The 204,661-nt window shown below is 62.4% G+C and carries 174 protein-coding genes, 1 pseudogene and 4 riboswitches (1 of these 179 running past the window's edge); of the genes and pseudogenes, 84 read left to right on the top strand and 91 right to left on the bottom strand.

The window, feature by feature from the left end; translation table 11 throughout:
* Positions 1 to 39 precede the first annotated feature (39 nt).
* Both BCY88_RS04020 and BCY88_RS04015 read right to left on the bottom strand, forming a co-directional pair.
* Positions 40 to 1,290, bottom strand: a complete 1,251-nt coding sequence (locus BCY88_RS04020) for an IS256 family transposase (protein ID WP_120342987.1) — start codon at positions 1,288 to 1,290, stop codon at positions 40 to 42.
* 257 nt (positions 1,291 to 1,547) lie between these two features.
* Complete coding sequence (locus BCY88_RS04015; protein ID WP_120342986.1) at positions 1,548 to 2,564, bottom strand: 1-aminocyclopropane-1-carboxylate deaminase; 1,017 nt, start codon at positions 2,562 to 2,564, stop codon at positions 1,548 to 1,550.
* A 160-nt stretch (positions 2,565 to 2,724) separates the two neighbouring features.
* On the opposite strand from BCY88_RS04015, the gene BCY88_RS04010 reads away from it, so the two are divergent.
* From BCY88_RS04010 to BCY88_RS03995, 4 genes are all read left to right on the top strand, one after another.
* A complete protein-coding gene (locus BCY88_RS04010) occupies positions 2,725 to 3,261 on the top strand; it encodes an Lrp/AsnC family transcriptional regulator (RefSeq protein WP_120342985.1) in 537 nt (178 codons plus the stop codon).
* Between the two features lie 132 nt (positions 3,262 to 3,393).
* Positions 3,394 to 3,906, top strand: coding sequence for a peptide-methionine (R)-S-oxide reductase MsrB (gene msrB, locus BCY88_RS04005; protein ID WP_120342984.1), 513 nt, complete (start codon positions 3,394 to 3,396; stop codon positions 3,904 to 3,906).
* Between the two features lie 19 nt (positions 3,907 to 3,925).
* Positions 3,926 to 4,669, top strand: a complete 744-nt coding sequence (gene msrA, locus BCY88_RS04000) for a peptide-methionine (S)-S-oxide reductase MsrA (RefSeq protein ID WP_120342983.1) — start codon at positions 3,926 to 3,928, stop codon at positions 4,667 to 4,669.
* Between the two features lie 415 nt (positions 4,670 to 5,084).
* Positions 5,085 to 5,981 carry a MipA/OmpV family protein gene (locus BCY88_RS03995; RefSeq protein WP_120342982.1) on the top strand — a complete coding sequence of 299 codons (897 nt, stop codon included), beginning with the start codon at positions 5,085 to 5,087 and terminating at the stop codon, positions 5,979 to 5,981.
* 114 nt (positions 5,982 to 6,095) lie between these two features.
* Here BCY88_RS03995 and BCY88_RS03990 read toward each other — a convergent pair whose 3' ends face one another.
* Together BCY88_RS03990 and BCY88_RS03985 are read right to left on the bottom strand one after the other, a co-directional pair.
* Positions 6,096 to 6,974 (bottom strand): alpha/beta fold hydrolase, encoded by an 879-nt coding sequence (locus BCY88_RS03990; protein ID WP_120342981.1) that lies wholly within the window; start codon positions 6,972 to 6,974, stop codon positions 6,096 to 6,098.
* A gap of 32 nt (positions 6,975 to 7,006) precedes the next feature.
* Positions 7,007 to 8,239, bottom strand: a complete 1,233-nt coding sequence (locus tag BCY88_RS03985; RefSeq protein ID WP_120342980.1) for an MFS transporter — start codon at positions 8,237 to 8,239, stop codon at positions 7,007 to 7,009.
* Between the two features lie 106 nt (positions 8,240 to 8,345).
* Here BCY88_RS03985 and BCY88_RS03980 point away from each other — a divergent pair, with 106 nt between their 5' ends.
* Both BCY88_RS03980 and BCY88_RS03975 read left to right on the top strand, forming a co-directional pair.
* Positions 8,346 to 9,236, top strand: coding sequence for a LysR family transcriptional regulator (locus BCY88_RS03980; protein WP_120342979.1), 891 nt, complete (start codon positions 8,346 to 8,348; stop codon positions 9,234 to 9,236).
* A 176-nt stretch (positions 9,237 to 9,412) separates the two neighbouring features.
* Positions 9,413 to 10,231 (top strand): helix-turn-helix transcriptional regulator, encoded by an 819-nt coding sequence (locus BCY88_RS03975; RefSeq protein WP_120343007.1) that lies wholly within the window; start codon positions 9,413 to 9,415, stop codon positions 10,229 to 10,231.
* A 215-nt stretch (positions 10,232 to 10,446) separates the two neighbouring features.
* On the opposite strand, the gene BCY88_RS03970 is transcribed toward BCY88_RS03975, so the two are convergent.
* Complete coding sequence (locus BCY88_RS03970; protein ID WP_120342978.1) at positions 10,447 to 11,388, bottom strand: LysR family transcriptional regulator; 942 nt, start codon at positions 11,386 to 11,388, stop codon at positions 10,447 to 10,449.
* 257 nt (positions 11,389 to 11,645) lie between these two features.
* Between BCY88_RS03970 and BCY88_RS03965 the strand changes: the two genes are divergently transcribed.
* From BCY88_RS03965 to BCY88_RS03955, 3 genes are all read left to right on the top strand, one after another.
* Complete coding sequence (locus tag BCY88_RS03965) at positions 11,646 to 12,845, top strand: amino acid aminotransferase (RefSeq protein WP_120342977.1); 1,200 nt, start codon at positions 11,646 to 11,648, stop codon at positions 12,843 to 12,845.
* Between the two features lie 60 nt (positions 12,846 to 12,905).
* Positions 12,906 to 13,697: a class II aldolase/adducin family protein gene (locus BCY88_RS03960; protein ID WP_120342976.1), complete on the top strand. Its 792-nt coding sequence runs from the start codon at positions 12,906 to 12,908 to the stop codon at positions 13,695 to 13,697.
* Between the two features lie 88 nt (positions 13,698 to 13,785).
* Complete coding sequence (locus tag BCY88_RS03955) at positions 13,786 to 14,769, top strand: 2-dehydropantoate 2-reductase (protein ID WP_120342975.1); 984 nt, start codon at positions 13,786 to 13,788, stop codon at positions 14,767 to 14,769.
* Positions 14,770 to 14,878: 109 nt separating this feature from the next.
* On the opposite strand, the gene BCY88_RS03950 is transcribed toward BCY88_RS03955, so the two are convergent.
* From BCY88_RS03950 to BCY88_RS03935, 4 genes are all read right to left on the bottom strand, one after another.
* Positions 14,879 to 15,070 (bottom strand): hypothetical protein, encoded by a 192-nt coding sequence (locus BCY88_RS03950; RefSeq protein WP_120342974.1) that lies wholly within the window; start codon positions 15,068 to 15,070, stop codon positions 14,879 to 14,881.
* A gap of 19 nt (positions 15,071 to 15,089) precedes the next feature.
* Positions 15,090 to 16,808, bottom strand: a complete 1,719-nt coding sequence (locus BCY88_RS03945) for an FAD-dependent oxidoreductase (RefSeq protein WP_120342973.1) — start codon at positions 16,806 to 16,808, stop codon at positions 15,090 to 15,092.
* Between the two features lie 257 nt (positions 16,809 to 17,065).
* Positions 17,066 to 19,018, bottom strand: a complete 1,953-nt coding sequence (locus tag BCY88_RS03940) for an AI-2E family transporter (RefSeq protein WP_120342972.1) — start codon at positions 19,016 to 19,018, stop codon at positions 17,066 to 17,068.
* 144 nt (positions 19,019 to 19,162) lie between these two features.
* Positions 19,163 to 20,443: a DUF445 domain-containing protein gene (locus BCY88_RS03935; RefSeq protein ID WP_120343006.1), complete on the bottom strand. Its 1,281-nt coding sequence runs from the start codon at positions 20,441 to 20,443 to the stop codon at positions 19,163 to 19,165.
* 197 nt (positions 20,444 to 20,640) lie between these two features.
* Between BCY88_RS03935 and BCY88_RS03930 the strand changes: the two genes are divergently transcribed.
* Both BCY88_RS03930 and BCY88_RS03925 read left to right on the top strand, forming a co-directional pair.
* Positions 20,641 to 21,783: a metallophosphoesterase family protein gene (locus BCY88_RS03930; protein ID WP_120342971.1), complete on the top strand. Its 1,143-nt coding sequence runs from the start codon at positions 20,641 to 20,643 to the stop codon at positions 21,781 to 21,783.
* Positions 21,780 to 24,404 carry an AAA family ATPase gene (locus BCY88_RS03925; RefSeq protein ID WP_120342970.1) on the top strand — a complete coding sequence of 875 codons (2,625 nt, stop codon included), beginning with the start codon at positions 21,780 to 21,782 and terminating at the stop codon, positions 24,402 to 24,404. The genes BCY88_RS03930 and BCY88_RS03925 overlap by 4 nt, the downstream gene beginning before the upstream one ends.
* A 94-nt stretch (positions 24,405 to 24,498) precedes the next feature.
* Here the strand turns inward: BCY88_RS03925 and cobJ are convergent, their stop codons facing one another.
* From cobJ to cobG, 4 genes are read right to left on the bottom strand one after another with little or no spacing between them, the layout of a single operon-like run.
* Positions 24,499 to 26,274: a precorrin-3B C(17)-methyltransferase gene (gene cobJ / locus BCY88_RS03920; RefSeq protein ID WP_120342969.1), complete on the bottom strand. Its 1,776-nt coding sequence runs from the start codon at positions 26,272 to 26,274 to the stop codon at positions 24,499 to 24,501.
* Positions 26,271 to 27,002 carry a precorrin-2 C(20)-methyltransferase gene (locus tag BCY88_RS03915; protein ID WP_120342968.1) on the bottom strand — a complete coding sequence of 244 codons (732 nt, stop codon included), beginning with the start codon at positions 27,000 to 27,002 and terminating at the stop codon, positions 26,271 to 26,273. The genes cobJ and BCY88_RS03915 overlap by 4 nt, the downstream gene beginning before the upstream one ends.
* On the bottom strand, positions 27,003 to 27,629 hold the full coding sequence (locus tag BCY88_RS03910; RefSeq protein WP_120342967.1) for a precorrin-8X methylmutase: 627 nt from the start codon (positions 27,627 to 27,629) through the stop codon (positions 27,003 to 27,005).
* Positions 27,622 to 29,133 carry a precorrin-3B synthase gene (gene cobG / locus BCY88_RS03905; RefSeq protein ID WP_310796108.1) on the bottom strand — a complete coding sequence of 504 codons (1,512 nt, stop codon included), beginning with the start codon at positions 29,131 to 29,133 and terminating at the stop codon, positions 27,622 to 27,624. Before cobG ends, BCY88_RS03910 begins: the two co-directional genes overlap by 8 nt.
* An 83-nt stretch (positions 29,134 to 29,216) precedes the next feature.
* Positions 29,217 to 29,395: riboswitch (cobalamin riboswitch) on the bottom strand.
* A gap of 84 nt (positions 29,396 to 29,479) precedes the next feature.
* Between cobG and cbiE the strand changes: the two genes are divergently transcribed.
* Genes cbiE through cobM form a run of 3 tightly spaced genes read left to right on the top strand, consistent with a single transcriptional unit; the run spans position 29,480 to position 32,295 of the window.
* Positions 29,480 to 30,724, top strand: coding sequence for a precorrin-6y C5,15-methyltransferase (decarboxylating) subunit CbiE (cbiE, locus tag BCY88_RS03900; protein ID WP_120342965.1), 1,245 nt, complete (start codon positions 29,480 to 29,482; stop codon positions 30,722 to 30,724).
* Between the two features lie 13 nt (positions 30,725 to 30,737).
* On the top strand, positions 30,738 to 31,508 hold the full coding sequence (locus BCY88_RS03895) for a cobalt-precorrin-6A reductase (protein WP_120342964.1): 771 nt from the start codon (positions 30,738 to 30,740) through the stop codon (positions 31,506 to 31,508).
* A 58-nt stretch (positions 31,509 to 31,566) separates the two neighbouring features.
* On the top strand, positions 31,567 to 32,295 hold the full coding sequence (gene cobM, locus BCY88_RS03890; protein WP_120342963.1) for a precorrin-4 C(11)-methyltransferase: 729 nt from the start codon (positions 31,567 to 31,569) through the stop codon (positions 32,293 to 32,295).
* A gap of 19 nt (positions 32,296 to 32,314) precedes the next feature.
* On the opposite strand, the gene BCY88_RS03885 is transcribed toward cobM, so the two are convergent.
* Together BCY88_RS03885 and speB are read right to left on the bottom strand one after the other, a co-directional pair.
* Entirely contained in the window at positions 32,315 to 33,406 is a 1,092-nt protein-coding gene (locus BCY88_RS03885; protein ID WP_404935672.1) for a polyamine ABC transporter substrate-binding protein, read from the bottom strand.
* Between the two features lie 78 nt (positions 33,407 to 33,484).
* Positions 33,485 to 34,483 carry an agmatinase gene (gene speB, locus BCY88_RS03880; RefSeq protein ID WP_259461230.1) on the bottom strand — a complete coding sequence of 333 codons (999 nt, stop codon included), beginning with the start codon at positions 34,481 to 34,483 and terminating at the stop codon, positions 33,485 to 33,487.
* Between the two features lie 187 nt (positions 34,484 to 34,670).
* Between speB and BCY88_RS03875 the strand changes: the two genes are divergently transcribed.
* The gene (locus tag BCY88_RS03875) at positions 34,671 to 35,558 is read left to right on the top strand and encodes a LysR substrate-binding domain-containing protein (protein ID WP_120342962.1); all 888 of its coding nucleotides are present in this window, start codon (positions 34,671 to 34,673) and stop codon (positions 35,556 to 35,558) included.
* Between the two features lie 57 nt (positions 35,559 to 35,615).
* Here the strand turns inward: BCY88_RS03875 and BCY88_RS03870 are convergent, their stop codons facing one another.
* Entirely contained in the window at positions 35,616 to 37,196 is a 1,581-nt protein-coding gene (locus tag BCY88_RS03870) for a rhomboid family intramembrane serine protease (protein WP_120342961.1), read from the bottom strand.
* Between the two features lie 161 nt (positions 37,197 to 37,357).
* On the opposite strand from BCY88_RS03870, the gene BCY88_RS03865 reads away from it, so the two are divergent.
* Both BCY88_RS03865 and BCY88_RS03860 read left to right on the top strand, forming a co-directional pair.
* The gene (locus tag BCY88_RS03865) at positions 37,358 to 38,257 is read left to right on the top strand and encodes an AraC family transcriptional regulator (RefSeq protein WP_404935669.1); all 900 of its coding nucleotides are present in this window, start codon (positions 37,358 to 37,360) and stop codon (positions 38,255 to 38,257) included.
* 2 nt (positions 38,258 to 38,259) lie between these two features.
* On the top strand, positions 38,260 to 39,384 hold the full coding sequence (locus BCY88_RS03860; RefSeq protein WP_120342960.1) for an alpha/beta hydrolase family protein: 1,125 nt from the start codon (positions 38,260 to 38,262) through the stop codon (positions 39,382 to 39,384).
* A gap of 20 nt (positions 39,385 to 39,404) precedes the next feature.
* Here BCY88_RS03860 and BCY88_RS03855 read toward each other — a convergent pair whose 3' ends face one another.
* A complete protein-coding gene (locus BCY88_RS03855) occupies positions 39,405 to 40,898 on the bottom strand; it encodes an MDR family MFS transporter (RefSeq protein ID WP_120342959.1) in 1,494 nt (497 codons plus the stop codon).
* A gap of 233 nt (positions 40,899 to 41,131) precedes the next feature.
* On the opposite strand from BCY88_RS03855, the gene BCY88_RS03850 reads away from it, so the two are divergent.
* From BCY88_RS03850 to BCY88_RS03835, 4 genes are all read left to right on the top strand, one after another.
* Entirely contained in the window at positions 41,132 to 41,392 is a 261-nt protein-coding gene (locus BCY88_RS03850) for a DUF1488 family protein (protein ID WP_120307689.1), read from the top strand.
* Between the two features lie 303 nt (positions 41,393 to 41,695).
* On the top strand, positions 41,696 to 42,013 hold the full coding sequence (locus tag BCY88_RS03845; protein WP_120343003.1) for a DUF4148 domain-containing protein: 318 nt from the start codon (positions 41,696 to 41,698) through the stop codon (positions 42,011 to 42,013).
* Between the two features lie 209 nt (positions 42,014 to 42,222).
* Positions 42,223 to 42,858, top strand: coding sequence for a carbonic anhydrase (locus BCY88_RS03840; RefSeq protein WP_120343002.1), 636 nt, complete (start codon positions 42,223 to 42,225; stop codon positions 42,856 to 42,858).
* A 117-nt stretch (positions 42,859 to 42,975) separates the two neighbouring features.
* Entirely contained in the window at positions 42,976 to 43,653 is a 678-nt protein-coding gene (locus BCY88_RS03835; RefSeq protein ID WP_120342958.1) for a type 1 glutamine amidotransferase domain-containing protein, read from the top strand.
* Between the two features lie 27 nt (positions 43,654 to 43,680).
* Here the strand turns inward: BCY88_RS03835 and BCY88_RS03830 are convergent, their stop codons facing one another.
* Entirely contained in the window at positions 43,681 to 44,262 is a 582-nt protein-coding gene (locus BCY88_RS03830; RefSeq protein ID WP_120342957.1) for an alpha-ketoglutarate-dependent dioxygenase AlkB family protein, read from the bottom strand.
* 120 nt (positions 44,263 to 44,382) lie between these two features.
* Between BCY88_RS03830 and BCY88_RS03825 the strand changes: the two genes are divergently transcribed.
* Positions 44,383 to 44,742: a BON domain-containing protein gene (locus BCY88_RS03825; RefSeq protein WP_259461229.1), complete on the top strand. Its 360-nt coding sequence runs from the start codon at positions 44,383 to 44,385 to the stop codon at positions 44,740 to 44,742.
* 148 nt (positions 44,743 to 44,890) lie between these two features.
* On the opposite strand, the gene BCY88_RS03820 is transcribed toward BCY88_RS03825, so the two are convergent.
* Positions 44,891 to 47,197: a PA14 domain-containing protein gene (locus tag BCY88_RS03820; RefSeq protein WP_259461228.1), complete on the bottom strand. Its 2,307-nt coding sequence runs from the start codon at positions 47,195 to 47,197 to the stop codon at positions 44,891 to 44,893.
* Positions 47,198 to 47,538: 341 nt separating this feature from the next.
* On the opposite strand from BCY88_RS03820, the gene BCY88_RS03815 reads away from it, so the two are divergent.
* The 5 genes from BCY88_RS03815 (at position 47,539) to BCY88_RS03795 (ending at position 54,365) form a co-directional block, all read left to right on the top strand.
* Positions 47,539 to 48,438: a DMT family transporter gene (locus BCY88_RS03815; protein WP_120342955.1), complete on the top strand. Its 900-nt coding sequence runs from the start codon at positions 47,539 to 47,541 to the stop codon at positions 48,436 to 48,438.
* Between the two features lie 329 nt (positions 48,439 to 48,767).
* The gene (locus BCY88_RS03810; RefSeq protein WP_183081267.1) at positions 48,768 to 49,709 is read left to right on the top strand and encodes a DUF4148 domain-containing protein; all 942 of its coding nucleotides are present in this window, start codon (positions 48,768 to 48,770) and stop codon (positions 49,707 to 49,709) included.
* A gap of 551 nt (positions 49,710 to 50,260) precedes the next feature.
* Complete coding sequence (locus tag BCY88_RS03805) at positions 50,261 to 51,406, top strand: porin (protein WP_120342953.1); 1,146 nt, start codon at positions 50,261 to 50,263, stop codon at positions 51,404 to 51,406.
* Between the two features lie 227 nt (positions 51,407 to 51,633).
* Positions 51,634 to 52,788 (top strand): epoxide hydrolase family protein, encoded by a 1,155-nt coding sequence (locus BCY88_RS03800; protein WP_120342952.1) that lies wholly within the window; start codon positions 51,634 to 51,636, stop codon positions 52,786 to 52,788.
* A gap of 218 nt (positions 52,789 to 53,006) precedes the next feature.
* Entirely contained in the window at positions 53,007 to 54,365 is a 1,359-nt protein-coding gene (locus BCY88_RS03795; protein WP_120343000.1) for a sigma-54 dependent transcriptional regulator, read from the top strand.
* A gap of 62 nt (positions 54,366 to 54,427) precedes the next feature.
* On the opposite strand, the gene BCY88_RS03790 is transcribed toward BCY88_RS03795, so the two are convergent.
* Positions 54,428 to 55,831, bottom strand: coding sequence for an aminotransferase-like domain-containing protein (locus BCY88_RS03790; protein ID WP_120342951.1), 1,404 nt, complete (start codon positions 55,829 to 55,831; stop codon positions 54,428 to 54,430).
* Between the two features lie 308 nt (positions 55,832 to 56,139).
* Here BCY88_RS03790 and BCY88_RS03785 point away from each other — a divergent pair, with 308 nt between their 5' ends.
* The 3 genes from BCY88_RS03785 (at position 56,140) to BCY88_RS03775 (ending at position 60,084) form a co-directional block, all read left to right on the top strand.
* Complete coding sequence (locus BCY88_RS03785) at positions 56,140 to 57,570, top strand: amino acid permease (RefSeq protein ID WP_120342950.1); 1,431 nt, start codon at positions 56,140 to 56,142, stop codon at positions 57,568 to 57,570.
* Positions 57,570 to 58,799, top strand: coding sequence for an NAD(P)/FAD-dependent oxidoreductase (locus BCY88_RS03780; RefSeq protein ID WP_120342949.1), 1,230 nt, complete (start codon positions 57,570 to 57,572; stop codon positions 58,797 to 58,799). Before BCY88_RS03785 ends, BCY88_RS03780 begins: the two co-directional genes overlap by 1 nt.
* 130 nt (positions 58,800 to 58,929) lie before the next feature.
* Positions 58,930 to 60,084 (top strand): branched-chain amino acid ABC transporter substrate-binding protein, encoded by a 1,155-nt coding sequence (locus tag BCY88_RS03775; protein WP_120342948.1) that lies wholly within the window; start codon positions 58,930 to 58,932, stop codon positions 60,082 to 60,084.
* Positions 60,085 to 60,116: 32 nt separating this feature from the next.
* Here BCY88_RS03775 and BCY88_RS03770 read toward each other — a convergent pair whose 3' ends face one another.
* Positions 60,117 to 60,887 carry a YkgJ family cysteine cluster protein gene (locus BCY88_RS03770; protein WP_183081266.1) on the bottom strand — a complete coding sequence of 257 codons (771 nt, stop codon included), beginning with the start codon at positions 60,885 to 60,887 and terminating at the stop codon, positions 60,117 to 60,119.
* Between the two features lie 134 nt (positions 60,888 to 61,021).
* A complete protein-coding gene (locus BCY88_RS03765; protein WP_120342947.1) occupies positions 61,022 to 61,927 on the bottom strand; it encodes a LysR family transcriptional regulator in 906 nt (301 codons plus the stop codon).
* A 136-nt stretch (positions 61,928 to 62,063) separates the two neighbouring features.
* On the opposite strand from BCY88_RS03765, the gene BCY88_RS03760 reads away from it, so the two are divergent.
* The 5 genes from BCY88_RS03760 (at position 62,064) to BCY88_RS03740 (ending at position 66,528) form a co-directional block, all read left to right on the top strand.
* Positions 62,064 to 62,399, top strand: a complete 336-nt coding sequence (locus BCY88_RS03760) for an ArsR/SmtB family transcription factor (RefSeq protein ID WP_120342946.1) — start codon at positions 62,064 to 62,066, stop codon at positions 62,397 to 62,399.
* Complete coding sequence (locus tag BCY88_RS03755; protein WP_120342945.1) at positions 62,396 to 62,848, top strand: SRPBCC family protein; 453 nt, start codon at positions 62,396 to 62,398, stop codon at positions 62,846 to 62,848. The genes BCY88_RS03760 and BCY88_RS03755 overlap by 4 nt, the downstream gene beginning before the upstream one ends.
* Before the next feature lie 25 nt (positions 62,849 to 62,873).
* On the top strand, positions 62,874 to 63,536 hold the full coding sequence (locus BCY88_RS03750) for a glutathione S-transferase family protein (RefSeq protein WP_310796107.1): 663 nt from the start codon (positions 62,874 to 62,876) through the stop codon (positions 63,534 to 63,536).
* A gap of 10 nt (positions 63,537 to 63,546) precedes the next feature.
* Positions 63,547 to 63,783, top strand: a complete 237-nt coding sequence (locus tag BCY88_RS03745) for a hypothetical protein (RefSeq protein WP_120342943.1) — start codon at positions 63,547 to 63,549, stop codon at positions 63,781 to 63,783.
* Positions 63,784 to 64,353: 570 nt separating this feature from the next.
* Positions 64,354 to 66,528, top strand: coding sequence for a M1 family metallopeptidase (locus BCY88_RS03740; RefSeq protein WP_120342942.1), 2,175 nt, complete (start codon positions 64,354 to 64,356; stop codon positions 66,526 to 66,528).
* 210 nt (positions 66,529 to 66,738) lie between these two features.
* Here BCY88_RS03740 and BCY88_RS03735 read toward each other — a convergent pair whose 3' ends face one another.
* Together BCY88_RS03735 and BCY88_RS03730 are read right to left on the bottom strand one after the other, a co-directional pair.
* Positions 66,739 to 67,485 (bottom strand): hypothetical protein, encoded by a 747-nt coding sequence (locus BCY88_RS03735; protein ID WP_120342941.1) that lies wholly within the window; start codon positions 67,483 to 67,485, stop codon positions 66,739 to 66,741.
* Positions 67,486 to 67,593: 108 nt separating this feature from the next.
* Positions 67,594 to 67,785: a hypothetical protein gene (locus BCY88_RS03730; protein ID WP_120342940.1), complete on the bottom strand. Its 192-nt coding sequence runs from the start codon at positions 67,783 to 67,785 to the stop codon at positions 67,594 to 67,596.
* Positions 67,786 to 68,048: 263 nt separating this feature from the next.
* Here BCY88_RS03730 and BCY88_RS03725 point away from each other — a divergent pair, with 263 nt between their 5' ends.
* The 4 genes from BCY88_RS03725 to BCY88_RS03710 all read left to right on the top strand — a co-directional run bounded on the left by BCY88_RS03725 (position 68,049) and on the right by BCY88_RS03710 (position 71,556).
* Complete coding sequence (locus tag BCY88_RS03725) at positions 68,049 to 68,981, top strand: metallophosphoesterase family protein (RefSeq protein WP_120342939.1); 933 nt, start codon at positions 68,049 to 68,051, stop codon at positions 68,979 to 68,981.
* A gap of 33 nt (positions 68,982 to 69,014) precedes the next feature.
* Entirely contained in the window at positions 69,015 to 69,359 is a 345-nt protein-coding gene (locus BCY88_RS03720; RefSeq protein WP_120342938.1) for a cupredoxin domain-containing protein, read from the top strand.
* 411 nt (positions 69,360 to 69,770) lie between these two features.
* On the top strand, positions 69,771 to 70,451 hold the full coding sequence (locus BCY88_RS03715) for a hypothetical protein (RefSeq protein WP_120342937.1): 681 nt from the start codon (positions 69,771 to 69,773) through the stop codon (positions 70,449 to 70,451).
* Positions 70,411 to 71,556: a GGDEF domain-containing protein gene (locus BCY88_RS03710; RefSeq protein ID WP_120342936.1), complete on the top strand. Its 1,146-nt coding sequence runs from the start codon at positions 70,411 to 70,413 to the stop codon at positions 71,554 to 71,556. Before BCY88_RS03715 ends, BCY88_RS03710 begins: the two co-directional genes overlap by 41 nt.
* Positions 71,557 to 71,604: 48 nt before the next feature.
* On the opposite strand, the gene BCY88_RS40795 is transcribed toward BCY88_RS03710, so the two are convergent.
* Positions 71,605 to 72,036 (bottom strand): DUF1289 domain-containing protein, encoded by a 432-nt coding sequence (locus BCY88_RS40795; RefSeq protein ID WP_404935668.1) that lies wholly within the window; start codon positions 72,034 to 72,036, stop codon positions 71,605 to 71,607.
* A 96-nt stretch (positions 72,037 to 72,132) separates the two neighbouring features.
* Here BCY88_RS40795 and BCY88_RS03700 point away from each other — a divergent pair, with 96 nt between their 5' ends.
* Positions 72,133 to 73,029 (top strand): phytochelatin synthase family protein, encoded by an 897-nt coding sequence (locus tag BCY88_RS03700; protein ID WP_120342934.1) that lies wholly within the window; start codon positions 72,133 to 72,135, stop codon positions 73,027 to 73,029.
* 12 nt (positions 73,030 to 73,041) lie between these two features.
* On the opposite strand, the gene BCY88_RS03695 is transcribed toward BCY88_RS03700, so the two are convergent.
* The 3 genes from BCY88_RS03695 to BCY88_RS03680 all read right to left on the bottom strand — a co-directional run bounded on the left by BCY88_RS03695 (position 73,042) and on the right by BCY88_RS03680 (position 75,880).
* Positions 73,042 to 73,689 (bottom strand): glutathione S-transferase family protein, encoded by a 648-nt coding sequence (locus BCY88_RS03695; protein ID WP_120342933.1) that lies wholly within the window; start codon positions 73,687 to 73,689, stop codon positions 73,042 to 73,044.
* 506 nt (positions 73,690 to 74,195) lie between these two features.
* On the bottom strand, positions 74,196 to 75,668 hold the full coding sequence (locus BCY88_RS03685; protein WP_120342932.1) for a sodium:solute symporter family protein: 1,473 nt from the start codon (positions 75,666 to 75,668) through the stop codon (positions 74,196 to 74,198).
* Positions 75,665 to 75,880 (bottom strand): DUF3311 domain-containing protein, encoded by a 216-nt coding sequence (locus tag BCY88_RS03680; RefSeq protein ID WP_120342931.1) that lies wholly within the window; start codon positions 75,878 to 75,880, stop codon positions 75,665 to 75,667. The genes BCY88_RS03685 and BCY88_RS03680 overlap by 4 nt, the downstream gene beginning before the upstream one ends.
* A gap of 346 nt (positions 75,881 to 76,226) precedes the next feature.
* On the opposite strand from BCY88_RS03680, the gene BCY88_RS03675 reads away from it, so the two are divergent.
* Positions 76,227 to 76,901 (top strand): MarC family protein, encoded by a 675-nt coding sequence (locus tag BCY88_RS03675; RefSeq protein ID WP_120342930.1) that lies wholly within the window; start codon positions 76,227 to 76,229, stop codon positions 76,899 to 76,901.
* Between the two features lie 76 nt (positions 76,902 to 76,977).
* The gene (locus tag BCY88_RS03670; RefSeq protein WP_120342929.1) at positions 76,978 to 77,811 is read left to right on the top strand and encodes a class II glutamine amidotransferase; all 834 of its coding nucleotides are present in this window, start codon (positions 76,978 to 76,980) and stop codon (positions 77,809 to 77,811) included.
* A 20-nt stretch (positions 77,812 to 77,831) separates the two neighbouring features.
* On the opposite strand, the gene BCY88_RS03665 is transcribed toward BCY88_RS03670, so the two are convergent.
* Entirely contained in the window at positions 77,832 to 79,583 is a 1,752-nt protein-coding gene (locus BCY88_RS03665; protein ID WP_120342928.1) for a cobaltochelatase CobT-related protein, read from the bottom strand.
* Positions 79,584 to 79,620: 37 nt separating this feature from the next.
* Entirely contained in the window at positions 79,621 to 80,844 is a 1,224-nt protein-coding gene (locus tag BCY88_RS03660) for an AAA family ATPase (protein ID WP_120342927.1), read from the bottom strand.
* A gap of 484 nt (positions 80,845 to 81,328) precedes the next feature.
* Between BCY88_RS03660 and BCY88_RS03655 the strand changes: the two genes are divergently transcribed.
* The 5 genes from BCY88_RS03655 (at position 81,329) to tkt (ending at position 88,365) form a co-directional block, all read left to right on the top strand.
* Positions 81,329 to 82,435 (top strand): porin, encoded by a 1,107-nt coding sequence (locus BCY88_RS03655; protein WP_120342926.1) that lies wholly within the window; start codon positions 81,329 to 81,331, stop codon positions 82,433 to 82,435.
* A gap of 186 nt (positions 82,436 to 82,621) precedes the next feature.
* A complete protein-coding gene (locus tag BCY88_RS03650; RefSeq protein WP_120342925.1) occupies positions 82,622 to 83,071 on the top strand; it encodes a sugar dehydrogenase complex small subunit in 450 nt (149 codons plus the stop codon).
* Positions 83,072 to 83,074: 3 nt separating this feature from the next.
* Complete coding sequence (locus BCY88_RS03645) at positions 83,075 to 84,697, top strand: GMC family oxidoreductase (protein ID WP_120342924.1); 1,623 nt, start codon at positions 83,075 to 83,077, stop codon at positions 84,695 to 84,697.
* 2 nt (positions 84,698 to 84,699) lie between these two features.
* Complete coding sequence (locus BCY88_RS03640) at positions 84,700 to 85,995, top strand: cytochrome c (RefSeq protein WP_120342923.1); 1,296 nt, start codon at positions 84,700 to 84,702, stop codon at positions 85,993 to 85,995.
* 285 nt (positions 85,996 to 86,280) lie between these two features.
* The gene (gene tkt / locus BCY88_RS03635; protein ID WP_120342922.1) at positions 86,281 to 88,365 is read left to right on the top strand and encodes a transketolase; all 2,085 of its coding nucleotides are present in this window, start codon (positions 86,281 to 86,283) and stop codon (positions 88,363 to 88,365) included.
* Between the two features lie 42 nt (positions 88,366 to 88,407).
* Here the strand turns inward: tkt and zapE are convergent, their stop codons facing one another.
* Both zapE and BCY88_RS03625 read right to left on the bottom strand, forming a co-directional pair.
* The gene (gene zapE / locus BCY88_RS03630; RefSeq protein ID WP_120342921.1) at positions 88,408 to 89,544 is read right to left on the bottom strand and encodes a cell division protein ZapE; all 1,137 of its coding nucleotides are present in this window, start codon (positions 89,542 to 89,544) and stop codon (positions 88,408 to 88,410) included.
* 94 nt (positions 89,545 to 89,638) lie between these two features.
* A complete protein-coding gene (locus BCY88_RS03625; protein ID WP_120342920.1) occupies positions 89,639 to 91,960 on the bottom strand; it encodes a hybrid sensor histidine kinase/response regulator in 2,322 nt (773 codons plus the stop codon).
* Between the two features lie 467 nt (positions 91,961 to 92,427).
* Here BCY88_RS03625 and BCY88_RS03620 point away from each other — a divergent pair, with 467 nt between their 5' ends.
* The 3 genes from BCY88_RS03620 to BCY88_RS03610 all read left to right on the top strand — a co-directional run bounded on the left by BCY88_RS03620 (position 92,428) and on the right by BCY88_RS03610 (position 97,486).
* On the top strand, positions 92,428 to 92,886 hold the full coding sequence (locus BCY88_RS03620) for a response regulator (RefSeq protein ID WP_183081265.1): 459 nt from the start codon (positions 92,428 to 92,430) through the stop codon (positions 92,884 to 92,886).
* A gap of 102 nt (positions 92,887 to 92,988) precedes the next feature.
* The gene (gene glgX, locus BCY88_RS03615; protein WP_259461227.1) at positions 92,989 to 95,262 is read left to right on the top strand and encodes a glycogen debranching protein GlgX; all 2,274 of its coding nucleotides are present in this window, start codon (positions 92,989 to 92,991) and stop codon (positions 95,260 to 95,262) included.
* 70 nt (positions 95,263 to 95,332) lie between these two features.
* Complete coding sequence (locus tag BCY88_RS03610) at positions 95,333 to 97,486, top strand: hybrid sensor histidine kinase/response regulator (protein WP_183081269.1); 2,154 nt, start codon at positions 95,333 to 95,335, stop codon at positions 97,484 to 97,486.
* Positions 97,487 to 97,489: 3 nt separating this feature from the next.
* Here BCY88_RS03610 and BCY88_RS03605 read toward each other — a convergent pair whose 3' ends face one another.
* From BCY88_RS03605 to BCY88_RS03590, 4 genes are all read right to left on the bottom strand, one after another.
* Positions 97,490 to 98,509 (bottom strand): class I fructose-bisphosphate aldolase, encoded by a 1,020-nt coding sequence (locus BCY88_RS03605; protein ID WP_120342917.1) that lies wholly within the window; start codon positions 98,507 to 98,509, stop codon positions 97,490 to 97,492.
* 43 nt (positions 98,510 to 98,552) lie between these two features.
* Positions 98,553 to 98,873: a thioredoxin family protein gene (locus BCY88_RS03600; RefSeq protein ID WP_120342916.1), complete on the bottom strand. Its 321-nt coding sequence runs from the start codon at positions 98,871 to 98,873 to the stop codon at positions 98,553 to 98,555.
* A gap of 225 nt (positions 98,874 to 99,098) precedes the next feature.
* Complete coding sequence (locus BCY88_RS03595) at positions 99,099 to 99,386, bottom strand: hypothetical protein (protein ID WP_120342915.1); 288 nt, start codon at positions 99,384 to 99,386, stop codon at positions 99,099 to 99,101.
* Positions 99,387 to 99,443: 57 nt separating this feature from the next.
* Complete coding sequence (locus BCY88_RS03590; protein WP_120342914.1) at positions 99,444 to 99,860, bottom strand: MarR family winged helix-turn-helix transcriptional regulator; 417 nt, start codon at positions 99,858 to 99,860, stop codon at positions 99,444 to 99,446.
* A gap of 198 nt (positions 99,861 to 100,058) precedes the next feature.
* Here BCY88_RS03590 and BCY88_RS03585 point away from each other — a divergent pair, with 198 nt between their 5' ends.
* The 4 genes from BCY88_RS03585 to BCY88_RS03570 all read left to right on the top strand — a co-directional run bounded on the left by BCY88_RS03585 (position 100,059) and on the right by BCY88_RS03570 (position 104,063).
* On the top strand, positions 100,059 to 100,376 hold the full coding sequence (locus tag BCY88_RS03585) for a DUF2628 domain-containing protein (RefSeq protein ID WP_120342913.1): 318 nt from the start codon (positions 100,059 to 100,061) through the stop codon (positions 100,374 to 100,376).
* Positions 100,377 to 100,553: 177 nt separating this feature from the next.
* Entirely contained in the window at positions 100,554 to 101,876 is a 1,323-nt protein-coding gene (locus BCY88_RS03580) for a sugar efflux transporter (protein WP_120342912.1), read from the top strand.
* 429 nt (positions 101,877 to 102,305) lie between these two features.
* Entirely contained in the window at positions 102,306 to 103,343 is a 1,038-nt protein-coding gene (gnd, locus tag BCY88_RS03575) for a phosphogluconate dehydrogenase (NAD(+)-dependent, decarboxylating) (protein ID WP_120342911.1), read from the top strand.
* Positions 103,344 to 103,358: 15 nt separating this feature from the next.
* On the top strand, positions 103,359 to 104,063 hold the full coding sequence (locus BCY88_RS03570; RefSeq protein WP_120342910.1) for an HAD family hydrolase: 705 nt from the start codon (positions 103,359 to 103,361) through the stop codon (positions 104,061 to 104,063).
* 123 nt (positions 104,064 to 104,186) lie between these two features.
* Here BCY88_RS03570 and BCY88_RS40210 read toward each other — a convergent pair whose 3' ends face one another.
* Positions 104,187 to 104,312 carry a hypothetical protein gene (locus tag BCY88_RS40210; protein ID WP_259461226.1) on the bottom strand — a complete coding sequence of 42 codons (126 nt, stop codon included), beginning with the start codon at positions 104,310 to 104,312 and terminating at the stop codon, positions 104,187 to 104,189.
* A gap of 473 nt (positions 104,313 to 104,785) precedes the next feature.
* Between BCY88_RS40210 and BCY88_RS03565 the strand changes: the two genes are divergently transcribed.
* Both BCY88_RS03565 and BCY88_RS03560 read left to right on the top strand, forming a co-directional pair.
* On the top strand, positions 104,786 to 107,170 hold the full coding sequence (locus tag BCY88_RS03565) for a phosphoketolase family protein (protein ID WP_120342909.1): 2,385 nt from the start codon (positions 104,786 to 104,788) through the stop codon (positions 107,168 to 107,170).
* A 12-nt stretch (positions 107,171 to 107,182) separates the two neighbouring features.
* Positions 107,183 to 108,334, top strand: coding sequence for an acetate/propionate family kinase (locus BCY88_RS03560; protein WP_120342908.1), 1,152 nt, complete (start codon positions 107,183 to 107,185; stop codon positions 108,332 to 108,334).
* Here the strand turns inward: BCY88_RS03560 and BCY88_RS03555 are convergent.
* Positions 108,331 to 108,597 (bottom strand): BON domain-containing protein, encoded by a 267-nt coding sequence (locus BCY88_RS03555; protein WP_183081264.1) that lies wholly within the window; start codon positions 108,595 to 108,597, stop codon positions 108,331 to 108,333. The two genes, BCY88_RS03560 and BCY88_RS03555, sit on opposite strands and share 4 nt — an antisense overlap.
* Positions 108,598 to 108,661: 64 nt before the next feature.
* On the bottom strand, positions 108,662 to 109,567 hold the full coding sequence (locus BCY88_RS03550) for a lysozyme inhibitor LprI family protein (protein ID WP_183081263.1): 906 nt from the start codon (positions 109,565 to 109,567) through the stop codon (positions 108,662 to 108,664).
* Positions 109,568 to 109,882: 315 nt separating this feature from the next.
* Here BCY88_RS03550 and BCY88_RS03545 point away from each other — a divergent pair, with 315 nt between their 5' ends.
* Positions 109,883 to 110,869 carry a hypothetical protein gene (locus BCY88_RS03545; RefSeq protein ID WP_147408495.1) on the top strand — a complete coding sequence of 329 codons (987 nt, stop codon included), beginning with the start codon at positions 109,883 to 109,885 and terminating at the stop codon, positions 110,867 to 110,869.
* A 267-nt stretch (positions 110,870 to 111,136) separates the two neighbouring features.
* Here the strand turns inward: BCY88_RS03545 and BCY88_RS03535 are convergent, their stop codons facing one another.
* A complete protein-coding gene (locus BCY88_RS03535) occupies positions 111,137 to 112,348 on the bottom strand; it encodes a D-amino acid dehydrogenase (RefSeq protein WP_120342905.1) in 1,212 nt (403 codons plus the stop codon).
* Between the two features lie 174 nt (positions 112,349 to 112,522).
* A riboswitch (glycine riboswitch) is annotated at positions 112,523 to 112,616 on the bottom strand.
* A gap of 198 nt (positions 112,617 to 112,814) precedes the next feature.
* Between BCY88_RS03535 and BCY88_RS03530 the strand changes: the two genes are divergently transcribed.
* Positions 112,815 to 113,447 (top strand): LysE family translocator, encoded by a 633-nt coding sequence (locus tag BCY88_RS03530; RefSeq protein ID WP_120342997.1) that lies wholly within the window; start codon positions 112,815 to 112,817, stop codon positions 113,445 to 113,447.
* Between the two features lie 83 nt (positions 113,448 to 113,530).
* On the opposite strand, the gene BCY88_RS03525 is transcribed toward BCY88_RS03530, so the two are convergent.
* Both BCY88_RS03525 and BCY88_RS03520 read right to left on the bottom strand, forming a co-directional pair.
* On the bottom strand, positions 113,531 to 114,058 hold the full coding sequence (locus BCY88_RS03525; RefSeq protein WP_120342904.1) for a GNAT family N-acetyltransferase: 528 nt from the start codon (positions 114,056 to 114,058) through the stop codon (positions 113,531 to 113,533).
* Between the two features lie 12 nt (positions 114,059 to 114,070).
* Entirely contained in the window at positions 114,071 to 114,643 is a 573-nt protein-coding gene (locus BCY88_RS03520) for a helix-turn-helix domain-containing protein (protein ID WP_120342903.1), read from the bottom strand.
* Between the two features lie 236 nt (positions 114,644 to 114,879).
* On the opposite strand from BCY88_RS03520, the gene BCY88_RS03515 reads away from it, so the two are divergent.
* A complete protein-coding gene (locus tag BCY88_RS03515) occupies positions 114,880 to 115,584 on the top strand; it encodes a YceH family protein (RefSeq protein ID WP_120342902.1) in 705 nt (234 codons plus the stop codon).
* Positions 115,585 to 115,631: 47 nt separating this feature from the next.
* On the opposite strand, the gene BCY88_RS03510 is transcribed toward BCY88_RS03515, so the two are convergent.
* From BCY88_RS03510 to BCY88_RS03500, 3 genes are read right to left on the bottom strand one after another with little or no spacing between them, the layout of a single operon-like run.
* Positions 115,632 to 116,552, bottom strand: a complete 921-nt coding sequence (locus BCY88_RS03510; protein ID WP_259461225.1) for a MipA/OmpV family protein — start codon at positions 116,550 to 116,552, stop codon at positions 115,632 to 115,634.
* Entirely contained in the window at positions 116,549 to 117,436 is an 888-nt protein-coding gene (locus BCY88_RS03505; protein WP_120342901.1) for an alpha/beta hydrolase, read from the bottom strand. Before BCY88_RS03505 ends, BCY88_RS03510 begins: the two co-directional genes overlap by 4 nt.
* Positions 117,437 to 117,439: 3 nt before the next feature.
* On the bottom strand, positions 117,440 to 118,210 hold the full coding sequence (locus tag BCY88_RS03500) for a DUF4118 domain-containing protein (RefSeq protein ID WP_120342900.1): 771 nt from the start codon (positions 118,208 to 118,210) through the stop codon (positions 117,440 to 117,442).
* Positions 118,211 to 118,601: 391 nt separating this feature from the next.
* Here BCY88_RS03500 and BCY88_RS03495 point away from each other — a divergent pair, with 391 nt between their 5' ends.
* Positions 118,602 to 119,330, top strand: coding sequence for a class I SAM-dependent methyltransferase (locus BCY88_RS03495; protein WP_120342899.1), 729 nt, complete (start codon positions 118,602 to 118,604; stop codon positions 119,328 to 119,330).
* A gap of 24 nt (positions 119,331 to 119,354) precedes the next feature.
* Here the strand turns inward: BCY88_RS03495 and BCY88_RS03490 are convergent, their stop codons facing one another.
* Entirely contained in the window at positions 119,355 to 119,873 is a 519-nt protein-coding gene (locus BCY88_RS03490; RefSeq protein WP_120342898.1) for an SLATT domain-containing protein, read from the bottom strand.
* A 312-nt stretch (positions 119,874 to 120,185) separates the two neighbouring features.
* Here BCY88_RS03490 and BCY88_RS03485 point away from each other — a divergent pair, with 312 nt between their 5' ends.
* The 5 genes from BCY88_RS03485 (at position 120,186) to BCY88_RS03465 (ending at position 128,383) form a co-directional block, all read left to right on the top strand.
* Positions 120,186 to 121,511, top strand: coding sequence for a TolC family protein (locus BCY88_RS03485; RefSeq protein ID WP_120342897.1), 1,326 nt, complete (start codon positions 120,186 to 120,188; stop codon positions 121,509 to 121,511).
* Positions 121,512 to 121,521: 10 nt separating this feature from the next.
* Positions 121,522 to 123,006 carry an efflux RND transporter periplasmic adaptor subunit gene (locus tag BCY88_RS03480; RefSeq protein WP_120342896.1) on the top strand — a complete coding sequence of 495 codons (1,485 nt, stop codon included), beginning with the start codon at positions 121,522 to 121,524 and terminating at the stop codon, positions 123,004 to 123,006.
* 77 nt (positions 123,007 to 123,083) lie between these two features.
* Positions 123,084 to 126,305, top strand: a complete 3,222-nt coding sequence (locus BCY88_RS03475) for an efflux RND transporter permease subunit (RefSeq protein ID WP_120342895.1) — start codon at positions 123,084 to 123,086, stop codon at positions 126,303 to 126,305.
* A 6-nt stretch (positions 126,306 to 126,311) separates the two neighbouring features.
* A complete protein-coding gene (gene irlR / locus BCY88_RS03470; protein WP_120342894.1) occupies positions 126,312 to 126,995 on the top strand; it encodes a heavy metal response regulator transcription factor IrlR in 684 nt (227 codons plus the stop codon).
* A complete protein-coding gene (locus BCY88_RS03465) occupies positions 126,989 to 128,383 on the top strand; it encodes a heavy metal sensor histidine kinase (RefSeq protein ID WP_120342893.1) in 1,395 nt (464 codons plus the stop codon). The genes irlR and BCY88_RS03465 overlap by 7 nt, the downstream gene beginning before the upstream one ends.
* Positions 128,384 to 128,515: 132 nt before the next feature.
* Here BCY88_RS03465 and BCY88_RS03460 read toward each other — a convergent pair whose 3' ends face one another.
* Positions 128,516 to 128,788 (bottom strand): DUF4148 domain-containing protein, encoded by a 273-nt coding sequence (locus BCY88_RS03460; protein ID WP_120342892.1) that lies wholly within the window; start codon positions 128,786 to 128,788, stop codon positions 128,516 to 128,518.
* Positions 128,789 to 129,186: 398 nt separating this feature from the next.
* Between BCY88_RS03460 and BCY88_RS03455 the strand changes: the two genes are divergently transcribed.
* Complete coding sequence (locus BCY88_RS03455) at positions 129,187 to 129,417, top strand: hypothetical protein (RefSeq protein ID WP_120342891.1); 231 nt, start codon at positions 129,187 to 129,189, stop codon at positions 129,415 to 129,417.
* 201 nt (positions 129,418 to 129,618) lie between these two features.
* On the opposite strand, the gene BCY88_RS03450 is transcribed toward BCY88_RS03455, so the two are convergent.
* Positions 129,619 to 131,139 carry an FAD-dependent monooxygenase gene (locus BCY88_RS03450; RefSeq protein ID WP_120342890.1) on the bottom strand — a complete coding sequence of 507 codons (1,521 nt, stop codon included), beginning with the start codon at positions 131,137 to 131,139 and terminating at the stop codon, positions 129,619 to 129,621.
* Between the two features lie 53 nt (positions 131,140 to 131,192).
* On the opposite strand from BCY88_RS03450, the gene BCY88_RS03445 reads away from it, so the two are divergent.
* The 3 genes from BCY88_RS03445 to BCY88_RS03435 all read left to right on the top strand — a co-directional run bounded on the left by BCY88_RS03445 (position 131,193) and on the right by BCY88_RS03435 (position 134,750).
* On the top strand, positions 131,193 to 131,831 hold the full coding sequence (locus BCY88_RS03445) for a TetR/AcrR family transcriptional regulator (RefSeq protein ID WP_120342889.1): 639 nt from the start codon (positions 131,193 to 131,195) through the stop codon (positions 131,829 to 131,831).
* A gap of 273 nt (positions 131,832 to 132,104) precedes the next feature.
* Positions 132,105 to 133,988: an allophanate hydrolase gene (gene atzF, locus BCY88_RS03440; protein ID WP_183081262.1), complete on the top strand. Its 1,884-nt coding sequence runs from the start codon at positions 132,105 to 132,107 to the stop codon at positions 133,986 to 133,988.
* Between the two features lie 39 nt (positions 133,989 to 134,027).
* Positions 134,028 to 134,750: a GntR family transcriptional regulator gene (locus BCY88_RS03435; protein ID WP_120342888.1), complete on the top strand. Its 723-nt coding sequence runs from the start codon at positions 134,028 to 134,030 to the stop codon at positions 134,748 to 134,750.
* A gap of 101 nt (positions 134,751 to 134,851) precedes the next feature.
* On the opposite strand, the gene BCY88_RS03430 is transcribed toward BCY88_RS03435, so the two are convergent.
* From BCY88_RS03430 to BCY88_RS03420, 3 genes are all read right to left on the bottom strand, one after another.
* Positions 134,852 to 135,895, bottom strand: a complete 1,044-nt coding sequence (locus BCY88_RS03430) for a rod shape-determining protein (protein ID WP_028194510.1) — start codon at positions 135,893 to 135,895, stop codon at positions 134,852 to 134,854.
* A 122-nt stretch (positions 135,896 to 136,017) separates the two neighbouring features.
* On the bottom strand, positions 136,018 to 136,449 hold the full coding sequence (locus tag BCY88_RS03425) for a hypothetical protein (protein ID WP_259461224.1): 432 nt from the start codon (positions 136,447 to 136,449) through the stop codon (positions 136,018 to 136,020).
* A gap of 176 nt (positions 136,450 to 136,625) precedes the next feature.
* On the bottom strand, positions 136,626 to 137,621 hold the full coding sequence (locus BCY88_RS03420; RefSeq protein ID WP_259461231.1) for an ABC transporter substrate-binding protein: 996 nt from the start codon (positions 137,619 to 137,621) through the stop codon (positions 136,626 to 136,628).
* A 239-nt stretch (positions 137,622 to 137,860) separates the two neighbouring features.
* A riboswitch (guanidine-I (ykkC/yxkD leader) is annotated at positions 137,861 to 137,996 on the bottom strand.
* 554 nt (positions 137,997 to 138,550) lie between these two features.
* Positions 138,551 to 138,708: riboswitch (guanidine-I (ykkC/yxkD leader) on the top strand.
* A 57-nt stretch (positions 138,709 to 138,765) separates the two neighbouring features.
* On the opposite strand from BCY88_RS03420, the gene BCY88_RS03415 reads away from it, so the two are divergent.
* From BCY88_RS03415 to BCY88_RS03395, 5 genes are all read left to right on the top strand, one after another.
* On the top strand, positions 138,766 to 139,521 hold the full coding sequence (locus BCY88_RS03415) for an urea amidolyase associated protein UAAP1 (RefSeq protein ID WP_120342886.1): 756 nt from the start codon (positions 138,766 to 138,768) through the stop codon (positions 139,519 to 139,521).
* An 11-nt stretch (positions 139,522 to 139,532) separates the two neighbouring features.
* Positions 139,533 to 140,189: an urea amidolyase associated protein UAAP2 gene (locus tag BCY88_RS03410; protein ID WP_120342885.1), complete on the top strand. Its 657-nt coding sequence runs from the start codon at positions 139,533 to 139,535 to the stop codon at positions 140,187 to 140,189.
* Positions 140,186 to 143,803 (top strand): urea carboxylase, encoded by a 3,618-nt coding sequence (gene uca / locus BCY88_RS03405; RefSeq protein WP_120342884.1) that lies wholly within the window; start codon positions 140,186 to 140,188, stop codon positions 143,801 to 143,803. The genes BCY88_RS03410 and uca overlap by 4 nt, the downstream gene beginning before the upstream one ends.
* Positions 143,804 to 143,914: 111 nt before the next feature.
* Positions 143,915 to 144,886 carry an ABC transporter permease gene (locus BCY88_RS03400; protein WP_120342883.1) on the top strand — a complete coding sequence of 324 codons (972 nt, stop codon included), beginning with the start codon at positions 143,915 to 143,917 and terminating at the stop codon, positions 144,884 to 144,886.
* Between the two features lie 79 nt (positions 144,887 to 144,965).
* Entirely contained in the window at positions 144,966 to 145,886 is a 921-nt protein-coding gene (locus tag BCY88_RS03395) for an ABC transporter ATP-binding protein (protein ID WP_120342882.1), read from the top strand.
* Between the two features lie 29 nt (positions 145,887 to 145,915).
* On the opposite strand, the gene BCY88_RS03390 is transcribed toward BCY88_RS03395, so the two are convergent.
* Together BCY88_RS03390 and BCY88_RS03385 are read right to left on the bottom strand one after the other, a co-directional pair.
* The gene (locus BCY88_RS03390; RefSeq protein WP_120342881.1) at positions 145,916 to 147,412 is read right to left on the bottom strand and encodes a M81 family metallopeptidase; all 1,497 of its coding nucleotides are present in this window, start codon (positions 147,410 to 147,412) and stop codon (positions 145,916 to 145,918) included.
* Positions 147,413 to 147,603: 191 nt separating this feature from the next.
* Positions 147,604 to 148,911, bottom strand: coding sequence for an MFS transporter (locus BCY88_RS03385; RefSeq protein ID WP_120342880.1), 1,308 nt, complete (start codon positions 148,909 to 148,911; stop codon positions 147,604 to 147,606).
* Positions 148,912 to 149,135: 224 nt separating this feature from the next.
* Between BCY88_RS03385 and BCY88_RS03380 the strand changes: the two genes are divergently transcribed.
* From BCY88_RS03380 to BCY88_RS03370, 3 genes are all read left to right on the top strand, one after another.
* Positions 149,136 to 150,065: a LysR family transcriptional regulator gene (locus BCY88_RS03380; RefSeq protein ID WP_120342879.1), complete on the top strand. Its 930-nt coding sequence runs from the start codon at positions 149,136 to 149,138 to the stop codon at positions 150,063 to 150,065.
* 116 nt (positions 150,066 to 150,181) lie between these two features.
* The gene (locus BCY88_RS03375) at positions 150,182 to 150,859 is read left to right on the top strand and encodes a heavy metal response regulator transcription factor (RefSeq protein WP_120342878.1); all 678 of its coding nucleotides are present in this window, start codon (positions 150,182 to 150,184) and stop codon (positions 150,857 to 150,859) included.
* Positions 150,859 to 152,442, top strand: a complete 1,584-nt coding sequence (locus tag BCY88_RS03370) for a heavy metal sensor histidine kinase (protein WP_120342877.1) — start codon at positions 150,859 to 150,861, stop codon at positions 152,440 to 152,442. Before BCY88_RS03375 ends, BCY88_RS03370 begins: the two co-directional genes overlap by 1 nt.
* On the opposite strand, the gene BCY88_RS03365 is transcribed toward BCY88_RS03370, so the two are convergent.
* The 3 genes from BCY88_RS03365 to BCY88_RS03355 form a co-directional block, all read right to left on the bottom strand.
* A complete protein-coding gene (locus tag BCY88_RS03365) occupies positions 152,423 to 153,901 on the bottom strand; it encodes an efflux transporter outer membrane subunit (protein WP_404935671.1) in 1,479 nt (492 codons plus the stop codon). The two genes, BCY88_RS03370 and BCY88_RS03365, sit on opposite strands and share 20 nt — an antisense overlap.
* A gap of 69 nt (positions 153,902 to 153,970) precedes the next feature.
* Positions 153,971 to 155,128 carry an efflux RND transporter periplasmic adaptor subunit gene (locus tag BCY88_RS03360; protein ID WP_259461223.1) on the bottom strand — a complete coding sequence of 386 codons (1,158 nt, stop codon included), beginning with the start codon at positions 155,126 to 155,128 and terminating at the stop codon, positions 153,971 to 153,973.
* A 274-nt stretch (positions 155,129 to 155,402) separates the two neighbouring features.
* Complete coding sequence (locus BCY88_RS03355; RefSeq protein WP_120342874.1) at positions 155,403 to 158,648, bottom strand: efflux RND transporter permease subunit; 3,246 nt, start codon at positions 158,646 to 158,648, stop codon at positions 155,403 to 155,405.
* Positions 158,649 to 158,942: 294 nt separating this feature from the next.
* Here BCY88_RS03355 and BCY88_RS03350 point away from each other — a divergent pair, with 294 nt between their 5' ends.
* Positions 158,943 to 159,224, top strand: a complete 282-nt coding sequence (locus tag BCY88_RS03350; protein ID WP_120342993.1) for a DUF4148 domain-containing protein — start codon at positions 158,943 to 158,945, stop codon at positions 159,222 to 159,224.
* A gap of 101 nt (positions 159,225 to 159,325) precedes the next feature.
* Here the strand turns inward: BCY88_RS03350 and BCY88_RS03345 are convergent, their stop codons facing one another.
* From BCY88_RS03345 to BCY88_RS03305, 9 genes are all read right to left on the bottom strand, one after another.
* The gene (locus BCY88_RS03345; protein ID WP_120342873.1) at positions 159,326 to 159,541 is read right to left on the bottom strand and encodes a hypothetical protein; all 216 of its coding nucleotides are present in this window, start codon (positions 159,539 to 159,541) and stop codon (positions 159,326 to 159,328) included.
* 97 nt (positions 159,542 to 159,638) lie between these two features.
* Complete coding sequence (locus BCY88_RS03340) at positions 159,639 to 160,403, bottom strand: cobalamin B12-binding domain-containing protein (RefSeq protein ID WP_259461222.1); 765 nt, start codon at positions 160,401 to 160,403, stop codon at positions 159,639 to 159,641.
* 72 nt (positions 160,404 to 160,475) lie between these two features.
* Positions 160,476 to 162,962 (bottom strand): TonB-dependent siderophore receptor, encoded by a 2,487-nt coding sequence (locus BCY88_RS03335; protein ID WP_120342992.1) that lies wholly within the window; start codon positions 162,960 to 162,962, stop codon positions 160,476 to 160,478.
* 116 nt (positions 162,963 to 163,078) lie between these two features.
* Positions 163,079 to 164,083, bottom strand: a complete 1,005-nt coding sequence (locus BCY88_RS03330) for a FecR domain-containing protein (protein WP_120342872.1) — start codon at positions 164,081 to 164,083, stop codon at positions 163,079 to 163,081.
* 11 nt (positions 164,084 to 164,094) lie between these two features.
* Positions 164,095 to 164,607 carry a sigma-70 family RNA polymerase sigma factor gene (locus BCY88_RS03325; RefSeq protein WP_120342871.1) on the bottom strand — a complete coding sequence of 171 codons (513 nt, stop codon included), beginning with the start codon at positions 164,605 to 164,607 and terminating at the stop codon, positions 164,095 to 164,097.
* A gap of 141 nt (positions 164,608 to 164,748) precedes the next feature.
* Positions 164,749 to 165,651, bottom strand: coding sequence for a metal-dependent hydrolase (locus BCY88_RS03320; protein ID WP_120342870.1), 903 nt, complete (start codon positions 165,649 to 165,651; stop codon positions 164,749 to 164,751).
* 46 nt (positions 165,652 to 165,697) lie between these two features.
* Positions 165,698 to 167,497 (bottom strand): SDR family oxidoreductase, encoded by a 1,800-nt coding sequence (locus tag BCY88_RS03315; RefSeq protein ID WP_120342869.1) that lies wholly within the window; start codon positions 167,495 to 167,497, stop codon positions 165,698 to 165,700.
* 11 nt (positions 167,498 to 167,508) lie between these two features.
* Positions 167,509 to 168,381: a M24 family metallopeptidase gene (locus BCY88_RS03310; RefSeq protein WP_120342868.1), complete on the bottom strand. Its 873-nt coding sequence runs from the start codon at positions 168,379 to 168,381 to the stop codon at positions 167,509 to 167,511.
* 194 nt (positions 168,382 to 168,575) lie between these two features.
* Positions 168,576 to 168,764: a hypothetical protein gene (locus BCY88_RS03305; RefSeq protein WP_120342867.1), complete on the bottom strand. Its 189-nt coding sequence runs from the start codon at positions 168,762 to 168,764 to the stop codon at positions 168,576 to 168,578.
* A 182-nt stretch (positions 168,765 to 168,946) separates the two neighbouring features.
* Between BCY88_RS03305 and BCY88_RS39515 the strand changes: the two genes are divergently transcribed.
* Complete coding sequence (locus tag BCY88_RS39515) at positions 168,947 to 169,414, top strand: hypothetical protein (protein ID WP_147408494.1); 468 nt, start codon at positions 168,947 to 168,949, stop codon at positions 169,412 to 169,414.
* A 170-nt stretch (positions 169,415 to 169,584) separates the two neighbouring features.
* On the opposite strand, the gene BCY88_RS03300 is transcribed toward BCY88_RS39515, so the two are convergent.
* Positions 169,585 to 170,088, bottom strand: a complete 504-nt coding sequence (locus BCY88_RS03300; protein ID WP_120342866.1) for a MarR family winged helix-turn-helix transcriptional regulator — start codon at positions 170,086 to 170,088, stop codon at positions 169,585 to 169,587.
* 248 nt (positions 170,089 to 170,336) lie between these two features.
* Here BCY88_RS03300 and BCY88_RS03295 point away from each other — a divergent pair, with 248 nt between their 5' ends.
* Together BCY88_RS03295 and BCY88_RS03290 are read left to right on the top strand one after the other, a co-directional pair.
* Positions 170,337 to 171,308: an amidohydrolase family protein gene (locus tag BCY88_RS03295; RefSeq protein WP_120342865.1), complete on the top strand. Its 972-nt coding sequence runs from the start codon at positions 170,337 to 170,339 to the stop codon at positions 171,306 to 171,308.
* 8 nt (positions 171,309 to 171,316) lie between these two features.
* Positions 171,317 to 172,738 (top strand): MFS transporter, encoded by a 1,422-nt coding sequence (locus tag BCY88_RS03290; RefSeq protein WP_120342864.1) that lies wholly within the window; start codon positions 171,317 to 171,319, stop codon positions 172,736 to 172,738.
* 67 nt (positions 172,739 to 172,805) lie between these two features.
* On the opposite strand, the gene BCY88_RS03285 is transcribed toward BCY88_RS03290, so the two are convergent.
* The 3 genes from BCY88_RS03285 to BCY88_RS03275 are packed head-to-tail and all read right to left on the bottom strand — an operon-like array spanning position 172,806 to position 175,265.
* Positions 172,806 to 173,240 carry a DoxX family protein gene (locus tag BCY88_RS03285; protein ID WP_120342863.1) on the bottom strand — a complete coding sequence of 145 codons (435 nt, stop codon included), beginning with the start codon at positions 173,238 to 173,240 and terminating at the stop codon, positions 172,806 to 172,808.
* Positions 173,241 to 173,276: 36 nt separating this feature from the next.
* Positions 173,277 to 174,347, bottom strand: coding sequence for a maleylacetate reductase (locus BCY88_RS03280; RefSeq protein ID WP_120342862.1), 1,071 nt, complete (start codon positions 174,345 to 174,347; stop codon positions 173,277 to 173,279).
* Positions 174,348 to 174,380: 33 nt separating this feature from the next.
* Positions 174,381 to 175,265, bottom strand: coding sequence for an intradiol ring-cleavage dioxygenase (locus tag BCY88_RS03275; protein ID WP_120342861.1), 885 nt, complete (start codon positions 175,263 to 175,265; stop codon positions 174,381 to 174,383).
* Positions 175,266 to 175,403: 138 nt separating this feature from the next.
* On the opposite strand from BCY88_RS03275, the gene BCY88_RS03270 reads away from it, so the two are divergent.
* The gene (locus tag BCY88_RS03270) at positions 175,404 to 176,321 is read left to right on the top strand and encodes a LysR family transcriptional regulator (RefSeq protein WP_120342860.1); all 918 of its coding nucleotides are present in this window, start codon (positions 175,404 to 175,406) and stop codon (positions 176,319 to 176,321) included.
* Positions 176,322 to 176,378: 57 nt separating this feature from the next.
* On the opposite strand, the gene BCY88_RS03265 is transcribed toward BCY88_RS03270, so the two are convergent.
* From BCY88_RS03265 to BCY88_RS03220, 9 genes are all read right to left on the bottom strand, one after another.
* Positions 176,379 to 177,104 carry an aspartate/glutamate racemase family protein gene (locus BCY88_RS03265; protein WP_120342859.1) on the bottom strand — a complete coding sequence of 242 codons (726 nt, stop codon included), beginning with the start codon at positions 177,102 to 177,104 and terminating at the stop codon, positions 176,379 to 176,381.
* Between the two features lie 8 nt (positions 177,105 to 177,112).
* Positions 177,113 to 178,330, bottom strand: a complete 1,218-nt coding sequence (locus BCY88_RS03260; RefSeq protein ID WP_120342858.1) for a DUF917 domain-containing protein — start codon at positions 178,328 to 178,330, stop codon at positions 177,113 to 177,115.
* Entirely contained in the window at positions 178,320 to 180,638 is a 2,319-nt protein-coding gene (locus BCY88_RS03255; protein ID WP_120342857.1) for a sigma-54 interaction domain-containing protein, read from the bottom strand. The genes BCY88_RS03260 and BCY88_RS03255 overlap by 11 nt, the downstream gene beginning before the upstream one ends.
* Positions 180,639 to 181,075: 437 nt before the next feature.
* A complete protein-coding gene (locus BCY88_RS03250) occupies positions 181,076 to 182,296 on the bottom strand; it encodes an MFS transporter (protein ID WP_120342856.1) in 1,221 nt (406 codons plus the stop codon).
* 305 nt (positions 182,297 to 182,601) lie between these two features.
* The gene (locus BCY88_RS03245) at positions 182,602 to 182,919 is read right to left on the bottom strand and encodes a hypothetical protein (RefSeq protein ID WP_120342855.1); all 318 of its coding nucleotides are present in this window, start codon (positions 182,917 to 182,919) and stop codon (positions 182,602 to 182,604) included.
* A gap of 46 nt (positions 182,920 to 182,965) precedes the next feature.
* Entirely contained in the window at positions 182,966 to 183,178 is a 213-nt protein-coding gene (locus BCY88_RS03240) for an antitoxin Xre/MbcA/ParS toxin-binding domain-containing protein (RefSeq protein ID WP_120342854.1), read from the bottom strand.
* Positions 183,179 to 183,602: 424 nt separating this feature from the next.
* Positions 183,603 to 183,857, bottom strand: a complete 255-nt coding sequence (locus tag BCY88_RS03235) for a hypothetical protein (protein ID WP_120342853.1) — start codon at positions 183,855 to 183,857, stop codon at positions 183,603 to 183,605.
* A gap of 293 nt (positions 183,858 to 184,150) precedes the next feature.
* On the bottom strand, positions 184,151 to 185,539 hold the full coding sequence (locus BCY88_RS03230; protein ID WP_120342852.1) for a DUF6602 domain-containing protein: 1,389 nt from the start codon (positions 185,537 to 185,539) through the stop codon (positions 184,151 to 184,153).
* 356 nt (positions 185,540 to 185,895) lie between these two features.
* Positions 185,896 to 186,921 carry a DNA-binding protein gene (locus BCY88_RS03220; RefSeq protein ID WP_120342850.1) on the bottom strand — a complete coding sequence of 342 codons (1,026 nt, stop codon included), beginning with the start codon at positions 186,919 to 186,921 and terminating at the stop codon, positions 185,896 to 185,898.
* 159 nt (positions 186,922 to 187,080) lie between these two features.
* Here BCY88_RS03220 and BCY88_RS03215 point away from each other — a divergent pair.
* Positions 187,081 to 188,258: pseudogene (locus BCY88_RS03215) on the top strand (tyrosine-type recombinase/integrase).
* A gap of 174 nt (positions 188,259 to 188,432) precedes the next feature.
* Here the strand turns inward: BCY88_RS03215 and BCY88_RS03210 are convergent.
* From BCY88_RS03210 to BCY88_RS03150, 13 genes are all read right to left on the bottom strand, one after another.
* Entirely contained in the window at positions 188,433 to 189,305 is an 873-nt protein-coding gene (locus BCY88_RS03210) for an ureidoglycolate lyase (RefSeq protein ID WP_120342849.1), read from the bottom strand.
* Between the two features lie 85 nt (positions 189,306 to 189,390).
* Positions 189,391 to 190,128 (bottom strand): SDR family oxidoreductase, encoded by a 738-nt coding sequence (locus BCY88_RS03205; protein ID WP_120342848.1) that lies wholly within the window; start codon positions 190,126 to 190,128, stop codon positions 189,391 to 189,393.
* Between the two features lie 51 nt (positions 190,129 to 190,179).
* On the bottom strand, positions 190,180 to 191,046 hold the full coding sequence (locus BCY88_RS03200; RefSeq protein ID WP_120342847.1) for an amidohydrolase family protein: 867 nt from the start codon (positions 191,044 to 191,046) through the stop codon (positions 190,180 to 190,182).
* A 340-nt stretch (positions 191,047 to 191,386) separates the two neighbouring features.
* A complete protein-coding gene (locus BCY88_RS03195; protein ID WP_120342846.1) occupies positions 191,387 to 193,351 on the bottom strand; it encodes a right-handed parallel beta-helix repeat-containing protein in 1,965 nt (654 codons plus the stop codon).
* Positions 193,352 to 193,462: 111 nt separating this feature from the next.
* Positions 193,463 to 193,801 (bottom strand): L-rhamnose mutarotase, encoded by a 339-nt coding sequence (locus tag BCY88_RS40790; RefSeq protein ID WP_120342845.1) that lies wholly within the window; start codon positions 193,799 to 193,801, stop codon positions 193,463 to 193,465.
* A gap of 42 nt (positions 193,802 to 193,843) precedes the next feature.
* A complete protein-coding gene (locus BCY88_RS03185; protein ID WP_259461221.1) occupies positions 193,844 to 194,950 on the bottom strand; it encodes an aldo/keto reductase in 1,107 nt (368 codons plus the stop codon).
* 45 nt (positions 194,951 to 194,995) lie between these two features.
* Entirely contained in the window at positions 194,996 to 196,195 is a 1,200-nt protein-coding gene (locus tag BCY88_RS03180; protein ID WP_404935670.1) for a porin, read from the bottom strand.
* Between the two features lie 317 nt (positions 196,196 to 196,512).
* Positions 196,513 to 197,823, bottom strand: a complete 1,311-nt coding sequence (locus tag BCY88_RS03175) for an MFS transporter (RefSeq protein WP_220669650.1) — start codon at positions 197,821 to 197,823, stop codon at positions 196,513 to 196,515.
* Positions 197,824 to 197,968: 145 nt separating this feature from the next.
* On the bottom strand, positions 197,969 to 198,289 hold the full coding sequence (locus BCY88_RS03170) for a UxaA family hydrolase (RefSeq protein WP_220669649.1): 321 nt from the start codon (positions 198,287 to 198,289) through the stop codon (positions 197,969 to 197,971).
* A gap of 143 nt (positions 198,290 to 198,432) precedes the next feature.
* The gene (locus BCY88_RS03165; RefSeq protein ID WP_120342842.1) at positions 198,433 to 199,602 is read right to left on the bottom strand and encodes a UxaA family hydrolase; all 1,170 of its coding nucleotides are present in this window, start codon (positions 199,600 to 199,602) and stop codon (positions 198,433 to 198,435) included.
* Positions 199,603 to 200,689: 1,087 nt separating this feature from the next.
* Entirely contained in the window at positions 200,690 to 201,694 is a 1,005-nt protein-coding gene (locus BCY88_RS03160) for a LacI family DNA-binding transcriptional regulator (RefSeq protein WP_120342841.1), read from the bottom strand.
* Between the two features lie 405 nt (positions 201,695 to 202,099).
* Positions 202,100 to 202,474: an HAD domain-containing protein gene (locus BCY88_RS03155; protein WP_183081261.1), complete on the bottom strand. Its 375-nt coding sequence runs from the start codon at positions 202,472 to 202,474 to the stop codon at positions 202,100 to 202,102.
* 668 nt (positions 202,475 to 203,142) lie between these two features.
* Positions 203,143 to 204,045: a LysR family transcriptional regulator gene (locus BCY88_RS03150; RefSeq protein ID WP_120342839.1), complete on the bottom strand. Its 903-nt coding sequence runs from the start codon at positions 204,043 to 204,045 to the stop codon at positions 203,143 to 203,145.
* 104 nt (positions 204,046 to 204,149) lie between these two features.
* Between BCY88_RS03150 and BCY88_RS03145 the strand changes: the two genes are divergently transcribed.
* Positions 204,150 to 204,661, top strand: the 5' portion of a protein-coding gene (locus BCY88_RS03145; protein ID WP_120342838.1) for an RraA family protein. The gene runs 157 nt beyond the window's last position; the window shows 512 of its 669 coding nt (coding positions 1-512); the start codon lies at positions 204,150 to 204,152; the stop codon falls past the right edge of the window.

Here is a 204,661-nt window from a genome sequence, read left to right as displayed (position 1 = left end):
GGGGGTGTCAGAATTTCCGTGTTCAAGGCGGGTTGAGAATTACACGGATGGTCGAACGAATCGGTCCTCATAAAGTATGGCGAACTGGTTCATGGCGGCCTTCCAGTCATGAGCCGCACGCCCCCAATCGGCAGTGATGTTACGCAATGCAAGCCAGATGAGCTTCGTCGCAGCCTCGTCGGTCGGGAAGTGGCCCCGCGTTTTGATGATCTTGCGCAACTGCGAGTTGATGTTCTCAATGGCGTTCGTCGTGTATATCACCTTGCGAACCGACGGTGGAAACGCAAAGAACGGAATTACGCGATCCCAGGCGTTGCGCCACGCCGCGCTGACCGGCGGGAATTTCTGCCCCCATGGCCCATCAGCAAATGCATCGAGTTCCGCCTGCGCCGCTTCCGCGCTGGGCGCGGTGTAGATCGGGCGGATCGCTGCGGCCAGGCCCCTGCGGTCCTTCCAGCTCGCGTAATCGAGGCTGTTGCGGATCAGGTGAACAATGCAGGTCTGCAGCGTGGTGGCCGGAAACACTGCCGCCAGCGCCTCGGGCATACCCTTCAGACCATCGGTGACGGCGATCAGGATGTCGTTGACGCCGCGCGTCCTGAGGTCGTTGAACACCTTCATCCAGAACTTGGCGCCCTCGGTGTTCTCGATCCACAGGCCGAGGATATCGCGTGTGCCGTCGGGAAGAATGCCCAGCGCAAGGTAGATCGCCTTGTTGCGCACCACGGCGTCTTCGCGGATCTTGACCCGCAATGCGTCGAAGAACACCACCGGATACATCGGCTCAAGCGGGCGGCCCTGCCAGGCCGTCACTTCGGCCATGACCTCGTCGGTAACCGAGCTGATGAAATCAGGCGAGACGTCGGTGCCATACTGTTCGAGCAGAAAGCCTTGTATCTCACGCACGGTCATACCCCGGGCATACATGGCGACGATCTTGTCATCGAAACCCGTGAAGCGCCGTTCGTGCTTGGGAATCAGCAGCGGTTCGAAACTACCGTCGCGATCGCGTGGGATCTCGATACGGATCGGACCGTCCTCGGTCAGGACTGTCTTGGCGCCCGTGCCATTGCGCTGATTGGTGACGGCCGCGGGCTTTGCAGCACCGGACGTGTAGCCGAGATGATGGCTCATCTCGCCACCCAGCGCCCGCTCGATCAGCGCCTTCTTCAAGGACAACGTCGCGGCGTTGATCGCTTCGGCCGTCATCGGCCCGTTGCCGAACTTCTCAAGCAGCTCAGCGGGGATCACCGGCAGTTCTGCCGGCGTAGCTTTCGGTTTGCGAGGCATAGGTTCTCCTGGGGAGAATGATATGCCTTGAACACGAAATTAATGACAGGCCCTCTGGAATCTGTGTTCTCGCACATTCGGCCCTGGTGACAAAGCACTCATACCTCCGGCGGCGCTGCGCGCGCCGACGCGCGGCTCGAAAACCGTGAGCCGGCTCGGTGTCTGTTACCCATCTGTTACCCGTTTGTTGCTCGTTGCTCGTTGCTCGTTGCTTGTTGCTTGTTGCTTGTTGCTCGTTGCTTGTTGCTTGTTGCTTGTTATCCGTTCCGGAATATGAAGCTGTAGGCGTTTAGCGCCGGGACGCCGCCCAGGTGGGCGTACAACACGCGTGAACCCGTAGGGAATTCGCCGTTTCTTACCATGTCGATCATGCCGTGCATCGACTTGCCTTCGTACACCGGGTCGGTCAGTACGCCCTCGAGTCTCGCGCACAAACGAATCGCCTCTAATGTGCCCTCGTTCGGCAAACCATATTCCGGGCCGCCGTAGCGCTCGTCCAACACCACGTCCTTGCTCGTGATGTCGCGGCCTAGATCGACCTTTTCCGCGGTTTGTCTCGCGATTCGTGTGATCTGCTCGCGCGTCTGCGCCGGTTTCGCTGATGCGTCAATGCCAATGACACGCTCGGCGCGGCCGTCAGCGGCGAAGCCGACGATCATGCCCGCCTGGGTGCTGCCCGTGACGGAACACACCACGATATAGTCGAACTTGAAACCGAGTTCGGCCTCCTGCTGGCGTACCTCCTCAGCAAAACCAACGAAACCAAGGCCGCCCAGCGGATGGTCCGAACAGCCCGCCGGGATCGCGTAAGGCTTGCCGCCCGCAGCGCGCACGCTCTCCAGGGCATCTTCCCAACTCTTGCGAAAACCAATGTCGAAGCCGTCGGCAACCAGCCGGACATCGGCGCCCAGAATGCGCGACATCTGGATGTTGCCGACCCGGTCATATACGGCGTCCGAATAGTTCACCCAGTTCTCCTGGACCAGCACGCATTTCATCCCTAGGTGCGCCGCAACCGCCGCAACCTGACGGGTCTGGTTCGACTGGATACCCCCAATCGATACCAGCGTGTCACAACCCTGCGCCAACGCCTCGGGAATCAGATACTCCAGCTTGCGCGTCTTGTTGCCGCCAAACGCAAAGCCGCTGTTGCAGTCCTCGCGCTTCGCATACAAATGCACTTTCCCGCCCAGGTGGTCGCTCAAACGCTTTAACGGCTGGATCGGCGTGGGCCCAAAAGTCAGCGGGTAACGAGCGAATCGTTGCAGGTTCATGGCAGCTCCAGATAGGTAGGTTCGACGCAGGCAGCAAGCCGCCGTGCTAACCAAATGGTAGGGAATAGCGCTAGAAATGAGCTTGCAAAGAAATTCCGTTCGACATACTTTTAAGAATTTTCGACGAAAATCGACCTAATAAAATTCCGGATCTGAATCAATGAGCGCAACAAAAGTTCGCGGCACGCGCAGCACGGCCGATGTAAACACCGCAGCAACCGCGCAAGCCGACTCGCTTCACGCACTCGATCGCATCGACCGGGCAATCCTGCGTCAACTGCAAACCGACGCGTCCATCTCGAACGTCGCGCTGGCGGCCAAGGTCAAATTGAGTGCGCCCGCGTGTCTGCGGCGCGTGGAGCGGTTAAAGGAATCAGGGCTGATTCGCGGCGTGGTTGCGTTGATCGACCCGAAAGCGGCCGGAGCGGGCATGCTGGTGATCATCGGCGTGGTGCTCGATCGATCCACGCCGGAGTCGTTTGCCGAGTTCGAAAAAGCGGCGCAGAAGGTGGCGGGGTGCATGGAATGCCACGTCGTCACGGGCGAGTTCGACTATTTCATGACAATCCGCACCCGTGATAGCGAAAGCTTCAATCGTCTGCATGCGGAACAGCTGCTTTATCTGCCGGGCGTCCGGCAAATCCGCTCCTTTATGGTGCTTAAGGAGATCCTGTCGACCACGAAATTTCCGCTGTAATCGCCGTCACGCAAAAAGACGCGCATGCTGTCATAAATCTCTCCGGTGCCCGACTAAACGTCAGGACCACTCGCGGGCGGCGCGCTCAGCGCCTGAACGGGTGAACGGTGCGGACTTTCCGGGACGATCATCATGGCTTGCAGCAGACGGAGTTTCTTCAGATTAATCGGTGCGGCGTCGCTCGCCGGCAGCACTGCGGCATGGCGCACGGCAGGCGCGGCGGAGTTGGGCGCAGCGGCGGGCTACGAGGTCGCGCACAGCGACGCCGAATGGCACAAGCTCCTGACAGATGCGCAATACCGGGTGCTGCGCGAAGCGGGCACCGAGCGGCCATTCAGCAGTCCGCTGAACGAGGAGCACCGCGCCGGCACTTTCGCGTGCGCCGGTTGCGCATTGCCGCTCTTCTCTTCGAAGACGAAATTCGATAGCGGCACCGGTTGGCCGAGTTTCTGGCAGCCTCTGGATCATGCTGTCATCACGCGGACCGACAAGTCGTTCGGCATGACGCGCGACGAAGTACTGTGCCGGCGTTGCGGCGGCCATCTGGGTCACGTCTTCGACGATGGCCCCAAACCGACCGGTCTGCGCTATTGCATGAACGGCCTCGCTTTAACATTCACGCCCGCCGCGCGCGGCACGAGCTGATCGAATCAGGACAGACATCATGAACATCGAGAAACGCAGTATCGGCAAACCGGTCCGCTCGCGCGGAGCGGCCCTCGCGCTTTCGCTCGGTCTCGGCGCGCTGGCGTTGCTGCTGGCGCAGCGCGTGGCTTTCTCGTCGGAAAACGGGGTGGTCATTGCGCCGCCCGCGCTCGACGAACCTGTTTCCGCCACGAGCGCGCACGAAGAAACCGCCGTGTTCGCGGGCGGCTGCTTCTGGGGCGTCCAGGGCGTGTTCCAGCATGTGCGCGGTGTCACCCGGGCGGTCGCGGGTTACTCAGGCGGCCAGCGGGATACGGCGCAGTACGAGACCGTCAGCGGTGGCGACACCGGCCATGCGGAATCCGTGCAGGTTACGTTCGACCCCACCAAGGTCACCTACGGGCAGTTGCTGCAGGTCTATTTCTCAGTGATTCAGGACCCGACCGAGTTGAACCGCCAGGGTCCGGACAGCGGTACGCAATACCGTTCGGCGGTGTTCCCGCTGAACGACGCGCAGCGGCATGTCGCGCAAAGTTATATCGCGCAGCTCGACAAGGCCCACGCGTTCCCGGCCGCGATTGTCACGAAGACGGAGCCGTTCAAGGGCTTCTATCCGGCCGAGTCGTACCATCAGAACTACCTGACACTGCATCCGAACTCGGCATATATCGCCATCAACGACATGCCGAAGATCACCAACCTGAAGCGTCTGTTCCCGAATCTCTATCGCGACAAACCCGTGCTGGTCGAAGCGGCGCAATAGCATCGCAAACGCCGCGCTAGCGGCAATCTCTCTTTCCGGCGCCGCATCGCGCGGCGCCGGGCGTTTTTTTGCGGCTGTATTCTGCCTGTCACCATCGCCACGGCATGCTTGTCGGCATCCGTCGGTCTGTTCTTGCGTTGTTCCAATCCGAACCGGCTTTCCAGCGACCAGGCCCGCATTTTGCGCAGGAGCGTGCGTCGGCAAACCTTTCGCACGGTTATGTTCGCGCCAATGCCCAGTTGATGGGGCAGCATCAGGTTAGAGCCGTGCGTTTTGCCGGGCAATGCGTGCCGTTTGCTGAAAGAATTACATGCCGCGCGTAGCAATGCGGCGGTCGCCCGGATGTTTGCCATTCTTTGCCGGCTTCGGGCGAGAACCTAAACCCCTTCGCGATACGCGAGAACGGAGGCTTCTGGTGTTGATCAGCCGTAGAAAGCGGATCGGCAGGATTCGCAATAAACAAACAAGCATCGTGGCAACATCGCTGGCCGTCGCGACCCTTGGCGGTATGGGTGTTCTGCCGGCCCCGGCGCTGGCCCAAACGCCTTCGCCGTTGGGCGAATGGCAGTATTCCGTGGGCATTCCGCTGCAGAAGATGTGGCAACCGAATATTCCGGACTGGCAGGTGCGTGTCGGTGCGGCGACGTCGTTCCAGCCGCGTTACGAAGGCTCCGACCGGTATCACCTGATGGCGGGCCCGAGCGTCGACGTGCGCTACAAGGACCTGTTCTTCTTTTCGAGCGGCGAAGGACTCGGTGTCAACTTCGCGCAGGGGCAGAACTGGCGCGCGAGTCTCGCCGCTGTCTACGATCTCGGGCGACGCGCTCATGACGATCCGCAGGAATTGAACGGGCTAGGCAATATCAATCCGGCGCCGGGCCTCAAACTCTCCGGGGAATATGTCGTGTCGAAGGATTTCCCGCTCGTGCTGCGCGCCGACGTCCGGCGCTATTTCGGCGGCTCGAACGGCTGGATCGGCGATCTCGGCGCCTATATGCCGATGCCGGGCAGCACCAAAAAATTCTTCTGGTTCGCCGGGCCGAACGTGACGCTCGCGGACTCGAATTACATGAACGCCTGGTACGGTGTGAATCAGAATCAGGCCGCGCATTCGCAGTACTCCGAGTATCACGCGAGTGCGGGTTTCAAGTCGGTGGGTTTCGGCGTGAGCATGGTGTGGCTGTTCGACAAGCACTGGTTTGCCACCGCCGACGGCGCGTTCGAACAACTGGTCGGCAGCACGGGCAATAGTCCGATCACGCATAGCAGGGCCACCGGGGTGGCCGATATCTCGATCAACTATCGCTTCTGATGGACGCGGGGTTCGCGGGTTCTCGACGTGGCGTGCCGGCAGCAGGTGTTCTTCGCGGCAGCCGGCCTGCAGTCGTTGCGCGGACAAGCCGGCCACCGCCCCGGAAAACGTGCACTAGCGCGGCCGCCGCGCCGCCAGAAACTGATTCATCAGCGCCGCCACCTGATCGACGGCTTCATCCAGCACAAAGTGCCCGCCTTCGAGCATATGGACTTCGGCGCCGGGCACGTTGTCGCGATACGCGTGAGCGCCTGCCACTTCGAATGAGGGATCGTACTTTCCCCATATCACGAGCATGGGCGGCTGATGTTCGTCCAGATACCGCTGCCACACTGGATACCGTTCCACGTTGGTTCGATAGTCGTAGAAAAGCTCAGTCTGAATGTCGATTTGTCCGGGCCGCGATAGAAACGCAAACTCATCCGTCCAGGTATCCGGGTCGTAACGATCGGGATTCGGACTGCGCCCAACATGCCGCAAGCGGGTCGCTTCAAATGAAAGCAGATTGGTCCGCAGCGCCGCCTCGTGCGTTGCGCGATCGTTCCAGAAGGCCCTGCGCGTTTGCCATAGTGGACCGAGTCCGGCTTCGTGCGCCACCGCGTTTTGCACCACCAGGGCATCGATGCGCTGCGGGTTCGCAAGCGCAAGCCGGAAGCCTACCGGACCACCATAGTCCTGCATGACCAGGGTATAGCGCTCGAGGCCCAATGCGTCGGTGAAATGCAGCATCACTTCGGCGAGGTGATCGAACGTGTACTCGAAGGCGCTGGGCGAGGGCGCGCTGCTGTGGCCAAAACCCGGGTAGTCCGGCGCGATCAGCCGGTAATTCTGCGCGAGCAGCGGCATCAGCGTCTCGTACATTCGCGACGACGACGGAAAGCCGTGCAGCAGCAGAATCACAGGTGCATCGCGTGGGCCTGCCTCGCGATAGAAAATGTCGAGACCGTCGATTTCGATGCTGCGATAGCGCATGGCGCTGCGAGTGGATGTCATGAATATGCTCCTTCAGTGATTCGTTAGATCGATCATGCGTTGCGTCCGCGCGAACTGTCGCGCAGATGCAGCGCGGCTGCCGCAGCGAAAAAGCCCACCGTGGCGATGCCGACACCCGGCCAGCCCCAATGCGCGAGCGCGGGGCCGGCAATGGTCGCGCCCACCGCGCTGCCGACAAAAAAGAGCCCTGTATAAAGGCCGTTTACGCGGCCACGCGATTCGGGCGCGAGCAGATTGATCGCGCGCCGGCCCAATGCCTGATCGGCAATCACACCGCCGTCGATAAAGAATGCAGCGACCGCCAGCATGGCGATCGCTGCGGCGCGCGAGACGCCTGAGCTCAACGCCAGTATCGCCACCAGGGCGGCCGCGATGGCAACCGCGTGAGCGAGCATGGTGGCGGGCTTCGACCAGCCCCTGTCGCCGGCGCGGCCCGCCAGCGGTGCAATGAACACGCTGCCGCCACCGGCCAGAGCGAACAGTGCGACGGAGGTGCTGTTCAGGCCGAGCGGCGCGCGCGTCAGAACGATGGCAACGCTGCTCCAGAACGCATTGAAACCGGCCATGAGCAGGCCCTGGTACAAAGCCCGGCGGCGCAGCACGGGTTCATGCGCCACGAGACGCGCCATCGACGCCAACAGCGCGGCATAGGGCGGGGCCTGGAGCGGGCGCACGTCCGGCAAACGCGGCACCACGGCGAGCGTGACAGCGGCGAGCAGCACGGCATCGGCGCCATAGAAAGCGCGCCAGCCAAGGGCGCCGCCGATCACACTGGCCAGCGGCCGCGACAGGAGAATGCCGAGCATCAAACCGCTCATGACGTTGCCGACCGCCTTGCCGCGTGAGGCCGGCGGCGCGAGCGACGCCGCCGCGGGCACCAGCATCTGCACGACGCTCGATGTCACGCCGACGGCGAACGATGCAGCCAGGAACACCGGCGCCAGCGGCGCGACGGCGGCCAGTACGAGACAGGCAATCTGCGCGAATAACGTGGCGGCAATCAGGGGCCGATTGGGCAGGCGGTCGATCAGCGGCACGAGGCCGACCAGCCCGGCCGCATAGCCGAGCAAGGTCAATGCGGTGACGAGCGTGGTCCATGCGCCGAGATGCAGCGAGGTGTTGAGCGGGCCGATCAAGGTTTGCGATGCATAGAGGGGCAGCACGGCGACTGCGACCATCGCGGCGAAGCGCACGGTCGGAACGCTGTGTGCCGGCGGGATGGTGGCCCGGGCTGCTGTCTGGCACTGCATCGTGGGAGAGTCCATGTCGGGCGAGCCCTTAAGTGAAGACGAATCGATGCTACTCTCACGTTGGACAAATACAATTCGCGCTGCATTTGATACATCCTCACGAAAAACGGGAGAATTGGCGATGGATGCCTTACGTGACCTGGAAACCCTCGTGGCGATTGTCGAGGAGGGCAGCCTGACGAGCGCCGCGCGCCGGCTTGGCCGCTCGTTGCAAGCCGTCAGCCGGTCGCTGCAGGTGCTGGAGCGGGCCCACGGAACGACCCTGATCGTGCGCACCACGCGCACTTCGCAACCGAGCGCCGCCGGCATGCGCTTTTACGAGCGGGTCAAAGGCGCGCTGACCGAACTCGAACTGGCGCGCACCGAGCTCGCCGAGGAGGCGCACCGGCTCACCGGCCGGTTGCTGATCAATGCGCCGTCGCTCTTCGGACCGCAATTCATCGCGCCGCTCGCCGCGGAGTTTTTGCAGCGGCATCCGCAACTGGAGTTGTCGCTCGATCTGAGCGACGCGTATCGCGACCCGGCGGAGACTGGCGCGGATGTGACGATCCGCATTGGCGAAACGCCTGATTCAAGGCTGGTGGCGCGGCGCATCGGCACGCTTCGGCGGGTGGTGTTCGCAGCTCCCGCCTATCTTGCCGAACACGGCAGGCCGTCGCATCCGCGGGATCTGACGCGGCACGATTGCGTCGTTCGCACCGGCGTGCCAAATCCGGGGCGGTGGGTATTTGCGTCGCCCGAAGGCAATGAAATTGCGGTGAACGTGGCCGGCCGTTTTGACAGCAACCAGGTGGCCGCGGTGAATGCGGGGGTGCTCGGCGGGATGGGCATTGGGATCGCCGCCTTCTGGCAGATTCAGGAATGGGTCGAGGCAGGGCGGGTGGAGGTTTTGCTGCCGGATTTCCAGCTCACGCCGTTGCCGCTGCATGCGATGTGGGCAAAAATGCGGCGCTTGCCGCAGAGAACGCGGCTGCTGGTCGATTTCCTCGCGGTTAAATTGGGGACGTTGTAGTTTCGTTCGTTTGCCGGCGGCCTGGCGCCTGGCTTGCGTCAGGTTTGCACTGGATTTTTGTCGACGCTGGCGGCATCGGCGGATTCCACCACCAGGGCCGTCTCGCATGAGGCCTGATGCACCGTTGTGCTACGCTTGACGGACTGAAACCCAAGCTTGGCGAGTTCGTCTTTATCATGCGTTCCTGGCGCGTTTCCACACCGCCCCGCAGCGGGCACATCAATACGTCGCGTGTGACCGACCTCGTCATGTCGATTTCGCATGCCGACCCGGACGCGCTCGCTGCAAGCATTCTGAAAACTGTGGGCGACGCGCTGCCCGTTTCGCAGTGCACGATTTTTGCCTATGAGTTCGACGCGAGGCCACGTACCGTCTCCGCCGCCGATCACCGCGGCGGCCGCTTTCTGCGCAATGTCGCCGACCACTATGCGACGCACTTCTATGCGCTCGACGGCAACCGCGCCATCGTCGGCCGCCCGCAAGCAAAACAGCAGCATGAGGCCTTAGTGCTGCACCAGCAGCACAGCGAAGAAATCGAGAACGAAGCTTACCGTGCCGCCTGCTATGCGCAGCCCAATGTGTCCGACCGCTTATCGTTGCTTCTGCAACCAATGGAAAGCGTCTGGCTGTCGATCAATCTGTATCGCGACCGCGCCTACGGCATGTTTCATCCGGGTGAACTTGAGCATGTGGAAAGCGTGGCGCATCTGTTCGCCCATGCGGCCAAAAGCCATTACGCGCTCAATGGACAGCATCAGCAGGGTACGGCCGCCGCGATGCTGGCACGCGTGAGACGGCACTGCCCGGCGCTGACGCCGCGCGAGATCGACGTGCTGCGCGGCACGCTGGAAGGCGCAACTGCCACTGAGATCGCTGAGCAAATGGGCATTAAGGCCACCAGCGTGATTACATATCAGAAGCGCGCTTACGCCCGGCTGGGTATTTCCAGCCAGCGCCAGTTGTTCGCGCTTTGTCTGCTGCCTGAAAGAAACTGAGCGGATCTGAGCGGATCTGAGCGGATCTGAGCGGATCTGAGCGGATCTGAACGGTCCTGACCGGACTTGAACGGCCCAGGCCGGTTCCGGCCCAGTGCGCCAACGCCGCCGAGCTTATGACCGCAGACTGGCCGCGCCGTCGTCGACTTGTCGTTGACTTGTCGTTGACCATCAATCGGGCAATAGCCGAAGCGCAATCGAACCCGCGTCGATAACTACCCGCGCTTTGCCCGCGAATCGGCTTGCGTTTCACGATCCCAGCTCTTCAGCCACGGCATGATGAATTCCGCGAAACCGTCCGCCGGCGGTGACAGGGTGCGTTCGGTCGAGCGATACACGCATACCTCGCGGATGGTTTCCGGATCGACGATGCGTTTCATGACCAGCCCGAAGGTTCGCGCAAGCGGCGCGACGTAGGCGGGCGCGAGCGTGACGGCAAGCCCCTGTGAGGCCACCCCGAACGCAGTGGTGACATTGTCCACCACGTCCACCGGAATGATGCGCGCCTCCACCGGCAGATTGGCCAGCATCTGTTCGACCGCGCGCTCGTGATCGCGCCCGGTGGCGACAATCGGCACGTCGCGCAGATGCTGCCACTGCACCCGGCGCCGCGTGCTCAGCGGATGCGTTGGCGCGCACCACATGACCCATGGGCTCGCGAAGGCCGGATCGCAACGCACCCGCGTGCCGCTCTGGCGATCCGGGCCGATCGCGAGGTCCACGTCGCCGCTTTCCACGCGCTCCACCAGTTGTTCGACCACGGTATCGCAAACGCGCACGACCACTTTCGGCTTGTCGCGCGCATAGTCGGCGATCGCCGCGGGCAGCGCGGTCGCCGCGAGCACGAGAGGTGCGCCGACCCGCACGATACCGGCCGCGCGATTGCGGATGTCGTCGGCGGACTGGGCGGCGGCGCGCACATGGCGCAATACGGATTCGGCCGACGACAGAAAATCCTGCCCCGCGCTCGACAGATTGACGCGCCGCGTCGTGCGGTCGAACAGGCGAAAGCCCAGTTCCGTTTCCAGGTCGGCCAGCAACTGGCTGACCGCCGACGAGGTCAGCCCGAGCCGTTCCGCCGCCGCGCCGATGCTGTGCAAATCGACGATGGCGAGAAACGCTTCGAACTGACGGATGGTGACGCGTGTGAGTGGCATCAGGCGATTCTAAAGAAAAACTTACTAATCGTGAAAAATCGATTGATTGTATGTGGCAAGCCTTTGGCCGACACTCGTGCTGGTCGACGCGCGGGGGGAACCCGCTTAGACTTTCGTCTTGCCCACGCGGCTCGTGCCGCGCAGCCAGGCTGCAACAGCCCACATCCAAAGTGCATCCTGGGCGCATCCGGGGTGCATCCTGGGTTATATGCAGGCCGCACCTCAGCCACACGCGGGGCTCCACTCAAGGAATTGCCATGTTCGACCACATTCCCGCCTATCCGGGCGACCCGATTCTGAGCCTGAACGAGGACTTTCAACTCGATCCGCGGCCCAACAAGGTCAACCTGAGCATCGGCATCTATTTCGACGACGCCGGCAAGCTGCCGGTGATGGACGCCGTACGGCATGCCGAAACCGCGCTGCTCGGCGCGATCGGCCCGCGCTCCTACCTGCCGATGGCCGGCCTGCCGCAATACCGCGACGCAGCACAGGCTCTGGTATTCGGTGCTGACCATGAAGCACGTGCAGCAGGCCGCATCGCGACCTTGCAGACCCTCGGCGGATCAGGCGCGCTGAAAGTCGGCGCGGATTTTCTGAAGCGCTATTTCCCGGCCTCGCAGATCTGGATCAGCGATCCGAGCTGGGAAAATCATCGCGTGGTGTTCGAAAACGCGGGCCTCACGGTCAACACCTATCCGTACTACGACGAACACACCGGCGGCCTGCGTTTTGCCGACATGATCGACACGATCGGCCGCTTGCCCGAGCAGAGCATCGTGCTGCTGCACGCGTGCTGCCACAACCCCACCGGTGTCGACCTGAGCCCGGCGCAATGGGCGGAACTGGTGCCGGTATTGCAGCGCCGCAAGCTGATTGCGTTTGTCGACATGGCGTATCAGGGTTTCGGCTCGGGCCTCGAGGAGGATGCCGCCTGCGTGCGTCTGCTCGCCGATGCGGGCGTGCCGCTGATCGCGGCGAATTCGTTCTCGAAGAATTTCTCGCTGTACGGCGAGCGCTGCGGCGCACTGAGCGTGGTGTGCAAGAGCAAGGAAGAGGCGGCTCGCGTGCTCGGTCAATTGATGTCCGCGGTGCGCGCCAATTACAGCAATCCGCCGACGCACGGCGCGCGCCTCGTCGCCAATGTGCTTTCGGATGCGTCCTTGCGTGCTTCATGGGAAGCGGAACTCGCCACCATGCGCGAACGGATTCTCGCCATGCGCGGCACGATTCACGACGGACTCGCCGGCCGCGTCGATGAAGTAATGCGCGCGCGTTATGTCGCGCAGCGCGGCATGTTTACCTACACGGGGCTGAGCGAAGCCCAGGTGGAGCGTTTGCGCAGCGAATATGCCGTGTATGTGCTGCGCTCGGGGCGCATGTGCGTCGCCGGATTGAATGCGCGCAACGCCGGCTATGTGGCGTCGTCGATCGCGGCGGTAGTGGCGGGCGCATAACGGCGGCTACTCGCAACGCACGCGCGTTCGAACCTGTGAACGATAACAACGGAGACCCTGATGTCGATTCTTGAAGTACAACCGGCGAGCCCATCGAAGTCCGCCACGATGCATCCCGACGAATGGCAGGCGCGCGTGCAACTGGCGGCGTGCTACCGCATCTTCGATATGCTCGGCTGGACCGAGATGATCTACAACCACATCACGTTGCGCGTGCCGGCGAGCGTCTGCGGCGGCGAGCGTCACTTTCTGATCAATCCGTTCGGCCTGCACTACAGCGAAGTAACGGCGAGCAACCTCGTGAAGATCGACGCGCAAGGACGCGTGCTCGACAACTCGCCGTACCCGGTGAATCCCGCGGGTTTTGTCGTGCACGCGGCGATTCACGAAGGCCTCGCCGATGCGCACTGCGTGATGCACACGCACACGACGGCCGGCGTCGCGGTGGCCTGCCTCGAAAACGGTCTGGAGCAAACCAACTTCTATAGCGCACAGTTGCACGACCGTATCGCGTATCACGATTTCGAAGGCATCACGGTGCATGCCGAAGAAGGGCCGCGTCTGCTCGAACATATCGGTAACAAACAGGCGGTGATCCTGCGCAACCATGGCCTGCTTGCATGGGGCCACACGCTGCCGCAGACTTTCGCTATTCTGTGGACGCTCAATCGCGCATGCGAAATCCAGATGGCCACGTTCTCGATGGGCCGCGCGCGGCCGGTGCCGGAAGAGGTGGCGATCCGCTGCTCGCGCGATTCGTTGCAGTTCGATCCGCGTCACGGCGCGGGACAGGACGTGTTCGACGCGCTGGTGCGGCGCGTGGATCGCATCGACGCGAGCTATAAGGATTAGCGCGAGGATTGATGCGAGGACTGACGCTGGGACTAACGCGAAGCTTGAAGAAAAGCTTGCCTCTGGAATCAAAGCAAGGAATGAAGCAATGAAAGTAGGAATCTACGGTGCAGGCGCGATCGGCGGCTGGATCGGCGTGAAGCTCGCGCAGGCCGGCCACGACGTGAGCGTGGTGGCGCGCGGCGCGACACTCGGTGCGTTGCAGCAACACGGTTTGCGTCTGATCGAAGGCGGCGTGACGCACACCGTGCAGGTGAAGGCGAGCGAACAGCCGGCTGATCTCGGCGCGCAGGATCTCGTCGTGGTGGCGGTCAAGGGTCCGGCAATGGCGTCGGTGGCCACGCATATCGCGCCGCTGATGAACGCGCAGACGACCGTGCTGACCGCGATGAACGGCGTGCCCTGGTGGTTCTGCGACGGACTCGGCCGCGATTTCGCCGGCAAGCGCTTGAAGTCGATCGATCCTGACGGCGCGATCGCCGCCGCCATTCCGACCGCGCAAACGGTGGGCTGCGTGGTGCATGCCAGCTGTCTGATCGAATCGCCGGGCGTCATCAGGCATCATCAGGGCAACGGGCTGATTGTCGGCGAGGCGTCGGGGCAACCGAGCGAACGCGTCAAAACGCTCACCGCCGCGCTCAGCGCAGCGGGCTTCAATGCATCGATGTCCGAGCAGATTCAGCGCGACGTCTGGTACAAGCTGTGGGGCAATATGACGATGAATCCGATCAGCGCCATGACCGGCGCGACCACCGACCGGATTCTCAGCGACGAGCTGGCGCGCAATTTCGTCACGAGCATCATGCTGGAAGCGAAAGAGATCGGCGCACGCTTCGGCATTCCGATCGAGCAGGCACCGGCGGATCGCCACGAGGTCACGCTCAAACTCGGCGCGATGAAAACCTCGATGCTGCAGGACGTACAGGCGGGTAAAGCGGTTGAGCTCGATGCGCTGGTGGCCGCGGTGCGTGAACTGGGTCAACTGACGGATGTGCCGACGCCGTACACGGACGCGCTGCTCGGACTCGCGCGCCTGCATGCGAGCACGTTGGGTTTGTATCCGCGTCAGTGAGCTTGGCGAGGAGAAGACCGCCCCGCGTTGTCAACGGGGCGGTTTTTTTCGTCTGATGGTTGGCTTCGGTGGCGTCGTGCCGTATTCCAGCCAACGCACTCCAGCCGGATCAGGCAGTCACGCTCGAAGCAGGCGGCAGCTTCGCCGCCTCGATCAACGACAACGCCCGCTGCATGTCGCCGAGCTCCGTGATGGATAGCAGCGCAAGGCGCGCCAGATACAAGGAGGCCTGCGTTTCGCCTTCAGCGGTGAGTGTCGTGCAGAGCGTCGTGTAGACGAGGTCGAGTTCGCTATCGGTCATGATGGGGATTCCTCCTGAGTCATTTCGTCAGACTGGCCGTCACGGCGCTTTGCACCTTCGCCGCGCTGCCGTTGCGCCAGCGGGCGAGTACATGACCGTCCGGCCTGATCAGATAAACGGTGCCCGGTGTCGCGTCGAGCATCTCGTGCAAGCGTCCCGCCGGATCGGCCACGTGCGGGCTGGCGGTGCGCGGCGCGTCGCCCGTGACCAGCGTGACGGCTTTGAATGGAATGCCGTGTTCGCCGAGCGCGTGGTGCAATTGCTGCCATGCTTCGTCTTGCGCCGCCTCCATGCCGAAGCGAAGCGCGGTGAAGCACGGCCCAAGCAGATCGGTGAGATGGATATCGACCGCGACCCCTTCACATAGGCGTTGCAGCCGGCACTCCGGCAGCACGGCGCCTGGCGCCGGCCCTTTGCTGAACGCGTCCGACGCGGCGGCCGCGACCTGATTGAGCGGCGACTGGGTGTAGGCAATCGCGTGCGTCTGCCGTGGATTGATCAGCGGCCGCACGGCGGGATGATGTCCGGCCAGTCCCAGCACGGCCTTGCGCATCAGGTCGAATGCGAACGAGGGCGGCGCCATGAATTCCGTGCTTTTCATGCCGTAGCTCAGATTTTCACGTGCCGCGAAAACGCGCTCGTCGCTGTAGCTGTCGAGTAGACGCGCCGACGCAATGCCATTGACCACGCAAGCAAGTTTCCAGCCGAGATTGTCGGCGTCGTCGATGCCGGAGTTCGCGCCGCGCACGCCGAAAATCGGCACGAGATGCGCGGCATCGCCCGCGAACAGCACCGAGCCGTGACGATAACGTTCGAGCGTCAGGGCGTTGGCCTTGTAGACCGTAATCCAGATCGGTGACCATTCGCCGGTTTCGCCCATCGAGTCGAGCACGCTCTGCACGCGCGGCATCACGTTTTCAGGCTTGACAGCGTCCTCGGGGTCTTCATCGTCGCGAAGCTGGTAGTCGATACGCCAGACGTTATCGGGCTGCTTGTGCACCAGTACTGTCGAGCCGGGATTCGAGGGCGGATCGAAATAGGCGAGCCGTTCGGTGGCGCGCTCGCTCTTCAGTTCGATATCGACGATCACGTACCGGCCTTCGTAGCTCGTACCCGTGAGCTTGAGGCCCGTTGCCTCGCGAATCGTGCTGCGGCCGCCGTCGCAGGCAACGACCCAATCCGCGCGCATTTTCCAGGCGGTGTCGCCAGTGCTCAGGTCCAGCGTCGCGCCGGTCGCGCCGTTGCCGGTGTGCTGTTCGAGGCCGGTCACGCGCGTTTGCCAGCAGATGTCGATCAGATCGGCGTGCTGTTCCACTTCGTCGAGCAGCAACTGTTCGATCTGATATTGCGCGATGTTGATCATCGGCGGCAGCGATTGCTCGTCGTCCTGATGCATGCTGAAGCGGAACACTTCGGCATCGCGGTAGAAGCTGCGGCCCCCGGTCCATGGCAGGCCCTTTTGCAGGAAACCGTGCACGGCGCCGAGGCGTTTGAAAATCTCCAGGCTGCGGCGTGAAATGCAGATCGCGCGGCTGCCGGTGCAAACGCCGTCGTCGGCTTCGATCAGCACGGAGCGCACGCCCTGGCGAGCCAGCGCAAGCGCCAGCGTCATGCCGACGGGGCCGCCGCCCACGATCGCCACCGCGCGCCGCACGGCGTCGCGCCCGTCAACCAGCGGCGGCACCACGCCTCGATAGTGGCGAGGCGTGAAGGGATAGGGTTTGAAGCTGCGGCTCATGCGTGTCTCCTCTGGATCTTCGATGCCGATGGATTGCCCGCCACGGCGCTGAATGTGCTCTGAAGGCGGTGCGAATCGATGGGTCAAGTATGAACGAGGGGTAACGCGCGGCTGTCCTCATTTTGGGTACATGGCGCAGGCGTCGCGATACTGTGCAAATAGAAAAAGAAAAAGCCGCGAGGTGCATTGGCCCCTCGCGGCTTCTGGCATTCAATCGCGCAGGGAACTGCGCGGGTTATGTCAATCCGCCCCCGCTGTCAATCCGCCCCCGCCGCATGCGAAGGCTGGCGCGAGTACTGCACGCTCGCGGCCACCTGACATTCCTCGATCATCGCGCGGAACGTCGGCGCCGCGTGCGAAGCGCCGGTCGCACCCATTTCAGGGCCGGCTTCAGGCGCGCTGCCGACGCCGACCACCAGGGTCGCCCGCGGCCGCCATTCCCGCGTACGCCGCAACATATTGCGCAGATACGGGGGCGACTCCGGCGCGTCGAGCGAGATGATGCAGATGATCGGCGCGTCCCTGAAGCTCGGTTCGTCGGCATGCGCGCTGCGATAGCCCGAGTGTGTGGCCATCATCGGCGTGAGCCCCTGACGCCCGAGCAACTGCACGGCGATGGCGGTGGTGACCTCGTCGAATGCGCCGCGTCCGGGCACACACAACACCGAGGTCTTCTCGCTTTCAGGGCGCAACGCCGGGCGGCCCGGATGGTGGCTGTCGTGCCGCTCCGAAAGATCCGCCGACGCCGAAGCCAGCATCGCTTCAGCCGAGTCGGCCGGTTCGGCGCGTAACAGGCGGTCCGGCAGGCCGTCGGCAATTTCCAGGTTTTCGACGATGTCGACCAGCGCGTCATTGATGCGCGCCAGTTGCTCAGGCATCAGCACGCCGCGCATCGCATCGTTGCGCGCGAGTTTGAGACCTTCCAGCGCGACATTGTCGTAGTAATCGATCAGCGACATCTCGCGCAGCAGACGCTCCGCCTGCACGATGGCTTCATGCGGATCGTCCGCCAGAAGCCGCTGATAGAAGTTCTGCGCGGGCGTTAGCGCGGGCTGGTCGCCCAGCAGCACCGTGAGGAAGTTCAGACGGTCGGCGTAGCGGCCGAGCGTGACGACGCACAGCGTGAGCGGCGTGGACAGCACGAGGCCAATCGGCCCCCACAGCCAGCTCCAGAAAATCGCCGCCACCACCACCGCCAGCGGCGACAGGCCCGAGCGATGGCCGTACAGCAGCGGCTCGGCGATCTGCCCGGCCACCACATCGACGACGATGAAGAGGATCAGCGTGTAGACCGCCATGGTCCATTGCGGCTGAATGGCGGCGGCGAGAAACACCGCAAGAATCGCCGCGATCCAGATGCCGATATACGGCACGAAGCGCAGCAAGGCGGCAATCACGCCGAACAGCAGCGCGCCGGGCACGCCGATAATCGCCAGACCTATCGCGATGATCCCGCCCGCGCTGAGGTTCACGCCCAGTTGCGCGACGAAGTAGCGGCTCAACCGCCCGGCGGCGTCATTGATCGCCGTCGTGGTGCGGTGCAGATCGCGCGAACCGAACAGACTGATCAAACGGTCGCGTAGATCTTCGCGTTGCAACAGGATGAAGATCGTCACGACCAGCACGATAAAGGTGGTTTCGATCGGTGCGATTGCCGGTGACAGCGCGCGTTGTGCGAGTTGCATCGGCGTGGGCGAAGGCTCGTGCACTTCGACGGGCGTCGGCACGGGGGGCGCATTGCGCGCCGCGCGTCCAGTCAGCCGCGGCGGGCTCGGCTTGGTCGGCGCGACGCGTTGCAGCGTGGCGGCCGCGCGGCTCATCAGCGAATCGGCACGGCCGACGGTTTTCTCCTGCACCGTCTCGATCTTTTGCTCGATCGCCACCTGATACTGCGGCAGATCGCCCGCCAGTTGCACGAGTTGTGCGCCGATCAGCCCGCCTACGGCCAGCAAGGTGGCGAGGGCGAACAGTACGGCGATAAAGATCGACGGCAACTGGCCCATGTGCAAACGCCGCAACATCTGCACCAGCGGGGCGAGCAGAAAACTGAGCAGCACCGAGAGCGTGATCGGAATCAGCACCGCGCGGCCGAAGTACAGCGCGCACACCACGACCACGCCGGTGATAACCGATGCGAGGCCATGCAGACTGGGCGTGCCCGGCGGGTATACGCGGTTTGGCCGCCCAGGCGGCGGTAACGGAATTTTCATGAACGCACTTCTCGATGTGGTGGCGCTGGCGCTTTGCCTGAAGGCACGCGCTTAGGAAACGCGAACGGCGGCAGGATGATAAAGCGCCCGAGCAATTCGTATGCCTGGATTGTAGGCGCTTTGGCGTGCGGCGGTCGTCTCCGCTTAGCCGATGTGCAGCCGCAACAGTTCGAACAGGCGTGAACTCAGATACAGCAGCAAGCCGATAAAACCGCCCACGATCGTTCCGTTGATGCGGATGTACTGCAAATCCTTGCCAATGTTCAACTCGACTTGCCGTGACATTTCGCGCGAATCCCAGTTCTTCACTGTATCGCTGATGTGGCGCGTGAGGAACTGGGCAAAATCCGGCGCCATGCCGCGCGCCGCTTCTTCCAGGTGGTCGTTCAACGACTGCCGCAGCGCCGGGTCGTGCGCCAGTTCATGACCCACCCATTGGCCCATCGCCATCACGCGGGCGTGCAGGGCGGAGTCGCTGCTTTGCAGATCGCGCTTGAGCCATGCGCGCAATTCGCCCCACATGTCTTTCACATAGGTACTGAGCGCTTCGCCTTCCACCAGATAGCGTTTCAGGTCCTCGCCTTTTTGCAGGAAGGCCGGATCGCTCTTGAGCTTGACGATCAGCTTTTGCGCCGCCTCGTCGAATTTCTGGCGCAACTGGTGCGTGGGGTTCTCACTGATCTGCTCGAGCATCCGGTTCACCACATTGGCGATCGTTTCGGCGCCTTTCTCGCCGAGCCACGCCGACGGCAGGATCATCTCCATCTTCGGATACTCGTTCTTCACCCACTCGACAATGCGCTCAGCGATAAACTCGCGCGCTTGCGGTTCGCTGAGCAGCGCCACGACCTGTTCGATGCCGGCGTCGAGCAGTTCCTGATGACGGCCGTCTCGCGTGAGCGTGTCGAGAATCGAGCCCATGGATTGCGACAGGTCGATTTTGGCCAGCACGTCGCGCAGCGCGTCCTTGATGAAGACCTGGATGCGCACGTCGTCCGTCAGTTCGAGAATGCCGCCCGTCAGTTTGACCACGTAGTCGCCCAGACGCGCGGTGTTGGCCGGCCTGGTCAGCCAGCCGGTGATGCTTTGCGCCGGGTCGTGTTTCTGGATCAGCCCGACCAGCGACGGCACGTCGAGAAACTTGTCCTGCACGAACACCGCGAGGTTATCGGCGATCTTATGCTTGTTCTTCGGAATGATCGCCGTGTGCGCTGAGACCATCGGGATCGGCACACGGCGAAACAGCGCGACCACCGCGAACCAGTCGGCGAGCGCGCCGACCATGGCGGCTTCCGCCACGGCCTTGATGCCGTCCACCCAGATGCCGCGCGGCATGAAAGCGGTTACGACGAAAACGCAGGCGGCCGCCGCCAGCAACAGCAGCGGGGTGCGCTTGGCCTTCTTCAGTTCGGTCTCTTTGTTCATCGGCGGCGGGGCAGCGGGGTTCGATTCGATTGGCATGAAGCGGTGCGGCTGATCGTCTGGAAACGCGAGTGTAGCGCCGCTCTTGCCGCTGCGTGGCAACGGCTTGGGACATGCTTTGACGCGCCGGCGCGGTAACATGAGCGCCGAACGACGATTGAGCGAAGATTGACGATGCAATTGAACGGAATGGAGGCACAGTGATCAGGTTTCTGCACACCGCGGACTGGCAGATAGGGACGCAGTTCGGCCAGTTCGAGCCGGACGAAGCCGCGCACCTCGCGCAAGCGCGCTTCGAAACCGTGCGCCGGATCGCCGGGGAAGCAACTGCGCGCAAGGTCGACGCCGTGCTGGTCGCCGGTGACGTATTCGATCTGCAAACCGTCTCGGACACGGTGATCCGTCGTCTGTTCGGCGCGCTGCAAGCGTTTTCCGGACCGTGGATCATGCTGCCCGGCAATCACGACGCCGCGCTGGTCGAGAGCGTGTGGACCCGTGCGCGGCGCCTGAACTGCATTGCGCCGAACGTGCAGGTAGTGCTCGAACCCGGCGTGGTGACGCTCGACGCCTGCCAATGCGCGTTGCTTTGCGCGCCGCTCACGCAGCGCATTACTTACGACGACACCACCGGCTTCTTCGACACGGCAGAGACGCCCGCCGGCTATCACCGCATCGGACTCGCGCATGGCAGCGTCAGCGGGATCCTGCAGGAAGGCATCGATTCGTCGAATCCGATTGCCGCGACACGTGCCGCGAGCGCGCGTCTGGACTATCTCGCACTCGGCGACTGGCATGGTCATTTGCGTGTCGACGAGCGCACCTGGTATGCAGGCACACATGAGCAGGACCGCTTCCGCGCCAACGATCCAGGCTTCATGCTCGACGTCACGCTAACTGAGCCGGGCGCCGCGCCGCTCGTTGAAGCGGTGCGGGTGGGCCAATATCAATGGCATCGCTGGGACGAGACGATCTCGGTGCCCACCGATGTGGATTCGCTCAAGACGCGCCTTGGCGCGTTGGGCAGTCACGACGTGCTGCGGATCACCGTAAGCGGCACGACGGCGCTGGTCGAAGCCGAAGCGATTCACGTCGCGGTGGAGGAGGCCCGTGCGCGAGTGCGTGCGCTGCGCGTCGATCTGAGTGGCCTGCAGGTGCTGCCCACCGCAGCCGATCTCGCCGAACTCGGCGCGCAGGGCGGCTACCTCGCGAAGGTCGTGGCGCGTCTGCGCAGCTTGCAGGAAGACCCGCAGTCCGACCCGCTGCAAATTAAGCACGCGGCGGAGGCGTTATTGCTTCTGGCGCGTTTTCAACGTGAACTGCCGCGCGAAGCGAGGTCCGCATGAGGCTGGAACGTATCGCGATTCAGGAGTTCAAGCAGTTCACCGGCCGGCTCGTTATCGATGATCTGCAGCCCGGGCTCAACCTGTTTACCGGTCCGAACGAGGCAGGCAAGAGCACAATCGCCGAAGCCGTGCGAGCGGTGTTCCTCGAACGCTACGAGGCTTCGCATCTGAAAGACCTGCTGCCATGGGGTAAGGCGAGCGGGCAGCCCTCGGTTGAAGTGACCTTCGATATGGACGGCACGGCCTGCCGGCTGTCGAAGCAGTTTGTCACACGCCAGCGTTGCGAGCTGAAGATCGGTCAGGCGGTGTTCGGTGAAGATGAAGCCGAGGACAAGCTCGCTGCGTTGCTCGGTTTTTCCCGTGCCGCGCGTGGGCCGCTCAAGGCGGAGAACGCCGGCGTGCCGGGCCTGTTGTGGGTGCAGCAAGGCGGCACGCAGGAGCTGCGCGATTCCACCGGGCACGCGGCGCAGTATCTGCGCGATGCCCTTTCGCAACTTTCGGGCAGCACCGAATCCGCCGGCGAGGATGCGCTGATCGCGGCGGTGCAGCGCGAGCTTCGGCAACTGCTTACAGCGCGGACGCAAAAGTCCACCGGGCCGTTGGCCGAGGCTGAACAGGCGTTGGCGGCGCTCATTGGCGAACGGGATGAACTGGAGCAGCAGCGCCAAACGTTCGACGAGAACCTTGGGCGGCTTGCCGCGCAACAGGAAGCCTTCGACGATGCGCAAGGCAAGCGTCCGTGGGAACTTCACGAGCAGAAAGCGCTGCAGGCGCAACAGCGTGCCGATGCCGCGGCGGAACTCGAACGCAGTCTTCAGGTGCTCTCGAAGTCATTGCAATTGAGCGACGCGGAACTGGCATTCTCGTTGCAGCAGGAACAGACGGCGAACGAACTGGAAGCCGCCGTGGCACGCGAACGTCAGCAACTCGACGCCGCACGCGCCAAGGTGTCGGCGGTGCAGAACGAGCACGCGCAGGCGCAGACGAACGTGGCGCAGCTCGAACAGGTGTATGCCGACGCGACCCGCGCCCACGAACTTGCGAACGCCGCGGTTACCGCAGGCGATCTGCGCAGTCAGATCGCGCTGCACCGCACCGAGAGCGAGCGGCTTGAAACGGCGATCGCGGACGCCGGCAAGGCCAGCGAGGCCGTGCTGGAGGCGACGCGCGCGGCGGCGGCGCTCGAAATCGATGGCGCGCAACTGAAGCAGCTCCAATCGCTCGACGCCGAGTTGACCGTGCTGCGTGCACGTACCGAAGCGGCGATGACCCGCATCGAATACCGGTTAAATGGAGAGATCACCGTCGGCGATGCGACGTTAAGCGGCGCGGGTGTGCTGCGGCTCGATGAGGAGAAGCGGATCGGTCTTGGCGAGCTCGGCGAACTACGCGTGATTCCAGGCGTTTCGGATCTGCCCGCGCAACTGTCCGGGCTGGCGTCGCTCGAAACCCGCCATGCGCAGTTGTTGCAGGCGCTGGGCGTGGCGTCGTTGGGCGACGCAGAGGCCCGGCACGAGCAGTGGAAGGCGCTCGTCGCGCAGCAGAAAAGCCAGGCGAAGATTCTCGAGTTGCATGCGCCGCAGGGTATCGACGCGCTGCGTGCCGCGTTGGCGACGGCCGCTGCACGGTTGCAGACCTCGAATGAGCGGCTGGCGGTCCTGCCGGATGTGTCGGCGGCGCCCCCGCTCGACGAGGCTCGCCGCGACGCCGGTATCGCGCGTGAGGCATTGGAAGCCGCGAGAAAAGTGCTGGAGCAGGCGGCGGAAAGCAGGTCCACGGCGACGGCGACGACCGAGTCGCTCGCGGCTCAGTTGCAGCGAAAGGAAGCCCAACTGGGCGACGAAGCGTTTTGCCGCAGCCGTGCGCAATGGCAGACGAAAATCGTCGAGCAGCGTGTGCAGGTCGAGGCGCTGAAGAAGCAGCTCGAAGGACGTGCGCGCGAACTGGAAGCGGCACGTCTGGACGATCCGGCAGCGGAAGCGAAACGTTATCGTGCGTCGGCGGAGCTTGCGCGCAACGAGCAGCACGAACGGCAACTGCGGATCGCGGGATTGCGCAGCCAATTGGAGACGGTGGGTGCGTCCGGGCTTGGAGAGCGTCTTGCTGCTGTGAAAGCGTCAGTCGAGCAGGCCACGCGCCGCAAGGACGAACTGAGTTTGCGGGCGGGCGCGTTGAGTCTGCTGGATGAAGTGCTGGTCGACGAACGCGACGCGGCGGTGGCCCAACTGCGTGCGCCGTTGACCGAACGGCTTGGGCATTACCTGAAGCGGATTTTCCCGCAGTCGACGGTTGCGCTTGGCGACGATCTGAGTCCCGCGACGCTGGAGCGTGATGGCCGCGCGGATACCCTCGATGCGCTGAGCTTCGGCACGCGGGAACAGCTTGGCATCCTGACGCGGCTCGCGTATGCGGATCTGTTGAAGGCATCGGGCCGCCCGACCTTGCTGATGCTCGACGACGCCGCCGTGCATACCGATGCCACGCGACGGGACGCGATCAAGCGCGCGCTGATCGACGCGGCCACGCGGCACCAGATTCTGGTGTTCACGTGCCATCCGGAGCTTTGGGACGATCTCGGGGTGAGGCAGCGGGCGATCGATGATTTGAGGGTAGCGGCTTAGGTGGTTTAGGTGGCCTGAGTGGCTTAGGGGTTGAACGGAGCGCGTTGGAGCAGCCAGGTTGCTGCAACGAAGATGGTATGAGTGGGCAAACTGCTCACTCGTACCACCGCGGCGTATAAATCCACTCGCCACCGTCGATACCGTTAGCAAACCCCCGCGTTGTGGACGACCCGACGATTACCATCGTGCGCATATCCACATCCGACGAGCGCAGCTCGCCCAGTGTGATCGTGCGCAGCGTGCCGCCCGGCCGGCCGATGTCGCGACCAAGCACCACCTTCGTCGCTGCCGCCCGATACTCGCGCACGATATCCAGCGCCTTGTCCAGTTGCCATGGCCGCGCGCGCGAGATCGGGTTGTAGAAAGCCATCACCAGATCCGCTTCGGCCGCATGGCGGAGGCGTTTTTCGATGATGGCCCACGGTTTCAGATTGTCGGATAGCGACAGCATGCAGAAGTCGTGGCCCAAGGGCGCGCCGGCTTGCGCCGCGGTTGCCATGGCCGCCGACACACCCGGCACGATAGCGAGTTCGACCGCGCGCCAGCCGGCGTGCGTCGAGCCGCCTTCTTCAAGCGCCTCGAGCACCGCAGCCGCCATCGCAAACACGCCAGGATCGCCGGACGACACCATCACCACCGACCGTCCTGCGCCAGCGAGTTCGAACGCGTGGCGCGCCCGCTGCATCTCCTCGCGATTGTCCGTTCCATGTACGCGTTGATCGGCGCGCAACGGGCCGGCCATCTTCACGTAGGTTTCGTAGCCGAGAATATCGGTGGCTTCGTTCAGCGCTGTGCGGGCGGCGGGAACCATCAGGTCGGCCCGGCCAGGGCCCAGGCCGATTACCGTCAGGCGGCCGCGCGCGCGGCCGATCGTCGCCGGGTCGATTGCCAGCGCGGATAATGCGAGCGCAACCCCCGCGTCCGCGTCGTCATGCAACGTCTGATAGGGGACGCGCAGCGCGGCATGCAGCAGATTGCTCGGCGGCTCGCCGTCCTCCGGGCGCGGCTCGGCAAACCGCAGCGGCACGTTCAGGTTCGCCGCGGCAGCGGCGAACGCCGGGTCCGCGATGCGTTCGGAAGAGACCAGCAATGCCGCGAGCGAGAGGACGGCAAGACCATGCGAGTCCAATGCCTCGCGCACCAGCGCGGCGATGCGCGCGCCCGCGTCCGTCTGCGCATCTGGACCGGAGTGTGAGGCGAGTTCCGCGTGTGCAGCGAACTGTGCGCCAGCACACGAGACCGCCGCCACCACGCTGCGCGGATGAATCACCAGCTCATCATCGCGTCCGTCCCACGCACGCGGCGTCACGCGAATCCCCAAACGTGCCGATTCGGCTCGCGGCAGTTGCGCATCGTCGAGCCACGGTGCTTCACCCTCGATGCGAGTGCTTTCTCCGGCCAGCAGATCCGACACGAAGCGCTTGCCCTGCGCGATATCCGCGAGCGCATAACCTTCGGGGGGATTGAGCACACACGTTCCGAAACGCAGCTCGCCACTCGTCGTAATCGCAGGCGACACGGCCAACGCGGCTGCAATCTCGCGCGCCATGACATTGACGCCCGCGAGACCGCCCAGCAACGGCACGACTGCACTGCCATCTTCCGCCACGGCGAGCACCGGCGGCTCGACGCCCTTGTTCGACAACAGCGGCGCAACGCAGCGAATCACGATTCCTGCGGCGCACAGCGCAATGACCGGCGTGCCGCGCGCATACAGATCGCACAGATGCGCGCGGAGCTCCGTATACGCGACGTCGGCCTCGACGCGTCCTTGCAAGGCATGCACCTGGGAGCCCGAATACAGCGTCTGGATACGCCGCGCCGTTGCCAACGCGCCCGCGCCCAGAATCACGATCGCCGGCGGCGTCATCCTTGCCATCTTTCCCCCGGCACCACGAGCAGCGAAAAATACGGCGAGGCCATTGGATCGACTTCATCGAGCGGCACAATGCGCTGATTGCCCATGGTCGCGCGTTCGACGTAAAGCGCCCGATGCGCGAGCCCCAGTTCGCCGAGCACGCGCCGCACCTTGTCGAAATTGCGGCCGAGTTTCATGATGACCGCGGCGTCCGCATCGGCGAGACGCCGGCGTAATTCGTCTTCGGGCAACACGCCCGAGAGTACCGACAGACTCTGGTTGCGATACACCAGCGGCGCGCCGAGTACCGCCGCACCGCCGAGCATCGAGCACACGCCGGGCACGACTTCAGCCTCGAAACGCGCCGCGAGGCGGTCGTGCAGATACATGTACGAACCGTAGAAAAACGGGTCGCCTTCGCAAATCACCGCGACGTCGCGGCCCGCGTCGAGATGGCCGGCGACGATTTGCGCCGCGGTGTCGTAGAAGTCGGCGATGATCGCTTCATACGAGAGCGGCGGTTCGAGCGCTTCGGTCGTGACGGGATAGACGAGCGGCAGATGCTGTTGCGTGTCATGCAGATGCGCTTCGATGATGCTGAAGGCGTTGCCTTTTTTTCCCTTGGCGACGAAATAGGCGACTACGGGTGCGGCTTTCAGCAAACGCAGCGCTTTCAGCGTGATGAGTTCGGGGTCGCCAGGGCCGACGCCGAGGCCGAATAAACGTCCTTGCACGGTCATTTACTCGACCTCCGTCGCCAGTGCGTTCACGGCGGCGGCGGCCATCGCGCTGCCGCCGCGCCGGCCATGAATCACGACGTAGGGTACGCCGCGGCTATTTTCGGCCAGCATTGCTTTTGATTCGGCCGCGCCGACAAAGCCGACCGGAAAACCCAGAATCAACGCGGGCCTGGGCGCACCGTCATCGAGCATGTCGAGCAGATGAAAGAGGGCGGTCGGCGCGTTGCCGATTACCACGACGCTGCCGGCCAGATACGGACGCCACAATTCGAGCGCCGCGGCCGAGCGCGTATTGCCGAGTTCGCGCGCGAGCGCGGGCACGTCCTGGTGCGCGAGCGTGCAGATCACTTCGTTGTTGACGGGCAGGCGCGCACGGGTGATGCCTTGCGCCACCATGCCGGCGTCGCACAGAATCGGCGCGCCTTGTGAGAGCGCCGTGCGGCCGGCAGCGCCCGCGCCTGCGGAAAACTGCAGCGCTTCGATGACGTCGACCATGCCGCAGGCGTGGATCACGCGCACCGCGAGTTTTTCGAGGTCGGCGGGGATGCGTGAGAGGTCGGCCTCGGCACGTATCGTCGCGAAGGATTGGCGATAGATCTCCTGACCGTCGCGAATGTAATCAAGCATCTGAAGGGCTCCAGGCCGGGTGTGCCGATGAGTCGAGCAGGTCGGCGGCCCGTTCGATCGTAAGTTGGCGCGCGACGCATGAGCCGAAACCTGGCTTGCCGTCGCGTTGAAAAAGGTCGTAGATGCCGGGCGCGGTGGCCAGCAACGTGTATGGCGCGCAATGCGCGGCGGCGCATGAGCGCGGACAGCCGCTCAGATGCACGTCGACGTCACCGGAGAGGCGGTCCGCCAGCAGCAGAGCGTCGGCTTTGGTATCGGCGAAGCCCTTGGCGCAGCCCGTGGAACCGGCGCAGGCGATCAGGCGTGTAATCGCTTGCGCGGGATCGCAGGCGAGGCCTAGCGCGGTCATGTCAGCGACAACAGCCGGTGCGTCATGCGTTGCGATATCGGGCAGCAGGACGCTTTGCCAGGGTGTGATGCGCAGCGTGCCATTGCCGCGCTGTTGCGATATCTCGGCGAGGCCGCGCAAGGTGACGGCGGTGACGCGTCCGAGCGGCGGTTGACCGCCTGCGTGTTGCAGGCCCACGCCGCGCTGGGCATGCGCGCCGAGGCGCAGCGTGGCATCGGCAGGCGTGCCGCGTTGCCAGTGTGCGAGCGACATGTCGCGCGACAGCGGGAAATCGACATACCGTTGAGCGTGCAGCAAGACGGCGTCGAAGGAATGTGCGGCAAGCACATGGCGCATGCGCGTGGCGTCGGCGGTGGCCAGGTCGAGGAACGTATGCAGCAGCGCACGGACCAGGGCGGCGACTTGTGACGGCAGCACGGCAGCGAGAGCGCCGGGTGGCGCGTTCGCCTCGCTTGCCGGGCAGCCCGCCAGACCGAACACAAATCGCACCGCGCCGTCCGATTGCGTCGCCGCCAGCCAGACGTCATGCGGATGATCGAGTCTTGCAAGGCGCTCGCCGCCGTCGAGCAGCAGCGCGAATTTGGGCGATAGCGCGGCGAAACGCGCTTCGGTCTGCAGCAAGGCGAGCAGTTCGAGGCAAAGTGGCCGCGTGTCGAACAGCGCAAACGGATCGCGCCCGGCAGTCGGGCTCACCATCACGTTGCGCACATCGTCCGCTGAAGCCGCGAGCAGCACGCTGGACGCATCCTCGGCAGCGGACGTCGTACTCGATCCGGGAGTGGCGCCTACAGTCAGCACAGCGGTCGGTCCAACAGTCGGTCCAACAGTCGGTTCAGCGGTTGGTCCGATAGCGGGTCCAAGACCCGCGTCGACCAGCGCCGCGATCAATGCCGTTTCATGCCCGCTTCGCACGCCACGTACCTGCAGATTCGCGCGATTGGTCAACTCGATCACGCCGCTTGCATGCCACATGCTCGCGTCGGCAATAACGATGGCCTGCGCCGCGCTCAGCTCGCCGCCGGGCAATTTGATCCGGCAGATCCCGCCGTCGCGCGCGGCGACGATGCGCAGCAGCCCCGGACACGCCGAGGGCCGCGGCACGAGGGCCGCGTTGGGCAAAGCAGTGGAGGGCGAAGCTTGGTTCAAGACGGACACCGGGTTTAACGTCGCGCAAGGACCTGAGCGCCGCCCGCGCGGGCGTTGCTGCGGCATCGGTACACCCCGCCCGATGGTGGCTGGCACGAACAGTCTGGCCGGCAGGTTTCCTGGCTGGCAGGTCATGGTCCGCTGCGGCCTTCCCGGTCGAACCAGTGGCGTGGAGCGCAGGCGGACTCGCTGCATACAGTTGCGGGGGCAGCCACAGTGGCACTGTGTTCCCTCTTCGGCCCCGAAGGGCACCGGCGGCTGTATTATGCCTTTTTTCGGATAGCTCAACGAGGCTGGACGCTTTGATCGGCGTGGCACAGCGCAATATTTGACGATACAGAATGAGGAAGGATGCATGCCGGCGTGGCTGACCGTGGTGGGCATAGGCGATGACGGTTTCGCCGGTTTGGGGAGGCCCGCGCGGCGTGCTTTGCTGGAAGCGTCGGTGGTGTACGGCGGCGAACGTCATCTGGCGATGTTGCCGCGGCGGCTGGCCGCGCGCCGCGCGGCATGGCCGAAGCCGTTCGATCTCGCGCCTTTGCTGGCGGAGCGTGGCGCGCCCGTGTGCGTGCTGGCGAGCGGCGACCCGATGCTGTTCGGCGTCGGTGGGACACTGGCGCGGCAGTTGGCGGCGGGCGAGTTGCGGGTGTTGCCCGCGCCGTCTTCGTTGTCGCTGGCGGCGGCACGGCTCGGCTGGCCATTGCAGGACGTCGCCACGGTTTCGTTGGTGGGACGCCCGTTGCCGGCGCTCAATGCTCATCTGCACGACGGCGCGCGCGTCTTCGTGCTGAGCGCCGACGGACGCACACCCGCAGCGCTTGCCGAGTTGCTGAATGCGCGCGGTTTCGGCGCGAGCCGGATGACTGTGCTGGAACATTTGGGCGGCGATCGGGAGCGGCGCATAGCGGGCCGCGCGGACAAGTGGCCTGCGGGCGAGGTGGCGGCGTTGAACCTGATCGCGCTCGAATGCCGCGCCACGGAAGGCGCCCCGCGTATGCCGCTCACGGCCGGCTTGCCTGACGACGCCTTTCGCCACGACGGTCAGTTGACCAAACGCGACGTCCGCGCGATCACGCTGGCGCGCCTCGCACCGACGCCTGGCGAATTGCTATGGGATGTGGGCGCGGGCAGTGGTTCGATCGGCATCGAATGGATGCGCGCGCACCCCACGTGCCGCGCGATCGCGATCGAAGGCCACGCGGAGCGTCAGCGCTTCATCGAACACAATCGCGACGCGTTGGGCGTGCCGGGTTTGCAACTCGTGGCGGGCCGCGCGCCCGATGCGCTGGCGGGATTGGCGGTGCCGGATGCCGTGTTTATCGGCGGCGGCGTGACAGCGCCGGGCGTGCTCGATACCTGCTGGGCGCATCTGCGTGACGGCGGGAGGCTGGTTGCCAACGCGGTCACGTTGCAAGGCGAGGCCGTGCTTGCCGCGTGGCGGGAGCTGCATGGCGGCACGCTGACCCGCATCGCGCTGGCCGAGGCCCAGCCGCTCGGCGGCTTCGATACGTGGCGCCAGGCGCTGCCGATCACGCTGCTGGAGGTGACGAAGTCGGTCGATCACACGCACGGCGCGTTCGATCCTTCACCCCAACCGTAACCGGAGCGGCGCAATGATGCGGATCCTGCTGCTCGGCGGCACCGGCGACGCTTTGCGGATCGCCAGACAACTTGGTGCTGAGCACGTGTACAGTCTCGCGGGCCTCGGCAAGGTGCCGGACGATCTGTCCTGCGCGGTGCGCGTGGGCGGCTTCGGCGGCAGCGAAGGCATGGCGCGTTATATCGCGGAAGAACGTATCGGTCTCGTGATCGATGCGACGCATCCGTACGCCGCGCAGATCAGCGCCAATGCCGCGCAAGCGAGCGGCGCGCCGCGCGTGCCGTGCTGGGCGCTGCGCCGCGCAGGCTGGCAGCCGCAAGCGGGCGACGACTGGCGCATGGTCGGCGATTGGGCCGAACTCACGGTTGCGCTCGCGCCGTTCAGGCGGCCGCTCTTCACGCTCGGGCGCGAACCGCTCGCGCATCTCGACGAAATTCCGCCGCAGCAGTTCTGGACGATACGCTGCCTCGACGCGTACGAAGCACATCCACGCGCGCGGATTCTGGCGGCACGCGGCCCGTTTACGCTGCAAGGCGAGCGCACGCTGTTCAGCGCGGAAGCCTTTGATGTCGTGGTCAGCAAAAACAGCGGCGGCAGCGCGACCGAAGCGAAACTCGAAGTCGCGCGCGAGCATGGTTTGCCGGTCGTCATGCTGCGGCGCCCCGAACTGCCCGCCGTCGATCGCGAGTTTGCAAGCGTGGCTGACTTGCTGGAAGCATTGCGGGCTTCAGGTCGAGTTACAGGCCGGGTTACAGGTCAACTCGCAGGTCACGCTTCAAACTAACTCACAGCTCAAATGGCGCATGCACAACATGCCAGCCGAACGAATCATGGAGTACTGAATGACGGTGTTTTTTATCGGCGCGGGTCCAGGCGACCCGGAACTGATCACGGTGAAAGGGCAACGCCTCGTGCGCGGCTGCCCGGTGATCCTGTACGCCGGCTCGCTGGTGCCGGCCGCCGTATTGGAAGGGCATTGCGCGGAACAGGTCGTGAATACCGCGGAGCTCGACCTCGATCAGATCGTCGCCTTGCTCAAGACCGCGCATGACAAAGGCCGGGACGTGGCGCGCGTGCACTCCGGCGACCCCTCGCTGTACGGCGCAATCGGCGAGCAGATTCGCCGGCTGCGCGAACTCGGCATTCCCTACGAAATCGTGCCGGGTGTGACGGCGACCGCCGCCTGCGCGGCGACGCTCGGCTGCGAACTGACGCTGCCCGATGTTTCGCAGACGCTGATACTCACGCGCTTTGCAAGCAAGACCACGATGCCGGAAGGCGAGCAACTCGCGGATCTTGCCAGACATCGCGCGACGATGGCGATTCACCTCGGTGTGCGTCATCTCGCGCGCATCGTCGATGAATTGCGGCCGCATTACGGCGGCGCCTGTCCGGTCGCGGTGATCTATCGGGCAAGCTGGCCGGATGAAGAAAAGCTCACCGGTACGCTCGACGATATCGTCGCCAAAGTGCAGGGCACCAACATCGAGCGCACGGCGCTGATTCTGGTGGGACAGGTGCTCGCTGCCGACGGATTCGCCGAGTCCACGTTGTACGCGAAAGGCGGCTGATCCGCACGGCGCCGGCTCGCTATCCGCCCGTCTTCAACTGCGCCCACAGTCTGCCTTCCAGACGTTTGATCTGGGCCGGCAAGGGCTTGAGCAGGAACAGCGTTTTCAGCACCGGCTCAGGCGGGTACACGGTCGGATCGTTGAGAATCTCCGGCCGCACGAATTTGCGCGCGGCGGCGTCCGCATTCGGATAGAACACCGCATTGGTGATCCCGGCATGTACCTCGGGCCGCTCGATGTAGTTGATCCAGTCGAGCGCGGCTTGCGGATGCGGCGCATCTTTGGGGATCGCCATCATGTCGAACCAGACCGGCGCGCCGCCTTGCGGAATGAAGTACTTAACCTCGTAGCTCTTATTGGCTTCACGCGCGCGATGGCTCGCCATCGAGACGTCGCCCGACCAGCTCAACGCGAAACAGATGTCGTCGCCCGCGAGATCGTTGATGTAGCTTGTCGCGTTGAACTGCGTGATGTACGGCCGAATTTTCTTTAGCGCGTCATAAGCGGCCTGATAGTCGGCGGGATTCACGCTGTTTGGGTCGCGGCCGAGATAATGCAGCGTGACCGCGAAGACATCGGTCGGCGCATCGAGCACGGACACACCGCAACTTTTCAGCTTGCTCAGATACTCGGGCTTGAAGAGGATGTCCCAGTTATCGAGCGGCGCGTCGTTGCCGAGAATTTTTTTAACCCGCGTCACGTTGTAGCCGAGGCCCGTGGTGCCCCACGCCCACGGTACCGCGTACTGATTGCCGGGGTCCGCGTCGGCGACCAGTTTGAGCAGGCTGGGGTCGAGGTTCGTCAGGTTCGGCAGCTTCGATTTGTCGAGCTTCTGGTAGATGCCGGCTTCGATCTGCTTGGCGAGAAAATTCGAGGTGGGCACCACCACGTCGTAGCCGGTTGAACCGGTCAGCAGTTTCGCCTGCAAGGTTTCGTCGCCGTCGTAGACGTCGTACTGCACGTGAATGCCGGACTCTTTCTCGAAGTTCGGTACGGTGTCCTTCGCGATGTAGTCGGCCCAGTTGTACAGATTGAGCTGCTTCTCGTCGGCGTGTGCGGTCGCGCCGAACGCGCACAGCAACAGCGCTGCCAGCATCGGCGTGGCGCGCATCCGGGCGGCGGGCGGGCGCTTCATGACGGTATGGGGCATGGTGTCATCCAGAGAGGTTTCAGAAGAGGGGCGATAGCCTTACGTGCGCTCGAGACGTTGCAATTTCTGATTGCGCATCAGGCACAGCATGTCGGCGGCGAGGTGCGCCGCGGCGAGCGCGGTGACGTCGCTGTGGTCGTAGGGTGGCGACACTTCCACCACGTCCGCGCCCACCAGATTCACGGCGCCCAGCGCGCGTACGATTTCCAGCGCCTGGGCCGAACTCAGGCCGCCCGCCACCGGCGTACCCGTGCCGGGAGCGAAGGCCGGATCGAGGCAGTCGATGTCGAAAGTGAGGTAGGTGGGCATATCGCCGACGATCGAGAGCACTTCGTCGACGGTCGCCTGCGTGCCGTTGCGATGAACCCACGGCGCGTCGAGAATGCGCACGCCCATGAAGTCGTCGTTCCAGGTGCGAATGCCGACTTGCACCGAGCGGGCAGGATCGATCAGCCCTTCGCGGATCGCCTTGTAGAACATCGTGCCGTGGTTCAGCGAATCGGGGTTGTCGTCCGGCCACGTGTCGCAGTGCGCATCGAAATGAATCAGGCTGAGCGGCTTGCCGTATTTTTCGGCGTGCGCGACCAGCAGCGGGTAGGTGATGTAGTGATCGCCGCCGAATGTCAGCATGCGCGTGCCGGTCGCGAGAATCTCACGGGCGTGGGCGATGATCGCGTCGCGAATGCCGAGCGGGTTGTGGGCGTCGAACCCGCAGTCGCCGTAGTCGACCACGTTGAGGTGATCGAATGGATCGAAGCCCCACGGAAACGCGCCCAGGTCGGCGAGTTGCACCGAGGCCGCGCGCATGCCCGCCGGGCCGAAACGCGTGCCGGGGCGGAAGGTGGTCGCGAGGTCGAGCGGGATGCCCGATACGGCCACGTCGACGCCGCTGAGATCGCGCGTGTAAGGCCGGCGCATGAAGGACAGCACGCCGGCGTAGGTGGGCCCGGCCGGGTGCCCGGCGGTGGCGGTGCGCGCGTGAGGCGGCGCGGCGGCGAGTTGCGAGGCGTTCAGGTTTTGAGGCAGGTTCAGGCTCATACAGGTCGATCCGGTCAGTTTCAATAAGCGCCGTCACACAAATATTGCTCATGTCTGATGAAATGGCCGATTTCGTGTGAGGGGCAACTGACGCTATGATTGCGGGGCAATATTCCGGCGAAAAGCGAAGAATCTTGCTGGAAGTATCGATATTTTTAATATCTGGCCGTGACCTTGGTGACCCGAGATGCGTAGACTTCCCCCTCTGCAGGCTTTGCTCGCGTTCGACGCGGCCGCGCGCCTCGGCAGTTTCACGCGCGCCGCGCAGGAACTGGCGCTGACCCAATCGGCGATCAGCCATCAGATCCTGCAACTCGAGGAATGGACCGGCCAGCCGCTCTTCCGGCGGATCGGACGCGGTGTCGCGTTGACGGCCGCCGGTGCGCTGTATGCGCAAACCGTCACGACGGCGCTCTCCACGCTGGCCGACGGGCGCGACCGGATCGAGCCGTATGGCAATCCTGATTCCGTGATCCTGGTGTGTGCGCCGCAGTTCGCCTCCGGCTGGCTGATGCCGCGCATGCGGGCGTTTTCCGAAGCCTTGCCGAACCTCGAGATCTGGCTCGTGACGGGCGAAGAGGTGAATGAGATCGATCGTGTCGATGTCGATCTGGTGGTGTCGGAGAAGGAGATTCGCACGCCGGAAGTGGTGTGCGAATTGCTGCTTGAAGAAGAGGCCGTTGCCATCTGCGGCCCGATGACCGCACGGCGTTTGCGCTCGGTGCCGTTTCCGGAGGTGTTGACGCAGGCGCCCTTGCTGGTTCACGAGGGGCACGCGGACTGGGCGCCATGGCTGCCTGAGTTAAGGCGGGGCGGTTTGCGCACGCGCCGGGCAATGACGGTCAGCGATCCCCGCTTTCTCGTGGCGGCCGCCGAGCAGGAGGCAGGCATCGCGATGGTGTCCCGCCTTAGCGCCGGCGACGCCTTGACGAGCGGCCGCGTCGAGGTCTTGCCACAGGTGCCGGCGTTTGCGCTCGCGCCGCTCTGGTTGATGCGCTCGGCCCAACCGGCGCGCTCCGCCGCGGTTGACGCGGTTTATGCCTGGATGATGAAGTTGTGCCGGAATAAAGCTTGAGGGATCGACGCGCGCGCGAGGCGCTTGCGCGTCCGGACGAATTCCTCGATGTTTGTTTCAGCGTGGCGGATTGTCGATCTGCGCGGCCAGCTTCTTGACCAGCGCCGCCTGTTCCTGCGAATCCTTGCTGAGCGCGCGAATCGAAGTTGTCGCAACGGGATCGTTGTCTTCGGTATGCGAGAGCATCAGGGCGCCGGTTCGAACGATCCGGCGGTTGTCGTCGAAATAGCGCAGCATCGCCTGCCGCAGCGCGGTGCGCGGCGAACCGTCTGGCAGCGGGGTGTTTTCGACCGACGCATAAAGTGCGTCCCATTGCGGGAGGATGCCCACAATGAGCGTGTTCGAGGCGGCATCTCTTTCTACTTGCGAACGCATTTTCATGTGCTGCCATACGCGCGTGTCGTCGATAGCGTGCCTTTCCTGCGCACTCAACTGGACCAGAAGTTTCGAAAATTGAAGCTCCTCGTGTTTCGCTTCGCTGATGTGCGTCAGCGGGTAGGCCAGGACGGCCAGCGTGACGCAAGCCACGAGTGAAGCTAGCAATGCACTCCTGAACGAGTGTCGCTGGCGCGCCTCATTGTCCAGTGGCCTTGCCAGCAGCGCGCCGATCAGCAAACCGCCGGCGAGACCGCCCAGATGCGCGGCATTGTCGATGCCACGATGGCGGAAACCGTCGAGCAGATTGACGGCGATAAACACCCACATCGCGCTGCGATTGCGCGCGGCGATGGTGGGCGGCAGTTCTTTGCGAAAGCGCAGCACGAAAATCAGCAGGCCACCGGCCACGCCAAAAATGGCGCCGGACGCGCCGGCGCTATTGATGGTCGGATGCGTGAGCACGCTCGCAATGCTGCCGGTCAACCCGGCAAACAGATAGAGCGCGAGGAAGCGCATGTTCCCATAGAGGCGCTCCGTTAGCCGCCCCACGGCATAAAGGGCGATCATGTTGAACGTGATGTGCAGCAGGCCGAAATGCACGAACATGGACGTGATCAGGCGCCACGCTTCATTGCCGAGCGTATAGGGCCCGAAGTTCGAACCCCAGCCGATAACCGCAAAACGATCCACTTTCATCACACCGACGCCCGCGCCGCACATCGCCGCAAACACGATGACGTTCAGCGCGATCAGCAGATACGTCACCCAGGTGAAACGTGTCAGGGCGGCGAGCTTGTCCTTGAACGTGGCAAGCGCGATACGCTCGGCCGCGAATGCGGGCGTCATCTGAGCGGGCAACAGTTCGACGACGCGCCGAACGTCTTCGTCGCTACCTAGCTTCAGGACGACGTGCTCGCTGCCACCTTGTGCGGGATGCAGATCGAACGAGATGCGGTGATGGGCGAGTTTGATGTCGAAGATTGCCGCACGCGGCAGGTTTCGTTGTTCCGCGTTGCGGGAGCGGCGCAGCGTGATGTCGTCACCCGAAAATGACAGTTCGCCGCTGATGCCTGATGAATAGCGGATCGCGGAAAACAGGCCTTGTCTGCCCGGCGGTTTGATCGAGTAGCGCAGCCTGAAGGTTTGCGTGGTGTCCCAATCGGCACACGGCGTGGCACAAGACGTCGCATAGGGCGTGGCACACGCCGTTGCTCCCGAAGCGAGGGCCGGCGCGCTCAGGGTGGGTTCCAGACGATCCATACGATCCCCTTTCTCTTTCTATTTTTCTTTATGTCGTTCGTGGCACGCGCCGTTGCGGCGTCGCGTGGTTCTGATTGTAGTATTGAAGGTCGCGCCTGCGTCGAGGCAAATGTCGCAAGCTCTGCACCATCTTCCGCCCATGAGGCCGCTATCCTAGCGCCATGATGAAGCCCAGCACCGAACGCGATTATCGTCGACGGATCGCCCGCGTAATCGAGGCGATTCTGGTGGAGCCAGGCGCGCCGCATACGCTCGAGAGCCTTGCCGCGGTGGCGCATCTCTCGCCGTATCACTTCCATCGCATCTATCGTGCATTGACGGCCGAGAGCGTGGTCGAGACCGTGCAACGCCTGCGGCTTGCCCAGGCCGCGCAACGCTTGACCCGCACCGGCGCTCTGATCACCACGGTCGCGCACGACGCCGGTTACAACAGTCCGCAGGCCTTTGCGCGCGCGTTTCGTGGTTTCACCGGGGTGACGCCGAGCGAATTCAAGGCGCGGCAAAAACGGCTGGCCGCGCCGTCCCGAGCGGGCAGAGCAAGCGAAGCGGGCGAGACCCGAGGGGCAGGCACGGCCGAAAGCCCGATGTCGGCTTTGCCGCCGGTCGAACTCACGGAGATCGCGCCGCTCGATCTCTTGTGCCTGCGCCACGAAGGCCCGGTCGCGACGATCGGCCAGACCTTTCGCTCGCTGATGGAACGGCTGGGCTGCGGCGAGGACGCGCTCAAGGACCAGCGCGTTGGCGTCTGTACGCGCGATCCGGCCCGGCCTGGCGGTTTTCGCTATCACGCGGGCATTGTCGCCATGTCTCATGGCGTGCCGGATGAGGGCGATGCAATCGAGGCGTTGCGGGTGGAGGGCGGACTGTATGCGGTTCATCGGCTGGTCGGCCCGTATGCGTTGATCGCGCCGACCTTCCAGGCGCTCCATGGCGGCTGGCTGCCGCAAAGCGGCTATGCGCGCGACAACCGGCCGCTGCTCGAGGTGTACCGGAATCCGGAGATAGCCGGTTTGCAGCACGCGTGCGTCACGGATCTGATGATTCCCATTCGCAAGGACTAACCATGTTTAGTCGAGCTTGTGCCGCCCTCGCGTGTTCGGCGGCGTTGTTGTGGGCGGGCGCGGCCGTGCCGGCGGATCAGCCCGCCTGGCACGTGGGCGAGACGGCTCGCGTCTTCCATCCCGACGTCGCGCGCAATTGGCGTGGAGCGCGCACCGAAGCGCTGGTAACGACCGTCTGGTATCCGGCCGATCCGGCACGTCCGGAACTCACGCATGATCTGGGCGCGCCGGGTCGTCCGCTCTTTCACGGGCACCCGGCTGTCGTGGATGCCCATCTGTCGAATGCGCAGGCGAAATATCCGCTGCTCGTGCTCTCGCACGGTACCGGCGGCAGCGCGGACAGCCTCGACTGGCTCGCAGCGGCGCTTGCCGCTCAGGGCTATATCGTGGCGGGCGCCAATCATCCGGGTAACAACGCACTGGAGCCGATGACCCGCGATGGCTTCATGCTCTGGTGGGAACGCGCCACGGACGCGAGTGAAGTACTGGACGGCGTCCTTGCCGATCCGATGCTGGGTCCGCACGTCGACCGGGACCGGATCGGCGCCGTGGGTTTCTCGCTCGGCGGGTACACGGTTCTTGAACTGGCGGGTGCGCGAACCAATTTGCCGGCCTTCGAGCGTTTCTGTACTGGACCGCAGGCCGATGCCATCTGCCATCCGCCGGAAGCCGCCCGGATTCACGAGGACCCGCAAGCGCCTGCGTTGACGCTCGCCACGCTTTCGCCCGAAACGAAGGCGTCCCGCGCCCGCGCCGGTGATTCGTACCGGGACCCGCGCGTCAAGGCGGTCTTTGCAATCGCACCGGCGCTGGGCGAAGCATTCGATAGTCACTCGTTCGCGGACGTCGACATTCCGATCTCACTGCTCGCGGGCGAGGCCGACGTGACCGCGCCGGTGGACACCAACATCCATCGCATCGCGGGTCTACTGCCGAAAGCGACCATTACGATGGTGCCGGGCGCGGCGCACTATACGTTTCTCGACACCTGCTTACCCGGTGCGGTCGAGCGTCTTGCGACCATCTGCAAGGACAGTCCAGGTGTCGATCGCGATGCGGTGCATGCGCAAACGGCGCAACGGGCGATCGACTTCTTCGCCGCCGCATTGCCTGCGCGCGGCGCGTAGTCTGTAGCAGTTAGCGGCGGTCAGTCCTCGAGCGGCGAAAACGCTTCAAGCGGGACCTGCTTCGCCCCTCCGATGCTGATCGCCGGCACGAAGCCCAGCAGCACGACCACAAAAATCGCAATCACGAAGATCGAGATGAAGGTCAGGTGCAGCGACTGATGCAGCACCATGCGGATCATGTCGCTGTTGGCGAGACTCGTGACCTGATTCTGCAGCAGCGCTTTCAACTGATCCGAGGTGACCACGGCGACGTCCTTCGAGTGACTGAGCCCGAAGTTGAGCACCGCGCCGAACAGCGTCGCGCCCAACGTGCTGCCGAGATTGCGCGAAAAAAGATTCGATGCGGTGGCGCTGCCGCGCTCGTCCATCTTGACGATCTCCTGGATCAGCACGAGCGAACTGACGCTCGAGGTGCCCATGCCGAAGCCCATGATGAGCGAGCCGAACGCCGCGATGAGCGGCGAGCCGCCGGGCTGCAGGAACAGCAGCAGTACCGCGCCGAGCGGCACGAACGCGCTGCCGCCGATCAGAATGCGCCGCAAGCCGATGCGGTGAAACGATTTTGCCGCGAGCGTCGCGCCCGCCGGCCAGCCCACCATCATCATGGTGAGCGCGAGACCCGCGACCACGGGCGAGCGATGCAGCACGCCCTGAACATACATCGGCAGGAAGGTGGTGGCGCCCATCAGGATCATGCCGGACAGCACCGTGGCGGCATTGCACGCGGCAATCGGCCGGCGGCTCCATAGCGCGAATGAGATCATCGGCTCAGCCGCGCGGCGTTCCTGGAAGACGAACAACAGCAGGCACAACGCGAATGCGCCGCCAGCGAGCGAGGCTTTTGCGATGTCGTCGTCGCCGGCGTAAGTCAGCGCCATCATCAATGCCGCGATCGCCGCCATGAAGAGCGCCGCGCCCGCGAAGTCGATCGACGGCCGCGCATGCCGCTCCGATTCGCGCAGGAACGCAATGAAGCCGGCTGCCGAGGCGAGCCCGATCGGCACGTTCATCCAGAAGATCCACGCCCAGGACAGATTGTGGATGATGAAACCGCCCACCATCGGACCGATCACCGCTGAAATGGCCCACACGCTGGCGAGATAACCCTGCACCTTGCCGCGTTCGCGCGCCGGATAGAGATCGGCGACGATGGTCAGGGTGACCGGCTGGATCGCGCCGGCGCCCACGCCCTGAATCAGACGGAACACGATCATCGCGGGCATCGACCAGGCGAAGCCGGCCAGCACCGAGCCGAGCAGAAAGATCGCGATGCCGGCGAGCATGACCGGCTTGCGTCCGTAGAGATCGGCGAGCTTGCCGAAGACCACGGTCATCGCGGTTTGGGTGAGCAGGAACGACGAGAAAACCCAGCTATACAGATGCAGATCGCCAAGTTGCGCGACGATCTGAGGCATGGCGGTGGAGACGATGGTGGCTTCGATGGCGACCATCGCCATCGAAGCCATGACGGCGGCAATGACTAACGGACGCGACGATTGCGGGCTGCGGGACATGGGGCGGGTAGTATTAGGATGTTGGAGGCGTCTGACGGCGTAACAGGCGACATGCATGCCGCGACGCATAAGCGCGGCCGCCCGAAGGCGGCCGATGTCGAGTATGCACCTTGCGGAGAATGTGTGCTGACGCGGATAACCGTAGTTGGGCCGGAGTGAGATCGAAGTCGCGTTGAACCGGCTTGGCATGGCCTTTGCGGGTCAGCATGACTTTCGCCAAATGGAGGGTCATTATGAGGATCGAATTCACCGGACGCCGTGAAGTGGTGGCAGCGGCGCGCGTCGCCTTCGAAGCCAATGTCGATGGAGCCGACGTCTGGTGCAGCGTGTCGCTGGATGCGCTAAACGACCATTTCGGCAATGGCGGCCCGTCGGCCCACGATCTGGTCGGGACTTTCGAGGCCAATCGCGCGCGGATTGAAAATGCTACGCGGCGCGTGCTCGAAAAAAACGGAGGACAATCCGTCGAACTCGAAACCGGGGATTTCAACTGAGGCCTGAGCGGCCCGAATCCTGACACTGGAGGGCGGGTCCGGCATCTGCACGCCGGGTCTGCTCAACGCGCTTTTCACCAGCACATCGCCTGGTGTCCCGGCACCCGAACACATCCCATATCTGGCCGCCTGCTGTCGATGCAGAGCAGTGCACGCGCGGGCGATTTCTCCAGATTCAACAACAATCCCTTCGATGAGCACCCGTTACTCCGGGAGACGCCCGCGCCTATATTGGGCTCAGCGGTCACGGAGAACATCACCCGGCGCGCCGCGCACCATCAATCATCGGAGCTTGTTTTTATCATGAAGTCCTTGATCAAGGCCGTCGTTATCGTTGCCTCGCTTGCCGCTTCGGCCACCGTTTTTGCGCAATCGAATTCCCGCATCACCCGTGAGCAGGTGCGTGCCGAACTGGTCCAACTCCAGCAGGCGGGGTATCACGTTGGAGACGGCGACGAGGCGCATTATCCGGACGCAATTCAGGCTGCGCAGGCACGGATTGCCGCGCGAAATAACGACACGAGCAACACGAGCGGTTACGGCGGCAGCGCCGCGGGTTCGTCGCAAAGCGGCCGGGCGGCAGTCTCAGAGGCTGACTGGAACGCGATGTATGGCCATTGAAGCGTCAGCTTCGCCGAAGATGCGCGCAGATGTGACTGACCTGCATAAGCTTGATCCAGACTGACCGACCGCAGGCCTGTGGCGTCTCGCGCCGCGGGTTAAAGCGGTAGGGCGGTTACGGTATAGTCTTGCACGAACCGATCGCAGATATGCCTTGGGCCTTTGCCGCAAAATCGGCAGGTCGAGGCTTTGATTATCCGGAGAACGTCGTGCAGAAAATTATCGAAGGACTAGCCCGCTTTCAACGCGAAGTCTTCCCACAACAGAGCGCATTGTTCAAGCGTTTGTCGACGGCGCAAAGTCCGAGCACGCTGTTCGTGACCTGCTCGGACAGCCGTGTCGTTCCCGAATTGCTGACACAGGTGGAACCCGGCGCGCTGTTCGTCATCCGCAACGCGGGCAACATCGTGCCGTCATACGGTCCCGAGCCCGGCGGCGTGTCGGCCACCGTCGAATACGCGGTGGCGGTACTCGGCGTGCAGGACATCGTGATTTGCGGGCACTCCAATTGCGGGGCAATGACGGCGATCTGCACGTGCAAGAACCTCGATCATCTGCCGGCGGTGGCAGGGTGGCTGCGTCATGCCGATGCGGCGAAAGCGATCAACGCGTCACGAACTTATTCATCGGATGTCGAACGTCTCGACGCGCTGGTCAAAGATAACGTGATCGCTCAACTTTCGAACATTCGTACGCATCCTTCGGTGGCCGTGGGTCTGGCGAACAAGACGCTGCGTTTGCATGGCTGGATTTTCGATATCGAAAGCGGCACGATGCTCGCGCTTGACGGACGTACCGGGCAGTTTTTGCCGCTGGTGGAGAACCCGGAAATTTATGTCGTCTAGCGCGGGCGGGATTCTTCTGCGGGCCGGATAGCCGCCTATACTGCCAGAACGCGCGAAGCTGGCGACTCCGCTCCGAAGTTCTGCGCAGCGCGAATTGAACCGACTCGCGAGGTTTCCATGAAGATCCTGGTGGTGCTGACTTCACATGACCAGCTCGGTAATACTGGCCGGAAGACCGGTTTCTGGCTCGAAGAGTTCGCCGCGCCGTATTACGTGTTCAAGGATGCCGGCGTCGAGATGACGCTCGCGTCGCCCAAAGGCGGCCAGCCGCCGCTCGACCCGAAGAGCGACGACCCCGACGCGCAGACTGACGCAACCCGCCGGTTCAGCAAGGATCCGGACGCGCAAGCCGCGCTCGCGAATACCGCGAAGCTCTCCACGGTATCGGCAGCGGACTATGACGCGGTGTTTTATCCCGGCGGTCACGGGCCGCTGTGGGATCTTGCCGAAGACCCGCATTCGATTGCACTGGTCGAAGCGCTTTATGCCGCCGGAAAACCGGTCGCTGCGGTATGCCACGCGCCCGCTGTGCTACGGCATACGAAGTTAGCGGATCAGGCGCTGCTCGTACGCGAAAAACCGGTTACCGGCTTTTCCAATTCCGAGGAAGCGGCGGTCGGTCTTACCGATGTTGTGCCTTTCCTCGTCGAAGACATGCTGAAGAAGAACGGCGGCCGCTATTCGAAGGGGCCGGACTGGCAATCGCATGTCGTGATCGCGGGCAATCTGATCACGGGGCAAAATCCCGCGTCTTCGGAAGCCGCGGCCAAAGCGCTGCTCGCGAAGCTCGGTTAGAAGCCGGCGCGCCGGCCTCAGGCAACCTCACCCGGCATAGCAGCGAAACGCGAGGCTGATACGTGGCCCTGTCACAGCGGCCAGCTTGGGAATGCCGTGTTCGTGCGTGAATTGCGAGGCGTAGCTCATGACGATGCAACTGCCGGGTTCCAGCTCCACATGCACCATCCGGCCAGGACCTGCCTTTGGGCGGATCGACATGCGGCGGCTCGCGCCGAGCGAGACGATGGCAATTGGCTGGCCCGGCACCAGTTTTTCCGTTTTGTCGCCGTGGAGCGCGACACTGTCGTTACCGTCGCGGTAGAGATTGAGACCGACGCGATTAAATGGCGCACCGAGCAGCGCGCGGACGGCCTCAAATGCTTCGCCGAGCGGCGCAGGCAGATCTTCTGCTTCCCGGGCGAAGGTGGCGAGCAGGCGCGGCACCGCCACTTCCCGGTCGTACATCATGCGCTGCTGGCTCATCCAGCCGATATTTTCAAGTGACTGCTCGAGCCACTGTTGCGCGGTAATTGCCGGGATCGGATCAGGCAAATAGCGAATTCCGCCTTCCTTGTCATTGACGAGGGTCACGGGCTCGGGGGCAAACAGGCCTTGCTGGAACACCATGATTCAAACCTTGGGGAGCAATAGCCCGGACACGAAGCAGAGGGCCATCCATAGGGACCATTATACTGTGTTTTTATACAGTATTTTGGGCCGCGTCGCGACTTTCCATCGGACAAAAACATGAACCGCAAACGAGACCATGGCCTGCTGGCAGCCGTATGCATGACCACGGCGCTTTCGGCTTGCGTGCAGACGGGCGGTGAGATGTCGAACACGGACGTGTCCCGGGCAATGGCAAGCGGCAAGGCCGCGCAGTCGTCCGACAGCAGTCTGTCGATGGCAGTCAGGCAAGCGCTCGACAAGGCCCCCGGCTTTAATGTGTCAGGCGTGTTCGTGCGCGCACGCGATGGCGCGGTAATCCTGAGCGGTACAGTCCATAGCGCCGATCAGATCCGGCAAGCAGAGCAAATCGCCCGAACTGTGCCGGGTGTGCTGGTCGTGGTGAACAAGCTCACGCTGTGGCACGGCGGTAACGGCTGAAAGGGCGCTTTGCAGCGGATATGCGCTGGCGCTCTCGCGCACACCGCTTTTGTTTTTACGCATCGGCGTCCCCGCCAATTCTGACTGGCGACGAAACCACCGGTCGGCAGTTGCTGCCGCGTTGCCGACCGGTGAAACGATCGCTCCGTCAGTTCGACGTCACCAGCGAATCCGACGGCACGATCCTCAGTGCCCCAGGATTGCGCGCCGTTGGGCTCGACCACGACAGATGCATGCTCGCCGGGCCCGTTCCGTGCACATACTCCACCTTGATCGAGGCGCGCTGCTTCGCGGTGAGCCAGGTCGTGCCGCTCACGGTGGCTAGCGTCGAGGTCTTCTTGTTGATGACCCGCACCCCGTTGATCCACAGGCGCGCCACGTTGTCGCTGTTGATCGAGAACGTATAGAGCCCGGTTCTGGCGGCCTCTATCGCGCCGGTCCACCTCACGCCATAACCGGTCGCGTTGATTCCCGCGGAGGCGTCAGGCGAATCGGTGCCGCGTTCGGTGTTCAGGTCGAAGTCGATCAACGGCGTGACCGACGTCTTGACCGGCGCGCTGCTGAAAGTCGGATCGTTGTAGTAGCCGACCTGCAGCACCGGCAGCTTCACATCGAATCCACCCGTCAACGCCTGGACCTCCGAGGTCTGCCACGGGTGGCCGTCCGGATAGATCGTCCCCTGGAAGGGCGTTGCCGGCTCGACGGTGGCGGGCGCGCTCGGCACCTGCCCCCAGTGGAAGCGCGTATTGGTGCGGCCGATCATCAGTTCCCACACGACGAAGCCCGTGGTGCCGCCGTAGTTCGACACAATCCCGGGCATCGTCTGCCCCGTCGTGCCGGGGAAGCCCCGCTGCAGCGTTTCGGAATTCAGGGCGCTGACATTGCTGCCGTTCACCGGACCCGTGTACGGGTTGCCGTACGGATGGAACGCGTAAAAGTCCGAGAAATACGTGCCTTCGTCCTCCTGCACTTGCGGCGAATTGATCGGCTGTGTCGCGCCCGCATTCAGAATCGCGATGCGCGCGTCGTTCATCATCACGGCGCGCGTTTGCTGCAACGAGCCGTTACCGCTGCAGCCCGGTTCGTTCATCGGCTCCCAGAAGATGATGCGCGGGTCGTTGCGGTGCGGCGCGACGAAGTCGGTGATGTAGTTCGCGAGACTCGCCTTGTACGTCGTGCTCGCATTGGCCGTTGTGGGCTGGAAATACGCCTGCTCGACCGGTGTGCCTGGCGACTGCACCCACTGGCTGTTATGCACGCCCCAGACCGGCGCGGGTTGCGGACCATAGGCGGGCGTCGGATTCCAGCAATCGTCGTAGAAAATTGGCGAGACCTTGATGCCATGCCGCGCGGCGATCTTCAGCAGGTTTTCGAACTTGCTAAGGAATGCGACACGATCGTTCGCCCACACGAGATAGTGCAAGTACACGGCAATCGTGTTCATGCCGTACGTTTGCGCGTAGGTCAGCTCACGATTCACGATCTCAGGGTCGTAGTTCTCCCAGAAGTCGATCGCATTCACTGCATTGGACGGCGTGTAGACCGCACCGACAACCTTGGAAAAATCGAAACTGGGTGACGTCACGCTCGGATACGTGCGGATCGTGATGTTGCTGAAGGTCGCGCCGACGCCGAATCGCCGCAGCCCGAAGCTGCCCGACTGGAATGCTGTGGGGAGTGCGTTGGTGGCATCGTTGACGCTGATCACGCGCTGCTGGTCGAGATCGACGGTGATGGCCGTGCCGCTCGTCGTGACCTTCAGGTGGTGCGTGCTGCCGCCCACGATCGTGCTCATCGGGTACGCGATGAAGCTCGTCCAGTTGTTGTTTTCCCGGCCGACCTGCAGCACGTGCGAACCCGTATCGAGGCCGATGTAATAGCCGGTCAGGCTATCGGGGCCGCCCGCGGTGGGGTTCGTCGTACGCACGATAAAGCCGGCATTCGCGGCGCCGTTGCCCACCGGCGCGCTGACCGTCACATCCGCTTCATAGGACGCCGTGGCATAGGTGCTTGCGAGCGCAACGGTTTTGTCGCCGGCGCCCGTGCCGTTGGTGGCCGGCGGGGGAATCGTGATGGTCGAACTGCTCGCGCCGGGCTGCCAGCCTTGGGTCGATCCGGGTGCGAGGTAGCTGGTGAAGTCGCCGAAGTTGAGGGTCGTGGTGGAAACCGGAGTGGGCGGGGGTGGTGGCGTGTACGGCGGAAGGTTGAGGGTAGGGTCCGCGATCACGAGCGGCGGCGTTGTTGTCTTCATCCCAAGGGGGATGGTCTTCGCCGCTCTGAACTCGGCTTCCACGTTGGCTGTATCCGCCAGAGCGGCCGCCGAGGCTGCTGACGCTGCCGAGGCGTCGACTGCCGCGACCTGCCTGTTCGCTGACGCAGCCACGTCCGGCGAACCGTCATTACCGCCGCAAGCGCCCAGCATGGCGAGCGCCGCTAGCACAAAGTAATTGCGCACCTGTATCTCCTGATGTCCCCGCTTAATAGATGGTCATAATTATTATTAAATCTGAATGAGGCAAAGGACGGCGTGTCCAAGCCCCATGGATGCGGAAATCGGTATTAATAATATTATTAGTTGGCAAGACCTGTATCGGTACTTACCCGCAATGGTGCAAACGAAGGGCGGAGTGTCAGACAAGCGCTCAGGCACGCGCTGACGGCGCAATGGGAGGGGACGGTTTTTCGCAGTCGATGGCGCGAGGCGCAGCAGGCATAATCCGTTTTCCGATTACGCCTCGCTTTCACCGGGGGCGAAACCTAAGCGACGCGCTGCTTCGCGCGCTGTCAGGAAAATTCATGCCGCCCATCACTGCCGTTCGCAATGCAGCCGTGCCGTTGCGCAGCATTGCGCTGATTCTTGTTTCGATGTTCTGCTTCGCGCTCGTCGACGCACTGGCGAAGTCCGTGGCGCTCGCCTATCCGGCCAATGAGGTGACCTTCTTCCGGATGCTGTTCGGCTTGTTGCCCGCCATCGCGGTTTGCCTGCACGGCAAACCGCTCATCGAGCGTCTCCGGCACATGGACGTGCGCGGCCAGACGCTGCGCGCGCTGACCTTGCTAGGCGCCTCGGGACTGTTCTTTGCGGGGCTGCCCTATGTCCCGCTCAGCGAAGCGGTGGCGATCGTCTACTCGGAAACTTTGCTGGTCATCGTGCTTGCACCGTTCATCCTGAAGGAAACACTCCAGCCGCGCGATGCGCTGGCCGCCGCGGTCGGTTTTGTCGGCGTGCTCTTCGTGGTGCGGCCTGATGGCTCGCATTCGAGTTGGCTCGGGCCGGTCCTGCTGATCGCGAGCGCGTTTTTCGGCGCGTTGTCGATCATTCAGATCAAGCGGATTCGCGCCACCGACGATTCGGGCACCACGGTGTTGTATTTCACGGTGATCGGCACGATCGTGACCGGGGCATCGCTATTTTTTGCGTGGCGCACGCCGTCGCTTCAGGCACTCGCGGTGATGGCCTTGCTCGGCGGATTTGCTACGGCAGGGCAGTTGCTGATGACGATGGCATTTCGACAGGCAGACGCCGGTGCGCTCGCGCCGTATAACTACACCAGCATCGTGTGGGCGGCTTTGTTCGGCTATGTTGCGTGGGGCGAGACGATCGGCAGCATGTCGCTGCTCGGCATTGCGTTGATTGTGGGCAGTTCGATTGCGGTGGCCGTGCGCGGCAAGCAGGCGGAAGGACCGCTCGTGTAGCGCATGCACTGCATGCGCCGGATTGAAACGCGGAATTCAAATCCGCTTTTGATTGCTTCGCAGTTCAAACAATCGTCCTAGAAATGGCTGGCCAGCAAGCTGGCTTTTTCGGACAACACGCCAGGCGAATGCGGACGAACCGACGTTTGGCGACTATAAATAGAACATAGCGCGCATCCAGCTTGCACTCCGATTCGTACGTGACTGTACCGGCCCGAACTCGCGGTCGTTGCGACGGCATCGATCAATTCGCTACGAACCCTTTGATGAATTCGGGCATGTTTGCGATACCGCGAACGCGCACGTCCACGATTCGAGAGGGAGACGTCATGATTAGCGAACCCAGGAAGATCGTTCTCACGAGCCTCATTGTCGGCGTGGTTGGGATCGCGGCTTATATTTCGCAGGCGGACAAACACTGGTTGTCGGCGGACGAAGCCGGCCTCGAGCATGACAATGCCTCGGCTCCCGACACACGCGGCGATACGATCACCGGCTCGGTGAGTACTGGACCGGTTGTGGCTCCCAGCGACTCAGCGGCGAGCATTGCCGGGAATCTCGCGGCGGCGCGCCACAGTCTGCAGCGCAACGATCTGGCCGCCGCGCAAGCGCAACTGGACGCGGTACGGTCGGCCTACCGGAGTGACGACCGGGTTGTCGCGCTGCAAAGAGAAGTGGCGGCGCGCGAGGAGCAGGCGCAGGCCATTGTTCAAGCAGAAAAACCGGCCCGGCATCGGGCGAAACCGGCACGCTCTTCGTCGCCGTCTTCCGGAAGCACGCTCCGTCATCATGAAAATCATTTCGTGACGCACGAACACTCGACCCACACGCCCTCCAGTTATGCGAAGACGCGATCGGCTCCTGAGAGCGCGGTAGCCGCCGATAGCTCGGGCAGCAGCTCGGGCGGGGCCGCGAGTGGCGTTGGCGTTGGCGCGCCTGCAACTGCGCGTTCGTCACCCTCCGTTGCGGCTGAGGCGGCGGAAGTCTCTAACGTAACCAGCACGCCTGCCGACCCGGCGCCGAGACCGCCTGTATCCACCGCGCCGTCGGTACCGCAAGCCGGGCTAACCGCACAAACCGCAGCGTGGGGGCCTCAGCTCGCGCCCGCCGCCGGCACGCCAGCGAATTCAGAGGGTGGGGCGAAAACACGTGCACAGGTGCGCTCGGAAATCGCCCGCGCCCGTGCCGACGGCGCGCTTCCCGCGTTCGGCAATCCGGACCCGGCCGGACCGGGCGGCGCACCGAGCCTGACCGTCGCACCGCGTCCCTGAGATTGCGCAGGCCCGCGGGTTAGCGCAACGACGCGATGAGTCGCGTCAAGGTGAGCCCGTCGGTCTCACTATCCGGCTATTGTGCATGGCCTTTTTGCGAATTAGACGGCAAATGCGGTTCATCTGTGCTTTTGCCGTTTGCGTGGGTTTGTAGTGCATTTAAAATTGACAATGGTTATTTTCGATTGGCGCAACAATTGACTGAATTGGTTAATTTGTCTTAATTCATATTTCAAATAATTCCTGTGAAAATTAATGGGAATTATAAGTGACCTGCGCAAGTTGTTGGAATGGGCTTCCTGTTAACCCCGCGCAGGCTCTGCTCTACGGGAAATCGCCGAATAGGGCCTTTGAAACACACCCGTGAGAGGCGTGCGCTCCATTTCATTTTCAACAGAAGATTGCTCGTTCCCGTGAAATGATCAGCAATCTAAAAAATCGCTGACGTCGCACAAATGCAACGTCGTAATTAACTGAAAAACAGTATTTCGATCAGTGGGATATTCTCCGCCACTCAATGGCATCCGCTATTGAATTCCGGAGAGAAATCAATGAATAAATTCGTATTGTCGGGCCTCTCGCTCGCACTCGTCGGCGCCGCGGGTGCCGCCCACGCACAAAGCTCGGTCACGTTATACGGCCTGATCGACACGGGGCTGACCTACACCAGCAATTCGGGTGGCAGCGCCAACTATCAGCAGGCCAGCGGCATGCTGAACGGCGACCGTTGGGGCCTGCGCGGTTCGGAAGACTTGGGCAACGGCCTGAAGGCGATCTTCGTGCTGGAAGACGGCTTCAATCTATCGAACGGCAAGCTGGGTCAGAACGGTCGTGAGTTCGGCCGCCAGGCCTTCGTGGGCCTGTCGAGCGACCAGTTCGGCTCGCTTACGCTCGGGCGCCAGTACGACAGCGTAGTCGACTATCTTGCGCCGCTCGCGCTCAATGGCACGCAATACGGCGGCACGCTCGCCTCGCACCCGTATGACAACGACAACCTGAACAACTCGGTGCGGATCAACAACGCGGTCAAGTTCCAGAGCGTCGACTATGGCGGCTTCAAGTTCGGCGCCCTGTACGGCTTCTCGGATGCGGCGGGCGGCTTCGCCGATAGCCGCGCCTATAGCGTGGGCGCGTCGTACGCGTTCGGCGGCCTGAAGGTTGCCGCGGGCTATCTGCAACTGAATGGCGGCGGCTCGACGACCAACTCGAGCGGCGCCGTGGCGAACGGCGATTCCACGTTTAACGCCAGCCGTCAGCGCACCTATGGCGCAGGCGTGAATTATGCGTTCGGTGCGGCCAACGTCGGCCTCGTGTTCACGCAGACGCAACTGAACAACCCCACCTTGATCGGATCGTCGGCCTCGGGTACGAGCAGCGGATTTGCGCTGACCGCCGGCAGCGCGCGCTTCACGAACTATGAAGTGAATGCACGTTACGCCTTCACGCCGGCATGGACGGTGTCGGGCGCGTACACGTTCACCGATGCAAGTCTGAACGGCGCGAGCCCGAAGTACCAGCAGATCACGCTGCAGACGGACTATGCGTTGTCCAAGCGTACCGACGTGTATGTTGAAGCGGCATACCAGCACGTCGGCAGCGTGGGCGACTCCGGCATTACCGCCGACATCGTCGGCGTGAGCGCCTCGTCGACCAACTCGCAGGTGGTCGGCACGATAGGTATCCGTCACCGCTTCTAGGCGGGCGGTGCGTGACGTAAGCTGAAAAGCCCGCATTTTGTGGGCTTTTTCTATTTGCGCCGCTGACCCTATTCAGTCCCCAGGCGCGCAAGCTCTCCGGCCGCCCTTTGTGTACCATGCAGATTGCTGTGCCCGCTTCGCGCCTTCGCCGCCGCTGAATGGCCGTGATCGGCACGATCGAACGCGAAGCGCCCGTTATCCCCACACCCTGTACCGGATGAACTGACATGCAGATAGAGCCGTTTCAGATTGCCGTGCCGGACGCGGACATCGACGATCTTCGCAGGCGTATTGGCGCGACACGCTGGGCTCCGGCGACACCGTCGCCAGCGTGGCTGCAAGGCGCCGATTCGGCGTGGCTGCGCGAGCTGGCGCAGTACTGGGCCGGGCGTTTCGATTGGCGCGAAGCGGAGCGCCGCTTGAATCTGCAGCCGCAATTTCTCGCCCAAGTTGAAGGGCAGCGCGTGCACTTCGTGCATCGACGCGGCGTTGGCCCGGCGTGCTATCCGCTCGTCATCACGCACGGCTGGCCGGGGTCGTTCTTCGAGTTTCACGCGCTGCTCGACCGCTTATGCGACCCGGCCGCCTTCGGCTGCGATCCGGCCGATGCGTTCGACGTCGTCGTTCCCTCGCTGCCCGGTTTCGCTTTCTCGCAGGCTCCCGTCGAGGCCGGCACTGCCGCGTTTCAGGTGGCGGATTTGTGGGCCTCGCTGATGCGCGGCCTCGGTTACGAACGCTTTGGCGCCCAGGGCGGCGACCTGGGCGCGGGCGTCTCGATCGCGCTCGCGGCCCGGCACCCTGAGCGTGTCGACGGTATTCATCTCAACTTCTTGCCGAGTTCCTACGAACCCGCAAGCGGCGCTGCGCAGACGCCGCTCACGCCCGCGGAGGAAGCCTATCTGCAGGAGAAAAACGCGTGGGGCGCGCTCGAAGGCGGCTACGCCCATATGCACGGCACGAAACCGCAGACCGTGGCGGCCTCGCTGAACGACTCGCCGATAGGGCTCGCCGCGTGGATCGGCGAGAAGTTTCGCGCATGGAGCGATTGCGATGGTGAGGTCGAGCGGGTGTTTTCGAAAGACGAGTTGCTCACCAACATTTCGCTTTACTGGTTCACGCAGAGTATCGGCTCGGCGATACAGATGTACTGGGAAAACCGGCTGCAGCCAATGCGCTTCGCCGAAGGGCAGCGCGTAGTGCCGCCCGTGGGATTCGCCCGTTTTCCAAAGGAAATCAATCATCCGCCGCGCAGTTGGCTCGAACGGACCTTCAACGTCGTGCAATGGACCGACATGCCGGGCGGCGGCCATTTCGCCGCGATGGAAAAACCGGATCAGCTCGCGACCGAGATTCGCAGGTTTTTCCGGAAATTGAGGCGTTAAGCGTCGATTCAATGGCATGATCGGCTCGGCGATGATTGGTGTGATCGCCATGGCCGGAGTCGATTCCGAACTGAATCTTCAAATATCGTCAGGGCGCCTCGCGGCGTCCCGGCAGCCGCGTATGATCGGCAAGGCAGCAGGAACAACGCAGTGACGAAGGTCTGAGCGCAGCGCGCCTCAGCGCGGGCTCTGCGGGAAAACAAAAAACAATGCAGACAATGAAGGCCATTACGCGGCGTGTCATCTACTTCACGCGCGACGCTTCGCCGGATCTACTGGCGAGCTTCGAGGAGCGCGATTGGGAGGTCGAAGTTATCGGCTCGGTCCGAGACGTACGGCGAGCTGTCGACGACGGCTCGCTTGCGGGCGGACTGGTCGATCTGTCGAGCGTGTTCGACGTTCATGAGATGGCCGCGCTGGAAGAGTGCCTCGCGTTGCCGAATGTCGGCTGGGTGGCAATGACCGCCACGCCGGAGCTCGATGACGCCGCCATCCGCCGGCTGGTGCGCGACTACTGCTTCGATTACGTGACGCTCCCTGCTGCAAACAACAGGATCGTCGATACAGTGGGCCATGCCTGCGGCATGATCTCGCTCGGCGAACCCCTTTTCGTCGATACGTCCATGGCCGAAGGCGAGATGATCGGCACCTGCGAGGCCATGCTCGCGCTATTCCGCTCGATCCGCAAAGTCGCGACAACCGACGCGCCTGTCTTTGTCTACGGTGAATCCGGTACGGGCAAGGAGCTGACCGCGGCGGCGATTCACGCTCGCTCGCCGCGCCGTGACGCGCCGTTCGTCGCCATCAACTGCGGCGCGATTCCGCCGCATCTGCTGCAGTCCGAGTTGTTCGGCTACGAGCGCGGCGCGTTCACCGGCGCGAACCAGCGCAAGATAGGGCGCGTCGAGGCCGCTCACGGTGGCACGCTGTTTCTCGACGAAATTGGCGACTTGCCGCTGGAGAGTCAGTCAAGCCTGCTGCGTTTCCTGCAGGAAAGCACGATCGACCGGCTGGGCGGCAAGGATTCGATCGACGTCGACGTGCGCATCATTTCGGCCACTCACGTCGATATGGAGGCCGCGACCGACGACGGGCGTTTCCGCGCGGATCTGTATCACCGCCTGTGCGTGCTGAGAATCGACGAGCCGCCGCTGCGCGCACGTGGCAAGGACATCGAATTGCTCGCGCTGTACACGCTGGATCGCTACCGGAAAGATGCGAGCCGGCGGGTGTACGGGTTTGCGCCGGACGCGATCGAAGCGATGCATCAATACGACTGGCCCGGCAATGTGCGGGAACTGATCAACCGGGTTCGTCGTGCGATTGTGATGTCGGAGGGGCGCACGATCGGCGCGGACGACCTCGAACTCTCCAACTACGTGGAGGTTGTGCCCGTGACGCTCGCCCAGGCGCGCGAGACGGCGGAACGGCAGGCCATCGAACTCGCGCTGTTGCGCCATCGCGGGCGGCTCGGCGACGCCGCGCGCGAGCTCGGCATTTCGCGCACCACGCTATACCGTCTGCTCATCTCGCACGGCATGCGCGAGGGAGAAGACAGCAGCGTGGCCGAAAACTGACTAGAAGATCGTGCGGCGGCTCGACGCCCCGCACCGATTTCCATGCACATGGTGATCGAGTTTCAGATCGTGCCGAACAAGGCCCGGGGACGATCCTTCAGCGTACCTGTCAACAGCCGCAATGCGCTGACGAGTTGATCGCGGCTCGTCGCGCAGGCGAGGTTGATCCGCACACCGTGCTCGATTTCCGAGCGGTCCACGGCAAACGCCGACGACGGCATCACCACGACGCCACGTGCTTTCGCATTCGCTGCAAAGTCGTCGGCACGCCATGGCGGCGGCAGCTTGAGCCACACGAACATGCAGGCCGGATCGGTCTGCAGCAATTCCTGCGGCAACAACTCGCGGGCCAGATCCTGTCGCGCGCGAATTTCGGCCAGCTGCGCGTCCATGATGTGGCGCGCGGTGCCGTCCTCGATCCAGATCGACGCGATCAGCATCGACATCGGCGCGGGCATCCATGCGGTAGTGCGTACCGCCTCCGCACACAGCGCGGAGCTGTCCGGCGGGCTCAGCAGGTAGCCGAGCCGCAGGCCGGGCGCGAGAATCTTCGAAGTCGCCGCGAGGTGGAACGTCAGTTCCGGGCACAGGCTCGCGATGGTCGGCAGGCGCTGCGAAACCAGTGGCCCATACACGTCGTCCTCGATGATCGCCACGCCATGCCGTCGTGCAATGTCGACGAGCGCCATGCGCCGCTCGAGACTCATCGTCGTCACGGTCGGATTCTGCAGATTCGGCACCGTGAAGATGGCCTTGACCGGCATACGCCGGCAGGCACGCTCCACCTCGTCAGTCAGGAGTCCGTCGCGATCGCTCGGCATGCCGACGATCTCGAACTGGAACACCGGCGCGAGAGCTTTCAGCCCGTAGTAGGTGAGTTGATCGGCGAGGATCACGCCGTCAGTGCCGATCAGGCTGTTCAGCACCGCATACAGGCCGTGCTGCGCGCCGCTCGTGACAACCACGTGGTCAGGTGCCGGCGCGAAGCCCGGCGCGGCCATCCAGCGGGCACCCGCGGCGCGCGCCCAGGCGGGCCCTTGCGGTGGCTGGTACTCCTGCAATTGCGGGTAGCGCGGATCGCGCGGCAATTCCGCCAGGGTACGTGCGAGGCAGTTCAGGAATTCGCCGGTGGCCGGCCGGTTGACGGTCAGATCGATCGCCGCGTTGCCGGACACCTGCGCGGGTTCGACGCTCGGCATCGCGCCACCCGTTACGAGCGAGCCACGCCGCTTGCTGCCGATCACCAGCCCGCGCAGCTGCAGTTCCTTGTACGCGCGGGACACCGTCGACACATTGATGCCCAGTTCGGTCGCCAGTTGCCGTTGCGGCGGCAAGCGGCTGCCCGGCGGATACACGCCGCTGCGAATTTCGTTCTCGATCGAGCTGGACACCTCGACATAGGTGGAGCGCTTCATCTGCGCCGGCGCCCCATTGGCCCCGCGCGCCGTGTCTTTGCCAGAAGCCATAAGAACCAATGTCTCCATACAAAATCGACTTTGTCCGCCATTGTGCGGAATTTTGCCGATTCTATACCAGACAAGCACCTGCGCAACGTTTAAAAAGCTGCTCACCAGGACGGCATGGTCACGGCGGTGTCCATGGCTGCAAGGAATGCGCCACAGACCATCCAGGGAAAATGCCAGGGCCACACAATGTGGTTTTTAATTGCACACAAAAAAATATTGTGTGATTCTGGTTGTCAGAGTTTGTCTGGTGGCGCGCGTGTTCAGGTGTCGCCAGGCAGTGTCCGGATTCTGTCTGCAGGAGCATCGCAATGAGTTTCCCCCAGTCCTCACCAGTCCAGAGCGCACCCAAGCTTGGCAGCGCATTGCGCCAGCGGCATGTCACGATGATCGCGCTCGGCGGCATCATCGGCGCGGGTCTGTTTGTCGGCAGCAGTGCAACGCTCGGCACGGTTGGGCCGGCTGCGTGCCTGTCGTATCTCGTGGCCGGCATCGTCGTACTGATGGTGATGCGCATGCTCGGCGAAATGGCGCTAGCGGTGCCCGGCGTCGGTTCGTTCACCGAATATGCGCGTATCGGCCTCGGCAATTGGGCTGGGTTCACCAGCGGCTGGCTCTACTGGTACTTCTGGGTGATCGTGGTCGCCGTGGAAGCGGTGGCGGGCGCGGCTATCTTGCAGCGCTGGATTCCGGCGCCGGTCTGGGTGATCGGCCTCGTGCTGCTATCGGTGATGACGCTGATCAATCTGCTTTCGGTGAAGTCGTACGGGGAGTTCGAGTTCTGGTTCGCGTCGATCAAGGTGGCTGCCATCATCGTGTTCATTGCGATCGGTGCAGCCTACGTGTTCGGCTTCGGTCATACCGGCAGCGCGGTGACGAACCTGGTCGACCACCGCGGCTTTATGCCGTTCGGTGCGATGTCAGTGTTCGCAGCGGTGCCGACGGTGATCTTCGCGGTGGGCGGCGCGGAAATCGCCACCATCGCCGCGGCTGAATCGGATGATCCGGCGAAAAGCGTCGCCGCCATGACACGCTCAGTCATTCTGCGGGTCATCACGTTCTATGTCGGATCGATGTTTCTGATCGCGTGCATTGTGCCGTGGAGCAGCATCGTCACAGGCCATTCACCGTTTGTCGCCGCGCTGGAAACCATGCGCATACCGGGTGCCGCGGATATCATGAATGCTATCGTGCTGGTCGCTGTACTGTCCGCATTGAACTCGGGTTTGTACGTTTCGTCGCGGATTCTGTTCCGTCTCGCCGAGCGTGACGACGCACCGCGCGCGCTGCTCAAACTGACGCCACACAAAGTGCCGCGACTGGCTGTGTTGTTGAGCAGCGTGGTGGGCTACCTTGCCATTGTCGCGGCGATCGTCTCGCCACAAGGCGTATTTCTGTTCCTCGTGAATGCGTCCGGTGCGGTCATGCTGTTCGTTTATCTGACGACGGCCTGCGCACAGATCCGCATTCGCCGGCGCATCGAACGCAGCGAGCCGGAACGTCTCACGCTGCGCATGTGGCTGTTCCCCTGGCTTTCCTACGCCGTTGTGGCGGCGATTGTCGGCGTGCTCGCGGCAATGGGCGCCGATCCGGCACTTCGCCCGCAATTGATGGCGAGCCTTGCGAGTCTGGCCGTCGTTTCCACAGCGTATTGGCTGGCTGCAAAACGCCGGCAAAGCGACGGCACCGCAACGGGTTATCTATCGCCGCTCGGCGCCGTCTCGATGGAAGGGCGCAAGTGATGTCGGAGATTGCCATCATCGGTGCGGGATTCATCGGCCTTGCGAGCGCTGCGGCGCTGATGCGCGACGGCCATCGAATCACGTTGTTCGATCCGGCCGGCGTGGGGCAGGGCGCGTCTTTCGGCAATGCCGGAACCTTCGCGCACTATGCGTGCATTCCGGTCAACAACCCGTCCGTGTTTCGCGATCTGCCGCGCTTTCTGCTGTCCAAAGAAAGTCCGTTCAGACTGCGTTGGAGCTATCTGCCTCATCTCGCGCCGTGGCTGGCGCGTTTCATGATGAGTTCGCTGCCGCAGCGCTACGAAGCAAGCGCCGGTGCACTCGCCGCGTTACTCGACTGTGCGCATGACGGTTATGCGCCTCTCCTTGCCGACGCGGAACTGGCGAGTTTTGTCCGGTCCCGTGAATGTCTTTATCTGTATTCGAATGCGGCTTCGTTCGATGCCGCGCGCCCCGCGCTCAATCTGCGTCGACAACTCGGCGTGACCTTCAACGTGCTGGGGGGCAGCGACATCCGTGCGCTTGAACCGTCGCTCGCGCCGATATTCGAGCGCGGCGTGCTGTTCAGCAATAGCTGGCATTTTTCCGATCCGCAAGGCTTTCTGCAGACGCTCTATCAGCAACTTGCCGCACAAGGATTGACGCTGGAACGTTCGACGGTCGACGCTGTGCAGCCCGCCGCGGAAGGTGCGGCGCTGAGCGTGGCCGGCGCGACGCGGCGTTTCACTCACGTAGTGATCGCGACCGGTGCGCGTTCCGCCCGGTTCGCCAAACAATGCGGCGACCCTGTGCCGCTGGATACGGAGCGCGGTTATCACGTCCGTTTCCCGGGCGCGCAGCAACTGGTTTCGCGGCCGGTCGGCTGGGCGGAACGCGGCTTCTACATGACGCCGATGAGCGATGGCCTGCGTGTGGCGGGCACCGTCGAACTCGCGGGCTTCGGCGACACGCGCAACCGCTCGCTGATCGACCTGCTGACGTTTTCTTCGAAGCGCGCCTTACCCGCGCTCGATACACCGGATAGCAGCTGGCTCGGCTTTCGTCCGACGCTGCCGGACGGTGTGCCGGTACTTGGACGCTCGCGCGCGAGCGAGCGGGTGATCTACGCATTCGGTCACCAGCATCTCGGCTTGACGCTGGCCGGGGTGAGCGGGCGCATCGTCGCCGATCTGATCGTGCAGCGCTCGCCGCCGCTCGACCTCGCACGTTATTCGGCAACGCGTTTTTGACTTTGATAGAGGCTCTAAGCGCACGGGTTCTTTCGCTGGACCACAGTATCGCAGGACGGTTTCGACGCGTCGCGCATCGGATCGGCCAACTCATACATCGCGCGACGTTACATATCATAAGGAGCGCATCATGAATCGCCGCTATTGGCTGTTGAGTGCCACTGTCTGTGCACTCGCCACGACCATGTCGTCTTCGTGGGCGGCCGATCCTGAAGTCGTCAAGATCGGTTTTGTCGGGCCGTTGACCGGCCCGGTTGCACGCGTCGGCAAGGACCTGCAGTACGGCGCGCAATTGGCGCTCGACGAAGAAAACGCGCGGCATCCGGTGATTGGCGGAAAGCCGGTCACATTCGTACTCGACGTGCAGGACGATCAGGCGGACCCGCGCGTGGCGATTCAGGTCGCGCAGAAACTGGTCGACGACGGCGTAGTCGGCGTGATCGGTCACTACAACTCGGGATGCAGCATTCCCGCGTCGACGGTCTATCACCAGGCCAACGTCGCGATGATCACGCCGGGCTCGACCAATCCGCAACTCACCAAGCAGGGCTACAAGAACGTGTTTCGCACCATGGGGCACGACGGCATCGGCGGTGTGGTGGCCGGACACTTCGTGGTGGAGCAGATGAAGGCGAAGCGCATCGGCATCATCGACGATCGCACGGCATTCGGGCAAGGACTCGCGGATGCGTTCGAAAAAGGCGCAAAAGAAGCAAACGGCAACATCGTCGATCGCGAGTTCACTAACGACAAAGCGGTGGACTTTCGCGCCATCCTCACAACGCTCAAGAGCAAGAACGTCGATCTGATTTTCTTCGGCGGTCTGGACGAACAGGGCGCGATGCTGGTCAAGCAGATGCGCTCGCTGGGCATGCAGGCGCAACTGTTCGGCGCGGGTGCGTTAAAGAGCAATGCGTTCCTGCAGATCGCCGGCACCGCGGGTGACGGCACGCAGGATCTCGAGCCGGGCCCGGCGCTCGACAAGCTGCCCGCCGCGCAGGCATTCGGCAAGCGCTATAAGGCGCGCTTCAATCAGGATGTCGAGCTGTACGCGCCGTTTGCCTACGACGCCGCACTCGCGATGATCAAGGCGATTCACAGCGCCGATTCGCTCGATCGTGCAAAGATCGTCGATGCCCTGTCGAAAGTGACGGTGACCGGCGTGACCGGCAATATCACCTTCGACCCGTATGGCGATCTGATCAAGCCGCCGTACACGCTGTTCCAGGTTCAGCAAGGACAATGGAAGAGCATCAAGACCGTAGGCGGCAGCAGCGGCGTCTAGCCTCGCGAGCGTAGACGCCGGCGGCTTGGCGTCTACGAGGGCGGGAAAAACCCGTGATAGCGGGAATTGCCGGCAGCGGTGGCTTCAACGAGCTGACCGGACGCGCCTATCGACAGGAGTGTTTCAACGGTCGCGGCGCGATTCGAAACGAAGCTCCACTGCGCGGCGGCTTCCTGCGTTTGGGCGCTTGCGTGAATCTTGCGCAAGGCAGCCAGCAGCGCATCGCTATCCGGCGACACCATCACAAAACCCTCGTTCGCGAGCGCGGCCTGATTCAACCCCAGATCGAGGCAGACCTGCATGCGCAGCGGCGCCTCGAGCTGATTCGCGCGGCGCGACTGTTCGATCTGTTCGACGGTCGCCGCGTCGACGAGGATTCCCTGCCTTAGCAGCGGTTTGTTTTGCCACGCTTCGGGAGGGCAGCCCTTGTTCTGCGGCGCCAGTTCGACGAACGGATTGATTTCGGCAGGATAGATCCGGCAGACCAGCGGCCGCTGTTCATAGATATTGCAGCGCATATCGGCGAGCAGATTGGGGCACGCGCCTTCGAATGCCGCAGCGAGAACGATCGAAATGCGTACCGGCAGGCTTCCGCTCATTGCCGGTGACGAACGCGCCCGTTTGTATTCGGCTTGTGCGTTGCCGGGCTCGGGCTCGACGGGCCACGGGATGGCCTCGCAGATGAGTTCCATTCGCCCGCCGCGTTCCAGCCAGGCAATGGCCTCGCTAATGGTCAGCGCCAGGCGCAAGTCGTGGCAGCATTTGCCACATGCAGTACATTCGAAATCGATGTCATTCACCATAAATCCCTCGCCGCGGAAGTCTACGCTGGCTTTAGTCGGGGCAGATGAAAAATTCTGACAGCAAAGCCAATAAATTTTTTTGCGGTGCTCTGGCGCGGCTGCCGGAATCCGCGCCCAGCGGCCCGGGGCAATGCCTAGCCGTTGAGGTCGGGATTCTTCTGTGCGAGCTCGTGAACCCACTCGCTAAATACCCGCACGCACATGCTCAGCCGGCGGTGCGGATACAGCAGGGAAAGAGGCACAGGCGGACACGGGTAGCCGCGCAGGATTTCGCGCAACGCGCCGGCCTCGATCGCCTTGGCGACCATGAAACGCGGAACCTGGACCATCCCCAGTCCCTCGGTCACGGATTTGACGAACACCAGTCCTTCGTTGACCGCGAGTGTGCCGTCCAGTGATTTTCTGACCAGCTCGCCATTCACTTCGAACTCGAACGGATAGACACGACCCGTGCGGGCTGAAAAATAATTCACCGCCCGATGGTGTTCGAGATCGTCGGGCGTGAGAGGCTCGCCCATCTGCTCGAGATACGCCGGCGCGGCGCAGGTGGTCAAACGGACACTGCCGATGGGTCGCACGACGAGATTCGAGTCGTCGAGAACGCCGATCCGGATCACGCAATCGACGCCTTCCTGCATCAGATCGACATTGCGGTCAGCGAGCCCCAGTTTGACGGTGATGTCGGGAAAGCGCGCATTGAAATCGCGGATGGCGGGCAGCAGGACGTTGGCGGCAAAGGTAGAAGAGGTGTCGACGCGAATCGTGCCGCGCGGGTTTTGCCGCTTGTTCGACAACGCGGACTCGGCGTCGGAGACCTCGGCCAGAATGCGCGTGCAGTACTCGTAGTAGAGCGCGCCGTCGTCGGTGACCTGCACGCTGCGCGTGGTGCGATTCAGCAGGCGCACGCCCAGATGGCTCTCCAGATTCTGCACGAGCGTCGACACGGACGCGCGTGGCATGTCAAGCGAATCGGCCGCCTTGGAGAAGCTCGACGCATCGACGACACGCTTGAATACCGCCATCCCTTGAAGAATGTCCATACCGGGTTGTTCCCTCGACTGTGACCGATCCGCAGTCTAGAACGGACTGGCGGCGGGTCGCAAACGGAAGTCCTCGCGATACGGGCTGCCTACGAAAAATCTTGACACCGCTAACACGCCCTCTATAGTTCACCATATGGCAAAGTCTCCAGTCAGTCAGCTTGATCGCACGTTTTCCGCCCTTGTGGACCCAACACGCCGGGCTATCCTCGCTCGTCTCGAGCGGGAGCCCGGGCTGTCGGTCACGGAAATCGCGCGGCCGCTGCCGCTCAAGCTCCCCGCCGTCATGAAGCACCTCGACGTGCTGAGCGACGCGGGTCTCGTGTCGCGCAAGAAGAACGGGCGGACGGTGTCGGTCGATCTGGTCGCGGGGCCGATGGAAGAGGCCATGGCATGGTTGAAGCGTTATGAGCGCTTCTGGTCCGCAAGCCTCGACCGGCTTGCCAATTTTGTGGAGGGAGACGAGGAATGACCCAGGAAAAGCCGAGCCTGACGATCGTGCGGCGCATCAAGGCGCCGCCCGCCCGAGTGTATGCCGCGTGGACGAAGCCCGAACTGATGGTGCGCTGGTGGGGGCCCGACGCCGGGCCGGTGCTCAGTGCCGAAGCCGATCCGCGCGTGGGCGGCCGTTTTCGCGTGGTGTTCCAGACAATGGATGGCGAAACGCACGACTGCCGCGGCGAATACCTGGAAGTGGAGGCAGACCGCAAACTCGTCTTCACGTGGGAGTGGGTCACGCTGCCCGAGCGCCGCTCGCAGGTCACGCTCAGATTGCGCACGATCGAAGAGGGAACCGAACTCACGCTTACCCATGCGCAGTTCTTTGACGAGGCCGCGCGCGATGCTCATCAGGCAGGCTGGAGCACGGCATTGGACAAGCTCGACGCCTTCACGGCGCATCGGGAAGGCGAAGGCAACTGACGCACATCGAAACCGAAATCAACGCATGCCGAGGTCGAATATGAAGCTCTATTACGCTGAAACGTTGGCTCCACGAAAAGCCTGCGCAGTAGCAAAGTATTTAGGCATACCGATTGAGTATGCATTTGTCGATTTGACAAAAGGCGAGCAAAGCAAGCCGGGCTATCTGGCGATCAATCCGAATGGCAAGGTGCCGTGTCTCGTCGACGGCGAAAGAAGCATCTGGGAAGCCGACGCCATCATGAGTCATGTCGCGCGGCGCGCGCAGTCCGATCTCTGGCCGGCTGATGACCGGCAGATCGACGTCCTGCGCTGGTTCAGCTGGAACAGCCACCATTTTTACCCGCATGCCGGCGCGCTTTACTTCGAGTCGATCATCAAGCCGGTGTTTGGACTCGGCGGCCCCGACCCAGCGATCGTGGCTGAAGAGCAGGGCCTGTTTCGCAAGTCTGCCCGTGTGCTCGACCAGCAACTCAAAGGCCGCAAATGGCTGCTCGGCGAGCGCCTGAGTGTCGCCGATTTTTCCGTGGCCATCGCGCTGCCCTATGCGAAAGACGCAGCCATGCCGCTCGATGAGTTTCCGGAAATGCGGCGCTGGCACGATCAGTTGAACGACATGGAGGCGTGGCGCAATCCGTTTCCAGTGCGTGCGGCCACCGCTGCCGCGAACGCCGCGCTCAGCACCTGAAGACACCGCTATGTGCTGCGCGATCGTTGCACTCGCCATGACCTTGCTCGCCAGTTGGCGCAGCGTGTCGGGCACGCTGACCGGCCGTGCCGGGTGGCTACGCCGGTTCGCGATCGTGTTGATTGCGATCGGCGCCGCAGCCGGCTCCGCGTTGGCGGCCGATCAATTCGCCGATGTCCGCGGCGGGCAGTCGTCGTTCCATGCGCGGCTGAGCGCAATACCGCTTTGTGGGCATTTCATCCACTAAGGGCATATTTTCTTTAGTGAACTCAACGGCTAGTTCATTTTAGAAACGTATTGACTGGCATTGACTGCCGCCATCTCCTATCACACTCCGCGCCGCAATAAAATAAAGTTTCTCGTAGAAGCCGGCGCTCATTCGAGCCTTTAGAGCATTAACTCCGTTGATTACTTCCTCCATTCTGTTTGCATACGCCGTGCGCCAGAATAGGAAAGATTGTGAAAGGAAGTTGACACGGGAACGTTTGCCAAACTAGGCTACGCACTATCGCCAGAAACTGACCTTATTCCTAGCCACCTGCCCGGAGACGCAGGTATGCCGTTGCTTTGCCGGTCAGTCAGGCGATCGTATCAAAACGGAAGAAAACGGTTCACGCCACTCCTTCCGAAAGAATTGTAATGATCGGGTGACGTAATTAAAAAATCAGCCACAAGTGCTGAGGTAGTAACACGTCCATATATTCTCGCTAGCAATCCGCGGCTAGTGCGGGAGACCTTTTTCGCTGAAAAAAGAGAAACACAGCTTAAGCACTCAACGCACTTTCTTTATGCCGATTTTGTCAGTCGAGGATTAATAATGCGTATAAATTTCCGATTGCAGATACAGTGCCTGGCGTTAGCCGGAATAATGGTTCTGGCGGGCTGCGGCGGTTCAGACGGCTCGCCAACGCTTTCGAGCAAGTCCGCCCAGACGCCCGCAGCCGCCTCCGACGCGGCGCTTGCCCCGCCTACCGCGCCGATCGTTGCGGATACATCGATCAACAAGAGCGTGCCGCCGGTCGAATTGCCCGATACGGTCACTCCCATCAACTACAAGCTGTGGTTCCGCCCGAACCCGGCGCTGTCTTCGTTCGACGGCCGCGCGGACGTGCAGATCAAGGTGCTGAAGGCGGTCAACGCGATCACGATCGCCGGGCATCGCATCAAGTTCACCAACGGCACCATCACACTGCAGCCGGGCAACATTGCGCTGATCGCCACACCGCAAGACGACGGCGATTTCTATCAACTCAGGCCCGTGAGCGGGCAGATCGCTGCCGGCAACTACTCGCTGCACATGGAGTGGAGCGGCATCATCAACTTCAAGACCTATGACGATCCGGTCGCCAAAACCGGCGGCAGTTGCGGCAACGACCCGTATCCGGGCTGCTCGGCCGCGGAGGGCGTGTTCCGCGTCGACCTGAAGTCGACCGACGGCACGACAAGCGGCGCAATTCTCACGCAAGGCGAATCGAACCTCGCGCGCCAATGGTTCCCGGGCTGGGACGAACCGGCATTCCGGCCCACTTATGAGGTCAGCGCGGAAGTCCCGCAGAACTGGAATGTCGTGTCGAACGCGGCGGAGAAGCCGGCGGTGAATGTGGATAGCGGCTACAAGCTGGTGTCGTTCGAAAAGACGCCGCCGATGCCCTCGTATCTGCTCTTTTTTGGCGGCGGCCAGTTCGACATTCTCGAAGACGACTTCTCGAGCCCGCTTCCTGACCACAAGGGCCTGCATCTGCGTATCTTCACGCCGCCCGGCATGCGTGACTGGGCGAAACCGGCTATGCAGCAGACCAAGCAGGCGCTCGACTACTACTATCGGTACACCGGCATTCCCTTGCCGCTCACCAAGTTCGACACGATCGCCGCGAACGACGCCTTCAAGGAGCAAAAGGACCTGAACTTCGGCGGGATGGAGAACTGGGGCGCGATTCTTGAGTTTGCCGACGATATTCTGCCGCCGCCTGGCACTCCCATGTCCGACTATGGCGTGACGGTTCTGACCCATGAAGCCGCGCACCAATGGTTCGGCGATCTGGTCACGCTCGACTGGTGGGATGACGTGTGGCTGAACGAATCGTTTGCGACGTTCTTCGAAAACAAGACCAAGGTGCGCTTCTTTCCGGACCGCTTCAATTGGGTCGACGACGTGAAGAACAAGTACGCGGTGATCAACGCCGATCTGAAATCCACCGCGTTCCCGGTGCAGCCGAACTTCAACGGCTGGGCCTCGAACGACTTCGTGCTGAGCGCAAGCGCCTTTACGTACGACAAGGGCGGCCATGTGCTGAAGATGCTGGAAAACTATCTCGGCGAAGAGGTGTTGCGTAAGGGGCTGCAGTCGTATCTGGCCGACTATGCGCTCGGCAACGGTACGCCGAAGCGCTTGTGGGACGAACTGGCGAAAGCAAGCGGCGAGCCGATGGTCGCGATTGGCGACAGTTTCGTGCGGCAAACCGGTGTGCCTTTGCTGTCGCTCGACACCCAGTGCGATCTGACGACCAATCAGACCGTGGTCACGTTGAAGCAGTCGCCGTTCCCGAACCAGAACCGGTATCCGGGCACGCAATGGACTATTCCGTTGACGCTCGCTTACGGCGACGGACTGACCGCGCGCAAGACGATTGCGATGAAGGACGCGCAAACGCAGGTTCGTCTGAACGGCTGCTCGGCCGTGCTCGCGGATCCGAGCGGTCTCGACTACTACGTGACGAACTACAGCAACACCGCGTGGAGTCAGTTGCTGGCGCAGGGCAACGCGCTGAAAGACCCGGTTTTGCTGACCAGTCTGCAACTGGAGGCCAAGCTGCTGGTGAAGAACGGTCTGGCGGACCCGTCGCGTGAGAGCAGCATCGGTTCGCTCGGCTCGACTGCCGCGCCGAGCGCTCGCCAACTGTTGATGACTGCGCCGACAACACAGTCGCTGCGTCCGACGATCCGCTATCAAGGCAAGTTCAAGCTGAAGCCGCAGGCGCAGCAAGCGCAGTAAACCGGCCGGCCTGGACGGACGGCATCGGGGCGCCGTACCTGGTCGTCGTCCCTGGCCGTTGCAGTAGGGCAATGCCGTGGCCCGCATCCTCCGCGATGCGGGCCACTGCACGACTGCATACGTCAGCGGCACACGGCGCAACGGTTGAGCATCGAGCAAAGCCTCAACTGAAACCTCAACCAAAGCACCCCGATCCGCGCCACCGTCAGGTCAAGCCGAACGTGGCCGGCTCTCCAGCCAATTGCGCAACAAGCCCGCCAGAAGCGCGCTGACGATCACGGCAAGGTAAAGCGTGACGAGACTGTGACGCCACGTATCGAGCGCAAGCTGGTGCGCCACCAGTTTCGCATCGGGGGCGGGAAGCACCGCGTGCATTGCGACAACAGCTTGCTTCATCCGCAGAAAACCGATAGCGGACAGCAGTGGCAAGCCAACGAGGAAGGCGAGCAGGGCGGGTCTCGCGCGTTGCGCCGCCGGATAGTGGCTCAATCTGAACCACACGCCAAGGCAGCCGTGGATCCAGCCAGGCGCAAGCAGCGCAAGTTGCAAACCTTGCGTGCCGCTCGTGATCAGCGATATCACGATCCGTTCGTAGTTCGGCTCGAAACCATACAGCGACGTCGCAAGGCGCGTTGCAACCGCATGCCGGATGAGCAGCAGCGGCAGGCTGAGTCCGGCCCACAGGCGGATCCATTCGGCGGGCGGGAGCGCCCAGTGACGACGCCCGTAAATCGTACGCACCGCCAGCGCGAAATGGAGCAGGGCCGCACCGTACAGCAGGATCGTGCCCGGCACGCTGTGCCAGATGGCCAGCGCCAACGTGAGTCCGCGTCCGGCAAGATCGAGCGACCAGATCCCGAGCGCGTGATTGACCAGATGCAAGAACAGATAAATGAGCAGCACCACGCCCGACCCGAGTTGCAGGCGGCGTAGCGCAGGCCGTAGTTCCGCTCGCACATTACCCTCCCTTCGATTTGTAAGCGACGGAAAACGCCCTGAGAGACCGCGGTCGAACCACGTCGAGTATGCCACCGCGCCTGTCCTGTCTGATGCTCCTCACGCGCCTCATGTTCTGCGAGCGGGCGTGACGGCGCGTTTCGGGGATCGGCTCTGCTGTACCTCCCCCTGGCGCACCGCTTCGGCGAATCGCTGCAATGCGGATAGGGAGCCGCATACGCTCTGATACTCCTCGCGGCCAATCCTGCCGTCGAGGATGACTGCCATGCCCGAGGCACGGGCCATGTCGATGATGTCCATGTCGATTTCTCCTTTCAGATTCCCTCACCTGTAAGACTGCGGCCGCGCCATGGCTATTCCCGCCTTGACCCGCTTGTGCGGGTTGCGCCGGTCGCGTGGGGAGGCGGGACATAACAGCCTGAGCGTCCGAATTCGCTGAGCGGCACTAATTTCATCTTCGCTGGAATAAAACCGCCGGTGCCGCAGTCTTGCAGGTGAACCGAGTCGTGAGGCCCGCCGGATGATCCCGCGGTTTGCCTGCGAATCCTTATCGTGAGGTCAACATGTCGTCACATCATTCATTCAACCCATCCCGCCGTGGCGCTCTGAAATGTCTCGCTTTCGGTGGCGTAGGCACGGTGTTCGTTCTTGCGGGCGGCATTCTCACCCCCGTGGAACTGGCGCTTGCGGCCGACGCGAAATCGATGGGCGTGCCGCTTTTCCTGCAAATCAGCGATTCGCACATCGGTTTCAATAAGGAAGCCAACCCGGACGTCGCGGGCACGCTCAAGCAAACGATCGACTACGTCAATGCCATGCCGGTCAAGCCCGCGCTGACCATCCACACGGGCGATATCACGCATCTTTCGAAACCGGCGGAATTCGATCTCGCCGCGCAGTTGATGTCAGGGCTGAATATCACGGAGCTCCACACCGTGCCGGGCGAACACGACGTGACGGACGGCCCTGGAACGGAATACTTCAGCCGCTTCGGCAAGGCTTCGGACAATAAAGGCTATTACAGCTTCGACCACAACGGCGTGCACTTCGTCGCGCTCGTGAACGTGATGCATTTCAAGCCTAACGGACTGGGTGGTCTCGGTGACGATCAACTCGCGTGGCTCGAAAATGACCTGAAAGGACGCTCCTCCAGCACGCCGATCGTCGTTTTCGCCCATATGCCGATGTGGACGATTTACGAACCGTGGGGGTGGGGCACGGGCGACGCCGGCCAGGCCATGAGCTATCTGAAGCGCTTTGGTTCGGTGACCGTGCTGAACGGTCATATTCATCAGATCGTCTCGAAGGTCGAAGGCAATATCACTTTCCATACCGCCCGCTCCACAGCCTATCCGCAGCCGACCGCTGGCAACGGTCCCGGCCCCGGACCGCTCACGGTAGCGAGCGATCAACTTCCCAAGATGCTCGGCGTGACCAGCATCAAGATCGAACGTCATCCGCTCAAGGCGACGCTCGACGATACGACACTCGTTTGATTGCAGAATCTTATTTATTCATGGAGATCAGTTATGCGAAATAATTCTATTCGGCGAGCTTTTTTGGTGCTGTTCGGCAGCTCGGTACTTCTCGCCGCATCGGCCGGATTTTCCGTTGCACGGGCGCAGACACCCGGCACGGTAGTTATCAAGAACTTCATGTTTTCGCCAATGGAGCTGACCGTCAAGGCCGGCTCGACCGTGACATGGAAAAATCTCGACGGCGAACCACACACCGTCGTGAACGACGCGGGCATGTTTCGCTCCGCCGCGCTCGATCAGAACGATACGTACCAGTTCAAGTTCGACAAGCCTGGCGTCTACAAGGTGTTCTGCGGCATCCATCCAAACATGAAAGAAACGATCACCGTGCAGTAGGTGGGCAATGGGTATGCAATAGGTGCGCGATCCGGCGTGGGCGCTATGCGCCCACGAGCCGTGCATCGCGTTTTAAGCGGTGGCGATCCATGATCGGCCTTCCTGCTGGCGTGTTTATTGCGTGACGCAGAAGCGCTGCGCATGCTCGCATCGTTCCCGCAAGCCCGGCTTGAAGCGACACGGCAAGTGCTCGCGACATCGCTCGTGAATACAGACGTTGTTGAATCTTTTACCTGTCTTATCGACGCGCGCCGGACTCGCCAAACTTCCGTTTAAAGCGCAGCATTGCCGTATTGCCGCTACCCCGCGAGCGGAATAAGTTCTTTGAACGGGTCCAGATCGATCACCGCTGAATCGTGTGAACAAAGTCTGGCCGATATGTCAGACCTGGGGATTCCGGAGAGTGTTGCGATGTTCAACGATACCGACTTGCCCAAATCTGCTGTAGAGAGCCCGGATACTCGCTTCGACGCCGGCGGTGAGCGCCAGGCTGCGACGCCGCCCGTGCGATTCGGCCGTCTCGCACTGTGCGTTGCAACGGCAAGCGCGCTGGCTGTGGGAGTGGTGGGTACGGTCGCGTACGGTGTCTGGTTCAACCACGACCAGCAAAGGTATGCCGACGCCATCGCGGGTGCGCGGCAGGCGCTCGGCACGGCTGCGCCAAAGGTGGCAGGGCAGGTCGGCGCGGAGTCGATTGCACCGCCTGCACGGACAACCGCTTCCATGCAGGCAACAGCGGCCGCGCCGGCCACAGAAGAAGCGGGCGAAAAACAGGCTTCGTGGTTCGGGCCGGTTACGCGACCTCCCGCGCCCGTGCTTAGCCAAACTGTCGTCGCCGACCCAGACCAGGGTGCGTCTTCTGTCCCTGCTGTTCTCCACGCGGCTTCTCCCTCGAATCCTGGCGCGCAGCCATTGGGAGGCGGCCGCTCGGGCAAGGGTGCGCATCTCGCGCAGCCGGATCGCCGCGCTGCTTCGACGGTCAACACGAGGCACAAGAGCAGTCTGTTTGCCCGGATGGGTTCGTTCTTTCGTCGCGTGAGTTACCGTCAGCATGGCACCGGAAGCCAGCAAGACCTCTATTCGCATCCCTGATCGAACGCGTACCCCGTTCGCCGCGGGCGGGCGTGCGCTCGCCAGCCGCTTCAGGCCCGGCCCGGCGGTGATCGGCACCGCCGCGCTGATTTGTCTGCTGATCGGTCTGCTGTATCTGGCGCTGCAGATCCGCACGATCTTTTCCGATCAGCTGAAGCAGGAATACGCGGGGCTCGTTCTCGATGCGGTCGAACGCGCGGAGAGTGCTCGCAACGCGGTCGGCATCTGGCAGCAACTGCCCGACGCCGCGCAATCTGGAGCCAACGGATATCGGCAGGCACGGGCCGAACTGGCTCATCGCCTCGCGTCACTCGCGGCGCTGGTCAATGCAAGTCCGTCGGCGGCACCGCGTTTGCCTGCGTCCTCGCTCTCACCCGACGCCGACCTGCGCGACACGGATGCCGTACTCGACAGCGTGTCGGCCTGGTGGCGAGCGCAACGCGACGCTGACAACGCCGACGTGCGCGTGCGCATTGCCCACATTGCGCGCACGCTGATCGCCTCGGCGGCCTTGCTGTTCTGCATGCTCATCACCGCGCTTGGGATGTACGCGAAACGGAATCGCATGCTGGCGGGCAGGTCGTACGAATTCGAATGGGCCGCACTGCACGACGCGATGACCGGCTTGCCGAACCGGCGCAACCTGTTTGCCTCGCTCGACGAGGCCGCGACGACTTCGCGCGCTTTGGCAAGGCCCTGCAGAATCGCCGTGCTGTATGTCGATCTGGATGGATTCAAGCACGTCAACGACTCGCTTGGCCACCGCGTGGGCGATGAATTTCTGATCGCGGTGTCGAAGCGCTTTCGTGAGTCGGTGCGCAAAGGCGATGTGGTTGCACGGATCGGCGGCGACGAATTTGCCGTGCTGGTGCGTGAATTTTCGACGAACGCGGAGCTGGGCGAAATCGCCCGGCGGCTGATTGCCTGCGTGGTTCAAACGGACAAGGAGATAGGCGTCGGCGGAGTGCGCGCCAGCATCGGCATTGCCAGCTTTCCCGATCCCGTTGACGACTACCATCGCCTCGTAGCGTGCGCCGACGAGGCGATGTACCAGGTCAAGCGCAGTGGCAAGAACAGTTACGCGTTCGCCGGCGCGGAACGTTGATGCGTGCGTTAGATGATGCCGACCTCAGGACCCCGGGACCCCGGGGTCTTAGGGCGCTTCGGCGTTCTCGGTTTCCAGCTTCGATTTGCGGCGCGACAGTTCGTCGATCATCTGGATGCGCTGCGCGTCGGGCAGATTCTTCCACCCGCGAATTTCGTCGCGTGTGCGCAGACAGCCGATGCACAAACCCGTATTGCCGTCGATTTTGCAGATGTCGATGCAAGGCGAAGGAACCGTCGCAATCGGTGCATCGGTTCCGCTGGATTGATTTTGTTTTTCATCGAATGCCCCCGCGGAGCCGGGCTTGCATTCTGCTTCACACGCGGCGCTTGTTAAGTCGCTCATTTTCGAATCCGATTTACTTGAATTAGCTGTGAGCGCTGCCGATAAAGGCTTCGGCCGCGCGCTCCAGAATTTGCCCGCGCGAGTATAGCAAGGGGCTGCATAACCCGCGCCCCACGGGCAAACTTCACGCGCCAACTTATTTCGTGTTAAAAAATCAGGGCTTGCCGCCAGGCAATGAAATACGCCGGCACGCTTGAAGTCGTTCCGAAGTCATCCGCAACGGAAGGGTTAATGTCCAGATATTCGTTGACGCGCGCCATGGAGCGCTTAAGCCGGCCTGCGCGGATCGTCGCCGTGCTCGCGGCAGCCCTGGCGGCCTGCGCGCCGCTGCCACCGGCTGCAAATCAGACTGCAGGTCAAGCTGTCAGCCAGGATTCACCGCAAGCTCCCGCACCGGTTGCGGTCCACCGTGCCGACGGGCCGCTCCCTGTTCCGCCAAACCTCACCGTGTTGACGCAGCCGGCGGGCCAGAAGCGGTTGATGGCCACCGCGCATAAGCAATCGTACTGGCCGCTATCGCAATACTTCGAAACGCAGCGCAACGAGGCCTACTGTTCGGTCGCGACGTCGGTGATGGTGCTCAATGCCTTGGGCATCCGCCGCCCTGCATCGACACTGTACCCGGATTTCCCTTATTTCTCGCAAGAGGATTTCTTTCGCGGCATCGATCCCCAGGTGGCCAACGCCGCACAGGTATCGAAGGAGGGCATGACGCTCGACCAGCTCAGCGCAGCCCTGAACGCATTTCCTGTCGAGGTGAAGGCGTTTCATGCCAGCGATCTGACGCTCGGCCAGTTTCGCGATCTGATTCGCGACACGACGAGCCACAGCGACCGCTTTGCGTTACTGAACTTCCGGCGGGTGGAGATAGGCGAAGCAGGCGGTGGCCACTGGTCGCCACTTGCCGCCTACGACGCCGCGAGCGATAGCGCGCTGCTTCTGGATGTTGCGCGCTACAAGTATCCGGCGGCGTGGGTGCCGGTCACGCAACTCTACGCGGCAGCTCTCGCGGTCGATACCGTCAGCGGGATTTCACGCGGGATTGTGATCGTCGGCTCGCGAACCAACCAGGGTTTTTCACGGCCTGCCGGTGCCGCCGATTGTCCGGCTACCACCGGCGGCCATTGAGTTGCGCGGACCTCAATCGTCCTGATTGCGCCATTCCGTGAGCCCCTCGCGCGCATTCAATTCGATGAATGCGGGCCGTGCGCGCAGTGCACGGATATAGCGCGCGAGATGCGGCCAACCGAGTGCCGGCCGGGGCATATTGCGTGTCCAACGCATCAGTACGACCGCGAGGAAATCGGCCGTGCTGAGCTTGCCGCCGACCAGATATTCGCGCCCGTCGGCGAGCTCGGCGTTGAACCGGTCACAGGTTTCTTCGATGCGGCGTCGCGCAAGCGCCTGAACTGCCTCGGAACCAGCAGGTTCCCCGTCGACGTCCGCATAGAACCAGTCCCGCATGGCGGGCAGCAGCGTGTTGGCCAGATAGATCATCAGTTCCAGCCACGCCGCGCGCTCAGCGGAGCCTGGCTCGGGGGCGAGGGCGGCTTCAGGATGGCGCTCGGCCAACAGCATGAGCAACGCAGCCGACTCGTGGCGCGGCGTGCCGTCCACCACCAGGGTGGGCACGCGGCCAGACGGATTCAGCCGCAGATACTCAGGGTCGTGCTGATTGCCGACATTGATATCGACAAGGCGGGTCTCGAATGGGATGCCCATTTCTATCAGCATCCAGTGGACCGGCATGCTGGCCGCGCCCGGCGAGTAGCAAAGAAGGTAGCTCATTTATCCGCTCCGCATGCTTATTCGAATTGATCGGCTTTAACCGGAGCGTAGTCTAGCGCGATTCGCGAAAGCCTCGTACCCGAGAGAAGAGGGGAAACCAGATTACAACCAGCGGCAACCGCGATGCAGGCGAAGACGCGACGACAGACCCAGGTCGCCAGCAAAAGGCGAGCAAAAAACCATGACCACGACACAACGGGTTTAAGAAATGCACGTCGGCGCGCGAAGCGCCGCCGGAAGTATGACGCCCTTGTCACGAGCGCCGAATGTGCGAGAGCACGGATTCCAGATGCACCACTACCGTGACTGCGCGGGGGACCCGCTTATGAGCTGGCGGTGTGAGCCGCTTTCTTTGCTTATCTTTCTTTGCGGCGGCAAAGAAAGTAAGTGCCGCCCCGCACAGGGGCGACACTAATAGACCACTAAGAAATCAAGGAAAGGCCAACACCGCAAGGCAAACAGCCCAAGAAAATCACACCCAAACAACAAGCGCCGCAGGCCCCTCCTCAATGCACCGGCGCGTGAGTCTGCTCAGCCGGCCGCGGCTGCGTCACCGCGCTCACTGCAACAAACACGATGATGTTCACGGCCAATGCAAGGAAACCGATATTGATATCCTTCAGCGAGTCAGGCAAAAACGGCATCAACTGGCCGATACTCAGATGCAGGGTAGTGGTCAGGGCCACCACAGCAACACCCGCCAGAATCCCGCAAAACGCGCCGTACTTCGTCGCCCGGTTATGCGGCATCAAGCTGCAGATCACCGCCGGAAACAGCTGGGTCACGAAGCTGTAGCCCATCAGCAGCAATGCCACGATCGTCTCGCCGCCGTGCAGCGTGAAGCCGACAGCCACCAGCGCCACCACCGGCACGAGGAGGCGCGCGAGGTTGGTCACCGTCGCATCGGATGCATTGCGGCTCACCATGCCGCGATACACGTCGTTCGCAAGCAGGGTTGACGCCGAGGTCAGAATCATCGATCCCGGCACCAGTGCCGTCAGAATCCCCGCCGCGCCGATCACGCCGACGAACCACGGGTCGAAAGTCTGCAGCGACAGGCGGAACAGCGACAGGTCGATATCGCCGCCCTTCAGACCAGGCACCTTGAGCGTTGCAGCAAAACCCACGAAGAACACGAACAGCAGAATGAGCTGGTACAGCGGCAGCACCATCGCATTGCGGCGGAAGATGCGCTCGTCTTTCGCCGTGAAAATCGAACCGAACGAGTGCGGCCACATGAAGAAGCCCAGTGCCGTCAGCAGCACGGTGGACTGGAACCAGATCACGCTCGATCCCTTGGCCGGGAAGGTCAGGAAGCCCGGGCGCGCGGCGTCGATCGCGCGGAACATGTCGCTGAAGCCGCCGTAGTAGTGCAACGGCAAATAGATGCCGAGGAACAGCACGATCGCCAGAATCAGGATGTCTTTCACCACCGAGTTCCACGCCGAGCCGCGCACGCCGGAGACCATCACGTAAGCTGTCACCACCGCGGCGCCGATCCAGATGGCGGCAGTCGAGGAGATCGCACCATACGAGGCGGTCGCGACGATGATGCCGAGGCCCTTGAGCTGCAGCACGAGGTACGGGATCAGCGCGGCCACGCCGACCAGCGCGACCAGGGTGCCAAGCGCGGGGCTGTCGTACTTGCGCGCGAAGAAGTGCGGCTGCGAGACGAGACGGTGATTTTTTGCGTAACGCCAGATTGGCGGCAGCATCCAGTACGAGATGATGTACGCGAGCGTGCCGTAGGCAAGAATGTAGTAGACCGGCGCGCCCTTGCCGTAAGCAAAACCGCTGCCGCCAAGGAAGGTGAAGGTCGTGTAGATCTCGCCCGCCATCAGCAGGAACACGAAGGCCGTGCCGAAACTGCGCCCGCCCACGGCCCATTGTTCGAGACTCATGTCGTGGCCGCGCCGCGCGCGCACGCCCAGGTACAGCGCAAACAGCGTTATGGCCGCAATGATGATGAGTGCGCTCATGATCGCGCCTCCTCGGCGTCCGCGGCGAGCTGACGGTTGCTCGGATCCAGACGATAGACGATCGCCATGATGATGGCGCTCAGGACCACCCACATGACGATCCAGGCCAGCACGAATGGCATGCCGAACACCAGCGGTTCGACACGATTCACAAACGGGACGCCGAGCAGAATGCCGATGAACGGCAGCGCGGCGAGTGCACGAAGCAACATAGGGGCAACTCCTCGAACCGGTAAGTACGTCTCGTTGAAAGTGCAGCTTCGCTGAGGACTTTATGCCTGATGCTTCGGGCGCGTAAAGTCAGTCAAAAAAGTGTAGGCTTTCTGAAAGTTGCGTGCGCATCTTTTTGTGCCGGTCTGCTGCGGTGCAACGCCGCGCGTGGCTTGAGTCGTCCCCTTTTTTTCAAATTTGCATGCCGCGCCGCGATATCATCTGAGCCACGCAACGCGAGCATCGATCTGGATCGCTCAAAGCGTCCAGTACTTCAACTCAGCGTAGCGCCTGGGTGGGCAGTCAGTCAATCAAGCCGCCCGAGCCGCTGCCCGAAACGGATCGCATATGGTCGAAAGTCTGATCTCGGATATCCTGTTTGGCTTCACCGGGCTGATCAGCATCATCAACCCAATCGGCATGGCGTTCGTCTTTCTCGACCGCACTGCATCGCTCACTACGGAAGACCGCACGGCACTCGCCAAGAAGATCGCCTTCAACGTGATGTGCGTGCTGCTGGTTGCCTTCTTCGTCGGCACCCCGATTCTCCATTTCTTCGGCATCTCGATGCAGGCCCTGCGCATAGGCGGCGGGCTCGCGGTAGCCGTGAGCGGCTGGCAGATGCTCAATGCGCCCGACACGCCGGCCGAGCAGCCGTCCGTCAAGCGTGTGGATTCGGATAACGCCATGTCGAAGGCGTTCTTCCCGCTTACCATTCCACTCACCACCGGGCCGGGTTCGATCGCCACCGCGATTGCGCTGACCGCGAACCGCACGCATAAGCTCTCGGAGTTTGTGCTGTCTGGCATCGCCTCGGTGGGAATCTCGCTGCTGGTGGCCGTCACGGTGTACCTGATCTACAGCCGGGCTGTGGTTTTCGCGAAGTATCTCGGCGTGGACGGCACCAAGGTCGCGATGCGCGTCTCGTCGTTTTTGCTGCTGTGCATTGGCGTGCAGATTATCCTGACCGGCTTTTCGGAGTTCCTGATACCGATCGCGCAGATGCAACCCGTGGTCAAATAGCGAACGGCAGCGCGTGGGCCTCGTCGAGGCCCGGCGAGGTTCGTCGGACATTTCGTCGTGACAGGAGGGGAAACTCATGTGCCGCTGGCTCGCTTATACCGGCAATCCGCTTCAACTCGAAACGGTGCTGTTCAACGCCAAACACTCCCTGATCGACCAGAGCCTGCATTCGCGGCTCGGCCAGACCACCACGAACGGCGACGGGTTCGGCATCGGCTGGTACGGCCATCCCACCGACATTCCGTTTCGCTATCGCTGCATTCAGCCGGCATGGAGCGACCGCAACCTGCGCGAGGCCGCGCGGGCCATCCGTGCGCCGCTGTTCGTCGCGCACATTCGCGCGGCGACCGGCACGCCGTCGCAGGAAACCAACTGTCATCCGTTCCGCTATGGCCGGTGGCTCTTTATGCACAACGGGCTGGTGCGCAACTACCCGCTCGTGCGCCGCGAACTGATGCTGGCGATCGACCCCGAGCTGTTCGCATCGGTTGAAGGTTCGACGGATTCCGAGGTGCTGTTCTTTCTCGCGCTGACCTTCGGTCTCGAACTCGCGCCGGTGACGGCGCTCGAGCGGATGGTGGGGTTCGTCGAAGAGGTCGGGCGCAAGCAGGGGGTGGACGAACCGCTGAACATGACCGTGTGCGCCACGGACGGCGAGCAGATCATCGCGGTTCGCTATTCGAGCGAAAGGCAGTCGCGTTCGCCCTTCCACAGTACCTCGTTCCGGCACCTGCACGAGCTGTATCCCGACGATTCGCGCATCACGGCGGTGGGTGAAGACGCGTTCCTGGTGTTGTCGGAGCCGCTCTCGGATCTGCAGGGCTGGTGGGAGGAGATTCCGGAGAGCACGGCGGTGGTCGCGCGCGGTGGCGCGATCGACCAGTATCCGTTCGAACCCAAACGGGCTTAAGGACTTGGGGGCTGAGGGGTCTAGCGCGTCAGCAGCATCGAACTCAACACTGAAAACACCGTCGAGGGCAATTCCGCGAGCCGGCTCACCACCACGTTGTGCGGATAGAAATCCTCGACCGCATCGGTGAGCACGCCGATCCCCACCAGTTCGATGCCGCGTTTCTGGATCGCCGCGACGCGTTCGCGCAGATCGTGGCGCAGCACCTGCGGGTCGCCGTCGCCGGTCGACGGATAGCCGTCCGAAAACACGATCAGGATGCGCCGCTCGGCCTGATGATCCGCGAGCCGAGTCGCGGCCCAGGCGAGCGCCTCGCCGTCCGGATTTTCGTGACCGCAGTCGATTTCGGCAATGCCGCTCAGATCCGTCGCGCCAAAGCGTTTGTAGACTTTCAGGTCGAGCCGCTCGACAAAGCGGTTATAGCGCCGCAAATCCACACCGCCCGCCAGTTGCCGTTCATACAGCTGCTTCATGGGCGCGGACTCGAGCGAGCAATAGCCGAGCACTTCGCAGTCGAACGACAACTGCGTGAGCGCATCGCACAGCGCGCTCGCGCACAGGCGCGCGAGTTCGATCTTGCGGCCGGCCATCGAACCGCTACGGTCGATCAGCAAGGTCACGGCGACATCGCGCCCTTTGGCCGCGCGCTGCGTGCGAAACGGCGTACGGTAACCGGGCGATGTGGCGAGTTTTGCCAGCGCGGTGCGATCGATCTCGCCGCGCTCCTGCTCGCGGCGCCAACGGGTGCGTTCGTCGGCGCTCAGCGCACGTTCGAGTTTCTCCTTGAGCGGGGCGGTATCCGCGCGCGCCTGCGCGCGAAGCTCGCGCCAGGCTGCGCTGTCGCCCTGACCGGTGACGTCGGTGATTTCGTCGAACTCAGTGGCAAGCGGAATCGACAGCCGCTCGCGCAGGGCATCCGACACGGCGCCGGCTTCACCGTCCGAACGCGCGGATGGCTGCTGTGCATCGGCGAGCGATTGCCCCATGCCCACCGCATTCTCCGCTTGCGCGCCGCCGCCTTGATCGGAAGGCGGCGAGGCGGCGTTGTCCTGGTCGGGCAGGACCGTATCGTCATCATTGCCCGGCTCGGACGAAGACGCGGCGGTTTCCGTATCGATGTCTTCAACCGGGTCCGCGGTGAACACCATGCTATTGACGTCGCCCGCCGACAAAGCCCGCACGCGTGCCACCAGGGCTTGCGCGGCCGCAATGCTATGCGCGCTCGAGCGGCTTCTGCGTGCTTCGTCCAGCTGATCCTGCGAGGCGTGCAGTGCGGCGAGCAATGAATGGACCGCTTCGGCGCGGGTCGGCGGTTCGTCCCACAGCGCGCGCTCCACCAGCCAGACCAGCCGGTCGCGCCAATGCAGCTTCGGCCAGCGCTGCCGCGCCTGTTCGGCGGCATGCGCGCGCAGTTTGCCGATGAACCAGCGTGCGCCCGGATACTCGTCGAGCAATTGAACGCAGACGCGGCGGTCCTCGATCACCTGCGCGAGATTCGCTGTCACGCCGCGCGGCAGCGCATCCATCTGTGCGAGCGAGGAGTGCTTGGCGCGCGCGACCAGCAGATCCAGATAGCCGATCAGCACGTCGCGCTCGACGCCGCCGCTCAACTCATAGTCGGGGATCACGATGCGGCCGGGTTCGACACGCGGACCATCCGGACTGAAGGCGACCGTCACACCGTATTGCCCGGTCAGCACGCGCGCCACCTTGCTAAGCGTCGATTCGAACGCGAAGCCTCGCGTGTCGCGCGTTGAGTGCATTGCGTTCATGGCGATCGCTGTGCTCGCTGATTGTGCCGGGCCGGGCTCAGGCGGCCGGCGCAATGTGATGACGAACGATGCCGCGAATCAGCGCCGCGTCTTCCGGGCTGACCTTCGCGTAGATGGCCGGACCCGCCGCACGTTCGGGGTCGCCGGTGCGCAGCATCAGCTCGGCCCAGTCGAGCAGGCGCCGCGTGGAGAATGCGCTCGACAGGTCTTCGCGGGCGAACGCCGCGCGGCAGTCGGCGGCAATCGCAGCGAGCGTGGTGGCGAGCGCACGCGTCATATGCGGGGCGAGGGTGCGCATCAGCACGTCGGTTTCCTCGGCTGGCGTCAGATAGTCCAGCATATAGACGCGCCAGCGATCCAGAAACGCCTCGTTCATCAGATTCGCGCCCTGATACAGATGACGGAACTGGCTCATCGCACCGACCGCATTCGCGGTGGCGAACAGCCGGAACGCGGGATGCGGCGCGACGATCTCATGGCCTTTTTCTTTCAGCACGAGGCGGCCGTGCGGTTCGAGCACGGCGGTGAGGGCGGCGAGAATCGACGGTTCGGCGAAATCGATTTCGTCGACGATCAGCCAGAGGCCTTCGCGCATCGCCGTGGGCAACACGCCGTCCACCCAGATCGTCTCGCCGCCCTTGACGGTCCAGAAGCCGACAAAATCGCCGGCCGTGGTTTGCCCATTCATGTTCGAGCGCAACACGCCGTGAAGCGAGCGCGCGGCGACCTGTTCGATGAGACTCGTCTTGCCCGCGCCAGTGTGACCGATCAGCATCACCCGCCGGTTCTCGACGATATCTTCGACAATGTCGTTAAAGCGCCCGGAAAAGAGATAGGCCGGATTGACGGGCGGCACGAGTGGATTCTCCACACCGCATGGCACGTCGACCTGGCCGATGCGCACGGTTTCTCGCGCACCCTCCCGTGCATGATGTTTCGCCACCGAGGCCCGCGCCGCCACGCGTTGCAACTCGGGCATAAAGGCCACTCGCTCTGCCGTGCCGGCTTCGTCCGAGGCATCGGGCGTATCGATCGCGAAGCCTTCCCGGCGCCACTTCTTCAGCTTCGCGCGCAGGTTTTCCGCGTCGACCACCAGATCGATATCCACCGAGCCATGGTTGTTGCCTTCATTCACCCCGTGCTCGAGGCGATAGTTTTCCGGCCGGTCCGCCACGCTGACGCGCCACCATTCCGCGCCGGTTTCAGTCGCGCGTTGGTAAAGGCCAAGGTTTTCGTCTTCGGTCAGTTCAGGCACGTTCATGGGAAGGGGCAAGTGATGAATGGATCGGGCAACAAATAATGCGTTTCGATTTGGCTGAGGCGAAATGACCGACTATCTTATCGTGAGTACCTTTCGATCTCCCAGGCAGGAATTTCATTCACGGTACACCGATTCGATTCAACTGAAGATTTTCAATGTCGAGCGCGCGGTCCGCAAAAATATATTGCGGCAAATGGTTAGGCTATGAAGCGTCGATCACCTATAGTTCGTCCGCGAGGTATGTAGTTTTACAACATCTCATGTTCAAGCTGGTTCGGTCCGGCATCGGACCGGTGTAACCGGGTATGGGCAACAGGTCATGGCCCATGCCGTTGCGTTGCATACGCGAGGCCTCATAGACGCGCCTTGCACTGCGAGTCCGCGGCCGGGTACAGGCCGGCCGCGATGTGACACGGTGAGTAGTTTTGAGTCATCGGCAGTCGGCTTTGCCCACCATTTCGGCAGAAGAACTCACGGCAAAACAATGAGACTACGCACAAAGTTAATGGCCGCCCTGGCGGTGGTAAGCCCTCTGGCATACGGTCAAACCAGCGTGACTTTATATGGCCGTCTCGACGGCGGCCTGGAATATCTGAATCACATCAACAATGGTGCGGGCGGCACCGCGAACCGCTGGAGCGCTGAAGGCGGCGATTGGGGCACCAGCATGCTGGGCCTGAAAGGCAATGAAGATCTGGGCGGCGGACTGAATGCGATCTTCAACCTGGAAACCGGTCTGCAGATCATGAACGGCACCACCAGTGGCGGACGATTGTGGTCACGGCGCGCCTTCGTCGGTCTGAAGGACAATCAGTGGGGCACGCTGCAGGCTGGACGTAATCTGTTTATCGATAGCGACGGGGTGTGGGAATTCGATCCGTTCGTGCAGCAGGCGTTTTCGTCGGCGTCGCTCGTGCGTGGGCGCAACTGGCAGCAGACCAGCAATAACGTCGAGTATCACAGCCCGGTGCTGTGGGGTTTCGATGTCCAGGCGCAATACGCCTTGGGCAATCAGGCCGGCGCGTTCAACAGCGGCGCGGCAGGCGAGTTTGGCCGCTCCGACGGCATCATGCTTACCTATCACTCGCCGCTCTTCGACGTGCGCGGCATCTACGACGAACTACGCGACAGCAACGGCCGCTTGAGCAACATCTTCCAGGCCTCGCGCGAATATTTCGCCGGTGCGAACGTGCACTTCGACGCGTGGAAGATCCAGGGCGCCTACACGCATTACGCGGCGCCGGATTCGCCGATAGGCGTGGCCGACAGCGCCGATCACTACTGGCTGGGCGCCACCTACAACATCCAGTCGCGCTGGGCAGTGACGGCGGGCGGCTACTACATCAAGGTCGGCGACGGCGGCGGCGATGCCGCGCACGATCCGTCCGGCCACGCGATGATGTACGTGCTCGGCACGACCTACAACCTCTCGAAGCGCACCTTCGTGTACGGCACGGTGGGTTACGTGCGCAACGGCAGCAATTCGAATTTCTCGCTGGAAGCGTCACCGCGCGACGCCACCAGCAACACGAGCCCGCTCGCGGGCGAATCGCAAACGGGCGCCTACGTCGGGATGATGCATCAGTTCTGACGCCGCGCCGTTGGCGTGTCCGGCAGCAATTCTGGCCGGGCTGCAGGCAGCATGAAGCAACACAATGCGTAGCACAGCTGCATCGCGGTACCTGCAATGCGTTTTAAAACGCCTCACAAGGGAAAAACAACATTGACTCCACAAGACTCTCACGGCGAGCTCGCCGCGAGCGACGAACCGTCCACGATGACGCGCCGCCGCTGGCTGCAGGGCGCGCTTGCGTTGACAGCAGCCGGCCTGACCGGCTCGCTCACGCTCAAGGCACTGGCCGACGACTCGGCCGCCGCGCCCATCGACGCCTTCATGACGCTGTCGCAATCGTTGACGGCCCGGCCCACGCTCGATCGCGACGTGGGCACGCGCCTGCTGGCCGCGCTGCAGAAGTCCACGCCCGATCTCGCGCAGCAGTTGCCGAAGCTGGCCGGTGCGCTCAGCGCCGGTTCCGCCGACGCCGCACAACAGGCGTTCGCGCTGAAGATCATGGAAGCCTGGTATCTCGGCACGGTGGACGATCAGGTCATCACGTACGAACAGGCGCTGATGTACGACGTGGTGTCCGACACCTTGATCATCCGCTCGTACTGCCCCAACAAGCCCGGTTTCTGGGCCGCCAAACCCATCGAAAGGCAAGCCTGAGCCATGGCCGATGCACAAAACCAGGCTGAACAAGCCGATATCGTGGTCGTTGGGTCGGGCGTCGCGGGTGCGATCGTCGCGCATCAACTGGCGCTGGCGGGCAAGTCTGTGATCCTGCTCGAAGCGGGGCCGCGCATGCCGCGCTGGGAGATCGTGGAGCGCTTTCGCAATCAGTTCGACAAGTCGGATAATTCCGCGCCGTATCCGTCGACTGCATGGGCGCCGCATCCGGAATACGGTCCGCCGAACAACTACCTGATCCTGAAGGGCGAGCACAAATTCAACTCGCAGTACATCCGTGCGGTAGGCGGCACGACATGGCATTGGGCCGCGTCCGCATGGCGCTTCATGCCGAACGACTTCCGCATGAAGACCACCTATGGCGTGGGCCGCGACTGGCCGATGGAGTATGAAGAACTGGAGCCGTACTACCAGCGTGCCGAAGAGGAACTCGGCGTGTGGGGCCCGACGGACGAAGAACTCGGTTCGCCGCGCAGCCAGCCGTATCCGATGGCGCCGTTGCCGCTCTCGTATAACGAGCAGACCATCAAGAGCAAGCTCAATGCATTCGACTCGAATTATCACGTCGTGACTGAGCCGGTTGCGCGTAACAGCCGTCCTTACGACGGCCGCCCGACCTGTTGCGGCAACAACAACTGCATGCCGATCTGCCCGATCGGTGCGATGTACAACGGCATCGTGCACGTCGAAAAGGCCGAGCAGGCCGGCGCGAAGCTGATTGTCAACGCAGTCGTCTACAAGCTCGAGGTGGGGGCGAACAAGCGCATTACCGCCGCGCTGTACAAAGACCCGCAGGGCAACGAGCATCGCGTGGAAGGCAAGTATTTCGTGCTTGCCGCGAACGGCATCGAAACGCCGAAGATCATGTTGATGTCCACCAGCCACGATTTCCCGAACGGCGTGGGCAATAGCTCGGACATGGTGGGCCGCAATCTGATGGACCATCCGGGCACGGGCATCACGTTCTATGCGGACGAAAAACTCTGGCCCGGCCGCGGTCCGCAGGAAATGACTTCGCTGATCGGCTTTCGCGACGGCGCGTTCCGTGCGAACGAGGCCGCCAAGAAAATCCATTTGTCGAACCTGTCACGCATCGATCAGGAAGCGCAGAAGATTTTCAAACAGGGCAAGCTGATCAAGCCAGCCGAACTGGACGCGCAGATTCGCGACCGCTCGGCGCGTTTTGTCGAGTTCGACTGCTTCCACGAAATTTTGCCGCAGCCGCAAAACCGCATCGTGCCGAGCAAAACAGAGGTCGACGCGATCGGCATCCCGCGCCCGGAGATTACCTACGCAATCGACGATTACGTGAAACGCGGCGCAGTGCATACGAAAGAGGTCTACACGAACGCGGCGAAAGTGCTGGGCGGCACGGAGATCGAGTATCAGGACGAGTTCGCGCCAAACAACCACATCACGGGCGCGACGATCATGGGCAGCGACCCGCGCGATTCGGTGGTCGACAAGCATTGCCGGAGCTTCGATCATCCGAACCTGTTTATCTCGAGCAGCGCGACGATGCCGACAGTCGGCACCGTCAACGTGACGCTGACTATTGCCGCGCTGGCACTGCGCATGGCCGACCAGTTGAAGAAGGAAGTTTGAACGTGCTGAAAAAGACCTTTTTCTGGCTGCTGGCCGGTGCGTTGACCTGGCCCGCATTGGCGCAGGCCGACGATTCCGCGAGTCCGGTGAGCGGCAGCGACACCGCGTTGATCAAACGCGGTGAATATCTCGCCACAGCGGGCGATTGCATGGCCTGCCATAGCACCGCCAAAGGCAAGCCGTATGCCGGCGGTCTGCCGCTGAAAGTGCCGATGCTCGGCACGATCTACTCGAGCAACATCACGCCGGACCCGCAAACGGGCATCGGCACATGGACGCTCGCGGACTTCGATCGCGCGGTGCGCAAGGGCGTCTCGAAGGACGGCCACAATCTGTACCCGGCCATGCCCTACGTGTCCTACGCGAAGGTGAGCGACGACGACGTGAAGGCCTTGTATGCGTACTTCCGTTATGGCGTGGCGCCGGTGAACGAGGCCACGCGCGAAAGCGACATTGCGTGGCCGCTCAACATGCGCTGGCCGCTGACCGTATGGAACTGGCTGTTCCTGAAGAACGGCCCGTACGAAGTCAAACCGGATCAGAGCGTGGCCTGGAATCGCGGTGCGTATCTCGTGCAAGGCCTCGCGCATTGCAGCACCTGCCACACGCCGCGCGGCTTCGCGATGCAGGAGAAGGCGCTCGACGAAACCGGCGGCGGTTTCCTCGGCGGCTCGGTGCTGGCGGGCTGGGAGGGCTACAACATCACGTCGTCGGCGAATAGCGGCATAGGCGGCTGGAGCCACGCACAGCTCGTGCAATATCTGCAAACCGGCAGCGTGCCGGGCCTCGCGCAAGCGGCTGGCCCGATGGGCGAAGCGGTCGAGCATAGCTTCTCGAAGATGAGCGACGCGGATATCGACGCCATCGCCACTTATGTGCGCACGGTGCCGGCAGTCAACGGCAACAGTTCGCAGCCGCGCAGCACATGGGGCAAACCTGCGACCGACGTCACGCGTTTGCGCGGCATTGCACTCAACGACGGCACGCTCGATCCGGCGCGCCTGTACCTCGGCAATTGCGCGACGTGTCACCAGGCGCAAGGCAAGGGCACACCGGATGGCTACTATCCACCGCTGCTGCACAACTCGACGGTGGGCGCGGCCAATCCGGGCAACCTCGTGCAGGTGATCCTGCACGGCGTACAGCGCAAAACCGCGGGCAACGACGTCGGCATGCCGGCCTTCGCCACGCAGTTGAACGACGCGCAGGTCGCCGCGCTGGCCAACTACGTGACGACGCAGTTCGGCAATCCGGCTGCGACACGGGTGAGCGATAAGGACGTTGCGAAGCTGCGCTGAGGCGTCTCGTGCCGGCGCACGGGGCCGTGAGGTTGTGAGGCAGTGAGGCAGTGAGACCACCAGCGGGGCCGCAAGCCGACTGAAAGGGCTGCGGCCAATCATCGGTACAACATGACACCGGATGTAACGCGCCGTGCAGTTTCTCGCGCATCGGCGCATCATCGGTAGGCCTTGCGGTCCTCATGCCATCTTTTCCACGTTCTTCCGCGCGAATACGGTTCGCCGGGCACGGCCGATGCATGGCGTCCCGGCGAAGTTCCCAACCGCCGAACAAGGAGTGTCCCCATGCAAAACGATCCCGCCCTCGATCAGTTGTGCATCAACACGATACGCACGCTATCGATGGACGCTGTGCAAAAGGCCAATTCCGGTCACCCCGGTACGCCGATGGCACTGGCGCCAGTCGCCTATCATCTGTGGCAAAACCATCTTCGCTATGATCCGGACGAGCCGCTGTGGCCGAACCGGGACCGCTTCGTGCTCTCGGCGGGGCATGCGTCGATGCTGTTGTACTCGCTACTGCATCTGGCGAACGTGAAGGCCGTGGACGAGCACGGCAAACTTACCGGCTCGCCCGCCGTGTCGCTCGACGACATCGAACATTTCCGCCAGCTCGGCAGCAAAACGCCGGGCCACCCCGAGTACCGCATGACCACCGGCGTGGAAACGACCACCGGGCCACTCGGCCAGGGGCTCGGCAATAGCGTCGGCATGGCCATGGCGGCGCGCTGGTACGAAAGCCACTTCAACAAGCCGGACGCGCCGTTGTTCGATTACCGCGTCTACACGATATGCGGCGACGGCGACCTGATGGAAGGCATCTCGCATGAAGCGGCGTCGCTCGCGGGACATCTGCAACTGTCGAATCTGATCTGGATTTACGACAGCAATCGCGTGACGATCGAAGGCCACACGGACCTCGCCTATAGCGACGATGTGGAAAGCCGTTTTCGCGGCTATAACTGGCACACCCTGCGTGTGAACGACGCGAACGACGCAGCGGCGCTGGAAGCCGCGTTTGTCGAAGCGAAAAGCATCACGGACCGGCCCACGCTGATCGTGGTCCACAGCATTATCGGCTGGGGCGCGCCGCACAAGCAGGACACGTCCGCCGCGCATGGCGAGGCGCTCGGCGTCGAAGAAGTGGCGCTGACCAAGAAGTTCTATGGCTGGCCCGAGGACAAGTTCTTCTACGTGCCGGACGGCGTGCACGAACGTTTCGCGCAGGGCATCGGTGCGCGCGGCAAGGCGGCGCGCGAGGCCTGGCAGACGAAGTTCGACGCGTACAACACGAAATACCCGGACCTCGCCCGCCAGTTCACGCAGATGGCAGCGCATGAATTGCCCGCGGGCTGGGACAGCGATATCCCCACCTTCGACGCCGACCCGAAGGGTCTCGCCTCGCGCGATTCGTCGGGCAAGGTGCTCAATGCGATTGCCGCGCGCGTGCCCTGGATGATCGGCGGGGCGGCCGATCTCGCGCCGTCCACCAAGACCAATCTGAAATTCGAGGGCGCGGGCAGCTTCGAACCCGGCAACTATGGCGGCTGCAATCTGCACTTCGGGATTCGCGAGCATGGCATGGGTGCGGCGGTGAATGGTCTGGCGCTTTCGAATTTGCGGCCATTCGGTTCGACCTTCCTGATTTTCAGCGACTACATGAAGCCGTCGATCCGCCTGTCCGCGATCATGGAAGTGCCGGCCATCTATGTGTTCACGCATGATTCGATCGGCGTGGGCGAGGATGGTCCGACTCATCAGCCGATCGAGCAACTGGCGTCGCTGCGCGGCGTGCCGGGGCTGACCGTGCTGCGGCCGGGCGACGCGAACGAAGTCGCCGAGTCCTGGCGCGTGGCGATGTCGGATCCGCTGCGGCCGTCGTGCATCGTCGTGTCGCGTCAGGCGTTGCCGACCCTGGACCGCACGCGCTATGCGTCGGCCAAAGGGGTGCAGAAGGGCGCTTATGTGCTTGCCGATGCGCCTGACGGGCAGAAGCCCGCGGTGATCCTGCTGGCCACGGGCAGCGAATTGTCGCTCTGTGTCGACGTCTACGAGAAACTGAAAAGCGAAGGGATCGCAGCGCGCGTGGTCTCAATGCCGTCGTGGGATATTTTCGAACGTCAGGACGCGGCGTATCAGGACGCCGTACTGCCGGCCGACGTGGAGGCGCGCGTCGCGGTCGAGCAGGCGGCGGCGCTCGGCTGGGACCGCTATGTTGGGCGGCTCGGCGCGCTGGTGGTGATGCATACGTTCGGCGCCTCCGCGCCGTTCGCCGATCTGAAGAAGAAGTTTGGCTTCACCGCCGAGCACGTGTATGACGCGGCGAAGCAGCAGATTGCAAGAGTGCAGGGCACGAGTGCCAAGAAGTAGCGTGTGCCTGGCAGACGTTCGCGTGGCCTGGCGCGGCCAGGGTCAGGCGGGCGTCTGCGTTGCGGTTGCTGCAATCGCCACGCTGCCGGCCGTCCCGTCGAGCCTGTTGCGATAACCATGCGATTGCATTTCGGCGAGCCTGCTGAGGGTTCTCGACAGATCGTGCGCGCCTTCGAGTCCGCTGAGCGCCGCCTCGACCGGTTGATCGGAGGCGATGAACAGCGCGCATTTGCGGTCGTAAAAGATGTCGACGAGCCATATGAGCCGTTGCAGCGTATGGGCTTTGGCAAGCCATTCGGTGTGCACATGATCGAGAATCAGGCCATGCCATTGCTCGGTCAGATCCAGGTAATCGAGGTGCGAACGGCTCGCCACGCACAGGTTCTCGAAGTCCGCCCATAGCAGGGCCGCGCCCGCGGCACGTGCCACGAGCGGCCGGCCTGCCGCGCTCACGGTGGCAGGCTCCAGCGTCTCGTTGCCTTCATAGCGTACGAAAATTGCCAGCAACGCGTCGCGCGTTGCTGCGTCGAGCGGCGCAAAGAAATGCGGACACGCCGCTTCTTCGCCGCCGAAACGATAGTCGCGTGCGCCGTCGAAGTGAATCACGGTGAAGCAACGTTTGATCTGTTCGATCGTCGGCAGAAAACGCTCGTGAAACTCCGGGTCGGACAGCAGGGCGTCCGGTGCGTAATTGGAGGTCAGCACGATGCGCGTGCCCTGGCCGATCGCGGTGTCGAGAAAACGGCCCATCAGAAACGCATCGGCGATATCGTGCACATGAAATTCGTCGAAGCACAGCAGTTCCATGCCGTCGAGCCATTGCTTCGAAACCGAGCCCAGCCGATCGTCGCCGCGTGGCGCGTTCACCAGACGCCGGTTCATCTCGCGCAGAAACTCGTGAAAATGCACGCGCCGCTTGCGGCAGCTCGCGAGCTCAAACACCGTATCGACCACCAGGCTCTTTCCGCGGCCAGGCAGGCCGTGGCAATAAACGCCCTGATGCGCATGCGCGGGGCCGGATTTCGTGCGGCGGCCGTTGGTGCCGTTAGCACCGCTAACACCGCTAACACCGTTAGTACCCAGCAGCGTGACGAGCGCCGCAATGGCAGCACGCTGAGTTGCATCGGGAACGATCTCGCGCACGGCGAGGGCACTAACTACCTGAGTTTCATCGAGCATAGGTTGCGGTTTTTGTCTGCTGTTTTTGCTTGCTTGTTCTGTCCGTAGCCGAGCCGGCGTCTTTCGAGCCGGCGTCTCGGGTCAACGTCTCGGGTCAACGTCTCAACACGCGCTGCAATTCGCGCGGATCGACCGGCTTGGTGAAATGATGGTCGAAGCCGGCCGCTTCGGCGGACTGCTTGTCCTGCTGCTGGCCCCAACCGGTGACGGCGATCAGCAGCATGCCGGCGTCGTGATAGTCGCTGCGGATGCGGCGCGCCACTTCATAACCGTTCAGGCGCGGCAAGCCGATATCGAGTATCACCGCATGCGGCGCGAATTCGCCAATCACTTGCAGCCCGGCGATACCGTCGCCGGCGGTACGCACCTCGTGGCCTTCGAGTTCGAGCACCATGGCGAGGCTATCGGCCGCGTCGGCATTGTCGTCGACGATCACCACGCGCAAGCCCGCCGAGTGCGGCAGCTCGAACGGCGCGCTATTCGACGGCTCCGGAATCGCTTTCGACAAGGGCAGGCGGATCACAAACTCACTGCCGCTGCCCGGACCGCTGCTGAAAGCGGCCACCGTGCCGCCGTGCAGTTCGGCGAGGCCGCGCACCAGCGCAAGACCGATGCCGAGCCCGCCTTGTGAGCGATCCAGCGCCGGGGCGAGTTGCGAGAACATTTCGAACACCGTGTCCAGATGCTCGCGCGGAATGCCGATACCCGAGTCGCGCACCACGATCACGGCTTCATCGCCTTCGCGCGACGCGGCAAGCGAAATGTTGCCGCCCGGCGGCGTGTATTTGGCGGCGTTGTTCAGCAGGTTGAGGATCATCTGCGACAGGCGCGTGGGGTCGGCGTCGAGGTACAGCGCCTCGCGCGGCAGCGTCACGCTCAGATGATGCGCCGACGCCTGCACGGTGGATCGCGCCGCTTCCATGGCGGCCTGCATCGCACGCGCGAGTTCGAGCCGCTGCTTGCGCAATTCGAGCTTGCCTTGCGTAATGCGCGACACTTCCAGCAGGTCGTCGACCAGATGCGTCATGTGTTGCAACTGCCGGTCGAACACATCGCGCGACCAGCTCAGCTGCGGGTCGGCGAAGTCCTTCAGACGCAGGATCTCGAGCACGTTGCGCATGGGCGCGAGCGGATTGCGCAGCTCATGCGCGAGCGTGGCGAGAAATTCGTCCTTGCGGCGGTCCGCCTTCGAGAGTTCCAGATTAAGACGCTGCAATTGCTGTTCGGCACGCCTGCGCCCGGTGATGTCGCGGCTCACGCTGACCGCGCCGTAGACGTCGCCACGCGCGTTCGCCAGCGGTTTCACCACTGTTTCGCAGACACCGTGTGTGCCGTCGCGCCGCACGAAAATCAGCTCGCTGCGCCATGTGCCCTCGGCGGCGAGCCCGGCAAGCGCCTCGCGGCGAATGCGCAATGCGTCTTCCGGCGGATTGAACATCGCGATCGGCTTGCCGAGAATTTCGCGCATCCGATAACCCAGCATGCGCTCGCCGCCCGCGTTGAAATCGGTGATGTTGCCGCGCAGATCGGTAATGACGATCGCGTCGCTCAGATGTTCGAAAATTGCCGCCTGGCGCAGCAACACTGTCTGCGCGTCCTTGCGTTCGGTGATGTCGGTGCCGAGGCCGTAAATCGTCAGCGGTTCCCCCTCGGGGCTGTATGTGGCGCGGCCGCGGCTTTCCATCCAGCACCAGTCGCCGCTGGCATGCAGGAAGCGGAACTCGGCGACGTAGTCGTCGCCGCTTGCCACCGCATGGTCGACCGCCTCGTTGAGCGCAATGAGGTCGCCGGGATGAATGAGGTCGAAAAAGCCTCCGGGCATTCTCGCAAAACGTCCCTCGGCGTAGCCCGCGAGCGCCTCCAGTTCGCGGCTCCACCAGAATTTGCCTGACTTCGGCTCATGCGACCACGCGCCCATGCGCGCCCCGCGCATGGCGAGACTCAACACGTCACGGCTTTCCTGCAAGGCTTTCTGCGCGCGTTGGTGCGCGGCGACGGAGGCCTCCGCGTTGCGGCGCGCAAGCAGCAGCTCCTGCTCGTACTTATGACGATCGGCCACGATCAGCGCCGCCACTTCGAGGTAACGGCTTTCGCCGTGACAGCGGCTCACTGCGTTGAGCAGCATCGGCACGACGTGACCGTCGCGGTGCATCAGGTTCAGTTTCACCTCGGCTACCGAACCTTGCCTCTCCAGCAGCGGCGACCAGTGCGTCCGATAGAACACCTTACCTTCGGTTGTCAGCAGATCCTGAATATGCTTCGCTTCGGCGAGCTCGGCCGCGCGATAGCCGAGCGATGCGCAGAAAGTCGTGTTGACGCGCAGGATCCAACCGTCGGGGGTAGTCACGAGCAGGCCGCAGGCGGCATGCTCGAAGAGGGCATCGGAGGACGGTAACGGACGGTATGTGCTCTGCATCGTTTACGGACTCAGCGGCGCGAGGTCGCGGCGCACGCACGGATCGCTGAAGCCTCGCTTCAGCACCATGGTTCGTTTGCCGCTAGCGCAAATCTTTATGTTGTTGTATTTGCTGAAGCTCATCGTCGAATCCTGTGGCCTGCTGGGGGAAGCGACGAACACGTCCGGCCCTGCATGAATGAGGAATGTTACCGAAGTTTGAGTGTTTTCCCCAACTCGCTGGGACTATATCCATCCGTATACAGCGGGATAATGATGCCGAAGTCAACGTGAAGCTATGCGCAATGCACGGAACCAGCGTGGCATCCACGCCGGAAGTGCGTTTCATCCCCGTTTCAACGCAATAACCCGCGCTTGCGCACGATGTATCGGGGCGAGTCAAGACAGCATAAATCAGGAAGCGGCAGTTCGCCCGGTGAGCTATGGTGACGAGGTAGCGCGTGGTGGCGGAGACCAGGGAGAATAAGGTGACGTTCGACAACAGAATGGACGAGAACGATGACGTCGTGGTTTGGCGGCCCATCCCGTATGCGATGGCTTCAAACCGCCGCGTGCTCGTGGTCGACGATTACCGGGAAGCGGCCGAAGCATTGCAGATGCTGCTGAGTGCCGACGGTTTCGAGTGCCGCGCGCTCGAAGATCCGTTCGCGGTTTGTGAGCTGGCCTGCGAATGGCAGCCGTTCGCCGTTCTGCTCGACATCAAGATGCCGGGGCTCGATGGTTTCGAGCTGGCGCGCCGCCTGCGCGCCGATCCCTTGACTGCGGACATGCTGCTGGTGGCCTGTACGGCTTTTGCTTCGCGCGCGGACCGGGCACGTGCCAAAGCCGCGGGTTTCGACGCGCATTGCGCCAAACCCCTGACGCCGGAGCGCCTCTTGCGCGTGCTCGAATCGGCCGCCGCGCTGCATGCCGTCGGGCCGCCGTAAAATTTATGCCAAACACGGCGTCTGGGTCCGGAATTTGCTGAAGCAACAAGCTTGCACATGTCAAATACATGCGCGGCACTCTCAGCTTCCACAGGAATCCCTATGTCACCCCATGCCAGCTACTCGACGCGCATCGCGGAAGGCACACCTTTCCCGCTCGGCGCGACGTGGAACGGAAGCGGCGTCAACTTCGCGCTGTTTTCAGCGCATGCCAGCCGGGTCGAACTGTGTCTGTTCGACGAAACCGGCGAGACGGAAATCGAACGCATCGAACTGCCGGAATACACCGACGAGGTTTGGCACGTATTCGTGCCGAATCTGAAACCGGGCGCGGTGTATGGTTATCGGGTCCACGGTCCTTACGAACCGGAAAATGGACACCGTTTCAATCCGAACAAACTCTTACTCGATCCCTATGCCAAGGCGCATATCGGCGAGCTGAAGTGGGCGCCGGAAATCTTTGGCTATACGCTCGACTCGGAAGAGGGCGACCTGTCATTCGACGAGCGCGACAGTGCCCCCTTCGTGCCGAAGTGCAAGGTGGTCGACGCCAACTTTTCGTGGAGTCATCCGGAACGCAATGCGCTGCCCTGGGAACGCGCAATCTTCTATGAGACCCATGTGCGCGGTTTTACAAAGCGTCATCCCGGCGTACCGGAAAATTTGCGCGGCACCTTCGCGGGGCTAGGCCAGCAGGCCGTGCTCGATTACATCAAGGGGCTCGGGGTCACATCGGTCGAATTGTTGCCGGTTCAGACCTTCGTCAACGACAGTTATCTGCTCGACCAGGGCCTTACCAACTACTGGGGCTACAACACGATCGGCTTCTTCGCGGCCGACCCGCGCTATTTCGCGTCGTCGAGCGATCCGGTCGGCGAGTTCAAGGAAATGGTGGACCGCTTTCATAGCGCCAACCTCGAAGTCATTCTCGACGTGGTCTACAACCACACCGCCGAAGGCAACGAGCGCGGCCCGACGATTTCCTTCAAAGGCATCGACAACGCCTCCTACTATCGGCTGATGCCCGACGAACCGCGCTACTACATCAACGACACCGGTACGGGCAACACGCTCAATCTGTCCCATCCGCGCGTGCTGCAAATGGTGACGGACAGCCTGCGCTACTGGGTGACGGAGATGAAAGTGGACGGCTTCCGTTTCGATCTCGCGACGATACTCGGCCGTGAACCGCACGGTTTCGACGAAGGCGGCGGATTTCTCGACAGCTGCCGCCAGGACCCGGTGCTCTCGAGCGTGCGGCTGGTCGCCGAGCCGTGGGACTGCGGTCCCGGTGGCTATCAGGTGGGCGGTTTTCCACCCGGCTGGGCCGAATGGAACGACCGTTTCCGCGACACGGTGCGCGAATACTGGAAGGGCGACGAGGGCAAGGTGGCCGATCTCGCGACCCGTCTGACCGGTTCGGGCGACAAGTTCAATCATCGCGGGCGGCGCCCCTGGGCGAGCGTCAACTTCATCAGCGCACACGACGGTTTCACGCTCAACGATCTGGTCTCGTACAACGACAAGCACAACGAGGCCAACGGCGAGGACAACCAGGACGGGCACTCGGACAACAAGTCATGGAACATGGGTGCCGAAGGCGCGACCGACGACCCGGATATCCGTCAGCAGCGCGAACGCCAGAAGCGCAATCTGCTGGCGACGCTGCTGCTCTCGCAAGGCACGCCGATGATTCTTGCCGGCGACGAATTTGGCCGCACGCAACAGGGCAATAACAATGCGTATTGCCAGGACAACGAGATCAGTTGGGTCGATTGGGACGGCATCGACGACGATGGCCGCGCGCTGACCGAGTTCGTCAAGAATCTGACCACCTTGCGGCATCGTCTGCCGGTACTGCGCCGCGGGCGCTTTCTCACCGGCGAATTCAATGCGGCGCTCGAGGTAACCGACGCGCGCTGGCTTTCGCCCGACGGCACCGATCTTTCGCAGGAACAGTGGGACGACCCGTCGATGCGCTGCTTCGGCCTCGTGATCGACGGACGCGCGCAGGCGAGCGGCATTCGGCGCCCCGCGTCCGACGCGACCTTGCTGCTGGTGCTCAATGCGCATCACGACGTGGTCAATTTCACACTGCCGGATATTCCCGAGGGCGATCAGTGGACCTGTCTGCTGGATACGAACATGCCGGTGCGCCCCGAGTTGCCGCAATTCAGCGCCGGCGATGCCTATCAGGTAACCAGCCGCTCATTGCTGCTGTTCGCACTTGACGCGCCGAGCCGTGCGACCCAACGCGTGTTCGATCGCCTGGAGGAGCAGCTCACCAGCGACGAAAGCGAAAACCCTGCCGCTTTCACCACCCGGCACCCTATGGCGAACGGCGGAAGTGCGGTAAATTCCGGGGAAAGGAAATAGCGCACGAACAACGTGGCGGCGTTGTGCACTGCCCCCCGGCCTGTATTCAACTTTCATGGAGAGCGTGACCGTGCAACGTGCGGAGCGTGCCGCAGTTGACTTCCCCATGCCGTCGCGCAATTTCGCGGCGACGCGGCGCGTGCTTCTGATCGTGCTCGCGGTGTCGATCGTGTTTCCGCTGATCTGCCTCGCGGGTTATGGGTATTTCGACTACGAGCGCCGGATTGCCGATTCGAACGACATGATCGACCGGCTCGCGCGCGTGGCCGAGGAACAGGCCGTCAAGGTGATGGACCTCAACCAGCAGATGGCCTCGCGCATCGTCGATCTGCTCGGCAATGACGACGATGCGCGGATTCGCCCGCAGGAAGCCGCCTTGCACGACCGTTTGCGGCAAATCGGCGGCGATTTTCCGCAGGTCGCGTCGATCTACCTGCTCGGCGCGAACGGCGATTTGCTGGTGTCGAGCCGCGCTTATCCGGCCCCGGCCTTGTCGACGCGTCAGCGCGACGACTTCGCGACCGCCAAGGCAATACGGCCGCAACCCTATTTTTCCCTGCCCATGTTCGGGCCGTTGTCGCAGACCAATGTGTTCAACACCTCGATTGGACGCTCAGGCGAGAACGGGCAATTCCTCGGCGTGGTTTCCGTGGCGCTGCGCACCGAGTACTTTTTGCGCTTCTACCATGATCTGACGAATGGCGATCCCTCGCTCTCCTTAGGGCTGTACCGCCAGGACGGCAACCTGATGGTGCGTTATCCGGCGTGGCCGAGCGGCGCCAAGCCGAGCCAGCACAGCGCGTTTACCGCGGCGTTGCGTGACAAGCAGCTATTCGGTCACATTCGTCTGACTTCTTCAGTCGACGGCGTCGAACGGCTGCTGGCGTTTCGCCGGGTCGGCGATTATCCGCTCTATGTGATGAGCGCCTATGCGACGGCTGCAATCGCCACCGCATGGCGCCAGCACTTCATGGCGGTCGTGGCGATCACGGCTGTGCCTTGCGTGGCGATCTGGCTGCTGGTGTTTTTCTCGTTGCGCCAGCTTGCCGGCGAGCGCCGCGCGTGGGAACGCTGGCAAGGCGAGGTGGCCATGCGCCTTTCCGCGGAGGCGTCGACCCGGCAATTACAGCGGATGGGCGCACTCGGCAATCTGGTCGCCAATGTCGCGCACGACTTCAACAATCTGCTGATGGTGGTCTCGGCCAACACCGAACTTGCGCGTTTGAAGCGCTACGACGGCCTGGAAAAAGAGGTGCAAGCCATCGAGCGCGCCACCGCCACCGCGGAATCGCTGACGCGGCAACTCCTGAGCGTGGCGAAGAAGCAGCCGCTCAAGCAGCAACCGGTCGACCTCGCCACGTGGCTGCCGAACGCCGCGCCGCTGATCGACGCGTCGCTCGGCGACAACATCGAGTTTGCGCTGAACATGGTCGACAACATCTGGCAGGTGCTGGCCGATCCCACCGACCTCGAATTCGCGATCATGAATCTGGCGGTCAACGCGCGCGACGCGATGCCACGCGGTGGGCGCTTCGTGATCCGTTGCCAGAATAACCGCCTCGTAAGTAGCGATACCTTGCTGCCCGACGGCGAATATGTGCTGATCACCTGTTCCGACGACGGCGAGGGCATGCCCGAAACCGTCGCCCGTCGTGCGTTCGAGCCGCTCTTCACCACCAAGCTGCGCGGCTCGGGCACCGGTCTCGGCCTCGCCCAGGTTCTCGCGATGTGTGAACAGGCGGGCGGCACGGCAAAAATCGACAGCGTGCAGGGCCGCGGCACCACGGTCAGACTGTACTTGCCGCGCTATCGCGAGCGGCAAAAGGCGTTGGTGCCGGACGTGGAAACGGCGCAGCAGCCAGTGCTGGCGTCAAAGGGCGTTGTGCTGCTGGTGGAAGACAACGAAGACGTGGCGGCGGGCGTCGCCGCCGTGCTGGAAACCTTTGGCTGCGAGGTGCGGCACGAACCGACCGCCGATCAGGCGCTCGATCTGCTGACCGGTGGCGCGAGATTCGAACTCGTGCTGTCCGACATCCAGATGCCGGGCAGGCTCAACGGCATCGATCTGGCCGAGAAGGTGCGCAGCGCGTGGCCTGCGCAGAAAATCGCGCTGATGACAGGCTACGCCGACGAGCTCGAACGGGCTCGCCGGCTCGGCGTGGCGATACTCGCCAAACCCTTCAATATCGACGAGCTGCACGCCCTGGTGGTGTGCGAACCGTAAGACCTAGCCTTTTTCCTGCGCTGCGTCGTACTTGCCGAGCGCCGCCGCGCTGTTCAAACGGGCGCGCTTGAGCAATGCCGCCTGTGCCTCCTTCACGTTGCCTGCCTGACCTCGCCATGCCTGCAGCGGCGGTTCCTGCAACGCGCGGCCATACGAGAAGCTCAGATTCCACGGCAGCGGCCCGAGGCGATTCATGGCGTCGAGATTGGCGGTTGCCTCTTCCGGCGTCTGGCCGCCGGACAGGAACACGAGCCCCGGCACCGCCGACGGCACCGTGCGCTTGAGTACCCGCACGGTATGCGCGGCGATCTCCGCCACCGACGATTGCTGCGCATGTTCCGCGCCCGCCAGCACCATGCTCGGTTTCAGCAGAATATGTTCGAGCACCACGTGGTGCCGATGCAGTGCGTTAAAGACTTCGTGCAACACAGCCTCAGTCACTTGCGCGCTGCGTCCGATGGTGTGATCGCCGTCCATCAGCACTTCTGGCTCGACGATCGGCACAATACCCGCTTCCTGTGAGATCGCCGCATAGCGCGCGAGGGAATCGGCGTTCGCTTCGATGGCGAGGCGGCTCGGCAAGCTCGCCGTGATGTTGTAGACCGCGCGCCATTTCGCGAAGCGCGCGCCTTGCCGCTTGTAGTCGACGAAACGCTTCGCGAGGCCGTCGAGACCTTCGGTGATTTCGTCACCAGGGGCAAGCGCGAGCGGAATCTTGCCGAGGTCCACCTTGATGCCGGGCACGATGCCGTTGCTGGCGGCGAGTTGTGGAAACGGCGTGCCGTCGTCCGCCTTTTGTCCGAGCGTTTCTTCGTAAAGAATCACGCCGCTGATGAATGCGCCGAGACCTGGCGTAGTGAGCAGCAGATTGCGGTAGGCGCGACGGTTTTCCTCGCTGGATTCAAGACCGATGGTCTTGAACCGTTTGGCGATGGTCGGGCCGCTTTCGTCGGCGGCGAGAAGACCTTTACCGGGTTGGACCATCGCATTGACGGTGGCTTGCAGCTCGCTACGGGTGTCCATGAGGTGTGCTCCCTTGAATCCGGATTGCGGATGAAATCTTGCATCAGAGCGAAGCGAAAGCCGCGGCTATATCCGTCGCTTTCGTCGGACGCACGATACGTGCGACCTCGGCGCCATCGCGCATGAAGACCAGCGTGGGCCAGAGTTTGACCTGGAAGGAACGCCCAAGCGGCCGGCCCGGGCCATCTTCCACCTTGAGATGCCGGATGCCGGCATGGGGTTCGAAGGCTTTGGCAATCGATGCCTGCGCGCCCTGGCAGAAACCGCACCAGTTCGTGCCGAATTCTATGACGGTGGCGCCGGGCAGGGCATCGACCTCGGCGCGGGAAGGGGCGTGGGAGGAATAGGGTGTTGGGCTTGCCATGAATGCTCCGATGCTTTTTACCTTCGCACGCAGCGATTTGCGCTTGCGCGCGGCTGCGTGTGGATTGGGTAAAGAGTATCAGCTATGGCCGGGATCGTCAGTGGCGCGGGCAGCGGGTGCTTTCCCGCGCTGGGCGGCTTTTTATCGATCCGTAAGCCCACGGCCCCGGTTCCGGTTCCGGTGCCAGTGCCAGTTTCAATCCGGACGCAGGGCACGGCAGACCTGTCATCGCGCGCATTGCTCGGCGGCCACAGCCAAAGCATCCTGTTTGGCGGGGTTCTGAAAAAAATCTTCGACGCTCACATGCTGCTCGTCAGCCAGCGCTTGCAGGCAGCGCTCGGTATTGCTGCGCACCGCGGCGGGTGCGCAAACGATCGCGATACCCAGCAAGATGCAAAGCGACACGCCGAACGTGGCGCCGAAAATCCAGTGCGCCGAAAGCCGCGTGCCGCCAGACTCGCTTCCCACGCCTTTACGGGCTGCCGCGCTGCTCTGACTCGCCAGATGGTTCATTCGATTCTCTCCCGATACATGGTTAGCAAGACAACTATTTGATTAAAAAAAAGCGCCTTATCCAAGCGCTTTGCGTACGTTATGCATAGACGTCACGGCGGTCTCGAACAACTCCGGGCCGAGTTTGGCGCGCAGATTCTTTGCAATTTGCGCACTGGCTTCGTTAATGGGTCGATCGAGTGCCTTACCCGCCCGGGTGGCGTACACCCGCCATTCGCGACCGTCGGTTTCGCCCTGACGGCGCTCCACCAGCCCCTTGTCGCTCAGGTTATCGATCAGCCGCGTCGCCGTGGGGCGGGCAATGCCCAGCAGATCCGCGACCTGGCTGCTCAGACAACCAGGCGTGGCCAGCACGACGCGCAGCACGAAACCCTGCGGCGGCGTCAGCCCGAATTCGCTGTACACGAGCCCCCATTCGCGCTCGACAAGCCGCGACAGCGCGGAGGAATTGAAGTAAAGGCAATGATCGAACATGGCTGCTATTGAAACGCAATATGATTAGCAAGGCAACTAAAATTTGACGGGAGGTATCGGTTTCGTCAGTCGAGTCAGGTTGAGGGCCGCTCGTGGCCGGGGCATCGCGCAAATTTCACACAAACGCTTACGCTTGCCAGTGCGACATGTTAAACGTCATGATTCGCTCTAGCGTCATCATTGCATTCAGGAAAGGACATGGCAGAAAGGATCTACCTGCAGCGCCCCGGCAAGGACGACGTCGTCTCGGTTGCCACCGGCTTCAGTTGGGGCGCGTTGTTGCTGGGCTTTGTCTGGGCCATGTCGAAGAGAATGTGGTTTGCTACGTTCGTCATGCTGGGGGTCAGCACGATCCTGTTTCTCACGGGCTTATGGGGCGAAACGATCGGCACGATCGGACTGGTGCTGTCCGTGCTGTTCGGCGTTGCATGTGGCATCTACGGCAATCAGTGGCACCGCTGGACGCTCGAAAAGCGCGGCTACGTCGTCATGCCGCCGACCGGCGAGAATAAGTAGCAGCGTTCACGGCGGCGGTTTTTCCGCAACGGCGAGTGCGCAACCCAAATATGGGATGCAGGGGCGCAGGTTTACGTTCCCGCAAGCCAGGCCGATAATGCCCCGGTTGTTCCGGCCACGAAGTCAGCGCTTTGCATTGTGCGCCGCGAACTCGTTTTCCCTGACCCACCGCCACTTGTGTTGAAAACCTCCCGCTTTTTCGACCTGCTGCACATCTCTGGCTTCAAGCCGCTGGCCGCCGCCACCCTCATGCTCGGTGTGGCGATGTCGTTCACCGCTCCCTATCTGTCGCTATTCGGCGTGGAACGCGCCGGCATGACGCCGCTCAAGCTCGGCATTTTCATGACGCTGATCGCCGCCAGCGGGGTGCTCGCCAGCACCTTCGCCGGCCGCTGGAGCGATGCGAGCGGGCGGCACCGGCCACTGTTGCTGGCAGCGCTCGTGGCCACGACGCTGGGTTATCTGTGCTTATGCGTGGTGCGTGACTACCGGCTGTTGCTGGTGGTCGGCATTGTTTTTATCGGCGCGGGCGGTTCGGCCATGTCGCTGGTCTTTTCGTTCAGCCGCGCGGCGCTGCCGGTAGCCAACGCCGCGGAGCGCGCCTTCGCCAGCGCGACCTTGCGGACCATCCTGTCGGCGGCGTGGGTGTTCGGCCCTTCGGTGGGCGCGCTGGTGCTCGCGGGCGCCGGCTTCTACGGGCTCTTCCTGTTCGCGGCGGCCAGTTTCGCGGCCTGCGCGAGCATTGTCTGGCGTATGCGCGAGCCGCAGGGCCATCTGGGCGATCACACCGTGGAAGACACCGCCTCGGAACCGTCGGCCTCGATCACGGTGCCGCCGCTGACCGCGCCCGGCGAAGACGCGCACGAAGATCTGCCGGGCGTCGCCTCGCCGAACGACATTCGCCGTGCCGTGGCCGCGCTCACCTTGCTCGGCCTTGCCGCGAACGCGACGATGATCGTGCTGCCGCTTTACATCGTGCGCGGTCTGGACGGCACGCATCTCGACGTGTCGGTCATGCTCGGGCTCGGCGCCCTGATGGAGATACCGATGATGCTCGCGCTCGGCGCGAAGTCGTCGTCGTTGCACAAGCCCAACTGGCTGGCCGCCTGCGCGGCGGTTCACGCCGTGTATTTCATTGCGATGTCGCTGGCGGGCAACGTCCACGTGCTGATCCCGATGCAGATACTCAACGCGTTCGTCGTCGCGGTGACCTCGTGCCTCGGCATGACCTATGTGCAGGACCTGATGCCGCAGTCACCCGGACGCGCGACCGCATTGTTCTTCAATGCGGCGCGGGTCGGCTCGATTCTCTCCGGCGTGTTGTCCGGTTTGCTGGTGGAGGCGTTCAGCTATCGCGGCACGTTCCTGTTCTGCGGTTTGCTGGCGCTCTGCGCGTTGGTGCTGTTCGCCGTGCCGGGTTATCGCTATCCGCAAATGTGGCGCGCGGTGCAGCGCTTTGCGCGCACGCAGGTCAGAAAGATTCAGGAACGGCGGCGTTAAGGTTCCCGGCTCGCCGCTCCCGGCTCGCGCGCCGACATGTCAGACACGCGCCGCCTCGCCCCAAGGTAGTCCAGTGCGCCACGGCGGCGGTCGCGAGAACATCCCGCCTTGGCGCCCAATGAAAGTGTAAGAGGGTAGTTGGCTAAATCGAAGCCGGCATCGCGACTACGGCACTTATCGTCGCACTTCCGGAACTTCAGGCTGCGCAAAACCTCTGCAAAGAAGCGTATCGTCGTTTCACGCACGCGGGATGCCCGATTCACTGCGCGGACGATCCAAGGCTGCTACCGTGTGTCCGTCGGATCACGTAAAACGCAACTACAGTGAGTACAGTGAAAAGAGCCGCTTGCCGCGGATGAAACGCGCGGCAAGACCCCAGCACGCCGAACCAGACTGAAACGCGCAACGAGACACTTTACGGAGCGAGATATGCAGCTAGGCATGATTGGATTGGGACGCATGGGCGCTGACATGGTGCGCCGCCTGACGAAGGGCGCTCAGCAATGCATCGCTTACGATGTGCAGCCGGCCGCGGTGGACAAGCTGAAGCAGGAGGGCATTGCGGGTGCAACCTCGCTCGAAGACCTGGTCGCGCAACTGCAAAAACCGCGCGCGGTGTGGCTGATGGTGCCCGCCGCGGTGGTCGACCAGACGCTCGATAAGCTCGTGCCCTTGCTCGAACCTGGCGACATCGTGATCGACGGCGGCAACTCCTATTACCACGACGACATTCGCCGCGGCGCCGACCTGGCGAAGCGCCAGCTCCACTATGTCGATGTCGGCACCAGCGGCGGCGTCGCGGGACGTGAGCGCGGCTATTGCCTGATGATCGGCGGCGAGGCCGAAGTCGTGAAGCGGCTTGAACCCATTTTCTCGACGCTCGCCCCGGGTGCGGGCGCAGCGCCCGCCACGCCGGGCCGTACAGCCGGCGCCGGCACGGCCGATCAGGGTTTCCTGCATTGCGGTCCGCAGGGCGCGGGGCATTTTGTGAAGATGGTTCATAACGGCATCGAATACGGCATGATGGCCGCCTATGCCGAAGGCCTGAACATTCTGCGCCATGCCGACGCCGGCAAACACGCGCGTGAGGTCGATGCCGAAACATCGCCGCTGCGCCGTCCCGAGCTTTACCAGTACGAGCTGAATCTTGCCGAGGTCACCGAGGTATGGCGGCGCGGCAGCGTGATCGGTTCATGGCTGCTGGACCTGATAGCCGGATCGCTCGTCAGCGACGCCGATCTGCAAAGCTACGCAGGACGCGTATCGGATTCGGGCGAGGGGCGCTGGACCGTGGCGGCGGCGATCGATGAAGGCGTGCCGACGCCGGTGCTGAGCGCGGCGCTGTTCGCGCGTTTCAGCTCGCGCGGCGAGGCGGATTTTGCGAACCGGGTGTTGTCGGCCATGCGGCACGATTTCGGCGGCCACGTCGAAAAAGCGGCCACGCCGGCCGACGGGACCAGACGCTAATTCACGGGAGCCGCAATGGAAACCACTAACACCACGCCTCACGATGTCGTGTTTCTGTTCGACTGCGATAACACCTTGCTGGACAACGATCATGTGCTGGCGGATTTGCGCGCGCACATGATGCAGGCGTTCGGCGAGCAGAACAGCGTGCGGTACTGGGAAATTTTTGAAGATTTGCGCGCCGAGCTGGGCTATGCCGATTATCTTGGAGCCTTGCAGCGCTATCGGCAGGAGCATCCACGGGACACGCGGCTGTTGCTGATGTCGTCGTTTCTGATCGACTATCCGTTTGCAAACCGGCTGTACCCGGGGGCGCTGGATGCGATCAGGCACGTTTCAAAGCGCGGTCCGGCGGTGATCCTGTCCGACGGCGACGTGGTGTTCCAGCCGCGCAAGATTGCCCGTTCGGGCTTATGGGAAGAGGTCGAGGGACGGGTTCTGATCTATATCCATAAGGAGCAGATGCTCGATCAGGTGATGGAATGTTATCCCGCCCGGCAGTACGTGATGGTGGACGACAAGCTACGGATCCTGACGGCCATGAAGAAGGCGTGGGGGGAAAGGCTAACGACGGTTTTTCCTCGCCAGGGGCATTATGCTTTCGATCCGAAAGAGATCTCCAGCAATCCTCCCGCGGATGTGACGATCGAGAGAATTGGGGAGCTGGCCGATATCGACATCGATATGTTGCTGAGCAGCGGAACGGCAGGGGGTGCGTAGGTTTTCTGCGCGTTTTTGCCCTTCAACGGCACATTTTTCGATCTTGACGGCGCAGCATGGCGGCAGCGCCGTGAAATCGGTCAGGGTAGGTATTTTGTGCTGCGAGCAACGATTGAGTGCGCGCTAGCCATGACCGAACAGCTTGACCAGCAAGCCGAACACGCCGACCAGAACGGCCACGCCGGCGCACAACAGCACGAGCGAGAGAACAAGAATCAGAGGCGTTTTGAGGCGGCTGGGTGTCGACATGGTGGCCGTTTGGATGAGGGGCGAGCAGGACAGGACGCACCAGATGCGGTTCGCCGTAGCGCATTTAGCATCAGGAGCTTAAACGCCTTCACTTAATGTGCGCTTAAAGTCTAGCGCAAGACCGGCTGCCTGCGCCGCGCCAGCGGCCAAACAGCCCCACGCCCGCCAGACACGGCGGCCAATCGGGCACATGAGGCTAACCGCGCGCGCCGACACGAAAGCGACGCACACCCGTCGCAAGATCAAGCTTGGGACAATCGCGTCGAACCATGACGCGCGCTTCCTGTCACACCCCTGACGATTCCCGGCCATGTCCCGAAAGCCTCAGGCAACGGATCTCTGCCGCTACGCCTGTGTTATGTCAACGCATGACAGAGCGTCCGGCGTTACAGGTTTTTCTCCACTGGCCGTGTCACGCACAACGCCGCAGCACCCGCTAACCTGCCTGACAGTCCTTTTCAAGGAGTGACGCCATGGCCGAAGCAACCGCCCGTCCGACAACACTAGATTCCGATACGCTGCGCAAGATGGACCGCTACTGGCGCGCCTGCAACTACCTCAGCGCCGGCATGATCTACCTGCGCGACAACCCGCTACTGCGCGAACCGCTCAAACCCGAACACATCAAGAACCGTCTGCTGGGCCATTGGGGTTCCGATCCGGGGCAGAGCTTTCTGCTGGTACATCTGAACCGGCTGATCAGGAAGCTCGATCTGAACGTGATCTATCTGGCAGGCCCTGGCCACGGCGCGCCCGCCACGCTGGCCCACTGCTACCTCGAGGGCCACTACTCGGAAATCTATCCTGACCGCAGCGAAGACGAAGCCGGCATGCGGCGCTTCTTCCGGCAGTTCTCGTTTCCTGGCGGCATCGGTTCGCATTGCACGCCCGAAACGCCCGGTTCGATTCATGAGGGCGGCGAACTCGGCTATAGCCTGTCGCACGGCTACGGCGCCGCGTTCGACAACCCCGACCTGATCGTCGCCGTGATGATCGGTGACGGCGAGGCGGAAACCGGGCCGCTGGCCACCTCGTGGCACTCGAACAAGTTTCTCAACCCGATTCGCGATGGCGCGGTGCTGCCGGTTCTGCATCTGAACGGCTACAAGATCGCCAACCCGACGATCCTCGCGCGAATTCCCCGTGAAGAACTCGAAGCCTTGCTGACCGGCTACGGCCACAAGCCATATTTCGTCGAAGGCGACGATCCGGACACCATGCATCAGCAGATGGCCGCGACGCTCGAACAATGCGTCGGCGAAATCCGCGCGATCCAGCAGCATGCGCGCGAGTCCAACGACGCAACGCGGCCGCGCTGGCCGATGATCGTGCTGCGTTCGCCGAAAGGCTGGACCGGACCGAAGGAGGTCGACGGTCATCAAGTGGAAGGCTCGTGGCGCGCGCACCAGGTGCCGGTGCTCGATCCGGTCACCAACAGCAAGAGCCTGAAGCTCGTCGAGAACTGGCTGCGCAGTTATGAGCCGGAATCGTTATTCGACGAAGCAGGGCGTCTGGTCGAGGAACTGCGCGAACTCGCCCCTGAAGGCACGCGCCGCATCAGCGCCAATCCGCATGCGAACGGCGGCTTGCTGTGCAAAACGCTCGACATCCCGCCATTTCGCGACTATGCGGTGGCGGTGAAAAAGCCCGCCGGCTCGTACACATCGCCGACAGAGGTGCTCGGCACGCTGCTGCGCGACGTGATGCGCAACAACATGACGAACTTCCGCGTCTTCGGCCCCGACGAAACCGCCAGCAACAAGTTGACGGCCATCTATCAGGCCTCGGAGAAGACCTGGCTGGCGCAAACGCTGGCCAGCGACGCCGACGGCGGCGAACTCGCGGTGGATGGCCGCGTGATGGAAATGCTCAGCGAGCATACGCTCGAAGGCTGGTTCGAGGGTTACGTGCTGACCGGGCGGCACGGACTGCTCGCCACCTATGAAGCGTTCGTCCATGTGATCGATTCGATGTTCAACCAGCATGCCAAGTGGCTGGAGAAAGCGAAGTGCGATCTCGGCTGGCGGCAACCGGTGCCGTCGATCAACCTGTTGATCACCTCGCTGGTATGGCGCCAGGATCACAACGGTTTTACGCACCAGGACCCGGGCTTTCTCGACGTCGTGACCAACAAAAGCCCGGACGTGGTGCGTATCTATCTGCCGCCGGACGCGAATTGTCTGCTGAGCGTCGCCGACCACTGCTTGCGTTCACGCGATTACGTCAATGTGATCGTTGCCGACAAGCAACCGCATTTGCAGTATCTCGACATGGAATCGGCGGTTACGCATTGCACCAAGGGCATCGGCATCTGGGATTGGGCGTCGACGGATCAGGGCGTCGAACCGGACGTGGTGATGGCCTGCGCGGGAGACATCGCAACCATGGAAGCGCTCGCCGCCGTGCAGATTCTGAAGGAGCACTTCCCGAACCTGAAAATCCGCTTCGTCAACGTGGTCGATCTGTTCCGCCTGATGCCCGATCATGCGCATCCGCATGGCCTGTCGAGCCGCGATTTCGATTCATTGTTCACCACCGGCAAACCGGTGATTTTCAACTTCCATTCGTATCCGTCGCTGGTGCACAAGCTCACGTACAGCCGGACCAATCACGACAATCTGCACGTGCACGGCTATCGCGAGAAAGGCAACATCAACACGCCGCTCGAACTGGCGATCATCAACCAGGTCGACCGGTTCTCGCTGGCGATCGACGTGATCGATCGCGTGCCGGCTTTGCGCGGCGTCGGCGATCACGCGAAGGAATGGCTGCGTGGGCAGATCATCGAGCATCTGGCGTATGCGCATACCGAGGGTATCGATAAGGAAGAGATCCGCAACTGGACGTGGAAAGGTTGAGCGAGGCTGGCCATGCACACTGAGGACTCCCCCTTGCCGCAAACGATTCTGGTGCTGAACAGCGGCTCGTCTTCGCTGAAGTTCGGGCTGTTTACACATGCGGACGGCGATGAATCGTTGCTGCTGACCGGCAGTGCGGAAGGGATCGGGCGCAACGACGGCAGTCTGCGGATCAAGGCGCCCGACGGCAGCGTGCTGGCACAACAGGAACGTGTGCTGGAGTCGCAGACCGAGGCTTTGCAGGTGCTCGCGCGCGTACTCACGGAGCATCAGCATGGACGGCCCGCGGCGGTGGGGCACCGGGTGGTGCATGGCGGTCCGCATCTGCGCATGCACCAGCGGCTGACGCCTGAAGTTCGGCAGCGCTTGCAGGACGCGGTGCACTTTGCACCTCTGCATATTCCACCGGCGCTCGCCTTGATCGACGAGGCGTCGACGATCTTCGGCGACGCGCGGCATTTCATCTGCTTCGATACCGCGTTTCATTCCACACTGCCGCCGCGCGCGGCGCAGCTTGCATTACCGCGCCGCTATGTGGATGCGGGCGTGATTCGCTACGGTTTCCATGGGCTGTCGTATGAATCGCTGGTCACGCGGCTGGGCGCCGATCTGCCGCCGCGAGCGGTGTTCGCGCATCTGGGCAACGGGTCGAGTCTGTGCGCGCTGCAGGACGGTAAATCGGTCGATACGTCGATGGGTCTGACGCCTACCGGCGGGGTGCCGATGGGTACGCGCAGCGGCGATCTCGATCCGGGCGTGCTGTTGTATCTGATGCGGGTGGAGCAACTCGATGCCGATGCGCTGGAGACGCTGCTGAATCGCCAGAGCGGCCTCGCCGGTTATACCGATGGCGAGAGCGATATGCAGGCGCTGGAGAAACGCGCCGCGACGGGAGACGCAAGTGCGTCGCTCGCGCTGGATGTATTTGCCACCGCCGTGCGCAAGACGATCGGCGCGTATGCGGCTTTGTTGGGCGGGATCGATTTGCTGGTGTTGACGGGCGGGATCGGCGAGCACAGCACGGAGATTCGCAGGCGCGTGTGCGATGGACTGGCTTTCATGGGCTTAGTGGAGGGCGATCCGGCGGGTAAGGTGAGGGCGATTCACACCGAGGAGGAAAAACAGATTGCACGGCATTGCCGGGCGTTGATGCAGGCCGGTTAGCGCCAGGTGGATTTGATCCGGGTTCGGTCGGAGATGCTGGCGACGCCGAACAGGCGGGATACGTCTTCGAGTGCCGCGGTTTTCTGATGGGCGTTCTGGAGTACACCTCGCAAGGTGACCCTGCCGTGGACGACTTTTACTTTCACCGTATCTTTGGGGACGGCCGCGTCCCAGGATAGCCGCCTCACGGCTTCTGACGCAATCTGGTTATCGCTAAGGCGTGGGCTGCCGGTGCCGCGCATGGCGAGGTGGCCACGAGGCATGACGCTCTCCTTTTTGTTCCACTATCGGCGATAGGCCGGGTTCACATCTCATCTGCGCCCGGCATTACGGCAAAAACTCGCGTAGTGCAGCGGTGCGTTCAACCGTGAGCGCACCTTTAATGTCATCGGCCGAGCGATCCGGAAACGCCTCGGCAACGAAGGTCGTGAAAGCATCCCGATAGGCGAGCCATGCGCGCTGGGTGTCGCGAATACCGCTTTGCTTGACGGTGCCATAGGAGAAGTCCTTCGTGTGCATGACTTTCTGGTAGGTCGTGTTCAGAATGGCATCCGACTGCGCAAGTTGTGGTATCGAGAACTTCTTGAGCTTGCCGTTGACGAGTTGGTGCAGATCGTTCTGGAAGGTCTTATTGACTGCGTCCGTCGCGTCGATCTGCAGAGCCGCGCGAAGCGTGCCGCTTAGATCCACTTCGTTGTCCGCAACGGCATTCGCGTAGGTCGCAGAGGCTGTCTGGAGCCGAGCGAGTGCGGCCTTCTGCGGCGCGCTCCAATCTTTGGAGAGCGCTGTGATTGTCTGCTTGCGTCGAATATTCTCGATGCGAGAGGCATGAGCCTCGCAAATGCCGGCGAGCAATCCGCTCGTTGCGTCGTCGCACACGCTGAAATTGTTGCCTGTCCACCCTTCGGCACGCAACCTGGCCAGATGCTGGACGCGGCCGTCCATTTCGGCATCCGCACCATCGAGCTGGCACGCAAGCGCAATGGCGCGGTTAAGGTCGCGCTTCACACCGACACCATTGGCATACATCATCATGAGCAAACTGTTGCCCCCGAAAGGAACCTCATTTGCGTCGGCCCGCTCGGCCTCACGTGCAGCGCAACGCCGGGCCGCGGCCGGGTCGGCCTTCATGCCGATACCGTAATATAGCGCCTCGGAATCGCACGGGATCGCTTTGTCCGGCGAAGTGGGTTCGTCAATGTCCACCGTCTCCACGGATTTGCAGATCTGCATCGATTTTGCGAATGACGGATCGGATTTTCCATCGGCCCAGGATCCTGCGCTGGCAGAGACAGCACCCATCAGAAGGAGCGGGGCGGCAATGACGAGAGGCGCAAACCGCATAGAGAGTGGCTTCATTCTGTTATCCCTTCAGCGCCAGGCCAAGGGTATAGGACGAAAGCCATCATGTTAGCCTGGCCTCGGTTTGCATTCTCCGGAAATATATTGGCATTCTCGCTTCTGCGCGAATAGGACCAGGTGCATGGGGCATTTAGAATGCTATGAAATACTAAACCGCTCAGAAAAATAAAAAGCGAATCGACACTGATGAAATCTGCCAATCGCATTATCTGTTCACCGATATTTTTTCTGTTGCCGGGTGTCTGTCTGGCTGACACGGGCAGCCCTGGCGGCATCCCGAAACCTTTGCTTTACCTTGCCGCGTTTATAGCGCTCTGGCTGTTGATCACGGGTGTGTTTTTCTGGCGACTTCGTCGACTCCCCAGTCGTAAGCGTGCCGGCCTGACCGTGTTGTTTTTTCTCGCGCCCGTGCTGTGCTTTTTCGTTCTGGGTGGTGGTCAAGCCATTCTTGGGAAGGCGGGCAGGACCTTCACCGTTGTTGCGGAGCACCCCGTCGTAATCGCGGGTGTAACGTTTCCGGCCGGTAGCAAAGTAAGTTATGAGCAGTTGGGCGGCGGTTATTGGCACAAACGTCCGATATTCGTTCAGAGCGATAAGCCTGTCATGGCCGGGGCAGTGGAAATCACCGAGCTTATGTACTCGCGACAGCACGCCAACATGTTGATCGTGGTCCTGAGCCGGGATCAGACAATCGAGGGGTGGCAATGTCGCGGGGGCGCCAGCTCGGTAGCCGAAATGAGTTTGACGGAAACGCAACCGGTTTTTCTGGGCTGTGTGTTTGCCACAGCTAGAACGATCAACGGGATGAACTGGCCCGTGTTCACCGAAACCATGAAAGGTGACAACGGAGACTGGAAGTTGTCGTGGCATTTAGCCCGTGACGGAAGCCGCCCACTTGCGAACGCTTTCGGATTCAGGGCAACGGAAATGACGGCAACCTACAGCGCGGCGTTTGCGTTGAAGCAGTGGTCAGCCTACGCCTATTACCCGGAAGCCCCGGTTGGTGACTATGCGTTTTCGAGCGAAGGCCAGACCGACATGGTCTGGATGGCCGGCGGCGATATCCGCGTAGCAGGGCATGCCAGCAATGTGAAAACCGGCGAGAGCGTCGACTGTCTGCTCATACAGTCGCAAGGTCGTAAGGCTCTGCCTTGCAGGAGAGAGAACGGTTGATTTTGCTCGGCCGTGTCGGCGCGCGGACGCACCGACACGGCCCGGCTACCTGGCGCCAGGTGATCGACCCCGGCTCCGGGCAGACCCACGATGACTGCAGACGCTCGCGAATCTCGGCGAGGGACTGCGTGACCAGCAATTCGCCATTGCGAAACACTGGAACCAGTGCTCCGTGTTCAGCCTGTTCGACGGTCTGCTGTTCGTACAGCACGAACCGGTCACCTTCCTTTTCGACACGCAAGCGATCAATAGCCGGCAAGAACAAGCCTACCCAACAACCCCCGCCACCGCCTGCGCCGTCGCCGCCGACAACGTCCACCCCAAATGCCCGTGCCCGGTGTTGTAGAACACACCGCGCCGTTTGCCGCGCCCGACCTTCGGCAGCATGCTCGGCAACATCGGCCGCAACCCCGCCCACGGAATCACCTTCGACGTCGACACCTCGGGAAAATAGCGCCGCGTCCAGTCCACCAGCGGAGCGATCCGGTCCGAGCGGATGTCGCGGTTAAAGCCGTTGATCTCCGCCGTTCCGGCCACGCGAAACCGATCCACGCCGAGCCGGCTCGTCACGATCTTCGCGCTCTCGTCGAGCAGACTCACCCAGGGGGCGTGCTTCTGGCTCACTTCATCGTCGAGGCATACGGTGATCGAGTAGCCCTTCACCGGGTAGATGTTCACGTGATCGCCCAGCATCGCCGCAAAATCGCGGCTCTTCACACCGGCGCACACGACGATCCGCTCAAAGGCAAAGCGCTGTGACTCACCTTCGAGATTGACCGTCATCGAAAACCGTCCTTCAGCCGGCTGCTCGATCGCCGTGATCTCGGCGTCGTAGTGAAACTCGACGCCGTGCCGCACACAGGCGTCGGCAAGGCCACGCGTGAACTTGTGAATGTCGCCGGTCGAATCGGATGGCGTGAAGAATCCGCCGAAAAAGTCGCCATGCAGCGTGGGCTCGATCCGCTGCAACTCCGCCGCCGTCACCGGATTGCGATCGAGGCCGCCTTCGCGCAGCAATGCATTCACCTTGCCGGCCGCGTCGAAATCCTTCTGGGTCTCGTAGATGTGCAGGATGCCGCGCCGCTCCAGGTCGAAGTCGATGCCTTCGCGCTCGGCAATCGAAAACAGATGTTCACGCGCCGCAATCGCGAGCCGCACGGTCTCGACCGTGTTCGCCCGATAGTGCGGAATCTGCCGCAAAAACTCACCCATCCACGAATACTTGTGCCACGTGGGCATTGGATTGAGCAGCAGCGGGGCGTCGCGCCGCAGCATCCAGCGTAAGCCCTTCAGCACGGTGGCCGCGCTGTTCCAGACTTCGGCGTTGCTGGCGGACAGCTGGCCGCCGTTGGCGAACGAGGTCTCCATCGCCGCATAGCGATGACGTTCGAACACGGTAACGTGATGGCCGCGCTGAGCGAGGGCGTGAGCAGTCGTGACGCCGGTAATGCCGGCGCCGATAATGGCGATTCGTGACATGACATGATCCAGAGTAGTTGAGCATCACCGGTGTCGACTTCGTGTCGAAACCGGCGTCGATGCCCCATCTGTCCATGTACCTGAGAGTTTCTTCCCGCGAGCACAGCAGCGCGATCTGAGCGCCATGCCGGGAATCCCCTTCGGTGGGCGCGCACGGCGCCGCTCTCCAGATGTTCCAGCTGCGCGGTCCTTTTGCCTGAGAGTTTCCGGGGCGGTTGCTCCGTCGGCGTCGTCACAAACCTCTGACGATCTCTCCCGCGCTGCGTTGCAGAACGGCTCGACAATACCGGGCAAAAAAATTCGCCGCAAGTGTTTCCTGTGATGCAGCGCCCAGGCAGTCCGCTGGAAACGGGCGCAACGCAGGCAGAAAAGCCCCATCCACATGACGGCGATTGCGGGTCTAAACCGGCTGCATCGGCTATATTTGGCGGCATTGCCCGATCATCAATCCACAGAGGAGCCCGCCGTGCCCACTGCCGCAACCCTGCTCGCATTCGCTCTGGTCTCGCTCGGCATGGTGCTTACGCCCGGCCCGAACATGATTTATCTGATCTCGCGATCGCTCTGCCAGGGGCGGCGCGCCGGGCTCGTGTCGCTCGGCGGCGTCGCGCTCGGCTACGTGTTCTACATGTTTTGCGCGGCGTTCGGCATCACGGCGCTGCTGCTGACAGTGCCCTACGCGTACGACGCGTTGCGCTTCGGCGGCGCGCTTTACCTGTTGTATCTGGCGTGGCAGGCGGTCAAGCCGGGCGGCCGTTCGCCGTTCCAGGTGCGCGACCTGCCGCACGACAGCCGGCGCAAGCTCTTCACAATGGGCCTCGTCACGAACCTCGCCAATCCCAAGATCGCGGTGATGTATCTGTCGCTGCTGCCGCAATTCATTTCGCCCGGGCACGGCAGCGTGCTGTCGCAATCGATCGCGCTCGGCTGCGTGCAGATCGTCATCGCCGTTACGGTCAATGCGCTGATTGCCAGCATGGCGGGTTCGATTGCCACGTTTCTCGCCGGGCGGCCGGTGTGGTTGCTGGTGCAACGCTGGCTGATGGGCACCGTGCTCGCCGGTCTGGCCGTGCGGATCGCGTTCGACGCGCGCCGTTGAGGGGTACCGCTGAGGTGTGCGGTTCAACGGGGCGATGAAGGCCTGGCCAAGTCTTCACGGTCGTCTTGCTGCCAGCCGCTTCCTCATAGCATCTTGTACATGAGGGTGGTCGAATCAAACCGCTCCTCAAGCGCGTCGCGGCAGTATCGGGGAATCACGCCGGCCGTCTGATAACCCAGCGCGGCATAGAGCGGCTCGGCCTTGTCACCGGTGCGCGTATCGAGCGTCAACAAGCTGCGCTGCAACTGCTGCGCGCGGTGCTCCAGTTCCTCCATCAGCGCTTTGGCAATGCCCTGGCGGCGCAACGCGGGGTGGACCAGCAGCTTGCGCACCTCGGCGCGATGGCGCTGGTTCGGCATCGTGTCGTAATCCAGTTGCACGGTGCCCGCGATCGACTCGCCATGACGAGCAACGAACACGACCAGCGCGCCCGCACGCAGCGACGGCAGCACCTTGCCGCTCCAGAACGCCTCACTCTCCTCGACGCTGTACGGCAACACGAATCCGACGCTCGCGCCGTCATGGACGCAGGCCCGCAGCAGCGCGCCGAGTTCGGAGAGATGGCGCACGAGGTCGTCGGCGGAAAAGCTCGTGATGGTGATCGCGCTCATGGTGGCTCGAATTCAGACAATGAAGAGGAGGTAGCGGGCCGCGCTATGCGCGGGCGTGACGAACGCATTGGGGCCGAATAACTGATAGCGCAGACAGTCGCCGGCTTGCAGATCATGGCTCCGGCCATCGACGGTGATCTGCAATTGCCCTTCGAGCATGATCAGATGATGTTCGAGGCCAGCTCTCGGCGACGCGTCGTAAGTGATCCGTGCGCCGGCGTCGAGTTCGCATTCGAGTGCCTCGCCGCTCAGCGCCTGGGCCGGTGGCGACACGGAGCGGCGCCGGAAGCCGACGCTCGCGTCGGTCCAGACCGCCTGCGCAGCGCGCGGCACCAGCGGCGCGAAATCTTCCTCGACCATGTGCATGAGGCGCGACATCGGCAAGCCGTAAGCGACGCAGAGTTTGCCCAGCACGCTCGCCGTGGGGCTCACGGCGGCGTTTTCGAGGCGCGACAGGGTGGCGCGGCTGACGCCGCTGAGTTTCGCGAGATCGTCGAGGGACCAGTTGCGCTCGGCGCGTAGCGCTCGCAGACGCTGGGCGATGCGGCGATCGATAGCGTTGTCGTCGAGCGGTGTGTTTTCCATATTCGGGAAAATATCTCTAATATGGGATTTCGTCAACGAAACAAAATCTCCAAAAAAGGGATGTGGACGCATTCAGCGCACATCTGATCATCCCGGAGATTCGTACACCGCAAGCTGCCCGGGCGTTTATCATAGTGCCCACCAACTAAAACCCGCCGCCCGGTTGCGCCACGGGGCTGTGCATCGATCACGCACACCGTCCACGAGACCCGGCGGCGCTTGCCGCGACATCCTCTATGAACTCCACTCCCGACGCAGTTTCCCGCCCGTCCATTCGGGCTTTGACCTTGCTTGAAGGGCGCGTGCTCGGCGTGCTGGTCGAAAAGCAGCACACGGTGCCGGACAGCTATCCGCTTTCGCTGAACGCCTTGACCCTTGGCTGCAATCAGAAGACCGGCCGCGCACCCGTGATCAATGCCACCGAAGCGGAGGTGCTGACCGCCGTCGACGGCTTGAAACGCCTGAGTCTGGTGATGGAAGGCAGCAGCAGCCGCGTGCCGCGCTTCGAGCACAACATGAATCGGGTCTTGGGCCTGCCGAGTCAGTCAGCCGCCTTGCTGACCACCTTGCTGCTGCGCGGTCCGCAGACGGCAGCCGAGTTGCGCCTGAACAGCGCGCGTCTGCATGGATTTGCTGACATCTCGTCGGTCGAGGCGTTTCTCGACGAATTGGCTGCCAATGATCCGCCGCGAGTCGTAAAACTGGCCCGCACGCCAGGCGAGCGCGAAAATCGCTGGATGCATCTGCTATGCGGCGAAGTCAGCGCGAGTGATCTCGCTCAGCCGGGTGGGGAAGACGAGGTGGTGCCGTTGTCGGCGTTCGAGGCGGTAAAAGCGGAACAGAAACGGCTTGCCGATGAAGTGAGCCAGCTTCAGGCGGTGGTGCGGCGCATGGCTGCCGAATTGGGCATTGAAATCGAGGCGCCTCGCGCGAGCGATTGACGCGCTGTTGAAAGTTCGCGCGCTGCGAGCGCGCGAACCGCAGGAAACTAGAACTTGTAGTTCACCGAAGCGAGCGTATTGAGCTCGAATCTTTTTTCGGTAATCGGGCTATTTGCCGCGTCGTGTTCCAGCCGCCCGAAAGTAGCGGAAACCGAGCCATTCCAGTGTTTGGAAAAGTCGTACGTCACCATGGCGTTCATATGAATGTCGCGCACCCCGGCGCTGGTGCTGTACGTGGGCAATCCCGAGGCCGCGCTCTGCTGCCCGGATACGCCGAAGAACGTCCGCGTATAGGTTCCATTCGCCCAGGTGAAGCCTGGCCCCACCGAGAACAGCCAGCCGCCGACCGGTGCGGACGCCACGAAATCCGTGCTGACCGTGGTCCCCTGGTGATGGCCGGCGATATCCTGATACAACGCCACCGAGCCGGTGAACGCCCACCACGTGTAGTCGGCGAAAAGCTTCAGTTTGGGGCCGCCATGCACGTCACCCAGCCCATGCAGGCGCGGGTCGTCGGATTCCTTGCGGGTCTGGAAGTCGAAACTGAGCGCCGCGCCCACGTGATAGGCCGGACCGCGCAACACGTTGACGCCGAGCACGTCAGGACCCTGCGAGAAGATCCGGTCGTCGTAGGAGATGTCCAGCGCAGGGAACGGGAAATAGCTTAGTTGTCGCGATCCCGGGTACTTGGGCGTGATCACGATGCCGGGCCCCACGCCGATTTTCCATTTGCTGTCGGCGGCCGTGCCTGTGCTTGTGCTCGCGCCAGTCGCCGCGCCGGTGCTCGGCGCATCGGCCGCTGCGTCGGTCGTCGCATTCGAGCCTGCGTCGTCCGCGTAGGCCGCACGCGTGGCAAACGTGGCAAACAGGGCAAGCGCGGCGGCGAGCAGCAGTGATTTGCGCGCGGTCTGGCCAAACCTGAGCGAGGTGCGCAGCGACGCGCGCGCAGCTTTGCCGGGCGCCGTCATGCGCGCTCCTTGCCAAGCGCCGCGAGCTGCCTGAGGCGCCGCGCCAGGGCCTTCGAGACGACCGGTTGCTTGCTGCCGTCGTCGCCGCTGTGGACGACTTCGCTCTCGCGCAAGAACAGCGCGGTTTCACGCGCGACGATTTCGCGCTCGTTGTCCGACGTAATCATGTGATACGAATCATCCAGCCAGATTGTGCGTAAAAAGGCGGCGCCGATATTCGCGGCGACAAACCGGGCATTGCGGGGGCTCGACGTCTCGTCGTCGATCGCATGAACAATCAGGCAATCGGTCTTGATGTCGCGCACCTGGGTGCGCACACTCGCGGCGAGGCGGCTCGCCTGATGCAAGGCCGGCAACGAAATCGTCGACGGTCCAACTTCGCTGAAGTCGCTGCGCTGCATGGCACGGGCGATCTTTGCCCTGAGCGCTTCGTTGCGCAGGCCGAACGGTGCTTCCTCGCGGTAACGCCAGCGTTTGCGCATCGGCGTGAAGTACGCCCAGTTGAGCAGGAAGCGATACCAGGGGATCGCCCAGCCGTCGTAAGAGAGCGTCAGCGATAACAGCACGAGCGACTGCGCCGCGGGACGGCGATGCGCGAGCGCCAGCGCCAGCGCCGCGCCGATCGATAGTCCGCAGATCGAGACGCGTGCAAAGCGCGCGGCCAGCGCGTCGTACTCGCGCACGGCGGCGTCGAGCCACGTTTCCATCGCCGTTTGTTCTGAGCCGGCGCTGTAGCCCGGCAGAACCGGCGCGCAAGCGGTGAAGCCCTCGGCGTTCAGAAAGCGTGCGAGAAAACGCAGTTCGAGCGGCGAGCTCGACAGGCCGTGCAGCATCAGCACGGCATGATCGTCGCCGGGTAAGAAGAGACTCGTAGGCTGGCTCATGGATCAGGCTCCGATCCGCAGCACGAGGAACTCGCCGGCGTGCGTGGTGAACCGTTCGCACATGCACTCGATCAGCCTCGACGCGCCATCGGCGCCTTTCATGCGCACGCGATGACTGCCGGGCCACAGCGCCTTGCTGAGCCGCTGGATGTCCTCGGGATCGACGTCGGCGAAGCGAGGGCCGGGCGCAATTTCGTTGGGCAGACGCGGCAGCAGCCCCTGGGGCTTGACGTCGTCTACCTGTTGCAAGGCGTTGCGCTCCAGTGCCTGAATGAAAATGAAGGTCCTGTGGTGATGCGACAGATGGCGCAGCAGCCGGTGCGTTTCGTCGACGGCACGGCGGGCGAGCATGCGCTCGTTGTCGTGACGCAGCAGCATTTCATAGCGCGACTGCGCGACCGAGGCGATCAATTCCGCGCGAAACTGCGAGCGGCGCAGGCGTTCGATCAGGATGATGACGAGCAGCGTCACCAGCGGATACGAAATCACGAGGACCAGATCGGCCCGATTGAATACGTCGATGGTTGCGTAAGGCGGCACGAACAGATAGTCGGCAATGCCCAAGCCAAGCAGCATGACGGCGAGCGCCGGCGCCAGCCCGCAAAAATACTCGACCAGGGCCGCCGCGATGCAGAACGCGGTGCCCGGCATGATCGGTCCGAGTAACGGATGGAGCAACATGCGCACGCCGCTGGCGATCGCCAATGCGGCGGCCGCGGTGAGCCAGACGCGTGTTCCCCGTGGTGCCCAACGACGGGCGTTTTGGACTTCCATAATATTTTTTTAGGGAGCGATTCCGCTTCCCGATTGAGTGTGTCTGCGCTTTAAAGCGCAGGTCGGACAATACCATAATCGGACCGGCGTAAAAGCTCGAAAAAGAGGTAAATACCGCCGGCCCGGGCGCAATATCGTGTTTCGAACGCCGTTTTGAGAAACACGTCCGGGAATAGGGTTATTCTCGCCAGCCGGCAGTGTGCGGGCGGCGTGCTTAATAGACGCTTAGACCCGGCAGAAACGGCTGCCGGAGCCGGCGGCCTTCGGATTGGCGCCAGCGTGAGGCGAGCGCAGCCGTCAAACTGTATGGCGCAAATGACACGCCGGCGGGTTTTCGTAGGTATACCTCGGGCGCCCCCATTGCTTCAAATGAAGTTAAGGTAATTTACGAATGACACAGAACATTTACGACGACCCCGAATTTTTCGGCAATTACAGCCAATTGGGCCGCTCGAAACAGGGTCTCGACGGTGCCGCCGAATGGCCCGCGTTGCGCGCGATGCTGCCGCGGATGCATGGCCTGAACGTGGCCGATCTTGGCTGCGGCTATGGCTGGTTCTGCCGGTGGGCGCGCGAAGCGGGCGCGGCCACGGTGCTCGGCCTCGATGTCTCGGAGAAGATGCTGGCGCGGGCACGCTCGTCCTCGAATGATCCCGGCCTGACTTATGCCCGGGCCGATCTCGAACATCTCGACCTGCCGGCGGCCGGTTTCGACCTCGTCTATAGCTCGCTCGCGTTTCACTACATTGAGAATCTGCGCGGCTTGCTCGACACGGTGCATCGCGCGCTGGTGCCGGGCGGACGCCTGGTGTTCTCGATCGAACACCCGATCTTCATGGCGCCACGGCAGCCGGGCTGGTCGGTCGATGCCGAGGGCCGCAAGCAATGGCCGCTCGACAGCTATCAGATAGAAGGGCCGCGCATCACCAACTGGCTTGCCGACGGGGTTATCAAGCAGCACCGCACCATCGGCACCTTGCTCAATCACCTGATCGGCGCGGGTTTCACCATCGCCCATGTCGACGAGTGGGGACCGACCGATGCCGATCTTGCCGCGCGCCCCGAACTGGCCGAAGAGCGCGAGCGGCCGATGATGTTGCTGGTATCCGCTACGCGGTAGTTTGCGGGCGAGTGGGGCGGCCGCTCAGGCGTCGCGGCTTCGGCGCGGTTCGTCGGCGAGCGTTCGCTGCGTGCGGTAGAAAATGCGTGGCGGCACGTTCGGCGAATCTTCCGCGAGCCGGTCGAGTTCGTCGCGGATCGCGGTGAGATAGTGGCCGTCGCGGGCGTCGGCGTCGCCCGCAAAGATCGCTTCCAGCCTGCGCCGCAAGGCGCCATAGCGGGCTCCCGCCGCGCGATGTTTTTCCGCCCGCTCCGCATATCGGAAGAAGGTTTGCAGCGCGGCGGAGACCGCCGCCGCCACGCTCACGAAGCCCACGAAAATCCTGAGCGCCGGCGAGACCGCGCTCGCGCTCAACGACGCAAACACAGCCGTGCCCACGAAGGCCGTCAACGCAGTGACCAGCCAGCCGACGCCGCGGTCCCGCGCGCAGAGCAGGTCGGCCATGTCGTAATGACTCATCTGGGATTCGCGCGCGCGCCGGATCCACTTCAGCAGAAGCTGGTCTTCGTCGACCGGAGGCTCGTAGGCAATCGGGTTCTTCATAGGACTCGTCGGGGCTATTCAGTGTCGTGCGGCGTAGCGCATGGGCTGGCGATACTGTGCCACATGCGGGCGCCAGGCTGAACGTCACGGAGCCTGCGCAGCGGATCAGCCGGGCAGGCGTCGCACGGCGTCAACAGCCTCCATCGCCCGTTTCAAATCTCACGGCCGCCGCCGAATCCGGCGTACATCCGGAACCGTCACGCCCCATGTTCACGCTCTGTCGAAGATGACGGAAATATCATTTTCGCATCATCTTCGCACTGCAACAGAACCGTAGCATCGCTCGTACCCCTTCTACGACTTCGCCCTTCCATGCTCACCCGCCACCTTGCCGCCGCACTTGCGATTGCCGCGGCAACCCCAGCTTATTCGCAGTCGATATCGCTCCCGGCTGACAGTGCCCACCAGCCGCCGGAGCGTCCCGCTGCGACCACGGCCAGCGAGGCCGCACTGACGCCCTTGTCGCTCGATGAAGCGCTCGGACTCGCGGCCCAGAGCAATCCCTTGCTTCGTAGCGCACGCGCCGATGCAGACGCGTCTCAAGGCACGTTCATGCAGGCGGGCGCCCGACCCAATCCAGAGCTATCGCTGCTGCAGGAGGGATTCGGGGGCGCCGAGCGAACCACTACCGCACTCGTGAACCAGACTCTTGAGCTTGGAGGCAAGCGCCGGGCGCGGCTGGACGTCGCTTCGTACGGGCGCGAGGTCGCACTTGCTTCGCTCGACGCTCGTGGAGCGGCTCTGCGCTCGGATGTCGTCGCAGCCTTTTACGGATTACTCGCAACGCAACGCCAGTTGCAGGTTGCGCAGGAGTCGGCAGAGATCGCAGCGCGGTCCGCGGAGCTTGCCGGGAAGCGCTCGCGCGCCGGCAAGGTTTCTCCCGTCGAAGCGACGAAAGCGCGGGTTGCCGCAACAGGCGTCCAGATCGAGCTCGCGAACGTGAGGACACGCGTCTCGACCGCGGAGGAGGCGCTGGCCAACGTAACGGGCAGTCCGCTCGTGCGGGGGCGCTCTGCCACCGGCGACATCGAGACCGTGCCGGCAGTCGAACCGCTATCGCAACTCCTGCAACGTTTGTCGGGAGCACCGCTCTCCCGCGTCGCCAGAGCCGAAATGCTCCGCTCCAACGCCGCCATTTCAGTCGAGCGGGCAAAGCGCATTCCCGACATCACGGTCAGTGCAGGAATGAAGCGCGTGATTACCGGCGGCATTCGGGACAACCAGGCAGTCGTCGGTGTGTCCATACCGCTTCCGCTGTTCGACACAAACAAGGGCGCACTGCTCGAAGCCGTTCATAAGGCCGAGAAGGCGAACGCCGATTTCGACAGTGAGAAGGCGCGGCTGCAACTGGAATTGACGCGGGCATACGCGAACTATGAGAACTCGACACAGGCCGCGCGCAGGTTGAAGACCGACGTGCTGCCGGCCGCGCGCGAGGCGCTCGACGCCATGTCGCGAGGCTATGAGCTCGGCAAGTTCAGTTTTCTCGACGTGCTGGACGCACAGCGCACGTTTTTCGAGGGGCAGTCGCAATACGTGCAGGCACTGACCGACGCGCATCTTGCCTACGCCGACATCGGACGACTCGTTGGCGCGCCCCTGCGCAGCGACATCGACCAGACGACCCATTTACCTTGAAGGATTCATCATGGCGCGCAGAAAAATCATCATCGCCACGGCGGCTACCATCGGAGGCGTAAGCATCGCGCTTGCCGCGTTGGCATTGACACGCGAGTCGTCTGGCAGCGCATCGGGTTCCGGGGCGGTTCAATCGGCGCAATCGACGCAATCGGCGCAGGCAGCCATTGGACAGCACGGAGGGACTGTACTCAGAGATGGCGCAATGGCCCTTGAAGTCGTCCTGTCCGAGAAGCCCGGCGATGCCCGTCTTGTCGTGTATCCGTTTATCGACGGCAAGCCATTCGATAAGGGCGTGGCAGTGTCCGGCACCGTGATCCGCTACGACGGGACCAGGGAGCAGTTGCAGTTCGCGCCCGCGGGTCAGAAGTTCACGTCCACGCAGCCGATAGCAAAACCCCACGTATTTGAGGCTGCCATCGAACTCAAATGGTCAGGGCAATCTGCATCATTCGCTTTCTCTCGCGCCGACGGTGCGGTCGCACTGAGTGCGGAACAGGTGAAGGCGGCCCAGATTGGTCTTGCCAAGGCCGGGCCGGCGCAAGTCGTTACGTCATTCCAGCTTCCCGGTGAAATCAGATTCAACGAGGACCGCACTGCTCACGTCGTGCCGCGTGTGGGCGGCATCGTCGAGCGCGTCACGGTATCGATCGGAGAGAAGGTCGCGAAGGGACAGGTGCTCGCGGTCGTCGCCAGTACCGACCTTGCTGACCGCAGAAGCGAACTCCTGACTGCGGAGCGTCGGCTTTCGGCTGCCCGAACCTCGTTCGAGCGGGAGAGGACCCTGTGGCAGGAACGGATTTCCGCGGAGCAGGACTATCTGCAGGCGCAGATGCAGTTGCGCGAAGCAGAGATTGCTGCGCAGAACGCCCGGCAGAAGCTGTTGGCTCTGGGCGCGCCGCCTTCCGCGGACGCACTGAACCGCTACGAACTGCGCGCTCCGTTTTCCGGAACGATAGTGGAGAAGCACGTGACGCCGGGGGAGGCGATCGCTGCAGACGCGAACATATTTGTCGTCTCAGACCTTTCGTCGGTATGGGCCGAGATGGCGGTGCCTGCCCAGCGGCTGAACGACGTTCGCGTCGGCCGCGAAGCGAGCGTCAGCGCCACGGCATTTGAATCGAAATCGAGTGGCCCCATTGCCTTTGTCGGCGCGCTACTGGGAGAACAGACTCGAACAGCGCCGGCGCGCGTTGTCCTGCCGAATCCCGATGGCACATGGCGCCCGGGCATGTTCGTCAATGTCTCGGTGGACGCGGGCAGGCAGGAGGTGCCGGTTGCGGTAGCGAATGACGCACTACAGGATATCGACGGTGCGCAGGCCATTTTCGTCCAGTCGCCAAAAGGATTCGTTGCTCAAACCGTCGAGACCGGGCGTCGTGATGACCGCGTGGTCGAGGTTGTCAAAGGGCTCAAACCAGGTCAGCAGTACGTGGCGTCCAACAGTTTCGTGCTCAAGGCCGAACTCGGGAAAGGCAGTGCCGAGGAAGAGTAAATCCAAAGCCCCGAACCTCCGATGACCTGCAGCAGGCAGGTCGCGCACCCTCTACCCGGATTCATAGGACCATCTCAATGTTTGAGCGACTGATTCGCTTCGCGATAGCACACCGCTGGCTCGTCATGCTGGCGGTTGTCGCTGTTGCTGCGCTAGGCATTTACAGCTACCAGAAACTGCCCATTGATGCCGTTCCTGACATTACCAACGTTCAGGTCCAGATCAACACCTCAGCGCCCGGATATTCGCCGCTCGAGGCCGAGCAGCGCATAACGTACCCGGTAGAGACGGCGATGGCGGGCCTGCCTGATCTCGAGCAGACCCGTTCCATCTCGCGCTACGGGCTTTCGCAGGTGACCGTCATTTTCAAGGACGGGACCGACATCTACTTCGCACGCCAGCTGGTCAACGAACGGATTCAGGAAGCGAAAGACAAGCTGCCACCTGGCGCCACGCCTGCGATGGGGCCGACTTCAACCGGGCTCGGCGAGATTTACCTGTGGACAGTCGAGGCGGATGCCACGGCGCGTAAGCCGGACGGAACAAGCTATACGCCTGCGGACCTGCGCGAGCTTCAGGACTGGGTCATCAAGCCTCAGCTTCGCAACGTACCGGGCGTTACCGAGGTCAATTCCATTGGCGGCTTCGTCAAGGAGTTTCGCGTCGCACCGAATCCGGCCAAGCTGATGTCGTATGGCCTGACGCTCGCCGACGTAGTTCGCGCCCTCGAGCGTAACAATGACAACGTCGGCGCCGGGTATATAGAAAAGCGCGGCGAACAGTACCTGGTGCGGGTGCCTGGCCAGGCCCGCTCCGTCGACGATATCGCCAACGTCGTGCTGACAAACGTTGGCGGCGTACCGGTTCGTATGAAAGATGTCGGGCAGGTCGATATCGGTCGCGAATTGCGAACGGGCGCAGCGACAGCGAATGGCGAAGAGGTGGTGCTTGGTACGGTATTCATGCTGATGGGCGAGAATAGCCGGACCGTGGCGAAAGCGGTCTCTGTCAAGATGGATGACGTCAACCGTACGCTGCCTTCGGGTGTGCGCGCGGTGCCCGTCTACGACCGCACCGTGCTCGTCGAAAAAGCCGTGCAGACAGTGAAGAAGAACCTCCTCGAAGGCGCGGTTCTCGTTATCGTCATTCTCTTCCTGTTCCTCGGCAACATCCGGGCGGCCTTGATTACCGCGCTGGTCATCCCGCTATCGATGCTGATGACATTCACCGGGATGGTCAATGCAAAGGTGAGCGCCAACCTCATGAGCCTCGGCGCGCTCGATTTCGGCATCATTGTCGACGGCGCGGTCGTGATCGTTGAAAACTGCGTCAGACGCCTCGCTCATGCACAGACACTCGCCGGCCGGCCACTGAGCCGCGAAGAACGCTTCGCCGAAGTTTTCGGGGCGTCACAGGAAGCGCGACGCGCCCTCATTTTTGGCCAGCTCATCATCATGGTGGTCTATCTGCCCATCTTTGCGCTTACGGGCGTCGAGGGCAAGATGTTCCACCCGATGGCGATTACCGTGGTGATGGCGCTCGCCGCAGCGATGGTGCTGACGGTCACCTTCATTCCCGCCGCGGTGGCGCTGTTCATCGGTCAACGCGTCGAAGAGAAAGAAAACTGGCTGATGAACAGGGCACGGCGGTTTTATGAGCCCGTGCTGGCCGCGTTCATGACGCGCCCAAAGCGCGTGCTGGCTGGCGCAGTCGTGATTGTCACGCTGACCATGGGGCTGGCGACACGCCTTGGCAGCGAGTTCATCCCGAGCCTGAACGAGGGGGATCTTGCCGTTGCCGCGCTGCGCATCCCCGGCACGAGCCTCTCGCAGTCGGTGGACATGCAGAAGGCCATTGAGAAAACGCTCAAACAGCGGTTTGCGGAAATCGACCGCGTTTTCGCACGCACGGGTACAGCGGAAATCGCCGCGGACCCGATGCCGCCGAACCTGTCCGACGGTTACATCATGCTAAAACCGACCGCCAGGTGGCCTGACCCGAACAAGTCGCGTGACCAGCTCGTGCAGGAGATTGAGGCCGCGCTCGCGGAACTGCCAGGCAATGCGTATGAGTTTTCACAGCCTATCCAGTTGCGTTTCAATGAGTTGATTTCCGGCGTGCGCAGCGACGTGGCAGTTAAAGTGTTCGGCGATGACATGGCCGTGCTCAACGGAACCGGCGAGAAGATTGCGGCGGCGCTTCAGAAGGTGCCGGGCGCCTCGGAAGTCAAGGTCGAGCAAACCACCGGTCTGCCCGTTCTCACCATCAATCTCGATCGCGACAAACTCGCACGGTACGGCGTGAGCGTAGGCGACATTCAGGACACGGTTGCAGCCGCGGTCGGCGGTCAGAAAGCCGGCACGCTGTTTCAGGGGGACCGGCGATTTGACATCGTGGTCCGGTTGCCCGACGAGCTTCGTTCAGATATCGAGGCGATCAAGCGTTTGCCGATTGCGTTACCATTTTCGCCGCAAGGCGCCGCCGGCGGCCCGGTGGTCCAGGCGCCGTATGTCCCGCTTGCCGAGCTGGCGACGGTCGAGGTTGCCCCGGGTCCCAATCAGATCAGCCGGGAGGACGGCAAGCGGCGCGTGGTCGTGAGCGCGAATGTGCGCGGGCGTGACGTGGGCTCGTTCGTCGCGGATGCGCGCGAACAGATTCAACAGGATGTTCAGGTTCCCTCGGGTTACTGGTTGTCGTGGGGTGGACAGTTCGAACAATTGCAGAGCGCGAGTGAGCGACTGAAACTCGTCGTCCCGCTCGCGCTTTTCATGGTGTTCGTCCTGCTTTTCATTATGTTCAATAATGTGAAGGATGGCTTGCTGGTGTTCACGGGTATTCCATTCGCACTGAGTGGCGGCGTGGTGTCGTTGTGGATGAGGGACATCCCTCTGTCCATCACAGCCGCCGTCGGGTTCATCGCGCTGTCAGGCGTCGCCGTGCTGAACGGGCTCGTCATGATTTCCTTTATCCGTAATCTGCGCGAGGAAGGTATGCAGCTGGATGCGGCTGTCCGCGACGGAGCGGTGACGCGGCTGAGGCCGGTATTGATGACCGCGCTGGTCGCATCGCTTGGCTTTTTACCGATGGCATTCGCGACCGGCACAGGCTCGGAAGTGCAGCGCCCGCTGGCGACTGTTGTCATCGGTGGCATCCTGTCGTCCACGGCCCTGACACTGCTGGTTCTCCCGGTCCTGTATCGGGTCGCCCATTCGACGTCGTTTCGTTCCGTCGTGATGGACAGGTTGTCGAAACGGGCGCCAGGCCGGGTACTGCGCTGGTTCGGTATTTTTTCGAGGTAGGGTTGAATGCGGATTCTTTTAGTGGAAGATGAGTCGAAGACCGGTGCTTATCTTCGCAAGGGTCTGGCCGAGGCCGGGTACGTCGTCGATTGGGTTGAAGATGGCATTACCGGCCAGCATCAGGCCGAGACGGAAGACTATGACCTTCTCATTCTCGACGTGATGCTTCCGGGGCAGGACGGCTGGACTCTGCTGCGAAATCTTCGGCGCACGAGGTCGACCCCGGTGCTGTTCCTCACCGCACGCGACGATGTGGGAGACCGGGTCAAAGGGCTTGAACTGGGCGCGGACGACTATCTGGCGAAACCATTCGACTTCGTCGAACTGGTCGCCCGCGTAAGGTCGATACTGCGGCGCGGAAAACCAGGGGAGTCGACAACGCTGAAGGTGGCCGACCTCGAACTTGACCTGACGCGACGCAAAGCCACCCGTCAGGGCGATTCCATTCTCCTGACTGCCAAGGAATTCACGCTGCTCTGGCTTCTGATGCGAAAGGAGGGGGAGATTCTGCCCCGCGCCACCATTGCATCTCAAGTTTGGGACATGAATTTCAACAGCGATACCAATGTCGTCGACTCGGCCATCAGGAGGCTGCGCTCAAAAGTCGACGACGCCTACGAACCAAAGCTCATTCATACAGTGAGAGGAATGGGGTACGTGCTGGAAGCGAGAGGTAGCGAGAGTTGTTGATGCGCCTTGTCCCACGAACGCTCCGCGCACGGCTGACGGCGCTCATTGTCCTGTCGACATCGGCGATTCTGGCCCTGAGCGGATTTTCACTGTATGAAGCACTAAGAGGCCGTATCGAGGCGACGTCGGTCGAGCAGATATCGGGCACGATGTCTTCACTGCAGGTGCATCTGAGCAACATCGAAACGACGGACGACATTGGCCGCCATGCCGAGATGTGGATAGACCAGTTGCACGGGCATCAGAACATGGACCTGGCCATCTACGACACGGCCGGCAATCGGCTGCTGAGCACGGCAGGATTCCGGCCATATGCACCGATCCTGACAACTCAGACAAAGCATGCTCCGATCACGCTCACACCGGCTCACTCGCGGCTCCGCTACATGGTGACTACGGTGTCGCTCGCAGGGCCAGCCGGGCCGTCAGTCCGAGTCGCGATTCAATATGACGGGGCCAATGACCAGGCCCTTCTGCGGGCGTATGCGCAGACAATCATCGTCATCGAAGTGCTGGGGGTGATGCTGGCCGCCGCGTTCGCGTACGGCATCGTCATGCTGGGTCTGAGCCCGCTTCGCCGCCTCGTCGCCCGCGCGGAAGAAATGTCGACCAATCGCCTTGCGCATCCGTTGCCTGAGCTCGATACATCGGGAGAACTGAAGGAGTTGGGCCACGCGTTTAACGGCATGCTTGCGCGGCTTGACGAGTCGTTCACAAGGTTAGGTCAGTTTTCGTCGAATCTCGCCCATGACATGCGAACACCATTGACCAATCTGCTGGCCGCTGCCCAGGTTGCGTTGTCGCAAACCCGGACCGCTGCAGAGTACAGGGATGTCATTGAATCCAGCATCGACGAATATCAACGTCTGTCCAGGATGATTGAGGACATGCTTTTTCTGGCGCGCTCGGAGCAGGCCGACGCGACCCTGTCGGTTCGAAATGTGGACGCTGCCGCTGAGGCCGAACGCGTCGCCGGCTATTACGAGTCAATGGCGCAGGACGCCGAAGTGACAATCGAGGTGAAGGGAGGCGGCACCGTCTGCGCGGACCTTCTTCTCTACCAGCGCGCACTGAGCAACCTGCTATCCAATGCCCTTGCGCACGCCCCGCAAGGGTCCGTCATAACGATTGACTGCAGCGAAGCGTCAGATTCGACAACGATTGCCGTATCGGACACCGGTCCCGGAATCGAAGCGCAACACGTCACCCGGATATTCGAGCGGTTCTACCGGGTCGACCCGGCGCGGCACGACTCGGCGTCCGGCACGGGGCTCGGACTGGCTATCGTGAAGTCGATAATGGAAAACCACGGAGGACAGTGCGGCGTGACGAGCGAGCCTCACCGCCGCACGACATTCTGGTTGCGGTTTCCGCGCCGCGAGTTCTGAGTCGGCGGCGCCACGCCGCCGCTGTCCACTCAAGGCCGGCAGGCACCGCACGCAAAGACCGAAGTGCGTCACGGCCAACACGCTCCGGCCCGGTGAAGCCGCCGGGCATGTTCCCTCCGGCAGCGGTCGTGCCTATCGGGCTGCCAGCTGGTCATGATGGTCAGCCGACGGCATAGTTTCGCCTGCGTGGAAAGTCAGCGCGTGCAGCTCCTTGTTGCGGGCAATCGTGGCAGCATCCGGCGGGTACTTCGTTTTCCTTACGGACGTCAACCCGTCATGCCGGGCCTGAATCAGTTCCTGACGAACCTGCTCGCGGGACTTGCCTTGCGCCTGCGCTACCTGCGAGATGCCGCCGATAAACATTACTGCCGCCGCGGAAAGTGCGAGAAATTTCGCTGCGCTCATTTGAATCTCCTTTTGTGACGACCACCGGTTGGCGAGTCAGGAGGCCAGTATGAATACCGGAGAGTGCGCAATCGTGACTGCCAGATGAGAAAAATGTCAGATTCAATTTTCTGGCGAACCGGGCAGTGAGCCTTTGCCGCGGATATGTGGGTATGCCACGAAGGCGCTCAGCAATCGCTGCCCACACATGAGATTTCCGTCACGTTCGCGTCATGTCTGCGCAGAGTTCGCAAAGCAAAATTCTCCCTCGTCGCCGTTGCCGCCGTCAGGCCACCGGCATTCGCTTTCGCCCCTGCCGGCCAATTCATTCCTGTGCGGGTCTCTTCGATGCGCCTCTGATCGGGAGCGGCCGCTGGCCACGAAGGGCGCCGGTCTGAACATGAACGTGAACGTGAAACATGCACACATTCCTGCTGAAATTGCTTTTCCCGGCCGTCATTGTCGCCAGCCTGACCGGATGCGCCAATCCCGGCAGCGAGCGTCGGGCTGCCGGTGCATCGCCCGAAGCCAAACAGGCAAAAGCGCCGGTGGACCTGGCGCCAGGCGAACAGGTGGACTATGCCGGCCATCGCTGCGGGAATCCAAATCTGTACGTTAAAACGCATCTGTGCCTTTATCCGCGCCGATAAGGACGCCATTCTCGCGTCAACAGGGGGCTCCATGCGTGAGCACTCGTCGCATGTGTCGAAGTGCGATTGACAGCGCTGGTTTTCACATCCACGCAGATGGTCACCGCCGCAGCGTCGATACAGGTCTCATCCCGTTTGTATCGACTCAGGCTACGGCCATCTTTTACAGGACCAGACTTCATGTCCGGATCCTCTTTTTATTCAATCCTGCATCGTCGTCAGTGGAATGAACCAGCGGCGCAACGCTTCCTCCAGGCCTTCCATGCTGTCCTGCTCGCCGGCCCAGGCAACACAGGCATCGGGACGGATCAGCATCGACGGTCCTGTTGCGACGGCGACGCAACGGATTCTCTGTGTAGCGGCGGCAACGAGCCTGGACGCCGTCTGCCCGGTTGAGGCGTCGAGAAGAACGCCCATGCCGTCCTGCATGACATCGTAGAGCGCGACGCGGCCATCGCCGTGGCCGATTGGCCTGTCGCCGATCAGCCGTCCGACGTCGTCCTGTTCCGAGCCGAGATCGTAGCGGGTGGCAAGGCCGCTCATCATCTCGCCGACGAAGCGGTTGACGTCGTCGAATTGCATGAGGTTTGCCATGAGCTCGCGCATCGCGCCTGCTTGCGGATCGGGCCGCATGATGGCCATCTGGGCCAGCGTGTTGGCGAGAACCGCTTCGGCGACGGGCCGCCGCTCGGCCGTGTAGGTGTCGAGCAGACTGTCGGGTTGCTCGCCCCGGATCACCGCGGCAAGCTTCCAGCCGAGATTCGCGGCATCCACGAGCCCAAGGCTCAGGCCCTGACCGCCGAACGGCGGGTGGACATGCGCCGCGTCACCGGCCAGCAGCACCCGGCCCTGGCGATAGGTATCGACGAGCCGCGTATTGTCCGTCCATCGGCTGGCGCTTTCGAGCCCGTTCACGCGGACCTCTTTGCCGCTGATGCGCCGCAGTACGGTTTCGATTTCCTCACGGGTGACCGGAGCCTGCCGATCTTCCGGCGGACCGCTGAAGTCCAGCATGAACAAGCGGCCGGGAAACGGTCCGTAGGACAGCACGCCACCCGATGTGCGACGCCAGCCGCTCGGCAACAACTGCTCGGGACGGTCGATCTCGACGGCCGCCTGGTACATCGTCATGCTCGGCGCCGTGCCGGGGAAGTCAAAACCGGCCATCTTGCGGATCGCGCTGCGCCCGCCGTCGCAACCCACCAGGTAAGAGCAGCGGATGCGGCCCTCGTCTGTTGAGGAGTTCCACGCCACATCGACACCGTCCGCCTGCTGGACGAAGCGGGCGACGTCGCACCCGCGGCGCACCTCGATCCCAAGCGCGCGCACGCGATCGGCCAGCATGGCTTCCACGGCGTGCTGATCCACCGGGTGGGGACGCCGCTCCGGCTCCCGTTGCGCGTCTTTCCGTATCAGAGACAGGCCGGCGAAATGGCCGCTGAACCTGGACCCGCGCCCCCGCGCGTCCGGTCCGTTCTGAGCGGTGAACTTCTGCATGGCCGCGAAGCTGAGCTCTTCCGCGGCGGCGATGGCCGGCGCCATGCCGCGACGCTGCAACGCTTCGCTTCCCAACGGTCCGATCCCCAATGCCTTTGCTACCATGCTCGGAGCAGCCAGGCGCTCCAGCACAAGGACGCGCGCGCCGCCCAACGTCAGTTCGATGGCGCTCAGGAGGCCGACCGGCCCGGCTCCCACCACCACCACATCAATCGATTTATTCATATACCAAGTCCCAATTTGTACTCAGTACATAAAATATGCGATAAGATAGCGACATGTCAACGCCGACCGACCTCCGATCCCGAAAACGCCTTGCCACGCGGCAAAGCATCTCCAATGCCGCCACGCGCCTGTTCCTGGAACGGGGCTTCGATCAGGTGACGGTGGACGAGATCGCGGCCGCCGCCGAAGTCGGGCGGATGACGGTGTTCAACCACTTTCCCCGCAAGGAGGACATGTTCTTCGATCGCGACGAGGAGGGGCGCGAGATCCTGCGCGAAGCCTTGCGGCAGCCTGATTCGCGCCTCGCGCCGATCGAAACGCTGCGTTTGCTTGCCCACCGGCTGGTCGCGGAGCAGAGCCCGTTCGTCGAGTTTTCTGAGGCGAGCCGGGGCTTCATCGAAACGATCGAGGGCAGTGAAACCCTCAAGGCGCGGGCGAGAGCGATACGTGACGAGCTCGCACAGGCTGTAACCGTGGCCTTATCCGAATGCGGGGGACGGGAACCTGCCGATCCCGACGCCCGTCTCGCGGCCAGTGTGCTGCTCGCGACATGGACCGTGGCCTTCATCGAGGCTCATCGGCGCTTTCGTGAGAAGCGGGATGCCGAAGAAGCGAAAGCTGCCTTTCTCGCTATTGTCGATAAGGGAACCATTGGCCTGAAGGCGGCAATGGCGGGCACGCCTTACGTGTGATCTGTCCTCTGTGCCTTGGTGTCGTTAAGCGCGCCGAAGAACAGCAATGGGTGGCGGGCATGCAGGGCGCGAGAGCCCCGAGTTGGGGCGCGCTGCACCAAGGCGAATGGATCAAAGCGTGGCAGCGCGGCCTGAAACCATCCCTCGATCATCAGCGCAGAGCCCGGTCTGGTCGGGTTCATCGCGCGTTTTCACGAACCTGAAACGCACCTGGCATGGCTCCTGCTCACTTGAGTTCAAACTTGTATTCAAGATTGAACTCAAGGAAACTCCGTGTCCACTTCATCGCCCCTGAAAGTCCGTCCTCTCCTCGCGGCTTATGCCGCCAACCGTCTTACGCCATCTGAGGTCGTGGCGACGGCGCTCACTCGCATCGCCGAAATCGAGCGGCCGGAAGTCTGGATCTCGCGTGTACCCGCAGCGGACGTCGAAGCTCGCGCCCAGGCGCTCGAAGCGCTTTATGAAGAACAGGGCAGTGCGGTGTTCGAACGCATGCCGCTATTCGGCGTGCCGTTCGCGGTCAAAGACAATATCGATGTCGCCGGCTTGCCGACCTCCGCCGCGTGCGAGCCTTTCAGCTATACGCCGGCCACCTCGGCATTCGCCGTGCAGCGCCTTATCGATGCCGGCGCGATACTGATCGGCAAGACCAATCTCGATCAGTTCGCGACGGGTCTGGTCGGCACGCGCTCGCCGTATGGCGCGGTGCGGAACACCGAATTTCCACTGCGCGTCTCGGGCGGGTCGAGTTCCGGGTCGGCGGTTGCCGTAGCCGCGGGGTGCGTGGCCTTTTCGCTCGGCACCGATACTGCGGGTTCCGGACGTGTGCCGGCTGGGTTCAACGGACTCGTCGGCCTGAAACCGTCGCTCGGACTCGTCAGCAAACGCGGCGTGGTGCCGGCCTGCCGCAGCCTCGACACGATCTCGGTGTTCGCGCACGACGTCGGCGACGCATGGCGTGTGTTCAGTGAAATCGCGTGTTTCGATCCGCTCGATGGCTACTCGCGCAAGGTGCCGGGCCTCGGTCTTCTGCGCAGCGCGCCGAGGCTCGGCGTGCCGGATCGCCTCGAATTTTTCAGCGATGCAGCGGCGAGTCAGGCGTTCTCCGCGGCGCTCGATACGCTCGCTTCCCATCTGCGCCTCGATCCCGCACCGATCGACTTTCAACCGCTCAAGCAAGTCGCGGCGCTGCTTTACGACGGTCCGTGGGTGGCGGAACGGCGCGCCGCGCTCGGCGCATTCTTCGACACGCATCGCGAGGCGATCGATCCGGTCGTCGCGGCCGTGATCGGCAAAGCGGATCGCTACAGCGCGGCCGACGCGTTCAACGGTCAATACGCACTCGCCGATCTGAAGCGTCACGCCGAACAACTCTTCGAGTCGATCGACATCCTGATCGTCCCGACCACGCCGACGCATCCGTTGATCGCCGATGTGCAGGCCAATCCCGTCGAGTTGAACAGCCAGCTCGGCTACTACACGAACTTCGTCAATCTGCTCGATCTGTGCGCGTTGGCCGTGCCTTGCCAGCGCCGCAAAGACGGCTTGCCGGCAGGTGTCACGCTGATCGCACCCAGCGGCGCGGACCGGCGTGTCGCCGAATTGGGCGCGCGCATTCAGGCCTTGTTCGAGACCGCTGCCGAGGCCCCAGGCGGGAGCGAGACGACGGGCATCGCAAAGCCGGTCAGCCGCACCGTGGCCACGACCACGACCCCGGTGAACATGATCGAACCGCTGCCGTTCCAGGAGCCGACTGTCACGCTCGCCGTGGTCGGCGCGCATCTGCGCGGCCAGCCGTTGAACTGGCAACTTCAGGAAGCCGGTGCGCGCTTCGTCATGGCGACTCATACCATCCCGAGCTACGCGCTTTATGCGCTTGCCAATACGCAACCGCCGAAACCCGGGTTGGTGCGTGTGGTGGGCCAGCAAGGCGCGGCCATTGCCGTGGAAGTCTGGGAGGTGCCGCTGCGCAGCTTCGGCAAATTCGTCGCCGACGTGCCCGCGCCGCTCGGTATCGGCACCGTGCAACTCGCCGACCAGCTCACGGTGAAAGGCTTCATCTGCGAACCGTCGGCAGTCGGCGAGGGCAGCGGCGCGACCGATATCACCTCGTTTGGCGGCTGGCTTGCGTGGCTCGACAGTCTGAATGTCAACTGAAGGCCGGCGCTCATTCACCTCAATCAGGAATTGGAACCGATGGACCCGATGAAGCAGGACATGCCTGCCGCGCCGGCCGCGGCCAATCAGCTTGCCGAGCAGGTGTACCAGCAACTGAAGGACGATATCTTCAGCTTCCGCCTGTTTCCCGGTGACCGCTTTTCGGAAAACGGCATCGCGCAACACTACGGGGTGTCGCGCACGCCCATGCGCGACGGTCTGTTCCGTTTGCAACGCGAAGGGTATCTGGAAGTCGGTTTCCGGCGCGGCTGGAAAGTCTCGCCGATCGATTTCGATCAGCTCGACCAGCTCTACGATTTGCGCATCGTGCTGGAAGTCGCGGCGGTGGAACGCGTGGGGGCGGGCGGCGACGCCGCGCACGCGGCCGTCGAAGCGCTAAAGGCGGTATGGTGCGTCGAGCCCGAACTGCGCGAGCGCGACCCGGTGAAGATGTTCGGCATGGACGAGAACTTCCACCGTCAACTGGTCGCCGCGACTGGGAATGCGGAAATGCTGCGCGTGCATAACGACGTGACCGAGCGCATCCGCATCGTGCGGCGGCTGGATTTTCTGAAGCCGCACCGCACGAGCGCGACCTACGACGAGCATTCGACGATCCTGAGCCTGATCGAACGCAAGCGAATGACGGAAGCGATCATCCTGCTGCGCGCGCATATTACGCAGAGCAAACAGGAGGTGCGCAAGATCACGTTGTCGATGCTGGCAGCGGCGCGCCATAGCAAGCTGCCGTTCGTGTCGTGAAGCGCCTCACTGTGCGGCGCGGCATGTAGCGCGGCATGTAGCGCATGCATGCCGCGAAACGCGTGGCGAAGCAACCGCCACGCCGTCACCCGTGCGCGCCGTCACTCGTACGAAAAGGCCCCGCCGAATTTATCCATCCGCTCCAGCGCCATTCCCGAGCCGCGCACCACGCAGGTCAGCGGCGCCTCGGCGACGAACACCGGCAGGCCGGTTTCTTCGGCAAGCAGGCGGTCCAGGTCGCGCAGCAATGCGCCGCCGCCCGCGAGCATGATGCCGCGTTCGGCGATGTCGGCGCCCAGTTCCGGAGGGGTCTGCTCGAGTGCGATCTTCACCGCCGAGACGATCTGATTCAGCGGATCGGTGAGCGCTTCGAGAATCTCGTTGCTGGAGACCGTGAAGCTGCGTGGAATGCCCTCGGACATATTGCGGCCCTTGACTTCCATCTCCTTGACTTCGGAGCCCGGGAAGGCGGAGCCGATTTCCTTCTTGATCGCCTCGGCGGTCTGCTCGCCGATCAGCATCCCGTAGTTGCGGCGGATGTAGTTGACGATCGCATCGTCGAACTTGTCGCCACCCACGCGCACCGACCCCTTGTACACGACGCCGCCGAGCGAGATCACGCCCACCTCGGTGGTGCCGCCGCCGATATCGACCACCATCGAACCGGTCGCCTCGGAGACGGGCAAGCCGGCGCCGGTAGCCGCGGCCATCGGCTCTTCGATCAGATAGACCTGCGAGGCGCCGGCGCTATGCGCGGCCTCCTTGATCGCGCGGCGCTCGACCTGAGTCGAGCCGCACGGCACACAGATGATGATGCGCGGCGACGGTGCGAACATCCGCGACTCGTGCGCCATCTGGATGAAGCGCTTGATCATCTGCTGGGTGATGTTGAAGTCGGCGATCACGCCGTCTTTCATCGGGCGGATCGCCTCGATATTGCCCGGCACCTTGCCGAGCATCTGTTTCGCTTCCTTGCCGACGGCCAGAATGATCTTCTTGCCATTCGGGCCGCCTTCCTGACGAATCGAGACCACCGAGGGTTCGTCGAGCACGATGCCCTTGCCACGCATGTAAATCAGGGTGTTCGACGTGCCGAGGTCGATTGCCAGGTCGTTGGAAAAATAGCCGCGCAGAAAACCGAACATGCAAATTCCTGTCTCGCTGATGCCGGGCGCGTGAGCGCGCCCCTTGGGAATGCCGCCCGGAGGCGGCAGGCGACCAGGTGGCGGTCGGGAGAGAGGGAAGAATAACAGCTTCGGGCGCGGCGCTACCTGGGCGCGCGTACGCGCAGCGAGTTGTCAGCTTGCCATTTGATGCGTTCGCAATTGCTCTTGACCCGCACCGCGAACTCCGACGGGGCATTGAGTTGCAGCGAGCGCATCTGGATTGCATCGCTATCGCCACGCCGCCAGCCCGTCTGCCAGCGCGTATCGAACTGGCTGGCCTCGGTGAGCACCTTTCTCAGCTTTTCCTTGTACGCGGCCACGTCCTGCTCTGATACGCCGCAGAACTCCTGATCGAAGCGGGCCCGCTGGCCCGCGGCTTCCGCGCTGGCGTTGGCGCTGTCCTCGCTGGCTAACGCGAGCCGTGGCGCTGCCAGCAGCAGAAGCGACACCAGCAGCAGCGCGAGCGCGGGGATCTTTGCAAGCGGAGCGCGCGATGTATGCAGAGCGTAATGCCCAGACCGGCTTGTCGACACGATGACCTCCTTGTGGCCGTCCTCCAGCGCCGCAACGAATCGCGTGAGCAGGGCGGCAGCGGGTGCTGCTGCCCATCTTACCGTGTCTGGCCGAGGCCCCTGGCTAGCGCGCTGGGCGGCGCGTCGCTGGTGGCTCCGCGTCTATCGCCGCTTACCTGCCGCTCAGGGCTCAGGGCTTAGGGCGCGTTGGTCAGCGCCGGGTCGAGATAGGCGCTGACGTTCTGCGATTGCTTGTAGACCGCGTTGCGCACGTTGAACCTGTCCGCGTTCACGCTCGATCCATACACCGAGTCCAGCCCGTCACCCTTGACGAAGGCCTTTCTGGCCGCCGCCGCGTCGAGCAGGTGCGTGCCTTTCAGCAAGGGCAGATACTGGGCCGGCGTCAGGCCGACGCGCGCGGACATGATCTTTACGGCATCCGGTTGCGTTTTCGGATCGTCGATGTAGGCCACGCAGCGATACCAGACCTTGATGACCTTGGCCCAATCGGCCTTACGCGACTGCAGACTGACCGGATTCACCGTGATCGCGTCGTAGATCAGGCCAGGCGCATCGGCCGAGGTGAAGATCGGACGTGCGCCCGGCACGCGCTTGAGGGCTTCGCCCGCGTTCGGCTGCCACGCGCCGACCGCGGCGATGTCCTTCGACGAGGCGAGCACCTGCGGCAATTCGTTGGTCTTCGCGTTGACGAGCGTGATGTCGGATTCCTTGAGCGCGTGCTTCTCGAGCGCCGCGTCCAGCAGCAGGTGATCGACCAGGCCCATTTCGACACCGACCTTCTTGCCCTTGAGTCCATCCACCGTGCGAATGGGCGGCTTGGCCACGATCATGTCGTTGCCGCTCGAATAGTCGGTCAGGAGGATCATCACGTTTTTGGCGCCGCTTGCGCCGGTGACCAGTGCATCGCCATTGGTCGCGCCGACCGCGTCGAGCTTGCCGGCGGAGAATGCATCGAGCGAGGCCGAGTAGTCGAACCATTGGAAATTGACGTCCACGCCGGCTTCCTTGAACCAGCCTTTGTCGATGGCAATCTGGAAGGTGACGAAACCGGGCCAGTCGCTGTAGCCAATGGCGAGAGGCGTGGCCGCCTGCGCGGGCGCGGCGGCCAGACCGCTGAAACCGATGGCAAGTGCGGCGGCGGCGCCGGCGATCGTGCTGCGCACACGGCGCATACGCCACGATGAGGCAGGGCAGCTCGGTGAGGTGAGAGACGTGCAGGCGGATTCGAAGCGTTTCATCGTTTTCTCCAGGAGACCGGTCAGTTGCGATTGTTGAGTTGGATCGCGCGGCGACTGCGCGATAAAACAACATGACCGGTTCCCGCGAGAATCCGAATGAGGCGGACACTGCGCGAAAACTGCGGGAAACAAACGCCGGCCACGGAGAGGCACGATAGGCATCGCTATCGCCAATCTCCCGGGCTTTTGTCCCGCCGTGTAGTGCGGCCGGCGCTCGTTCGCGGATCAAATCCGTGTCGAACGAACCGGTGCACCGGGCTGCTCTCGGACCAGACATTCTTGCGAACCGGAACCCTAGCATCCCTAAGATGCGACGCTGCCGCACCTCTCAGCAATCAATCTAGCGAGAAATATGCCAGCCTGAGTGCATGATTTCTCGACACGTAGCCGATCGCGTCCAGCCTTGAAATCATGAACGGCGAGGAGGGCAGATGAATCGACGCGCCGCCTGCGCTTACGAGCGGCGCCGTTGCTTTTGCAGTTCCATGAAACGCGCCGACATCAGTGTGTAGAGCGTGCGGCGAAGCGTGGCAAGCGTGAGCATGATCGGATGAGGCCGGTAGTGAGTGTGACGCTTTGACTTGCACACACCATGCCAACTTGCAGAGTCCTTACGCCGTCTGAAATACATAACAGAGCCACAAGAGCGCAGCCCAATCATGGTGCCTCGCGCATTCAACTGGTGCCGATCCGGCGTCAGCCGTGGTGCGCAGGCTAACAATCCGGCTCATCGCCGCTCGCCCGTATCACGCCGCTCAAAGCACCCAAGCCCTTGTCATCCAGTGCTTGCCACCTCGGCAACACGACGCTGGCACGCAACTCGCTTAACGATGCAGTGAGAGGTGCGAAGTAATTTGCATCATCTTCAGGATCGCTAGGGTTCCGGTCGTCCCGCCTTAAAGGCTTTTTGGTGGCTTTAAAGCGCACGCACGATGTCTGGTCCGAGAGCAATCCGGTCTTGCCGTTCACCTTCTTTCAAGGCGTCGGCGAGGCTCCACGGAGGGATAAAAGCCCGGGAGGTCGCGATGTCGGTCAATCGCCCTCTCATGCTTTTTCCCAACCGATACCTGGAGCCTCCATGTCGACGCAAACCTCAGTCGATCTCACCCCGATCCCGCATGTGTTGTGGGAGACCGTGCTTCCTGCCGGCACCCACTGGTCCGGCGTGCTGCGCCGTGGCATTGCGCTGCGCGTCGTCGACACCGATGGCGGCGCGAACCTGGCCGCCGTGTTTTACCGGCACGACGCGCCGCTCGAACGCTACAACATGGCCGATACGCTGAAGGCGCAGCACACCGCGCATCTGACACGCGCTCACGTGCTCTATTCGGATATGGGCCGCGTGCTCGCCTCGATCACGGCCGACACCCTCGGCTGGCACGATCCCCTGGGCGGCGTGGGCGACGCTGAACTGTTCGCAAGCCGGTATGGCGCGGCCCGCTATCAACACCATCGCAATGCGATGGTGCGCAACGGCCGCGACAGTCTGCTGCTCGAGCTGGCCAAACATGGTCTGGGCACGCGCGATCTGGTCGCCAATATCAACTTTTTCAGCAAGCTCGCGATCGGCGAGGATGGCGCGCTCGACTTCGTCGCAGGACATTCCACGCCCGGCTCGGCGTTCGACCTGCGTTTCGAAATGGACACGCTCGCCGCGTTTTCCACCGCGCCGCATCCGTTGAACCCGTCCGCCGAATACGAACCGAAGCCCGTCAAGCTGATCGCGTACCGCGCGTATGCCGCCGATGCTTGCGTGCCGCCCGACGATCCCTGCCGTTGCGCCTGTCCCGAGAACGAGCGCGGCTTTGTCAACACCGATCGTCTGTTCGTTTAAGGAGACCCGCGATGTCCATCATTGAAAGCAGGCTCGATATCCGTCACGCGGTCTACGACCTTACGCTGCCGTCCGGCGAGCCGTGGCTGCATGAAGTCAAGCGCGGCCAGGTGTTGCGCATTCTCGATCTGGAAGGCAATCAGGCCGTCGACACGCTGTTCTACAACAGCGCGGATCCGCTCGAACGCTACAGTGCGCAGGACACGATTCGCGCGCAACGCAACCTCTATCTCTCTGCCGGCAGCGTGCTGATGTCAAACCTCGGCAAGCCGATGCTGACCCTCGTCGCGGACACGTGCGGGCGGCACGATACCCTGGGCGGCGCCTGCGCGGCCGAGAGCAATACGGTTCGCTATGCGCTCGACAAACGCCATATGCACAGCTGCCGCGACAGCTTTCTGCACGCGCTCACGCATTGCACCTGCGGCGTGGGCACACAGCTCACCAAGCGCGACATTGTCAGCAACATCAACTTCTTCATGAATGTCCCGGTGACGCCGCTCGGCAAACTGAGCTTCGAAGACGGCATCTCTGCACCGGGCAAATATGTCGAAATGCGCGCCGAGATGGACGTGACCGTACTGATCTCGAACTGTCCGCAACTGAACAATCCCTGCAACGGCTACAACCCGACGCCCGTGCGCCTGACCATCTGGGACGCCCAATGACATTCGACAAAGTCCTGATTGCCAATCGCGGCGAAATCGCCTGCCGCGTGATCCGTACGCTCAAGCGCCTCGGCATTGCGTCGGTGGCGGTCTATTCGGAAGCCGACCGCCACGCCATGCACGTCATGCTCGCCGATGAAGCGGTCTGCATCGGCCCGGCGGTGGCGGCCGCCAGCTATCTGAATAGCGCGGCGATTCTCGAAGCTGCGCGCACGAGCGGCGCGAATGCCGTGCATCCCGGCTACGGTTTTCTCTCGGAGAATGCGGCGTTCGCCCAGGCATGCGAAGACGCGGGCATCCGTTTCATCGGGCCGCGCCCCGCGCAGATGCTCGAATTCGGCCTGAAGCACACCGCACGCGAGCTCGCGCAGGCGAACGACGTAGCGTTGCTGCCCGGCACTGGCTTGCTGCCCGATGTGGCAACCGCGTTAAGCGAGGCGGGGGCGATCGGCTATCCCGTGATGCTGAAAAGCACCGCGGGCGGCGGCGGCATCGGCATGTCGCTGTGCTGTGATGCGGCGCAACTGGAGAGCGCATTCGCATCGGTCGCGCGGCTCGGCGAGGCTAACTTCGCGAACGCGGGCGTCTATGTCGAGAAGTTTGTCGAGAACGCGCGCCACATCGAAGTGCAGATTTTCGGCGACGGCGAGGGCGGTGTGATTGCGCTCGGCGAGCGCGACTGTTCGGTGCAGCGGCGCAACCAGAAGGTGATCGAGGAGACCCCCGCGCCGGGTTTGAGCGAGGCGGAACGCACGGCGCTGCATGCGAGCGCCGTGCGCCTCGCGCAGGCCGTCAAGTACGAATCCGCCGGCACGGTCGAATTCGTATTCGATGCCGACACGCGTTGCTTCTATTTTCTCGAAGTGAACACGCGGTTGCAGGTCGAGCATTGCGTCACGGAGGAAGTCACGGGTGTCGATCTGGTCGAATGGATGATCCGTCAGGCCGCGGGCGAACTGGCGCCGCTCGATACGCTGGCGCCGACGCCCCGCGGTGCGAGCATCCAGGTCCGCCTGTACGCGGAAGACCCGCATAAACAGTTTCAGCCGAGCGCAGGCGTGCTGACGCACGTCGCTTTCGCCGCGGATGCGCGGGTCGATACCTGGGTCGACGCCGGCACCGAAGTCAGTGCGTTCTACGATCCGCTGCTCGCGAAGATCATCGTCAAAGGCGCAACGCGCGATGCCGCGCTTGCGGCCATGCGCACCGCACTGAAGGATACGCAGCTATACGGCATCGAAACGAACCTCGACTATCTGCGCGCCATTGCCGGCTCGGCGACCTTCGCACGAGGCGAGCAAACCACCGCCTTCCTCGCACGGTTCATGTTCGCGCCGCATACCGTCGACGTGCTCGACGGCGGCGTGCAAACCACCGTGCAGCAAACGCCGGGACGCGTCGGCTACTGGGACATCGGCGTGCCGCCGTCCGGCCCGATGGACGATCTGTCGTTCCGGCTCGCCAACGAACTGCTCGGCAATCCGGCTGACGCGGCGGGACTCGAATGTGCGATGGTCGGCGCAACGCTGCGCTTCAACACCGCGACGCTGTTCGTGCTGGGCGGCGCGCCGCTCGCCGCCACGCTCGACGGGCAGCCGGTCACGTTATGGCAGGTGACGCGCGCACTGGCGGGTTCCGTGCTCAAACTCGGCGGTGTGACCGGTGCCGGCATGCGCGCCTGTCTCGCGCTCAAGGGCGGCTTGCAGGTGCCGGACTATCTCGGCAGCAAAGCGACCTTTACGCTGGGCCAGTTCGGCGGGCACGCGGGGCGCGCGCTGCGCAAGGGCGATGTGCTGCATCTCGCCGCCGACGCAGGCCGCGGCGAAGCGGGCGCACAACTCGATGCCGCGCGTGTGCCGGTACTGACGCACGACTGGACCCTCGGTGTGCTCGACGGCCCGCATGGTGCGCCGGATTTTTTCACGCCCGACGACATCGCCATGTTGTACGGCACGCGCTGGACGGTCCACTACAACTCCAGCCGCACGGGCGTGCGGCTGATCGGTCCGAAGCCGCAATGGGCGCGCACGGACGGCGGCGAAGCGGGGCTGCATCCGTCGAATATTCACGACAATGCATATGCGCTCGGCGCGGTGGATTTCACCGGCGACATGCCGGTGATTCTCGGCCCGGACGGTCCGAGCCTCGGCGGCTTTGTCTGTCCGGTGACGGTGGTGAGCGACGAGTTGTGGAAGCTCGGACAACTGCGGCCGGGCGACACCGTGCGCTTCGAACCGGCGCGCGTGCCAGCGGCAGCATCGGCTGCTTTCATGGCACACGCGAATCCCGCTGCGCACGATTGCGTCCTCTACAGCGATCCGTCCGCGGGCGAGGGCACCGGCGTGGTCTACCGCCGCTCGGGCGACCAGAACGTGCTGATCGAATATGGTCCGCTCATGCTCGACCTGAACCTGCGCTTTCGCGTGCATGGATTGATGAACTGGCTCGAGACACACCGGCTGCCGGGCATCGTCGATCTCACGCCGGGCATCCGCTCACTGCAGGTGCATTTCGACCCGCGTGCGCTGTCACACGACACCTTGCTTGCGCATCTTCAGAAGGCCGAGCGTGAATTGCCCGCCGTCGACGAGATGCGCGTGCCGAACCGCATCGTGCATCTGCCGCTGTCTTGGGACGACCCGTCGACGCGGATCGCGATCGAACGCTACATGCAATCCGTACGTCCCGATGCGCCGTGGTGCCCGAGCAATATCGAGTTCATTCGCCGTATCAACGGTCTGGACAGCATCGACGACGTGAAGCGCATCGTGTTCGACGCGCGTTACCTGGTGATGGGTCTCGGCGACGTCTATCTCGGCGCGCCGGTGGCGACGCCGCTCGATCCGCGCCACCGGCTTGTCACGACCAAGTACAACCCCGCGCGCACCTGGACGCCGGAAAACGCGGTGGGGATCGGCGGCGCCTATCTGTGCGTGTACGGCATGGAAGGGCCGGGCGGTTATCAGTTTGTCGGCCGTACCGTGCAAATGTGGAACCGCTATCGCACCACCCGCGAGTTCGAAACCGGCAAGCCGTGGCTGCTGCGTTTTTTCGACGAGATCCGTTTCTACGAAGTCAGCGAGGCCGAGTTGGCCGGGCTGCGCGCCGATTTCATCGCGGGCCGCGCGACGTTGAAGATCGAGGAGTCGGTATTCGACCTCGGTGCATACAACCGTTTCCTGAAGGACGAAGCCGGATCGATCGCGGCCTTCAAGCGCTCCCAACAGGCAGCGTTTGATGAAGAACGCGAGCGCTGGAATGCCGCGGGACACGCCGAGTACGTCGGCGAATCCGGCAACGATGCGGGTCCGGCCACCGGCAACGGCGCGCACGACGCGCTGGCGGCGGGTCTGCAGGGCATCGTCGCCGACGTCTCGGGCAGCGTCTGGAAACTGCTGGTCAGCGAAGGCGAGCGTGTGTGCGAAGGGCAGGTGGTGGCGATCGTCGAATCGATGAAGATGGAAGTGTCCGTGACCGCCACGGCAGACGGCGTGATCGACAGGATCGATTGTGCCGCGGGCGCAGCGGTGGTCGCGGGGCAAAGGTTGATGGTGCTGCGGGCACAAGGCGCAGGCGTTGCGCCCGGCACCACCGAGGAGGCTGCATGCAAGTGACACGACCCGACAACCTGTTCGAATCGAAGCCGATTTCGCCAGCGGCGCGGCGGCCACGCCGCGCGCCGGACGAACCCGGTTCCGGCACCGGACACTCTTTCGGAGAATCCCATGACCGTGATTAACAGGAGCGACTGGTTCGCGGTGCGCCGCGAACTCTCCGCACGCGGCAAGTGGCTGCTGGGCTTCGGCTCGTTCTTGTTGCCGCTTCTCGTATGGTGCATCGTCAGCTACATACCGTTCGTCTGGCATCCGCAGGTGCTGATCGAAAGTCCGGGCAGCGTCGACTATTTCCAGTCTGGCATGCGTGTCGACAAGGAGGTCTTCGGTGACGAGTTGAGCCGTGCGCGAGCGGGCCACACCGCGTTGCCGACAGGCGAGCCGGTCAACCCGGTGTACCTGCCCGCGCCTCACGAAGTGCTGCGCGCGTTCTACACCGCGTTCACGACACCGCCTGCCTCGCGCGACGGCGTATGGCTGCATCAAAGCTTGTGGCACAGCATCCAGGTGATCTTCTGGGGCTTTCTGCTGTCGTCCGCGATCGGCGTGCCGGTCGGCATTGTCTGCGGGACTTACAGCGCGATCGCGCGGCTGCAGGAGCCGTTTTTCGAGTTCTTCCGCTACCTGCCGGCGCCCGCGTTCGGTGCGCTGATGGTGGCGATTCTCGGCATCTACGACGGCCCGAAGATCGCGATCATCGTAATCGGCACGCTGTTCCAGCAGGTGCTGATCGTGGCCAACACGACCCGCAAGCTGGAGTACGGTCTGTTCGAAGCGGCCATGACGCTCGGCACGAAGAAATTCAGGCTGCTCACGCATGTGGTGATCCCCGGCATCCTGCCCGACCTGTATCGCGATCAGCGCATCCTGCTCGGCTGGGCGTGGACGTATCTGATCGTGGCGGAGCTGGTCGGCACCAGCTCCGGCATCACGTGGTACATCACGCAGCAGGCGCGCTATGAGCATTTCGACAACGTCTACGCGGCAATCATGATGATCGGCATCATCGGGCTCGGCACCGACCTCGTGCTGGCCTACATCGGCCGCAGACTGTTTCCGTGGGACCGCACGCTTAAAGCCTAGTGGGACCGTTCGCGCTACGGCCTGCCGTCACCCCGATAGCGCACGGCACTCCATCGCACCGCATTCAAAGGATTCAATCATGCTCAATCCGCAACCGATTCCGTCGTACCTTATCCAGTCCGAAGCGGTGCGCGAACGCTTTGACCGTCTCAAGTCGCGCGAGGTCATTCTCGAGGTCCGCGATCTCGGCAAGCGTTTCCAGAGCCCGCAGGGCGAGTGCACCGCACTGAACAACATCAGCTTCAGGACGCACCGGCGCGAGTTCGTCTGCGTGATCGGACCGTCGGGCTGCGGCAAGTCGACCCTGATCCGCATTCTCGCGGGCCTCGAGCGGCAAACGAGCGGCAGCGTGCTGCTCGACGGCGCACCCGTGGAGGGGCCCGGCGCCGATCGCGGCATGGTGTTTCAGGGCTACACGCTGTTTCCGTGGCTGACGGTCAAGAAAAACGTCATGTTCGGGTTGAAGATGAACGGCCACAGCAGCATGCACGCCGAGCGCGAAGCGCTGCAATGGCTCGATCTGGTGGGCCTGACGAAGTTCGCCAATGTCTATCCGCATCAATTGTCCGGCGGCATGAAGCAGCGCGTGGCGATTGCCCGCGCGCTCGCGAACCGGCCGCGCATTCTGCTGATGGACGAACCATTCGGCGCGCTCGATGCGCAGACCCGGGCCAGGATGCAGACCCATTTGCTCGATATCTGGCGCAACATCGACGTGACCGTGTTGTTCATCACGCACGATCTGGACGAGGCAATTTTTCTCGCCGACCGCATCCTGGTGTTGAAGGCCAATCCCGGCGAGGTGCAGGAATTGATCGAGGTGCCAGTGCCGCGTCCGCGCGATTATTCGCAAGTTACATCGGCGGAATTTCTTGCCACCAGGGCGCGGCTCGAAGCACTGATTCATCCGCCCACGGCCGCCGCCGATGACGAAGACGAAGACGACATCGTCAAGCCGCACATGATCCGGATGACGGACGTGACGGATAACGTCGAGTGAAGGCGGCCGTTGCGCCGGGCGCAGCGCATCTAGCCCGCGAACGGCGCGCCCATCGGCCGTGTGCGGATGCCGGGCGTGAGCCGTGTCCACGGCAGGTCGCCAGGATCGGCGGTCATCGGCCCGGGGGCCTTGGCGACCAGCACGGCGTGCGCAATCGGCTCGAAGTCGGCCCGAAAATGCACTGAGCTCTTGTTCACGAGTATTTTCATCTGTTCCGGCTCGATGCCCGCGACCCGGTACAGATTGCGGTCGAGCATCTGCGCCTTGGTCGAACTCACGGCAATCCGCACGCCGCCGATTTTCAGGCAGGCGACGGGGCCGAGATTCACCTGCATACCGTGCATCATCGGCCCGTCGTAGCGGCATCGGCCGTCGGACAGCGCCACGACTTCGAAGCGGCCCACGAATGGGGCGTCGCCCGCCACGTTCGAGCGGCCGCCGAGCGCCAACTCGAGGGTGGCGCCTACGCCCGCCGCGTGCGCCTGCGCGGCTGCCTCCGGATCCCAGATCAGGCCGACTGCGGCATCCTCGGCGCCTTCGGCCAGCAACGCGCGCAGCATGCCGGTCGTGTTCGAATCCGCACCTGCGCCAGGATTGTCCTGGGTGTCCGCGATCACCACGGGTTTCTGCGCCGTGCCGCTCAGGCGTATTGCTTCGGCGACAGCGGCCTCGGGAGAGAGAAACGGCACGGCCCATAGCGATTCGTCGCGCAGCATGATGTCGTAGAGCGCGTCGACGGCCGTGCGCGCGGCGGCCGCGGTGTCGCCATAGCCCCAGATGACCGGGCCGCACTCCGGAAAATCGGCGGCCGGAAAACCCGGCGCGAACGAGAGCGAGACGACCTGATCCTGCTCCAGCGCGCCGAGCGTTTCGTACAGCGAGCGAGCCGGCTCGAGCAGGGTGCACATGCCGTTGATCGGAATCAGAAACGGCAAACGGCGCGCGGCCCGCACGAGCGGCTTGCGCTCGTCCAGCAGACGCACGAGCAGGCGTTCCGCGCGCGCACCCGCGGCCGCCATGTCGACGTGCGGATAGGTGCGGTAAGCGACCAACGCGTCCGCGCTCGCGAGCATGCGCTCGGTGACGTTCGCATGAAGGTCGAGCGAAGCGACGATCGGCACGGACGCACCGACCTTTGCCCGCAGCCGCGCCAGCAGTTCACCTTCGCCGTCGTCCACGTGCTGCGCAACCATCGCGCCATGCAGGTCGAGATAGATGGCATCGAAACCACCGGCGCCGGCGGCCGCAACGATCTCGCCGGCAATCCGCTCGTAGGCGTCTTGCGTCACTTGTGCGGACGGGCTTGCCGCAGCCCAGATCACCGGCAGCAACGTATGGCCATGCTGCTCGCTCGCCACAATGAAGCCGCCGATCGGCAGATTGACGTCGCGTAGCGCGAGCACGGCAGCGCCGCGCGTCATGGCCGGATGGCCTTCGCCGCGCACGAAGCTCTCGTAGGTCGCGGGCGACGGCGCAAAGGTATTGGTCTCATGCTGGAAGCCAGCAATCAGAATCTTGAATGCCACGTTGATGCTCTCCGTTGAAGAGGCCGGCGCGCGGGGTCGCGCCGGGTTGTCCGTTGAGTCTGGTGACGCAGCCGGTCATTGGCTTTGGTCGCTGACTTTGGTCACTAACCTTGGTCACTAACCTTGGTCACTGAGCTTGGTCACTGAGCCTGGTCACTGAGCTTGATCGCTGACTCACGCGAATCGGCGTATCAGACTCCGCGAGCCTGCGCGGCCGTTGGCGAAGGCAGGCGGTTCACCACCAGCAGGAGCGCGCCGAGCGCCAGCAGCCCGACCATCACGTACAGGCCGGCCTGCAGGCTGCCTGTCGCGGTCTTGGCCCAACCGATGATCGTGGGGCTCAGAAAACCGCCCAGCAGGCCGATGGTGTTGATCAGCGCGATGCCGCCGGCGGCCGAATCGCCCTTCAGATACGCGGACGGAATGGCCCAGAAGACGGTGTAGGAAACCCACATCATCGCCGTGGCGACGGTCATGAACAGCAGCGACATCACGAGATGTCCGCTCGCGAGCGTGGCGACGGCCAGCGCCACCGCGCCGATCAGCGCCGGCGCCGCGCTATGCCAACGCCGCTCGCCGTGGCGATCCGAACTGCGGCCGCCCAGATACATGCCGATCACCGCGGCGATGTAGGGAATCGTCGAGTAGAGGCCGATCTGCATCGTGTCGGTCACACCGTCGGCCTTGAGAATGGTCGGCAGCCAGAAATTGACCGTGTAGATGCCGCAGATCACGCAGAAATAGGCGATCGCCATCAGATACACGCGCGGATCGCGCGCGATCTGCCCGAATGAGTGATGCGCCGCGGGTGGTGCGCCCAGCCCGCTGTCGAGCAGGCGCTTGTCGTCGGCGGAGAGCCACTTCGCGTCGGCGGGACGGTCGACCAGGAAGAACCACGCGATCACGCCAAGCACGATGCACGGCAGCCCTTCGACCAGAAACATCCATTGCCAGCCGGCGAGCCCATAGGCGCCCGCAAAGGCTGTCATGACCCACGTCGACAGCGGGCCGCCAACCACGCCGCTGAGCGGGCCGGCAATCATCACGGTCGCGATCGCACGCGCCATGCGGGCTTCGCCGTACCAGAGCGTCAGATAAAAGATCATCCCCGGCGCAAAACCGGCTTCGAATACGCCGAGCAGGAAGCGCAGCCCGTAAAACATCGGCACGTTGTGGACGAACAGCATCGACGCGGACGTGAGGCCCCACAGCACCAGAATGCGGCTGATCGTCTTGCGCGCCCCCACTTTCGGCAGCAGCAGATTGCTCGGCACTTCGAACAACACATAACCGAGAAAAAAGATGCCCGCGCCGACGCCGTAGACCGCATCGGAAAAACCCAGATCGCTCTGCATCTGCAATTTCGCGAAGCCGATGTTGAGCCGGTCGAGACACGCAAACAGATAGCAGATGAGCAGGAACGGCAGCAAACGCCAGTTGAGGCGGCTGTAAAGCGCCGTGGCCTCGTCGGCACTCGGATTCGATGGAATAGCGGACACGGACAGCCTCCAGGGGAACAGTTGCGAGTGGCGGGCAGGGAACGACCACGCGATGGCGGGGTACCGATTGTTTTTCAGGCAACGAGCCGATAGTCGGTAACCAATAACTGGGTAGCAAGAGCAACCAAAGTGACGTATTGTTGCTCATTGGGCAACGCTCACCGATTGCCGGACATGAGCGAAGCGAACGGCAAAAGCACACGCAAAGCCAAAGGAAGCAGACGATGCGGGAAATCAACCAGCGCCGCTTGCGCTATTTCCATGAAGTGCTCGCCCACGGCTCGATTCGCGGCGCGGCAGACCGGCTGAATACGGCCGCGTCGGTGATCACGCGGCAAATCAAGCTGCTGGAGGAAGAGATCGGCGCGCCGCTGTTCGAGCGCCGCGCGCGCGGCGTCGCGCCCACCGAAGCGGCGCAGCATCTGATCGAGTTCTGGCGCGGCTGCCAGGCGCAGCAGGAACAATTCGAACAGCGCTTGCAGGCGCTCCATGGCCTGCAGCAGGGGCATGTCAGGCTGGCGATCAGCGAAGGCTATATCGACGGCCTGATGGACGAAGTGCTGACCGACTTCTGCACCCGCTATCCGAAACTCGACATCACGGTGGAAACGCGCGCGGTCAACGATATCGTGAGCGAAGTCGTCGAAAGCCGCGCCCATATCGGGCTCGCGTACAACCCGCCGGGCGACCCGCACATCGAGTACCGGGCGACCTCGCTGCAGCCTGTCGTGCTGCTCGTGCACGCGGGGCATCCGCTCGCGCTGCGCGGCGGGCCGGTCAGCGTCGAGGAGATGCTCCAGTGTCCGCTCGCCCTGATGCCGCCGGCGTTCGGTCTCGGGCAGGCGGTGCAGATGCTCGCCTTCGCCGATAACGTGCAGATCCGCCCGACGCTCACCACCAACTCGCTGACGGTGTTGAAACGCTTCGTGAAGAAGGGCGACGGGGCAACGCTGATAGGAAGCTTCGCCGCCATGCACGAGATCGCGGCGGGTGAACTTGTGGCCTTGCCGATCGAGCACCCGCTGTTCGCCTCGGCAAAGGCGCGGATACTGGTACGAGCGGGGCGGCCGCTCGCCACCGCCGCGGACGAATTGCTGCGCTGGATGCTGGAAAGAATGTCGATGTTCAACGGCACGGCGGCCGGTTCCGCGTAACGCTGTGCGAGCCGGCGTGGCCGGCCACGCACCTCTGCCAACATTACCGGATCGTAATCACGACGCGCTTCGCTTGCCGGTATGATTTGACGGTCAAGCACAGCGGAGCACTCCCCATGCGAATCCTGGTGATCGAGGATGAGCTCAAAACAGCGGCTTACCTGAAGAAAGGCCTGGAAGAATCTGGCTACGCGGTCGATGTCGCGAACGACGGCCCACAAGGGCTGCTTCTCGCGCAGGAAGAAGAGTACGACGTGATCGTGCTCGACGTGATGCTGCCCGGCATGGACGGCTGGACCATCGTCAAGACCTTGCGCAGCACGCGTACCACACCGGTGCTGTTTCTCACCGCGCGCGACGACGTCCACGACCGCGTGCGCGGCCTCGAACTCGGCGCGGACGATTATCTCGTCAAGCCCTTCGCCTTCGTCGAATTGCTGGCCCGCGTACGCACGCTGGCGCGCCGGGGGCCGCCGCGCGAAAGCGAACTGATCAAGGTGGGCGATCTGGAAATGGACGTCAATCGCCGGCGCGTGAAACGCGGCGGCACGCGCATCGATCTCACGCCACGCGAGTTTTCGCTGCTGCAGTTACTCGCGCGCCGCCAGGGCGAAGTGCTAAGCCGCACGCAGATCGCCTCGTATGTGTGGGACATGAATTTCGACAGCGACACCAATGTCGTCGAAGTGGCGATCCGCCGGCTGCGTACCAAGATCGACGATAACTTTCCCGTCAAACTGATTCACACGGTGCGCGGCGTCGGTTATGTACTCGAACTGAAGGATGCGGCTTGATGCGCGGTCGCTCGCTCGCCGCAACGCTTGCGCTGGCGTTCGGTGTCACCACGCTCGCGGTTTTCGTGCTGGTCGGGAGTTTTCTGTACCTTGCGCTGGAAAAGCAGATCAAGGCGCAGGACGATCTCGACATCGTGCTCGCCGCGCGTCATGCGCGGCGGCTCGTCCAGGAGCTCGATACAGCGCAAGGCATTCGCGAGCACGGCGACCGGCTGACTAGTCTCGTGCTGGGTAATGAGGCGATGTCGATGGAAGTGTTCGGCCCGGATGGGAGCATGGCGATCGAGCACAACGCCGGAGAGACATTCCCGGCGCCGGGCGGCGCGGCAGGTAGCGCGGGTTTATCGGTCTCGAACCCGCCGAATGTTTCCAGTGCACTCGAAGGGGCTAGCGAACCGGGTGAAGCAAACGCGGTAACCGATACCCAGGATCCTGGCGAAACCGCTGAAGCGGGCGGCGTCGGGACGCTCGCCGCGTTGCCGCCGCTCACACGTATTGCCGCTGCCGCACGCATCACCGAAATGGATATCGGCATCTGGACCGGCCGCAATGGCGCACCGATCCGCGGCATTCTCGCGGACGCGCGGCTGCTCGACGGCGACACGGCAACCGTGCTGATTGCGCGCAACATGAACGACCGCTGGCGGCTGCTCGACCGCTATCGCGACAAGCTCAACCTTGCAGGCGCGGCCGGCGTGATTCTGGCAGTACTGCTGAGTTATCTGCTGATCCGCGCCGCCATGCGGCCGTTGCGCGATATCGCGGCGAGTGCCGCCGGCGTCACGGTCAATCGCCTGAACACGCGGATCACGGTCGCGCGGGTGCCGAGCGAACTCGAAGCCCTGGTGAATGCGCTCAACGCCATGCTGGAACGCGTCGACCGCGGTTTTCAGCACCTGTCGCGCTTCACCGCCGACCTCGCGCACGATATGCGCACGCCGCTTGCCAACATGCGTGGCGCCGCCGAAGTCGCGCTCGCCCGGCCACGCTCCACCGAGGAATATGAGTCGCTGCTCGCCTCGAATCTGGAGGAATGCGACCGCCTCGCGCGCATGATCGAAAACGTGCTGTTCCTCGCTCGCGCCGAGCATCCGCAGTTCGTCAAACACATGCGCGAGTTCGATGCAGGGCAGGAACTGACGCGAATCGCCGAATACTTCGAAGGCATCGCCGACGATGCGAATGTCAGCGTACGGGTTACCGGTACGGCGCTGCTGACGGCGGATCTCGAACTGTTTCGCCGCGCCGTCAGCAATCTGCTGGCCAACGCGATCCGTTATACGCCACAAGGCGGCGAGATCGTGCTCGACGTTCACGCATCGGCCGACACGGTGCGCGTCACCGTGTCGAACCAGGGCCAACCGATTGCGCCCGAGCATCTCGAGCGGATCTTCGACCGTTTCTATCGCATCGATCCGTCGCGCAGTGCGCTGCCGCCCACAGGTTCGTCGCAAGCATCCACGGGTTCGACCGGCCTTGGCCTTGCCATTGTCCGCACGATCATGGAGTTGCATGGCGGCACGGTGCATGCCGAAAGCGACGCGCAGAGCACGCGTTTCGTCCTTACGTTCCGGCGGGTTTAGCGGCAGGCTGAGCGGAAAGCTGAGAGGCAGGCAGGGCAGCCGCCACATCCGGCGCCTGCGCGCCATTGCCTGGGCCACGCCATGTGCCGCCCAGCGCCTTCAACAACAACACGCTCGACTCCAGCCGCCGCGCCGCGATCTGATCCGCGATGCGCTGGTTCGTCAACGCAATCGTCTGCGCGGTGACCACGTCGAGATAACTGACCGCGCCCGCGTTGAAGCGGTTCGTCGTGAGCCGTAACGACAGATCGGCGGCCGTAGTGGCGCGCTGCTGGCTGGCGGCTTCGTCGGCGAGCGAATGCAGGGCGGACAGATTGTCTTCGACCTGCTGGAAGGCAACCAGCACGGATTGCCGGTAATCCGCCACCGCGCCGTCGTACTGCGCTGTCGCGCCGTGCAGGCTGGCCGTGCGCCTGCCGCCGTCGAACAGCGTGCCGACCAGTTGTGGGCCGAGCGACCAGAACAGACTTGGCGCGCTCAACCACGGCGCGAAGAAGGTGCTTTCCAGCCCCGCGCTCGCCGACAGCACCAGATCAGGGAAGAAAGCCGCGTGCGCCACGCCGATCTGTGCGTTCGCCGACGCCACGCGCCATTCGGCGGCGGCGATATCGGGGCGCCGCTCGAGCAGTTGCGACGGCACGCCGACGGGAATCGCCGGCGGTGTCGCGGCCGAGCCATTCGGCGGCAGCGTGAAGGTCGAGGCCGGTTCGCCGATCAGCGTGGCAATTGCATGCTGCATCTGCGCGCGCGTCACGTCGATATCGGTGTCTTGCGTGCGCGTTGCTTCGAGTTGGGTGGTGGCCTGAGCGACCGCGGAGGCGTCGATCGCGCCGTCTTTTAGTTGCTGCTGCAGGAGCTTCAGAGCGGCGGCGTAGGCGCTTACGCTGTCGTTGAGCAGCTTCTTTTGCGTGTCGAGCGAGCGCAGGGTGAAATAGTCGACGGCGAGATCGGCGCTCATCGACAGGCGCACGGCTTCGAGGTCCGCTTCGCTCGCCTCAGCGTCGGCCCGCGCGCCGGCCACGCTGTCGCGCACACGGCCGAACAGATCAGGCTCCCAGCTCGCCGACACACCGGCCGAATAATCGGGCACAGTCTTGCCCGCGAGCGATTTGCCTTCGACGTTCTGCGAGGTCCGGAAGCGGTCTTGCGCAGCACCGGCGGTGATGGTCGGGAAGAAACCGGCGCGCTGATAGGCCACCATCGAACGCGCTTGCTGAACCTGCGCGACCGCCTTGCGCACGGTCTGATTCGAGACGTCGACGCGCGCTTCGAGCTGATTCAGCACCGGATCGTTGAAGATCGTCCACCATGGGCCACGCGGTGCGGTGTCGGCAGGTGCGGCCTGGGCCCAGCCGGGCGCCGCGCCTGCGTATTGTGCGGGGATCCCGGCGCTGGGCCGCTGATAGGGCGGCAAAGTCGAACAGGCGCTCAGCAGTGCGCCGATCAGCACGGCCACCATCGAACGGTGCAGCGACGGGCGTGGAAAAGATGTGGGAGACATTCGGCTCGTCCTTTCGATGACTGGCGCTCAGCTATGCATGGCCGGCGCGATCTGCACGAGCTGGCCGGCACTCAGCGAATCGCCGGGGTTGTCGATTACGCGGTCGGTCGCGGCAAGCCCCGTGGTGATCTCCACATGCGTGCCGAAATCGCGGCCGATCTGCACCGTCTTGAGCGCCGCACGCCCGTTGCTGTCGACTACGGCAACCGTCACGCCGTCCGGGCGAAAGAGCAGGGCGCTCACCGGTAAATCGAGCGCCGGCGTGCTCGACTGCAACTGCAGATGCACCTGTACATAAGCGCCTGGCATCAGCGCGCCATCCTTGTTGTCGACGTCGATCTCGACGCGCAGCGTGCGGCTCGACGGATCGATCGAGCCGGTCGTGCGCGCCACCCTTGCGGCGATGTGCCGCCCGGGATACTGCTGGGCGCTCAGATACACGGCAGTGTCGGGCGTGACGTAGGGTGCGTCGTTCTGCGGCACGTCGACGAACACGCGCAGCACGCCGGTCTGCTGAAGATGAAACAGCTCGCCTGACATACCCGGCGTGCCGGGCGTGCCGCCCGCCGTCACCAGGGTGCCGACATCGACGTTGCGAGCGGTGATCGTGCCGTCGAACGGCGCGGTGATCTTTTCGTACGACACCAGCTCGGCCAGATGCGCGACGTTGGCCTGCGCCGACGCCAGCATCGCGCGGCGCGCTTCCATGTCGCTGACCTTCGTATCCGCGTCCTGCTGCGCGACCGACTGGGTTTTCAGCATCTCCTGCCAGCGCTGCGCGGTGGTCTTCGCGAAGTCGAAGTTGGCCTGCGCGGTGGCTTCGTCGGCGCGGGCCTGGCGCAGTTGCGCGTCGAGATCGGGCGCATCGATCGTGGCGAGCGTCTGACCGGCTTTCACCTGGGCGCCGATGTCGGCGTTCCAGTGCGCCAGGTAACCGCTTGTGCGGGCATAGATCGATGCTTCGGCGAAAGGCGTCACCGAGCCGGGCAACAGCAACTCATGGACGGCAGGCGCCGGGCGCGGCGTGACCACGGACACGCTGAGCATGCTCTGCGCTTGCGTTTGTTGCGTTAGCGCGGCGCTTGCGTACAGACGCGGCACGATGCCGGCGATCAGCAGCGCGGCGGCGAGGCCGGTCAAGGCGAGCGGCCAGAGGCGGCGGCGTGGCCTCGGGCTGGCGGTCATGTCGGGGGCGCGGGCAGTTCCGGTGTTATCCGCATGCGAGTCTTCCTTGTCGTTCGCGGGCTGAGCGGGTCGAGTGGACTGAGCAGTCTCAGCGCCATGCGCCGCAGTTCCTGCCGCGTGCGCAGTCTCGGCGGCACGGACCGTTTCGGCGGCCTTAGCAACCTTAGCGACCTGAGCAGCGTTAGCGGTTCGATCAGCTTCGCGGGCCGGTTCAGACCCGTCGCCGAGCTCGGGCGGAAGTGATGAATTGTTCATGAGTGGACTCTCGTCGAAGTCAAAGTGTGCGGGCGGGAACGCGGGATTCCTGTGCGGCGGCGCGAGCCGCACGGCGTTTGTCGAGCCACGCATGCACCATCCCGTAGACAACTGGAACGAACAGCAGCGTGGACACCGTGCCGAGTGCGAGGCCGCCGATCACCGCGCGGCCAAGCGGCGCGTTCTGCTCCCCGCCGTCGCCGAGGCCGAGTGCCATGGGCAGCATGCCGATCAGCATCGCGAGCGCAGTCATCAGCACCGGCCGGAAGCGGCTGAAACCCGCTTCGAGTGCGGCCTGCAGCGGCGGCTTGCCGCCATGGTGAAATTCACGTGCGGTGTTGATCACGAGAATGCTGTTAGCCGTAGCAATGCCGATGCACAGAATGGTGCCGGTTAGCGCAGGCACGCTCAGGCTCGTGCCGGTGCTGAACAACATCCACGCGATGCCCGCGAGCGAGCCCGGCAAGCCGCTGATGATGATGAACGGATCGAGCCAGGACTGGAAATTGACGACCATCAGCAGATAGACGAGGGCGATCGCGAACACCAGACCGCTTGCGAGGCCGCTGAACGAATCGTGCATGGCCTGTACCTGGCCGCGCATCACGATTGAAGCGCCGGGCGGCAACTGCGGCCGGATCTGATCGACGAGGCGGGTGACATCGGTTGCGACGCCGCCAAGGTCGCGCCCCTGCGCCGAGGCGAAAATATCGAGTACCGGCTGCACGTTGTAGTGCGAAACGACGGCTTGCTGGGTGCCGCGTGTCAGCGTGCTCAACGCGCCGAGCAGGTTCTGCGGCGCGGGACCGTTGCCGTTCGCAGCAACGGACGCCGCCGTTGCGCCTGGGCTCGCGCCGCCGCTCTGCGCGACCGGGATATTGGCCAGCGACTGCAGCGAGTTGATGTCGTACTGCGGCATCATCGCCATCAGCGGGTAGCTGACGCCGTTGCTCGGATCGAGCCAGAAATTCGGCGAAGTCTGCGAACTGCCGGACAACGCGATCAGCAGGTTCTGCGACACGTCGCGTTGCAACAGGCCGGCCTGAATGGCCCGCGTACGGTCGACATTCACGTTGATCGCCGGTTCGTCGCCCGGTTGCTGGATGCGCGCATCGACGAGGCCGCGCACGCCGCGCAGTTGCGCGAGCAGGCGGTTCGCCACGACGCGATTGGCGTCGAGCTTGTTGCCGACGATCTGGATATCGATCGGCGCGGGCAGGCCGAAGTTGAGAATCTGGCTGACGATGTCGGCGGGCAGGAAGGCAAACGTGACGCCGGGGAAATCTCTGGATAGTGTGCTGCGCAGCGTCGCCACATAGGCGGCGGTGGGTTTGTGGCCGGCGGCGAGCGTGATCATCACGTCGGCGTCTTCCGGGCCGATCGGGTCGGATGAATCGTAGGTCAGGTTGATGCCGCTCACCGGCACGCCGATGTTGTCGAGCATGGCCGCGAGTTCCTGCTTCGGGATCACGCTACGCACACGCGCTTCGACTTCATCGGTGATGCGCGCGGTGTCTTCGATACGCGTGCCGGTCGGCGCACGCAGATGCAGGCGAATCTCGCCGGTATCGACTGCGGGGAAGAAATCGCGGCCGGCGAACGGCACCAGCGCGAGCGAGCCGATACACAGCAGCAGGAAGATGGCGATAAAACGGCGCGGCGCCGCGATCGCCGAACTGAGCACGCCGCGATAGCGTTCGCGCAACCGCTCGAAGCGATGTTCGAAGGCCGCCTGGAAGCGGACCAGGCGTGCAATCGGGCCGTTGCCCGTGACTGGCGCGTTGCTGCGCGCACGCATCAGATACATCGCGAGGGTCGGCACCAGCGTACGCGAGAAGAAGTACGACGCGATCATCGCGAACACCACCGCTTCGGCGAGCGGCACGAACAGATAGCGGGCCACGCCGGAAAGCAGAAACATCGGCACGAACACGATGCAGATCGACAGCGTCGAGACAAAGGTCGGCACGGCGATTTCGCCCGAGCCGTTCAGAATTGCGTCGTGCAGCGGCTCGCCGTTTTCCAGATGATGTGTGATGTTTTCGATCGCGACCGTGGCATCGTCGACGAGAATCCCCACGGCGAGCGCAAGTCCGCCGAGTGTCATGATGTTGATGGTCTGGCCGAGCGCGGAAAGTGCGATCAGCGAGGTCAGTACGGCGAGCGGGATCGATACCGCGATGATCAGCGTGGCGCGCCAGCTGCCGAGAAACAGCAGGATCATCACTGCGGTCAGGGCTGCGGCGATCACGGCTTCGCGCGCCACGCCCACCACTGCCGACTTCACGAACACCGATTGATCCGACAACGCGGTGATATGCAACGCGCTCGGCAACCCGGCCGCGATATGCGGCAACATGGCCTTGACCTGCTGGATGATGGTCAAGGTGGACGTGCTGCCAGATTTCTCGATGGTAAGCAGTGCGGCGCGTTTGCCGTCGCTGCGCACGATGTTGGTTTGCGGCGCATAGCCGTCGCGCACATGGGCGACGTCGCGCACATACACCACGCCGCCCGCCACCGTCTTGATGGGCAGGTTGTTCAGCGCGGCCACCGTGTCGGTGCTGCCGTTCATCTGCACGTTGTATTCCTTCGTGCCGATCTTCGCGGTGCCACCCGGCAGAATCAGGTTCTGGGCGTTGACGGCATTGACCACGTCGAGCGGGGCAAGGCCTTTGGCCTGAAGCGCGCGCGGATCGATATCGACCATGATCTGCCGCACCTTGCCGCCGAACGGCAGCGGCACCGAGGCGCCTTGCACCGTTGCCAGTTGCGTGCGGATCTGACTGTTGCCGAGGTCGTACAGCTGCTGTTCGGAAAGCGTGTTGCTGGAGAGTCCGAGCTGCAGGATCGGCACCGTCGAAGCGTTGTACGTAATGATGTTCGGCGGCAGCGTGCCAGGCGGCAGTACGCGCAGGATCGACGCGGAATTGGAGGCCGCCTCGGCGATCGCGCGATTGATGTCCGCGCCGGGGTGGAAAAAAATCTTCACCACCGAGACGCCGTTCAGCGATTGCGACTCGATGTGCTCGATATCGTCGACGTCGGAGGTCAGCGCACGTTCGTAGTTCGAGGTGATGCGATTGGCCATGTCCTGGGCGGAGAAGCCGTTATACGTCCAGACGATGCTGACCACCGGAATGTCGATGTTCGGGAAGATGTCGGTGGGCGTGCGCAGTATCGCCAGCGGGCCGACGATAAAGATCAACACCGCGAGAACCACGAATGTATATGGGCGGCGCAGCGCGAGCTTGACGATCCACATGACGGTTTCCTGAAAAGAGGCGGGGGGAGGCGGGCGTCGTGCTTTGGCACCTGGTGGCGTGTGACGCGGGCTTCTTTGTGAGTCAGGAGTGTGGAGGGTGGGCGCTTACCGGGGGTGGTCGGGTAGATTACCGTTCTGTTATCTGCGGCTTTTTGTTTCCGGGGTTTTTGTTTAAGCCCGGTGCGTAGATAACAAAACGGTAATCCGCAGGTCAGTGCTCCGACAGCTGAAATGACAAGAATGGGAAGCGTGGTTCAGGCCACTCAGTTCTCACACTTTCATCGGAGAGACATCATGAAACTGCTTACCGCTATTGCCGTTGCCGCGCTTAGTTTGCCGTTCGGAGCGAATGCGTTTGCCCAATCCAATCCGTCAGGACTGACGCGGGCCGATGTCATGGCTCAATTGCAGCAGGCTCAGGCTCAAGGGCTTGTACCGGCGCCCAATAACGACTATCCGCCTACGGCGGCGGAGATTGCGAGGAATCGCGAGATTTATGCGATTCAGCATGGGACGGATGGGGCATTGAAAACGGCTGAATCGCCAATGGGGCAGGATAAGGCGGTTTCTAATTGATGGTGTGGCTGCCTTCGGTGTTGGTCTGTCCTTGCTTTCTTATTGCTCTGTTGGCATTGCCTCCGTGTGGGGCAATGCTCTCACCGCAGCGCGATGGTCGATCAGATGCGCGCCGCTGACTGCAACAAGTCCGGGTCAACCTTGGGTATGTGCGGCGCAAGTTCGATAAGCCGATGCGCCTGCGCGCTGATGAAGCCCGAAATCTGCCGGACCAGCTCGCGCTCATCGCCTGCGTAGATGTCTGACGCGGCAAGGGCCGGCGCATGCCGGAGGACCGCACGTGACATAGTTTCTCTATCGGGAAAGAAAGGCAGCATCCCTGCGTTTTCCCCGTTTGTTTCTCAATCGGGAAACATCGGTTCAAACAAGGCTCTCCTGTCAATTATTTCTACATTGGGAAACTCATCTTTCCCTTCAACTCAACCCCACCGCCCAGTCCACCGCCGCATCAAACAAACTGCTCCCCGCCGGCGAGAGGTTGCCGAAAGTATCGTTGTTCAGAAAGAACATCACGCGTCGGGCCGGCGCCAACGACTCGTAGTCCATCGTCGCGCCTTTCTCGTAGGCAAAAATCGCCGCCTTTTCCGGCTGGCCATACAGCGTTGCAATCGTCGTCGCGCCCAGGCCCGGTTTGCCCCAACTCATTCCCGCCTGTTTGACATAGACGTTCGTCACGCCGGCCGGCAAACCCGCTGCAATCGGGTGGGGCGCGTTGACCAGCCACACGTAGCGCTCTTTCTCCGCTTCGCCAAAATCGACGTCGTGACGCTTGCCCGTCATCGCGAAGTCGTCGAGCAGATCGTTTTCCCATGTCAGCAAAGGCTTGGCCAGGTAGCGCCAGCCACCCGCCACCTGCTTCGACGAGACCGTCGATGAAATGACGACCAGATCCGCGTCGCCCACCGCCTCAGGAGGCTGCGCCTGATCCAGCATGCGCACGCTGTAGCCGCGTGCCTCAAGATGTGCCGCGATTTTCTGGTCGACGGGCAGGCTCGGTCCGTTCAATTGCACGACCATCGCGACTTTTTTGCCCGTGCGGGGTCCACTCGATGCGGCGCGCGCGCCAGGTGTCGCGACAGTCAGTAACGCGGCGAGGCTAGCTGCCGCGGTGATAAATGTCCGGCGTCGCTTGCGAGCGGGCGCGACGCCCGTGTCAGCAGGATTATTCCAATGCTTCATAACGGCTCCAGTCTCATGTTGATTCATCGAACGCGCGCATCGTGTGTGTCGCGCGCGCTGTGCAGGCGCCGCCTAGAACTCGAGCGTCGACAGCAAGGACACCTGACGTGCGTCGCCAACCGCTACGAAGTACCTGTTCGCACTCGATGGGTAATAAGTCTTGTTGAACAGATTCTTCACGTTGAGCTGGAACGACAGATGGCGATTGCCGAGTTTCGTTTCGTATGTAGCGAAAGCGTCGGCGACGGTATAAGCCGGCAGCGTGAAGCTATTGGCCGAATCGCCCGGGCGTGGGCCAACGTAGTGAGCCCCGGCGCCCACGCGCAACTGGTCGCCGCCGAAGATCGTGCCGAAGTCGTACACGGCCGCGAGCGACGCCGTATTCTGCGGCGCATTCCACAGACGCTTGCCGGCGTACAGCGGGTCTTCAGTGGTCTTCGCGTCGATATACGCATAGCTCGCAATCACGCTCCAGTGCTGGCCGATCTGGCCGGCCACGTCGAGTTCCACGCCGCGTGAACGCGCCTTGCCGGCGGTACGCCAGTCGGTCTGTTTGGTGGTGTCGTTGTACTGCTGCACCAGCACGTTCTTCTTGTCGATATTGAAAAGCGCCAGCGTGCCGCTCAGGCCGTTGGGCATCGCGATCTTGGCGCCGAGCTCCCACGAGGTGGCTTCTTCAGGCTTCACCGACGAATCGATCACCACGCCGGTGGCAAGCGGCGCGATCGTCGACGTCGGCTTGAGCGACTGCGTATAGCTGCCGTAGAGCGACACCGTGTCGGTCCATTTGTAGACCACGCCCGCGCGCGGCAGCCATTTGCTGCCGTTGATGTCGGTGTTGACGACAAACGGCCGGCCCTTGCCCGCGATCTGGTTGTAGCTCAGAAAACGCGCGCCGCCGATCAGAATCCATTTGTCGGTGAGATGCAGATTGTCCTGGAAGAAGAACGAGCGGTCGTGCAGCGTGTCGGTCTGATCGCTGTCGCTCGCCGACACCGTGGTCGACGGGCTCTCGCGGCCGTAAATCGGGTTGAAATAATTGAACGGATATTTCGTGGCCTGGCGCAGCAAATCCTTGCGATAGATGCGGCGGTACTCGCTGTCGACGCCAACCTGCAGATCGTTGCGCAAACCGGCGACGTCGAAATGGCCGTCCACATAGGCGATCGCGTAGCTGTCCGTGCTGAGCGCGCCGTGCGTCGCGTCGTTGCTGCGCGACACGGCGCCGGTTGTGCTGTTGATGCCTTGCACGCGCAACTGGCCCGCGTCGTAAGTCTCACGGTTGTAGCTGTAGCCGAAGTGAGCCTTCCAGTTGGGGTTGATCTGATGATCGACGCTGATTTGCGCGAGATTCGATTCGCCGTCCATTGTGTTGAACGGTTCGTCGAGGCGTTCGCGGCTCGAAATGGCAAGCGGCTGGTTGGTTTTCGGATCGAGCGCCGTACCGCGGTCGAAGGGATAAAGAAACTTGCGATATTCGTACGACACCACCACCTGCGTATCGCGTCCGTACCACGCGAGCGACGGCGCCACGAGCGTCTCGCGATGCTCACCGAAGTTGCGCCAGTATTGCTCATTGGTTTGATCGACAACGAGCCGGTAGGCGAGGCCGGAGTCGCCGATCGGCCCGGTCGTATCGAGCGTGGCGCCGGCTCCATTGCGGCCGTGTCCATAGGTCGAACCGAGCACGGAGATCGCGTGATAAGGCTGGAGCAAGGGCTGTTTGCTCACCACGTTGACGACCCCGCCCGGGTCCATGATCCCGTACAACAGCGAGGTCGGGCCTTTGAGCACTTCGACACTGTCGGCCGCCGCGTTCAACGCGCGCCCCTGCACCAGCGGCATGCCGTTGTGCATGATCGAGCCGTCGCGATTGCCGCCGAAGCCGCGCTTGAGCAAGGTGTCCTGGGTGCCGGCCAGCGTGTTGCCTTGCACGATGCCGCTCACGTTCGCGAGCGCATCGTCGAGATTGCGCGGACGCTGGTCGCGCAGCACCTGGGCGGGCACGATATTCACGGCCTGGGCGGTGTCGAGCACCGGTGTGTCCGAACGTGTCACCACGGAGTCGACGGGCGGCCGGTAGCTGCCGGCTTTCACCATCGTCGAGCTGACCGTCACGGCGGGGAGGGTGGTGCCGTCCGTGTGGCCGTCGTTCGCCGCGGATTCCGTGCGCGCAACGAGCGTATAGCTGCCATTGGACTGCTGCACCGCGCCGAGTCCCGTGCCGCGCAGGATTCGATCGAAGCCTTGCTGTACGTCGTAATCGCCGTGCAGGCCGTCGCTCCTGCGTCCGTCTGTCAGTGCCGCCGGAAACGACAGCAGCAGCCCGCTCTCGCGCCCGAAGCGATTGAGCGCCGCTTCGAGCGGGCCGGCCGGAATGTCGTAGCTCTTGCGCGCCGGCGCCTCGGCGGCGGACGGGGCATCGGCTGCCAGCGCCACGTTGAACGGCAGTCCCGCCGAGATCAGCGCGGCCGTGGCGAGATGCCGTGCGAAGTGTGCCGGCTGTCGCGCGGATAAAGCGCTACGGCTGCCGGCGCCGGTCTTTCGATACTGTGCCATGTTCAAAGCTCGCTGGAAGGGTGACGATGTGTTGCTCTCATCCCCCTTGTCACGCGAGATTCGAAAACAGCTCACAACGGACAAAAAAATTTCAGCGCAGCGAAGCTGCCTCGGTTTCAGGAACGCGCCGCGCGCACGGTGCCCCAGTAACGCGTGATGAAAACGACCTCGACCGGCAAGGTTCTGGCCACGGTGTCGAGCACGCGGTCCGTATCGGCGAACGGGAAGGTGCCCGAGATCCGCAAGCCGGCCACCGAGGGATCGCAACTCAGATGCCCCGCGCGATAGCGGTCGAGTTCGGCCACGAAATCGCCGAGCCGCATGCCGCTCGCGACGATCAGGCCATCCGTCCATGCCGCGTCGTTCTCGCTGAGCGGCTCGACCGCGACGATGTCTGCGCGCATAAAGCGCACGCGTTGGCCGGCACGGATTACCGGCGTGAGACCGGGTGCATCGCGCGGACTGATCCGCACAGCGCCCTCGAACACGTCGAGGCGGCTAAGCGCGTTCTGCTGCCTGACGGCGAAGCGCGTGCCCAAAGCCTGCAAGCTGCCTTGCGCGGTCTCGACGATAAACGGCCGTTGCTCTCCGGCGTGGTGACCGGTCGCGATCATGATTTCACCTTTGATCAGGCGCACGCGCCGCTCGGTGCCGTTGAAGCCGATGTCGATGGCGCTGTCGGTATTCAGCGTGACGCGGGTGCCGTCGGCGAGCGTGAGGGTGCGGCGCTCCCCAGGCGCAGTGCGCGCATCCGCGCTCCATGCGCGCCACGGCACGTGCTCACCGGCGATCCATGTCGCGCCACCGGCGAACAGCAGGGTCGCGAGGACCTTGACACTCGCGCGGCGCCTTGCCGACCCGGTACGCGTCAACGCGGCGCGAGCAGCCGCTGCGCCGCCCGCATCCGCGCTGCCCGCGCCGGCCTCAGCGAGCCCCCGGAAGCGGCTGCTGACGCTGCAGATGTGTTGCCATGCGCGTTCGTGATCGGGATGCTCGGCACACCAGCGCGCCAGCGCGAGTTGCTGCGCGTGCGTGTCCTGGCCGGATTGCAGTTCCATCCACCATTGCACCGCCCGCATGGCGACGTGTTGTGGAATATCGGGTCGCGCGCTAGCGTTCATCCGTCGATCCGTCAGGCCGCGTTCAGCGCAAAGAAACACTGCGCGCCGGCGCGCACCAGATGGCGTTTCACGGTCGAAATGGAAAGCTTCAGTTGCGCGGCGATCTCCGCGTGGCTCAAACCGTCAAGCTGGGCCAGCAGGAAAGCACGTTTGACGGCGACCGGCAGCCGCTCCAGCAGACTGTCGATTTCGCACAGCGCTTCCAGCAGCAGCGCCCGCTCTTCAGGCGAGGGCGCGAAGCACTCGGGCACGAGTGCCAACGCTTCCAGATACGCCCGCTCGATCTGCTCGCGACGCCAGTAATTGGCCATCACGCGTTGCGCCACCGTTGTCAGGAACGCACGGGGCTCTTCCAGACCCAGCGGTTCATCACGGGCGAGCAAACGCAGGAACGTGTCGTGCGCGAGATCGGCCGCACGGTGCGCGCAGCCGAGCTTCTTACGCAACCATGCGTGAAGCCAGCCGTGATGATTGCTGTAGAGCGCCTGCATCTCGTGATGCAGGGCCGATTCGTTTGCCGCCATGGCCTACCGGGCGCGTCAGATCGATGGATATGACGCTTTTGTAAATGAGAATGATTCGCATCATAACATGTCAAAATGTAAGGTGGGAATGCATTAGCTGGCGTACAAATTCGCGCATCGGCTTGCGCATCGACCTGCGCATTAACTCACCTTACGAACCCAGTTGCCTCCATGTGCCGCAGCCTGCGCTGCGGGGGAGGTCGCGAGATAGGCCAGCGCCTGTTCAGTCGAGCCTTCGTGATGGGGTGTGTAGCGTGGATTGAAATAGCGCAGCGCCGCCGCGATCATTTTCCAGAACGACGGCAGGCAGCGGCGCCGCGCTCCGGCGCGCCACGCGAGAATAAAACCCCGGTACGGACCGGCGGCGGGATCGCGCCGGTGCATGAAGCGTGCGCCGAGTGTCAGGAAGTACAACAGCAGCATGACGGTCGAAAGCATGTGGAAGCAGCGTTCGAAATAGCTGCCGCCCATATGCCGGAAGATGTCGAAGGCTACCGTGCGATGCTCGACTTCTTCGGCCCCGTGCCAACGCAGCAGATCGAGCATGGTGGGGTCGGCATGGGCGGCGTCGAGCCCGTCGGCATTGAGCACCCAGTTGCCGAGGTAGCCGAAAAAGTGCTCCAGCGCGGCGATCACGCCAAGTTGCTGGCGCAGCCAGAAACGCGTTTTGCCGATCTTCAGCCCAAGCGGCTGTTCGCCGAGCAGCTTGCCGAACAACCAGTCGAGTTGTTTCGTGAAGGGCTGCGTATCGATGCCGTGGGCCTTGTAGTAATGCGTGAGCACACCGCCGTGCGAGCGCGAATGCACCGCTTCCTGCCTGAGAAATCCCTCGGCGTCGTCACGCAGCGCAGGGTCGGTGATGAGCGGCAGCGCCTTGTTGTAGACGCGGCAGAACCATAGCTCGCCGGCGGGGAACAGCAGGTTCAGCACGTTGATGATGTGCGTGCTCGACGGGTCGCCTGGAATCCACTGGATCGGCGTTTGGCTCCAGTCGAACTTCACGTGGCGTGCCTTGATCTTGTGTTGGGTTTGCTCTTGGGTCATAACGGTCTCCGGCGTCCGATTGGTAAGCTCAGTGAGCGCGGCACACTCAGCGCGGCATCATGCTGAGGCGGGCGATCACGCGGCCTAGCCCGGGCAGGTAGCGCGAGACAAACCGCATTGAATGCGCCTCGATGCCGATGGCCACGACAGGCTGGTTGTGCAATACCGCACGCAGCGCGGCCTTCGCAACCGTCTCGGGTTGCAGCCCGCGCATTTGATAAAGCCGGGTGGCCTTCTGGCGCATGCGGTCCTGATCCTGCGCGCTGGCGCCGACGTATTGCGTGGCCGCCATGATCCCGGTCTCGGCAAAACCCGGACAGATTGCGCTGACGCCGATCCCCTGGCCCGCGAGTTCTCCACGCATGCACTCGCTGAGCATCAGCACGGCAGCCTTCGTCGTCGCGTAAGCGGGCAGGTCGCGCGAGGGGGCGAAGGCCGCGGCCGACGCCGTGTTGACGATGTGACCGCCATTGCCGCGCTTCACCATCTGCCGGGCGAACAGGCGCGAGCCGTGAATCACACCCCACAAGTTGACGTGAAGAATGCGTTCCCAGTCTTGCGCCGAGGTATCGAGCACGCCGCCCGCCATGCCGATGCCGGCGTTGTTGACCACGATGTCGGCGCCACCCAGTTCCGTCCCGACCCAGTCGGCCAACGCTTCCATCTGCTCCGCACTGCCGACGTCGGTCTTGCGCGCGTAGGCGTGAGCGCCCAATAACCCGACCAGCGTGGCGGTGCGTTCCGCAGCTGTGCTGTCGATATCGACGGCGACCACGGCCGCGCCTTGCTTCGCGAATTCCAGCGCGATGCATCGCCCGATTCCGCTGCCCGCTCCGGTCACGACCGCGAGCTTGCCGCTGAGCGGCCGGCGTGCCGAGTCCATCCGGGCGCGTTGCAGCGTTTCCGGTTCGTCGCCGCCTTCGGTGTGTTCGACGAGCTCGCGCACCATGCGCGCCATCTGTTCGGGATGGGTAAGCGGCACCCAGTGCCGCGCGCTCAGTTCGCGGCGCCAGTACGTCGGCACCCAGCGTGAAAGATCTTCGGAGAGCGCCGGGCTGACGTATTTGTCCAGCGTCGGCACGATGACCTGGACCGGCGCGTGCGCGTAACGCTTGCGCGGCGTGAACAGGCAGCGGATGAAGTTGGCGCGATACAGCGATACGCCGCGCATGCCGTCCCGCGTTTGTGTCGGGCGAGGCGTGAGTTCGGTCTTTTCCACGCGGCGCAATACTCGCGGCCACGCGCGGCCGAGCCATAAGCGCCAGGTCAAGCCTGGCAGCACCGGCAGGTGAAACAGCAGCACGTACCAGGAGCGCACCAGCTGGCCCAGCAGCTTGCCGATCGAGCGCGGCGTAGGGCGCAGCAACCGCGCTCGCAGCCAGTAAGCGACATGGTCAAGGCAAGGTCCCGAGCACGACGTGTACGAGGCAATGCGCCCACGCAAACGCTCTTCGGTGACGAACTCCCATCCCTGGATCGAGCCCCAGTCGTGCGCAACCAGATGGACCGGACGATTGGGGCTAACGGCATCGATGACGGCGACGAAATCGTCGGTGAGTTTTCCTAAACGATAGGCATTCGTGCGGGTTGGAGCAGTGGATTGCCCCGCACCCCGGACATCGTAGGCGACCACGTGGAAGTCCTGAGCCAGCAAGCCTGCCAGAGCGTCCCAGACTTCGCTGTTGTCGGGGTAGCCATGCACCAGCACTACTGTCGGCCGGGCTGGGTCGCCCCATGCTCTCGCGGCAAGCATCACGTCGCCCGAGCGTACCGTGAAACTCGTGGGACGCATGACGGGCGGCGCCTCATATAACGAGGACGGCACGGGTTCGGTGAGCAGCTGCATGTCCGCCTCCGTCATGCCGCGGCCAACGCCCGTCCGCGCTGCGCCCAGCGGCGCACATGCGGCAGGTCGTCGTCGAGCCAGTAGGCGTCGTCATCGGTGATGACGAGCAGTTCTTCGAACTTGGCGCCCACACCCTGAAAGCCGAGATGAGGTTCGACGGCCCACAGGCCGGGTGTCGGCGCATGATCGGAGCGGCGATCGACCGACCACAATGGCGACCAGCCTTCCTTTTTACCCGCGCTCACCTGGTCGAGGACCAGATTGCGCGTGGCATTCAGGCCAAAACGCGCCACGAAGCGGGGCTTGGCGGGCTTGTGCAGCTTCGCGACACGATGCGCCAGCACCTTGAACGGATAGGCCTTATGACGCGGCTCGACGCCCTGTTTCCGGCACAACAGGTCGACGGCGCGTGCTACATCGGCCAGCGTGCGCCGCTCTTTCACCATGCTGACGATCAGTTCGCGGTGTTCGGCAAGATCGTCTTTCAGTTGTTCGAGAATCGGATTGGTGCCAATGCAGGTGGCGTAGCCGACATCGGCGATCACCCCATTCAGCACGGGAGCCACGTCGAGAATGACCGGCATGTTCGCTTCGAGGCGGCGCGAACTCGGGAAGAAAGCCAGGTTGAAACCGGCCATATGCGACAGCCCCGAGAAACCCTCAAACGCGGTACGGTCGCCAAACCAGGCGAAGGGTTTATGCAGCCAGTCGTGCACGCCATGGTCCTGCAACCATTCGGTCAGCAACCGGGCGGCGTCTTTTTCCGTCATGCCCGGTGAAAGCATGTCGCCGACGCTCTCGACGCACCGATAAGCCAGTTGCTGAACCTCACGGAACTGCCCCAATTCGTCCACATTCACATGTGGAATGGCCTTCTCACCCATACCTGCCTCCCAATCTGCGATCCGACAGGCACGAAGCAGCCCATCACGATGACATTTTTTATTGTTACATTGAATGATGTAACGATTGGATGCTACACCATGAGAAAGACCAGTCCACTGGTTCTTTCCCTGGTGAGCAGGGTGGGCGTTCTGGGCGGTTTACCGCGCGTCCGATCGCCTGCCGAAGGCAGGGTTCAGTCCGTCAGCTTGGCGAGAAGGTGCGACAGGCGGGCAATGCGCTTGCGGTACAGGGGAGCTTGTGGAGAACTTTCGAGGTGTTTGATGCGGTCGCGCCAGTATGTCGGCGGAAAGGGTTTCTGTGGCGCGAAGGCGATTACGCGTTCCAGATGGACGAGTTCACGTTCAAAAATGACATGATGCATTGTTTGATTTCCCCGGGAATGGCCGCTTAGCCAGTTTGCGAAGGACGGGCCGCCGCTGCTTTTCCCCGCGAAGGGTAAGCAACGACGGCCGAACCTGCAGCGGCCCGTCTGGTACATAGCCAGACTAATCCCGCGATTTCGATGTCCCGCACCGCAACGATCTTCTCTACGGAAGTATTCAGTTGCCACGTGTCGACACACGACATCACTACGACTACAACAACAGCACAGCCCTCTCTCAATCTGCTACCAGCGATTCAGTACCGCCGGCATCGATCGGCGCTTCGTCTATCGTTCGGATGACTAATCAAACGGCCGCGATAGTCAACGGCGGCCCTTCGGTCATTGGCGTCGGCTATCCAGAAGCAGGCTGGACGTTGCCGGACGCGGATGCATCGAACACTTTGCGGCGCGCGATCTTTTTTGGTCTCTCAGGCCCCCCGGCTTATTGGACAGATTCGTTGCTCTCGACATCGCGAACGCCCGTCCGGGTAGTTTTCCAGGCGCTCACTGATGGCGGCTTACTATTAGCAATAGTCGTGCCAGAGCAAGATGTCAGACAGGTGCGGGAATTTAGAGATATTGAGCTTGCGGCACTGGACATTCTCGTCCACGCAATTTGGAATAAATGGACGATTTCGTCCAGTTGACAACATCTGGCATAGAGGATGGGCTTTTCCGTCCATATGAGGACCAAGCCGATCAGGGCGGGGGCGAGGTGCGGGGAGGGGCCTATTTGCCTACTCGGCTTGCGACCGACCTGGCGGGCCGCCGGGAAAGTGGCGCGCCGGACTACGCGGTCTCAGCGGTTCGCTTCAAATTACAGGCTGGAGTCCACCGACTCCGCGTGGATGTCAAAGTCGGCCAACGGTTCGGCGTTGTGGTAGAGCTTGTCCAGCAGTTCACGCAACATTTCAGCTTCCGCCGCGCTAAAACAGTTCAACGCGACCGTCTCGTAGTGCTGCGCCAGCGGAACGATTTCGCGCGTCAGTTCGGCGCCTTTACCGGTCAGGGCGAGTTGGACGGCGCGCCCGTCGTCGCTGCTCTTTTCGCGGGACACGAGCCCTTGCGCAATCAGCCGGTCCACGATGCGCGAGAGGGCGGACATATCGACACACGCCCGCGTCACCAGTTCTGAAAGCCGTTGATGAGGCCTATGGCCAAGAGACGCGCATACGCGCCATTCGCTCAGGCTCAGACCGTATGGCTTGAGCGCTTTCGCAAAAGCGTTGCCCATCCGGCTCCCCGCGCGAGCCACGAGGTACGGTACGGCTCTCTCCAGATCGTGATCAACCGTGATCGGCGCGGAGCGCTGCCTTTTCATTTACCTGTTACTCCCATGAAATATTTGCATTCGCAAGTATATCTCACTTTTTTGCTTATCATTTCATTCCGGGCGACAGCATCCGTATCGTGCCGATCCAGCAATGACTATGAGATATAACGGGTAATCCCTGGGTATTTATTTGAATTTTCAAGTATAAGCTGATGGCTGAATTACATGATTTTTCAAGTATTTTGACTTGTGCCGCGCGGCCTCAGGCCGCCTGCCTTTGTTACCGACCGGATACCATGAAAGACAAGATCGCTCTCGAAGAACACTTCGCCATCGACCAGACCATCGCCGATTCCCAGGTCTATGCACGCCCCGAAGTCTGGACGCACCTGCGCGCGAATCTGCTCGATTTCGAACAGCAACGCCTCGATCAGATGGATCAATGGGGTACGTCGTTTTCGATCCTCTCGCTGAATTCGCCGGCCGTGCAGGCGATTGCCGATCCGGATCGCGCCGTGGATGTCGCGCGGCGGGCGAACGACCTGCTTGCCGAGCAGATACGCCGTCATCCAACCCGCTTCGGCGGTTTCGCGGCGCTGCCCATGCAGGACCCCGAACGCGCCGCGCGAGAACTCGAACGCTGCGTAACGGAGCTGGGTTTTCATGGCTTCCTTGTGAACGGTTTCTCGCAGGTCGGCGATGCAAACACGGTGGTCTACTGCGACGATCCTCGTTTCGCCGGCTTCTGGGACGCCGCCGCATCGCTGGGTAAGCCGTTTTACATGCATCCGCGCGATCCGCTTGCGTCGCGTGAGCCGATCTACGACGGATGTCACTGGCTGACCGGACCGACGTGGGCGTTCGCGGCGGAAACCAGCATGCATGCGCTGCGTCTGTTGTCGAGCGGCCTGTTCGATCGTCATCCGCAACTGCAGATGATCCTCGGGCATTTCGGCGAAGGCATTCCGTTCAACGTCTGGCGCATCGACCATATCTTGCGCAAAGGCCGCCGCGGCATGCCGTGCGAGCGTGAAATCGGCGACTATCTGCGCAACAACGTCCACATCACGACGAGCGGCAATTTCCGCACGCCGACGCTGCTGTCGACGATGCTCGAAGTCGGCAGCGACCGCATCATGTACTCCGTCGACTACCCGTTCGAGAAACATGAGGACGCGGCAGGCTGGTTCGACCGCTGCGAAATCAGCGAGCTCGACCGCCGCAAGATTGGGCGTGACAACGCGCGGCGTCTCTTCGGCCTGTCATGAGGCGCACCATGGAGCAACCATCAAGCGCACAGGTAGAGCCCGAGGGCGGCGACGCGCCGCAGCCGGGTGTCGTCGCGGGTCCAGTCGCGGATGTCGTCGATATCGCCGCAGTCATCGACGCGCGTCCGGTCGGGCGCTTTCAGGTGTCGGTCATGGTGCTGCTCGCGCTGTGCGTCGTGATCGACGGGTTCGACGTACAGTCGATGGGCTTCGTCGCGCCTGCGTTGATGCAGGCGTGGCACGTGTCCCGCATCGAAATGGGACCGGTGTTCGGCGCCGGTCTGATCGGCATGCTGCCCGGCTCGCTGCTGATGGGGCCGCTCGCCGACCGCGTCGGCCGCCGCCCGGTGCTGATCGGCTGCTCCGCGTTTCTGGGCGTGTGCATGCTGGCGACGGCATTCGCGTCGTCGCTGCCGCAACTGCTTATGCTGCGCTTCGTCACCGGCGTCGGGCTCGGCGGAATCATGGGCAATGCAATCGCGCTGGCAGGCGAATACAGTCCGTCGCGCCGCCGCGCCACGCTGATGATGTGGGTCTCGTGCGGCTTCACAGGCGGTGCGGCGCTCGGCGGCATGCTCACCGCGCTGCTGATTCCGGCGCACGGCTGGCGCTCGGTGTTCGTCGTCGGTGGCATCGTGCCGATCGTGATTGCGCTCGGCATGGCGTTCATGCTTCCCGAGTCGATGCAGTTCATGGTGGCAAGCGGGCGCGGCCGGCAGCGCCTCGCGAACGTATTGCGCCGCATCGCGCCCGAGCTGTCCATTCACACCGGCACGCGTTACGTATCGGCCGAGCCGCCGCATAGCGGAAGCCGCGTGACGGCGCTCTTCGCCGACGGCCGCGCGCGCGTGACCCTGCTGCAGTGGGGCGTCAATTTCATGAATCTGTTGAACCTGTTCTTTCTTGCGAACTGGTTGCCGACGATCGCCACCGACCTCGGCTACGACGTTGCTCACGCCGCGGTGATCGGCACGACCTTGCAGATCGGCGGCGTGCTCGGGACGCTGGCGATGGGGCCGCTGATCGACCGTTGGGGGTATTTTCGCGTGCTGGGGCCGTGCTATCTGCTCGCATCCGCGGCAATCGTCTCCATGACGAGCGCCGCATCGGTGTCGCTACTGCTGCTTCTTGCCGTGGTTTTCATTAGCGGCTTTGGCATCGTCGGCGGGCAGCCCGCCAACAATTCGCTGTCGGCTACGCTCTATCCGGTCACGCTGCGCGCAACGGGGGTCGGCTGGAGTCTTGGCGTCGGCCGCGCCGGATCGATCGTTGGGCCAGTCGTCGCCGGTGGATTGATGCAACTGCACTGGAACGCGCAGCAACTGTTCTGCGCTGCCGCGGTTCCGGCATTGCTTGCCGCATCGATGATCTGGCTCATGTCGCGCGACGGTCTGTTCAAGCGGGCAGGGCAAGCCGCGGAAACGGCCTGACTTCGGGCCTGACTTCGGGCCTGAACTCGGGCCTGGGTTCGGGCCGTTTGGGCGAGACGCCGTCGCTTCAGTCCGCTGCCTGATTCCGCGTGCGGCGCGCCGGCGCCGCAATCAGCAACAGGAAGCCGCCGACCATCGCGATGTTCTTGAAGAAGTTGTTGAGTTGCGGATTGAATTGCGCGGGATCCGCGGACCAGAAGCGATGCGCGACGAATGCGGTCAGCAGCGTATAGACCGCCAGAATCGCCGCCACTTCACGCCTGCGCCAGCCGATGATCAGCACGACAGGTCCGCCGATCTCGAGCAGGATCACCAGCGGCACGACGACGCCCGGCAGCGGCAAGCCCAGCGCCGCGAAATAACCAGCGGTGGCCGACCACGTCATCAGTTTGCGGATTCCGGAAATCAGGAACAGCGCCGACATCAACGTACAGGCGATGCGCTGAGGCGTCTGATTGTCAAAGGAGGTGAGGTTCGTGTTCGCGTTCGTGTGGGTGTTCATGAATATCTTTCACTCGTTGTCAGGGAAGGTGCGGTTTCATTGCGGCGAGGGCGGTGCGCCCTCGAACGCACGCTGAAGCAGCGCGCGTATCGGTTCGCGCTCGATGGGGCGCGGATTCCAGTACGGATTGCGGCAGGCGAGGTCCGCAGCGAGGTCGAGCGATGCTTCGTCCATGCCGATCGCGGCGAGCGAAACGGGCGCGCCATGATCGCGCGCGAGTTCGTAGATGCCCTGCGCCGCATCGTGATGATTGAGCGCTTGCGCGATGCGTTTCATCGCCTCCGGTGCGGCCTCGGCGTTGTACGCGAGCGCATGCGCCAGCACGATCGTGTGGGTGGGCGCGTGCGGCAGGTTGAAGGTGCCGCCCAGCGTATGGCACAGCTTGTGATGCAGCGCCATGCCGACCGATCCGAGCACCATGCCGCACAACCACGAACCGTAAAACGCATCGGCTCGCGCGGCTTTGTCGCCCGGGTGCGCCACGATCGCCGGCAGACTGCGCGCCAACGCGGCGATTCCGTCCTGCGCCATCAGGCTGGTCACCGGATTCGCGTCGCGTGCGTAGAGGCCCTCCGCGGCGTGGGCGATTGCGTTGATGCCGCTCGTCAGCGACATCGCGGCGGGCAGGCTCTCTGTGAGGTCCGGATCGTAGATGACGGTCCCAGGCAATACGCGCAGGTCGCTGCCCGTGCGCTTGAGCTTGCCCTCGGTGATGCCGTAGATGGGCGTCATCTCGCTGCCGGAATAGGTGGTCGGTACGGCCAGAATCGGCAGCGGTAGTTCGAGGGCAAGTGCCTTCGCGAGACCGATCGCCGATCCGCCGCCGGCTGCGATTACGCAATCGGCGCGCAACGTGCCTGCGAGTTCGCGGACTTCGGCAACGAGCGCGGCGGGCACATGCATCGTCGCGCGATCAACGAGGCCCGCGCATAGCGAGCCAAGCTGGTTCGCTATGGTGTCGCCGAGTGCACGCTGCTCCTTGCCGCAGAGCACCAGCGCGGAGCGTGCGCCGAGTGAGCGCACTTCGCTCGCCACACTGGCAAGGCTTCCGCTGCCGAACACGACACGCGCGGCGCGCCCCGTGTAGACGAATTCATGAGGCGTCATGCTGAGTCTCCGTGGTGATCTCTGTGTGGCGGATCATGCGTGGGCGCCGAGTGGATTCAGCACGAACTCGTATTCGACCGTGTAGAAGGGCACATCCATCTTTGTGCCGTCCGGAGCGACGCCGGGTTCGTGATGCAGCCAGTCGACGATCAGTGTCGAGCGCACGCCGAACACGGCGTCCGAGTCGAGATACTGGTCGTGATTGCGGAAGATGTGTGTGATGAGCGGTTCGTGGCCATCGGCCTGAATCCAGAAATGCAGATGCGCGGGCCGCCACGGATGACGGCCGAGCGCGTCCAGCATCTGGCCGACAGGTCCGTCGTACGGAATCGGATAAGCCTCGGCGAGTATCGAGCGGAAGTGAAAACGGCCATCCGCGTCGGTCTGCAATTGAGCACGCGCTCGCGGTTCGATGTCGCCCTCGCTTCCGGGCGGAAGTTGCACGTCGTAGAAGCCGTCTTCGTCCGACTGCCAGACATCGAGCGTGGCGTGTGGAACACCCGCGCCGTCAAGGCCGCGTACCCGGCCGCTGACGAAGCATGGCGCCCCGGCGGCGCCGTTGGAGATGTCTTCGCCGTTCTCAAAGCGCGGCGCTTGTGGCACGAAGAACGGTCCCAGAACGGTCGCCTCCGTGCATTCGGCCGGCTTGCGGTTGTTCTGCGTCGTGACCAGCATGGAGAGGCCGAGCGTGTCCGATAGCAACACGAACTCCTGACGGCGTTCGTCGGTGATGTGCCCCACCTCCGTGAGGAAACTGATGGCCGCGAACCATTCGTCTTCTGTCAGGTGGACGTCGCGCGCGAACGAATGCAGGTGCTGAACGAGGCTCGTCATCACCGTGCGCAGCCGGTCGTTGCTGCATTGCGACATGGCGGCGATGACCGCTTGCGTAATGTTGTCCTCGTTGATGTTTCGCATGAGGTGTCTCCCAATCGTTTCCTCAGATCAAATCACGCCGACGGCTGGGCCGTCGGCGCGCTGCACGTTACTGTAGCCGCGTGATTCGTGGAAAAATATGCGCTGCTGGGAAAACATCTTTCCGCAAGGTGGAAAAATATGGATCGTTTCGCGCAGATGGAGTTCTTCGTGCTGACGGCCGAGCTCGGCAGTTTGTCGCGTGCGGCGGATCGGCTCGGTCTGTCGAATGCAGCGGCGAGCCGGATGCTTACCGCGCTGGAAGATCGCCTGGGCGCACGGCTGATCGAGCGCACGACGCGGCGTTTGTGGCTGACAGAGGCGGGGCGCGACTATCACCAGCGCTGCAGCGCGCTGCTCGCGGAGATGGCTGAGGCCGACGCCGCGGCAAGCGAGCTGTCGCTGCGTCCGCGCGGCACCTTACGCGTCACCTGTTCGGTGTCCTTCGCGCTTCTGCATATCGCACCATGGTTGCCCGAATTCAGGTTGCGTTATCCCGATCTGCTGGTCGAGATCGTCGCCGCGAACCGCTACCCGAACTTCATCGAAGCCGGTATCGACGTGGCCGTTCGAACGCGCGAGCATGAAGGCGATTCCGGCATCACCGTGCAGCGTCTCGCGCAGACTCGCCGCGTGCTGGCGGCGTCGCCCGCGTATCTTTCGCAGCATGGCCGCCCGCGCGCTCCTGGCGATCTCGCGCGCCATCCGTTCCTCGTCTATTCGCTAGCCGCGGATCCGTATGTGCTGCATCTGGAGAGAAACGGCGAACGTTTCGAAGTGCCGATTACCGCGGCCTTCGAGTCCAATGAAGGGCAGGTGATCTGTGCGGCGGGACGTGCCGGCATGGGCATCGTGGTGCAGCCGCTCTACCTGATTCACGACGACATCATTGCGGGGCGCCTGTCCCCCGTGCTGGAGGACTGGCGGCTGCCTCCGCTGACGATCAATCTTGCGTATCAGAGCAGGCGGCATCTGCCGGCGAAGATTCGCGCGTTTACCGACGCGCTACGCGAATACGTGCGTTCGTCGAATCTGGAAGCGCGCTGGGATGCGGTCTAGCGAGAACATCCGGCGCGCGAGATGCGCGCCGGATGGAAGGGGACAGACGCGTGGCGGTTACGACTGGAGACTGACCTTGCTGTAGGTCAGCCGGCTGGGGCGGACCTTCATACGCACCAGCGACACGAGGAAGCTGAAGCCCGCCTGATTCGGATCGATCACCGGCACATAGACGCCCAGCGCCTCGGTAAGCAGCGTGGAGACGCGGCTTGCGACGTCCACGAAACCCGTGCACCCGAGCAGAATGGATTGCGCGCCGTCGTCGTTGATCGCCTTCAATGCCGCCTCAAACGTGCGCACGACTACCACGTCGACGTTCTCGAGGTCCGCGACCGGGCAGTTGATCGCGCGAATCGACGCGAAGTTGTCTTCGATGCCGTACGTCTGCGGATGCGCGCGCTGCATCGCGAGCGTGCTTTGCAGGATCGTGATGATCGAGAATCGCTGGCTGAGCGCGAGAGCCGTGAACGCCGAAGCGGGAAAACCGCCGATGATCGGAATATCGATCACCTCGCGCGCGGCTTCGACACCGCACATATCGAAGTCGGTCAGCCAGATGCCGTCGAAACCGTCGTTGGCGATAGCCTGCGCGAGTTCGACCACCGGCATGCCGTTCTGCAGCCAGTTCGTGCGGTTCTCGATATCGGGATGTCCCTCGGTGATATTGCGAATCTCGACCTGCACGTCCGGCGGCACGACGGGTGCGACGGCCTTCAGGATGCGGTCGTTGTATTGCGAGGTGGCGACGGGCACCAGCACGCAGATGCGCAGAGGTGAATTCAAAGGCGAGTTCAAGATGCGCCTCCCTTGTGCATGGAATGAAGCGACTCGAGCGGCACATAGGGCCCGAGATAGCCGAGCGAGTTCAGCAACTGCATGAAGCTGTCGAGAATCAGACCGGGCTTGCGCAATTCGGCTTCAGCGCGCCAGGCGATGAGTGTCACCGGACGTTTGCCGACCACTGGGTTCAGCGAACCGTCGGCCTCCACCAGATCGCCGTTGCTGAAAATCTGTTGACCTTCGCCACCCACGAAATACGCGACGCTATCCGGCGACAGTACGATCGGCTGCGGGTGCTCGCTGTCCCACGCGAGCAGCGACTCGTTCTGATACAGCACCGTGTAGGTTCGCTGTCCGGCCTGAATACGAATCTTGCCCACGTCGAAGCCGCCGCTCGTATCGACTTCGGCCGAGACCAGCTCGCCGGGCTCGGAAATCACCCGCGCGTCCAGCCCGCAGCGTTCGGCGAGATAGCCGATCATCTGCCGGGGGCTGCCGATCTGCCCGGCCTGCAATACGCGCCCGAGTTCGAGCGCGCGCGTCAGCGTGCCGCGAATCGGCGTCGCGCGGCCGATGTCGGAAGGCGTCATGACCCACATCGCGAGGCCGCCGAACTGGCCGAACTCGGGATCGGCGACGACCGGACGCATCATCTGCTCGACAATCGCCGACACGTCGCGTTGATGCGTCGAACCACCGTGGTTGCCGGCGCGCGGCGTCACATCGAGCTCGACGCACAGCCCGCCCTGGCTCACGAGGAAGGCCGGGCGCGGATCGATCTCGGCGGCCGCGAAGGTCAGCATCGGCAGCGAAGGCACGGCGCGGCCGGCGCCATCGGCGTCGATGACCGCGAGGCCGAGTTTCGCCGCCACGAGCGCCGCCACGGTGAAGCCCAGCGCGCCGCTTTCCGGAGGCATGACGTAGGCGAGCCGGGTGGACTGCGAAGCGAGCCGGGTCTGGACGTTCTGCACGGCTGTCACCGGCCCGAGCGGATAGGTGGCGGAATTGATCGCTTCAGGCGCGCCGAGATAGGCGACCATGACTGCCGCGCCTTCGGTTGCCTCGTCGACCGACACGACCTTGATCGTGTCGGTCGGATAGTAGTCGCCGGCTACGAAATGCTCGGCCAGGTGCCGGGCGGATTCGATCGTGCCGCCACCGCCGCTGCCGAAGAACGCCGCACCCAGTAGCAGCGGTTCCAGATCTTCCCGGTGTAACTCATAGGCCATTTGCGTTTCCTTTATTGTCGAGATTGAAAGAAGCGTCCTGCCGGAGTTCGGCGAGCAGACTTACCGCGCTGGTGACGCGGGCGGTCGGATCCGCCTTTAGCGAGCGCAAACCGCGCTCAATGATGTCGATTGCTTCGGCGCTGCGGCCGGTGGCGCGCAGCAGGTCGGCGAGGTAACGCGCGGCATCCACCCGCGCAGGCACCGAGCCGAACGCGAGCGCGGTGGACATTGCGGTGCGCAAACCCAGTTCCGCGGCGTTCGTCTCGCCTAACGCCCACTGCGCGCGCGCCCGGGTGACCAGCAGTTCGCCCAGGTAGACACGTTCCTGACGGGCGAGGGTCTCGTCGATCGCGGCGGCGAGCATGACCTCGCATCGCTTCGCCTCGCCGGCGCGCAACAGCAACTCGCCGTGCTGCCAGGCCATGAATGAATAGAACAGCGCACCGCCATTGCACACGACGTGGTTATCGTAGCCGTCGAGCATGACAGTTTCCGCTTCCTCGGAATGGCCGAGCGAGCTGAGGTGGCATGCACGGAGAATCTGACCGATGCCGCGATAAAACGCGAAGCCATTCGCGATCGATACCGATTCGAGTTCACTTGCAAGAGGGCCGAGCCGCTCCACGTCTTCGAACAGGCAGGCAAGCCACGCGGCACCCTGCAGGTTGACGGCATGCGCGAAGGCGTGCGCGCCCGGCTCCGACGAGCGCAGGATCAACATCTCCATGGCACGCCGCGCCTGACCGAATGCGCCGATCTGGTAGGCCGCGAGCCCTTCGAACGTCAACGCGAGGCTGGCCAGATCGATCCCTTGCGAGCCGGTCCGGGTGTCGTTGCGCGCCACGCCAAGCAGACTGCCGCGCGCGAGGCAGGCCAGCGCTTCCTCGCTGTCGCCAAGCCAGAAGAGGGTGTTGGTCATCGCGACGTGCGCTTCGTCGAGTGACACCCGGTCGCCGCCGTTCTGCGCGCGCTCCAGCATGTTCTGCGCGGTCGCGCGCGCCTGCTTGAGTTGCAGCGTGGTCAGTTGCGTGGTCCAGACGCCGAACTGAATCGCGGCGATTTCGGCGGGCGCGCAGACGCCTTCGCCGATCGCCAGCGCGGCGGCATAGCAGGCGGTGGCCTCCGCGTACAGCCAGCCGTGCACGCTGCGCAGGCTCATGCCGAGCAGCCGGTGGGCGTCGAACTGCAGACGCCGCGCGGCCTCCTGTTCGTGCGGCGTCTGCAGGAGGTCGAGGCAGCGGCGCAGTAGCGGAATGGCTTCGGCGAACTTCGACTCATCGATTAGCGCGCTCGCCTGCTCGAGACACTTGCGTGCTTCCCGGTGATGTTCCTCGCGCGATTTCAGACGCCGTTCGATGGTCTTGCGGCCGACGCCGAGGAGCGTGGCCGCCGCGCTCTTGTTGCGCCCGGTCCGTTCGAGCGCGCGGTCGATCAGGAGATCCTCGGCGGCGGCGAGTTTGTCGCGCCCTTCGAGTTGCAGCAGCATGTCCGCGAGACTTGCGCGCGACACCGGTGCGCCGCTTTCGTTAGCGAGAAACGGTTCGAGCGAGTCGACGTCGATGAGCGTGTTTTCGGCAAGCACGCTCAACTGGCTGATCAGATTGCGCAGTTGCCGGATGTGCCCCGGCCACGAATGCTGGCTAAGCCGGCGGATGGCGGCTGGCGAAAACTCGAGACGACGTGTGTGCTGTGATGCGAAATGGGTAACAAGCGCGGGGATATCCTCGACGCGCTGCTCGAGGCCAGGGACGGCAAGCACGAAAACCGCGAGCCGATAAAAAAGATCCTCGCGGAATTGCCCTTCGCGCGCGAGTTCGCGCAGGTCGCGGTGAGTTGCTGCAACAACGCGTCCTGCGAAATGCAGACTGGTTGAAGAACCAATTGGACGGAATGTTCGCGTTTCCAGTACACGCAGCAATTTTGGCTGCAGCGCGAGCGGCAGTTCGCCGATTTCATCGAGCAGCAGCGTGCCCTTGCCGACCTGCTGGAGAAGTCCCTGGCGATTTTCGGCCGCGCCGGTGAACGCGCCCTTGACGTGCCCGAACAGTTCAGCTTCGACGAGGTTCTCGGGAATCGCGCCGCAATTGACGTCGACGAAGGGTTGATCCTGACGCAGGCTGTGCGCGTGCACACGCCGGGCGACCAGCTCCTTGCCCGAACCGGTCGGCCCGAAAATGAGCAACGGATGATCGGTAGGGGCGACCCGGTCGATCATGCGGACCAGCTGGCGAAACGCTGGCGCGCCGCCCACGAAGGCACTGGAATCAGCCTTGTCCTGGGCAAACGGAACGACGGGGGAATAACTCATTACAAAATACACTCCACATGATTCACGCGTATCACTACGCGGAAATGGCCGTCGGGAAGACGGCGGTCATGCATCGATCGGGGGACTGGCGAAGGCTTTCGATCACGTTGCCGGGACCGTCCGCCGCAAGAAGAGACAGAGTATGACGGCTAGTCGCGAATCTTGTCTCTTCGAAACTAACCTGATCCTCGCACCAGCGCATTCGAGGATTTCATCGCCCTGTCTTGCGAACACTATATTGCTTTCTGGTTGGCGACTCGTGAGAGGTTGGAGTGATTCGCCGGCTGGGCGATGGTCGCGGTCGCGTGCGTGTAAGGGCAGGGCACACATGCGTGACTCCCACGACGGCGCGAGCATGCCCGGCTGGTTGACAATACATCAATGCGATAACGGCGTTTCAGCGACGATTCTTTAAGAGCGGGGCGTTCGACGTGAAGCTAGAAGACCGTTCGCTCAAGGTCACGGGGTATGGACACGGTCGCGATGGCGGCAATGATTGAAGCGATGCCGGCCATCACGAACGCCGCCGACAGGGACGTTGTGATCAACATCCCCGCAATGGCCGATCCCACTGGAAAGCCGGCCAGATTCAAGCTCATCGAGATGGATAGCACGCGGCCGAGCTGGCGCGGATCGGTGCGTCGCTGACGCAAGGTCAGCAGGGCGACGTCGATTGGGCCGGACGCCACTCCGGCGAGCATCAGCCCGATAGCCAGGCCGCCAAATCCGAACTCCGCGGCAACCGGCCATGCGGCCAAAGCGGTGACGATCATCCCGGCGGCCATGACGAGGCGTTCACGGCCCGTTGTCCGCAGATGGCCCGCGAGAAGCGCGCCCAGGCCACCGGCAATACCCATCGCGGCCCATAGCAAGCCGGTTACTGAACTGCCCACCGTCGTGGCGTAATGGTTTGCCACAAATACCGGAACCACCACAACGAGAACGCCCCAGGTGGCCTGGTACAAAGAGTAGGAAATAGCGAGCCCGCGCAGCGTTGGTTGACGCGCGACCATCTGGATGCCCTCGATGGTCTGGCGCGCGAGGGATGTCTGGGTGGACGCGAGTCCAGGCAGGCTCTCGACGTAGGACAGACAGATCGCCGCGCCCGCGTAGGCCACCGCGATAACGGACAGTGCGGATTCAGGTCCGAGCGAGGCAACGATCAACCCGGCCAGACCGGGTCCCACCACATCGACCACGGCGTAGACCGCGGTGTCCAGCGCGTTGGCCCGGTCGAGCGCATGGGCCGGCACGAGGCGCGGCAGCAAGGTTCGCGTACCCGCCGCGCCCAGGGGGCCAGTAAGCGAAAACAGCGTGACCAGCGTGAACAGAACCGGCGTGCTGGCCCAGCCAGCCCAACTGGCGATGCCGATCGCGCCGATGTAGATCGCGCTGGCGATCAGGTCGATCCTGAGCGCCGTGGTCGGCCCGATGCGGTCTAGCAGCGCACCAGCGATCGGGCTGATCACCAGACCAGGGACAATCGCGGCGAACGTCAGCCATCCGGCCAATGCCGGTGACGAAAATCGCGTCAGCACGAACAGCACTAATGTGAGGGTGAACATGCGCCCGGCCAGGCGGGACAGAGTCGCGGCGAGAATGAGCGAGGACAGGCTCGGGATCTTTAGAAGAGCACGGTAGGAATTCTGTTGTTCCATGGTGGCTTTTGGGGCGGACTTGTTGCGAGGACAAAGACCTGACTATGCCTATTGGTGGCGTTGATCGGACGGTCGATTTTGCGGATGGTTGGTGTGGATTGTCTATTGATTAATGGGTTTATTGTTGATAATTTATATTATGTAAAATTATGTAGCTAACTTCCAGCAGAATTCCAGGTATCGTTGGTTTGCACCATATTGTTCCCACTTTTTGCAGAATTTTGTTCCCAGCAGCTGGGCGACTCAAGCAAGACAGCTACAGGGTTGGCTAGGTGCGGTTCAGCTTGCATTCGACCGTGGCATGGTCAAACGGGATCAGTCAGATCGTCATGACGATGGGCCGAGCCGCGCATTTGATCAAGTGGCACTGTCTTGTCGTTGTCGCAGACTGACTCCCAGCGCTCGGGCGAGACGTTAGTGTGCAACCCGAGCTGCTTCGCCATTTCGATTGGCAGGCGCACAATCACGTCAGCACCACCTTGTTCGCGCGTTTGCAGTTCCACGCTGACACCGCGCAGTTCGAGATAGACAACGCCCGCTTCGAACACTTCTTCGTAGAAATGCCAGGAGGGTTCACCGGCATGGTCCGAATGATGATGCGCAAGGGTCGCTTTGGTGCTCATGGTGTGGCCTGTGGGTCGAGTACAGCGGTTAGTGTAGCGGAGCCAGCTACACAGGAATTCCGTAAAATACCCGCCACATTAAATCTTCGACGCGCCGGACTCCGTGTTCAGTCGTCGACGCGTCAAGCGGTGTTCGACCGTCCAGCAGCGGGTGCGAAGCATTCAAGAATTGCCGTGCATCGGTCTCCGACTCCCACACATATTGAGCCAGGGCAACGATACGCGCTAGACGCTCAGCCTGTTCAAGTTCGGTTGGCATGTCAGGCCCTCCAGACCCATCGGGGCAGTGAAGATGCGTTCAGTTTAGCGGACAGCTTCAGATTGCGGCTCCTTTGGCGTTTTGGCGAGGTCTGGGCCAGGAAGAGCCATTCCCGAACTCATATCGAGTGTCCGCTTGTGCCAAGTCAATCGACGATATCGAGCTTGGTGTCGGTTGGCCACCACACCGGTGGCTAGGTCGTCCACGATGGAACAGCAACGCATCGAGACAAAATCTCGTCTGCTGGATTTCGAGCGGCGAGTTCATTCCTGACAACTCTTAGCCATATTTTCACCCGGTCGTCATAGGGAGGCTGAAAATCGCCGGCTCTCTCGTCAGGTTTCGGATGCGATGCGGCCGTTCGAACGGCAGGTTTCTCTGATATCCGAATGGCAGGTAGTGGCCGCATGCGGAAATTCGCAGGTCAGCCTGACTGAAGGTTGGCTACGCAGTCGTTGATTGCCTGTGCGAACTGCGGATTGGACAAATCGATACCGACACGCGCTAGCGATAGCAACAGTTGCTCGACGCCTTCAACAACCCCGACGATGCGTCCGTTTTCGACGGGATCGCTGAAGCCAGGGAGCGCTTTAGGCAAGCCGGATTCGATGCTTGCGATTCCGCCATCGACCCTGAGATCGATTCCGAACGGTAGCAAGAATTCCCGAGTCTTGTTCATAGGCTCATATCTCCGATCTCTACGCTCTCTCAAGCCGCATTGTCGACGATCTTGGGACCGCAGTCGATTGACGGGTCCTGGCCGAACTGAGCTCGATCACGACCGGCTCTGATCGACCCGTTGCGGTCTTTCATCGCTTCGCGTCATGTGTCTGCTTCCTGACACTGAACGGTCTTTCAGGGTGGGATACTTATCGCTCCGCCACGCGGGCGGTCGACATTGGCGATGAGAGCGAGAGACAGCGGAACCGCTTGAGGCAGGAGCCTAAACTGATTCGGCGAGGAATGGCGGAGCTAGTCACCCGCATCGTCGTTTTCTGCTGTCTTCAGGACGATCTTCTCGCACTTCGGACAGAAGTTTATAATTTCCTGTTCGATTTCGTAGATATACGGTATCCAGATAATCATCCCGGCGACCTCGATTGAGTCAAAAGCATTCGACTTGACGGTGACTTCCTTGCCATCCGCCATCATGGGCGTATCCAACACTAGCAGATCAGGGAGAGCGATATTTTTCGGGTTATAGATTCGAACTTCGGCATTCTGGCGCTCGTAAGCCTCCCAATTGTCGCCAGGCTGGCCGTAGGCGAGTTCCGTAGCTCGAACCCAATTTATTGGCGTCGCTGTCTTGCACCATTCAATGACTTCGATGAGTTTTGACTCGGTTAGCTTTCGCGGGTAATCCCCGTGTTTATCGCACGCGCCAATCTCCGCAAAAAAGCCAAAAGAATATTTGTACGAATGCTCGCCGGCGACCAACGGAAGCCTGTAGTAAGAATTGACAACGATCGGCTGCGTTGCCGTATTCCGAAGCAAATCGATCAGAATAGTGTAAAGGCTGAAAAAGCAGGAATTGTCCCGATCTGGACGGCCGTGTATCTCAGGATTGTTGATCGCCGCAATTTGGCCGTTAGTGTATGCAGCTTGGGTTTCGTCACCGCACAACAGAAATCCCTTTGATAAAACGAATACCGCATTGGGCCAAGTGTGCCGCGGATTTGTTTCCGTGAACACTTTCAACTCGTCAACGAGGTCGTGCCAGTCTAGGTCGGTATCGTAAGCGAATAGAATGCCAAAACCAAATTCGCTTTTTGGGTCACCTGAAATGATGTTGAAGCCCTGCGATTTCGTTCGACTGAGCTTTTTGTAGCTTGCGATATTCAGCAGCCCTTCTCGAATATCGTTTCGTGAAACTCTCGATTTGACCTGAATCACGCCATACGTACATTCGACCGGCAATACGCTATACGCCTTCTCGACCTGCATCAAGGTGATCGCCTCACTCGAATCGTAAAAGAGGAGGTCCAGCTCTCGGCTAATGTGCCCTGATGTGGATGCCACCCGATGGCTCGTTGAGGTAACCGCATAGCGGTTCGGAATCAATCCGGTATCGACCAAGTATCTGCGTAAGACCTGTTCACGCGCTGTCCCAACGTCGCGAGGATGCTTAGGGTTTTTCGTACGGTCGAACGCCTTGAGCAGATCGTCCTGAAAATAGCTGAACTCGCGTTCAAGCCCATGAAATGCTCGATCTTTCGATCGCAGGTCTGCGGCACGCCTGACCTTTGCTGTAAGCACTTCGCGCGTGCGAACCTCGCGCTCAGCGAATTCCCTCCTCTCCACCTTCTGTGCGTTGGTCAGCCGTTTGCGGATAGGTCTCTTCGCTTGAGTTGGTTTGCTCATCGGCGCACTTGGATTTGCAGATTGACGTCAACAACACAGAATTTGCAAATAATACCCTGCGCGGACGTCGTCTGATCGCATTGCTCCTGGATGACCGAGATGTGTGCTATTTCAGACGGCCTCACGAAAAGCTCGATCGTCTCTTCATGGCCGTAGGCGGCCGCACGCTTGACCGAAAGTGGCCGACCCGAGAAGTTCACCTTCTCATCGCGGACAAGGGTGAGCTCACTAGTTTTCGTAGCCACACGCGTTGCGTAACAGTGACAGAGGTTTACATTTTCCTTAGAAAACCTGGCGGCACAGCGGCGAGCGCCGCATGGCATCGGTCCAGCGACGTAACGGGGCCGACACCGAAGTCAGGATGGCGATCGCTTCCTTGTCGCGACCTTAGGTGCAGCGCGGCGAGGCTTGCTGGTCTCGACGGAGGGTAGCGGGCGCTTCCGCGTCGCCGCCTGGTTCGCGACGGTAGTCGCGAGTTGCAATCTCAGTGTGTCGAGATCCTTGACGTATGCCGCATTCGAACCGCGAAGCGCTTCCAGGTTCCCCTCCACGACGCCTGCGCGATGACGAGCGTCGCCAAGCTGAACCTGCAGCGCCTGGATTTCCTCCCGGTGCCGGGTGTCACCCTGTTCCGCCCTGCGCGCGGCCGCCTCAAGCTCCTTCTGGCACCGTGCGCTCACGCCCCGCTCCCGCTCGATCTCAAGCAGCGCCCGCTTCTCGGCCGCCCGCAAACGCTCTTCCGCGAGCTCGGCGCTACCGCGCAACTTCTCAAGCTCACCTGAAAAATCCGCCCTCGCCTGCACCAGTGCCCGGTCACTCGCACCGATCTCATCCTGCTGCCGCACGATTTCTGTCTCGAGCGCCTGACGCGTCGCCTCCCCCGCGGCCTGCGCCTGCTCAAGCTCTTGGATGCGCACCTGTGCCGCCAGCAACGCGCCGGTGCGCTGCTCAAGTGCCGTTTCGGTCCGCGCGAGTTCGGCCTGCAGCGATGCCACCTCGTTGCGCGCGCTGGCTTTCTCCGCCTCGGCATCTGTCCGCAGCGCCTCGAGCGCTGCCTGGGCTGCCGTGGTGGACCTCGTCCACAGCGTCGCGACCAGTTCCCCGGCAGCCGCCTGCAACTCGGCCGGCAGATCGGGATGCTCGATCCGTGCCCTGCTCTTCTCGCGCAACTCAACCCAGAACTCACTGAGCACCTGAGTCGGCGTACTCATGCTGCCGCGCTTCACCAGCTGGTACAGCCGGTTCGCGGTCGGCGTAATGCCAAAGCGGAAGAACAGCAGCGCGCAGACCTCGCGATACAGCTCGCGGGTTTTGGGGAATGTGGCCTTCAGGCGGTCGATTTCGGCGGCGAGGCGGGCTTCGTCGGGCAGGACGTCGGACATGGGAGTGGTTTCAGTGAATTTAGTAAATAATATAACGTAAACCGTTGAATACTAAATCCATGCAGGGATATATTTTGACATTATGACTATAATGTCGATATTATCCGTGTCACCAACTACGGCAAACGCACGACACCCCTATCAGCTTCAAACCACCCCATGACCGCCCTGCTGCTGCCTCCGCAGCCCATCGAAAGCCTGACGATCCCGCCTGAACTGGACGGCAGCGCGGGCAGGAATCGCGCGCGAAGCGGCATCGCCCAGATCGCGGCCGGCAACGATCTCGACGCGATCCGTGCGTGGCTCGCCCGCTTTGTCGATACGAAAACCACTTTCGACAACTACCGCAAGGAAGCCGAACGCCTGCTGCTTTGGTCCGTCCTCCAGATGGGCAAGCCGCTTTCATCGTTGACTCACGAAGATCTTCTCCTCTATCAGCACTTTCTCGCCGATCCACAACCGGCCATGCGATGGTGCTCCAGTGGCGGTCGCAAACATCCGCGCAACGACACGCGCTGGCGGCCGTTTTATGGTGCGCTCTCCGCGTCCAGCCAGCGCCAGGCGATGGTGATTCTCAACGTGATGTTCGCGTGGCTGGTGCAGGCGGGGTATCTGGCCGGCAATCCGTTATCGCTGGCGCGTCAGCGCGCGCGGCGCGCGAAGCCGCGGATCACCCGCTACCTGTCGCCTGAACTGTGGATCGAGGTCAAAACGTGGATTCAGGCGATGCCGAAAGAAACGGACCGCGAGCGCGAACATTACGCGCGCGTGCGCTGGCTGTTCACCCTGCTCTATCTGGGCGGCCTGCGCATTACGGAAGTAGGCGAAAACACGATGGGGAGATTTTTCCATCGACGCGATGCAAACGGCGAAGATCTCTGGTGGCTGGAAGTGCTGGGCAAAGGCAACAAGGAACGGCTGGTGCCGGCCACCAAGGAAATGATGGCGGAGCTCGGTGCATACCGTCGCGAACGGGGGGTGCCTGCGATTCCATTGCAGGGCGAAGACACCCCCTGGTGCTGCCGATCGGGCAATCGCTCAAGCCGTTGACGCGTGCCGGGTTGCATCGCATCGTCAAGCAGGTTTTCAGCGGTGCAGCGGACGCGCTCCGCGCGCGCGGCGACACACATGTGCCGCGAGCCGATCGATTGGAAAAGGCGTCAGCGCACTGGTTGCGGCACAGTGCGGGGTCGCACCTGGCAGATCAGCAGGTTGATCTGCGACTGGTGCGCGACAACTTCGGACATGCGTCGCTCACGACCACCAGTCAGTACCTTCACGTGGACGACGATCGTCGTCATCGTGAAACCGATGAAAAGCATCGCATTGATTGGTAGTCCAGACGGCTGAAGTTCGGCAGGAGCCGACATTTGCTCATAGACCTTGAAGTGATCGCTGTGGGTGCTGAAGGCTGCTCATTGACGGCAACTCTCCCTGCAAGCGTATGAAGCGCCATGAGAGTTCCTTTGCAAGGTAGGTGAGATCAATTTGTGCAGTTCAGCACCAGAGATTTACCTGCTTTCCCAAACAAAACCACGCTCGGCAGCGCGTGTTCGCTGGCGCTGTTCACCTAGTCCCACGATGCCAAGGCACATCGTCTGCCCCGGCTTAAGGTAGACCGGCGAGGGCTTGACCCCCATGCCGACGCCCGGCGGAGTGCCAGTCGAAATCACGTCGCCCGGCTGCAGGCTCATGCAGCGCGACAGATAGGCGATCAGGTGTGCGACCGTAAACACCATCGTCTTCGTGCTGCCGCTCTGATAGCGGTGTCCGTCGACCTCAAGCCACAATTCGAGCTTCTGCGGATCGACCACTTCGTCGCGCGTGACGAGCCATGGGCCGATCGGACCGAACGTATCGAAGCCCTTGCCTTTGTCCCACTGCCCACCACGCTCGATCTGCCACTCGCGCTCAGATATGTCGTTGACGACACAATAGCCGGCGACGTAGTCGAGCGCATCCTCCTCATCGACGTTCTTGCACGCGCAACCGATTACGACGCCGAGCTCGACCTCCCAATCGGTCTTGACCGAGTCGCACGGAATCTCGACGTCATCGTTCGGCCCGCACACAGCGCTCGTCCATTTCGCGAACACGACAGGCTCAGCCGGCACGGGAAGCCCTGACTCGGCCGCGTGATCAGCGTAGTTGAGCCCGATGCAGATGAACTTGCCGATTCGTCCGATGCACGCGCCAATACGCGGCTCGCCTGATACGAGCGGCAACGATGCCGGGTCGATGTCGCGCAGTTTCGCGACGCTCGCATCACATAGTGTGTCCCCACATATATCAGGAATCAGCCCTGACAGATCGCGGATCCGCCCTTCTTCATCGAGCAGTCCCGGCTTTTCCTCGCCCACGGGGCCATAACGAAGCAGTTTCATGACAGGCAACCTCTTTCAGTTAAACATTCGAAGTAAGGAATCCGGGCTGCATCGCGTCGCTCCGGTGCGCACACGTCGCGAAAATTCAGTTCGACCAGCCGCCATCGATCACATGCGCGTGCCCGGTCGTGAAACCCGACTCATCCGAGGCCAGGTACAACGCTAGCGCGGCAATTTCTTCCGCCGTGCCGACGCGCCCCATCGGCTGACGAGCGACGAATGCCGCGCGTGCAGCCTCGACGGTCGTTCGCTGGGCCTGTTCGGCGATGCGTGCTTCTAGCGACGGCGAATCAACCGTCCCGGGACAGATCGCGTTGCAGCGGATTCCTTGCGCGACGAAATCGGCCGCCACCGCCTTCGTCAACCCGATCACGCCCGCCTTCGACGCGCCATACACACAGCGGTTCGGCACGCCCTTCACGCTCGACGCCGCTGAAGACATGTTTATGATCGACCCGCGCCCCCGCTCCAGCATCGCCGGCAAAAAGGCCCGGATCGTCCGATACATCGATTTCACGTTCAGATCGAACGCGAAATCCCATTCGTCCTCTGTTGCGTCGAGCACCGAGCCGGTGTGTACAAAACCCGCGCAATTAAACAGCGCGTCGATCGGGCCCAGCTCACGTGCCAGCGCCTCGATCGCCGTGCCGTCACGCACATCGAGCTGCCGCACTTCGAACGGCTGGTCGCACAGACCGTCGATGCGGATATCCGTTGCGATTACGCGCGCACCTTCGCGCGCGAATCGCTCGGCCGTCGCCCGGCCTATGCCCTGTGCGGCCGCGGTGATCACCGCGGTCTTTCCTGCGAGTCGTTGTACCAATCTGAAGCTCCCGATAAATAGACTTGTGACGCATAACGAGTACTACGACACTCACTGGCCCTGAAACGCGGCGTCTGTGGATCGCAATTGATAGAAGGTCGCTGCGTTGCCGCCGAAGATCGCGTCCTGGGCGGCAGCACCGAGAGAGGCCGTGAGTTCGATAGAAACGGCGCGCCAGCTCCCATAATTGGCCTGGAGATTGACGACCGGCCAGTCGCTGCCCCACATAACGCGCGACGCGCCGAAACAATGAAGCAGATGTCCGACGGACGGCGCGAGTATTTCCGGCGTCCAATCGGCTCCGGCCCCCGCAGCGAGTCCCGATAGCTTGCAGTGCAGATTCGGTAGCGCGGCGAGCCTGGCAATAGCTTCGGCCCACTGCTGCCACGCGTCGCGCCCCGCGCTGATCGGCGGCTTCGCGCCATGGTCGACGACGATCCTCAGACGCGGAAAACGTGCGGCGAACACAGCGAGCGCTGCCGCGTGCCGCGTGTGGATCAACGCGTCGAAAGCGAGATCGCGCTCAATCAGCGCATCGATCGCGGGCGCAAGCGCCGGATTAGTGATCCAGTTGTCGTTGGGCATATCCTGCAGCATCGGCCTCACGCCTTTGAATTGCGCGTTTTGCGCGAGCTCATTGAGCGTCTCTGGCGCGTCGGCGGCGAGGAGCGGTACCCAGCCCACCACGCCCGCGATCGACACATCCTGCTGCGCAAGCGCCAGCAGGTAACGCGTCTCGTCGACGGCCGGCGCGGCCTGCACGGCCACCGTGCGCACGACGCCCGCCGCAGCGCGCAGCGGCGCGAGGTCTGCCGGTCCGAACGATCGATAAAGCGGTATGAGCGCGGGCGTCAGCCAGCTATAGTCGCCACGTGACAGATCCCAGAAATGCTGGTGTGCATCGATACATTCAGCCATGACCGTAGGCAGTCCTCAAGGTAAAGCATGGCCAGATCGAGCAGCCGCTCGTCCAGCGCACGCCGCTGCGCGATCGACAGACAATCTGCGTCGACCGCCTCCGCTCCGTTTAATACGTCAATCCGACGCTGGGCACACCGAGCGCTGAGGTCTCAGCCGATGCGCTCGCAGCGCGGATCGATCACCATCGCGCGTGCCCGCGAACCGCTCCGTCGTCACCAGCCCGACGGCTTGCTCGCTGGCAGCAGTCACGGGGATCCATCCTGCGGGTCCTCGTACCATCCACCGCCAGCGATGAAAGGACGCTTCGTGTCATACATGCAGAATCGTGAACTGGAAGTTACTTGCCGTTACTATTCGCACCGGCTGTCTGCATGATCGTGAGTTGACCAGGCGTTGCCGTAGCCATTGATGAGAGAACGGCATTATTGGTAACCGTATCGTGCTGGGCTGAGATGTCCAGATCTTTAACAATTTCCGTGGCTACATTTATTGCAACATTATTTGTCCATGTCGCATACGAAGTTCCCTCATCCAGATAAAGAGCCGACGAAGGTCCAGGACCGAAGGCAGTAAAAGGTCCCTGGGCGCTGCTGGCGACCTGTACATCATGAATATAATTACAGTTCACCAACGTCCCCGGTTGGGAGCCGAGACTATAAATCGCCCCCCCATCATGATGCACCTGCATCACATTATAAAGAAGGTTATGGATAACCTGGGTGCCAGCGCTGGTTGTAGGGGTAGTATATTGCGGCAAATATCCATGCTCATAGATTCCATAATGCTTCAATGTCTCCGCCACATCATTGTCAGGCAATCCCCAGCCCCACCCAATAGAAATCCCCGTATATGGCAAGTCATGAACGGTATTATGAGCGATAAGCGTATTTGCAGCATACGTCACGAGAATACCCACAGCATCTGTATATTGCGATGCTACATTTGAGATGGTGTTATATGTAATGCTATTTCCCTGAACGATTTCCGCTGCATTAGCCGGATGATGCGAATCCGGATCGATTACGTCCCCCACCTCGATACCACTACCTGAAATTTGCGTGAACGTGGATTGAGTCACGGCTGAATTCGTCACGCCCAATCCGAAATGGACAGCCGCAGCACCCAGTTGCGTGAAGGTATCGTTGTTCAGTGTGATATTACGGGCGTACGAGAGATCAATTGCTCCCGGCATAATCATATTATGCAGTTGCCGTTGAACATAAAAATTGACGTTCACCGGCTCCGGCGTCGGGTTTGCGGTGGTTACAGGGGGAACAGTATCGGGAAGATCGGGGCGGCTCGTTGCGTTAAAGATCACGCCCGCCTGCGCGTCAGCGTACCCATTGTTCGTGCTTGGCCTGTTCCAGGCAGACAGACTGAAAGTAATGCCACTGAAGGCGACGTGGGAGAGGGCCGTGGTTTGATCGCCCCCTCCAGTGATCAAGCCTTCCACCACGGGCAACTCAACATCCGCAGTCGTCAGGTTTTCGCCAACGCGAGGCTGGTAATACAGATAGCCCGCATCAAGCGCAAACGTACCAGCCTGATTGGCCACCCACTCGGCAGCACCTTCGAGCCGCGATGGACTGCCGTCGTCCATCGTTTGTATGTTAACGTCGTGCCAGCAAGGCTGAGCCATTGTTATCGTGAACCCACCGGTGCTGTTACTGCTGACTGCCTGGACTGGACAACGCTTGTTTTTCCAGGCGCGCAAGGTAACAACTTCGGCAGTCTGAGGGTGAGCAAGCACTGAAAGCGCGGGGTCAGCGGTCGTCAGCCCCGTTGGAGTGACCCTGTATGCCGCACCGATGGGTTGCCAGGCACGGATAGCAGGTACGCCATTAACGGATAGCTGTCTGGCGACCGTTACGCCGGACGGCGCGGCCGCACGCCACCTGCCGTCGGGTAGCTGCGTCCAGCCAGTGATCTGCTGGGCGCCTGAAATCACAACGGGGCCAGTTGAGCCCGGAGCTCGCTCCCAGACCACGGTGAAACCATTTGTTCCAGAGTCTGCTGCGGTAAAGGTCAAGGGGGCGGTCAACCGATACGTCCCGCTCTCAAGGTTAACGCCAATATTGGTTTGCATATTGCCGTTTATTGCCCGGACTGCCTGCTGGGCTTTCCCCAACGTCAGGAACGGCGAAGCATAGGTGCCGCTATTGGTATCACTACCTGATGGCGAAACATAGATCTGAATTGGACCGCTCGCAGCCGTTGCAACGCTGAGAATTCCGCCACCTCCTCCCCAGAAAGATAATGCGGTCGTGCACAAAGATATCAACAACACTGATTTCCTGTTCATTTCGCTGTCTCCGTAAGAATTTTAGTTAATTGACCACCAGTTGATTAACACTTGCATCCACTCTGAGCAGCCCAATACCGAATAGGATTATTAAATTTTAATTTCACGCCGTCATCCATTCTGCTCACTCAGACGGAATACTTCCTTCATTCTTTCCCATTCCGGCCGATCTTCGCCAGACAAAGATCTCTGCAAAGCCCCCATTACATCTCTCCACGCTACAACCCGGTGATGCGTGTCCGGCCCAACTTCGGAATGCTCGAACTTGAAATATCGATTCGCTTCAATCAACATAACAAGTCGATTCTGATATCGCCAGATCGTCATATCCTCAATTCCCGAGGATCGGAGATGATCGAGCACCTCCGGCCAAACGGTTTCGTGATATCGATCGTATATTTCGTATATAACTTCATCACGGTGAAGATCAAGCGTCAGACAATAGCGCACAGCTCGCCCTCATATAATTGCACCAGGAAAATCTGCTCTCCATCAATTTTCCAAGGTGACGTTCGCTATCAATTGACGATCGGATGGAAGCGGTGCATCGGTCCGCAATAAACCTTCGTCGACCAAGGCCTGCCAGAGTCCCCTCTCAACGGGCTCGCGAAATGCTTCCATCCCCTGCTGGACTTCCTCGGGACTTCGCGCGCCCAGCAACAGGGTCTTTACTGCCGTATGTGCTCCGGCAAACTGAATAGCTGCCGCTCTTAGTGAAACACCATACTCACTACAAACTTGCTCTATTTTTGCGGCACGGTGAACAATGCTCGCCGGAGCCGTTGAATAATTGAAGGTTAGTCTCTCTGGCGCCTGATTTTCGCTTGCCTGGCCTGAAGCTCCACGCGCGAGAATGCCGGAATTAAAGACGCCCCCCAGCACGATATCAACGTTGCGCTTCAGACACTCAGGAAATACGGCGTCAAGTGCGCTTTGATCCAGCAAGGTATAACGCCCAGCCAGCAGCGTACAGTCCAGATCGAAGACCCGCATCAGATCGATGACCACCCGGCCCTCGTTAACTCCAGCTCCGATAGCCCGTACGACACCCGCGCTGCGCAATTCGTCTAGCGCGCGAAAACCGCCTTCACCCAATTGCGCCCAGTAATGCTCGTGAAGGGCCCCATGCGTTGCGAATCCAATGTCGTGAATAAACAGCACATCGATCTGCGATATTCCGAGCCGTTGCAGGCTATCTTCAAAGGATCGCATGATGCCAGAATAGGTGTAGTCAAAAACCGGCATAAAGGGAGGCGGATTCGTCCACTGACTTTGCGTTCCGTGAAGACTGGCAGGTGACATCGGTCGTAGTAGTCGGCCCACTTTCGTGCTCAGGACAAATTCATCCGGATGATGCTCACATAACGCCATGCCGACACGACGCTCACTTTTTGTAAATCCGTAGAACGGCGCGGTGTCAAAGTAGCGGATACCTTGTTGCCAGGCGGCCTCAATCGTCGCCAGGGCCTGGGCATTATCGACGTCGCTGAAGAGTCCACCAATGCCTGCACAACCCAACCCTATGCGAACCTCATTCCGATCTCGCGACGAGAATGGTGACCGTGTGTGCATTGGCTGCACATTTCCAATCTCTTTCATTTGCTGTTTCTCTGTGTTCCAGCCATCAAAGGATGTCGTAGCGGGTTAGAACATTTGCCGCATACCAACGCGCACTAATACCTGTGTAGGACCTGCAGACGAAGATCCGTTCGATACGTCACCAATGGAAGCCGTCGCGGGAACGATATTGCCGTAGGCGTCCAGTGTGTTGCCGTTCGCTCGCTGATAGCCGATCAGGCCATATAGCAATGTTCGCTTCGATAACGAATAAAACGAACTCAGATTCACCTGGCTATAGCTCGGTGCACGCGACGCAGCGATCGAATTTCCCCGTGTGTAGCTGTAACCTGTGCCAACCCTTAATGCGGGAGAAATCTGCCACACCGCGGTGATGCCGCCGCTATTGAAGTCAACGTTATTCTTGAATAGTGAGAAATTGCCGGCCTGATATTCTGTGTTGCTGTACGAGACACCCAAGGTCACGGCACTCAACTGATATGAAAGCGCGGCAGCAACAATCTGCATCGTTTTCGCGGACTGAAAGCCGACGTTGATTGACGATGAAAAAGTACCGTCATATGCATTGTTCCAGCCGCTTCCGTTAATGGCGTTGGAATTGTGCGCCAGCAGATAAGCGGCCCCGATCGCGATCGGCCCCCTGACATACTTGCCGCCAAGGCTCCAGGTGCTCTGACTGATAACACTTCCGGCCTGACCTCCGAAGCCATAGAGCGCGCCAAACTGGAAGCCGGAAAAATTGGGCGTCGTATATTTGATCGAATTGCTTTCGCGGGACTGGTTATCGATGTTATCCAGATCACCGGGGTGAGCCGCCATTCCCGTCAGGAAACTCGACGGACCGATCGATCCCACAAAGTCGACGATCGGATCATACTGCCGGCCGAGCGTTAGCTTCCCGTACCGCGTACTGTCGAGCCCCACCCAGGACTGCATGCCAAATTCGCGACCACCCTGGTTTAATTTACCGGTGCCGACATCGAAACCGTTTTGTAGCCAGAACACCGCGGACAACCCCTGCCCAAGATCCTCACGACCGGTTAATCCCCAGCGGCTTCCCAGTGACGTGCCACTGGTAAAGATGAACGCAGGCTTGCCGCTATAGACAGCAGGAACACCTCTCTGTCCGGCGGACAGAACTGAAGCGAGATTACTCGAGTACCCCAGCCCCGCGTCCACCACACCAAACAGGGTTACGCTGGATTCGGCATATGCCGACGGACAAAGAAAGAGCATCGAGAGGAGACCGACGGCTGCCAGCCCGATACTTGTCCTGCTTGCATTGTGGACGTTCACCTGCGGATACTCACGGCTGCTGTCGGGCGGTCGTCCAGGACGACATCCACCATCGGGAAAAGGACTTCGCTGACGCGGCCGAATCACGAGCGAGAAAGTTTGACGAGCACTCTGCCCTAGCGGCACCACAGACAGGTCATTTCTATCTGAATCGGCATCCGAGGGCGAAATAAAGCATCCCCCGTTCCAGCACCTATTTTTGATTGTTCGCATGTCTATATTCTCTACAGTTAGGAATACGATATATTTGAAAAACAAAAAATTTCTCTACCCAACTACCCCCGTGGCTAAACGCTGTCCATTTCCTCAAGCTCAACGCCGGCTGAGTCCAGAAATGGAGAGCAGCCAATGACGATCGCAGCTGCAAGGTAACTCAGGACGTAAAATCCAATCACCTGGATACCAAATCTCGCGACCAGGGCAGGGGTCATGATTACATTCAGGGCAATGACCAGCCGCATCGCGCATTGCGGGATAGCCGACCCTACGCCTCGAAGTTGCGTAGGCGCTGCCTCAGCGCACCATACCCACGAAAGCGTGGCCGGCCCGAACCACGACATCATCGAAAAAATCATGTAGAGGCAAAATAGGCCCGGGACGCTTTTTGTACCAAGAACAGCTATACCGACTCCGCATGCGAAATTGCACAGACACGCAGCAATTCCCAGCGTTCGCCGGTTGACCCTGTCGATCACCAGGGAACCCAACGCCACGCCGATGAAGCCCAAAATGAATGAGCCGAGTGCAAAGTACAACGATTGACCGACCTGAAATCCGGCAGTGGAAAACACCAATGGACCTGCAATGGTGGCGACTGCACCGGCAAAGGCCTGAAACGTACAGAAGGCTGTGGTCGCAGCGAGCTTGCGCAATGGGTGGCCAGAAAGCAATATCCGGTAGTCACGCTTTGTCGCTGACTTCGCTGCCGGCATAGGCAAGCCCAGTGCATCCGTAATTTTGCGGGCTTCGTCCAGGCGACCTTGTGTGATCAACCAGCGCGGTGATTCGGGAAGGTACTGGCGGGCAATCAGTACGCCCAGAGCTGGCAGGGCGGCCAAACCGAACAGCCAGCGCCACGTGTTTTCTCCGGTGTATGGTTGAATGGCCATCGTGATCAACACGCTTGCAATAGCACCACCTAACCACATCATGTTGGGAAGCGATCCGGCCAGACGGCCGCGTCGTTCGCCCGGCGCGATTTCGGCCAGAAAACTCTGTGAGGTCGGAATGTCCATCCCCACTGCGACGCCAATCACGAAACGCGCCAACATCAGTTCCCATACGCTGCTAACAAATGCAGAGGCGAGCGCAGCTATAACAAAACAGGCCAGATTGATCACGAAGATAACCTTGCGCCCGAAACGATCCGCCATATCTCCAAAAACGATCAGACCCAGCGCGCTGCCTAAAAAGCCAATGGCACCAAGCCATCCGATGGTCGAACCATCCAGATTAAAATGGGGCTTGAGGAAGAGCAATGCCGCACCCATGCAAAGCAGATCATAACCATCAATGAACTCACCAAATGCAACAAGGCGCGGAGCCCATCTCAGTGCTCGACTCATACGCTCGGGCGCGCTAACGGCGATAGCTGTCATCGGTTTCTGTCTCCATCCAGTAAAATACTTGTTATCTAGTTTGACTTCGTATGCGACTCAAGGCATCTGGAAAGAGCTCAGTGCCGGAGTTCCGAAAGCAATTTAATCTGTTAAGCAAAACCAAACTATCTGCGAAATAGCTATCTCAGCGCGGAGCGTCACGCGCTCGCTGACTGGTCAGGTTATGCACATGGACGTGCTCGCCAACGTCGATAGAAGTTGTTGCAACGCCGATTGCTTCACCATATTTTCGAATAACCTCACCCGAATCGATGGCGTGTATCGAAAATTTGTGCCCCATCGCGATTTTGCCGGCGACAATCAGGCGATGTATCGCACCGTCAATCGCTAAACGCACCTCCTCATCAGGCCACAGATCTCTCAACGCAACGGCTACATTGTCGCGAGGATGAACCACCAACGCGGCTCGCCTGCCAGTTGCGCCGTCAATGCTTCGTCCGCTCACTATCAATACTCCTTAATGCGTTGTTTCGACTCGCCTTCCGCAGCACCATTGTTCGAAGCCGCTATTGCTGACTTTGCCGACCGACTACATGGATTGAATTCAAACTCCTGCTCCTCGTGATCGTCCAGTTGCTCACTCAGAAATCACAACGATCCGTGAAGCCTGACGATCGATTCCCCTGATTCTCCCAACACCTCTCCCCACGTCTTGAACCCTGACGCAACATCCAGAAGCAAGGTAAACAACCCGTCCGTAAGTTCATCGAAATTTTCACGCCCATCAAACAAGGGACTCGCATCGAAGTCAATCTGCGTTGTCAATCGGCGAACGGCATCAGGTCGCCCGCCAATCTTGATCGTCGGAGCGATGGCGCTGCAGTAGCTGTTTCCAACTCCTGTCGTAAAGAGCATGATCTGTACGCCGGCCGCGACGAATCCCGTCATCGACTCCGGCGTAAAACTGGGCCCATCCATTACGTAAAGACCAGGGGCAGAAGGTGATTCTGCAAGTTCCAGAACACCGCGTATGGGCGAAACACCGCCTTTGGCGATCGCGCCGAGCGACTTCTCCTCAATCGAACTGAGTCCGCCTCGTATGTTTTCCGGCGATGGGTTGTTGCCCGTCAGATCCACCCCAGTCGCTGCTGCTGCGGCCTCCCTGCACGCTACAGCTGCCGTAATGGCTTCAGCGACCTGCGGCGAGGCAGCTCGCCCGGACAATATATGTTCAGCTCCGAGCCATTCGATGGTTTCGCCAAACACGGCTCGCCCCCCCTGATCGACCAGTCGATTCACGACCATGCCGGCAAGAGGATTGGATACAAGCCCCGAGGTGGCGTCGGATTGCCCACATTCAACGCCCAGAAACAGATAGCTGGAAGACACTCGCTCCCGGCGATTTCGTGACGCGCTACGGACGAGAGCTGCCGCACACCGTATTCCACGTGCGGCAAGTTCCTGCGCATCTTGCCCTGTATCGTCGAGTGTGACTATTTGCACCATTCCCCCGGGAATCTGATGCGCCACTTCTTCGGCGGCCATTCGGTCTGCCCCGACGATCAGCGTCGCGGCGACATTCGGGTTGCACGCCAAGCCAATCATCTGCCGCCTGTGTGCGTCCTTGTCTGCACCATATTGCCCCCGGCCGAAGGGAGAAGCGACCAAAAGAGTTCCTGGTACGCCTTGGTGGATGCGTTCAGCGGCACGTGCTACGAGGCCATTGATCCCTAAAATCAGAATGTGATCACGGATACCAACTTGCCCGTCTGGTCGGCAGTATCCAAAGAAATCGCGCCTGGGAACTGATTCGGTCATGCTCGTTCTCGATTCGTGGAAGACCCGCTTGGCCTATGAATCGAATGTTAGCGCATACTGTTATCGCTAACATTAGTACAAACTATGATACTTATTTCTTCAATATTGGAGTAATGCGATTTTTTCGCTTCACGGATCGATGGGAGGAATCACCTCACGATTAAACAATTTCCGGCCCGATCAGCGAGGCCCTCGAATGTGGCCCGGTCGGAGACGAATTCGGTGAAAGGATCGGATAGCGAGTAAGCGACCGCCTCCGCTTTGCTATCGGCCGTCACCCCGATTTCTTTTTCGACGCTATCGGTTTTCGTCCAGGACCATCAGCTATGCCGGGCGGCTGTACAACCGCTTCCCGCCGAGTTTGCCTACGGTAGGGGAGATGACGGCTGCACGGAGGATCGAACTCACATACCAAACACTGTGGTGTTGAGCAAGACAGGCTGGCCTGACGATCACAAAGCGCATCCAGTCGACAGCGTTGGAACGCGGCGACAGGCGGCACCTGGATGAAGTAGCCGTGCTGATTGGTGGCAGGAAACGCTGCGGTGGTTGGCTGTCGCTCGGCGCGACGCGCGACGTACTGGCGGAAATCTGCCGCGGCAAAGCAGTGGCCAATCGCAAACTCAACCTGAACGTTGAGCGTCGGAAGCGCAGAGGCAGAACTGAACAACCAAGCGGAGAATTCGCTTGCGTGGGCCGCGGCCTTTCACAAACTTCTTGCTCGTGATCCTGGATGGTCTGCATCCATCCGGCTTGTCGTTGGACGATAGCTGGGGCTCACCCGCAGTCTTGATGAAATTCACGCCCCCGGGTCAGTGATGCGGGTTGCCATATGCATCCGTCACGCTCCCCCGGGCATGGCGCAGCGCATAGAATCGAAGGGTCGACCACACGAGGCATTCGCTCCGCGCACCGCCCGTCCACAGTAATTGACCTTACGGAGCTGGAAGATCTGTTTTGTGAAATTGAAGCCGAGAATGTCGATTTCCACGATGAACCTCACCGGTCCGACTGAGCTCGTCAGCGTCCATTGGAAGGGAAGCGCCGCGTCTATCCTGGCAACAACGCTTGACGGGGTCGACTTTGTTTACGAACTGTCACGGATCACTAATTCAAACCCGACATCGGTAATGCTCGTCGCCGGTTTGTCTGACAGACGCGCGACAATAGCCTCAGCAGCGAGCCGGCCAATTTCGTATCGAGGTACCCTCACCGTGGTGAGCGAAGGCACGATCTGCCGTGCGATTTCCAGATCGTCGAATCCTGCGACGGCGATTTGAGAAGGAATGTCGATGCGCTGGCGCTGACATTCGAAGATTGCACCAGCGGCAAGAATATCCGTCGCGCAAAAGACAGCTCTCGGGCGTGGCGACTGGGAAAGGAGTGTCGCCATAGCTCTCGCCCCAGCTTCCATCGAAAGCTCGGTAGTTTTGCATAGCTGTGGAGAAATTGTGATGTTCTCGTCCAGACAGGCCTGCTCGAATCCCAAATGGCGATCACGCGCTCTTTCGTTGCTGCTCTCCAGAGGACCGATGTACCCCAATGATGAATATCCCCGTGACATCAGATGATGTGTTATCTCCCGCGCGGCACGGAAATGAGAGTATCCAACGAGAATATCAATTGGCTGCTCGGTCAAATTTACCCCTTCTACCACAGGGACGCCGTGTTGCTTCAGCATCTCGACGGCGGCAGCGGTATGAGACGTGCCGGTCAGAAAAAACGCATCGGCACCGCGTGACAAAAAGCGCGATATCAGCGTCTCCTCTTCTTCGACATTGAATCTACTAACTCCGACAAGTAGCTGAAAGTCCTGGTGGGTCAGCACATCGGTGAGACCTTGAAGGGTCTCGGAAGACTGTGCGTTGGCGAGAAGAGGGACAATTGCGGCGACCAGCTTGGTCTTGCGCGCGGCCAGTCCACGAGCCGTAAGGTCAGGGATATAACTGGTCTGGCGCAGTACATCCTGAACACGCTCACGAGTAGCAGTCGCAACCTTTTCCGGGTCATGCAACACACGTTGAACGGTCATTGTCGATACGCCTGCCAAGGCGGCGACATCACTTAGCCTTGTTCTGCGAAGGTCAGCCATCGGTTTGCTATTTGCGTAAATAAGTGAATTTGATATTTAGGTAGCCACTCCCAGACTCCCGGAGTCGCGATACGAGAATAGCGGCAATTGCGCGGGAGCGCAAAATTCCATTCGGAAACCGGTTGAAATACTGTGCCGATGCCAATGAAATCGCCATCCATGCTACTAACGCTGCTGCGCCACAGCGTACTCAATCAGTCACGGCAGCTTTTATGTCCAGCACAGCCCACGAGGCTCCGCTCTCACGCGCCACGCGCACGCCGCACCCTGAGCGGCGGCGCGCCAGCCTGCTTCCAGATCGGCCTGGTGCGCGTCGCCCGCGTTGTCAAACTTCGGTGGGACTGGCGGTGTCGGGTTGCCCATGTTGATCACGGAGACGTCGCCGGTGAAACGTGATATCGATTCTCACGGTGGTGGGTGTCGGAGCAGCTCCAGCTTTTCCTGCAGTTCGCTAACTACCGCTGGCGAACCAAGGCCCGTTTTTTCGCCGGTCTGAACGAGCACATCGCGGTTTGTATTCGCCCAGCCAGTGTCATCATCGTCTATCGCCAGCCATCGCGCAGGACGTGGGTGCGCGTGCGCTATGCATTCCAGAGTCTGGTAAAAGCGAGGTTTTTCAAGGAACGCCGATTTCATCATTTGGCTATGCCAGGTCGAGCCGATTACCCGCTTGCGCAGATCCATCGGCAACTCATTGCGTGCTGTTGTCAGCCGTCGACGCCAGCGGCGTAGCACCGTCCGATAGATGCCAGAACAGGACCGCCGCTCGAACAGGTGCATCCAGCCGGCAGAGCACCGAGCTCGTTGGCCAATCCTTGAAGTAGCGGCCGACGGAGTAACCAATCCCGGTTCTGCCTCGCGAACAAATGAAGCGACTTTAAAGACTTCTCGGATCTGTTTCCCTATTGATCGAGATAGTGAAAAGCTGAAGACAGTTGATCCGAGTGTTCGCGAAATTCTGTATGCGACACCAAGGTCGTCGGTGCCCCCGCCAGAAACGCTCCGCATTTGATACATCTAAACGGCGTCGCGAACAGATTGCGGCCGACTCGATAGCTTCCCACGACGCGAGCACAACTCGGACAGAGCGTGGTCAGTGGCGTTGTATGGAGGGGGCAGCACAGCAGCGGTTCGAACTGGAACCAATAGCTGTGGCAGGAGCCTTCCAGACAGATCGGGCGGAATCGAAAACGATTCGAAAGCCATGCATTCTGATGCTGGCGCCAAAACACCGAGCATATTGACTTCATCGTCTGCGGGAACGCCCCATCCGGTCGCAGTAAAGACACGTTCGCTGTTGATCCAACCCAACTGAAGGACCACGTCCCGAGCCCCCACATGCCGGTGCCCGCAACATAGCGACCGGATGTCTTCGGTCCATACACCTAACCGAAAAAACCAAGCAATCGATACGGGCAGCGTATCGTGACGGCACACATAAGCGCACCCTAGGCCACCGCCCGGCGGCGGCCTAGCGAACTCAACACGGAAGTAATGAGAGGACTGTCGCGATCGGTTTTCCAGGCCATGGCGATAGTCACCACGCTCACGTTTTCCTTCAGCGGACGGAACACGACATTCTCCGAAGCGAGTGAGCGCAATGACTCCGGAACCAGCGCGATACCCTGGCCGCAAGCGACGAAGGCGACCTGCGACGCGACCGAGCGCACGTGATGCAAAATACGCGGAGAAAAACCGTTGGCGCGGCACGCCGCGATCAGGCTGTCGAAGTAAACCGGACTGACGTGCCGCGGAAACATGACAAAGTTCTCGTTGGAGAGCGTGGCTAACCGGATGCGGGTCAAGCTGGCCATTGGATGTTCGCTCGGCACGGCGACGACCAGGCGGTCCTGCTTCAGCGGTGTCGACTCGATGGTCGGCGCCAGGTCCCCCTCGAGACGCGCAAACGCCAGATCGACATCCCCCGCAAGCAACGCCGGCACCGCTTCGGCACTGTCGATCTCGCGCACGGAGATGGTGAGTTGCGGATACTCGGCCTTGAGCCGGGTGACCAGCGGCGGCAACACGTCCACCATCGCCGAAGTGATCGCGCCGATGGTCAGCAGTCCGCTATGTCCCTCCACGGCCTCCCGTACCGCGAACTCGAGGCGTTCGAGCTGATCGGCAAATTTTCGCACCGCCGGCAGGATCGCTGCGCCGACTGGAGTTAATTGCGCGCCCTTTCGCGAGCGCTCAAACAGCCTCACCTTCAAAGCCTGTTCAAGTATCTGGATCTGTTCGGTAAGTGGCGGCTGAGACATATTGAGCCGCCGCGCGGCACGCCCGAAATTGCCCTCTTCGGCGACCGCCAGAAAGAGCCACAGGTGACGAACGAGTCGAAAGTTGACCATCTTTTTCCATAGCCTCCGCGTATCGAACCATTCCGGAATTCAAAATATACATATCGAACTATAGATGTGAGACTGGCCTCCTCACAACCACATTGAGACTTGTCATGACGGAGCGCTCGTTACTCGATCGACTCGCGACCCTCGACACCAACACCGTGTCGGACGCGCTGGATTTTCTCGGTCTGGCCGGGGCAACGGTAGGTATCCAGCCGCTGTGGGACTGCCCGAAAATCGTCGGACGCGCCAGCACCATCCAGCTGGGCCCGAGAACCGAAGCGAAAACGGCGGCGCACATCATCACGCCGGTGATTGCTGAGATCGACACCGACGACCGGGTTCTGGTCATTGCCGGCGGTCTGGACGGCATCTCCTGCTGGGGCGACATCATCGCCAACGCCGCGCAGTACAAACGCGTGCGCGGTTCCGTGATCGACGGCGTGAGCCGCGACATCGAAGGCAGCGAATCGATCGGCTACCCCGTCTATGGACGAGGCATCACGATGATCAGCGCGCGCAACCGCGTCGCGCAGCTCTCCGCTGGCGAGGCGGTCCGGTTCGCCGGCGTGACGGTCAGCGAAGACGACTACGTCATCGCCGACCGGTGCGGCACGGTGTT

This window comes from Paraburkholderia fungorum, assembly GCF_003610895.1.
Classification (GTDB): Bacteria; Pseudomonadota; Gammaproteobacteria; order Burkholderiales; family Burkholderiaceae; genus Paraburkholderia; species Paraburkholderia fungorum_B.
This window is presented reverse-complemented; position numbering and strand designations above follow the sequence as displayed.

What these genes read in the sequence shown, in the direction of transcription:
- BCY88_RS03680 (WP_120342931.1), bottom strand. Translation starts at nt 75,880, where the DNA reads ATGTTGCTTCGTGCACTCGCCGCGCTGCCGTTCATCGGCATTCTGCTC.
- BCY88_RS03300 (WP_120342866.1), bottom strand. Translation starts at nt 170,088, where the DNA reads ATGAAAAGGCAGCGCTCCGCGCCGATCACGGTTGATCACGATCTGGAG.
- BCY88_RS03420 (WP_259461231.1), bottom strand. Translation starts at nt 137,621, where the DNA reads ATGCGCCGTGTGCGCAGCACGATCGCCGGCGCCGCCGCCGCACTTGCC.
- BCY88_RS03500 (WP_120342900.1), bottom strand. Translation starts at nt 118,210, where the DNA reads ATGGAAGTCCAAAACGCCCGTCGTTGGGCACCACGGGGAACACGCGTC.
- BCY88_RS03710 (WP_120342936.1), top strand. Translation starts at nt 70,411, where the DNA reads ATGGCACCGGAAGCCAGCAAGACCTCTATTCGCATCCCTGATCGAACG.
- BCY88_RS03325 (WP_120342871.1), bottom strand. Translation starts at nt 164,607, where the DNA reads ATGGCGGCAAACGAATCGGCCCTGCATCACGAGATGCAGGCGCTCTAC.
- BCY88_RS03270 (WP_120342860.1), top strand. Translation starts at nt 175,404, where the DNA reads ATGGATCGTTTCGCGCAGATGGAGTTCTTCGTGCTGACGGCCGAGCTC.
- BCY88_RS03675 (WP_120342930.1), top strand. Translation starts at nt 76,227, where the DNA reads ATGGTCGAAAGTCTGATCTCGGATATCCTGTTTGGCTTCACCGGGCTG.
- BCY88_RS03535 (WP_120342905.1), bottom strand. Translation starts at nt 112,348, where the DNA reads ATGTCACGAATCGCCATTATCGGCGCCGGCATTACCGGCGTCACGACT.
- BCY88_RS03160 (WP_120342841.1), bottom strand. Translation starts at nt 201,694, where the DNA reads ATGGCTGACCTTCGCAGAACAAGGCTAAGTGATGTCGCCGCCTTGGCA.
- BCY88_RS03565 (WP_120342909.1), top strand. Translation starts at nt 104,786, where the DNA reads ATGGCCGAAGCAACCGCCCGTCCGACAACACTAGATTCCGATACGCTG.
- BCY88_RS03780 (WP_120342949.1), top strand. Translation starts at nt 57,570, where the DNA reads ATGTCGGAGATTGCCATCATCGGTGCGGGATTCATCGGCCTTGCGAGC.
- BCY88_RS04010 (WP_120342985.1), top strand. Translation starts at nt 2,725, where the DNA reads ATGAGCGCAACAAAAGTTCGCGGCACGCGCAGCACGGCCGATGTAAAC.
- BCY88_RS03330 (WP_120342872.1), bottom strand. Translation starts at nt 164,083, where the DNA reads ATGAACGCTAGCGCGCGACCCGATATTCCACAACACGTCGCCATGCGG.
- BCY88_RS03985 (WP_120342980.1), bottom strand. Translation starts at nt 8,239, where the DNA reads ATGGACTCTCCCACGATGCAGTGCCAGACAGCAGCCCGGGCCACCATC.
- BCY88_RS03545 (WP_147408495.1), top strand. Translation starts at nt 109,883, where the DNA reads ATGAAATCTGCCAATCGCATTATCTGTTCACCGATATTTTTTCTGTTG.
- BCY88_RS03800 (WP_120342952.1), top strand. Translation starts at nt 51,634, where the DNA reads ATGCAGATAGAGCCGTTTCAGATTGCCGTGCCGGACGCGGACATCGAC.
- zapE (WP_120342921.1), bottom strand. Translation starts at nt 89,544, where the DNA reads ATGCTCGATGAAACTCAGGTAGTTAGTGCCCTCGCCGTGCGCGAGATC.
- BCY88_RS03655 (WP_120342926.1), top strand. Translation starts at nt 81,329, where the DNA reads ATGAGACTACGCACAAAGTTAATGGCCGCCCTGGCGGTGGTAAGCCCT.
- BCY88_RS03355 (WP_120342874.1), bottom strand. Translation starts at nt 158,648, where the DNA reads ATGTGGATCGTCAAGCTCGCGCTGCGCCGCCCATATACATTCGTGGTT.
- BCY88_RS03950 (WP_120342974.1), bottom strand. Translation starts at nt 15,070, where the DNA reads ATGACCGATAGCGAACTCGACCTCGTCTACACGACGCTCTGCACGACA.
- BCY88_RS03570 (WP_120342910.1), top strand. Translation starts at nt 103,359, where the DNA reads ATGGAAACCACTAACACCACGCCTCACGATGTCGTGTTTCTGTTCGAC.
- BCY88_RS03370 (WP_120342877.1), top strand. Translation starts at nt 150,859, where the DNA reads ATGCGCGGTCGCTCGCTCGCCGCAACGCTTGCGCTGGCGTTCGGTGTC.
- BCY88_RS03340 (WP_259461222.1), bottom strand. Translation starts at nt 160,403, where the DNA reads ATGAAGCATTGGAATAATCCTGCTGACACGGGCGTCGCGCCCGCTCGC.
- BCY88_RS03280 (WP_120342862.1), bottom strand. Translation starts at nt 174,347, where the DNA reads ATGACGCCTCATGAATTCGTCTACACGGGGCGCGCCGCGCGTGTCGTG.
- BCY88_RS03590 (WP_120342914.1), bottom strand. Translation starts at nt 99,860, where the DNA reads ATGTTCGATCATTGCCTTTACTTCAATTCCTCCGCGCTGTCGCGGCTT.
- BCY88_RS40210 (WP_259461226.1), bottom strand. Translation starts at nt 104,312, where the DNA reads ATGTCGACACCCAGCCGCCTCAAAACGCCTCTGATTCTTGTTCTCTCG.
- BCY88_RS03810 (WP_183081267.1), top strand. Translation starts at nt 48,768, where the DNA reads ATGATTAGCGAACCCAGGAAGATCGTTCTCACGAGCCTCATTGTCGGC.
- BCY88_RS03865 (WP_404935669.1), top strand. Translation starts at nt 37,358, where the DNA reads ATGATGAAGCCCAGCACCGAACGCGATTATCGTCGACGGATCGCCCGC.
- BCY88_RS03495 (WP_120342899.1), top strand. Translation starts at nt 118,602, where the DNA reads ATGACACAGAACATTTACGACGACCCCGAATTTTTCGGCAATTACAGC.
- BCY88_RS03815 (WP_120342955.1), top strand. Translation starts at nt 47,539, where the DNA reads ATGCCGCCCATCACTGCCGTTCGCAATGCAGCCGTGCCGTTGCGCAGC.
- BCY88_RS03715 (WP_120342937.1), top strand. Translation starts at nt 69,771, where the DNA reads ATGTTCAACGATACCGACTTGCCCAAATCTGCTGTAGAGAGCCCGGAT.
- BCY88_RS03230 (WP_120342852.1), bottom strand. Translation starts at nt 185,539, where the DNA reads ATGAGCAAACCAACTCAAGCGAAGAGACCTATCCGCAAACGGCTGACC.
- BCY88_RS03785 (WP_120342950.1), top strand. Translation starts at nt 56,140, where the DNA reads ATGAGTTTCCCCCAGTCCTCACCAGTCCAGAGCGCACCCAAGCTTGGC.
- BCY88_RS03755 (WP_120342945.1), top strand. Translation starts at nt 62,396, where the DNA reads ATGACCCAGGAAAAGCCGAGCCTGACGATCGTGCGGCGCATCAAGGCG.
- BCY88_RS03275 (WP_120342861.1), bottom strand. Translation starts at nt 175,265, where the DNA reads ATGCGAAACATCAACGAGGACAACATTACGCAAGCGGTCATCGCCGCC.
- BCY88_RS03740 (WP_120342942.1), top strand. Translation starts at nt 64,354, where the DNA reads ATGCGTATAAATTTCCGATTGCAGATACAGTGCCTGGCGTTAGCCGGA.
- BCY88_RS03895 (WP_120342964.1), top strand. Translation starts at nt 30,738, where the DNA reads ATGATGCGGATCCTGCTGCTCGGCGGCACCGGCGACGCTTTGCGGATC.
- BCY88_RS03515 (WP_120342902.1), top strand. Translation starts at nt 114,880, where the DNA reads ATGAACTCCACTCCCGACGCAGTTTCCCGCCCGTCCATTCGGGCTTTG.
- irlR (WP_120342894.1), top strand. Translation starts at nt 126,312, where the DNA reads ATGCGGATTCTTTTAGTGGAAGATGAGTCGAAGACCGGTGCTTATCTT.
- BCY88_RS03395 (WP_120342882.1), top strand. Translation starts at nt 144,966, where the DNA reads ATGCTCAATCCGCAACCGATTCCGTCGTACCTTATCCAGTCCGAAGCG.
- BCY88_RS03830 (WP_120342957.1), bottom strand. Translation starts at nt 44,262, where the DNA reads ATGGTGTTCCAGCAAGGCCTGTTTGCCCCCGAGCCCGTGACCCTCGTC.
- BCY88_RS03730 (WP_120342940.1), bottom strand. Translation starts at nt 67,785, where the DNA reads ATGGACATCATCGACATGGCCCGTGCCTCGGGCATGGCAGTCATCCTC.
- BCY88_RS03195 (WP_120342846.1), bottom strand. Translation starts at nt 193,351, where the DNA reads ATGAACAGGAAATCAGTGTTGTTGATATCTTTGTGCACGACCGCATTA.
- BCY88_RS03475 (WP_120342895.1), top strand. Translation starts at nt 123,084, where the DNA reads ATGTTTGAGCGACTGATTCGCTTCGCGATAGCACACCGCTGGCTCGTC.
- BCY88_RS03310 (WP_120342868.1), bottom strand. Translation starts at nt 168,381, where the DNA reads ATGGGTGAGAAGGCCATTCCACATGTGAATGTGGACGAATTGGGGCAG.
- BCY88_RS03245 (WP_120342855.1), bottom strand. Translation starts at nt 182,919, where the DNA reads ATGAGCACCAAAGCGACCCTTGCGCATCATCATTCGGACCATGCCGGT.
- BCY88_RS03750 (WP_310796107.1), top strand. Translation starts at nt 62,874, where the DNA reads ATGCCGAGGTCGAATATGAAGCTCTATTACGCTGAAACGTTGGCTCCA.
- BCY88_RS03510 (WP_259461225.1), bottom strand. Translation starts at nt 116,552, where the DNA reads ATGACGGCGCCCGGCAAAGCTGCGCGCGCGTCGCTGCGCACCTCGCTC.
- gnd (WP_120342911.1), top strand. Translation starts at nt 102,306, where the DNA reads ATGCAGCTAGGCATGATTGGATTGGGACGCATGGGCGCTGACATGGTG.
- uca (WP_120342884.1), top strand. Translation starts at nt 140,186, where the DNA reads ATGACATTCGACAAAGTCCTGATTGCCAATCGCGGCGAAATCGCCTGC.
- BCY88_RS03595 (WP_120342915.1), bottom strand. Translation starts at nt 99,386, where the DNA reads ATGAACCATCTGGCGAGTCAGAGCAGCGCGGCAGCCCGTAAAGGCGTG.
- BCY88_RS04015 (WP_120342986.1), bottom strand. Translation starts at nt 2,564, where the DNA reads ATGAACCTGCAACGATTCGCTCGTTACCCGCTGACTTTTGGGCCCACG.
- glgX (WP_259461227.1), top strand. Translation starts at nt 92,989, where the DNA reads ATGTCACCCCATGCCAGCTACTCGACGCGCATCGCGGAAGGCACACCT.
- BCY88_RS03745 (WP_120342943.1), top strand. Translation starts at nt 63,547, where the DNA reads ATGTGCTGCGCGATCGTTGCACTCGCCATGACCTTGCTCGCCAGTTGG.
- BCY88_RS03660 (WP_120342927.1), bottom strand. Translation starts at nt 80,844, where the DNA reads ATGAACGTGCCTGAACTGACCGAAGACGAAAACCTTGGCCTTTACCAA.
- BCY88_RS03345 (WP_120342873.1), bottom strand. Translation starts at nt 159,541, where the DNA reads ATGCTGCCTTTCTTTCCCGATAGAGAAACTATGTCACGTGCGGTCCTC.
- BCY88_RS03165 (WP_120342842.1), bottom strand. Translation starts at nt 199,602, where the DNA reads ATGACCGAATCAGTTCCCAGGCGCGATTTCTTTGGATACTGCCGACCA.
- BCY88_RS03805 (WP_120342953.1), top strand. Translation starts at nt 50,261, where the DNA reads ATGAATAAATTCGTATTGTCGGGCCTCTCGCTCGCACTCGTCGGCGCC.
- BCY88_RS03860 (WP_120342960.1), top strand. Translation starts at nt 38,260, where the DNA reads ATGTTTAGTCGAGCTTGTGCCGCCCTCGCGTGTTCGGCGGCGTTGTTG.
- BCY88_RS03350 (WP_120342993.1), top strand. Translation starts at nt 158,943, where the DNA reads ATGAAACTGCTTACCGCTATTGCCGTTGCCGCGCTTAGTTTGCCGTTC.
- BCY88_RS03185 (WP_259461221.1), bottom strand. Translation starts at nt 194,950, where the DNA reads ATGAAAGAGATTGGAAATGTGCAGCCAATGCACACACGGTCACCATTC.
- BCY88_RS03855 (WP_120342959.1), bottom strand. Translation starts at nt 40,898, where the DNA reads ATGTCCCGCAGCCCGCAATCGTCGCGTCCGTTAGTCATTGCCGCCGTC.
- BCY88_RS03445 (WP_120342889.1), top strand. Translation starts at nt 131,193, where the DNA reads ATGTCAACGCCGACCGACCTCCGATCCCGAAAACGCCTTGCCACGCGG.
- BCY88_RS03455 (WP_120342891.1), top strand. Translation starts at nt 129,187, where the DNA reads ATGCACACATTCCTGCTGAAATTGCTTTTCCCGGCCGTCATTGTCGCC.
- BCY88_RS03760 (WP_120342946.1), top strand. Translation starts at nt 62,064, where the DNA reads ATGGCAAAGTCTCCAGTCAGTCAGCTTGATCGCACGTTTTCCGCCCTT.
- BCY88_RS03910 (WP_120342967.1), bottom strand. Translation starts at nt 27,629, where the DNA reads ATGCTTGATTACATTCGCGACGGTCAGGAGATCTATCGCCAATCCTTC.
- BCY88_RS03765 (WP_120342947.1), bottom strand. Translation starts at nt 61,927, where the DNA reads ATGGACATTCTTCAAGGGATGGCGGTATTCAAGCGTGTCGTCGATGCG.
- BCY88_RS03250 (WP_120342856.1), bottom strand. Translation starts at nt 182,296, where the DNA reads ATGGAACAACAGAATTCCTACCGTGCTCTTCTAAAGATCCCGAGCCTG.
- BCY88_RS03220 (WP_120342850.1), bottom strand. Translation starts at nt 186,921, where the DNA reads ATGTCCGACGTCCTGCCCGACGAAGCCCGCCTCGCCGCCGAAATCGAC.
- BCY88_RS03200 (WP_120342847.1), bottom strand. Translation starts at nt 191,046, where the DNA reads ATGGCTGAATGTATCGATGCACACCAGCATTTCTGGGATCTGTCACGT.
- BCY88_RS03685 (WP_120342932.1), bottom strand. Translation starts at nt 75,668, where the DNA reads ATGAGCGCACTCATCATCATTGCGGCCATAACGCTGTTTGCGCTGTAC.
- BCY88_RS03980 (WP_120342979.1), top strand. Translation starts at nt 8,346, where the DNA reads ATGGATGCCTTACGTGACCTGGAAACCCTCGTGGCGATTGTCGAGGAG.
- BCY88_RS03335 (WP_120342992.1), bottom strand. Translation starts at nt 162,962, where the DNA reads ATGGCACAGTATCGAAAGACCGGCGCCGGCAGCCGTAGCGCTTTATCC.
- tkt (WP_120342922.1), top strand. Translation starts at nt 86,281, where the DNA reads ATGCAAAACGATCCCGCCCTCGATCAGTTGTGCATCAACACGATACGC.
- BCY88_RS03845 (WP_120343003.1), top strand. Translation starts at nt 41,696, where the DNA reads ATGAAGTCCTTGATCAAGGCCGTCGTTATCGTTGCCTCGCTTGCCGCT.
- speB (WP_259461230.1), bottom strand. Translation starts at nt 34,483, where the DNA reads ATGAGCCTGAACCTGCCTCAAAACCTGAACGCCTCGCAACTCGCCGCC.
- BCY88_RS03915 (WP_120342968.1), bottom strand. Translation starts at nt 27,002, where the DNA reads ATGACCGTGCAAGGACGTTTATTCGGCCTCGGCGTCGGCCCTGGCGAC.
- cobM (WP_120342963.1), top strand. Translation starts at nt 31,567, where the DNA reads ATGACGGTGTTTTTTATCGGCGCGGGTCCAGGCGACCCGGAACTGATC.
- BCY88_RS03940 (WP_120342972.1), bottom strand. Translation starts at nt 19,018, where the DNA reads ATGAAAATTCCGTTACCGCCGCCTGGGCGGCCAAACCGCGTATACCCG.
- BCY88_RS03305 (WP_120342867.1), bottom strand. Translation starts at nt 168,764, where the DNA reads ATGCATCATGTCATTTTTGAACGTGAACTCGTCCATCTGGAACGCGTA.
- BCY88_RS03935 (WP_120343006.1), bottom strand. Translation starts at nt 20,443, where the DNA reads ATGAACAAAGAGACCGAACTGAAGAAGGCCAAGCGCACCCCGCTGCTG.
- BCY88_RS03795 (WP_120343000.1), top strand. Translation starts at nt 53,007, where the DNA reads ATGAAGGCCATTACGCGGCGTGTCATCTACTTCACGCGCGACGCTTCG.
- BCY88_RS03485 (WP_120342897.1), top strand. Translation starts at nt 120,186, where the DNA reads ATGCTCACCCGCCACCTTGCCGCCGCACTTGCGATTGCCGCGGCAACC.
- BCY88_RS03520 (WP_120342903.1), bottom strand. Translation starts at nt 114,643, where the DNA reads ATGGAAAACACACCGCTCGACGACAACGCTATCGATCGCCGCATCGCC.
- BCY88_RS03525 (WP_120342904.1), bottom strand. Translation starts at nt 114,058, where the DNA reads ATGAGCGCGATCACCATCACGAGCTTTTCCGCCGACGACCTCGTGCGC.
- BCY88_RS03285 (WP_120342863.1), bottom strand. Translation starts at nt 173,240, where the DNA reads ATGAACACCCACACGAACGCGAACACGAACCTCACCTCCTTTGACAAT.
- BCY88_RS03825 (WP_259461229.1), top strand. Translation starts at nt 44,383, where the DNA reads ATGAACCGCAAACGAGACCATGGCCTGCTGGCAGCCGTATGCATGACC.
- BCY88_RS03670 (WP_120342929.1), top strand. Translation starts at nt 76,978, where the DNA reads ATGTGCCGCTGGCTCGCTTATACCGGCAATCCGCTTCAACTCGAAACG.
- BCY88_RS03175 (WP_220669650.1), bottom strand. Translation starts at nt 197,823, where the DNA reads ATGACAGCTATCGCCGTTAGCGCGCCCGAGCGTATGAGTCGAGCACTG.
- msrB (WP_120342984.1), top strand. Translation starts at nt 3,394, where the DNA reads ATGGCTTGCAGCAGACGGAGTTTCTTCAGATTAATCGGTGCGGCGTCG.
- BCY88_RS04020 (WP_120342987.1), bottom strand. Translation starts at nt 1,290, where the DNA reads ATGCCTCGCAAACCGAAAGCTACGCCGGCAGAACTGCCGGTGATCCCC.
- cobJ (WP_120342969.1), bottom strand. Translation starts at nt 26,274, where the DNA reads ATGACGCCGCCGGCGATCGTGATTCTGGGCGCGGGCGCGTTGGCAACG.
- BCY88_RS03775 (WP_120342948.1), top strand. Translation starts at nt 58,930, where the DNA reads ATGAATCGCCGCTATTGGCTGTTGAGTGCCACTGTCTGTGCACTCGCC.
- BCY88_RS03240 (WP_120342854.1), bottom strand. Translation starts at nt 183,178, where the DNA reads ATGCCAACCGAACTTGAACAGGCTGAGCGTCTAGCGCGTATCGTTGCC.
- BCY88_RS03260 (WP_120342858.1), bottom strand. Translation starts at nt 178,330, where the DNA reads ATGGCCTATGAGTTACACCGGGAAGATCTGGAACCGCTGCTACTGGGT.
- BCY88_RS03650 (WP_120342925.1), top strand. Translation starts at nt 82,622, where the DNA reads ATGACGCGCCGCCGCTGGCTGCAGGGCGCGCTTGCGTTGACAGCAGCC.
- BCY88_RS03790 (WP_120342951.1), bottom strand. Translation starts at nt 55,831, where the DNA reads ATGGCTTCTGGCAAAGACACGGCGCGCGGGGCCAATGGGGCGCCGGCG.
- BCY88_RS03835 (WP_120342958.1), top strand. Translation starts at nt 42,976, where the DNA reads ATGAAGATCCTGGTGGTGCTGACTTCACATGACCAGCTCGGTAATACT.
- BCY88_RS03625 (WP_120342920.1), bottom strand. Translation starts at nt 91,960, where the DNA reads ATGCAGAGCACATACCGTCCGTTACCGTCCTCCGATGCCCTCTTCGAG.
- BCY88_RS03955 (WP_120342975.1), top strand. Translation starts at nt 13,786, where the DNA reads ATGAAAGTAGGAATCTACGGTGCAGGCGCGATCGGCGGCTGGATCGGC.
- BCY88_RS03945 (WP_120342973.1), bottom strand. Translation starts at nt 16,808, where the DNA reads ATGAGCCGCAGCTTCAAACCCTATCCCTTCACGCCTCGCCACTATCGA.
- BCY88_RS03585 (WP_120342913.1), top strand. Translation starts at nt 100,059, where the DNA reads ATGGCAGAAAGGATCTACCTGCAGCGCCCCGGCAAGGACGACGTCGTC.
- BCY88_RS03295 (WP_120342865.1), top strand. Translation starts at nt 170,337, where the DNA reads ATGAAAGACAAGATCGCTCTCGAAGAACACTTCGCCATCGACCAGACC.
- BCY88_RS03400 (WP_120342883.1), top strand. Translation starts at nt 143,915, where the DNA reads ATGACCGTGATTAACAGGAGCGACTGGTTCGCGGTGCGCCGCGAACTC.
- BCY88_RS03850 (WP_120307689.1), top strand. Translation starts at nt 41,132, where the DNA reads ATGAGGATCGAATTCACCGGACGCCGTGAAGTGGTGGCAGCGGCGCGC.
- BCY88_RS03365 (WP_404935671.1), bottom strand. Translation starts at nt 153,901, where the DNA reads ATGGTGGCCGTGCTGATCGGCGCACTGCTGAGCGCCTGTTCGACTTTG.
- BCY88_RS03430 (WP_028194510.1), bottom strand. Translation starts at nt 135,895, where the DNA reads ATGTTCGGTTTTCTGCGCGGCTATTTTTCCAACGACCTGGCAATCGAC.
- BCY88_RS03645 (WP_120342924.1), top strand. Translation starts at nt 83,075, where the DNA reads ATGGCCGATGCACAAAACCAGGCTGAACAAGCCGATATCGTGGTCGTT.
- BCY88_RS03415 (WP_120342886.1), top strand. Translation starts at nt 138,766, where the DNA reads ATGTCGACGCAAACCTCAGTCGATCTCACCCCGATCCCGCATGTGTTG.
- BCY88_RS03380 (WP_120342879.1), top strand. Translation starts at nt 149,136, where the DNA reads ATGCGGGAAATCAACCAGCGCCGCTTGCGCTATTTCCATGAAGTGCTC.
- BCY88_RS03150 (WP_120342839.1), bottom strand. Translation starts at nt 204,045, where the DNA reads ATGGTCAACTTTCGACTCGTTCGTCACCTGTGGCTCTTTCTGGCGGTC.
- BCY88_RS03975 (WP_120343007.1), top strand. Translation starts at nt 9,413, where the DNA reads ATGCGTTCCTGGCGCGTTTCCACACCGCCCCGCAGCGGGCACATCAAT.
- BCY88_RS03960 (WP_120342976.1), top strand. Translation starts at nt 12,906, where the DNA reads ATGTCGATTCTTGAAGTACAACCGGCGAGCCCATCGAAGTCCGCCACG.
- BCY88_RS03560 (WP_120342908.1), top strand. Translation starts at nt 107,183, where the DNA reads ATGCACACTGAGGACTCCCCCTTGCCGCAAACGATTCTGGTGCTGAAC.
- BCY88_RS03210 (WP_120342849.1), bottom strand. Translation starts at nt 189,305, where the DNA reads ATGAAACTGCTTCGTTATGGCCCCGTGGGCGAGGAAAAGCCGGGACTG.
- BCY88_RS03255 (WP_120342857.1), bottom strand. Translation starts at nt 180,638, where the DNA reads ATGAGTTATTCCCCCGTCGTTCCGTTTGCCCAGGACAAGGCTGATTCC.
- BCY88_RS03155 (WP_183081261.1), bottom strand. Translation starts at nt 202,474, where the DNA reads ATGCACCTGTTCGAGCGGCGGTCCTGTTCTGGCATCTATCGGACGGTG.
- BCY88_RS03450 (WP_120342890.1), bottom strand. Translation starts at nt 131,139, where the DNA reads ATGAATAAATCGATTGATGTGGTGGTGGTGGGAGCCGGGCCGGTCGGC.
- BCY88_RS03480 (WP_120342896.1), top strand. Translation starts at nt 121,522, where the DNA reads ATGGCGCGCAGAAAAATCATCATCGCCACGGCGGCTACCATCGGAGGC.
- BCY88_RS03320 (WP_120342870.1), bottom strand. Translation starts at nt 165,651, where the DNA reads ATGACCCAAGAGCAAACCCAACACAAGATCAAGGCACGCCACGTGAAG.
- BCY88_RS03875 (WP_120342962.1), top strand. Translation starts at nt 34,671, where the DNA reads ATGCGTAGACTTCCCCCTCTGCAGGCTTTGCTCGCGTTCGACGCGGCC.
- BCY88_RS03555 (WP_183081264.1), bottom strand. Translation starts at nt 108,597, where the DNA reads ATGCCTCGTGGCCACCTCGCCATGCGCGGCACCGGCAGCCCACGCCTT.
- BCY88_RS03925 (WP_120342970.1), top strand. Translation starts at nt 21,780, where the DNA reads ATGAGGCTGGAACGTATCGCGATTCAGGAGTTCAAGCAGTTCACCGGC.
- BCY88_RS03695 (WP_120342933.1), bottom strand. Translation starts at nt 73,689, where the DNA reads ATGAGCTACCTTCTTTGCTACTCGCCGGGCGCGGCCAGCATGCCGGTC.
- cbiE (WP_120342965.1), top strand. Translation starts at nt 29,480, where the DNA reads ATGCCGGCGTGGCTGACCGTGGTGGGCATAGGCGATGACGGTTTCGCC.
- BCY88_RS03505 (WP_120342901.1), bottom strand. Translation starts at nt 117,436, where the DNA reads ATGAGCCAGCCTACGAGTCTCTTCTTACCCGGCGACGATCATGCCGTG.
- BCY88_RS03990 (WP_120342981.1), bottom strand. Translation starts at nt 6,974, where the DNA reads ATGACATCCACTCGCAGCGCCATGCGCTATCGCAGCATCGAAATCGAC.
- BCY88_RS03550 (WP_183081263.1), bottom strand. Translation starts at nt 109,567, where the DNA reads ATGCAGATCTGCAAATCCGTGGAGACGGTGGACATTGACGAACCCACT.
- msrA (WP_120342983.1), top strand. Translation starts at nt 3,926, where the DNA reads ATGAACATCGAGAAACGCAGTATCGGCAAACCGGTCCGCTCGCGCGGA.
- BCY88_RS03720 (WP_120342938.1), top strand. Translation starts at nt 69,015, where the DNA reads ATGCGAAATAATTCTATTCGGCGAGCTTTTTTGGTGCTGTTCGGCAGC.
- BCY88_RS03360 (WP_259461223.1), bottom strand. Translation starts at nt 155,128, where the DNA reads ATGACCGCCAGCCCGAGGCCACGCCGCCGCCTCTGGCCGCTCGCCTTG.
- BCY88_RS03870 (WP_120342961.1), bottom strand. Translation starts at nt 37,196, where the DNA reads ATGGATCGTCTGGAACCCACCCTGAGCGCGCCGGCCCTCGCTTCGGGA.
- BCY88_RS03665 (WP_120342928.1), bottom strand. Translation starts at nt 79,583, where the DNA reads ATGAACGCAATGCACTCAACGCGCGACACGCGAGGCTTCGCGTTCGAA.
- BCY88_RS03885 (WP_404935672.1), bottom strand. Translation starts at nt 33,406, where the DNA reads ATGCGCGCCACGCCGATGCTGGCAGCGCTGTTGCTGTGCGCGTTCGGC.
- BCY88_RS03770 (WP_183081266.1), bottom strand. Translation starts at nt 60,887, where the DNA reads ATGGTGAATGACATCGATTTCGAATGTACTGCATGTGGCAAATGCTGC.
- BCY88_RS03410 (WP_120342885.1), top strand. Translation starts at nt 139,533, where the DNA reads ATGTCCATCATTGAAAGCAGGCTCGATATCCGTCACGCGGTCTACGAC.
- BCY88_RS03375 (WP_120342878.1), top strand. Translation starts at nt 150,182, where the DNA reads ATGCGAATCCTGGTGATCGAGGATGAGCTCAAAACAGCGGCTTACCTG.
- BCY88_RS03290 (WP_120342864.1), top strand. Translation starts at nt 171,317, where the DNA reads ATGGAGCAACCATCAAGCGCACAGGTAGAGCCCGAGGGCGGCGACGCG.
- BCY88_RS03965 (WP_120342977.1), top strand. Translation starts at nt 11,646, where the DNA reads ATGTTCGACCACATTCCCGCCTATCCGGGCGACCCGATTCTGAGCCTG.
- BCY88_RS03460 (WP_120342892.1), bottom strand. Translation starts at nt 128,788, where the DNA reads ATGAGCGCAGCGAAATTTCTCGCACTTTCCGCGGCGGCAGTAATGTTT.
- BCY88_RS03725 (WP_120342939.1), top strand. Translation starts at nt 68,049, where the DNA reads ATGTCGTCACATCATTCATTCAACCCATCCCGCCGTGGCGCTCTGAAA.
- BCY88_RS03600 (WP_120342916.1), bottom strand. Translation starts at nt 98,873, where the DNA reads ATGGCAAGCCCAACACCCTATTCCTCCCACGCCCCTTCCCGCGCCGAG.
- BCY88_RS03490 (WP_120342898.1), bottom strand. Translation starts at nt 119,873, where the DNA reads ATGAAGAACCCGATTGCCTACGAGCCTCCGGTCGACGAAGACCAGCTT.
- BCY88_RS03700 (WP_120342934.1), top strand. Translation starts at nt 72,133, where the DNA reads ATGTCCAGATATTCGTTGACGCGCGCCATGGAGCGCTTAAGCCGGCCT.
- BCY88_RS03605 (WP_120342917.1), bottom strand. Translation starts at nt 98,509, where the DNA reads ATGGACACCCGTAGCGAGCTGCAAGCCACCGTCAATGCGATGGTCCAA.
- BCY88_RS03970 (WP_120342978.1), bottom strand. Translation starts at nt 11,388, where the DNA reads ATGCCACTCACACGCGTCACCATCCGTCAGTTCGAAGCGTTTCTCGCC.
- BCY88_RS03315 (WP_120342869.1), bottom strand. Translation starts at nt 167,497, where the DNA reads ATGCAGCTGCTCACCGAACCCGTGCCGTCCTCGTTATATGAGGCGCCG.
- BCY88_RS03235 (WP_120342853.1), bottom strand. Translation starts at nt 183,857, where the DNA reads ATGAACAAGACTCGGGAATTCTTGCTACCGTTCGGAATCGATCTCAGG.
- BCY88_RS03435 (WP_120342888.1), top strand. Translation starts at nt 134,028, where the DNA reads ATGGACCCGATGAAGCAGGACATGCCTGCCGCGCCGGCCGCGGCCAAT.